This window comes from Streptomyces sp. NBC_01092 (assembly GCF_045039535.1).
Lineage (GTDB): Bacteria > Actinomycetota > Actinomycetes > Streptomycetales > Streptomycetaceae > Streptomyces.
On record NZ_CP108659.1, the window covers coordinates 633,537 to 861,880 of the forward strand.

Consider the following 228,344-nt stretch of genomic DNA (forward strand, 5'->3'; position numbering starts at 1 on the left):
GGCAGGCGACGTCGTTGAGCCGCAGATAGCGCTGCTGGGTGTCGAAGACCGACATCGACATCGACGCCTGCTGGAAGGCCTGCTCGCCCAGCGTCGGCTCCGCGGGGCCCGGGGGTTCGCCGGTGACCATGAAGTCGCCGGCGGCGCCGTCCTCGCCGAGCACCGCATGCGCTCGCAGGGTGAGGGGCACCGGGGAGCCGTCGCGGTGGCGCAGGACGGCGGTGCCGGTCAGGGCGGCCAGGGCCTCGGGCGGCGGTTCCTCGGCGAGAAGGTCCCGCGCGGGCCGGCCCACGACCTCCTCGGCGGTGCGGCCGGTCAGCCGCCGGGCACCCTCACTCCACCCCTTCACCACACCCTGGGCATCGAGGATCGCCACGGCGCAGACGCGCTCCATGACCTCCAGCATGAGTCCTACGCCGCACCGCATTAACCGCGACGCCGGGCGGCTGTCCCTGGGCCACCTGGGCGCTCGCGGCCGCCGCCACCCCGCGTGAGCGTCCGCTCACTTGCGCAGCGCGGCGAGTGCCCGGTCGGCGTGGGTGTTCATGCGCAGTTCGCTGCGCACGACCTCCAGGAGCACACGATCCTGGCCGATGACGAAGGTGGCCCGCTTGGTGGGGGCCAGCGAGAAGCCGCGCGTCACCCCGAACCGCTCCCGGACCGTCCCGTCCGCATCCGACAGCAGCGGCATGCCGAGCGTGTGCCGGTCGGCGAACTGCTGCTGACGTTCGACGGCGTCGCCGCTGATGCCCACCGGCCGGGCGCCGACGGCGGCGAACTCGGCGGCGAGATCACGGAAGTGACAGGCCTCCGCGGTGCAGCCGGGGCTGAGGGCGGCGGGGTAGAAGAAGAGCACGACCGGTCCCTCGGCGAGCAGGTCGGTGAGGCTGCGGACGGTGCCGGTCTCGTCCGGCAGCGCGAAGTCCTCGACTTTGTCGCCGACCTTCAGCTGTGCGCTCATGCCCGGCCCTCCGTGTTCTTCGCGATGCCTCGGGCCCACAGCACGAGGGGGATCTGGAGCGGCAGCCGGCCGAAGGCGATGGCCTTCTGCGGGGCGGGGCGGTTGCGCCAGTCGACGGCCATCTTCACGTTGGCGGGGAACACGCCGACGAAGAAGGCCGCCGCCGCCAGTGCGGCGGGCTTGCGGGTGCGCGGCAGCGCCACTCCGGCCGCGAGCGCGAGCTCGGCCGCGCCACTGGCGTACGTCCAGGTCCGGGGCTTGCCCGGCAGGGTGCGCGGCACGACGGCGTCGAACTGGCGCGGTACGGCGAAGTGGGCGACGCCCGAGGCGGCCAGCAGGCCGGCGAGCAGCAGGGGCGAGCGTTCGGACCGGGGCACGGATCCTCCTTGGATGGCCTGCCGCCGGATGCTACCGGAGGGTAGATCGCGGGTTGCCACCCGCCCCTGTCGGTTCATCGGCCCTGCTACGGGCGCCGGTTGTGGGTTCCGGGGGTGTATCCGAAGGAGCGGCGGAAGACGTCGATGAAGGCGCTCGCGGAGGACCAGCCGCAGCGGTGGGCGACGGTCGTGACGGGTGTGTCCTCGGCGAGCAGACGCAGCGCGTGGTAAAGGCGTGACTGGGTGCGCCACTGCGGGAAGGTCATGCCGAACTCGCGGCGGAAGAGCCGGCTGAGAGTGCGTTCGCCGACCCCGGTCGCGGCGCCGAGCGCGGCGAGGGTGCGCGTGTCGGCCGGGTCGGCGTGGACGAGGGCGCACACCGCGGCCAGGCGTGGATCCGTCGGGGTGGGCAGCCGCAGGGGCTGCTGGGGGGGGAGGCGCGCAGCTGGCCCGGACGGGCCGCTGCGTCTCCCGACCCATCCGGGCGGCGGCCTCGCGCGGCCTCCGCGTGAGCGTCCGGTCAGGCGGTCCCGGCCGGTGTCACCGGCTGGTGTTCACCGTCCTCGTCGATGGCGTGGGCGAGGAAGTCGTCGACCATGCGGTGGAAGAGCGAGGACAGCTGCCGCAGCTCCTCGGGCGTCCAGTCGGCCAGGGCGAGCTGCATGCCCCGGGCTCCGGCGTCCCGGACCCGGGCGACGGCCTGCCGGCCGGCCTCGGTGAGCTCGATGCGCTGGGCTCGGCGGTCCTGCGGGTCCGGGACGCGGGTGACGTAACCGGACTTCTGCAACTGCTGCACCGTGCGCGTGACGTGCGAGGCCTCCACACCCAGCCGGGCGGCCAGCTCCCCGGGCCGCAGCGGCTCCGAGTCGGCGACCTGACGCAGCAGCGCCACGGCGGCCCGGTCCAGCGGCACCCCGGCGAGGGCCATCAACCGGTCGTGCTGCCGGGCCCGCGTGCTCAGGTAGGTGATCCGGGTGAGCGCGCGCTCGATCTCGACCACTTCCGGGGACGCGGGCGTGTCGGGGAGTTCGGGAAGCGGTGGTGGGGTCATGCCGACCACTTTACCATCTCATTGCGTAACTCAATTAATTTGCGATGGCGTCGATCTTCACCACCTCGCGCCAGCTCGCACCGGTGGCGATGGCCTGCCGCCACCGCCGGATCACCCTCGGCGGCATGCCCACCGCGAGCGCGCCGGTGATCCGTTCCCCGGTGCGGTACGCGGCGACGAATCGGCGCTCCGCCAAGTCGCCCTCCACCACGGCCACCTCGTCGTGTCCGCGCAGGTATCCGTAGGCCTGGATCTTCATGTCGTACTGGTCGGACCAGAAGTACGGCACCGGCGCGAAGGGCTTGCGGGCCTGAGGAGCGGCGAGCAGGTTGCGGGCGGCCGCCATGCCCTGCTCGGCCGCGTTCGTGCGGTGCTCGATCCGCATCGACGTCCCGAACAGGGGGTTGTACCAGCGGGCGACGTCCCCGGCGGCGTACACGCCGCGCGCGGCCTCGCAGTACGCGTCGCAGACGACGCCGTCGCCGACGGTGAGCCCGCTGCCGTCGAGCCAGTCGGTGTTGGGCAGGGAGCCGACGGCGACCAACACCTCGTCGGCCTCGACCAGTTCACCGTCGGCCAGCCGCACCCCGTGCCCGGTCACCTCGGTCACGGTGACCCCGCAGCGCAGGTCGATCCCCCGTTCCAGGTGGGCGCTCGTGAGCACTTCGCCGACCTCGGTGCCGACGGCATGGGCGAGCGGGACCGGGGCGGGTTCGAGAAGCGTCACCTCGCAGCCCAGCCGCCGGGCGACGGCGGCGGCCTCGGCCCCGAGGAACCCGGCACCGACCACGACGAGCCGCTTGCCCGGAGCCAGCCGGTCCCGCAGCCGCACCGCGTCGTCCAGGGTGCGCAGCACGTGCCCGCCCTCCCCGGGCAGCCGGCGCGGGCGTACCCCGGTGGCGACGATCAGGCCGTCGTACGCCGCGGTCGAGCCGTCGGCCAACTCCACCTCGGCGTCGGCGAGTCGCAGGCCCGTCGCGGGTGTGCCGAGGCGCAGGTCGAGGTCGAGTCCGGCCAGGTCGGCGGGGGTGCGCAGGTCCAGCCGCTCGGGTTCCCACTCGCCGGACAGCAGCTGCTTGGACAGGGGCGGGCGGTCGTACGGGGCCTGCGGTTCGTCGCCGACGAGGGTGAGGGTGCCGTCGTAGCCCTCGCGACGGAGCGTCTCGGCCGCCGCGAGTCCGGCGGCCGAGGCACCCACGACGACGATGCGCCTCACTGGTCCACCAGCCGGATCGCGGCGGCCGGGCAGATCGCCACGGCTTCCCGGACTCCGTCGAGGTGTTCGGCCGCGGGCCGCTCGTCGAGCAGGACCGCGATGCCGTCGTCGTCCTGGTCGAAGACGTCCATCGCGGCGAGCACGCACTGTCCGGACGCGACGCACTTGTCGGCTTCCAGCTCCACCTTCATGATCGGGTTCCCTTCCTGGGGCGTGGGGGTGGTTCGTTCCTGCGGGTGGTGAGGAGCTGTCACCAGGACACGGGAAGTGCGTGGACGCCGTAGATGAACGCGTCGGTCTTGAAGCGGACGTCCTCCAGTGCGCAGGCGAGCTTCAGGGTCGGGATGCGCTTGTAGAGGGTGCCGTAGACGACCTGGAGTTCCATGCGGGCCAGGGGCTGGCCCAGGCACTGGTGGACGCCGAAGCCGAAGGCGACGTGGCGGCGGGCGTCGCGGGTGATGTCCAGGCGGTCGGGGTCGGCGAAGACCTCGGGGTCGCGGTTTCCGATCTCGTTGACCATGATGACGCCCTCGCCGGCCTTGATCACCCGGCCCGCGATCTCGATGTCCTCGGTGACCGCCCGGCGCCTGCCGAGGTGGGTGATGTGCAGGTAGCGCAGGAGTTCCTCGACAGCCCCGGCGACGAACTTCGGGTCGTCGCTCTCGCGCAGCAGGGCGAGCTGCTCGGGGTGCTGGAGCAGGGCCAGGGTGCCGAGCGCGATCATGTTCGCGGTGGTCTCGTGGCCGGCGATCAGCAGGAGCAGAGCCATCTCGGTCGCCTGCTGGTGGGTGAGTTCGCCTGCGGTGATCCGCGCGGCGATGCCCGACAGCAGATCGTCCTGCGGCTCGGCGATCCGCTTGCCCAGGACACCGGCGAGGTAGCCCGCGACCTCACGGCTCGCCGCGCCCCGCTCCTCGGGCGTGGCCGTCGTGCGGACCATGGTCTTGGTGTGCTCCTGGAAGAAGTCGTGCTCCTCGTACGGCACGCCCAGCAGCTCGCAGATGACCAGCGACGGGATCGGCAGGGCGAACACGTCCACCAGATCGACCGGGGCGGGGCCGGCCAGCATGTCGTCGATCAGGTCGTCCACGATGCGCTGCACGGCGGGCCGCAGCGCCTCGACCTTCTTGACGGCGAACGGCGCCGTGACCATCCGGCGCAGCCGGGCGTGCTCGGGGTCGTCCATCATGATGAAGCTGAGCTTGCCCTCGCCGGCCTCGGGGCCGGCCTTGGTGGGATAGCCCGGCTGGTCGGTGTCGGCGCTGACGCGCGGGTCGCCCAGCAGGGCGCGCTGCTCGGCGTACCGGGTCACGAGCCACGACTCGCTGCCGTCCCACAGCCGCACCTTGGTGAGCGGCCCCTCCTCCTGAAGGTCCTTCAGCGCGGGCGGCGGGTCGAAGGGGCAGCGGGACTCCCTGGGCATCGGGAAGTCAGGAACGGCGTCCGCCGCCTCGGGCGTGCGACCGGTGAGGGTGTCGGCCATGGTTCACCTCGGATGTGGGGGGGGTCGGCATCGATGAGCACATGCAAACAGAGGGGTCTGACGCCTTCCGGTCAGTTTCCTGACAGGACACTGACGTGGCCCAGATCACACTGGCGCTCTCAACCGACGCTTGTCGCAGGTGAATCGGGGGAGTCCTCGCGGGCCCCGCCCAGCCAGTAACCGAAGCCCCGGCGCGTGTGGATCAGCGCCGGGGCGTCCCGGTCCACCTTGCGGCGCAACCGGGAGACGAGCTGCTCGATCGCGTTGTCGCCGCGGTGCTCGCCCCACACGTAGCGGCCGATCTGCACCTTGGACAGCACCCGGTGCGCGTTGACCAGGAGCTGGCGCAGCAACCGGTACTCCGCGGGCGTGAGTTCGAGGGCCCGCGTCCCTCGTCGCGCCCGGCACACGGTGTCGTCCAGGACGAGATCGCCGTAGCGCAGTGGATTGCCGCGGGGCCGGCCGGGGCGGGCGTCGCGCAGCAGGACCTGGATCCTGGCGAGGACCTCGGCCACCCGGAAGGGCTTGGTGACGTAGTCCCGCCTCCCCGGGCCGAGTTCGGGCACGAGCCGCTCCAGGGAGTCGCACCCGGTGAGCAGCAGGACGGGCGGGCGGTACGGCAGTTCGGGCCGGCGCTCCCGGTCGAAGTCCGCCCGGTCCGGTACGTCGGTGTCGAAGACGACCAGGTCGAAGCGGCGCCCTGCGACACGCGCCACGGCCTCGGCGCCGGAGCCACTGAGGCTGATCCGGTACCCGGCCAACTCCAGTGTGGTCGTGAGGAGTTCGGCGAGGTCGGGTTCGCCCGCGACGACCAGGACGTGCTGGCCGGCACCGCGTGCGAGGGCGGGTCTGTCGTGGGTGGGGTCGTCCACCGGTGGCGCCGTCCGCCGGGGTGTCATAACCGGCCCCGTCCGCCGAGGGTCGCTGTCACGGTCGTCCTCCTTCGTGCGGTGCGTCAGCGGCCGGGGGTGACGGGTGCCAGCCACATGCCGACGACGGCGTCGGTGATGCCCGTGGCGGCGTCGTCCCAGGTGGACCGGGGGGTGAGGGTGTGCTCGGCGAGGGCGCGTTCGCGCTCGGCGGCCACGTGGACGATCAGATGGCGGACCATCTCGCCGCGTTCGGCGCGGACCTCGGCCGGGAGGTCGGGCAGGCATCGGTTCAGGCCGTCGATGATCGCCTGGAGGGACGGGGAGGTGAGGGCCTCCTCGACCATGATCCGGTGCAGCGCCGGGTCGGCGACGACCTGGGCGCAGAACCGCGCGTACCAGGTGGGGCTGCCGAGCGCGGCGAGGTGTTCGAGGGAGGGGCGGACCAGGCAGTCCACCCAGCCGCGGACGTCGTCCGGGTCCGTCAGGTCGGCGACCAGGCGGGCGCGGATCTCCTCGATGCGCGTGGAGTGTCTGCGGACGATGGCGCGGACGAGGTCGGTCTTGGTGCCGAAGTGGTAGCCGACGGCGGTGTTGTTGCCCTGTCCGGCGGCCTCGCTGACCTGGCGGTTGGACACCGCGTACACGCCGTGTTCGGCGAAGAGCCGCTCGGCCGCGGTCAGGAGCAGCTCCCGGGTCGCGCCTGCCTGCTCCTCGCGCAGCGTCCTGCCTGCCATGATCACCACCGCACCGGGACTTCGCACCACCCGTCGGCGGCCAGTCCCTCGAGCCGCCGCGGTTTCACCTCCCTACAATCTAAGTCAATTGATTGAACGGGATGTGAGCATGGTGGAGCGGGCTGCACCTGCACCCCGGGTACCTGCACTCGGGCCGCCTGGCGTGAGAGGCATGCGGGCGACGATGCGCGAGGCCGGGCGCGCGACGGTCCATCTTCTGGTCGCCGCCGCGATGGCCTTCGGGATGTACCTCTTCATCACCGTGCTGCTGATCACCGCCGTCGGCACCCTCGCGGTGGTCGGCTGCTGGCTGCTGCCGGAGACCGTGATCCTCCTGCGCCGCATCGCCGGGGCCAAACGGCGCCTGACCGCCGCCCGGACGGGGCGGGAGATCCCCGAGGCGTACCGGACCATCGACGGACCGCTGACCGAACGGCTGCGCACCGCCGTGCGCGATCCCGGCACGCTCACCGATCTGCGCTGGATGCTCGCCTACTACGTCTACGGCGCGCTGGTCCTGCTCGCCCTGCCGCTGTGGCCGGTCGGCCTGGTCGTGGACGGCGTGGGGTGCGGGCTGCTGCGCCGGCGGGCCGTGATGCTGCCCTGGATCGTGCGCCTGGCGGATCTGGAGGCCCGCTGGTCCACCGCGCTGCTGAGGCCCTCGCCGCAGGCGCTGCTGGCCGCCCGGGTCGAGCAGCTGACCGCGACCCGGGCCGACGCGATCGCCGCGCACGGCGCCGAGCTGCGCCGGATCGAGCGGGACCTGCACGACGGGGCGCAGGCGCGGCTGGTGTCCCTGTCCCTGCGGATCGGCCTGGCCAAGCGGGCCTACGACCGTGATCCGGACGCCGCGCGCAAGCTGCTGGACGGCGCTCAGGAGCAGGCCGAGGAGGCCCTGGCCGAGCTGCGCGACGTGGTGCGCGGCATCCATCCGCCGATCCTGACCGACCGGGGGCTGACCGGTGCCGTGCGGGCGCTTGCCGCCGGGTCCGGGCTGCGGGTCAGCGTGGACGTGGACGGGCTGGAGGACGACGGCGCGGCGTTCCCCAGGGCGCCCGCGGCGGTGGAGGCGGCCGGCTACTTCGTGGTGGCGGAGGCGCTGACCAACGCGGCCAAGCACAGCGGCTCCCCCACCGCCGCGGTCCGCCTCGTGCGGACCAGGCGCGGACTGCGGGTCGCGGTGGCCGACGAGGGCCGCGGCGGGGTGGACGAGTCGGGCGGGTCGGGGCTGCTCGGGGTGCGGCGGCGGGTCGCGGCGCTCGACGGGACCGTCCGGGTGTCGAGTCCGGTCGGGGGGCCCACCGTGATCGAGGTGGAGCTGCCGTGCGTGTGGTGAGCGCCGCCTCGGCTCCCCCTCGGGGATGAGCTCCGGGACGGGGGCGTACTGCGTTCCGAGTACCGGCTTGTCGGCAGCGGCACGACGACATGCCGGGATGTTCCCTGGAAACTGTTCCCGACCGCCCCGGAACCGGAAGATCCCCCTCTTATGACGATCCGCGTACTACTCGCCGACGACCAGGCCCTGCTGCGGGCCACCTTCCGGATCCTGATCGACTCCTGCGCGGACATGGAGGTGGTCGCCGAGGCCACCGACGGCGCCGAGGCCACCGACCTCGCCCGGACCCACCGCCCCGACGTGGTGCTGATGGACATCCGCATGCCCGGCACCGACGGGCTGGCCGCGACGTCCGCGATCTGCGCCGACCCGGACCTCACGGCGGTGCGGGTGCTGATCCTGACCACGTTCGAGATCGACGAGTACGTGGCGCAGGCGCTGCGGGCCGGGGCGAGCGGCTTCCTCGGCAAGGACGTCACCGCGGACGTGCTGCTCGACGGCATCCGCACGGTGGCCGCCGGTGAGTCCCTGCTCTCCACCACCGCGACCCGCACCCTGATCACCCGGTTCCTGGCCTCCCCCGCCGAGAGCGCCCAGTCGGCCGGCCCGGAGAACCTGACCGCGCTCACCGCCCGGGAGCGGGAGGTGATGGCCTGGGTGGCCGAGGGCCACTCCAACGAGGAGATCGCCGAGAAGCTGTACGTCAGCCCGCTGACCGTGCGCACCCATGTGCACCGTGCCATGACGAAGCTGGGCGCCCGCGACCGTGCCCAACTCGTCGTGATGGCCTATCAGTCGGGTCTGGTGCGAGCCGTTCCGCCGAACGGGGACCGGTGACGTCCGGGCCGCCGATCAGGGGAAATCGACGTCCCGGGTGCGTGACGGAGGGCAAGGCCGTCGAGAACTGACCCGTGACCCTGCCGCTGATCCCTCCCATGCTCGCCACGCCCGGCACCCTCCCGCCCACCGCGCAGGACGCGCGCTGGGCGTACGAGACCAAGCAGGACGGCCAGCGCGCGGTGGTCTATCTGCAAGGGGACGGCACCCTGCTGCTGCGCGCCCGTTCCGGGGACGACATCACCGCCGCCTACCCCGAACTGCGGCCGCTCGGTGACGCGCTCGGCAGCACGGCTGCCGTACTGGACGGGGAGATCCTGGCGCTGGACGAACAAGGGCGTGCGAACTTCCAGTTGCTGCAATCCCGCATGGGCCTGGCGCACGCCCCCGCGCGGGCCGCCCGGATGGCCGCGCGGACTCCCGTCCATCTGGTGCTGTTCGACGTGATGCACCTGGCGGGCCGCTCACTGGTCAAGGTCCCCTACTCCCGGCGACGGGGGCGGCTGGAGGAGCTGAGCCTGAGCGGGGAGTACTGGTCGACGCCGGGCGCTGTCGTGGGGCACGGCACCGAGGCGCTGGAAGCCACCCGCGAGCACGGCCTTGAGGGGCTGGTGTGCAAGCGGCTGGACTCCCTGTACGAACCCGGGGTGCGCTCCCGCGCCTGGATCAAGATCCGCAACATGCACAGCGAGGACGTGATCGTCGGCGGCTGGCTGCCCGGCAAGGGACGCATCGCGGGCCTGCCGGGCTCTCTCCTGGTCGGGCAGTTCGCGGCCGACGGGCGGCTGCGCTACGTCGGCGGCGTGGGCACCGGCTGGAGCGAGGCCGAGCGGACCGAGCTCGCCGGACTGCTGCGGGCCGGCGCGACGGACGTGTGCCCCTTCGATCCCGTGCCGCACGTGGCGAACGCGCGCTGGGTGGTGCCCCGGCTGGTGGGCGAGGTGCGCTACAGCGTGCGTACCCGGTCCGGGTTGCTGCGCCAGCCGTCGTGGCTGCGGCTCAGGCCGGACCTGGCGCCGCAGGACTCGGCGGCCCACCTTCGCGACGACGCCTGACTCACAGGTTCGGCGGCAACTGTTGCGCTGTCCTTCACCATTGGTACGCCCGTGACTCTTGGCGCGTAAGTGGAATACCGGGATCCTGAACTCCCCTTCCCCCCACAGCCGTTGGGCTGCGCCCGGATCCCGAGGAGACGCTGTGTCGTCACAGACGTTCCGCACGCACCGCAACAGATGGCTCACCGGTCTTGCCGGTGCCGCCGCGCTCGTCATCGCCTTCCCCAGCATCGCCTTCGCCGCCCCGCCGGGGGCCCTGGCCGCCAACGCCGAGGCGGCCGAGCAGACGTACCAGCCCGCCTTCGACTACGACACGGACGGCTGCTACTCCACGCCCGCCATCGGCCCCGACGGCACCCTCAACGGCGGCCTCAACCCGACGGGCGCGCTCAACGGCAGCTGCCGTGACGCCTCGGACCTGGACAACACCAACGCGTACTCGCGCTACAAGTGCAACAACGGCTGGTGCGCCTACCTGTACGGCCTGTACTTCGAGAAGGACCAGGCCGTCGCGGGCAGCAGCATCGGCGGGCACCGGCACGACTGGGAGCACGTCGTGGTGTGGGTGCAGAACAACGCGGTGCAGTACGTGTCGACGTCCAACCACGGTTCGTTCACGGTCCACGCCGCGTCCTCGGTGCGCTTCGACGGTACGCACGCCAAGATCGTGTACCACAAGGACGGCATCAGCACGCACTGCTTCCGGCTGGCCAACTCGAACGACGAACCGCCGGAGAACCACGAGGGCACCTGGCAGTACCCGCCGCTGGTCGGCTGGAACGGCTACCCCTCGGGCGTCCGTGACAAGCTGGTCGCGGCCAACTGGGGCAGCGCCAACTTCGGCCTGAAGGACGGCAACTTCGCGTCCCACCTGTCCTCGGCGAAGCCGTCCGGCATCTCGTTCGACCCCAACGCCTGATCCATCGGGCGGTCCACGGTCAACCGGCCCCTGGGCCGACGTCCCCTTCCACGAGGGCGTCGCCCAGGGGCGTTCGTGCGTACAGGACATGGTGGCTCCGGCGCCGGGACTCCAGCAGCCCGGCCTCCCGCAGGGTCGACAGGTGGGCCGACACGGTCGACGGGGCCAGACCGTGACGGCGGGCCAGATCCGTGGTCGAAGAGGGCGCGGTGAGCCCGGCGAGGACGGCCGCCCGCCGGTGGCCGAGCAGCCGGGCGAGCGCCCGCGGTGGACGCGGCGGCGGGTCGGCGTACAGATGGCCCATGCCGCGGGCGGGATAGATGAGAGTCGGCTGCCAGGGCTGGGCGAAGCCGCTGACCACGTCCGGCCACACGAAGACGCTCGGCATGAGCAGCAGGCCCCTGCCGTCCGGGCGTTGGGCGTCCGCCAACTCGGCGTAGCGGCGCAGGGTGAGGGTGTGGTCGGCCCAGTCGACGGACGGGTGCAGGCCGGTCAGCAGCGCGTCGAGGCCGCCGTCGGCCGCCCGGCGCGAGCGGTGCGCGATGTCCGCCTCCAGTACGGCACGGTGCCGCGGCCAGTCCGGGGCGAGCAACGCGTGCCAGGCCCGTTCGGTGAGATCGGCCAGCCGCTGGACGGTGACGGCGGGGTCGTCGAGCGCTGCACGCCCCCGCCGCGACTGGGCGAGTCCCGGGGTGCAGGCCAGCGAGCGCGCCATCTCCGTGTGCGCCAGGGCCGGGTCGGTGGCGCGCATACGGGCCAGCTCGTCCTCGAACGACGGGTACGGCTCCCCCGGGGGCGCGCCCAGGAAGTCCGGGGTGTAGCCGCCGGCGGGCGGGACGAACAGCCACAGCGGCGTCAGGTCGAGCCCGGCGAGCGTACGGCCCATGCGGCGCAGCCAGCCGCGGTGATAGCCGTGCCGGGCGGGCCGGCGGAGCATCCGCAGCGCCTCGTGGGTCTGGCACAGCGGCGAGATGGCGAACCGGCAGCGCGTCAGATCGTCACTGCCGAGGCGCAGTGCGAGCGGCATGGCGACCCCCGTCGTGAGCGGCGAAGCATCGGGCCGGGAGATCCGTCGGACCGAGTGATTCGTCCCGGACCGAAAGAGTAGAGCGCACCGACCGCGCCCCCGCACGCTGGCCCCCAACACCCCAGTCGGAAAAGGGCGGTCGGATGGGCGGGACAGGTCCGAAGGCGTGGCGGCGCGGCGCCGTTGTCGCGGCGCTGATGCTGGCGGCGTTCACCTTCAACACCACGGAGAACCTGCCGGTCGGGCTGCTCGCGCTCATGGCGGACGATCTGCGGGTGACGCTCACCGCCGTGGGCGCCCTGGTCACCGGGTACGGCCTGACGGTGGCGGTCGCCTCGCTCCCGCTCCAGGTCACCCGGTCGGTGCCGCGCCGGTATCTGCTCACGGGGATCCTGGGGCTGCTCGCCGTGGCGAGCTGGGTGTCGGCGCTGGGCGGCGTGTCGTACGGGGTCCTGCTGGCGGCGCGGGTGGCGACGGCGCTGGCGCAGGCGGTGTTCTGGTCGGTGATGGGGCCGGTCGCGGTCGGCATGTTCGCGCCCGAGCGCCGGGGGCGGGTCATCGGGCTGCTGTCCGTGGGCGGATCCCTGGCCACGGTGGCCGGCGTTCCGGCCGGGACCTGGCTGGGCGGGCACACCGGCTGGCGCACGCCCTTCGTCCTGCTCGGGGTGCTCGCGCTCGTCTCGCTGGTGACGATCGCCGCGCTGTTGCCGACGTCCCGCCCGCAGGACGGTCACGCCGCATACGGCGCCGCCCCCGACCGGCGCGGGTTTCGCACCGTTATGGCGGTGACCGCCCTGTCGGTGACCGGTGCCTTCGCCGGGTTCACCTATGTCGTCGCGTTCCTCGACGAGGTGAGCGGGTTCGGCGAGGGCGCGGTGAGTGCGGTGCTGCTCGCGTTCGGCGGGGCGGCGCTGGCGGGCGTCGCCGTGACCGGGCCGCTCCTCGACCGCTTCCCGCGTGCCACGCTGACCGTGCCGGTGGCGGCCCAGGCGGTGGCGCTGCTCGGCCTGTGGGCGACGGGCCATGTCCCGGTGGCGAGCGTGGCCCTGATCATGGTGCTTGGCGCCTCGGTCGCGACCGTCTTCATGGCGACGCAGAGCCGGGTGCTGCGGGTGGCGCCGGGCCGCACCGAGACCGCCCTCGCGGCCAACTCGGCCGCCTACAACGTGGGCATCGCCGCCGGCGCGCTGCTCGGGGGCGCGCTGCTGCCCGTGGTGGGAGTGCGGGGCACGTTCCTGGCCGGCGGGCTGTTCACGGTGGCCGCGCTGGTGGTGCAGACCCGGCCGGGGCGGGCGCGGGACGGGGCGGGAATCGGGCCGTGGCGTACGAATGCGGAGTTGTGACGGTCTATCGTGTCCGCATGTCCGTCCCTGAACTGATCCGCATCGTCTCCCGCGACTCGCCGATGGCGCTCGCCCAAGTGGAGCGCGTCCGCGCCGAGTTGGCGGCCCTGCACCCGGGTGTGCGCACCGAGGTCGTGCCCGTGAAGACGACCGGTGACAAGTGGATGGGCGACCTGTCCCAGGTCGAGGGGAAGGGCGCGTTCACCAAGGAGGTCGACGCCGCGCTGCTCGCGGGCGAGGCCGACCTCGCCGTGCACTGCGTCAAGGACATCCCGGCCGACCGGCCGCTGCCCGCGGGGACGACGTTCGCCGCGTTCCTGAAGCGGGACGACATCCGGGACGCACTCATCCACCCCGGCGGGCTCACGCTGGACGAGCTGCCGGCCGGCACTCGCATCGGCACCTCCTCGGTGCGCCGGGTCGCCCAGCTGGCGGCCACCCACCCGCACCTGCAGTGCGTGCCGTTCCGCGGCAACGCCAACCGGCGGCTGGAGAAGCTCGCGGCCGGTGACGCGGACGCGCTGCTGCTGGCGGTGGCCGGCCTGGAGCGCATCGGGCGGACCGACGTGATCAGCGAGGTCCTCTCCCCCGAGGTGATGATGCCGCCGATCGGCGCGGGCATCCTCGCGCTGCAGTGCCGGGAGGGCGACAGCGAACTCATCGACGCCGTGAGCGGCCTCGGCGACCCGGACACCTATCGGGAGGCCACCGCCGAGCGCATGTTCCTGCACGTCCTGCAGGGGCACTGCAACAGCCCGATCGCGGGGTACGCGCGCGTGGACCGGGGCGGCGAGCTGTCCCTGCGGGCCTGTGTGTTCACCCCGGAGGGCAAGACGCGGTTGAACGCCCACGAGTGGGCCGGCCGACTGGATCCGGCCACGCTGGGTACGTCGGTCGCGGTGGCGCTGCTGCGTCAGGGCGCCCGCGAGATCATCGACGGCATCCCGCACTGAGCCGACCGACCCCGAAGGGGCTCGCGCGTCAGGCGGTGCCCTCTTCGGCCTGGTCCCGCAGGAAGTTGCTGACCTGGAGCGCGAGGCCGTCCCGCAGGGCGGCGGCGTGGACGCCGGCGCAACCCTCCTGAAGGCCGAGGCCGCCGGTCCACAGCCGGCGGTCCGCCCACTCCTCCTCGACCCGCAGCTGGATCTGCACGTCGACCTGGCTCAGGCTCGCTTCCGGACCGGCCGCGTACAGCACGGCGGTGGCCCGGCGCAGCGGGTAGACGTCGAAGCCCTCGATGAACTGCGAGTTGCGCCAGTCGATGAACGCGGCCTCGCCGTCGCCGCCGATCCGCACGTCGATCTGGCCGTCCTCCAGGTGGATGCCGAGGTGCCGCTCGCCGCGGTTCTCGACGGTGACCCGGAGCCTGAAGTACGTCAGCCCCTCGGCGGCGTCGTCCCGTCCGCGCGGCGGCTCCGCGGCTGCCAGGCCGTGGACGCGGACACGCAGACCGGCATGCTCGTCGTACTCGTGCCAGTCCCCGACCACGTTCGGCTCGTACACAATCCACCTCTCGACCCAGAGAGCTGCTTCCTATCTTTGCGCTCAGTGCACTGTCAAATGAGCAGAATGCGCTGTGGCCAGCCCATTCGCACCCTTGATCACCGATCAAGCCGTGGGCAGGAAGAATCGACGCCGGGGCCGTCCGGAAGGCTTCACCCACGTGCCGCACATCACGTTCCGCGCCAAGATCAGCGAGCCAGCCGGCCCAGCAGCGAGGACGCCGCGGCGATGCCGAGCGCGGCGGCCACGAGCAGGACGGCGAAGTCGAGCGCGAGGTGGGCGGGGGTGCCGAGGAGGAGGCCGCGCAGGGCGTCCACCTGGTAGCTGAGCGGGTTGGCCTTGCTGACGGCCTGGAGCCAGCCCGGCATCACGGACAGCGGGTAGAGGGCGTTGGAGCCGAAGAACAGCGGCATCGTGATGGCCTGCCCGAAGCCCATCAGCCGGTCGCGGCTGAGGACGACGCCGGCGATGGTCATCGAGAGGCAGGAGAAGAAGGCGGAGCCGAGGACGACGACCGCGGCGACCCCGAGCAGCTTCAGCGGGTTCCAGGTCAGCGCGACGCCGAGCAGCGCGGCGATGACGATCACGACGACGGCCTGGATCAGGGACTTCACCCCGGCCGCGAACGCCTTGCCGGTGATCAGGGCCGAGCGCGGGGTGGGGGTGACGAGCAGCTTGTTCAGGATGCCGGCGTCGCGCTCCCAGATGATCTGGATGCCGTAGAAGATGGCGATGAACATCGCGGACTGGGCGATGATGCCGGGGGCGAGGTAGTCGATGTAGGGGATGCCGTCGGTGGGGATCGCCTTGATGCGGGTGAAGGTCTGGCCGAAGATCAGCAGCCAGAGGGCGGGCTGGACCGCGCGGGTGTACAGCTCGGTGCGGTCGTGGCGCAGCTTCTGGAGTTCGACGGCGCACATGGCCGCGACGCGGGCGGGCAGCACCCGCCAGCCGGCGCGGGGCACGGGCGGCCGCAGCAGCAGGTCGATGCCGCCGGGGTGGGCCGGGTCAGCCGACGCGGCGGGCGGTGCGGCGGGTGCTTCGGACATCGCGGAAGTCTCCTGAATTTTCGTCGAGTCCGCTGCCGGCGATGTCGCGGAAGACGTCCTCCAGCGTGGGCAGCGGGTCGGTGTCGGCCGCCCCCGCGGCGCGCCTGCGGGCGCCGAGCCCGTCTCTGAGCTCGGCCGGGGTGCCGAGGGCCCGGATGCGGCCGTGGTGCATCAGGCCGACCCGGTCGCAGTACTGGTCGGCCTCGTCCATGTAGTGGGTGGTGACCAGGACCGTCATGCCGGTGGCGGCGCGCACGGCGCCGATGTGCTCCCACACTCCGGTGCGGGCGATCGGGTCGAGGCCGATGGTCGGTTCGTCGAGGATCAGCAGCCGGGGCGCACTGACCAGGGCCTGGGCAAGTTCGAGGCGGCGGACCATGCCGCCGGAGTAGGTGCCCGCGAGCCGGTCGGCGGCGTCGCCGAGGCCGACGGCGGCCAGGGCCTGGCCGACCCGTGCGGCGCGTTCGCGGCGGGGCACGTCGAAGACGCGGGCGAACAGGGCGACGTTCTCGCGGCCGGTGAGGCACGCGTCGGCGGACAGCTGCTGCGGGACGTAGCCGAGCAGACGGCGTACGGCCATGCGGTCGTCGGCGGCGTCGTGCCCGAAGACGCGGACCATGCCGGCGGGCACCGGCAGGAGGGTGGTGATGCAGCGGATCGCGGTGGTCTTTCCGGCGCCGTTGGGACCGAGCAGCCCGAAGACCTCGCCCTCGCGCACCGTCAGGTCGAGCCCGTCCACGGCGTTGGTCTCACCGAAGGCGTAGGCGAGCCCGGTGCAGGCCACGGCCTGGTCGGCGTGTCGTGTCATGGGCGCTCCGCCTCCTCGCGCAGGGTGTCGGCCAGTCTGCGCAGCGCCGGGACCGCAGCGAGCAGCGTCTCGCGGTCCGCCTCGTCGAGGCGGGACACCTGGCGCCGTACGAGATCCGCGCGCCGTCTGCGCCATTCGCCGAGCCGGGCCTCGGCCGCGGGGGTGGGCAGCAGTCGGGCGGCGCGCCGGTCGGCCGGGTCCGTCTCGCGCACCAGACAGCCCTGCCGGGCCAGCTGGTTGACCAGCGTGGACACCGAATTGCCCGCCAGGTACAGCTCCTTGGCGGCCTCCGAGATCCTGATGCCGGGCCGCTGCGCGACCAGCCGCAGCAGCTCCACCTCGGCGGTACGCAGCGGCGGGGCGGGCATCTCCCGGCGCAGCCTGCGCCGGATCAGCCGCTGGACGCCGACGAGCGCGTCCGCCAGCTCCTCGGGGAAGGTCTCCTGATCCACGTCACCGACATTACCTCTGTAGCAGAGGTAATGAACCAAGGCAGGGTCAAGTCCGCCCGATCGGCCGGACGCACAGTCACTTCGCCGTGACGCGTAGTCGCATTCACGAAATGTGTTTCTGGTTCTTCTGGGACGGGAATATGGGTTTATGTGCTTCGGACAGGAGGCACGTCCGTGGGAGCCGACCCACCAGGCCCCTGGGTGTCCTCCCTGTGGTCCGGGTGCGCGCCTCCCATGCTGTCCAGTCAGCACCTGCTGAGGGAGGTGCGCACGGATGAGTGCCGCCACCAGAACGAAGCAGCACCCGCACGACGACGCCCCCGACACCGCCGAAGCGTTCGCCCGACTCGTGGGACTGCCCGAGGGGCCGCAGCGCAAGGCGCTCAAGGACGAGCTGGTTGAGGCCTGGTTGCCCATGGCCGAGCGGATCGCCGTCCGGTTCAAGGGCCGCGGCGAGTCCCTGGAGGACCTGTACCAGGTGGCCGCGCTGGGCCTGGTGAAGGCCGTCGACCACTACGACCCGGACCGCGGCCACGCCTTCGAGGCGTACGCCGTGCCCACCATCACCGGTGAGATCAAGCGGCACTTCCGCGACCACATGTGGACGCTGCACGTGCCGCGCCGGGTCCAGGACCTGCGCAACCGGGTCCGCAGCTCCACGAAGGAGCTGTCGCAGCAGACCCCGGGCCGGGCCCCCACCGTTGCCGAGATAGCGGACCACGCGCACCTGAGCGAGGACGAGGTCCGCACCGGCATGGAGGCGCTGGAGTGCTTCTCCGCGCTGTCGCTGGAGGCGGAGATGCCGGGGACGGACGGCTATGCGCTGGGGGACGCGATCGGCGGTCCGGATCCGGCGTTCGAGGTGGTCATCGACCGTGTCTCCGTCGGGCCGTGTCTGCAACGGCTTCCGGAGCGTGAGCGGACGATCCTCTACCTCCGCTTCTTCGGCGGGATGACGCAGAGCCGCATCGCGTGCCAGCTCGGGATCTCACAGATGCATGTCTCCCGGCTGCTCAGCGGCTGTTTCGCGCACCTGCGTGAGGAACTGCTCGCCGAAGCCCGGTGAGCCCCCCGAAGGGTGAGCCGGCGCCGCGCCCTCACTCCTGTGCCGCCCCCGGGATCTGCGTCGGGCCGTGACGCTCCAGGGCCTCTTCGAGCTCGAAGCGGATCTCGGGCGGCATCCGGCCGTCCCTGCCCCAGACGAGGATCAGTTCCGCGACATGGCGGAGCTTGATGTTCGTGTGCTGGGAGACCTCCTTCAGCACCGCCCATCCCTCGTCCGGCGCCACCCGGCCCAGCGCGACGACCATGCCGATCGCCTGGTCCACGACGGCGTGCGAGACGACCGCCTCCTTGAGCTGGTGGACTTCCGCTTCCAGTTCGAGAATCCGGTCGGTCTCGTCGGCAGGCTCGTTCGGTACCGGTGCCACGCCTCCATCGTCGTCGCTTCGCCGGTCGGGTGCCAGTGAACGCGAGGACGGACATCGCCCGTTTCGGTCCACCGCCGGGGGTACTCGACAGGCCCGCGAGCGGATCCGGTTGGACACTGGGAGCAGACCGGTGGCCGCCGGTAGGGCGAGACCAGGACGCGACTGCCATGAACAATGCAAGATCCTCCAGGAGCACGGCCGACGTCGTGTCCACACACTCCGTGTTCGGCGCACCCTGCTGGGTGAGCCTGACCAGCCGTGATCTGGAGGCCACCCAGGCGTTCTACACGGCCATGCTGGGATGGCGCTGGCGGCCGGCCAGGCTGGGGGACCGCTTCCGCGTGGCGCTGGCACAGAACGTGCCGGTGGCCGGGATCGCCGCGGTCGCCTCGATGTGGCAGATGGCCGTGGCCTGGACGCCGTATTTCGCCGTGCGCAGTGCGGACGAGGCCGTCGCCCGGGTGCAGGAACGCGGCGGCACCGCGGCCGTCGGGCCGCTCTCCCTGCCGCCCGGCCGGGCTGCGCTGCTCGCGGACCGCGATGGCGCGACGTTCGGCATCTGGGAGGGGGAGCTCATCTCCAACTGGGAGACCTGGCGGCGGGCCGCGCCGACGTTCATCCGCCTGCACACGCGCGACGCGTTCGACGCCGCCATGTTCTACGGCGAGGTCCTCGACTGGGCCACGGAGCGGCCCGGTGGCTGCGAGGTGCACTACGAGGGCGGCGAGGTCGTGCTGCGCAGCGGGGGTGACGTGGTGGCACGTATCGAGTCGGGGGCGCTCGGGGCGGCGCCCGATCCGACGATCCGTCCGCACTGGCAGGTTCACTTCGCGGTCACGGATGTGGCGGAGTGCGCGCGGGCCGCGGAGCTGAACGGGGGCAGTGTGCTGTCCAAGGGCAGCGACGAGGCGGTGCTGCGGGATCCGGACGGGGCGCAGTTCACGGTGACTTCGCGGCGCGAGCGGTAGAAGGCCGCTGGGCCGCGCGCCCCTCTAGGGGAGTTTGCGTGAGGGCCTCGACAGCAGGACGAGGCTGCGGCGCTCGACGAGGAGGGCGGTGCCCGCCTTGTGCTCCGACTCGTCCGGCGGCCCCTGTGATGCGGACGTGTCGATCGTCGTCGTCCAGCGCTCCCCGTAGGAGACGTCCGGCAGCTGGAACTCCACCGGCTCCCAGTAGGCGTTGAGCAGGAACAGGAAGGAGTCGTCCACGACCGGCTGCCCGCACCAGTCCGGCTCGGCGATGGCGTCGCCGTTGAGGAAGGCGGCGACGGAGTGGGCATCGGAGCGCCGCCAGTCGTCCTGCGTCATCTCGCGGCCGTCGGGCAGGAGCCACACCAGGTCGGGCAGCGGCTGGTCGGGGTGGGTCGGGGTCTCGCCCTGGAAGAAGCGGCGCCGGCGCAGGACGGGGTGGGCGGCGCGCAGACCGATGACGCGGCGGGTGAAGTCGGCGAGGGAGCGTTGGTCGTCGGTGAGCCGCCAGTCGACCCAGGAGACCTCGTTGTCCTGGCAGTAGGCGTTGTTGTTGCCGCGCTGGGTGCGGCCGAGTTCATCGCCGTGGCAGAGCATCGGGATGCCCTGCGACAGCAGCAGCGTGGCGAGGAAGTTGCGCTGCTGACGGGCGCGCAGCGCGAGCACGGCCGGGTCACGGGTCTCGCCCTCGGCGCCGCAGTTCCAGGACCGGTTGTGGCTCTCGCCGTCCCGGTTGCCCTCGCCGTTGGCCTCGTTGTGCTTGTCGTTGTACGAGACGAGGTCACGCAGCGTGAAACCGTCGTGCGCGGTCACGAAGTTGACGCTGGCGCGCGGTCGGCGCCTGCTGTGCGCGTACAGGTCGGAGGAGCCCGTCAGCCGGGAGGCGAACTCGCCGAGCGAACCCGGCTCGGCGCGCCAGAAGTCCCGTACGGCGTCCCGGTACTTGCCGTTCCACTCCGACCACAGCGGCGGGAAGTTGCCCACCTGGTAGCCGCCCTCCCCCACGTCCCACGGCTCGGCGATCAGCTTGACACGGCTGATCACCGGGTCCTGCTGGATCAGGTCGAAGAACGCCGAGAGCCGGTCCACCTCGTGGAACTGCCGGGCGAGCGTCGCCGCGAGGTCGAAGCGGAAGCCGTCGACGTGCATCTCGGTGACCCAGTAGCGCAGCGAGTCCATGATCAGCTGAAGCACGTAGGGGTGGCGCATCAGCAGGCTGTTGCCGGTGCCGGTGGTGTCGTAGTAGTGCGCCCAGTCGCCGTCCACGAGGCGGTAGTACGAGGCGTTGTCGATGCCCCGGAAGGACAGGGTCGGGCCGCGTTCGTTGCCCTCGGCGGTGTGGTTGTAGACGACGTCCAGGATCACTTCGAGGCCGGCCGCGTGCAGCGCCTTCACCATCGCCTTGAACTCGTCGACCTGGCGGCCTCGGGTGCCGCGGGCGGCGTAGGCGTTGTGCGGCGCGAAGAAGCCGATCGTGTTGTAGCCCCAGTAGTTGGACAGCCCGCGGTCGAGCAGCACGCCGTCCTGGACGTACTGGTGCACCGGCATCAGCTCGACGGCCGTCACGCCGAGGGACGTGAGGTGCTCGACGACGGCCGGGTGCGCCAGGCCGGCGTAGGTGCCGCGCAGTTCCGGCGGGACCTCGGGGTGGTTGCGGGTCAGGCCCCGCACGTGCGCCTCGTAGATGACGGTGTCGGCGTACGGCCGTCTCGGCGGGCGGTCGTCGCCCCAGTCGAAGTACGGCTCGGTGACCACACCGAGCATGGTGTGCCCGGCGCTGTCCGCAGGGGACGGGGCGCCCGGGGTGCGCTCGAAGAGCGAGGCGTGGTTGTCCACCCGGCCGTCCACCGCCCGGCTGTACGGGTCGAGCAGCACCTTCGCCGGATTGCACCGGTGGCCGAGGCCCGGGTCCCAGGGGCCGTGCACCCGGTAGCCGTAGCGCTGCCCCGGGCCGACGCCGGGCAGATAGCCGTGCCACACGAAGCCGTCGACCTCGGTCAGCGGAACCACGCTGTGCCGGTCCTTGTCGTCGACGAGGACGAGTTCGACGCGTTCGGCGACCTCGCTGAACACGGCGAAGTTGGTGCCCCGGCCGTCGTAGGCGGCCCCCAGCGGGTAGGGGTGCCCGCTCCAGGCGGACACCCCTCGGCTCTTGTCGTCGCGGCGCCGGCGGGCGGTCACCGGGCGCCCTCCAGGATGCCGTCCCGGGCGCCCGCCGCGTCGGCGCCGGCCGTGACGGGCGCCTCGCGGGGGACACCGCGCGCTTCGCGCAGACTGGGCGCGGGGGCCGCGGGGACGAGCGGGGCACGTTCGCCGGCGCGGGCACGTTGCGAGAACCAGATGACCTTGGCTCCGGACTCGGTGGCGCAGCAGCCCCAGCCGTCGCTCATCGCGGCGAGGTGCTGGAGGCAGGCGCGCAGTTCGTGGTCCGGGCGCAGAGCGCGGTCGTTGTCACCGATGGCGGTGATGAGGTGCTGGCCGTTCCACCACATCTCGACCGAGGTGTTCTTGTCCGTCGCGTGCTCGTCGATGGCCCGCAGCAGCATCTCCGTGCTGTGGCGGACGGGCTCGACAAGGGTCTCCAGGTCCCAGTACCGGAGGTGGGCGGCCAGAATTCGGCTGACCTGACCCACCCGTTCGGGGCTGACTTCCACGTCGAGGTGGTAGTAGCAGGGCACTGCGGTCTTCACCGTCGTTACCTCCTCACCGCGAGAGCTCCCGCTCTCCTCGCCCCTGCGGGACGGGCCCCGAGCACGGAGCGTGAGCGCTGATCGCTTCTGAGTCACTTCAGGGTGGGGGCGGTACGCCATTCGTGCAACACGAGGACACGCCCGAGGTAGTTGAAGATCCAACAGGACGCTGCGTCGTCGACCGTGCACCATGTGTGAAGACCTCGATGCCCGTAACGGAACCCGTGCGTGTGCGCGCACGGGTTCCGCCCGACGGTCGGGAAACGTGTCATCGAGCCCGGAAGGTGAAGGCGGCCATGCTGCTACCGGCCAAAGCCGAAGTCGCCCGGCAACTGCGGCGATACCGGGCCTGGGAACGAGCCATGCTCGCGGCCCCGGCCGACCTCATGGTGCGTAACGCCTTCGAGGACCACGGCTACACCCTCTGTGTGCTGATGGGAAAGCGCTGCGCCCGTGAGGCCGTGGACGCCGCCGAGCGCTATCTGCGCAGCACGCCGACCGCCTATCTCCTGGAGCAGGACGGACGGCCCCGCACGGCGAGCGTCTCCGCACGCAGAGGACCGCCGAGATCGCGGCGGCGGCGTTTCCATGCCGGCAGGTAGCCGGCTTCCGGCGAAGATCGAACCCCCGGCCGGGCCTTGTGCCCGGCCCCGAGCACGGTGGAGGTGAACCATGGGCAGGACCAAGAGCAAAGCCGGTGCCGGCACCGGGACCATCGGCCGTATCCCGGTACGGGACGTACAGCCGGCCGTGGAGTGCGGCAGGCATCCGGCGAAGGCGGTCGTCGGCGAGACCTTCGAGGTCACCGCCACCGTGTTCCGCGAGGGCCACGACTCCGTGGCCGCCAACGTCGTGCTGACCGATCCCGACGGCCACCCCGGCCCGTGGACGCCGATGCACGAACTGGCCCCCGGCATGGACCGCTGGGGCGCCAAGGTGACACCGTCCGCGGTGGGGCGCTGGACGTTCCATGTGGAGGCCTGGAGCGATCCGGTGGCCACCTGGCGCCGCACCGCCCGCATCAAGGTTCCGGCCGGGATCGACGTCGGGCTGGTCCTCGAGGAGGGCGGCGAGCTCTACGAGCGTGCGGCCGCCGGCGTGCCCGACGAGACCGAGCGGGCGACCGTGCTGGCCGCCTCCGAGGCGCTGCGGGACGACTCGCTGCCGCCCGTGTCACGGCTGGCGGCGGCGTTCGCAGCGAACGTCGACGCGGTGCTGGGCCGGTATCCGTTGCGGGATCTGGTGACCGCCTCGGACCCGCTGCCGCTCCTGGTCGAGCGCGAACGCGCCCTGTACGGCTCCTGGTACGAGTTCTTCCCCCGCTCCGAAGGCACCCCCGAACAGCCCCACGGGACCTTCGAGACGGCCGCGCGCCGGCTGCCCGCGATCGCCGCGATGGGCTTCGACGTCGTCTACCTCCCCCCGATCCACCCCATCGGCACCACCTACCGCAAGGGCCCGGACAACACCCTGTCCGCCGGCCCCGACGACGTCGGCGTGCCCTGGGCCATCGGCTCCCCCGAGGGCGGCCACGACGCCGTCCACCCCGACCTCGGCACGATCGAGGACTTCGACCGCTTCGTCGCGAAGGCGGCCGAGCTGGGCCTGGAAGTCGCCCTCGACTTCGCCCTGCAGTGCTCCCCCGACCACCCCTGGGTCCACAAGCACCCGGAATGGTTCCACCACCGCGCGGACGGGACGATCGCCTACGCGGAGAACCCGCCGAAGAAGTACCAGGACATCTACCCGATCGCCTTCGACGCCGACATGGACGGCCTGACCGTCGAGACGCTGCGGGTACTGCGGCACTGGATGGCCCACGGCGTGCGGATCTTCCGGGTCGACAACCCGCACACCAAACCGGTCGTGTTCTGGCAGCGGGTGATCGCGGACATCAACCGCACCGACCCCGACGTGATCTTCCTGGCCGAGGCGTTCACCCGCCCGGCGATGATGCACACCCTGGCCCAGACCGGCTTCCAGCAGTCCTACACCTACTTCACCTGGCGCAACGGCAAGCAGGAGCTGACCGACTACCTGACCGAGCTGTCCGGCGACGCGGCGGCCTACATGCGGCCCAACTTCTTCGCCAACACCCCCGACATCCTGCACGCCTACCTCCAAAACGGCGCCCGCCCCGCCTTCGAGGTCCGCGCCGTCCTCGCCGCCACCCTCTCCCCCACCTGGGGCATCTACAGCGGCTACGAACTGTGCGAGAACACCCCCCTGCGCAAGGGCAGCGAGGAATACCTCCACTCGGAGAAGTACCAACTACGCCCCCGCGACTGGAGCACGGCGGAGCGCGACGGCCGCACGATCGCGCCCCTGCTCACCCGTCTCAACGCGATCCGCAGGTGCCACCCCGCCCTCCACCGGCTCAGGAATCTCCGCTTCCACCACACCGACAACGACGCGGTCATCGCGTACAGCAAACGCACAGGCCCGGACACGGTTCTGGTGGTCGCCAACCTTGATCCGCACCACACCCAGGAGGCCACGGTCTCGTTGGACATGCCGCAACTCGGCCTGGACCGGGACGCCTCCTTGTCCGTGCACGACGAATTGACGGGCGAGACCTACCGCTGGGGCCGGACCAACTACGTACGCCTCGAACCCGGCAGGGCGCCCGCGCACGTTCTCCACGTCCAGGCTTCGCCACCGCAGATCGGAGGGTCCTGAGCGTCATGACCGTCAACGAGCCCGTGCTGGACACCTTCGAGGACACGCCCGCCAAGGATCGTGACCCGGATTGGTTCAAGCGCGCCGTCTTCTACGAGGTCCTGGTCCGCTCCTTCCAGGACAGCAACGGCGACGGTGTCGGCGACCTCAAGGGCCTCACCGCCAAACTCGACTACCTGCAATGGCTCGGCGTCGACTGCCTGTGGCTGCCGCCCTTCTTCAAATCACCGCTCCGCGACGGCGGCTACGACGTCTCCGACTACACCGCCGTCCTGCCCGAATTCGGTGACCTCGCCGACTTCGTCGAATTCGTCGACGCCGCCCACCAGCGCGGTATGCGGGTCATCATCGACTTCGTCATGAACCACACCAGCGACCAGCACCCGTGGTTCCAGGAATCGAGGAAAGACCCCGACGGCCCCTACGGCGACTACTACATGTGGGCCGACGACGACAAGCAGTACGCCGACGCCCGCATCATCTTCGTCGACACCGAAGCCTCCAACTGGACCTACGACCCCGTCCGGGGCCAGTACTTCTTCCACCGCTTCTTCTCCCACCAGCCGGACCTCAACTACGAGAACCCGGCCGTCCAGGAGGAGATCCTGGCCGCCCTCCGATTCTGGCTGGACCTGGGAATCGACGGTTTCCGGCTCGATGCCGTGCCGTATCTGTACGCCGACGAAGGCACGAACTGCGAGAACCTTCCCGCCACGCATGAATTCCTCAGGCGGGTCCGCCGCGAGATCGACGCCATGTATCCGGACACGGTGCTGCTGGCGGAGGCCAACCAGTGGCCGGAGGACGTCGTCGACTACTTCGGCGACTACGCACGCGGGGGCGACGAGTGCCATATGGCATTCCACTTCCCCGTCATGCCCCGCATCTTCATGGCCGTACGACGCGAATCCCGCTACCCCGTCTCGGAAATCCTCGCCAAGACCCCGGCCATCCCCACCGGCTGCCAGTGGGGCATCTTCCTGCGCAACCACGACGAGCTGACCCTGGAAATGGTCACCGACGAGGAACGCGACTACATGTGGGCGGAATACGCCAAGGACCCCCGCATGCGCGCCAACATCGGAATCCGCAGGCGTCTCGCCCCGCTCCTCGACAACGACCGTCACTCGATCGAGCTGTTCACCGCCCTGCTGCTGTCCCTGCCCGGCTCGCCGATCCTCTACTACGGCGACGAGATCGGCATGGGCGACAACATCTGGCTCGGCGACCGCGACGCCGTGCGCACCCCCATGCAGTGGACCCCGGACCGCAACGCCGGCTTCTCCACCTGCGACCCCGGACGGCTCTGCCTGCCGACGATCATGGACCCGGTCTACGGCTACCAGGTGACGAACGTCGAGGCATCGATGGCCTCGCCGTCCTCGCTCCTGCACTGGACCCGCCGCATGATCGAGATCCGCAAGCAGAACCCGGCGTTCGGACTCGGCTCCTACACCGAACTCCAGTCGTCGAACCCCGCGGTCCTCGCCTTCCTGCGCGAGTACGAGGACGACCTGGTGCTCTGTGTGCACAACTTCGCGCGCTTCGCGCAGCCCACCGAGCTCGACCTGCGCGAGTTCAGCGGACGCCACCCGGTCGAACTGTTCGGCGGCGTGCGATTCCCGGCCATCGGCGAACTGCCGTATCTGCTGACCCTCGGGGGCCACGGCTTCTACTGGTTCCGGCTCACCCGAGTCGCATCCCGCATCGGCAGACGACTTTGAGCGTGAGCTTCGAGCGTGTGCCGAGGAAAGGACGCGTCACCATGCAGAAGACCGCATCTCCCCGACCCACCCGTACCGTCGACGCAAGCCCCATGGCCTCCCTGGCCGGGCTCCTGCGCGAGTGGCTGCCACGGCAGCGCTGGTTCGCGGGCAAGGACCGGCCCGTCACGGACCTCGCGCTGCTGTCGATGACGGAGCTGTTCCCGGGCTGTCTGCATCTGCTGGTGCACGCCGGTCACTCGGCGGTGCCCTCGCCCGGCGGCGCTCCCCCGGCCGGCGACTGCTACCAGCTGTTGCTCGGTGTGCGGCAGCATCTGTCGCCGCGTCTCGGGAAGGCACTCATCGGCCGGGCGGAGGAAGGGCCGCTGGCCGGTCTGACGGTCTTCGACGCGCTGCAGGACCCCCGCTCGGCCCAGCTCCTCCTGGACCGGCTGCGGCACCCCGGCACCGCCGGACCGCTGCGCTTCGAGGCGGACCCGTCGGTGTCGCTGCCGACCGGGCTCGTGCCGCGGCTGCTGGACGCCGAGCAGTCCAACTCCTCGCTGGTGTACGGCGACGCGTTCATCCTGAAGCTGTTCCGGCGCATCCAGCCCGGCGTCAATCCGGACCTGGAGCTGTCCGGCGCGCTGGCCCAGGAGGGCTGCGGTCGGGTGCCGGCGCCGGTGGCGTGGTTCCGGACGACGCACCCCTGGGAGGCGACGCTCGGCGTGCTCCAGCCGTTCCTGCGGGGCGCCTCCGACGGCTGGACGCTGGCGCTGGGCGCGCTGGCCTCGGGTGACGACTTCACCGCGGAGGCCCGTCAGCTGGGGCGGGCGACGGCGGAGGTGCACCTGGCCCTGGCCTCGGCCTTCCCCTCCAGGGCCCACGCCGAGAACAGCCGCACTGCGGCGGCGATGACCGAACGCCTGGAGCTCGCCGCGCACTTCGTCCCCGCCCTGCAGCCCTACGTCCCGGGTCTGCGCACCGCCTTCGGCGCCCTCGCCGCCTGCGATCCCGGGCCGCCCGCCCAGCGCATCCACGGTGACCTGCACCTGGGGCAGGTGCTGCGGTCCGGCCGGGAGTGGTTCGTCATCGACTTCGAGGGCGAGCCGTCCCGCCCGCTCGCCGAGCGCCGCGGCGTGCACTCCCCGGTGCGGGACATCGCCGGCATGCTCCGCTCCTTCGACTACGCCGCCCGCCAGCGCCGGCCGTGGCGTCCGGAGTGGGCGCGCCGCTGCCGGGAGGCCTACTGCGCGGGCTATGCCGCCCGCGCCGGCTGGGATCCGCGCACGAAGCACGGGTTGCTCCGTGCCTATGAGACCGACCGCGCCGTGTACGAGGTGCTGTACGAGGCCCGGCACCGACCCGACTGGTTGCCCGTACCGATGGCGGCGATCGAACGCCTCGCCGTGAGAGGAGCCTGACCCCATGGCCCTGCACGAGACCTCGCGCCCCGAGTCGGCCGGAGGGGCCCGGCGCAGCGCCGCGCCGTCCCTCGACCCGGCCGACCGTGACCGCCTGCTGTCCGGCGCACACCACGATCCGCACGCGCTGCTCGGGGCGCATCCGGTCCCGGGCGGGATCGCGCTGCGGGCGCTGCGTCCGTTCGCGCGAGCGGTGAGTGTCGTGGTCGACGGCGAGCGCACCGCGCTGGTCTCGGAGGGCGGCGGCCTGTTCTCGGCCGTACTGCCGCTGGACGCGATCCCCGGCTACACGCTGCTCGTGTCGTACGAGGAGGACGGGTCCGACGAGCGCGAGGTCCACGACCCGTACCGCTTCCTGCCGGCCCTCGGCGAGCTCGACCTGCACCTCATCCGCGAGGGACGGCACGAGCAGCTGTGGAAGGCGCTCGGTGCCGAGCCGATGACCCATCAGGGCGTGGCCGGCACCCGCTTCACCGTGTGGGCGCCGAACGCCCAGGGTGTACGGGTCGCCGGGGACTTCACCTGCTGGGACGGGACGGCGTTCCCGATGCGGTCGCTCGGCGCGTCCGGGGTGTGGGAGGTGTTCCTGCCGGACATCGGCGAGGGGACCCGGTACAAGTTCGAGATCACCTCCCGGTACGGCCACCGCTTCCTCAAGGCCGACCCGATGGCGCGCCGCTCGGAGGTCCCGCCGGACACCGCGTCGATCGTGCACGCCTCGCACTACGCGTGGAGCGACGAGCAGTGGATGGCGCACCGGGGTGACGTGCCCGTGCACCAGGCTCCCTTCTCGGTCTACGAGGTCCATCTGCCGTCCTGGCGGCCAGGACTGACGTACCGCGAACTCGCCGAGGAGCTGCCCGCGTACGTCGACTACCTCGGCTTCACGCACGTCGAGCTCATGCCGGTGGCGCAGCATCCGTTCGCCGGCTCCTGGGGCTATCAGGTCACCGGCTTCTACGCGCCGACCTCGCGGCTCGGCACGCCCGACGACTTCAAGTACCTGGTCGACGCCCTGCACCGGGCCGGCATCGGCGTGATCGTGGACTGGGTGCCGGCCCACTTCCCCAAGGACGACTGGGCGCTGGCCCGCTTCGACGGGGACCCGCTGTACGAGCCCGGGGACGCGCGGCGGGCCGAGCATCCGGACTGGGGGACGTTCGAGTTCGACTTCGGGCGCACCGAGGTACGCAACTTCCTGGTCGCCAACGCCACGTACTGGTGCGAGGAGTTCCACATCGACGGGCTGCGCGTGGACGCCGTCGCCTCGATGCTCTACCTCGACTACTCGCGGGACTCCGGGCAGTGGTCGCCGAACGTGTTCGGCGGGCGGGAGGACCTGGACGCGATGGCGTTCCTCCAGGAGATGAACGCGACCGTGTACCGGCGCAACCCCGGGGTCGTGACGATCGCGGAGGAGTCGACGGCCTGGGAGGGGGTGACCCGGCCGACCGAGAGCGGCGGGCTCGGGTTCGGGCTGAAGTGGAACATGGGCTGGATGCACGACTCGCTGGAGTACATCGCCAAGGAGCCGGTGCACCGCAAGTACCACCACAACGAGATGACGTTCTCGATGGTGTACGCCTACAGCGAGAACTACGTCCTGCCCATCTCCCACGACGAGGTCGTGCACGGCAAGCAGGCGCTGGTCTCCAAGATGCCGGGCGACTGGTGGCAGCGCCGCGCCAACCATCGCGCGTATCTGGGCTTCATGTGGGCCCATCCCGGCAAGCAACTGCTCTTCATGGGGCAGGAGTTCGCCCAGGGCGCCGAGTGGTCGCAGGAGCACGGGCCGGAGTGGTGGCTGCTCGACGAGGGGTACGCGTCGGCGGGCGACCATCGGGGCGTGCGGGACCTGGTCGCCGAGCTCAACGCGCGCTACCGGGCGACCCCGGCCCTGTGGGAGCGGGACACCGACCCCGGTGGTTTCCAGTGGGTGCTCGGGGACGCGGCCGACGACAACGTCTTCGCCTTCCTCCGCCACGGCACCGACGGCGATCCGCTGCTCGCGGTCTCCAACTTCTCCCCGGTCGTCCGCCACGACTACCGGCTCTGGGCGCCGGACCACGTCGTCGCCTGGCAGGAGACCCTCAACACCGACGCCGCACGCTACGGCGGTGGGGATGTCACCAACCCCGATCCCGTGAAGCCGGAGGACGGACATATCCATCTGACGCTGCCGCCGCTGGCGACGGTGTGGCTGCAGCCGTACAGGATGTGACGCCCGAGTTCTCCGTTCCCGACACCATCCGGTCGCAGCTGGGCTAGATTCGGGCAGCGCCGATAACGGTACTCATCGGTGACGTCACACCCGGTACACAACTGGAGCAGTGCATGCGCGACCACGGCCTCGCTCCGCCCACCGTCACGCCCCTGAGCGGCGGGCTCGCCGACAGCGTCTTCGAGACGGCGGCCGTCGACCCCACACTGCCGATGCTCGCGCGCCGTCCCGACCCCTCCTCCACGGCCTGGGAGGAGGTGACCGCCGCCGAACTGCGCGACGAAGTCGCGGATCTGGCCAAGGGGCTGATCGCGTCCGGCATCTCACCGGGCCACCGCGTGGCGATCATGGCGCGCACCCGGTACGAGTGGACGGTGCTCAGCTACGCGCTGTGGGCGGTGGGCGCCGAGGTGGTCCCGATCTATCCGACGTCGTCGCGCGACCAGGTCGAGTGGATCCTGCGGGACGCCGAGTGCGTGGGTGTGGTGGTCGAGGACGAGCAGTCGGTCATGACGGTCGGGTCCGTGTGCGGATCGCTGCCGCGACTGCGGCACGTCTGGCAGCTGGACGCGGGAGGACTCGCGCACCTGGTGGAGCGCGGCGAGTTCGTCCCGTTCACCACGGTCGAGTCGCTGCGCCGCATCGTGCTGCCGGACTCCACCGCCGCGGTCATGTACACCTCCGGCACGACGGGCCGCCCCCTGGGCTGCGCGCTGAGCCACCGCGGGCTGGCGAGCCCCAGCGACACCCTCCTCGCGGGCTGGGGCCACACCGTGATCCCGCCCGGCGAGCGGCAGGCGTCGGTCCTCGCCTTCCTGCCCTTCTCGCATGTGTACGGCCTGCTGGTGCAGGCTCTGTGCATCCGCGGCGGCATGGTGATGGGCCACGAGCCCGACCTGAGCGAGGCGGCGCTGTCGGCGGCGCTGCGCACCTTCCGGCCGACCTGGTTCTGCGCCGTACCGTCGATCTTCGAGAAGATCTACAAGAACTTCCTGCGCGCGGCCCAACAGGCGGGCCGTGGCGCGTTGTTCGAGCGGGCCGCCGACACCGCCCGGGACTTCGCCGCGGCGTTGGAACGGCACCGGCTGGGCGGCGGGCCCGGACCCGGGTTCGATCTGCGGCTGCAACACGCCCTGTACGAGCGGACGGTGTACCGCAAGCTGCGGGCCGCGCTCGGCGGCCGGGTGTGCCGGGCGACGTCCGGCGGCTCGTCCCTGAACCGCGAACTCTCCCTGTTCTACGAGGGCATCGGCATCTACGTGAACGACGCCTACGGCCTCACCGAGACCTGCGGCGGGGTGACGGCGCAGCCGGAGGGCCGGGAGATGTCGGGGACGGTCGGGCAGGCCCTGCCAGGCATGGACATCCGGGTCGCCGACGACGGGGAGATCCTGGTGCGGGGGCCTTCGGTGTTCCAGGGCTACGTCAACGACGAGGCCTCGACGCGGGCCGCGCTGTACGGTGGCTGGCTGGCCACCGGGGATCTCGGGCGGCTGGACTCCGACGGCTATCTGACGATCACGGGGCGCAAGAAGGACATCATCATCACGAGCAGCGGCAAGAGCGTCTCCCCGGCGCTCCTGGAGCAGCGTCTGAGGATGCATCCGCTGGTTCACCAGGCGGTGGTCGTGGGCGACAACCGGCCCTGTGTCGGGGCCCTGATCACCCTGGATCCCGACTTCCTGGCCTACTGGCGCGAGTCCCTCGCCGTGCGCAGCGACGCCCGCATGCGGGTGGCGCGCGAGGAGAACGCGCTGCGCGAGGAGGTCGCACGGGCCGTGGCGGCCGCCAACAGCGCGGTGTCGCGCTCGGAGTCCATCCGGGTCTTCCGGGTGCTGCCCGAGCCGTTCGACGTGGCCCGTGGTCTGTTGACGCCGTCGATGAAGCTGCGCCGGGACGAGATCGTGCGGCACTACGCGCTCCAGATCGAGGCGATGTACCAGGCTCGCTCGCGCGCTCCCCGGGAGCATCTGGCGGAGGAGTTCGCGCACTGGGACGACGCGGACAACGTCTTCGGCTGAGGGGGCATGCCGCGGCCTATTCGCCCGTCGTGAACCGTACGACGTTCGAGCGTTCCCCGAGGACGAAGGCGCGGACACGGTAGGCGGCGTGCCGTTCGTCGGGCAGGGGGACGAAGTCGGTGGCCTCGGTGTCCGGGGCGAGGACGGCGACGGGGTCGTAGCGCTCGCCGTCCTTCTTGCGGATCTCCAGGAGGTAGCCGTCCTCGCCCGTGGAGTCGTCGCTCCAGGTGAGGCAGATGCCGTCCGGCCGGTCGGTGAGGTGCGGCCGGGCGGTGGGGCCCCGGTAGGACGTCAGCCGGTAGTGGAAGGTGGTGTGCGGCATGAGGTCGGGGTGGCGGTAGCTCGTCACCTGGGGTGCGAGGTACTGCAGGACGGTGTAGGGGCCGTCCTTCTCGGTCGCGAACTCCAGGACGTGGCCCGCGATCCCGGTCCGCTCGTCCTGCCAGTTCAGGTCGATGTCGGTGGGTGTCGTGAGGGCACCCCGCAGCGGCTGTTCCGTGTCGGCCGAGCAGGCCGGCAGCGCCAGGACCAGCGCTGCCGACACCGCGATACGCGCCTTTCCTCGCATACGACGGCCGCTACTTCCGCCAGAAGCGGACGTTGCTCCACTCCACGGTGGCCGTCCCGTTGCCGCTGTTGGTGCGGTAGGCGCCGAACTTGTCGTAGAAGCTGCCGCCGGGGCTGTCGTAGGTGTGCTTGAGCGAGCCGTTGATGTAGGTGCGGTGTTCGTCGCCGACCTGGTGGACCGTGTTGACGCGGACGGTCGCGCCGACCGTGCCGGCGTTGGACAGGGTGGTGCCGCCGTGCACCGCGTACAGCCGGCCGCCGCGTTCGACGGCGAGCATGAAGTACGGGCCGGAGCCCGACTCGTGGAAGGTCTGCTTGAGGCTGATCCGGGTGCCGCTGAGGCCGGTGATGCGGAAGTAGCCCTCGAACTGGCGCGTTCCGCCGGTGTAGGTGGCATAGCGTCGTTCAGCCCGTTGGTCGCCGCTGGCGGTGGAGCAGGTGAGCCGGAACGTCAGGCCGTCGATCTGGCCACAGCCCCGCTCCTGCTCGGTGAAGCTGGGCGAGACGGACTGCCAGCCGCCGGGCTCGACTTCGGCGAAGGCGTGCGGCGCGGCGAGCAACGACGTGGCGCACAGCGCCGTGGTGACGGTGAGGGTGCGCAGGCTTGGGCGCATCCTGCCTCCTGTCGGATGTGGGGGATGGACCGCACCTCACATGTTCATGTACATGAACTGCGATCCCTTATATGGATGAGCATTACGGAAGTTAGGTTCGGACCAATGACTCGTCAAGAGATCGCGCGGACACGTCTTTCACTTCCGAACCGGTGTGCCCCCGCGCCGGTTGGGGCAAGGTGGCTCACGACGTGTTCATCTGCCTGCCGCACCCGGCTGGCGGAACGACCGGTGGCGCGGTGGGATCGAGGCGTGCGAAGCCGCGATCCAGGGGCAGGCGAACGTCGTCGAGGCAGACCGCCTGGAGCCGCAGAAGGGATGATCACCGTGACACGACCCAGGATCCTGGTGGTTGGCGCAGGCTTCGCCGGAGTCGGATGCGTTCGCCGGCTGGAACGCAAACTCTCCCCCGACGAAGCCGAGATCACCTTGGTGACGCCGTCCTCCTACCAGCTCTACCTTCCGCTTCTCCCCCAGGTCGCCTCCGGCGTCCTCACCCCTCAGTCGATCGCCGTGTCCCTGCGCCGCAGCCGCAGGTACCGCACCCGGATCATCCCGGGCGGCGCCATCGGCGTGGACCTCGCCTCGAAGGTCTGCGTCATCCGCACCATCACCGACAAGATCCTCAACGAGCCGTACGACTACATCGTGCTGGCGCCCGGCAGCATCACCCGCACCTTCGACATCCCGGGGCTGACCGACAACGCCTACGGCATGAAGACGCTCGCGGAGGCCGCCTACCTGCGCGATCACGTCATCTCGCAGCTGGACCTGGCCGACGCCAGCCAGGACCCGGACGAGCGGGCGGCGCGCCTGCAGTTCGTGGTGGTCGGCGGCGGATACGCGGGCACCGAGACCGCGGCGTGTCTGCAGATGCTGACCCACAACGCGGTCAAACGCTATCCGCGGCTCGATCCGCACCTGATCAAGTGGCATCTGATCGACATCGCGCCGCGGCTGATGCCCGAACTCGGCGAGAAGCTCGGCACCGACGCCCAGGAGATCCTGCGGGGGCGCGGCGTCGAGATCTCCCTGGGGGTGTCCATCGCGAAGGCGGGCCCCGAGGAGGTCACCTTCACCGACGGCCGGGTGATCCCCACCCGCACGCTGATCTGGACCGCCGGTGTCGTCGCCAGTCCGCTGATCGGCACCCTGGGCGCGGAGACGGTGCGGGGGCGGCTCGCGGTCACCGCGGAGATGAACCTGCCCGGGCAGGACGGTGTGTTCGCGCTCGGCGACGCCGCCGCGGTGCCCGATGTGGCCAAGGACGAGGAGGGCGCCGTCTGCCCGCCCACCGCCCAGCACGCGATGCGCCAGGGCAAGGTCGTCGCGGACAACGTCATCGCGTCCCTGCGCGACCAGCCGCTGCGGCCCTACAAGCACAAGGACCTCGGGCTGGTCGTCGACCTCGGCGGCCGCGACGCCGTCTCCAAGCCCCTCGGCGTGGAGCTGAAGGGCCTGCCCGCGATGGCCGTGGCCCGCGGGTACCACTGGTCGGCGCTGCGCACCAACGTCGCCAAGACCCGTGTCATGACGAACTGGCTGCTCAACGCGGTCGCCGGGGACGATTTCGTGCGCACCGGTTTCCAGTCCCGCAGCCCGGCCAAGCTGAGGGACTTCGAGTTCGTCCACGCGTATCTGACGCCGGAGCAGCTGCGGGCGCAGGTCGGCGGGAAGGGCTCAGCCAAGGCGAACGAAGGGACGGCCGAGTGAGGTGACGGTGCCGGCCGGACCGCGGTGCGCGGTGTGAGCGAGGAGAGAGCGGGAGTGAGTACGGCGGCGTGAGGGCAGCGGGAGGGCCGGTGCGGGCGCGGCTGCGCGACCGTGCCGCGGCCTCGGACCCGGGCCTGCTGAGGCTGACGGCCGGGTTGCGTACGGCGGGCTCGATCGCCCTCGCGGTCGCCGTGCTCGCGCTGCTGGGCACCGACGTGACCCACCTCGTGGCGGGGGCGCTGGTGGCGATGGTCTCCACGTTCGCCATCCGGGAGAAGCAGCGCGGGAAGCAGGCGGTCACGCTCGCGCTGGGCCTTCCGGTGGCGCTGGCGTCGATGACGCTGGCGGCGGCGCTGCACAGCAATGTCGTGGCCGGCGACCTGGTCTTCGTCGCGCTCATCTTCTGTGCCGTCTACGGCCGCCGGTTCGGTGACCGCGGCACGGCGCTCGGGCTGATCGGCTTCCAGATCTACTTCGTGTCCCTGTTCGTCGGCGCGACGGTCGGTGATCTGCCCGAGCTGTACGGCGTGGTCGCCGTGGCCTTCGCGTGCGGCGCCCTGGTGCGGTTCGTGCTCGTGCCCGAGACGCCGACGGGAGTGCTCCAGCGGCTGCGCGATGCCTTCCGCGCCCGGCTGGCCCAGCTGCTGTCCGCCCAGCTCGACCTGCTCGACGCCGGTCCCGAGGACGCGGACCGGGCCCTTGAGCAGGTGCGCGAGGGCACCGCCCGCCTGCACGAGACGGCTCTGCTGATCCAGGGCCGGCTGGAGGAGGGGACCGCCGACGAGGGGGTCGCCGGCCTCGTCCAACGGCGTGTCGCGGACGCCGAGATCGCCGCCGAGCGCCTGGGGCTGTCGCTGCTGCGGGCTCGCGGCGCCGAGCGCGTGGACACGCTCGCCCTGCATCTGCCGGGCGCGCCCGTCCCCTCGGGCGGCCGGCAGCCGGTGCGGGACGCGGCGACCGAGACACTGCGCCGGGACCTGGAGGCGTTGCGCCAGCTCGTCCTGCGCCCCGTCGACCAGGCCGCCGGTACCTCGGTGGCGCACGTCCGCAACCGGCTCCTCGGCTACCGCGACGAGGAGAACCTGCCGGCCGCGTCGCCCGCCGTGCAGGACGTGTTCCGGGCCGTCGGCGAGGCCGCCCGTGCCGTCCTCGGGCTGCGGATCGCGCTCGGCGGGGTCCGGGACGAGTCGGACGACAGCCCTGCCACGGCACGCTCGCGCGAGGAACTGGACGCCGAGGACGCCGTGCTCGACGCCGAGGAGGAGGCGCCGGCAGAGGAGGCGACCGGGCTGCGCCGGCCCACCACGCGCGCCGCCGTACAGGTCGCCGTGGGGTCGACGCTGGCCATCGTCGGCGGTGAGCTGCTGTCCCGGGACCGCTGGTACTGGGCGGTGCTGACCTGCTGGATCGTGTTCCTCAACACCGCGTCCACGGGCGAGATCCTGGTCAAGGGCTACCGCCGGCTGCTGGGCACCGTCCTCGGCGTGCTGGCCGGCATCGTGCTGGCCGGCGCCGTCGGGCGGCACACCTGGACGGCGTTCGCGCTGGTGCTGCTGTTCGTCTTCGCGATGTTCTACTCGGCGGCGCTGTCCTACACGGCGGTGTCCTTCTTCGTCACCGCGGCACTCGGGCTGCTCTACACCCTGCTGCACACCTACAGCCTCTCGGTGCTCGTGCTGCGCATCGAGGAGACGGCGCTCGGCGCGGCCTGCGGGGTGATCGCGGCCGCGTTCGTGCTGCCGGTGGGGACGGACCGGCGGACGAACGAACTCCTCGCCACCGTGCTCCAGCGTCTCGGCGACGTCACCCGCAGCGCCGTCGAGGCGCTCAGCGGCGGGCCGCCCGTCGACCTGCTGGACGAGGCGCGCGACCTGGACCAGGCTCTGGCCGACCTGCGGGCCGCCACGAAGCCGCTCACCCATCCGGTCACGCCCCTGCGGGCCCGGCGGGAGACCGCCCGCTATGTCGTCGCGCTGCTGGAGACGTGCGCGTATCACGCGCGCTCGCTGGCCGCGACCGCCGAGCAGCTGCCCACGCACCCCTCGATCGCGGCGGACCCCCGGCTGCGCCGGGCCGCCGGGCGCATCAAGCACAACCTCGAGGCGATCCGCGCGCATGTCGCCGACGAACACGCCACCGACGAGATCGAGACCGGCCCGAGCATCGCCTCGCTCCTGGGGCCGACCGCTCCCGGCGCCCCGCGCTACGGCCGGGTCACCGACCGTGTCCTGCGGCATCTGCAACGCCTCGACGAGGGCGTGACCGGCCTGGCCCGTCCCCTGGGCGTGCCTGTGAAGGCACCGGACGGATGACCGCACGGCAAAGGACTGCACATCGGGGCGATACGCGGGTAGGCGGATGTCATGACCGATGTCGTGGACTCAGACGAACTGCTGCGACGGATGCACCGCGCCCGGGCCAGTGCCCGGCAGGAGGAGCGTGCGTGGCGGGTGCGGAGCGAACAGTTGAGGTCGACCGACCCCGAGGGGGCACGCGACGCCGCCGTACGGACACTGGCGTACGAGACCGTGATCATGGTGCTGGACGAGATCCTGACCCCTGGCAGGCACTCCGAACAGGGTTGAAACCCGGAACCGAGTGAAACCGGTCACGTACCCCGGTCTCGGTTGCGCGGAAGCCTCCGAGATGGTTTACGGTTCATCCATACGTGGTCACGGGGTGGACCGAGTCAGTCCCCCGTGCACCACCGCATACGGCCCTGGCTGGCCTCCCCCGTCCAGCCAGGGCTTTTTCATGCCCTCGGCGGCCCGCCCCGGGATTTTCCGCGGAAACCGCCGTCCGCCGAGGTGCTCAGCGCGGCGGCAGCAGCTGAAATGGACGCAAGGGTTGCACCGGAACCTCAGTCCTCGGCGAGGAGCCCCGTGTCATGACCAAAGCGATCAAACTGCTGACCGCCCTACCGCCGCCGCAGCGTCAGGCACTGATGTCGCTCGCCCGGGAGGTCGCCTTCGCGGAGGACGCCCGGATCTTCGAGCCGGGCGGTACGGCCGACCGCTTCTGGGTCATCCGCTCGGGCGCCGTCTCCCTCGACCAGCGGGTGACGTCCGTCCAGCGGGTCACCGTCGCGAGCCTCGGCGCGGGCGATCTGCTCGGCTGGTCGTGGCTGTTCCCGCCGTTCCAGTGGGACTTCGGCGCCGAGGCGTTCAGCCCGGTGCGCGCCTACGAGTTCGAGGCGGAGTCGGTGCTGCGGCTGTGCGAGGAGGACACCCTGCTCGGGATGACCCTGGTGCGCTATGTCGCCGAAATCCTAGCGCACCGGCTGGAGATGACCCGGGGCAAGCTGATGGAGCAGTACGGGCAGCACCGGCGCAGTGTGCTCTGAGCGTCAGACGCGGTAGCGGCGCAGGGCGGGAAGCGCGGCGGCCAGGCCCAGCATGAGGACGACGACCAGCAGGCCGCCGCCCACGGTCGCGGTGCGCGCGCCGAAGGCCGAGCCCGCGGTGCCGTGCAGGACGTCGGCGAGGCGCGGGCCACCCGCGACGACAACGATGAACACGCCCTGCATCCGGCCGCGCATCTCGTCGCTGGCGGCGGACAGCAGGATCGCCCCGCGGAAGACCATCGACACCATGTCGGCGACCCCGGCAAGGGCCAGGAACACCACCGCGAGCCACAGACTGCCGCTGAGCCCGAAGCCGGTGACGGCCGCGCCCCAGGCGACGACCGCGCCGATCACCATCCAGCCGTGCCGGCGGGCCCGGGAGAAGGTGCCGGAGAACAGCCCGCCGGCCACCGCGCCGATCGGGATCGCCGCGAACAGCAGGCCGAGGGCGAGCCCTTCGCCGTACGACCCGTAGGTCTGGCTCGCCAGTTGGGGGAACAGGGCGCGCGGCATGCCGAAGACCATGGCGATGATGTCGGCCAGGAAGGACAGCAACAGCACCTTGTGCAGGGCGATGTAGCGGAAGCCCTCCGCGATCTCCCGTACGCCCGCGCGGCGTTGGACGGCGGCCGCGAGCGGCGGCAGCGCGGGCAGCCGCAGGACCGCCCAGAGCGTGACGCACAGGGCCAGCGCGTCGATGAGGTACAGCTCGGCCAGGCCGATCACCGGGATGAGCACGCCCGCCAGCAGCGGGCCCATCACCTGGCCGATCTGCATGACGGTGGAGCCGAGGGCGTTCGCGGCGGGCAGTTCGCCGGCCGGCACCAGGCGGGCGATGGAGGCGTTGCGGGCCGGGGCGTTGATCCCCCAGAACGCCTGCTGCACGGCGAGCAGCACCATCAGCACGGCCACCGACTCCAGACCGGTGACGGCCTGGACCCAGAACAGCAGCGAGGTGACGGCTATGCCGGTGTTGGTGATGAGGAGCAGCTTGCGGCGGTCCATGCTGTCGGCGATGGCGCCGCCCCACAGCGCGAACACCACCAGAGGCAGGAGTCCGGCGAGGCTCGCGGCGCCGACCCACGCCGAGGAGCCGGTGATGTCGTAGACCTGCTTCGGCACGGCGACCGCGGTGAGTTGGCTGCCGACGGCCGTGACGATGGTCGAGGACCACAGGCGGCGGTAGGCCGGGCGGCGCAGCGGACGGGTGTCCATCGCCCAGCGGCGCCAGCCGCGCCGGGCGGGTATCGGTGGCTCGGCGTCGGCCGCCGCCTGCTTTTCGGTGCTGCTCTCGCTCGTGTCCACGGACGTCCTGGTTGCTCGTTACATCTATCGGGAACCAGGGATCACTATGGCACCAGGGGCGAGCGTGCGGGATGAGCGGTCCCGGTTTCCGGACAGGTCAGGCGCCCGCGATCAGGCTGACGCCGAGCACGATCATCGTCGCGGCCACCAGAGCGTCCAGCACGCGCCAGGCCTTGGGCTTGGCGAGGTGGCGGCTCAGCAGGCGCGCCCCGAAGCCGAGCGCGGCGAACCAGCACAGGCTGGCGAACACGGCCCCGAGGCCGAACGTCCAGCGCAGCGGGCCCCGGTCGGCGGCGACCGTGCCGAGCAGGAAGACGGTGTCGAGGTAGACGTGCGGGTTGAGCCAGGTCAGAGCGAGGCAGGTCAGCACCGCCCGCGGCCGTGACCCCGTCCCGTCGCCCTCGGCTCGCAGGGCGCCGGCCGGACGGAAGACCCGGCGGGCGGCGAGGGCGCCGTAGCAGAGCAGGAACGCCCCGCCCACCCAGGCGACCGCCGTGAGCACTCCCGGCCATGCCACGACCACCGCACCGACACCGGCCACGCCCAGGGTGATGAGGAGCGCGTCCGACAGGGCGCAGATGCCGACGACCGCGAGGACGGAGTCGCGGTGGATCCCCTGGCGCAGGACGAAGGCGTTCTGGGCGCCGATGGCGACGATCAGGGAAAGGCCGGTGCCGAATCCGGCGGCGGCGGTGGTCAAGGCGTTTGTCATGCCATTGACGCTAAGGAAACGATCTCCTGGCGTACAGCTAAAGATTCTTACGTATCCTTAGCTCTCGTGAAGACCGAGCTGACCGAGCTTCCCCTCGACCAGGTGCGGACGCTGCTCGCGGTGGTGGACGAGGGCACCTTCGACGCGGCCGCCGCCGCCCTGCATGTGACGCCGTCGGCCGTGAGCCAGCGGGTGAAGGCGCTGGAGCAGCGCACGGGGCGGGTGCTGCTGGTGCGTACGAAGCCGGTGCGGCCGACCGAGTCGGGCGAGGTCGTCGTCCGGTTCGCCCGCCAGTTGGCCCGGCTGGAGCGCGACGCGCGGGCCGAGCTGGGGCTGAGCGGGGCCGGGGACGCGACCCGGGTGTCCATCGCGGTCAACGCCGACTCGCTGGCGACCTGGTTCCTGGGCGCACTCACCCGGGTCCCCGAGGAGCCGCCGCTCTCTTTCGAGCTGCGCCGGGAGGACGAGAGCCGTACGGCGACGCTGCTGCGGGAGGGGCTGGTGATGGCCGCCGTCACCTCCTCACCGGAGTCGGTGGCGGGCTGTTCGGTGCGCGCTCTCGGCCGGATGCGCTATCTGGCTGCGGCGAGCCCGGAGTTCGCCGAGCGGCATGTCGGCGGCTCGCTGGGAGACGCGCTCGCGCACGCTCCGGTGATGACGTTCGACCGCAGCGACGATCTCCAGGACTCCTTCGTCCGCAGGCTGCGGCACACCCGTACGGGCGCGAGTGCGGTACGGCACTACGTCCCGACCTCGGAAGGCTTCTTGTCGGCCGTGACCGCCGGCCTGGGCTGGGGCCTGATCCCCGAGGCACAGGCGGAACCACTCCTGAAGGACGGCCGCCTCGTCCAGCTGGCCCCGGACCGCCCGCTCGACGTCCCGCTGTACTGGCAGCAGTGGAAGCTGGACTCGCCGGCGCTGGTCGCGGTGACGGAGGCGGTGACGGCGACGGCGGCGGAAGCCCTCCGGGCGTAGTGCCACGCTGTGCCGCCATGTGGCTGCGGCACCGTCGTGGCTGGTCGCGCCCACGCGGCGGCAGCCGCACATCGACACAGCCCCGCTCCCCTTCGGGGCGCTAGTCCTCCAGCCTCTCCAGTTGGGCCGCTGCGCTGTCCAGCAGCATCTCCAGAGCCGTCGGATAGGCGCTGTTCACCATCCGGGCGGCCAGCAGCGGCGCCGCCTCCGCGATCCGGGGATGCGTGGCGCGCGGGAGCCGCGCGTACGTCGACCGCCACATGTCCTCATCAGCACGCAGGGAGTCGCTCGGCAGCGTCAGCGACGCGGCGTCCAGCGCCGCGAAGGCCAGGGTCTGGTCGATGAAGGCGTGGTAGACGCGCACGGTGTCCGGCAGCGGGAATCCGGCCCTGCGCAGGATGTCCAACACGGCCTCGTCGGCGGCGAGTTCGTTGGCCCGGCCGGTGACCCGGCTCGTGGTCAGCACGGCGGCTTGCGGATGGGCCAGATACGCGGAGTGGATGCGCAGCCCGACGGCGCGCAGGTCCTCGCGCCACTCCCCCGTCGGCGTCCAGCCCTCCAGTGCCTGGCCCATCAGCGCGTCGCCGATGGCGAGGGTCAGCTCGTCCATGCCGCGGAAGTAGCGGTACAGCGTGCTCGGGTCCGCGTCCAGGGCCAGGCCGAGGCGGCGGGCGGTGAGGCCGGCACTGCCGTGTTCGCGCAGCATGCGCAACGCCGTGTCGACTATCAGCCGCTCCGACAGCACGGTGCCACGCTTGGTGGGACGACGCCGACGCCGCTTTTCCTCCGGTACGACCGGTTTCGGCATCGCATCCTCCATCCTTACGCCAACGCCATTGACCTTACGTGAAGGCGCGGCGTTGTATCTCCGGCGGGGCCCCACCACGTCGTAGACCTTCAGCCAAGGGAGTCTTGTCATGCGTGTACTGCTCGTGGGTGCCGGCGGGGTGGGTACCGCCATCACCCGGATCGCGGCCAGGCGTCCGTTCTTCGAGGCGATGGTGGTCGCCGACTACGACCTCGCCCGCGCCGAGGCGGCCGTGGCCGCCCTCGACGGCGACGCCCGGTTCCGGGCCGAGCGCGTGGACGCGAGCGACCAGCCGGCGGTGACCGCGCTGCTGGAGCGGCACGCCTGCGACGTGCTCCTCAACGCCACCGACCCGCGCTTCGTGATGCCGCTGTTCCAGGCGGCGCGCACGGCCGGGGCCAGGTATGTCGACATGGCGATGTCGCTGTCGCACCCGCATCCGGAGCGGCCGTACGAGGAGTGCGGGGTCAAGCTGGGCGACGCCCAGTTCGAGCAGGCGGCCGACTGGGAGAAGGCGGGCGCGCTGGCGCTGGTCGGCATGGGTGTGGAGCCCGGTCTGTCGGACGTCTTCGCCCGGTACGCGGCCGACGAGCTCTTCGACGAGATCGAGGAGATCGGCGTCCGTGACGGCGCGAACCTCACCGTCGACGGCTACGACTTCGCGCCGTCGTTCAGCATCTGGACCACGATCGAGGAGTGCCTCAACCCGCCGGTGGTGTACGAGAACGACCGCGGCTGGTTCACCACCGAGCCCTTCAGCGAGCCCGAGGTGTTCGACTTCCCCGAGGGCATCGGTCCGGTGGAGTGCGTGAACGTGGAGCACGAGGAGGTGCTCCTGGTCCCGCGCTGGGTCGACGCGCGCCGGGTGACGTTCAAGTACGGCCTCGGCGAGGAGTTCATCAGCACGCTGAAGACGCTGCACCTGCTGGGCCTGGACCGCACCGAGCCGGTGACCGTGCCGAGCGCCGGCGGGCCCGTGCGGGTCTCGCCGCGGGACGTCGTGGCGGCGTGTCTGCCGGACCCGGCGACGCTGGGCGAGCGGATGCACGGCAAGACGTGTGCGGGCACCTGGGTGCGGGGCGTCAAGGACGGCAGTCCGCGCGAGGTGTACCTCTACCACGTGGTCGACAACCAGTGGTCCATGAAGGAGTACGGCTCTCAGGCCGTGGTGTGGCAGACGGCCGTCAACCCGGTCGTCGCCCTCGAACTCCTCGCCTCCGGCGCCTGGTCGGGCGCGGGCGTGCTCGGCCCGGAGGCCTTCCCGGCCCGGCCGTTCCTGGATCTGCTGACCGAGTACGGCTCCCCGTGGGGCCTGCGCGAACAGTGACCGGATTCGCCGGGATCCAACGGGGTTTCACTTGCGCATCGACAGGCGACTCGAAAACGAGTAAATGCATCCACCGAGGGCACGTTCGACGATCGCAGGTGATTTTGATGGACGACTGGCGAGACCACGCCGCCTGCCGCCATGAGGATCCCGACCTCTTCTACCCGATCGGCACGTCCGGACCGACCCTGTTGCAGACGCAGCAGGCGAAGTCCGTCTGCCGGCGCTGCTCGGTCCGGGAGCAGTGTCTGCGCTGGGCGCTCGACATGGACCAGTTCATCGGGATATGGGGCGGCATGAGCGAGGCGGAGCGACGAGCACTGCGGGAGCAGGCCGGCTGACCGGCTGACCGGCTGACCCACGCGTCACGGGACCGAGCCGTCGGGCTCGGCGGCTCCCGGCAACCGCAGCGTGAACACGGAACCGGCACCTGGATCGCTCGCCGCGTCGACCGCGCCCCCGTGCGCGGCCACCAGGTGCCGGACGATCGGCAGGCCGAGCCCGCTGCCTCCGGTACGCCGGCTGCGGGACTTCTCGGCACGCCAGAACCGGTCGAAGACGTACGGCAGATCCTCGGGGGCGATACCGGTCCCCGTGTCGGTGACGTCCAGGACGACGTCGTCTGCGTCGCACCGGGCGGCGAGCGTGACGGTGCCGCCGGCCGGGGTGTGGCGCAGGGCGTTGGAGACGAGGTTGCCGAGGGCCTGCCGCATGCGGACGGGGTCGGCGTCCAGCCAGGGGGTGCCGTCCGCCGCGGTGCGCAGGGTGACGCCGGCCGCGTCGGCGGCGACGCGGTGGGCGGCGGTCACCTGGTCGAGGAGTTCGTCGGCACGGACGGGCTCGCGGTGCAGGCGCAGCGTGCCGGCGTCGGCGGCGGCGAGGTCCTGCAGGTCGTCGATGACGCGCTGCAGGACGAGGGCCTCCTCGTGCAGCGAGGCGAGCAGGGCGGGGTCGGGGTCGACGACGCCGTCGCGGGTGACTTCCAGCCAGCCGCGGATGTTGGTGAGCGGGGTGCGCAGCTCATGGGCGACGTCGCTGACCATGGCCTTGCGCTGGGCCTCCAGCCGCTCGCGGCGCTCGGCGAGTTCGTTGAAGGCCGCGGCGAGAATCCCGGTCTCGTCGCGGGTCGTGACGGGCACCCGCGCATGCAGCTCGGGCGGCTGCTGGGCCGCCTCCGTCAGCGCCCGCAGCGGCCGGACGAGCCGGGTGGCGACCACGGCGGTCACGGCCACGGTGACCGCGAGGACGAGTCCGGCAGCGCCGACGACCTTGGCCTTGTTCGCCGGGGACATGTCGAAGCGGACGGCGGTGGTGTCGCCGCCGCCCAGGAACAGTTCGGCCACGGGGGCGACGTAGGGATCGAGTTGGGCGAGGCGTGCCTCGTCGACGCAGCGGTCCGCGTCCCGCACGGCCGTACGGTCGTCGGTCCCCGTGGTCTTCCCCAGTTGGTAGCGGGTGCCGAGCCGCTTCTCGGTCACGTCGACCGTGACGAACGGCTGCGAACCGGGGTTCAGACCGCGCCGGTCGAGGCACTTCCGGGCGCGCTCGGACAGGTCGGACAGGGCCTTGTTCTCGGTCGGTGTCGGGGTGTTGAGCAGGCCGTCGGCGCACTCGTCGGGCACGACCCCGCTCGCGACGGGCCCGTCGTGGTCGGTGACGACCGGCCGGCCGCTGGGCGTCTGCACGACGGTGGCCTCGTAGCCGTTGCGGGCGAAGCACCGCTGCCGTGTGTCGGCGAGCTTCTCCAGCTTGGCCCGCTCCTCGTCGGTCACCCGGTACGGGCCCACGACCCGGGGGTCGACACCGCCGCGCTGCGCTCCACGTTCCGTGTAGGTGTCGATGTGCAGGGGGTCGACGGTGGCGGCGGCGCGCGGCGGCATGGAGGTGCCGGCCGGGGCCGAGTCGGCGATCGTCCTGCGGTCCGTGGTGGTGAGGGCGATACGGCGGCCGGTGCGGGCGGACAGTTCACGGACCGTCTCGTCGACCCCTTTCCAGTCCGGGTGGGTCGCGGCGTATCCGCTGAGCCGGGCGAGGACGTCCATGTCCTCGGTGAGGACCTGCCCCTGTTCCTCCCGCAGCGCCCGGGTGGTGGTCTCCACCGCCAGCCAGGCCGTCGCCGCCACCGAGCACACGGCGATCAGCGCCGAGGCGATCAGCAGCCGGACCAGCAGGCGCTTGCGCAGCGGTACGGGCCGGGTCATCCGCGGCCGCCGCTGAACTTGTAGCCGACACCGAACACCGTCAGCAGCCGCACCGGCCGCCGCGAGTCGGCCTCGATCTTCTTGCGCAGGTTCATGATGTGCACGTCGACGGCCCGCTCGGTGGAGGCCCGGTCGATGCCCCGGGTGCACTCCAGCAACTGCCGCCGGGAGAAGACCCGTTCGGGTTCGGCGACCATCGCCAGCAGGATCTCGAACTCGGCCGGCGTGCACTCCACCGCCGCCCCGTCGCACCGCACCTCGTGCCGCTCGGGGTCGACGGCGATCCCGGCGGCGCGCACCACGGGGTCCCCGCGCCGGCCGGCGGCGTGCCCGCTGCGCCGCAGCACCGTACGGATGCGGGCCATCAGCTCGCGCGGGCTGTACGGCTTGGTCATGTAGTCGTCGGCGCCGAGTTCGAGGCCGAGCAGCACGTCGTCCTCCGCCGACCGGGCCGTCAGCATCAGCACCGGGATGTCTGGATTTCCGGGGTTCCGGCGCAGCACCCGGCACACCCCGAAGCCGTCGATCACCGGGAGCATGAGGTCCAGGACGACCAGGTCGGGCCGTTGCCGCCGGACCGCGTCGAGGGCGGCCGACCCGTCGTGCACCACGGTTGCGGTGTGGCCCTCCGCGAGCAGGGAGCGGCGTATGAGTTCGGCCTGCATCTCGTCGTCCTCGGCGACCAGCACATGTGCGCACACGCGGCGGATCCTAAGCGGTCGGGGGAAACTCAGCGGGCCAGCGCCTCGGCGTCGCCCATGACGACGACGGGATGCCGGTCGGGATCCAGCGCCAGCAGCAGCTGCCGCATGTGCTCGCGCGCGATGCTGACGCAGCCCTGCGTGGGTCCGCGGTGGTCGACGTGGAGCCATATGCCGCCGCCGCGTCCGGTGCCGAGCGGGCGGGTCCAGTCGAGGGGCGTGGTGCCGGGCCTGCGGTTGTAGTTGATGGCGATGACGTAGTCGAAGGAGCCCGCGAGGGACTCGCCCTTGAAGCCGGTGCCGGTCGCGGTGAAGCCGACGCCGTGGTCGTACGGCAGCCTGGTCCCGGGGTCGCGGAGCAGGCCCCCGGCGTCCGTGAGCGTGAAGACCCCGATGGGTGAGCGCAGGTCGCCGGCCCGGTGGTGCTCCGTCCAGCCGCGCAGGGCGTTGTGCGCGGGCCAGCGGGCGCCCGCCTCCCAGCCGATGTCGCTGCGCTCGTACAGGACGACCGTCGAGCGCGCGGAGTTCCTGCCCTGTCCGGTCACGACGACGGCCTGCCGGGCCTCGTCGGGCACTTCGGCCCAGGTCTCGGGTCCCAGTCCGGGCAGTTGCTGCGGAGCCACCTCCAGGGCGACCTCGGGCATGGGCGAGGCGGTCGTGGGCGTGGGGGCGGCGGGCCTGTGGTCCGGCGTCGCCATGGCACCGCCGCCGCAGCCGGTGAGGAGCAGGGAGGCGGTCAGCAGTGCGACACGGGGCTTGTGCGTGATCATAGGCCGACCTTGACCGACACTTGTGAGGAACTCGTCAGGTTCGACGGGCCGCCCCGCGCAGCCGTCGGCTCGCACCGAGGAAGGCCCCCTCATGAGCGTCCGCATCCGCCGCGTCTACGACGCACCCGAGCCCGACGACGGCGTGCGCGTCCTGGTCGACCGGCTGTGGCCGCGCGGTCTGTCGAAGGAGGCGGCTCGCTTGGACGAGTGGCCCAAGGGGCTCACCCCGTCGACGGAGCTGCGCCGCTGGTATCACGCGGGCGAGGGGTCGTACGAGGAGTTCGCCGATCGCTACGAGGCGGAGCTCACCGCTCCGGAGGCTGCAGAACTCCTTGATCACGTACGGGAGTTGGCGGGCAAGGGCGAGGTGACCCTGCTGACCGCGTCCAAGTCGCCCGAGCACAGTCACGCCGCCGTGCTGGCCCGCCTCCTGCAGAAGTGAGGAGGCGGGCCCTCCTACTCCACCGTCAGGCCGTCTGCCGCGCCGCCGCGCGGCCCGCCGTCCGGCCCGAGAAGAGACAGCCGCCGAGGAAGGTGCCCTCCAGGGCGTTGTAGCCGTGGACGCCTCCGCCGCCGAAGCCGGCGACCTCGCCGGCCGCGTACAGGCCCTCGATGGGGGCGCCGTCGGCCCCGAGCGCGCGCGAGTCGAGGTCGGTCTGGATGCCGCCGAGGGTCTTGCGGGTCAGGATGTGCAGCTTGACGCCGATCAGGGGGCCGGCCGCCGGGTCGAGGATGCGGTGCGGGGTGGCGACGCGGCCGAGGCGGTCGCCGATGTAGCGGCGGGCGTTGCGGATGCCCTGGACCTGGGAGTCCTTGCTGTACGGGTTGGCGATCTGCAGGTCGCGGGCCTCGATCTGGCGCCGGACGGTCGCCGCGTCGAGGAGTGCCTTGTCCGTCAACTGGTTCATCTTCTCGACCAGTTGCTCCAGATTGGGGGCGGTCACGAAGTCAGCGCCGTTGCGCAGGAACGCCGCCACCGGACCCGGAGCGCCCTTGCCGAGCACCCGCTCCTTCAGGAATCCGGCGCGGTCCTTGGAGGTGATGTCGGGGTTCTGCTCGGAGCCGGAGAGCGCGAACTCCTTCTCGATGATCTTCTGGGTGAGGATGAACCAGGAGTGGTCGTAGCCGGCGATGTCGGGGTCGGTGCGCAGGTGCTTGAGGGTGCCGAGGGTGTCGTAGCCGGGCAGGCACGGGTCGGGCAGCCGGCGGCCGAGAGCGTCGAACCACATCGAGGACGGGCCGGGCAGGATGCGGATGCCGTGGCCGGGCCAGATCGGGTCCCAGTTCTGCAGGCCCTCGGTGTAGTGCCACATGCGGTCGCGGTTGACCAGTCGTACGCCCGCCTGCGCGCTGATGTCGAGCATGCGGCCGTCGACGTAGGCGGGGACGCCGGTGACCATGTCGGTGGGCGGGGTGCCGAGCCGCTCGGGCCAGTGGCGGCGGACTATGTCGTGGTTGGCTCCGATACCGCCGGTGGTGACGACGACCGCCTTCGCGGTGAGCTCGAACTCGCCGATGCGGTCGCGGTTGGAGGCGACACCGCGCGGCGAGTTGTCCTCGGCCAGGACCGTGCCGCGCACGCCGCGCGCGGAGCCGTCCTCGATGACCAGCTCGTCGACCTGGTGCCGGTAATGGAAGGTGAGCAGTCCGTCGCGCGCGGCCTGCTTGGCGTACCGCACGAACGGCTCCACGACGCCCGTGCCGGTGCCCCAGGCGATGTGGAACCGGGGCACGGAGTTGCCGTGGCCGTCGGCACGCAGGTCACCGCGCTCGGCCCAGCCCACGGTCGGCAGGAACTTGATGCCGTGAGTCTCCAGCCAGGCCCGCTTCTCGCCGGCCGCGAACTCGACGTACGCGCGCGCCCAGCGCACCGCCCAGGAGTCCTCGTCGTCCACCCGGTCGAAGCCGGCGCTGCCCTGCCAGTCGTTCCAGGCCAGGTCGAGGGAGTCCTTGATGCCGAGGCGCCGCTGCTCCGGGGAGTCCACGAGGAACAGCCCGCCGAAGGACCAGAACGCCTGCCCGCCGAGGTTGGCGGCGTTCTCCTGGTCCACCAGCGCGACCCGGCGGCCCCGGCTGGTCAGTTCGCTCGCGGCGACCAGGCCCGCGAGTCCCGCTCCGACGACGATGACGTCGGCATCCATGGCGACCGTCCCTTCCTCATGCCTCATGGTGTGGTGGCGCTGCCGGCGGTGAGCAGCGCGGTGAGCAGTTGTTTCAGCCAGGCGCGGGCGTGCTCGACGTCCTGGTCCAGCAGCAGTTGGGTGGTGACGCCGTCGTACACGGCGACCACGGCATGGGCGGCGCCGTCGATGTCGCCGAGCACGGCGGGCAGTTCGGTGTGGCCCCGCGCGCGGGCGAGCCGGTCGGCGATCGCGCCGCGCAGTCGGGCGCGGTGTTCCAGCAGGGTCCGGGCGACGGCCGGGTCCCGGGCGGCGTGCACCAGGAAGTCGGTTTTCACCAGCAGCCAGTCGCGGTCCAGGAGCAGCACCTCGGCCACCCGGTCCACGGCGGCGGGCACGTCCAGGTCCGGGCCGTCGAGGGCGAGCGCCCCGGCCACCTGCTCGGCGATGAGGTCCGCGCGCTGCCCGTAGAGGGCGAAGAACAGCTCGTCCAGGCTGTCGAAGTTGGAGTAGAAGGCGCCCCTGCTGTAGCCGGCGGTCTCGCAGACCTCCTCGATGGAGACCCGTCCGAACCCCTTGGCGGCGAACACGGCGAACGCGGCGTCGAGGAGGTTGGCCCGCGTGCGGACGCGGCGCTTGGTGACGCGCTTGGTCGTTTCCTGTACGGCCATGTCCGGACCTCCGTTCGATACGTGAATGTATCCGATACATCAATGCATCCAAAGGGTCCGTACGCAAGGAGAATGCGATGGGAACAGATTTTCGATTCCGAGGTACGCTGGAAGCATGGCCACGCACCTCCAGGGCTCCCTGTTCGACCAGACCGACGAGCTGCGGCTCGGCTCCCTCGCCGGGATCCGCCGTACGCGGCTCCCCCTCGGCGCCTGGATCGACGTGCTGCCCGGCTGGCTCAGCGGGGCGGACGCACTGTTCGAACAGCTGGCGTCCGAGGTGCCCTGGCGTGCCGAGCGGCGCACGATGTACGACCACGTGGTCGACGTACCTCGGCTGCTCGCCTTCTACGGCGCCGACGACGCAACTCCGCACCCCGTCCTCGCTCAGGCCCGGGACACGCTGTCCGCGCACTACGCCGAGGAGTTGGGCGAGCCGTTCACCACGGCGGGGCTCTGCTACTACCGCGACGGCCGGGACAGCGTGGCCTGGCACGGGGACCGCATCGGGCGGGGCGCCCGCGAGGACACCATGGTGGCCATCCTCTCCGTGGGCGCGCCCCGGGATCTGCTGCTGCGCCCGATGCGCGGCGGCGGCGAGACGGTACGGCGTCCGCTGGGGCACGGCGACCTCATCGTGATGGGCGGCTCCTGCCAGCGGACCTGGGAGCACTCGATCCCGAAGACCACCCGCGCCACGGGACCGCGCATCAGCGTGCAGTTCCGCCCCGACGGCGTGCACTGAGGCGGAGAGGCGGCCGCTTCGGGTGTACGCGGGGGCTGCCTCCGGCGGACGGTGCCGGAGGCAGCCCTTCCTCTGGGCGCGGCCCCGCCACGCCCCCACACTGGTCCGGGTGAGCGCGCAGACGCAGGTCCCGGCCACCGCTCCCCGGCGCACCGAACTCGACGCGCTGCGGGTGTTCGTCGTCCTCGGCCTGGTCTTCTTCCACGCCGCGCTCGTGTTCTCGCCGGACGACGACTTCTACGTCAAGAACGCGCAGACGACCGAGGTCGTGACCGTGTTCGTCGGGTTCGGGGTCGTGTGGGCGATGCCCATGCTGTTCCTCGTCGCCGGGCTCGGCTCCCGGTACTCGATCCACCGACGCGGGGCCGGCCGCTTCACCCGGGAGCGGCTGCTGCGCCTGGGCGTTCCCCTGGTCCTCGCGACGCTCGTGCTGTGCCCGCTCCCCCAGTGGCTGCGGCTGCGGGCGGCAGACCCCGGCTACGACGAGTCGTACTGGCGTTTTTGGCCCCGGTTCCTCACCGTCCACCCGGACGCCGCCGACTTCCCCTTCGTCCTCGACGGGGAGTACTTCGAGACGGGCCATCTGTGGTTCGTGGTACTCCTGCTGACCTTCAGCCTGCTCCTCGCCCCGGTCGCGGCGCCGCTGGCGGCCCGGGCGCTGCGGATGGGGCAGGCGGTCGAGCGACGCCCGGCGCTGCTCCTGCTGCCCGCTCTGCTGCTCGCCGCGATCAACGCGTTCCTGGGCATGGAGGAGGGCTTCGCGGGCTGGAACCGCTGGGCCTACCTGGTGTTCTTCCTCTTCGGGTACGTCCTCGCCGACGACGACCGCGTGCGCGGTGCCCTGCGCCGGCTCGCCGTGCCGGTGGGCGTGGCCGGCCTCGTCCTGTTCGCGGGGACGGCGCCCGGCTTCGTCTCGCTGGACGACCCGTTCACCGAGCGCGGTGCGTTCGCGCTGGTGACGCGGGCGCTGTTCGGGGCGGCGGGCTGGTGCTGGGTGATGGCGATCCTCGGGCTGCTGGACCGGCCGCGCGAGGTCCGGCCGGCCTCGCGCACCATGGTGTACCTCGGGATCGCCGCCCTGCCCGTGTACGTGCTGCACCAGCCGGTCGTGGTCGCCCTCGCCTACGGCGTGGTGGGCTGGTCGGCGCCGATCCTGGTCGAGTACACCGTGATCGTGGCCGGTTCGCTAGCGGTGATCCTCGCGCTGTACGAGGGACTGGTGCGCAGAACGCGGCTGACGCGGTTCCTGTTCGGGATGCGGGCGGACGCACCGGCCACAGCTGCTCTTGATCGTCCGGACCCGCCGGTCACACCGCCTCGTTGATCTGCTTTGCTGGGTCCGTCGGGCACGGACCTCACCACGCGGGACGATCATGCGGGCAGATGTGCAGCAAGTGGCGGACGGCACCTATCTGGTGCACGGCAGCAACACGAACTGGGTGATCCTGACCGAGGGGGACGCGGTCACGCTGATCGACACCGGGTACCCCGGCGACCGGGCCAAGCTCCTCGCCTCCCTTTCCGAAGTGGGCAGTTCGCCCGAGGCGGTGAAGGCCGTACTGATCACGCACGCGCACACCGACCACCTGGGCAACGCCGAGTACCTGCGCACCACGTACGGCACGCCGATATACCTCCACGAGGCCGAAGTGCCGCACGCCCGCCGGGAGTTCCTGCACCAGGTGGATGTCAGGACAGTGCTGAGGAACGGCTGGCGGCCGGGTGTGCTGCCCTGGGCCGTGCACGCGATCCGCTCCGGCGGCACCGCGCACGTCCCGGTCACCTCCCCCGAGGCATTCCCGTCGGCGGGCCCGCTGGACCTGCCCGGCCGTCCCGTCCCGGTGCACACGCCCGGCCACACCGACGGCCACTGTGCCTACCATCTGCCGGACGCCGGGGTGGTGATCGCGGGCGACGCCCTGGTGAGCGGACACCCCACCTCGCGGATCAAGGGGCCCCAGCTGCTGCCGGACATGTTCCACCGCGAGCGGGCCCGGGCCGTGGCCTCGCTGGCCGTGCTCGAAGGACTCAAGGGCGATGTGCTCCTGCCCGGGCACGGGCCGCTGCACCGGGGCCCGGTGCAGGAAGCTGCTCTTCAGGCCCGGGAGCGCGCCGTCTAGGGTGAGCTGACGATCACCGCGAGGCGAGGACGAACGGCCCATGGCACTCCAGATCAGCGCGACGAATCCGGAGCACCCCGCCCTCCTGCTGGAGCTGCCGTGGCAGGTGCCGCTGGAGCAGTGGCCCGAGGACGTCCTGGTCCCGCTGCCGCGAGGTATCTCCCGGCACATCGTGCGCTACGCCCGGGCCGGCGACGAGGTGATCGCCGTCAAGGAACTCGCCGAGCGCCCGGCCCTGCGCGAGTACGAGCTGCTGCGCGACCTGGACCGACTCGGCATCCCCGCGGTCGACCCGCTGGCCGTGGTCACCGGCCGAACCGGCGCCGCCGGTGATCCGCTGGAGTCGGTGCTGGTCACCCGGCATCTGCGCGGCTCGCAGCCGTACCGCTCGATGTTCGAGACGACGATGCGACCGGCGACCATGCACCGGCTGATGGACGCGCTGGCCGTGCTGCTGGTCCGCCTCCACCTCGCCGGATTCGCGTGGGGTGACTGCTCGCTGTCCAACACGCTGTTCCGGCGCGACGCCGGCGCCTACGCCGCATACCTGGTGGACGCGGAAACCGGCGATCTGCACCCGCAGCTCAGCGACGGCCAGCGCGACTACGACCTGGACCTCGCCCGGGTCAACATCAGCGGCGAGCTGCTGGACCTGGAGGCGTCCGGGGCGCTGCATCCTTCCGTCGACCCGATCGAGTTCGGCACCGAGATCTGCGGCCGCTACCGGAGCCTGTGGGAGGAGCTGACGCGCACCTCCGTCTATCCGGCGGGCGAGTACCACTACATAGAGCGCCGGATACGCCGCCTGAACGAGCTCGGCTTCGACGTGGCCGAGATGCAGATCGACCACGCGACGAACGGCGACACGGTCACCTTCGTGCCCAAGGTCGTCGACGCCGGCCACCACCAGCGTCAGCTGCTGCGCCTGACGGGCCTGGACACCGAGGAGAACCAGGCCCGGAGGCTGCTGAACGACCTGGAGAGCTGGATGGCCACCCAGGACGACTACGACCCGGCCGACCCTCCCCCAAGCTCTCAACTTCGTTCGAGCAGGGGGGACCCCCATGGCGCCCGCCCCGAGGTGCTCGCGCACCGCTGGGTTCGGGATGTCTTCCGCCCCACCGTGCGGGCCGTGCCGCTGGAGCTGCGCGGCTCCATGGACCCGGCCGAGATCTACCACGAGCTGCTCGAACACCGCTGGTACCTGTCCGAGCAGGCGCAGCACGACATCGGCCTGGACACGGTGGTCGAGGACTACATCAGGAACATCCTGCCCACGGCCCGCGAGACGCTTCAGCCGACGACGTCCGACTGACTCGGCCGACTGACTCAGTCGTGCGGAACGACAGCCACCGGGCAGTCCGCGTGGTGCAGCATCCCGTGCGCCACCGAGCCGATCCGGGCGCCCGCGGCCGTGCTGTGGGTGCGGCGCCCGACGACCATCAGCTGGGCCCGCCCGGCGACCGACAGCAGCACCTGTCCGCCGCTGCCCATCTCCACGTGCTCGACGACATGGACGTCCGGGAACCGCTCCCGCCACGGCCGCAGCGCCTCGGCCAGCGCCTTCTTCTCGTACGGCTCCAGCCCCCCGGCCTCGTCGAGCATCTTCATCGACGCCGGGCTGTAGGCGAACAGCGGCGGCAGGGTCCACGCCCGTACGGCACGCACGGTCGCCCCACGCGCCGCGGCCGTCTCGAACGCGAACCGCAGCACGGCGGCGCTGTCCTCGGCGTCCCCCTGCTGGCCCACGACGATCTCGTGTCCGGCGACCTCGGAGGACGGCTGGTCACCGGCGCGTACGAGCACGACGGGCCGCGTGGCCCCGGCGATCACCTGCTGTCCGACGGAGCCCAGCAGAAACCCGACGACCCGGCCGTGGCCGCGCGAGCCGAGCACCAGCATCTCGGCTTCTCCTGCCGCGTCGGCGAGCGCTTCGGCGGGCGCGCCCTCGACGACGTCGGTGGTCACCTCAAGGTCCGGATGCCGCTCGGTGACGGACCGGGCGGCCTCGGCCAGCCCGTCGCGCACCCACTGGGTCTGGGTGTCCTCGCTGCCCGCGTCGATCGCGTCGTGCGGCTGGAACCGCCAGGCGTGCACCACCCGCAGAGGCAGACCCCGCCGGACGGACTCGCGGGCGGCCCAGGCCAGCCCGGCGAGGCTCTCCTGCGTACCGTCCACCCCTGCCGTGATCGGGCGCGTCATTCCGGCTGCCTCCTTGTGTATGGGCCACGTCCTTGGTGCCCAGTCTTCACTAAGCTGCGCCCATGGCCTTGGAGTGGGAGCAAGTGATGGTGGACTCGGCCGATCCGGAGGCCCTCGGGCGCTGGTGGGCCGAGGCGCTCGGATGGGTCGTGGTGGACGACTCGGCCGAGGAGTACGAGATCAGGCCCGAGAAGGACCGGCTGCCGGGTCTGCTCTTCTGCCGGGTACCGGAGGGCAAGGTCGTCAAGAACCGCCTGCACCTCGATTTCCGGCCCGACGATCACGAGGCGGAGGTCACCCGCCTCCTCGCGCTCGGCGCGCGCCACGCGGACATCGGGCAGACCGGCGAGGAACCGTGGGTCACGCTGGCGGATCCCGAGGGCAACGAGTTCTGTGTGCTCGCCCAGCGTCGCGGCTGAGGGCGGTCGCCCCCCGCGTACCTGAGCGAAGCGCGCGGATCGAACATACGATGGCCGGGAGTCGGCTCGGCGACCCGCGCCCGAAGGACGCCCGCCGCCGCGCCGAGAAGCGAACTCCGGGGTGGGAGACGTATGACTCAGGCCGCCGAAGCAGCGCGGACCGTCATCCTGACCGTGGACGACGACCCGGGAGTGTCCCGGGCGGTCGCCCGCGATCTGCGCCGGCGCTACGGCGAGTCGCACCGGATCGTGCGCGCGGAGTCCGGCGAGTCCGCGCTGGACGCGCTGCGCGAGCTGAAGCTGCGCGGCGACCTCGTCGCGGTGATCCTGGCCGACTACCGCATGCCGCAGATGAACGGCATCGAGTTCCTGGAAGCGGCCCTGGACGTGTACCCGGGCGCCCGCCGCGTGCTGCTGACCGCGTACGCGGACACGAACGCGGCGATCGACGCGATCAACGTCGTGGACCTTGATCACTACCTGCTCAAGCCGTGGGATCCGCCCGAGGAGAAGCTCTACCCGGTCCTGGACGACCTGCTGGAGGCATGGCGGCGCAGCGACTACCGGCCGGTGCCCAGCACCAAGGTGGTCGGACACCGCTGGTCGGCGCGCTCGTCGGAGGTGCGGGAGTTCCTGGCCCGCAACCAGGTGCCGTACCGCTGGTACTCCGCCGAGGAGCCGGAGGGACAGCGGCTGCTGGCCGCCGCCGGGCACGACGGGCAGCAGCTGCCGCTGGTGGTCACGCCCGACGGGACGCCCCTCGTGGCACCCGAGGCACCCGAGCTGGCCGCGAAGGTGGGCCTGGCCACGACGCCGACGGCCGACTTCTACGACCTCGTCGTCATCGGCGGCGGCCCCGCCGGGCTCGGCGCGGCCGTGTACGGGGCGTCGGAGGGGCTGCGGACCGTGCTCGTGGAGCGGTCGGCGACCGGCGGCCAGGCCGGGCAGAGCTCCCGCATCGAGAACTACCTCGGCTTCCCCGACGGCGTGTCGGGCGCCCAGCTCACCGACCGGGCCCGGCGGCAGGCGGCGAAGTTCGACGCCGAAATCCTCACCGCGCGCGAGGTCACGGGGCTGGAGGTCAGCGGCGCGGCCCGGATCGTACGGTTCTCCGACGGCTCGGCGGTTGCCGCGCACAGCGTGATCCTGGCGACCGGCGTGTCCTACCGTCAGCTGCAGGCGCCGGGTTGTGCGGACCTGACCGGCCGCGGGTTGTACTACGGGTCGGCGCTCACGGAGGCGCCCGCCTGCCAGGGCCAGGACGTGTACATCGTCGGCGGCGCCAACTCCGCCGGGCAGGCGGCGATGTATCTGTCGCGGGGCGCCAAGTCGGTGACCCTGCTGGTGCGCGGGGCGTCGCTGTCGGCGTCCATGTCGCACTATCTGGTCCAGCAGATCGAGGAGGCCCCGAACATCTCGGTGCGTCCCCGCACGGTCGTCGAGTCCGCGCACGGTTCCGGACACCTGGAGCAGCTGACGCTGCGGGACACGGACAGCGGGCGGACCGAGAGCGTCGACGCCCAGTGGATGTTCGTGTTCATCGGCGCGGCCCCGCTGACCGACTGGCTGGACGAGACGGTGCTGCGGGACGAGCGCGGATTCATCCTCGCGGGGCCCGACCTCACCGCCGACGGTCGGCCGCCGGCCGGCTGGGAGCTGGACCGGCCGCCGTACCACCTGGAGACCAATGTGCCCGGCGTGTTCGTGGCGGGCGACGCTCGCTCCGAGTCCGCGAAGCGCGTGGCGTCCGCCGTCGGAGAGGGAGCCATGGCCGTGATGCTCGTCCACCGTTATCTGGAGCAGTCATGAGCGGGCAGTTGATGCCGTGCAACGCCCAGGAGATCGGGTCGCTGTTCCTGTTCGAGAAGCTCAGCCCCGAGCAGCTCGGCCGGCTGTGCAGCGAGGGGCGGGTGGAGCTGTTCGAGCCCGGGCCCGTGTACACCGAGGGCGATCCCGCCACCTGCTTCTACGTGATGATCGAGGGCACGGTCGTGCTGTCCCGGCGGGTCGGGGCCGACGACGTGGAGGTCAACCGGACCTCCCAGCGCGGGGTGTACTCCGGCGCCTGGCAGGCCTACCTCGGGGACCGGGTGCCGCAGGTCTACAACAGCTCGATGCGCGTGACGGAGCCGACGCGGTTCTTCGTGCTGCCCGCCGAGACCTTCGCGGGGGTGATCCAGGAGTGGTTCCCGATGGCCCTGCATCTGCTGGAAGGCCTCTTCTTCGGTCAGAAGAGCACGCAGTCGGCCATCAACCAACGCGAACGGCTCCTGGCGCTCGGCTCGTTGTCCGCCGGGCTCACGCACGAGCTCAACAACCCCGCCGCGGCGGCCGTACGCGCGACCGCGACACTGCGCGAGCGCGTGGGCAAGATGCGGCACAAGCTGGCCATCATCGCCCAGGGTTCGTACTCCCCCGAGGTCATGGCCAACCTAATCGACCTCCAGGAGCGCACCGCCGAGCGGGTCGCCAAGGCCCCCACGCTGAGTCCGCTGGAGGCCGCCGACCGGGAGGACGCGGTCACCGACTGGCTCGACGACCAGGGCATCCCGGAGGGCTGGCGGATCGCGCCCACCTTCGTCCAGGCCGGTCTCGACGTGGACTGGCTGGACCAGGTCGTGGCGGCGGTCGACGCGGAGATCCTGCCGAGCGCGATCGGGTGGCTCAACTACACCGTCGAGACCGAGCTGTTGATGGACGAGATCAACGACTCGACCACCCGCATCTCGCATCTCGTCGACGCGGCCAAGCAGTACTCCCAGCTCGACCGCGCGCCCTTCCAGAACGCCGACGTCCATGAACTCCTCGACAGCACCCTGCTGATGCTGTCGGGCAAGATCGGGAAGCGGATCGAGGTCGTCAAGGACTACGACCGTACGCTGCCGAAGATCCCGGCCTACCCGGCGGAGCTCAACCAGGTCTGGACGAACCTGATCGACAACGCGGTCTCGGCGATCAACAGCGCGGGCGGCGACGGCACGTTGACCGTGCGGACGGCGCCGGATCACGACCGGCTGCTGGTGGAGTTCCGTGACACGGGGGTGGGTATCCCGGCGCAGGACCGGGGGCGGATCTTCGACCCCTTCTTCACGACCAAGCCCGTGGGCGAGGGCACCGGGCTCGGCCTCGACATCTCCTGGCGGATCGTGACCAACAAGCACCACGGCACGATCCAGGTGGAGTCCGAGCCGGGCGACACGCGTTTTCAGGTGCTCCTTCCGTTCACGTCCGAGGAGGCTTCATGAGCGACATCAACGGCATCGATCCCAGCGTCCCGCCGAGCGGCAGTGGGTGTCCGGAGTGCGACGCGGCCGGTGGGTGGTGGTTCCACCTGCGGCGCTGTGCGCAGTGCGGGCACGTGGGGTGCTGCGACAGTTCGCCCGCGAAGCACGCGACGGCGCATTTCCGGGAGACCGGGCATCCGCTGGTGCAGAGCTTCGAGCCGGGTGAGGCGTGGTACTGGAACTACGGCACGAACGAGATGTTCGAGTCCGGGCCCGAGTTGGCTCCTCCGGCGAGTCATCCCGCGGACCAGCCCACGCCGGGGCCCGCGGGGCGGGTGCCTGAGGACTGGGCGAACACCTTGCGCGCCTGACGGCTCGATCACGCAGTTGCCCACGCCCGCAAAAACCACAGGTGCTGTCAGTGGTGAGTGACAGGATGTATGCGTGTCGCAGACCCCACTCAGTACGCCGTTGATCGGGCGGGACCCCGAACTGGCCCGGCTCTCCGACGTCCTGGAGCGTGCCCGGGGCGGTGAGGCCCGGGCCGTGCTGGTCGCCGGGGACGCCGGGGTCGGCAAGACCCGGGTGCTCGACGAGGTCGCGGGGCGGGCCGGCGCGGCCGGGATGACCGTGCTCACCGGGCACTGTGTCGACCTCGGCGATGTCGGGCTGCCGTATCTGCCGTTCACCGAGGTGCTCGGGGTGCTCGCCGAGGACGAGCGGTTCGCGGGTGTCCTCGCCGCTCATCCCGTCGTGGGACGTCTGCTGGGTGGCGGGACGGACGCCGTGAGCGACCGGCTGCGGCTGTTCGAGGGCATCGCCGGGCTGCTGGCCGATCTGTCGGACATCGCGCCGGTGCTGCTCGTCCTGGAGGATCTGCACTGGGCCGACCAGTCGTCGCGGGATCTCCTGCGGTTCCTGCTCAGTCGAGGGATCCTGCAGCGAGCGGCGACCGGGGCGCCGGCGCATCGGCTCGCCGTGCTCGCGTCCTATCGTGCGGACGATCTGCACCGGCGTCACCCGCTGCGGCCACTGCTGGCCGAATTGGTGCGGCTGCCCGCCGTCGAGCGGCTGGAGCTGCGGCCCATGGCCGACGCCGAGGTCGCAGAGCTGGTGCGTGCCGTGCAGGAGCGGCCGCTGCCGGACACGACCGTGCGGCGGATCGTCGAGCGGGCCGAGGGCAATGCCTTCTACGCCGAGGAACTCGTCGCGGCCACGGACACGGAGGCCGGCGGGGTGCCCAGCGGGCTGGCCGACGTCCTCCTGATCCGGTTCGAGCAGCTCTCCGACACCGCCCAGCAGGTGCTGCGCACGGCCGCGGTCGCCGGACGCCGGGTCGAGCACGACCTGCTGCGGGGTGCCGTGGGGATCCCGGAGGAGGACCTGGAGTCGGCGCTGCGCGAGGCCGTCGGGCGGCAGCTGCTGGTCTCCGGCGACGGCGACACGTACGCGTTCCGGCACGCGCTCGCCCGCGAGGCGGTGTACGCCGATCTGCTGCCCGGTGAACGGGCCCGGCTGCACGGCGCGTTCGCCCGGCTGCTCGCGGGGCGCGGCCGTCCGCACGAGACGGCGGCGGAGCGCGCCCACCACTACCGCGCGAGCCACGACCTGGCGGAGGCGCTGGCCGCGTCGCTGGAGGCCGCCGCCCACGCCCACGGTGTCGGCGCGCCGGCCGAGGAGCTACGGCATCTGGAGACCGCCCTGGACCTGTGGTCGTCGGTGGAGCCGTCGGCGCGGCCCTCGGGCGAGGGCAACGACCGGGTGACGCTGACGCTGCGCGCGTCGGCGGCGGCCGCCCACGCGGGCGAGGCGCACCGGGCGGTCTCCCTCACCCGCTCCGCACTCGCGGGCGTCGGCCAGGACAGCGACGCCGAACTCGCCGCCCGGGTCCGCTACACGCTCGCCGGCAACCTGCTCGAGGTGGACAGCCTGACGGCGGCCTACGCCTACAGCAGCGAGGCGCTCGCCCTCATCCCGGCCGACCCTCCGTCCCGGACCTGGGTGTGGGCGGCGGCCACGCATGTCCTCGCGGCACGCCAGGTCGGGGAGGACGAGACCGCGCTGCGGATCGCCTACGAGGCCCTGCCCACCGCCGAGCAGCTCCAGCTCACGGACGCCCGGGCGGACCTGCTGATCTCGCTGGCCGCGCTCGAGGGCGGCGGCCGGGGCACCCCGCAGGGGCGGGAGCGGCTGCGTGAGGCCCGGGAGTTGGCGAGGAGTGCGGGGAACACGACGGTGGAGATGCGTGCCCTGTTCAACCTCGCCGTCGGCTGCTTCGAGTCGGGTGATCTGGAGGAGTGTCTGCCCTGGCTGACGGAGGGCCTCGATCGCGCCCGGCGTGCGGGGCTGCTGTCGTCGCCGTATCCGCTGGAGATGCGGTATCTGCGCGTGTTGGTGCTGTACACGCTGGGGCGCTGGGACGAGTGCGTGAGCTTCGCGGCGACCGACGCCGAGGTGCTGCCCGACACGGGCGGATTCGCGGCCGGTCCGGCGCTGTACGTCGCGCTCGCGCGCGGCGACGTCCAGGCCGTCGGGCGGGCCCGTGCCCTGCTGGCGGGACCGTTCGACTGGATGGGCACGCTCGTCGCGGGCATCGCGCTCACCGACGCCGCCGCAATGGACGGTGACGCGGAGGGGGCGGTGGAGCGGATGCGGACGACCGTCGCGGCCCTCACCGACGACGTGGGGAGGCTGCCCGACGTCACGGTCCGGCTGGCCGCCCTCGCGCTGTCCGCGGTCGCGGACCGGGCCGCCGCACTGCGCCTGACCGGTGACGAGGCGGGCGCACGCCATTGGGCGGACAAGGCGACCGAGCTGGTGGAGCAGGCGCGGACGGTGGCCGTACGGGGCGAGGACCGCGTGCCGCAGGGCCCGGAGGGCATGGCGTGGCTGGCCCGCGCGGAGGCGGAGTGGACACGGGCCGTCAGCGGGCCGGACGCGCAGGCGTGGGCGCAGGCGGTGGCCGCGTTCGACCATGGCGACGAGTACGAGCGAGCCCGGTGCCGACTGCGGTACGCCGAGGCCCTGCTGGCGGCGGACGACCGCGAGGCGGCGGCCACCGAGGCCCGGGCCACCCGGGCGACGGCGGCCCGGCTCGGCGCGACTCCTCTGCTGGAGCAACTGGATGCCCTGATCCGCCGGGGCCGCCTGGCGCAGGCCCCCGCCGACCGCGCCTCCGCGCTCACGGCCCGCGAGCAGGACGTCCTGCGTCTCCTCACCCTCGGCCGCAGCAACCGGCAGATCGGCGAGGAGCTGTACATCTCCGGCAAGACGGCGAGCGTCCATGTCTCCAACATCCTCGCCAAGCTGGGCGCCGCGAGCCGTACGGAAGCGGTGGCGATCGCCTATCGCGAGGGCCTGATCAGCCGCGAGGAGACGGTGGGCTGATCGGCCGTCGCGCACCTCACCCGGTGATGTCGCAGTCGAGGGCGGTCAGGTCGACGGCGTCGGCCATCGCCTGCATGCCCTTGTCGTTGGGGTGTATGTGGTCGCCGCCGTCGAGGGCGGGGAGCATCCTCTCCTGGTCGTAGGGGCTGCGCAGGATGCGGTCGAAGTCGGTGACGGCGTCGAACTCACCGCTGGTGCGGATGAAGGTGTTGACCTCCTGGCGTACGGCCTCGCCGGCCGCGTCCCATTCGTGCCAGCCCTTGAAGGGGGCCACGGTCGCGCCGACGACGCACTTGCCGGCCGCGTGCGCCCGGTCGACGATCTCGCGGAAGCCCTCGATCAGGTCGTCGGCCGTGACGCCGCTGTGGGCCTTGATGTCGTTCACGCCCTGGAAGAGGAAGACGGTCCGCACGCCCGGCTGGGACAGCACGTCCCGCTCCAGCCGGTTCAGGGAGCTCTGGCCGGCGCCGTCCGCGAGGAGCTTGTTCCCGGAGATGCCCTCGTTGGCGACGCCCTTGACCGCGGTGTCGGTGCGTTGCAGACGGCGGGCGAGGTAGTCGGGCCAGCGGCGGTTCAGGTCGGAGGTGGACTGCCAGCCGTCGGTGATGGAGTCGCCGAGGGCGGCCACCGCTGCGGTGCCCTTGGGGGCGTGCACGGAGACGGCGTCGAGATAGAACCAGGAGCCGGTCGGGATGGTCCAGGGAGTGCCGCTGTCCTCGGCGGTGTGGTCGCCCTGGGTGGCGTACGACGTCTGCATGGCCATCCAGTGACCGCTCGCCGGGCCGGCCGCGTCCGGGCTGTGCACGCTGACGACGAGGTTGGACGCGGCGGGCAGCTTCCCGGGCAGCGGGTCGCTCCACACGGTGGCGCCGGCCGGCACGGTGACGGTGGGCTTGCCGCCGAAGGCCAGGCGCCGGTTGCTGCCCGGCCGCAGTTCGGCGCCCTGCTTCTGGAGGCCCGCGTAGGCGCTGTCGAAGGTGATCGGCCGGTCGCCGAAGGCGTTGGAGAGCCGGACCCGCACTCCGGTGCCGCCGACGCTGGTGTGCACGACGAGCCGGTAGCTGCGGCCGGCGACGCCGTCGCCCATCCGGTCGGCGCTCGCCGCCCAGGTGACGACGCCGCTCGGGCCGCCGGTCGCCTCGGCGGGCGCGGACTGGCAGGCGACGACCGTCAGCAGGACGGCGGCCAGCGGAAGCGCGGCCCTCACCGGGCGAGGTCTTTCAGCGTGACGGACGCGCCGGGCCGCAGCGAGACCGTGCGGGACACTTCGCCGTAGGCGACCGTCGTGGTGCGGCCCCCGACGCTGCGGATCCGCGCCTCGGTCGGTCTGCCGTCCCGCCAGTGCAGGTCGACCTCGAAACCGCCGCGTACGGGGACGCCCTCGACGAAGCCCGAGGCGGCCCAGGCGTCGGGAAGGGCCGGGAGGAGTTCGACGTGTCCGGGCCGGGAGTACAGCAGCATCTCCACCATGGCGGCGGGGGTGCCGAAGTTGGCGTCGATCTGGAAGATGCCCCGGCCGCGTTCCACCTCGTAGATGTCGAAGAGGTTGAAGGCCGTGCCGTTGCTGCCGTCGGTGGAGGGGCGGAGATTGTTGACGATGAGCTGGTAGGCCTTGTCCGCGTCCTTGAGGCGGGCCCAGCACAGGCTGCGCCAGGCGTTGGCCCAGCCGAAGCTCTCCATGCCGCGTGCGGTGAGCAGGGCGGTGGCGCCGGCGACGAGGTCGGCCGGGGTGGAGCCGTCGGGGCGGATGCGGTCGCCCGGGAACAGGTTGATCAGCGGGGACAGGTGGCGGTGCGTGGTCTCACCCAGGTTGTCCGGCGACATCCACTCCTCCAGCCAGCCGGTGGTCGGGCTGACCTGCGGCAGGTACAGCTTTCTGCGCAGTGAGGCGATCGTATCCGCGAAGTCGGTGTCCCGCCGGAGTTCGGCGGCCGCGGTGCAGTAGTTCCCGAACAGCATCCACACGACTTCCTGAGCATAGGTGATGCCCTTGGCGTCCTGCGGGCCGTGTTCCGGGGACCAGTCGCTGTCGTCGACGAGCACCTCCTTCGAGGTGCCGGGGAGGGTGATGGTGAGCAGTCGCGCCTCCCAGAACTCGCACGCGCCCTTGAGCAGCGGGTAGATCTTCGCCAGGTACTCGCGCGACCCGGTGTACTCGTAGTGTTCCCACAGGGTGGTGCACAGCCAGGCGTTGCCCGCCGGATGCCACCACCAGCCGCTCCCACCGTAGGGGTTGGTGGAGAAGGCGACGGCCCAGCCGGCGTTCTTGCCGCTGGAGTTGCGGTAGCGGTTGCGCGGGTCGTTGTACAGGCGGCGGGTGAGGTCGTTCCAGGACGGGAGCTGGTCGACGCAGTAGTCGGTGAAGGCGTCGAAGCACGGGGACAGGCCCGTGCGGTCGGCCATCCAGTAGTTCATCTGGATGTTGATGTCGGTGTGGTAATCGCCCATCCAGTCCGGGTCGTTGCCGTCCAGCCACAGGCCCTGGAGGCCCAGGGGCAGGCTGCCGCGTGAGCCGCAGATCATCAGGTAGCGGCCGAACTGGAGGTAGGCCGCCTCCAGTTCGGGATCGGGCTCGGGATCGCGGCTGCGGGCGTGCAGGCGCTCCCAGGTGTCCAGTTCGCGCTGCTCGGCCGAGGACGTGCCGAGGGAGAGGCCGAGTCGTCCGTACAGGGCGCGGTAGTCGGCGACATGAGTGCGGCGCAGGGCGTCGGCCGACTCCGCGACGGCGGCACGGACCTTCGTACGGGCGAGTCGCTCGGGGTCGAGTGAGGGGTCGCGGAAGCCGGAGTCGGCGTCGGGCGCGTAGTTGGTACCGGCGGTGACCACGACGGTGAGGTCCTTGCAGCCGGTGAAGTCGATGCGGGTGCCGTCGACGGTGACCTTGCCGCCGGTGCCGCGGGCCTTGACGGCGGCGCCGTAGCGCAGGCCGTTGGGGAGGGTCGCGCCGAAGGACTCGGCGGCGGTGGGGTGCTCGCCGTGGGTGCCGGTGAGGGTGAGGGTGCCGGTGTAGCGGCCGCCGCCGCTCTGGGTGAAGCGCAGGACGATGACGTCGTCGGGGTGGCTGGCGTACATCTCGCGCCGGTAGGTGACGCCGGAGCGGACGTAGGAGCTGGTGACCAGGCCCTGGGCGAGGTCGAGGGTGCGGCGGTAGCCGTTGACGCCGCCGAGGTCGTGGTCGGGGATGTCGACGGTGAGCTTGGCCAGCAGGGTGAACGAGCCGAAGTCGGAGCGGCCGTAGGGGAACTGGCCGTCCTGGTCGAGGGTGTCGTTGAGGCCGCCGGTCCACATGGTGGCGTCCGTGATCAGCAGCAGTTCGCGGCCGGGGTCGTTGCTCGCGAGGGCTCCTATGCGGCCGTTGCCGACGGGCAGGCCCTGTTCGATCAGCGAGCCCTCGTCGCCGGGGGCCTGCCACCACAGCTGGTGGCGGGCCAAGTCGGCGGGAAGCGGGACTTCAGCGGGGCGGGCGGGCGCGGCGGTGGCGGTGAAGGCGGGCAGCGTACCGAGGGCGGCGGTGAGGCCCGCGGTGGTGGCCAGGGAGAGGACGGATCTTCTGCTCGGCTCGTTCGGGCTGGTGTCCATGTGCGGCTCCGGGGTCGTCCGGGCCGGGGCCCGGCGCACGGCCGGGCCCCGGCGGAGGGGGATCAGAGAGACTTGGGTACGTCGATCCGGTCGATGTCCGGCGCGTAGCCGGTGCCGCTGTCGAAGGTGACGGTGTTGGCCCCGGCCTTGAGCTGCACCGGCACGTAGACGCTGTTGACGGTCCCCCAGTTGCCGGTGGCCGGCATCTTGTGCGAGGTGGCGCCGCCTCCGTTGGCCGAGACGAGGATCGAACGGGAGTCACCGCTGACGTAGGCCACCTTGATCTGGTAGGTGCCGGCCTTGGCCACCACGACGTCGTTCACGGTGACCTTGCCACCGGTGTAGAGGTTGCCGACCTTGTGGCCGTCGGAGCAGGCGGAGCAGTCCGCGACGGAGGCGTTGCCGCTCAGGGTGCCCGCCTCCGCCTCATGGGCGGTCCAGGCGAGGTCGGTGCCGCGCGGGGTGACGGTGAACAGGCGGGAGCCGTGCGCGGGGAGCGCCTGGGTGATCTTGTCGGTGGCGGTGCCGAGGCTCTCCTTGTTCCACACGTCGCGCACGGAGGCCTTGCCCTTGAAGCCGAGGGTCTGCCAGTTCGCGGTCACCGAGGCGGGTGCGTCGGAGAGGTTGAACAGGGCCACGGTGTAGGTGCCGTCGGGGTTCTTCGCGGCCCACACCTGCTGCGGGTCGGAGGCGGTGACGGGCTCGGCGGGTGGGGCGCTGCTCTGGTTGATCGCGATGACCTCGCGGTTGGTGAGCAGCGAAAGGCCGTAGGAGTCGAGCTTGGTGAGGTCGTCGCCGGTGAACAGCGGGGACTTGGCGATGGCCCACAGGGTGGCGTAGCTCTGCCGCTCGGCCTTGGTGAGGCCGTCCATCTCGCCGTTGCCGACGTTCAGGGAGTCGAGGTCGTTCCAGCCGCCGGGGCCGGCGTGGTCGGTCCACGCGGGGGCGTCGTCCCAGCGGTCGTCGACCGAGTTCTCCCAGGTGACCAGGGTGTTGCAGTAGCACTCGACGTCGGTGTCGATGCGCCAGCCGTTGGAGTACTTCTTCCAGTCCTCAACGTGCCCGTAGTCGAGGGACCAGGACAGCTCCAGGTGGATCGGGCGGCCGGCGGTGTCGATGGCCTTCTGCCAGGCGGCGACGTCGGCGACGTTGTTGTAGTTGTCGCCGCTCTTGAACGAGCCGGGGCCGACGCCGTCGAGCTTCAGGAAGTCGTAGCCCCAGTCGGCGAACATCTGCGCCTGGGAGTCGATGTACTTCTGCGCGCAGGGGTTCGAGAAGTCGATCTTGTAGGCGCTGTCCCAGCCGTTGGTGGTGCGCAGGTCGTCGTAGACGATGTCGCCGGTCGTACAGCCGTCGGCGTTCCAGATCGGGTTCTTGCCGTCGTTGTACGCGCCCTTCTCCAGGCCGACCGGGAGGTAGATGCCGGCCTTGAGGCCCTTGGAGTGGATGCGGTCGGCGACGGCCTTCATGCCGCTCGGGAAGCGCACCGGGTCGGCCTTCTGCCGGCCGTACTCGTCGAACTGCGACTTCCAGGACCAGTCCATCCACCAGCCGGCGTCTATGTTGACGTACTCGTAGCCGTACTTCTTCAGCTTGGCGGCCATGGCGTCGGTCTGCTTGGTGACGTTCGCCTCGGAGAGATAGCTGTAGTCGCCCTTCGGGTTGAGGCCCGGGTACTTCGACGACTGCATGGTCCAGCTGGTCCAGCCCATGTAGGGCTTGGCGGCCACCGCGGTGGTGGTCGGGGCGGCCGAGGGCGTGGTGGTCTCGGCCTGTGCGGCGGGGACGGCGGCGGTGACACCGGCGGTGAGGGCCAGGACCACCACGGCTCTCAGGGCGCGTGCGGGCATGACGGAGTACGAGGATGACCTCATGGGTCGGGCCTCCCTGGGTTGGTTCAGCGGCTCTGGCGCTGGTCGTCGGCTCGGATGAAGGACTGGATCGCGGTGGCCGCGGCCCCGCGCGCCCACTCCTCGAAGGGCAGTGGGCGGGTCTGTACGTCGCACTGGGCGGCGGAGCCGAACGCGGCCGCGGCGAGGGCGTCGCGGATCTGTTCGGCGAACAGGTCGTAGGCGGCGAGTCCCTCGCCGGAGATGATCACCCGCTCGGGTCCGAGCAAGTTGGCCACGGTGGCGATGCCCCGGCCGATCGCCTCGCCGGCGCGGGCGTAGGCCTCGCGGGCTCCGGCGTTCCCCCGGTGGGCCAGCGCCGCCGCCTCGGCGGTGTCGGCGACCTCGACGCCGGTGGTCTCGCGGATGCGGCGGACGATCGCCGCGTCCCCCGCGATGGCCTCCACACAGCCGCGGTTGCCGCAGTGGCAGGGCGGGCCTGCCGGGTCGACGGTCACGTGCCCGATCTCTCCGGCCACGCCGTGCGCCCCGGCGACGACCCGGCCGTGCACCACGAGGCCGCAGCCGATGCCGGCGCCGACGGTCACCACGGCGAAGTCGGACAGTCCCACGCCGGCGCCGAACCACTGCTCGGCGACGGTGAGAGCGCGTACGTCGTTGTCGACGGTGACCGGCAGTCCGGTGGTCGCGGCGGCGAGTTCGGCGAGGGGGACGTCCCGCCACTCCAGGAACGGCGAGTAGCGGACGACGCCCGCGCCGCGGTCCACGTCTCCGGAGACGGCGATGCCGAGCCCGAGGACCGGGACGCCCAAGTCGCTGGCTTCCGTGAGCAGTTCGCCCGCCAGCTCGGCGACCGAGGCCAGCACGCCCTTGGGTTCGAGGTCGGCGAGCGGGGCGTGGCGGGCGACGCGGATACGGCAGCACAGGTCGGTGAGCACGCCGATGATCTCGTCGCCGGTCACTTTGACGCCGATGAACAGCGCCCGTCCTCCGTCGACCCGTACCGGGTTGGCGGGCCGGCCGAGCGTGGGGCGGGCGTCCGCGTCCACGTCCTCCACCAGATAGCCGGCCTCGATCAGGGGCCGTACCGCCTTGGTGACGGCGGCCGGGGACAGTCCCGCCCGCCGGGCCACCTCCAGACGGGTGAGCGGCCCATGACTGAGGACGGTGGTGAAGATCTGCGAGGCGGCCGGCGTGTTCGCCGGGAACGACTCGGCGCGGTGGATCGAGGACATGCCCGGAACCTAGAGCCCTTATTTTCCGCCGTCAATAAAAGAAGCAGGATTCCCCGAAGTGCCGCTGAAGGACTCCCACCCAGTGATCGGTGTCTGTCCAACTGTGCGTCGTCTGTGGCGATGTGACGGGATGCGAGAAGGTTGCCCCGGACGGCGGTGATCGTTATCGCGTCTGCAGCACATCGACGAACGGGAGGAATCCGGATGGTCTCGAAGATCTCAACAGCGCTGGTCAGAGGCACGGCGGTGGCGGTGGCCCTTGGGTCGCTCCTCGCGGTGCCCGCGTATGCCGCACCCCTGGAACCCGCCGACACCAAGGCCGACGCCGCGGCGGCCGCGCCGCCCGCCGCGGATATGAAGGGCCTGTGGAACGTCCTGCGCACGGCGAGGCGGCAGGGCGCACCCGGTGCGATGGCACGCCTCGACGACCGCGGCTCGGTCCGCTGGGCGGCCGCGGGCGTCGCCAACCGGAAGACCGGACGGGCGCTCAGCAACGCCGACCGGTTCCGCATCGGCAGCGTCACCAAGATCTTCTCGGCCGTGGTCCTGCTGCAACTCGCCGACGAGAAGAAGCTCGCGCTCGACGCCCCGGTCAACCGCTATCTGCCGGGGCTGCTGCCCGACGACCGCATCACGGTCCGCCACGTGCTCAGCCACCGCAGCGGCCTGCACGACTACTCCAACGACATGTTCGCGCGGACGGTTCCCGGCTTCGAGGCGGTCCGCAAGAAGGTCTTCACCTACCGGCAGTTGGTGAACCGCTCCTTGAGCCGGCCGCGGACCACCAAGCCGGGCGGCGCGTACTCGTACTCCAACACCAACTTCGTGGTCGCCGGGATGCTCATCGAGAAGCTGACCGGGCATGCCGTACGGACCGAGTACCGCAACCGGATCTTCGAGCCGCTGAAGCTGGGCGACACCTTCTACGTGCACCCCGGTACCAAGGTCCCCGGCCGGCACGCCCGCGGCTATCTCACCCCGGACACCGCCGGCGCGGCGCTCGTCGACGCCACCGAACAGACGGTGTCCTGGGCGCAGAGCGCGGGCGCGGTCATCTCCACCACACGGGACCTCAACACCTTCCTGTCGGCGCTGCTCGGCGGGCGGCTGACCTCCCGCGCCCAGCTGGCCCAGATGCAGCGGTGGGTACCGTCGGGGACGAACCAGCGGTACGGGCTCGGGCTGCGGCGGCGCGATCTGTCGTGCGGGGTCTCCGTCTACGGCCACACGGGCGCCGTACAGGGCTACTACTCCTACGCCTTCGCCTCCAAGGACGGCAAGCGCAGCCTCGCGGCGCTCGCCAACGCCTCCAACAACGGCTCGGTGCACACCGCCATGCTGGGCACGCTGGAGTCCGCGTTCTGCGGCAAGCAGACGAAGAAGTCGCGCAGCGCCGCCACGCCGGTCGAACGGCACGGGGTCGGCGCGCCGGGGAACCCGCTGGACCCTGACGCGAACTGAGGCCGCACCTCGGGTGGGAACCCTCGGGATCCGGTGTGCGTTGTGCGGACATCCCCACCGGATCTCGAACCACCCACCAGGACGGCCCGATGAGCGAGTTGGTCCCCGGGGGCAATCTGCCCCTCCCGGGCGGCAGCGTGACCGTCCGCGTACCCGGCCCCTTCGACGTGTCCGCGCTCATCACCGACGACAGCGGCAAGGTGCGCGGCGACGCGGACTTCGTGTTCTACAACCAGCCGTCGGCTCCGGGCGCCCGGCTGCACGGCGACACGCTGACCGTCGACCCGCCGCGCCTGCGCCCCGGGGCGACCCGGGTCACGGTGGTCGTCAGCCCCGCCGAGACCGGCACTCCCCTGGGCCGACTGCCCGCCCCCGCGCTCCACATCACCGACTCCGGCGGCCGCCCGATCGCCCGGTTCGCCCCGCCGCGGCCACAACAGGAGACGGTGCTGCTGCTCGCGGAGCTGTACCGGCGGGGCGGCGCCTGGAAGGTGCGGGCTCTGGGGCAGGGGTACGCGGACGGGCTGGCGGGGCTCGCGCGCGACTTCGGGGTGGACGTCATCGAGGACGCGACGCCGACGGCGGCCATGCAGACACCCGCCCCGGCCGCCATGCCCGCCGCACGGCCCACGATGCACACCCTGGTCGACCTGGCCGTGCCGCGCACGCCCTCCCCCGATCCCGACGGCTTCCTGGGGCTGGTCAACTCCGCGCGCGCTGGCGCCGGTTCGCCGCCCGTCACTCTTGATGCCCGGCTCGCCTCCGCCGCCCACGCTCACGCCGCCGCCATGGCTTCGGCGGGACGGCTCGGGGTGGAGGGCCCGGACGGCGTCTCCGTGTACCAGCGCATCACCGCCGCCGGGTACGCGTATCTGACCATCGGCGAGCAGCTGGTCTCCGGTCCCCGTACCCCCGCCGAGTTCGTCGCCTACTGCCTGCGCTCCGAAGGCCCTCGCCGCACCCTGCACGACGCCGCCTTCACGCATGCCGCCCTAGCGCACGTCACGGGTGGCCGCTCGGGCGACACGTACTGGACGGCGCTGTGGGCCAGGCCGCTCTCGCCGGGCGGCCTGCCCCGCACCGCGACCGAGGTCGTCGACCTGACCAACCGGGAGCGGGCCCGGGCCGGGCTGCACCCCCTGGCCGTCGATGCCGCGCTGACCACCGCCGCGCAGGCCTACAGCGCCGACATGGCAGCCCGCGCCTTCTACTCCCACACCTCGCCCGAGGGCACCCAGCCCTGGGACCGGGCTGCCGCCGCGGGCTCCCGCATGCGCACGATCGGTGAGAACATCGCGTGCGGTCAGCGCTCTCCCGCCGAGGTCGTGGAGGGGTGGATGAACAGTCCGGGCCATCGCGCCAACATCCTCAAGCGGGACTTCACCCACATAGGCATCGGCTTCGCGGGCGGCGGCCCGGCGGGCACGTACTGGACACAGCTCTTCGGCGCCTGACGGGTCGGGGCGACGACACGCCGCGATCTAGGCGGAAGGGCACCGTCCGGGACACGATGCCCGTATGAAGGGTGACCTGTTTTCCAGCGAGCACATGGTCCAGCCGGCCACGGCGCCGGGCATGACGATCGAGAACGCCAAATGCATCAAGTACGCGGTGAACGGCGAGATGCACGCCCGCCAGGGCGCGATGGTCGCCTACCGCGGCAACCTCCAGTTCGAGCGCAAGGGCCAGGGCGTGGGCGGCATGCTCAAGCGGGCCGTGACCGGTGAGGGGCTGCCGCTGATGGCGGTGCGCGGGCAGGGCGAGGCCTGGTTCGCGCACGAGGCGCAGAACTGCTTCGTCGTCGACGTCGGCCCCGGCGACGAGTTCACGGTCAACGGCCGCAACGTGCTGTGTTTCGACGCCTCGTTGTCGTACCGGATAGCGACGGTGAAGGGTGCGGGCATCACCGGCGGCGGTCTGTTCAACAGCGTCTTCACGGGCCAGGGCAGGCTGGGCCTGATCTGCGACGGCAATCCGCTGGTCATCCCGGTCTCGCAGCAGTACCCGGTGTACGTCGACACGGACGCGGTGGTCGGCTGGACCGCCGGACTGCAGACCTCGCTGCATCGCTCGCAGTCCCTCGGTTCGATGCTGCGCGGCGGTTCCGGGGAAGCCGTGCAGCTGATGCTGCAAGGTCAGGGATATGTCGTCGTACGGCCGAGCGAGGCGACACCCCAGAAGCCGCAGCAGCACTGAACGCCCCCGCGAGGTGATCTGCGCCTCACGAGCAACCCACTCCGCCCTGCCGACGTCTTGATCGACAACAGGTGAAGCCCTGGCCGATCGTTTGGCCAGGGCCGGTTCTCAACGCTCTATACACGCCATGTATACCCATCACGTATACGCACCATGTATACACAGAGAGTATAGACGGCGTGTATATCGATCGAAAGGCATCGATGTACGGCAAGGCATTCGCCCCGGAGTACCAGGGCGCCCTGACCACTTTGTCCGTGAACTCGTCGCTCACCGACGTCCTGGCCGCCGGCACCGAGCAGTTGAGAGCGGCCGAGCGGTCCGGCGAGCACGGTGAGGCGGCGCGCTCCGGGCTCGCGGTCGCCGAGGCGCACCGCCGGCTGGGGCAGATCGGGGACGCCGACCGGGCCTGGAAGGCGAGCTACCGCGCCGCCCGGGAAGCCGGCGACACGGGGGCGATGGCCTGGGCGATGTGGAGCGGCGGCACGCTGGCCCGCCAGCGCGGCGCGTTCCCGCTGGCCCGGCGGCTGCTTCAGCTCGCGGCCGACCTCGGCGAGAGGGGCGGCGACATCGTCGTACGCGGTTACTCGCTGGCCGGGCTGGCGGAGACCGGCCGCATCCAGGGCGACTACGACGCCGTCCACCGGCTGCACGAGCAGCTGCTGGCCGAGGCCCGGCGGCGCGGTGAGGCCCGGCACACCGTGTGGGCGCTGGAGGGCATCGCGCAGATCCACCGCCAGACCGGCTCGTACGACACCGCGTACGCCCTGTTCGAGGAGGCCGGCGAGATCGCCGCGCGCGCCGAGGACCGGCGTGGCCATGCCTGGGCGCTGCGCGGGCTCGCCGATGTCGTCTCCGTGCGCGACGGCGACGTGGAGAGGGCGCTGGCCCTGCTGTCCGAGGCGGAGACCACGTGCCGCACGATGAAGCTGTCCAGCGCGCTGGCCTACAACCACAAGATGCGCGGCAACGTCCTCTACCGGGCCGGGCGTTACGCCGAGGCGCGGGAGCTGTACGAGCTGGCGCTGTCGGAGTTCCGCGCAATGAGCGAGCCACGCGGTCAGGCGCTGTCCCGGCTGGGGCTGGCGAAGTCGCGGGCCCAGCTGGGGCGCGATCGCACCGAGACCGCCGCCGAACTCGCCGAGCTGGCCGTGGTGCTGGAGCGGATCGGGCTGCGGCACGCGCGGGAGATGGTGGCTCGGGCGCAGCAGGAGTTCGGCGTCGGTGAGGACGCGATGGCGGGCGCCGAGGCGGTGGGCGCACGATGACGGCCTTCTCTTCGGCACTCCGGGCCCCGGCCGACACCGGTCGGCGCGCCACGCCGGTCCGCACACCGGTGGACGCCGGGCAAGTCCTCGACCGCTGCCGGACCTTGGTGCGCCCGGCGCTCAGGGAGGCAGTGGACCGAACGCATCCATGGGTCGGCGAGATGGCCGCGTACTCCTTCGGCTGGTGCGAGGTGGGCGGCGCGCCGGCCGCCTCCTCCGGCGGCAAGGGCGTACGGCAGGCGCTGGCGGTGCTCGGGGCGGAGGCGGCCGGCGCTCCCGGTCGGGTCGCGGTGCCCGGGGCGGTCGCGGTGGAGCTGGTGCACGCCTTCTCCCTGCTGCACGACGACATCATGGACGGCGACGAGGCACGGCGGCGCCGCCCCACCGTGTGGAAGGCGTACGGCACGGGACCCGCCGTCCTCGCGGGGGACGCGCTGTTCGCGCTGGCCGTCGAGACACTCGCGGCGGCACCTGCGGGGTCCCGGGCGATACGGCTGCTGTCCGAGGCGTTGCAGGACCTGGTGCGCGGGCAGGCGGACGACCTGCTGTTCGCCACGCGTCCCTGGACGGGTCCGGAGCGGGTGCGGCCGGACGAGTACCGGACGATGGCCGAGCGCAAGACGGGCGCCCTGCTGGGCTGCGCGGCCGCGCTGGGCGCCCTGCTCGGCGGCGCGCCGCCCGCGACCGTCGCCGCCCTCGACCGCGCGGGCCGGCATCTGGGCATCGCCTTCCAGGTCGTGGACGATCTGCTCGGCATCTGGGGCGACCCCGCCGTCACCGGCAAACCGGTCCACGGTGATCTGCGGGAGCGCAAGAAGACGTATCCCGTGCTGGTCGCACTCGACTCGCCCCTCGCCGGTCGACTCGCCGCGATGCTGGAATCGGACGCCGATCCCGGCGAAGTGGCCACGCTCATCGAGGAGGCGGGCGGCCGCTCGGCCGCGCTCGCGGAGGCACGGCGTCATGTCGCCGCCGTGGAGGTGGCCCTGGCGGACGTACCGATGGAGGCGGGGCCCGCCGAGGAGCTGCGCTCGCTGCTCGGCTTCCTCGTGCGGCGCGACCTGTGAGAGCGCGGTCCACTCGTTCGGCGGTGGCCTTCGGCAGCGCCGTGCCGCCGCCGGCGAAACCGGGTTGACCGGCGGCGTCCGTCGGGCCAGGGTGCCGAACGGCGCGGATCCACGCCCCGCGCCGGAAGGGTGACTGCCTTGATCGGGATCTCGGATGTCGAAGCCGCGGCCGACCTCATCGCCGGACACGTCGTACACACCCCGACCGTACCCAGCCCCGGCCTGTCGGACCTGCTCGGTGTCCCGGTCACGGCCAAGCTCGAACTCCTCCAGCGCACCGGGTCGTTCAAGGCCCGCGGGGCGACGGCGAAGCTGCTGTCGCTGACCGACGACCAGCGCGCCGCCGGGGTCGTCGCGGTGAGCGGCGGCAACCACGGCATCGCCCTGGCGATGACCGCCGCCGTCCTCGACGTGAAGGCCACGGTGGTCATGCCGCGTTCGGCGCCCGCGCACGCCGTGCGGATCGCCGAGGACGCCGGGGCGTCGGTGCGGCTGACGGACGACATGGACGGGGCGTTCTCGCTGGTCACCCGGCTGCGGGACGAGGGGCTGACCCTCGTGCATCCCTTCGACGACCCCCTGGTGATCGCCGGGCAGGGCACCGTCGGGCTGGAGCTGGCGCGTGACGCCGGTGAACTCACGGACGTGATCGTCAGTGTCGGGGGCGGTGGGCTCATCGCCGGTGTCGCGGTCGCGCTGCGGGCCCGCCGGCCTGCGTTGCGGATCTGGGGTGTGGAGACCGAGGGCGCCGAGGCCATGTCACAGGCGCTGGCGGCGGGCGGGCCGGTGCCGGTGGCGCTGTCGTCGATCGTGTCGACGCTCAGCGCGCCGGCCGTGTCGCAGCTGACGTACGACCATGTGTCGGCCCTGGTCGACGAGGTGCTCGTGGTCCCGGACCGGGAGGCGGTGCGGGGCGTGCTCGACCTCGCCGAGCACGCCAAGGTGTGGACCGAGCCGGCCGCCGGCAGTCTGCTGCCGGCGGCGCGCCGTGTGCTGGAGCGGGTCGGGGCGGGCGCCCGGCTCGGGCTGGTCGTGTGCGGAGGCAACGCGACGACCTCGGACATGCAGCGCTGGGCGACGGATTTCGGCCTTCGCTGAAGCATTCGCGACCAATTCCCCGGCCTTTTCGCCAGCTTACTCATGCGTAAGAAAGCAAATGAAAAGAAGCGCCCTTTAGTTGGGGTTTTCGTTGAACGCTTCCGGTGATGCCTCCCGTACTTCCTGTGAGAAATGAGAGCCAGGGGTTCAGCGAGGGATGGCCATGGTCAAGGCGCGCGTCTCCACAGCCGAGTTGGTCGCCGGGAGGTACCGGCTCGTCGATGTCGTCCAGCGCGAGACGAACCGCGTCGGATACTACGGCGAGGACCTGGAGACCGAACGTCAGTGCCTCCTCACCCAGATCGGGCTTCCGGACGACCCGAGCCCGGACGACCGGCGCCGGGCCACCTCGCGCATCCTGCGCACCTCGGAGCGGATAGGGCTGCTGCGCCCGGGCCGGGTGGCAGCCGTGCTGGACGTCGTCGAGGAGTCCGGCAGCCTGTGGATCGTCACCGAGTGGATCGACGGCACACCGCTCGGGGAACTCCTCGCCCAGCAGGGCACGTTCAACTATGTGCGGGCCGCGCGCATCGGCCTCGAACTGCTCGATGTGCTGGAGGCCGCGCATGTCGCGGGCATCACACACGGCGAGCTGAGCCCGGGCCAGGTGTTCGTGGGCGCCGACGGGTCCGTGGTGGTCACCGGCTTCGGCCTGGCCGGCGCGACCCTCGCACCCCGTGTCGCCGCTCCGTCGTACGCGTCGCCGGAGCAGGCCCGCGACGAGCGGATCGGGCCGGCGTCCGATCTGTGGGCGCTGGGCGCGATCCTGTACACGATGGTCGAGGGACGCCCGCCGTATCGCGAACGGGACCGGCCCGAGGCCACGTTGAAGGGAGTCGACCGGCTCCCGCTGCGCGCCCCGGTGCGTGCCGGGCCGCTCACCCAGGCCGTGCAGGGCCTGTTGCGCAAGGACTCCCGGGAGCGGCTGAGCAGACCGGTGGTCCGCGAGGCGTTCGACCGCGTCCTCAACGAGGATCCCGAGGCGGGCGGCCCGGCGGCGGGGCGCCCCCGGATGCGCGGTCGATGCGCCGTCGCACCGACCTGGGGCAGACGCGCCATGGTCGTCGGCACCGCGCTGGCCGTGGTCACCGTGGCGGCGGCCGTCCTCGTGGTGACCAACGCCAGGCAGGACGACACGGACTCCTCGGCGGCGGGTACGACGCCCGGCCCGTCCGCCTCCGCCGGCGCGCCGACCTCCCAGTCCCCCACGGGCACGCCCAGCACGTCCCCCACTCAGGAGGAGCCAGAGACGGGGACAGGGGCGGGGGCGGGGTCTGGAACGGGGTCGGGGTCGGGGTCCCCCACCGCTTCCCCGTCGGCCCCGGTCCTGCCCGACGGATTCCGGACGTACAAGTCACCGGACGGCTTCTCGGTCGCCCTACCGGAGGGCTGGCAGCCGCTGGCCACCAAGCGCGCCTCGGACGTGGCGTACCGCGTCCTCTTCAGCGGCGACGGCGATGAGCGCGGGCTGGCGGTCACCTACAGCGAGGTGCTGGGACCGGATCCCGTCGCCGTCTGGCGCGACGACGTCCAGCCCCAACTGGAGGCGGGCGGCGGTTTCCAGCGGATCGGCGATATCGAGGCGACCACGTACCAGGGCTACGAGGCCGCCGACATGGAGTGGGTCTCAGGGAAGGACGGCACCCGCCTGCGTACCTTCGGCCGCGGCTTCGTCATCGATGACCAACGTGGCTACTCGCTGCGCTGGATCACCCCGGAGGACGACTGGAACGACCCCGAGAACCAGGAGGCGCTGGACGTCTTCCTGCGGACCTTCCGGGTTCCCGGGGACTGATCAGGCCGACGCTCGGGGTGTGTGCATCGCCCGCAGCGGCAGCCCGTGCAGCGGGTCCGTGCGCCAACGGGCCGTGAACGTCCGGTCTTTGAGCGAGCAGGTCACGTCCAGATGGTGCGGGGTCTCCAGGAAGGCGACGTCCACGACGAGGGTGCCGGCGTCGGTCCAGCCGCCGCTGACGGCGGTGGGCACCGGCTCCTCGGTGACGGTCCATCCGGCCTGACCGAGCCGCACCTGAAGCGGGTGGCCGTCCTCGGTGAGCGTCAGGGTCCAGCCGTCCGCGCCGGGCGTGAGGTCGATCGCCGTCAGCTTGGGCAGCGGCCCGCAGACCCCGCCGTCCGGCGTGAACGCGGCGGCGGACCAGGCCTCGGCACCCTCGGGCGGCGCGGGCTCACCGGCGGCGGCCGGCAGCGCCAGGCCGGCCAGCCGCTCCGCCAGGGCCGTGTCCGCCGCCTCGCCGCCCGTGCGGGGCGCGGGCCCGAACGCGGGCAGCAGATGCTCCCAGACCAGGTTCAGGAGGGTCTGCATGTCCCAGGTGTCCGCCGTCGTCGCGATGACGGCGTCGTGTTCGGGCAGCACGATGCAGAACTGACCGAACGCGCCGTCACCGCGATAGCCGTGCCGGGACATCCAGAACTTGAAGCCGTAGCCCCGCTGCCAGTCGTCCCCGGGCATCGCGCCGGCGTTCGGGATCTGAGTGCGCGTGGCCTCGTCCACCCACCACTCGGGCAGCAGCCGCTCGCCCTCCCAGACACCGCCGCGCAGATACAGCTGGCCGAGCCGGGCGATCGCGTCGGTGGTGGCGTGCAGTCCGCTGAAGCCGAGCTCCCGGCCGCTGCGGTCGCGCAGCCACGCGACCTCTCCGATGCCGAGCGGATCCAGCAGGCGCGGCCGCAGGTACTCGGTCAGCGACTGGCCGCTCGTGCGCTGCACGATGGCGGAGAGCGTGAAGGTGGCGGGCTGGTTGTACGCGAAGACCGTGCCCGGGTCACGGGGCGGGGGCACCAGGAGGAAGCCGCGCACGAGGTCCTCGCGGTCGCGTTCCCGCGCCTCGAAGACGGTGTCCGCCTCGTGCCCGCTGGCCATGGACGCCACGTGCCGCACGAGCATCGCGCGGCTGCGCGGATCGGTGATGTCGGCCTCGAACTCGGGGAAGTACGAGATCACCGGGTCGTCGAGCCGTATCAGCCCCTCGGCGGCGGCGATCCCGGCGGCGGTCGCGGTGAAGCTCTTGCTGATCGAGTAGAGCAACTGCGGGCGTTCGGCGGTGTACGGCGCCCACCAGCCGGAGGCGACCAGATGGCCGTGCCGCAGGATCATCAGGCTGTGCGGCTCGATCGTGGGGGTGGCGTCGAGTGCGTCGAGGAAGGCGAGGACACCGGCGGCGTCGACGCCCTGGGCGGCGGGGGTGCTCGAAGGCAGCGCACGGGCAGACATACGTGCATCCTCCCCCGACACTCCGGCGTGGACAGGGACCTCCTCGAACCTCGCCCCCACACCCGCCCCGTCCGTCCCGTTTTCAGCGTGCCTGTCCGGGGGAGGCGAGGGCTGGCCCGCCCGTGGCTGTGCACCGCGAGATGCTGCACCGCGCGGGCGTCCCGCACGGGTGCCATAAGCTGCCGGTCGGCACTTTTGCCGTCCCAGCAGCTTGTACAGGAGAGTCATCCGTGACACTGGCGTTCGTCCCACCCGAGACGTCCTCCGCACCCCAGGCCCCGCTGTCCGACCTCGTCGCGCGCGACGCACGTGAGTTCGGGGTCTACGCGCGGACCGGCGGGTGGGCCTTCGGCCTGATGGTGGCCCGCAGCGTGCGGCCCGGCGGTCAGGGCGCCGACGAGACACCGAAGGTGTCCGCGAAGGAGTTCGCCGAACTCGCCGGGTGCTCCCCCGAGCGCGTCATGCGCTACTACAAGGCCTGGGACCGGGCCGCCGACGACGGTCTCGTCCCGCAGTTCGAGGCCCTCGCGCCGGGCCAGGAGGTGGAGCTGCCGGACTCGGACGTGTGGCTCAGCTACTACGTCTCCCGCAACAGCGCCACCTCCGAGCGCGGCACCGCCATCACGGAAGCGGCCGAGGCCGAGGGCATCCGCCCGACGAAGGCCCTGGAGGTCGCCGAGAACCCCACCGCGCTGCGCGCGGCCATCCTCGCCGACCCCTCCACCGCCCGCGCGGCCCGCCAGGCGCTGCTCGACCGGGTCCGCGAAGACCCGGACCTGCAGGCCGAGTTGGCGCGGGACGTCGTACGCACCGACGACCTGAAGAAGGCCGTCGCCACCGAAAGCCGGTCGGCCGACCGGCTCGACTACGTCCGCCAGATCGCCGAGTCCGGCCAGATCAAGACGCCGGCCGGGCAGACCGTCGACGCGCCCGTGGACCTGCGCCAGGAGGCCGAACGGCATCTGTCGCTCATCGACGAGCTGGAGGAGGACGAGGACACCGGTGAGTGGGCCACCGAGGCCTACGGCGCCATGAAGTCCCTCGTCGTCGAGGCCGTCGAGGCCGACCCCGAGCTGCGGGTGCAGGAGCGGCGGACGAAGTTCTACAGCAGCCTGCAGCGGGCGACGAAGGTCTTCGAGGAGCTGACCTTCGACGATGTGCAGGAGTTCGTCGAGGACGACATGGTCCAGCAGTTGGAGGAGCTCCAGGAGGCCATCGCCACGGCCATCGCGGCTCTGCGCGGCACTCGGGATGGCGCGGCGCGACAGGAGTAGCCGCGCTCACTCCACCGACGCGCCGCCGCTCACTCTGTGTAGCGGCGGCGTGTCCACAGAGGCAGTACGAACCAACACACCACGTACCAGGCGACCACGCCCGCGACCAGCCAGGGCACGAAGTCGTCATCCATGGCGACCCGCAGGATCAGCAGCAGCGCGGACGCCATCGTGGCCAGCAGCAGGACCAGGCCGACGGAGGTCAACCGGGAGGCCCACTCCACGGCCTGCGGTTTGATGCGCTGCCCCGACACCATGCGGTGCAGGGACACAGGACCGATCAGGGCGCCGGTGGCGGTGGCGCCCAGGACGACCGTCACGATGTAGATGGTCTGTTCCGTGTCGCCGAGGGTGTCGTACTTGGTGGTGAAGACGACGGTGAGCAGGAAGCCGAACAGGATCTGGACACCCGTCTGGGCCACCCGGACCTCCTGGATGAGTTCGAGCCACCTGCGGTCGGCCCGCTCCTCCTCCGTCTCGTCGCGTCCTGTCCGCTTTTCCTGGTCCATCATGCGGTCCGGGTAACCACGGCGCGAAACCCTCAAACGGTGCGGGTCCGGGAGCGGCGGGCTCGCCGCCTCCCCCGGAGCCGTACCGCGTCTACCAGCGGTTTTCCACCTGTTCCTTGATCCGTCGGGCGTAGAGGTCCTGGATCGCGGCGAGCGTCTCGTCGGACAGCTCCGGCAGCGCGGCGGCGTCCGCGTTGGCGCGGGCCTGCTCGGGCGAGCGGGCGCCCGGGATCACGGTGGTCACACCCGGCTGCTGGATGATCCAGCGCAGCGCCAGCTGGGCCGGCGTGAAGCCCTCCGGGGCGAGGGCGGCGAACTCGACGGCGGCCTCCACACCGGAGGCGTAGTCGACGCCGGAGAAGGTCTCGCCCTGGTCGAAGGACTCGCCGTGCCGGTTATAGGTGCGGTGGTCGTTCGCCGGGAAGACGGTGTCCTTGGTGTACTTGCCGGACAGCAGACCGGAGGCCAGCGGGACGCGCGCGATGATGCCGACGCCCGCCTCCTCGGCCGCGGGCAGCACCTCCAGCAGCGGCTTCATGCGAAACGCGTTGAGGATGATCTGCACACTGGCCACGCCCGGCCGGGCGATGGCAGTCAGCGCCTCGGCGCAGGTCTCCACGCTGACGCCGTACTGGGCGATGCACTCCTCCTCGACGAGGGTGTCCAGGGCGTCGAACACCTCGTCCGTCGAGTAGACCGGCGTCGGCGGGCAGTGCAGCTGGACCAGGTCGATGCGGTCCACGCCGAGGTTACGGCGCGAACGGTCGTTCCAGGCGCGGAAGTTGTCGAGGACGTAGTTCTCAGGGATCTGGTCGACGCGGCGGCCCATCTTGGTCGCCACGAAGACGTCGAGCTCCGGCCTGTCGCGCAGGAAGGCGGCGATGGTCTGCTCGCTGCGCCCGTCGCCGTAGACGTCGGCCGTGTCGAAGAAGGTCACCCCCGACTCGACCGCCGCGTCCAGAACCGCAAGGGCTTCCTTGTCGTCCACGTCTCCCCAGTCGGCGCCCAGCTGCCACGTACCGAGACCGACGACGGATGCCCGCTGACCCGACCTACCGATTACACGCTCGTCCATGGCGTCAGTGTGCCATTCGCCGACCGCGTGGGCGGAGCGGGCCCCTCCGCCCACGCTCCCTGTGAATCGTTCACTCACACGAGTGAATCGGCTCGGCGCGCAAGCGGTTGCTGTGGGGGGCGATCCTAGCTTGGGCCCGTGATCGACGACTTCACCCGCAGGGGCTTCCTGCGCACCGCCGCCGCCCTGGCCGCCGTACCGACCCTCCTCCCGGCCGATCCGGCCGTCGCGGCACAGGAGTTGCCGGACTTCCCGCTCGAAGTGGCGCTGCACCGCTCGGCGTACCGCAACTGGGTCGGCGAGATCACCGCCGACGGGCTGTGGGCCTGCGCGCCGACCGGCCCGGACCAGGTGGTCGCCGTCGTCAACTGGGCCTGGCGGCACGGCTGGAGGGTCCGCGCCCGGGGTGCCTCGCACGGTTGGTCGCCGCTGACGATCACGCCGGGCACGGCGTCGGACGCGCCGGTCCTCCTCGTCGACACCGCCTCTCATCTCACCGGCCTGTCCCTGGAGTCCGCGACCTCGGTGCGCGCCGGCACCGGCAGCACCCTGGAGTCCCTGCTCACCTACCTGGAGGAACACGGCCTCGGCGTCACCGCCGCGCCCGCACCCGGCAACCTCACCCTCGGCGGAGCCCTGGCCATCGACGCGCACGGCACCGCCGTACCGGCGCGGGGCGAGCAGCGACTGCCCGGCCACACCTACCGCTCGCTGAGCAATCTCGTACTGTCGCTGACGGCCGTCGTCTGGGACGAGGACAGTGGCGCCTATGCGCTGCGGACCTACGATCGCGCCGAGGCGGACTGCGCCGCGCTGCTCACCCATCTCGGCCGCTCCCTGGTCACCGAAGTGGTGCTGCGGGTCGGCGCGAACACCAATCTGCGGTGTGTCAGCCGTACGGACATCCCGGCCCGCGAGCTCTTCGCCGCGCCCGGCACCGCGGGACGCTCCCTGGAGAGCTTCCTGGACCGGGCCGGACGGGTCGAGGCGATCTGGTTCGCCTTCACCGAGCACCCGTGGCTGAAGTTGTGGAGCGTCTCCCCCACCAGGCCGCCGGCCTCGCGGCACGTGACGGCGCCGTACAACTACCCGTTCTCCGACAGCGTGCCGACCCCGGTGGCGGACCTCGTGGGACGCATCGTGTCGGACGGGGCCTGGTACCTGGCGCCGGTGCTCGGCAACGCGCAGTACGACGTGGCGGCCCTCGGGCTCGTGACCACCCTGTCGGCGGACATCTGGGGGCCGTCCAAGAACACGCTGCTGTATCTGAGGCCGACGACCCTGAGGATCGCCACGAACGGATACGCGGTGCTCACCGGCCGGGACCAAGTGCAGCGTGTCGTCGCCGAGTTCACGGCCTTCTACCGGGAGCGGCTCGCGGCGTATGCCGGCCGGGGCCGGTTCCCGGTCAACGGTTCGGTGGAGATCCGGGTGACCGGCCTGGACGATCCGGCGGACGCGGGCGTCGACGGGGCGCGGGCCCCGCTGCTGTCGGCGCTCCGGCCGCGCGGCGAGCGTCCCGAGTGGGACACGGCCGTGTGGCTCAACATCCTGACCCTGCCGGGGACGCCGTACGCGGAGGCGTTCCTGAGCCAGATCGAGCGGTTCCTGCTGCGTACCTTCGACGGTGAGTACGCCATGACCCGCGTCGAGTGGTCGAAGGGCTGGGCCTACACGAAGGACGCCGCCTGGAGCGACGGCGAGGTGCTCGGCGCGGTCGTGCCCGGTGCCTTCGGACAGGACGTGTGGGGCGAGGCCTCCGGGACCTTGGACCGGCTCGATCCGCACGGGGTGTTCGGCAACGCCTTCCTCGACCGGTTGTTCCGGTGAGGCGGGGCTACTTACGGGACGCCCTCGCGTGCACGGTGCGCGCGACCTTCGGGCCGAGCCAGCGCTTGAGGCGGCGCAGCGTCTGAAGTTGCCCGGCGGCCCTGTCGATCCGGTAGTACAGCTGGGGTGGCACGTAGGGCAGCAGGGGTGAGTGGCGCTGGCCGAGCAGGGCGAACATCTGCTGCGGGGGCAGGTGGATGTAGCGGGGCAGGTTCTCGTACCACAGGGCGCTGTGGCGGGCGGCGCTCTGGAGGGACAACAGGGCCTGTCGGCGCTCCCGTTCGTAGTGGGCGAGGGCATCCGGGAGGGCGGGCCGTTCATGGAGGGCGTCCGCGAGAGCGATGGCGTCCTCCAGGGCGAGGGTCGTACCGGCACCGATGGAGTAGTGGGTGGTATGGGCGGCGTCGCCGATCAGGACGAGGTTGCCGCGGTGCCAGGTGCGGTTGGTGAGGGTGCGGAAGTTCAGCCACTGCGTGCTGCCGTCGGCGGACGGGCGGCCGATGAGGGGGTGGCCGTCGAGGGCCCCGGCGAAGAGCTTCTCCAGCAGGGCCGGTCCGTCGGCGTCGGGCACGGTGTCGAGGCCGAGGCCCGTCCAGGTCTCTGGGGCGCACTCGACGACGCAGGTGCCGGCGTCGGGTCCGAAGCCGTAGCCGTAGCACCAGATCCAGCCGTGGTCGGTCTCGGCGAAGGCAAAGGTGAAGGCGTCGAAGGCCTTGCTGGTGCCCAGCCAGATGTAGCGGTTGCGGCCGGTCTCGACCCGCGTGCCGAAGTGGTCGGCATGGCGGGTGCGCAGGGTGCTGTGCACGCCGTCGCCCGCGACGACCAGGTCGGCCGTGGGCAGGTCGTCCGGGGCGATGGCGTGCCCGAACTCCAGACGTACGCCCAGCGAGCGGGCGCGCTCGGCGAGGATCTCCAGCAGCCGGTGGCGGCCGATGCCGTGCCCCTCGTCGCCGGGCCGACGGGTCGTCAGGTCCCGTACGTGGGCCACGCCCGCGCTCCAGCGGACCGAGCTCGCCTCGATGGCGCGTGCCGTCACGGGGTCGTGGGCGTGCAGTTTGTCGAGCAGCCCGCGCCAGTACGTGACGCCCCAGCCGTAGGTGATGCCCTCCGGGTTGCGTTCGTGGACGGTGATGTCGTGGGACGGGTCCCGCAGCTTCAGCAGGATCGAGAGATACAGGCCGGCAGGCCCGCCGCCGACGCAGGCGACCTTCACACATGCCCCCAGATATTGCCAATCCGGTCATTTCGGACCGCAGGGTAGCAGGAGTCGGGCGCCGTCCCGCGGCACTCCGGATCGCGCCAGTTTCAGCGGGTGAGACACACCACTGACGCCGCCCCGGCCCGCGAAGGACCGGCGGGAACATGACGCCCAGGGGAAGGAATTCCCCATTCCGGGTACGTATCGGCACCCATCGCGACAAGATCATCTTCGTTCAACCCTGCACGACATGTGGCCACTTGTCCGGATCGAAGCCAACAGCTGTCGACCGATTTCTCCCGCTGTGGTCAAGCCCGATAGGCATATGCGGAGTCAGCAACCGAACCAACCATCGAACCCACCCAGGAGGTCCGCATGCCGGAACTCAGTCGTCGCCGTGCGCTCACCGCCGCGGCCGCCCTCGCCACCGCCGCCGGCGTCACGACGGTCACCGCCCTGACCGCGTCCGCCTCGGAGGACCCGAGACACCCGCAGCACGCGGGACACCCGGAGCATCCGGAGCGCTCTGAGCACACAGGCCACTCTGGCCACGACCAGCACGCCCCGGCGTCCTTCGACGAGGTCTACAAGGGCCGCCTGATACAGGGCCGGCCGGCCGCGGGCGGCGCCCACCAGCATCACGGCGGCGGTTACGCCGTGTTCGTCGACGACATCGAGCTCCATGTGATGCGCAACGCCGACGGCAGCTGGATCAGCGTCGTCAGCCACTACGACCCGGTGCCCACCCCGCGGGCCGTCGCCCGCGCCGCAGTGGACGAACTCCAGGGCGCCGCACTGCTGCCCTTCCCCGCCAACTGAACCGCCCTACCCGCACTTTGGAGCACCAGCGACCATGACCGTCCGCAAGAACCAGGCCAGCCTGACCGCCGACGAGAAGCGCCGATTCGTCGCCGCCCTCCTGGAGTTGAAGCGCAGCGGCCGCTACGACGCGTTCGTCACGACCCACAACGCCTTCATCGTCGGCGACACCGACAACGGTGAGCGCACCGGCCACCGCTCACCGTCGTTCCTGCCCTGGCACCGCAGATTCCTGCTCGAATTCGAGCGCGCGTTGCAGGAGGTGGACGCCTCGGTCGCGCTGCCGTACTGGGACTGGAGCACTGACCGCTCGATACGGTCCTCGCTGTGGGCGCCCGACTTCCTGGGCGGCACCGGGCGCAGCCGCGACGGACAGGTGACGGACGGGCCGTTCGCGGCGTCGGCCGGCAACTGGCCGATCAACGTGCGCGTCGACGGCCGTACGTTCCTGCGCCGCTCGCTCGGCACCGGCGTGCGGGAGTTGCCGACCCCGGCCGAGGTGGATTCCGTGCTCGCCATGCCGACGTACGACATGGCGCCCTGGAACAGTGGGTCGGACGGCTTCCGCAACCACCTCGAAGGCTGGCGCGGCGTCAATCTGCACAACCGGGTGCATGTGTGGGTCGGCGGGCAGATGGCGACCGGTGCGTCGCCCAACGACCCGGTGTTCTGGCTGCACCACGCCTACATCGACAAGCTGTGGGCGGACTGGCAGCGGCGCCACCCCGGCTCCACCTATCTGCCGGCCGCCGGGACGCCGAACGTGATCGACCTGGGCGACACGATGAAGCCGTGGAACGACGTGCGCCCCGCCGACCTGCTGGACCACACCGCGCACTACACCTTCGACGCGGCCTGAGCCTCGCCGGGCCCGGTGCTCAGGCCTCGGCGGTGCGGCACTCCGGGTGGCCCCAGCCCTGGGCGTTCTTGGCGATCGGCTCGCCCGCCGCATAACTGCGGCCGCACAGGCACCGGCCGGGGAACTTGGCCTTGATGGTGCGCGCGGAGCTTCCGTTCTTCCGGGAGGCAGCGGCCTTGCGGCCCGGCGCCTTGGCCTTCGGGGTGTCCGGGGAGGGCGGCGGCTCCGGTGAGCCGAGCTCGCTGCTCGCTGACTCCTGGACCATGGCGGCCTGGCTCGCGGCGCGGTCGGCGAAGTCGTTCAGCGGGTCGCCGTCGACCTGGTGGGCGGGGACGTAGCGGAACTCGACCTTGCGGCCGTCGAGCAGTTCGTCGATGCGCACGACCAGGTCCTGGTTGGCGACGGGCTTGCCGGCGGCCGTCTTCCAGCCGTTGCGCTTCCAGCCGGGCAGCCACGTGGTGACGGCCTTCATGGCGTACTGCGAGTCCATGCGGATCTCCAGCGGTACGCCGGGGTCGATCGCCGTGAGGAGCCGTTCCAGTGCGGTCAGTTCCGCGACGTTGTTGGTGGCCTTGCCGAGCGGTCCCGCCTCCCAGCGGACCGGGGTCTGAGTCTCGTCGGCGACGACCCAGGCCCAGCCCGCCGGCCCGGGATTTCCCTTGGAAGCCCCGTCGCACGCGGCCACAACACGTTCAAGCATGTGCCCGATCATGCCATGGGCCGGCGGGCCGCCCGGTCGCAGGTGCGGTCGCCGATCAGTCGTGGTCGGCCATCGATCACGAGACGACGGTCGTCGGTGGCATCTCGCCCTCGGTCGTGGTGACGTCGATCACCGAGAAGTTGGCGCCCTGCGGGTCGCTGAGCGCGGCGAACCGGCCGAACGGCGAGGTCATCGGGCCGAAGCGCAGGACGGCGCCCTGCTTGGTGGCCCGGGCCACCGCGTCGTCGCAGTTCTCGACCGTGAAGTAGACGTTGATGTAGGAGGGGACCTCGGGCGGGAACTCGTCCGTCATCCGCATCCGGCCGAGGACCATGTCGTCGCCGATCGAGTAGATCCGGAAGTCGACGGCTTCGTCCTCCATCTGCTGCGCGCCGTATCCGAAGACCGCCGGGAAGAACGTGTCGGGCTTCTCCCGCTCGCGCGTGAAGACCTCGCCCCAGCAGTAGGCGCCCGGCTCCTCCACCGGCGCCTCGAAGCCTTCGTGGGTACCGGCCTGCCAGAGGCCGAAGACGGCACCGCTGGGCTCGCGGGCCAGGCACATGCTGCCGAACTCGCCGACCGCCATCGGCTCCATCAGGATCTCGCCACCGTTGTCCCGGATCTTGGCTGCGGTGGCGTTGACGTCGGAGGTGGCGAGGTAGAGGCACCACGCCGACTGCCCCTCCTGGCCCGGCATGGGCGGGACGACCGCGGCGGCGGCCTTGTCGTTCGCGTAGGCCTGGGTGTAGTTGCCGTACTCCGACGACTGCTCGCCGAACGTCCAGCCGAGCACGTCGCCGTAGAAGTTCTTGGCCCCCTCGATGTCACTGAACATCGCGTCGGCCCAGATCGGGGTTCCTTCAGGTTTCGCGGCCATGGTGCGGCCCTCTCCCGGATCGGTGAGTTGTCCGGATTCTTACGCTAGTCATCGGGCGGTCGGGGCGCGCGCCGAATGCCCGGTTCCGTTCCAGACTGGGTGGGACGGCGGCCGGTCGACGGACGGGACTCGGTATGGCGGACGGGACGATGCGCGCGTGGTCGGTGGTCGATCCGGGGCCGGTCGAGGCGGGGCCGCTGCGACTGGTCGACAAGCCGGTTCCGGTGCCGGGGGCCGACGAGCTGCTGGTGCGGGTGCGCGCGTGCGGGGTGTGCCGCACCGATCTGCATGTCGCCGAGGGCGATCTGCCGGTGCACCGGGCCGGCGTGACGCCCGGGCACGAGGTCGTCGGGACGGTGGCGGGGTTCGGGGCCGCGGTGAGCGGCTTCGACGTCGGGGAACGGGTGGGCGTGGCCTGGCTGCGGCGGACCGACGGCACGTGCGGCTACTGCGTGCGCGGGTCGGAGAACCTGTGCCCGGCCTCCTCGTACACGGGCTGGGACGCCGACGGGGGATACGCCGAGTACACGACCGTGCCGGCCGCGTTCGCCTACCGGCTGCCCGGCGCCCTCGACGATGTGCCGCTCGCGCCGCTGCTGTGCGCCGGGATCATCGGCCATCGCGCGCTGCGCCGCTCGGCCCTGCCTCGGGGCGGACGGCTCGGGCTGTACGGCTTCGGGGGCAGCGCTCATCTGTGCGCGCAGGTGGCGATGGCCGAGGGCGCCACCGTGCACGTCCTCACGCGCGGCGCCGACGCCCGGAAACTGGCGCTCGACCTGGGCGCCGCCTCGGCGCGGGACGCCTACGCGATGCCGCCGGAGCCGCTGGACAGCGCGATCCTGTTCGCGCCCGCCGGTGAGCTGGTCCCGGTCGCGCTGCGGGCCCTCGACCGGGGCGGGACGCTCGCGATCGCGGGCATCCACCTCAGCGACATCCCGGTGCTGACGTACGAGAGCGAGCTGTTCTACGAGAAGCAGGTGCGCAGCGTCACCTCCAACACGCGCGAGGACGGCCGTGAGTTCCTGGCGCTCGCCGCCGAGCACTCCGTGCACGCCACGACGCACACGTATCCGCTGTCGCGGGCGGACGAAGCGCTCCGGGACCTCAAGGCGGGCCGGTTCGACGGGGCGGCCGTGCTCGTGAACGACCTGTCCTGAGCCTTGTGCGCCCCCGGCGCCCCCGGCGCCCCCGGCGCCCCCGGCGCCCCCGGCGCCCGCGGGGTACGGGCGAGCCGGTGCCCGCGCTCCCCCGTACCCGCCCCGCCGGGCGAGCGCGACCGGCGTGAAGTGACCTGCCCGTGCGCCCTCAGCTTCGAGGGAGCGTTTGCGCAACCCAGGTGGTGAAACCGCCCCCTTCACGCCGTACCGGGCAAACCACCCACGCTGTTTGTCTTGTCCATGCGACGCGTACGGCCCACCAGTGCCACCAGGCCGCCGTCTTCGCGCCGAGAGGCTGCCGTCGTCATCGACCACTCCGCTCACCCCTGATCACCCTCCAGGGAGGGATTTGTGTCCGTACCCGAGAGCGTCACCGGACCCGCCGCCGACGACCCCGCCCCCGACGGACCGCTCACCAGTCTCAGCACCGAGGCCGCGCGCCAGCTCGCGACCACCACCAAGTCCGAACCCCAGATGCAGGCCATCTCCTCGCGGTGGCTGCTGAAGATGCTGCCGTGGGTGGACGTCAAGGGCGGCACCTACCGCGTCAACCGGCGTCTGCAACTGCGCGTCGGCCGCGGCCGGGTGCAGTTCGAGCAGAACGGCGCCGACGACATCAAGGTCATCCCCCAGACGCTCACCGAACTGCCGGTCCTGCGGGGATACACCGACATGGACGTCCTGAAGGAGGTCGCGACCCGGTTCCGGGTGCGCGAGGTCCGGGCCGGCCAGGTGCTCGTCGAGGCCGGGCAGCCGGTCCAGGAGGCCTACCTCGTCGTGCACGGCCGCTTCACCCGCTTCGCCGAGGGCAAGTACGGCGAGGAGGAGATCCTCGGCGTCGTCACCGACGGCGACCAGATCGGCGACGAGGCCATCGGCCAGCCCGACCCGCTCTGGCTGAGCTCGGTGCGCGCCGAGACCTCCGGCGTGCTGATGGTGCTGCCCTGGACGGTGGTCCAGGAGTTCACCGAGCGGGCACCGTCCCTCGCCGAGCACCTGTCGGCATACGCCGAGCGCCAGCAGCTGCCCATAAACCGCAAGGGCGAGGCCGACGTCCCGGTGCAGGCGGGCCATGTCGGCGAGCCGACCATCGGTGGTGGCTTCGTCGACTACGATCTCGCGCCCCGCGAGTACGAGTTGTCCCTCACCCAGACCGTGCTGAGGGTGCACACCAGGGTCGCCGACCTCTTCAACAACCCGATGAACCAGACCGAGCAGCAACTGCGGCTGACCATCGAGGAGATCCGCGAGCGCCAGGAGTGGGAGCTGGTCAACAACCGGGACTTCGGCCTGCTGCACAGCGCCGACTACGGGCAGCGCATCAGCACCTTCACCGGGCCGCCGACCCCGGACGACATGGACGAGCTGCTGTCGATGCGCCGCAAGACCAAGCTGTTCATCGCCCACCCGAAGGCGATCGCGGCCTTCTTCCGGCAGTGCAACCGGCGCGGCCTGGTGCCCGGTACGACGAATGTCGACGGGCACGAGATCCCCGCCTGGCGCGGTGTCCCGATCTTCCCGTGCAACAAGATCCCGGTCAGCCCGCAGCACACCAGCAGCATCATCGCGCTGCGCACCGGCGAGGGCGACCAAGGAGCCATCGGGCTGTACCAGACCGGGATCCCCGAGGAGCACCAACCGGGGCTGAACGTGCGGTTCATGGGCATCGACGCCAACTCGATCATCCGCTACCTCGTCACCGCCTACTACTCGATGGCGATCCTCGTCCCCGACGCGGTCGGGATCCTCGAGAACGCCCAGATCGGCCGGACCCCTGAGTGACCGCCCGGAGAACCCGATGAGTACGACCGCCTCCTGGCCGCCCCTGCCCGGGCCGCCCAACCTCGCCCGGACCATCCGGGCCCGGCGCGGCGGCGCGATCCCGGGGCTGCGCTACCGGCAGGTGGGCCCCGCCGACCCGGAGAAGGTCGACGAGGTCGACCGCAGGCTGGAGGACTGGGCCCGCCGTCTCGACCTGTTCCCGGCGGCCTGGTCGGGGGACTTCTCCGGCTTCCAGTTCGGCCGGGCCGTGGTGCTTCAGCATCCGGCCGGCGCCGACCTGGAGCGGCTGACGGCGGCCGGGAAGCTGCTGCTGGCCGAGAACATCGTCGACAACTGCTACTGCGAGGAGGACGAGGGCAGGGGCGCGTCACGCAGCGGACTCGGCGGGCGGCTGATCATGGCCCAGTCGGCTCTGGATCCGTTCCATGCCACCCCTCAGTTCCAGGAGCAGTGGGCGCACGGCATGCAGGGCGACGGTCCGCTGCGCTCGTACAACTGGGCACTCAAGGACTACGCGGCCCTCGCCACGCCGAGCCAGACCGACCGGCTCGTGCACGACCTCGCCCGGCTGCATCTGGGCTACCTGGCCGAGGCGGCCTGGAGCGAGACGCGGTACGTCCCCCATGTGTGGGAGTACCTGGTGATGCGGCAGTTCAACAACTTCCGTCCCTGTCTGTCGATCGTCGACGCCATCGACGGCTACGAACTGCCCGAGGCGGTGTACGCCCGCCCCGAGATCCAGCGCGTCACCGCGCTCGCGTGCAATGCCACCACGATCGTCAACGACCTGTACTCCTTCACCAAGGAACTGGCCAGCGACCCCACCCATCTGAACCTGCCGCAGGTCATCGCCGCCAACGAGCGCTGCGGTCTCAAGGCCGCCTATCTGAAGGCGGTCGAGATCCACAACCAGATCATGGAGGCGTTCGAGGAGGAGTCGGCCCTGCTCGCCGCTACTTCACCGCTCGTCGAGCGCTACGCCCGGGGCCTGTCCGACTGGGTCGCCGGGAACCACGAGTGGCACTCCACCAACACCCACCGATACCACCTGCCCAACTACTGGTAGAGCGCGATCGAATGACAGAACGTCACACGCACCAACGCGAGGAGTCCCCGTTGACCATCGCCCCCGAAGCCGACACCAAGGCAGCATCGGTGCCGACCCAGTCCACGTACCAGACCCGCGTCGCGGACTACTGGAACGCCGAGGAGAACCCGGTCAACCTCGAACTCGGAAAGCTCGACGACCTGTACCACCACCACTACGGCATCGGGGACGCCGACCGCTCCGTGCTCGACGAACCCGATCCCGGGCTGCGCAAGGAGCGCATCACCACCGAACTGCACCGGCTGGAGCACGCCCAGGCCGAACTCCTCGCCGTGCGCCTGGGCCCCCTGTCCCCCGCCGACCGCGTCTTCGACGCCGGCTGCGGGCGCGGCGGCGGCAGTGTCGTGGCCAATCTGCGCTACGGCTGCCACGCCGACGGCGTCACCATCTCCGAGAAGCAGGCCGAGTTCGCGAACGCGCAGGCCCGCAAGCGGGGCATCGACGACCGGGTGCGCTACCACCACCGCAACATGCTGGACACGGGGCTGTCCACCGGGGCGTACGCGGCCTCCTGGAACAACGAGTCCACCATGTACGTCGAGCTCGACCTGCTGTTCGCCGAGCACGCCCGGCTGCTGCGCCGCGGCGGCCGCTACGTGGTGATCACCGGCTGCTACAACGACACCTACGGGCGCGCCTCGCGCGAGGTCTCCCTCATCAACGCCCACTACATCTGCGACATCCATCCACGCTCGGCGTACTTCCGCGCGTTGGCCCGCAACCGCCTCGTCCCGGTCCATGTGCAGGACCTGACGGCGGCGACCATCCCCTACTGGGAGTTGCGCCGCGAGGCCGATCACCTGGTGACCGGGATCGAGGACACGTTCCTGAACGCGTACCGAAACGGCAGCTTCCAGTATCTGCTGATCGCGGCGGACCGCGTCTGACAGTCCATCGGGCAGGCGTCGGCCACGGGCATTTCGTGGCCGACGGGTGTCTTCCCCCTTGCGCCGGGCCGTGCTTGCCTGGGGAGCCGTTTTCGGTGTCCGGGGCGGGAGTCGCCGTATGCGCAAGCCGTGGATCGTGGGGCCGCTGCTGGCCGCCGTGCTGCTCGGCGCGTGCGGGGATCCGGCGTCGGAGCCGGAGACCGCGCCGCCTCCGGCGGTGCCGAGGGCGTCGGTGACCACCCAACAGCGGGCGCCGGCCTCGGCCTCACCGAGCACCGACCCGGCGAAACCGCCCACCGTGCTGTATCTGGGCGACTCGCTCGCGATGGAGGCGCAGCGGGTGCTCGGCCAGGAGCTGCGCCGCGAGCTGCGGGCGACGTACACGAGCGCCCCCTACTCGGGCACCACCCTCTGCGACTACCTGGAGGGCACGGGCAAGCGATCCCTCGTCCCGGACGCGGACAAGGCGGCCGCCCTGGTGCGCCGGCTGCGGCCGGACTTCGTGGTGCTGCAGTTCTGGGGGAACGCCTGGGGTTACACGCCGTGCATGGACGGGATCACGTACGACGCCTCCCGGACCAGGTACGCCGAGCGGTACGAGGCGGACGCGAAAAGGCTCACCGAGCAGATCGCCGCGGCCGGCGAGACGCGGATCGTCTGGGTGCTCCAGGGTCCTGACCCGATCACGCCGGAGCGGGTCAGGCTCGTGAACTCGCTGTACGAGCTGCGTGCCGGTGCCTCAGGCGGTCTGCTCGCCGACGCGGGCGGGACGGTGAGCGCGGCCGGGGCCCGCCACTCCTGGGTCCAGTACCTGCCGTGCACGGCGTACGAGCGCGCACACGACGCGTACTGCACCCAGCCGGGCCGCGGCCGGACAGCCCTGCACCGGGATGACGACTACCTGCACTTCTGTCTGGCGCCCACGACCTCGACCCCGAAGCCGTGCCCGGTCCGCTCACCCGGGATCCTGCGGATCGCCCGGGAGATCACACGGGTGATCCGCGAGAGCCGGTAGGGCGGGTCTCACTCGCCGGCGTAGGCCTTCTCCAGGGCGGCGATGTCGAACTTCTGCATCGCCATGAACGCCTTGGTCACGCGGGCCGCCTTCACCGGGTCCGGGTCGGTGACCATCGCGTCGAGACGGTCCGGGACGACCTGCCAGGACAGGCCGAACCTGTCCTTGAGCCAGCCGCAGGGGCCGGGCTCGCCGCCGTTCTCGGTGAGCTTGGCCCAGTAGTGGTCGATCTCCTCCTGGTTCTCGCAGAAGATCATGAAGGAGGTCGCCTCGGTGAACTTGAACTGGGGGCCGCCGTTGAGACCGAGGAACTTGTGGCCGTTGGCCGTGAACTCGACGGTCATCACGCTGCCGGCGGGCTGCATCGCTCCCTCGGGGTAGCGCGCCACCTTGCCGACGCTGGAGTTCTTGAAGATCGAGACGTAGAAGTGGGCGGCCTCCTCGGCCTGGCCGTCGAACCAGAGACACGTGGTGAAACCGTCGGTTGCCATGAGTACCTCCTGGAGCGTGGATCCGCTGTCATGTGTGTCGACCGGTCCGCGCCGCGAAACTCATCGGCCGGAGGGTCGACAAATCCAGGTGGCCGATACACCCACACGAACTAGCATCCCGGCATGACGTCTTCGCCCATGGACAGCGTCCGGCCCTTCCGCCTCGACATCCCGCAGAGCGACCTCGACGACCTCCACGACCGCCTCGACCGCACCCGCTGGCCCGACGAGATCCCGGGTGCGGGATGGGCGTACGGCGTGCCGACCGACTATCTGCGCGACCTCGTACGGCATTGGCGGCACACCTACGACTGGCGTGCGGCTGAGGCCCGGCTGAACGAGTGGCCGCAGTTCATGACCACGATCGACGGGGCGAACGTGCACTTCGCCCACGTCCGCTCGCCCGAGCCGGACGCCACGCCGCTGATCATCACGCACGGTTGGCCGGGGTCGATCGTGGAGTTCCTCGACGTGGTGGGCCCGCTGGCCGATCCGGCCGCGCACGGGGGCGATCCGGCGGACGCCTTCCATGTCGTGGTGCCCAGCATCCCGGGGTTCGGGCTGTCGGGGCCGACGACCGAGCCCGGCTGGGAGGCGGGCCGGGTCGCCGACGCGTGGGCTGAGTTGATGCGCCGGCTCGGCTACGAGCGGTTCGGCGCGCAGGGCGGCGACTGGGGCGCGGCGATCTCCCGTGAGCTGGGCCGGGCCCATTCCGAGCGCGTCATCGGCGTCCATCTCAATCTGCTGCCGGGCGCGCAGGCGGCCACCGAGCCGACCCCGCAGGAACTCGACGCGCTGAGCCCCGAGGAGCGGGAGCGGGCGCTCACCTCGTGGCGCCGGTGGGCGGCCTGGTCGCGGGACGGGATCGGCTACTACCACCAGCAGGCCACCCGGCCGCAGACCCTGGCGTACGGGCTCTCCGACTCACCGGTGGGTCAACTCGCCTGGATCGTCGAGAAGTTCAGGGAGTGGACGGACTCCAAGGAACTGCCGGAGGAGGCGATCGACCGGGACCGGATGCTCACCAACGTGATGCTGTACTGGCTGACCGGGACCGCCGGTTCGTCCGCCCGCATCTACTACGAGCGTGCCCACGCGCGGGGCCGGGTGGCGAAGCCCTCCGAGCCGTCCTCCGCCCCGACCGCGCTCGCCCTCTTCCCCGCCGAACCGCAGATCCCGCTCCGGCACAAGGCGGAGCGCACCGAGAACCTGGTGCGCTGGACGGAGTTCGACCGGGGCGGGCACTTCGCGGCGATGGAGGAGCCCGATCTCATCGTGGGAGACGTGCGGGCGTTCTTCCGTCAGCTGCGGGAGGGCTCTGCCGTCAGCTGATCTGCCGAGGGCAGAGAATCCGGCCAGCGGCGTCGTCCGAGGTCAACAGTGGAGTCGACGGCATCCCCACCACGAGGAGAACCGATGACTCCACTCTCGACGCTCGCGCCCCGTGCCGAGGAGGGCGACGCCCCGCCGACCCGGTTCGACGACCATCTCGCCGCCCAACTGCTCGGACAGCGCATCGTGTTCCTCGGCACGGAGGTCACCGAGGCCTCCGCGAACCGGATCTGCGCGCAGCTGCTCCTGCTGTCGGCGGAGGACCCGCGCACCGACATCAGCCTGTACATCAACAGTCCGGGCGGGTCGGTGCACGCGGGCCTCGCCATCTACGACACGATGCGGCTCATCCCGAACGACGTCTCCACGCTCGCCATGGGATTCGCGGCCAGCATGGGCCAGTTCCTGCTCAGCGTCGGCACCGCGGGCAAGCGGTACACACTGCCGAACGCGCGGATCATGATGCACCAGCCGTCCGCCGGGATCGGCGGCACGACCGCGGACATCGAGATCCAGGCGGAGAACCTGGACTTCACCAAGCAGACCATCGAGCGGATCACCGCCGAGCACACCGGCCAGACCCCGGAGACCATCTCCCGGGACGGTGACCGCGACCGCTGGTTCACGGCCGAGCAGGCCACGGAGTACGGCTTGGTGGACCGGGTCGTGGAGTCCCTCGCGGACGTCCGCCCGGCCGCCTCGAAGCGACGGATGGGGCTGTGACATGGGCAACTACACGATTCCGTACGTCGTCGAGCGGACCGCGCACGGCGAGCGTTCCTCCGACGTCTTCAGCCGGCTGCTGTCGGAGCGGATCATCTTCCTCGGCACCGAGATCGACGACGGCGTCGCCAATGTCGTGATCGCACAGCTGCTGCATCTGGAGTCGTCGGCGCCGGAGAACGAGATCGCGATCTACATCAACTCCCCCGGCGGCTCGTTCACTTCGCTCATGGCGATCTACGACACGATGACGTATGTGCAGGCGCCGATCTCCACGTTCTGCGTGGGGCAGGCCGCGTCCACGGCCGCCGTGCTGCTGGCCGGCGGGGATCCGGGGCGACGGTTCGTGCTGGAGCACGCGCGCGTGCTGCTCGGGCAGCCCGCCACCGGGGGCAGCCGGGGCATGGTGTCCGACCTCGCCCTCCAGGCCAAGGAGATGGTCCGGATCCGCTCGCAGGTCGAGGAGGTGCTGGCGCGGCACACCCGGCACGACATCTCGACCCTGCGGGCGGACATGGACCGCGACAAGGTCTTCACCGCGCCGGAGGCCGTCGCATACGGGCTGGCCGACGAGGTGGTGAGCCGGCGCCTCGTGCGGGTCTGAGGCGCCGGCACATCCGTCATGCCGCCAGGCACAGCCCGTCGTACGACGAACCCGTCCTGGCGCGGCTGCCGCCCGGGACCCGGCGGCCGGTGACCCGGACGAGCTCGCCCTGCGCCAGCGACAGCAGGTCGCCGAGGCCGAGCCCCAGGGCGTGGGCCGCGGCCGCGAGAACCTCCGAGGAGGCCTCCTTGCGGCCGCGCTCCACCTCCGACAGATACGGCATGGAGATCCGGGCGGCGTCGGCCACGTCCTTGAGCGTCCGCTCCTGAGCGAGGCGCTCACGGCGCAGGACGTCACCGACGAGGTCCCGCCACAGGGGTTCCCTGGGCGCGGGGGCCTGCGGTACGGCGGCGGGGCGCGGGGGGCTCGGCGCGGTCGCCGGCGCGGCGGTGGCCCGGCGGTCGGACGGGGGGCGGGTCGTTCCCGGGCGCGCGGCCGACGGGTGGGCCGCGGGCGGGCGGGCGGCCGGCGGGCGCAGGGGAATGACGCGGGCTTCGTTCGGCGCTTGTTCGGTCACCTTCCCAGCCTAGGAACCTCGGGCGTCAGGGGAAGGGATCGGCGTTCCGCCCTGGGGGAAATCGCGGCTACTGCCCCACGCGGCCGTCGATCCGCTCCCGCAGGAAGTCGGCGTGGCCGTTGTGCCGGGCGTACTCCTCGATCATGTGGACCAGCAGTTCGCGCAGGGCGATCGGCTCGTCGCCGCCGTTGCCGATGACGTCGAGGCTCGGGGCCTCGGCCACGAAGCGTTCCGCGAAGGCGACTTCCGAGCGCCAGGTCGCCCAGGCCTCGGCGACGACCGCGGGGTCGGGTACGGCGCCGGTGAACTCTCCGTTCGGGTCGCCCTCGGTGCGGTAGTGGCGGGGGACGTCCTGCCCGGCCATGACGCGGCGGAACCAGACCTGTTCGACGCCGGCGAGATGACGCACCAGCCCGAGCAGGGAGAGGTCGGACGGGGGGACCGAGCGGCGGGCCATGTCCTCGGCGGCCAGATCGGCGCACTTCATCTCGAACGTCAGCCGCTGGTCGCTCAGATATCCGACGAGGGTCGCGAGTTCGCCGACGTAGCCGCCGTCACTGCGGGGATCGTCGTCGGGGGCGACCCACATGTCCCACCATCCGAAGCTGCGTCGGGGCAGCGCCTCTTCCGGCTTCGTGACATCGGTCATACGGGCGAGCATGGGCGGTCGGCAGGGGGACCGCCACCGGATTTCCGGCCGCCCCTCACTCGTCGGCCAGGCGCAGCACCGCCCGCACCCGCTTGCCGACCGGCACCCGCTCGACGGCGACCTCAGCGGCGAGCGCGTGCACTATCTCCAGGCCGTGCCGGCCGACCCGCTCGGGGTCCTTGGGGTAACGGCGGGGCAGGGCCGAGCTGCTGTCGTACACGCAGATCGTCAGCGCGTCGTCCGTGCCCTCCAGGTCCAGGATGTACGGGCCGTTGCTGTGCCGATCGGCGTTGGTGACCAGCTCGCTGACCACCAGGAGCACCTTGTCCTCGGCGGGCTCGCCGATCGTGGCGCACCACTCGGTCCTGAGCCTGCCGAGGAACAGCGCGGCGAAGGACCGTGCCTCGGCGATGCATCCCGGTTCACCGCTGTAGTGCGCCGCCCGTCTCAGCGGTTCCACGGGCACGTCGAAACCAGTAGGTATCACTGCCCCGTCCACGTGCTCGATCATGCGTTTCTCTCTCGGAAGCCGGCATCGGCCGGATGCTGCTGCACCAGTCCTGTTACCCAGAGCTGCGCCGTGCAGTCACCGTGCAGGTGGCGCCGTACGTCACAGCGGCGGGGACTGTGGTGCGGCCGAGGTGGGCGCCGACTGCGAGGTGGTGGTCGTGTCCTCGTCCGGGGGCGGCTGCGGGGCGGAGGTGTCGGGCGACTCGGGCTCGGTCGTCGGGGGCTCCGTCGTGTCCGTCCCGGGGGTGGACGTCTCCGGCGTCGACGTCTGCGGGGTCGTCGGGGGCGTCGGTGACGTGGGCGTCGTCACGCTCGCCGACGGGGTGGGCTTGGCCGGGCGGTCCGTCTTGCGGTCCTTGTCGCCGTCGTCGCCCCGGAGTCGGGCGACCCACTCGTCGCCGTCGGCGTCGAAGAGGACGAAGACGTTGATGATCGTCTGTGCGGGGGTGATCACGACGACGTTCGAGGAGCGGTACGACGGCCACGAGTCGCCGGTTCGCCTGGGCGTGCCCTGCTGGGCGACCGGCGGGGTCAGGGGGTTGCCGCAGGCGCAGCGCACCCGGGGCTCCCCGCGGTCGTCGACGAGGACCGCGGTGCCCGCCTGGAGGACGGCCTGGTAGCTGGTGGCGGCGCCGTCGACGTAGCCGTGGTTGGTGACGCGGGTGTCCAGGCGGAGCTGGACGGGGGTGAGCGAGCGCAGATAGGCGGGGACGTCGGCGGCGTCGACGCGGGCGACCGACGCGAACGCCCTGTTCTTCTCCGGGGCGGCCCGGAGGTGGTCGATCTGCTTCTCCACGTCGCAACTGGAGACCTTGCGGGTCCCGCCGTACAGGCCCGGCGCTCCGCCGTCGACTCCGCGTACCTCGTTCGACGGCGTCGGCTCGGTGGGCGGGGGTGGGGTGACGGGCGGGGCCGAGCTGTCCGTCGCGGTGGACTCGGTGAAGGGGTCGGGGCCCGCCTTGTCCGCGGCCTGCAGGAAGACCTCTCCGCTCTGTCCGGTGCCGCCGTCCGAGCCGCCGCCGCGGGAGAGGACGACGGCGGCGATCACCGCGGCCACGACCACGGCGGTGAGCGCCGCGATGCGGGGCGCCGACCGCCACCACGGGCGGTGGGGTTCGGGGCCGCCGCCCGGCGCGGGCGCTCCGCCGCCGGACGGGGGCTGCGAGGGCGGACCGGACGGCGGCTGGGAGGGGCCGGACAGGGGACCCGACGGCGGTCCTGTGGGCCGGTCGGACGACGGAGGTTCGACGCTCACGAAGCCTTCTTCCAGTTCACCGGATTTGCCACCTTCTATGGCATTTCGCAACGCTCCCATTCTGTGGGCCGATCCCGCGCCACCCGCAAGCCGACGCGTACGGCCCTCCCGGCGGGCGCACCGAACGGGCGCTGCTTAGCGTGGGCAGGGTGAGTGCGGCGACCTCCTCCCGTCCGGCCGTGGCCGCCCATGGCTGGGTGCAGGCTCTCGCCGTGGTGCTGGCCGGGCTGGTCGCGATGGGGGTGGTCGCGGCGCTGGGGCTGTGGGCGGCCGGGGCCGGGGAACTCCCCGACAACGCCTTCCCGCGGGTCGTCGCGGCGACGATGGTCACAGCGGTCGGCGGCACGGTCGAGCTGTCGGGGAACGCCGGCGGGCTGGCCGAGTCCGATGCCGGTCTGACCGTGATCCCGTTGTCCGTCACGCTCACCGGCGCACTCGTGCTCGCCGCCGGTTTCCTGTGGCCGCTGCGGCACCGGGCGGTCGCGGGCGCCGGGGAGCTGGCGGGATGGGCCGTGCGGATCGCCGTGCTGTGGCTGGCCGCGCTGCTGGCGCTGGCCTTCTCCGCCCGGCAGACCTTCTCCCTCTCCCTGAGCGACCTCGGGCAGGAGGAGCTCGGCGACCTCGGTGACCTGTTCGGCATCTCGCCCGAGGTCGGCTTCACCACCGACGTCCCGGCGACGGTGTTCTTCGGGCTGCTCTGGCTGGCGGGCGTGCTGGTGCTGGCCCTGTTGGTCTCGCGCGGGGCCCCGCTGCCGGGGCGGCTGCTGCGCTTCCAGGAGTCGGTGCGGCCGGCCGCGTACGCCATGGTGCTGCTGTTGCTCGCGTATGTCGGGCTGGGCGTGGTGATCGGCCTGGTCGTCGCGGCGACGCGCGGGCACGCGGCCGAGACGTTGGCGGTGATCCTGCTCGGGATGCCGAACCTGGTGTGGCTCGCCCTGACGATCGGGCTCGGCGCGACCTGGAACGGCCGGGTGGACGGGCCGTTCGGGCTGCCCATGCCGCATGTGCTGGACGAGGTGCTGCGCGGCAAGGAGGTCGCCGAGCTGAACCTGGGCACGCTGGCCGAGCACGACGGGCGGGTGTGGTGGCTGGTCGCCGTGGACGCGGTGCTGTTGCTGGCGGCCGCGTTCGTGATGGCACGGCGTTCGCCGGCCCGGATGCGGGCCTGGCAGCACGCCGTGCACATGGCGGTCGCGCTGGCCCTCACGGTGCTGATGATCTGCCTCGTCGGCCGGATCTCCGCGCACTACGGCCTGTCGGTGCTGGGCATCGGCGACCTGGGCGGGGACCTGGCCGGCGAGCTGTTCCTACGGCCCGAGGTGTGGACGGCCCTCGGACTGGCGCTGCTGTGGGGGCTGGTGGCCGGGTTCCTCGGCGGGCTGCTGGCGCGGCGGGTCCGGCACAGGGGCGGGGTCCAGGCAGGGGGCGAAGGCTGAACGGGCCGCCGTCCCCCGCGTGCCGACCGGCCGGCGGTCTCGGCTTCAGGCCCGGCTCGGCGTTCAGCGCCGGAAGACCGGCTCCGCCCAGCGAGGCGGCGGCTTCGGCTCGTACTTCGCCGACTCCTTCGCCGACTCCTTCGGCGGCCCCGCGACGGCGGCCCCCCTCGACGCTCCCGCGGCCCCCGGCCCATTCGACCGTTCCGCGTCCGCCGGCTCCTCTCCCACTCCCACGACCCTGAGGTCCACCTCCGTCGGAGCATGCCCCGCCCCGGTGCCACCGGCCACAGCCGCGCGCAGGTCGGCGACAAAGGCGAGGCACGAGTCCTGACGGTCGTCCGGGCTCTTGGCCAGCGCCGAAACGAAGACGGCGTCGACGGGCGGGGCGAGGTCGGGGCGGGCCTCGGTCAGGGGCGGTGGCTCGTCGTACTGGTGGGCCCACAGCAGGGCCATGTCGTTGTCTCGGCGAAACGGCGGACGGCCCGCCAGGCATTCGTAGACCACGCAGGCGAGGCCGTACACGTCGCAGCGCGCGTCGACCGGCTTGCCGGAGATCTGCTCGGGGGCCACGTAGTCGAGGGTGCCGACGAACTGGCCGACGGTGGTGAAGCCGGTCAGGGACAGCGACTTCTTGGTCAGGCCGAAGTCGGTGAGGTAGACGTGCTCGGGGTGGTCGCTGTCGGTGCCGCGTGCGACGAGGATGTTGCCGGGCTTCACGTCCCGGTGGACGAGGCTGTGCTCGTGCGCGGCGTCGAGGGCGGAGGCGACCTGGGCGGCGATGCGCAGGACCGTCCCGGGCGGCAACGGGCCCTGGCGGTCCAGGAGATGGCGCAGGTCGCTGCCGGCGACGTAGCGCATGGCGATGTACAGGACGCCGTCCGTCTCGCCCGCCTCGAAGACGGGCACGATGTGCGGGTGGTCGATCGCGGCGGCGGCCCGGGACTCATGGGTGAAGCGGCGGCGGAAGGTGTCGTTGCGGGCGAGTTCGGGGGCGAGGAGCTTCAGCGCGACGGTGCGTTCCAGGCGCAGGTCCCGTGCGCGGTAGACCACGGCCATGCCGCCCCGGCCGATCTCGCGCTCGATGCGGTAGCCGGCGACCTGGCGGCCGATCAGCTCGGAGGGGCGGCCGGAGAACAGGCTCGTGTCACGGGCCATCGGGCGTCACGACCTGGGTCGGGGCCTGGCCGGGTTCCGCTTCGGCGCGGGGCGCGTCGTCCGTCGCGTAGGTGCTCAGCCGCGTGCCGTCCGCGAACAGCCATCGCCCGTGCTCGGTGTCGTACAGCCACACGGACTCCCCGTCGACGACGACCCCGACCCGTACGCCGCGCGTGCGGCCGCGGAAGGACTCGCCGTCCAGGCCGCCGGCCGCCAGGTCCTCCACCGCGGACCGGTAACCGGACAGTGCCCGCTCGGCCCGGGCGAGCAGCGGGCGCGGGTCGGCGGTACGGGCGAGCGGGCCGTCGGCGGTGGGCGGGTCCTGGGGTACGGCGACCAGGAACCGGCCGTCGACCCAGGCCGACCAGCCGTTGGCGCACAGGATGTGCCCCCAGTCGCCGCGCCGCTCGACGAGCTGGACCGGCAGGTAGGCGTCGAGGGGCACGGTGGGCCGGGCGGGGTCGGGTGCCTCCCAGGCGGGCATGCCGTGACCGGGGACGACGTGGGTGGGCCGGAAGCCGGGGGAAGTCATCGCGCGGGCCTACTTCCGCATCACGACGGGTTCGCGCCGGCGCAGCAGCCGGGAGACGACGAAGCCGAAGATGAAGGAGAGCACGACCAGCATGGCCACGTTGAACAGCCACACCCCGGCCGAGTGCCTGAACAGCGGATCGCCGGTCAGGTCGCCGGGCACGATCCGGGCCAGCCCGACGGTGCCGGCCATCGCGCCGAGGGCCCATCGCGAGGGCACCAGCCAGGACAGCTGCTCCAGGCCGGGGACGCCGTGCAGCTTGAGCAGGGCGCCGCAGAAGACGACCTGGACGATGGCGAGCAGTACGAGCAGCGGCATCGTCACCTCCTCCTTGCGCACCAGCGCGGAGACGACGAGACCGAGCATCATCGCGGTGAAGGCCAGCAGTGCGACGGCGACGGTGATTTCGACCAGGGGCGGCATCAACACGCCTTCGCCGCCCGGGGCGTTGAGGTCGACGCCGAGCAGGGCGACCAGGGTCAGTACGACGGCCTGGAGCACGGTGATCGTGCCCAGGACCACCACCTTGGACAGCAGGTACGCCGATCTGGACAGGCCGACCGCGCGCTCGCGCCGGTAGATGACGCGCTCCTTGACGAGTTCGCGCACCGCGTTCGCCGCGCCGGTCAGGACGCCGCCGACGCACAGGATCAGCAGCGCGTTCATCGCCGTCTCCTGGGTCAGCCTGCTGCCCGCCAGGGCGCGGGCCATCGCGCCCATCACGAACGGCAGGGCGATCATGATGGCCAGGAAGGTGCGGTCGGCGCCGAGTGCGGAGGCGTAGCGGCGGATCAGGGTGCCGAGCTGGGCGGAGCGACCGCGCGGCCGGGGCGGCCGGCTGACGACGACCGGGTCGGTGCGGGACTGCCGGGGCTGTGCGGTCGCGTCGGCGATGTACTGCTGCTGGAAGAGCGAGGTCCGGTAGTCGCCCGCCCAGTCCCGGTCCTGGTCGTGCTCGAACGCCTCGAAGGCCTCCGGCCAGTGCTCGAAGCCGAAGTAGGGCAGTGCCTCCTCGGGCGGTCCGTAGTAGGCGATGCGTCCGCCGGGCGCGAGGACGAGGAGGCGGTCGCAGACGTCGAGGCTGAGCACACTGTGGGTGACGACGATGACCGTGCGGCCGTCGTCGGCGAGGCCGCGCAGCATGTGCATCACCGAGCGGTCCATGCCGGGGTCGAGCCCGGAGGTCGGTTCGTCGAGGAACAGGAGCGAGGGCTTGGTCAGCAGCTCCAGGGCGACGCTGACGCGTTTGCGCTGCCCGCCCGACAGGCTGTGCACGGGCTGCCCGGCGCGCTGCTCCAGGCCCAGCTCGTGGATGACCTCGTCGACCCGGGCCCGGCGTTCGGCCTTGGCGGTGTCCTGGGGGAAGCGCAGCTCGGCGGCGTAGGACAGGGCGCTGCGGACGGTGAGTTGGGCGTGCAGGATGTCGTCCTGCGGGACCAGGCCGATGCGCTGACGCAGCTCGGCATAGTCGCGGTAGAGGTCGCGGCCGTCGTAGAGCACGGTGCCGTGGTCGGCGGGGCGCTGTCCGGTCAGGGCGTTGAGGAGCGTGGACTTGCCGGCGCCGCTCGGACCGACGACGGCGAGCAGGCACTTCTCCCCCACCGGGAAGGAGACGTGATCGAGCAGGGTCTTGGTGCCCCGGTCGACGGTGACGGCGAGGTCCTGCACCTCCAGGGAGATCTCGCCGGTGTCGACGTACTCCTGGAGCTGGTCCCCGACCAGGCAGAACGCGGAGTGGCCGATGCCGACGATGTCGCCGGGGGCGATCGGGGCGCCGGTGACCGGGGCTCCGTTGAGGTAGGTGCGGTTGTGGCTGCCCAGGTCGGCGATCTCGTAGCTGCCGTCGGGCAGGGCGCGCAGCTCGGCGTGGTGGCGGGAGACGACGAGGTCGTCGATCACCAGGTCGTTGTCGGCGGCTCGGCCGATGCGGACGGTGCGGGTGGGCAGCGGGCGGACGTTGGTGGGCTGCCGGAAGGTGCCCGTGCGTCCGGGCATGGAGACGGCCGAGGGGCGTTCCGGCGCGCGGGTCGGGGTGGTGCGGTCCAGCAGGATCGCGCGGGGGCCGTCCGCGGGGTTGCCGAAGCGGATGACGGTGCCGGGGCCGACGTCCCACTCCTGGACGCGGTGACCGTCGGTGTAGGTGCCGTTGGTGCTGTTGTCGTCCGCGAGCGTCCAGTGGCCGGCCTCGGGTCGCAGCACGGCGTGGTGCCAGGAGACGCGGGAGTCGTCGATGACGATGTCGCTGAGCGGGTCGCGTCCGACGCGGTAGTCGCGGCCCGGGGTCATCACGGTCGAGCCCGAGTCGGTCTCCAGGACGAGTACGGGGGCAGTCGGTGCGTACGAACGCTCCGCCATGCCAGGATTCTATCGATCTGCCCCTGTATGCGCCTGCCTGCACCTGCCTGCGCCAGGGGCTCGGAAGGGCGGGGATCGCTTCGCCACGGGGGTCAGCCGACGGGTACGAAGAGCGCCGGGAGGGTGCGCTGCATGCGCAGTGCGTCCACCGACTCGGCGAGCAGTTCGTACTCGGTGGTTTCGTCGCTCACGGCGATCCGGACCAGGCGTCCGGCCGCCAACTCGTCGGCGACCAGCTCCTGTTGTCCGACGTCGCCACACCACTTGCGCAGTACGGCGGGGACGTCGGGCACGGTGTCGGCGACCGGGACGAGCGCACTGGGTGGGAAGTGCTCCGCCTCCGGTCGCGGGTCTAATCGCTCGGCCATCCAGGACGCCCGGTCGCGCAGCCACCACAGGGCCAGCGCCAGGGTGGGTGCCCGGTAGGTTCCCAGGGGTACCCCGATGCGCCGCCCGCCGCAGACGCCGTAGGCGGTGACATGGCAAAGGAACTCGTCGTGCACGCAAGCCTCCCCCGTGGTGCCGTGTTCGCCTCTCGGCGGACCTCGCTTTCCGTGCGGCTCGTGAGCGGTGCGTAAGGGCGCCGTCGCCCCATGTGAAGCGCCCACGTAGTTGAGTATGTTCACTACTGAAACACTGTCACCACGACTTTCCGGCCACTCTCCTGGCATATTCACAGCATTCGTTGGCCGAAATGCGGCGGGTACACGTCAAGTCGGCCTCACCGGCGGGGCATTACCTCGGGCGTAATCGAGCTTTCCGGCACGGGCGGGCATCGTGGCGGTACCGGGTCACCGAGACCGGGATCCGGTTCCTGAGCAGCATCGACGACCTCGTGGAGGCTGATCCGCCATGCCCGCGCACACCGACCGTTACGGACACGCCGTCGCCCTCTACTTCGCGGCCTGGAACACCCGCGAGCCCGACGCCCTGGCCCGGGCGGTCGCCACGGCGTGGAGCCCGCAGGGCGGATACACCGACCCTCTCGCCGAGGTCCGCGGACACGAGGGGATCGTGGCCGTCATCTCGGCGGCGCACGCGAAATTCCCCGGCTTCGTCTTCCGGCTCAACAGCTCCGTCGAGGGCCACCACGACACGGCCCGCTTCTCCTGGGAGCTCGTGAACGAAGCCGCCGGCTCGGCGCCGGTGGCCGGGTCCGATGTGATCACGCTGGATACCGAGGGGCGGATCACGGCCGTGCTCGGCTTCCTGGACCGGCTTCCGGCCGGGGCGTGAGGTCCGCGATGAGTTTCCGCGCTCGCGGCGGTCTTCACCACACGACCACCGCGAGCGGAGGAACCACCATGACCACGACCGCCAAGCTGGACGAGGAGTTCACGGCCGTCCTGCGCAAGAGTCCGAACGAGGGCGGCTGGACCTATCTCGTCTGGCCGAGGAGCGTCGACTTCTTCGGCACCCGCGGGCTCATCAAGGTCCGCGGCACGATCGACGGACACCCCTTCCGCAGTTCGTTCATGGCCCTGGGCGACGGCACGCACAAGCTGCCGGTGAAGGCCGACATCCGCAAGGCCATCGGCAAGACGGAGGGCGACACGGTCACCGTCCGCCTGGAGGAGCGGATCAGCTCCTAGCGGCTTCCCGGTAGCGCCGGGGCGCGACGCCGACCGCCCGCTTGAAGGCGTTGCTGAAGGCACTTTCGGAGGTGTAGCCGACGGAACGGGCGAGCGCCGCGACCGGGGCCGTGTCCTGCCTGAGGGCGCGGGCGGCCAGGCTCATGCGCCAGTTCAGCAGATACGTCAGGGGCGGCACCCCGGCCGCCTCCTTGAACCGTACGGCGAAGGTGGTCCGGGACATCGCGGCCGCCCGGGCGAGCTCCTCCAGCTGCCACGGGTGGCTCGGATCGCCGTGCATCAGGCGCAGGGCAGGGGCGAGTCGTTCGTCGGCCAGGGCGCGCAGCCAGCCCGGCGGCAGCCCCTCCGACTCGACGAGGCAGACCCGCAGCACCTGTACGAACATCAGCTGGGCCAGGTGGTCGGAGGCGAAGTCGACCCCGGCCCGGCGTGTCTTCACCTCCTCGGCCAACTGCCCGATCAGCCAGCGCAGCGCCGAGGCCTCGGCCGCGTCGGACCGTACGTGGATCAGCTCCGGCAGTGCCCGGCGCAGCAGTTCGCCGCTGTCCCGGCTCAGGTCGATGTGCCCGGAGACGCAGACGACGTCCTCGTCCGTGCCGGCACCGAGCCGCGCCGTCCGGGTGACGGGGTCCACGGTGACGTCGGCGGAGTCCAGCGGTTCGACGCCGAGCTCACTGCACAGGACATACGGCCGGCGCCCGTCGGAGACCACCACGTCCCCCTCGGACAGCTTCAACGGCTCGCCGCCTTCCTCGCGGACCAGCAGACAGCTGCCCCGCACCACGGCCACCACCTTCAGCTTGTCGCGCCCGCGCAGCCGGATCGCCCAGGTGCCGCCGGCGGTGAAGCCACCGGAGAGCACGCTGCGGGCATCGGCGACGGCGAGGGCCTCGGACAGCGGATCTGCGGTCATGCTCGAACTATCACGCAAGTAATGCGGATTCTCAAGTATTCATCGTACGGAACCGCGTCCTTACGGTGGTCTGGTCGGCTCACGTTGAGGAGATACGCACCATGACCACCGCACAGCACCCCCTGCCCTCCGGCTTCGGCGCCGCGTCCACCGCCGAGGAGGTGATCAAGGGGGTCGACCTGACCGGCAAGGTCGCGATCGTCACCGGCGGTTATTCCGGCATCGGCCTGGAGACGGCCCGGGTGCTGCGCTCGGCCGGCGCCGAGGTCGTCGTACCGGCGCGGGACCTGGAGCGGGCACGGGCCGCGCTGACGGACGTGCCCGGGGCCGAGGTCGAGTACCTGGACCTGCTGGACCCGGCGTCGATCGACGCCTTCGCGGAGAAGTTCCTGGCCTCCGGGCGTCCGCTGCACATCCTGGTCAACAGCGCCGGGATCATGGCGACCCCGCTGACGCGGGACGCGCGCGGGTACGAGGCGCAGTTCGCCACCAACCATCTGGGGCACTTCCAGCTGGTCGCCCGGCTGTGGCCCGCGCTGGTCGCGGCCGACGGGGCGCGGGTCGTGGCCGTGTCCTCGCGGGGCATCCGCTTCGGCAACGTCGACTTCGACGACCTGCACTTCGAGCACCGGCCCTACGAGCCCTTCGTCGCCTACGGCCAGTCCAAGACGGCCAACGCGCTCTTCGCCGTGGAACTGGACCGGCGCGGGCGGCCCCAGGGGGTGCGAGCCTTCTCCGTGCACCCCGGCACGATCATCGAGACCGGCCTCGCCAAGCACGTCTCCGCGGAGGTCGTCCGGGCGGCCGGTGTCCTCGACGAGCAGGGGCGGCCCGTACGGGACCCGTCCCGCCAGCTGAAGACGGTGGAGCAGGGAGCCGCCTCCAGCGTCTGGTGCGCCACCAGCCCGCAGCTGGCCGCACTGGGCGGGGTCTACTGCGAGAACTGCGACGTCAGCCCCCTGGTGGCCGACACCGACGAGGCCGGGTGGCGCGCCGGAGCGGAGACGCCGGGCGTGCTGTCCTACGCCGTGGACCCAGAGGCGGCGGCCCGCCTCTGGGAGGTCAGCGAGCGCCTTACGGCTTGAGAATCGCCTCGATGCGGGCCAGCTCGTCGGCGTCGAAGTCCAGGTTGCGGATGGCCGCGACACTGTCCTCGATCTGCTGCGGGCTGCTCGCACCGACGAGCGCCGAGGTCACCCGGCCGCCGCGCAGGACCCAGGCGAGAGCCAGCTGGGCCAGGGTCTGGCTGCGGGACTTGGCGATCTCGTCGAGGGCGCGCAGCTTGCCGATCAGGTCGTCGGTGATCGCGTCGACGTTCAGAAACGGGCTGCCGCTCGCGGCCCGCGAGTCCTTCGGGATGCCGTCGAGGTAGCGGGAGGTCAGCTGGCCCTGCGCCAGCGGGGAGTAGACGATCGAGCCGACCTGGAGCTCGTCCAGGGCGTCGAGGAGTCCCTCCTCCTCGGGGCGGCGGTTCAGCATCGAGTAGGCGGGCTGGTGGATGAGCAGCGGGGTGCCCAGCTCACCCAGGATGCGGGCGGCCTCGCGGGTCTGCTCGGGCGAGTAGTTGGAGACGCCGGCGTACAGCGCCTTGCCCTGCTGCACCGCCGAGTGCAGGGCGCCCATCGTCTCCTCCAGCGGAGTCTCCGGGTCGGGGCGGTGCGAGTAGAAGATGTCGACGTAGTCCAGGCCCATCCGCTTCAGGCTCTGGTCGAGCGAGGACAGCACGTACTTGCGCGAGCCCCACTCGCCGTACGGGCCGGGCCACATCAGATAGCCGGCCTTGGTGGAGATGATCATCTCGTCGCGGTACGGCGCGAAGTCCGCCTTCAGCGCCTCGCCGAACGCCGACTCGGCGGCGCCGGGCGGCGGGCCGTAGTTGTTGGCCAGGTCGAAGTGAGTGACGCCGAGGTCGAAGGCGCGGCGCAGGATGGCCCGCTGGGTCTCGACCGGGCGGTCCGGACCGAAGTTGTGCCACAGTCCGAGGGACAGCGCGGGGAGCTTGAGGCCGCTGCGTCCGGTGCGCCGGTAGGGCATGTCCGCGTAGCGGTCGGTGTGTGCGGTGTACAACGCGACTCCAGAGGGGTTGGCACACGAAGGACGGCTCCGAAGAGCCGGTAATCCAGTCGCCGTCCATGCTGTCGCGACCTGCGGGCAGTGGTCCAACAGGTAAATCAGATGGGATTCAGCGGCTAGGCTGCTCAATCATGGAACTGCGCCATCTCCAGCACTTCGTGGCGGTCGCCGAGGACCAGCACTTCACCCGGGCGGCCGAGCGACTGCTGGTGTCCCAGTCCGGCCTGTCGGCGTCGATCCGGGCTCTGGAGCGGGAGTTGCAGACCCCGCTGTTCGTGCGCACGACCCGGCGGGTGACGCTCACTCCGGCCGGCCGCGCCCTGCTGTGCGAGGCGGAGCGGATCCTGGCGCAGGTGCGGGCCGCCCACGAGGCGGTCGCCGCGGTGCAGGGCGTGCTGCGCGGGATGCTGGCGCTCGGGTCCGAGCAGTGCATCGCCGGGGTGCATGTGGCGGGGCTGCTCGCGGCCTTCCGGCGGGAGCATCCGGACGTGGAGATCTGTCTGCGGCAGGCGGGCTCGGGCGCGCTGGCGGAGGAGGTCGCGGCCGGACGCCTGGATCTGGCCTTCGCGGTGCGGACGGCGCAGGAGGACACCGACCAGTTGCGTGTCGTACCGCTGACCAGCGAGCCCATGACCGTCCTGTGCCACCCGAGCCACCGCCTCGCCGTCGCCGGGGCCGCGGTCACTCCGGGGGATCTGGGCGGGGAGGTCTTCGTCGACTTCCATCCGGACTGGGGGCCGCGCCGCGCCACCGACGCGGTGTTCGCCGCCGCGGGCGTACGGCGGACCGTGTCCCTGGAGGTCAACGACGTGCACAGCCTGCTGGACCTGGTGGACGAGGACCTCGGCATCGCCGTCGTACCGCGCCACTTCCGGCACAAGCGGCCGTCCCTGACCGCCCTGCCGGTGAAGGGCACGGGCGAGACCGTCTACGAGACGGTCGCCCTGCTGCCGCCCGCGCAGGCCACGAGCCCGGCGGCCCGGGCCCTGATGGCGCTGCTGGAAACGGAAGGCGCGTGACGGACGGCTGAAGGGGCGCGTGCGGGACGGCTTTGCGCGATGGTGGAGCCATGCATGCGAAGGACATCCTCATCGACGGGTACAACCGCATCCAGGAAGAAGTCCACGCCGCCGTCGAGGGCCTAGGCCCGGACGAGCTCAGCGCCCGCCCCTCCCCCGACGCCAACTCCGTCGCCTGGCTGATCTGGCATCTCACCCGGGTCCAGGACGATCACCTCGCCGACGCCTTCGACCTCGACCAGGTGTGGCTGACGCAGGACTACCAGAAGACCTTCGGCCTCGATCTGCCCCGCCACGACACGGGCTACGGCCACACCCCGGCGAAGGTCGCCAAGGTCCGGGTCGACTCCGGCGACCTGCTGACCCGCTACTACGACGCCGTGCACACCCAGACCCTCGGGGCCCTGCGCGAGGTCGCCGCCAAGGACCTGGAGCGGATCGTGGACGAACGCTGGGATCCACCGGTGACCCTGGGCGTACGGCTGGTCAGCGTCCTGTCCGACGATCTCCAGCACGTCGGACAGGCCGCCTATGTGCGGGGGCTGCTACCGAACCTGTAGCCCCGCGGGCCGTCTCAGAGCGCGGCCGCGTAGCCCGGCAGAACGACGTCCTCGATGAGGGCCTTGCGCTCGTCGAACGGGATGAAGGCGCTCTTCAGGGCGTTCACCGTGACCGTGCGCAGGTCCTCCACCGTCCAGCCGGCCTCCTCGACCAGCAGCGACATCTCCCGGGTCATCGTCGTCCCCGACACCAGACGGTTGTCGGTGTTGAGGGTGACCCGGAAGCCGAGGTCCTTCAGCGCGGTGATCGGGTGCCCGGATATGGAGGTGGCGGCGCCGGTCTGGAGGTTGGACGTCGGGCACATCTCCAGGGCGATACGGCGGTCGCGGACCCAGCCCGCCAGGCGGCCGAGCTTGCCGTCCACGATGTCGTCGGTGATGCGCACGCCGTGACCGATGCGCTGGGCGCCGCAGATCTGGAGCGACTGGTGGATGCTGGACAGGCCGTCGGCCTCACCGGCGTGGATGGTGAAGGGCACGCTCTCGCGACGCAGGTGCTCGAAGGCGTCGAGGTGGTCGGCGGCCGGGAAGCCGGCCTCGGCGCCGGCGATGTCGAAGCCCACCACACCCGCGTCCCGGAAGGCCACGGCGAGGTCCGCCGCCTCGCGCACCCGGTCGAACATCCGCATCCCGCACAGCAGGGTGCCGACGCGCACCGGAGTGCCGGCGGCCGCGGCCTTCGCCATACCGGCGGCGAGGCCCTCCTGTACGGTCTCGACGACCTCGGCCATGGTCAGCTCGCCGTTGGTGTTCAGCTCCGGGGCGTAGCGCACCTCGCCGTAGACGACCCCGTCCGCGGCCAGGTCGAGCACGTACTCCTCGGCGGTGCGCAGCAGGCCCTCGCGGGTCTGCATCACGGCGAGGGTGTGCTCGAAGGTGGCGATGTAGCGGACCAGGTCTCCGGAGTTCGCGGCCTCGAAGTACCAGGCGGCGAGCTCGTCGGGGTCGGTGGTCGGCAGGGTGTGGCCGACCTCGGCCGCGAGCTCCACCAGGGTCGCGGGGCGCAGGCCGCCGTCGAGGTGGTCGTGCAGGACGGCCTTGGGGAGGCGGCGGATCACGTCTGTGTCTACGCGCGTAGCATTCATGGTGCGGTCTCTCTTTGAGCGGGGCGGTTCGAAGCGGCGAAGGGAGCGTTCAGTCCGCGGGCTGGAGCAGGTCCCAGCGGTTGCCGTACAGGTCCTGGAAGACGGCGACCGAGCCGTACGGCTCATGCCGGGGCTCCTCCAGGAAGGTCACGCCGGCGGCGAGCATCCGGGCGTGGTCGCGGGCGAAGTCGTCGGTGTGCAGGAAGAACCCGACGCGCCCGCCGGTCTGGTCGCCGACCCGGGCACCCTGCTCGTCCCCCTTGGCGCGGGCCAGCAGCAGTGCGGTGCCCTGGTCGCCGGGCTGAACGACGACCCAGCGGGAGCCGTCCGGGCGCGGGGCGTCCTCGGCGAGCCGGAAGCCGAGGGCTTCGGTGTAGAAGCGGATCGCCTCGTCGTAGTCGTCGACGACGAGGGTGACCAGGGCGATGCGTCTCATCGGGGCCTTCCGGGAGGTTCGATTGACGGGAGAGGTTATACGTAAAACCTAGTCGGCGCCAGTCATACCCGGGACCTTCGCCCTACGCCTCTCGCCCGAGGTGCGAAAGGCGGCCGACGACTAGCGTTTCCGGGCATGACGATCATGGATGAGCCGCGCAGCCCGGAGCGTCGCAAGCGGGACGTGCTGGACCGGCTGGAACGGGAGACGGACGTCTGGGTGGCCTCGGCGGACAGTGACGGGGTGCCCTGTCTGGTCGCGCTGTGGTTCGTCTGGGACGGCGAGGCGCTCTGGATGGCCACGCGTCCGGGCAACCCCACGGGCCGCAATCTGCGCGCCGGCCGCCTGACCCGGCTGACCTTCGGGGACACGCGTGACGTCGTCCTCATCGACGGCGAGGTGGACGTCCACACCGACGACGAGGTGCCGGTCGCGGCCGCCGAGGCGTTCCGCGCGAAGACGGGCTGGGATCCACGCGCGGACTCCGCGGCGTACTCCTACTACCAGGTACGTCCCGTGGCGGTGCAGGCATGGCATGAGGTGCACGAGCTGCCTGGGCGGCATCTGATGCGAAGCGGAACGTGGCTTGTCTGAACAACTTCCATTGCGTACGTCCCCGCGCCATCCAATTCCCGCACGAGTGTTACCTGAGAGTAATCCCTGATGGTTTGATGTGCGGCGCCCCTCAACCCCCTTCGATCACAGGGAGATCCAGTGACGCTCCTCGCACACCGCCGTGCACAGGGCTCGGCCGTGCTAGCGCTCTCGCTCGCCACCGCCGGTCTCGTGGGCTCGGCGCCCACCGCGTCCGCCGCCGAGCAGACGCCGCCGCTCAAGGTGCTGACGTACAACGTCTTCCTGTTCAGCAAGGCTCTGTACCCGAACTGGGGCCAGGACCACCGGGCCACCGAGATCGCCAAGGCGCCGTTCGTGCAGGGCAACGACGTGGTCGTCCTCCAGGAGGCGTTCGACAACTCTTCCTCGGACGCGCTGAAGAGCTCGCTCGCCGGCCGGTACCCGTACCAGACCCCGGTCGTCGGGCGCGCCAAGAGCGGCTGGGACGCCACCGGTGGGGCGTACTCGGCGACGACGCCGGAGGACGGCGGGGTCACGATCCTCAGCAAGTGGCCGATCGTGCGCAAGGAGCAGTGGGTCTACAAGGACGCGTGCGGCGCGGACTGGTGGTCCAACAAGGGCTTCGCCTACGTCGTGCTGAACGTGAACGGCACCAAGGTGCACGTCGTCGGCACGCACGCCCAGTCGACGGACCCGGGCTGCGATGCGGGCGAGGCGGCCGCCATGCGCAGCCGGCAGTTCAAGACGATCGACGCGTTCCTGGACGCCAAGAACATCCCGGGATACGAGCAGGTGCTGCTCGCCGGTGACCTGAACGTCGACTCGCGCACGCCCGAGTACGCCTCGATGCTCGCCGACGCCGGGCTGGTGGGGGCCGACGCGCGCACCGGGCACCCGTACTCCTTCGACACGCAGGACAACTCCATAGCCCGCGACCGCTACCCCGACGACCCGCGAGAGGACCTGGACTACGTCCTGCACCGCGCGGGCCACGCCCGTCCCACGGTGTGGAAGAACGACGTCGTCAAGGAGCAGAGCGCGCCCTGGACGGTGACGAGCTGGGGCACCGACTACACGTACACGAACCTGTCCGACCACTACCCGGTGACCGGGTACACGGGCTGAGTGATGCCGGCGGTCCGGCTCAACCGGCCTGTTCCCGGGCCGCGTTGAGCCGGGCCGGCTCGTCGCCGGTCAGGCGTACGGCTCCCGCGGCCACGTTCTCGATCAGGTGGCCGGGGTTGCCGGTGCCGGGGATGGCGAGCACGTGCGGGCCCTGGTGCAGGGTCCAGGCGATGCGCACCTGGGCGGGGCTCACGCCGTGCGCCCGCGCCACGGCGCGCACCTCGTCGTCGTGGGCGGCGGTCGCGCCCCCTTCCCCCGCGTCCCCGGCGACCGCATAGAACGGCACGAAGGCGATGCCCTGCTCGCCGCACAGGCGCAGCAGTTCGTCGGCCTCGGAGTCGGGCCGGTCGAGCGCGTACCGGTTCTGTACGCACACCACGGGCGCGATGGCCTGCGCCTCGGCGAGATGCCGTGGCTCCACGGCCGAGATGCCGAGGTGCCGGATCAGACCGGCCTGGCGCAGTTCGGCCAGCGCCCCGAAGTGCTCGGCGATGGAGTCCTGCCGCATCCGGCGCAGATAGACGACGTCCAGGTGGTCGCGGCCGAGCTGGCGCAGGTTCTCCTCGACGTGGCCGCGCAGTTGGTCGGGGCGGGCGGAGGTGCCCCACTCCCCGTCGTAGCCGCGGAAGGGGCCCACCTTGGTGGCGATGACCAGGTCGTCGGGGTACGGCGCCAGCGCGGTGTTGATCAGTTCGTTGGCGGAGCGGGTGGCGGAGAAGTAGAAGGCCGCCGTGTCGATGTGGGTGACGCCGAGCTCGATCGCCTTGCGCAGTACGGCGATCGAGCGCTCACGGTCGCTCGGCGTCCCGTGGTGGAAGGCGGCGCTGCCCGTGAGCCGCATCGCGCCGAGGCCGACGCGGCGCACGGGCAGGTCGCCGAGTTCCCAGGTGCCCGCGGCGTCCGCGGTGATCGTTTCCGAGGTCATCGGCGGAGTCTCGCACACGCCCCGGGCACGCGGGGGCGTCAGCAGTAGAGGTTGCCGCCCGGGGAGACGCCGAGGACCGAGGTGAACCGGTTGTAGGCGTCGACGCGGCTCTGCACCTGGGCCGGGTTCTTGCCGTCGCACTCCAGCGAGCCGTTGATGGAGCGGATCGTCTGGCCGAAGCCGGCCTGGTTCACCATGGCGTTGTGGGGGGTCATGGTGCCGGGGCCGGTCTGGGTGTTCCAGTACCACAGGCCGGTCTTCCAGGCGACGGCCGACTCGTTCTGCACCCGCCAGGGGTTGCCCAGCAGGTCGATGCCGAGGGCGTCGCCGGCGGCCTTGTAATTGAAGTTCCAGCTGAGCTGGATGGGGCCGCGGCCGTAGTAGGCGTCCTGGCCCGCGGGGCAGCCGTAGGGCTGGCTGCGGTCGCAGTAGTGGGGGTAGTTGGCGGTGTTCTGCTCGACGATGTGGACGAGTCCGCCGGTCTCGTGGTTGACGTTGGCGAGGAAGGCCGCGGCCTCCTGCTTCTTCACGGTGTCGCTGCCGGTGTTCGCGAAGCCGGGGTAGGCGCTCAGCGCGTCGGTGAGGCCGCTGTACGTGTAGAAGGGATTCCGGTTCGGGAACATCTGGTTGAACTGGGCCTCGCTGACGACGAACCCGGCGGCGGACGCGCTCGGGGCCGGCTGGAGCACCAGTGCGGCGCTGCCCAGGGCGAGTGCGGAGACAAGTGCGGCTATACGGCGCCTCGACACAGGATCAACTCCTTTGCGGAGCACGGCCGCACCCCTACAAGGGCTGGGGACATCAGCACCCTTGTGCGCACGCACCGACGGTGTCGGTCACGGCGTGGGGGCGGCCGTGGTGGGGGGTGTGGTCACACACTCAACCGCTTTGGTCTGTACCAGTCAAGGGTGTAGACCAGACAAGGTATAGACCAACCAACGTGCCCGATTCGTCCGGTAGTCGAGGAGGTGCCGGATCAGCGCGCCGCCCGCCCCGCGTACGCGCGGACATCGGCGTCGGGGTCGTCGACCGCGGTGGCCAGCGCCGTACGGGCGTCGTCGTGCGCGCGGTGCCGCAGGAGTCCGAGCACCGCGGCCTTGCGCACATCGGCGTCGGTGTCGCGCAGCAGTCCGGCGAGGGCGGGAACGCCGTTCTGCGCCGCCGCCCCGCCGAAGGCCTTCGCGGCACCCGCGCGGACCTGCCAGGCCGGGTCGGTGAGTGCCTCGGTCACGGTGACGAGGAGTGCGTCCGGGACTCCGAGGACACCCAGGGCTTCCAGGGACGCGGCACGGACCAGGGCGTCGGGGTCGTGGATCAGGCCGTCCAGAGCGGACGGCAGCGCCCCCACGATGCGCGGGGCCAGGGCCGCGAACCCGCGTGCCACGGCGACCCGTACTTCTCGCGCCGGGTCACCGGACGCCTCGGACAGTGCCTCGACCGCGTCCACCGAGACCAGGGCGCGCACGGCGGCCAGGCGTACGTCGATGTCCGGGGCGGCCAGGTGCCCGGCGAACAGTGCCGCGTCCCCCAGGCGCAGGGCACGCAGCACGTCCAGGGCCGCGGCGCGTGCCGTCGGGTCCGCGGCGGTCAGGGCGGACAGCAGCGGGGCGCGCAACTCCGGCTCCGCGGGCAGGACTTCGGCCAGCTCACGCAGGGAGTCGGCGGCCGCGGCACGCACTTGCCCGTCGCCGTCGCGCAGGGCGTGGGCCAGCGCGGGGCCCGCGCCCGGAGGTGCCGTCTCCGTCAGTGCCGACACGGCGCCGAGTCGTACGGCGGGGTCCGGGTCCTTCAGGTAGGGCTCCAGGGCCTGGAGGTCGGGTTCCTCCTCGGTGAGCGCGACGAGTTCGAGGAGCCGTTCCCGGGAGGTCTCCGAGGCGCGATGGGTCGTACCGGTGGCCGGGGCGGCCTCGCCCGGTTGCCCGGTGGTCGCCGCCGGGGCCACTTCCGCGCGTCCCGCCGTCGCCGTCGGCAGGGGGTGCACCTCCCCCAGGTCCCGGGACGGGCCGCCGGTGGGGGTGAACTCGGGTACGGGGACGAGGTACGGGTCGACGGGGCGGGCCGTGAACTCCATGGCCCCAGACGCGCCCTTGCGCAGGTCGAGATGGTGCAGCCAGGCCGTGTCGTCCCGCAGCGGGTGGTCGAGGCGCTCGTGGTAGAGGCCCCAGCGGGACTCGGTGCGGGCGAGGGAGGAACGGGCCGCCATCTCCGCGCAGTCGCGGATGAACGTGACCTCGGCGCAGCGCATCAGCTCGTGCGGCGTGCCCGCTCCCATGTCCGCGATCTCGTCCCGCATCCGCTCGAAGTGCTCCAGCGCGAGCGAGAGCCGGGCGCCGCTCTTGGGCGGAGCGACGTAGTCGTTGACGAAGCGGCGCAGCTTGTACTCGACCTGCGGCTGGGGCGGACCGGTGGGGTTGCGCAGCGGCCGGTAGATCAGCTCGTGGGCCTCGGCCAGCTGGTCGCGCGGCAACTCGCCCTCGTACGCGGTGTACTGTGCCGCGTCCTCGCCCGCGAGGTCACCGAAGACGAACGCCCCGATCATGTAGTTGTGCGGCACGCAGGCCAGGTCGCCCGCCGCGTACAGGCGCGGCACGGTCGTACGGGCGTGGTCGTCGACCCGCACCCCGGAGGCGGAGTGGCCGCCGCACAGGCCGATCTCGGAGATGTGCATCTCCACGTCGTGGGTGCGGTAGTCGTGGCCGCGTCCGGAGTGGAAGGTGCCGCGGGTGGGACGCTCGGTGGAGTGCAGGATGGACTCCAGGGCCGAGACCGACTCCTCGGGCAGATGGCTGAGCTTGAGATAGACCGGGCCGCGGTCGGAGGCGACCTCGGCGGCGAACTCCGCCATCATCTGCCCGGACCAGTAGTCGGAGTCGACGAACCGCTGCCCGTGCCGGTTGACCTGGTAGCCGCCGAACGGGTTGGCGACGTACGCGCAGGCCGGGCCGTTGTAGTCCTTGATGAGCGGGTTGATCTGGAAGCACTCGATGCCGGTGAGCTCGGCGCCCGCGTGGTACGCCATCGCGTAGCCGTCGCCCGCGTTGGTCGGGTTCTCGTACGTGCCGTACAGATAGCCGCTCGCGGGCAGCCCGAGCCGGCCGCAGGCGCCGGTCGCGAGGATCACGGCGCCCGCCCGTACGGTCACGAAGGCGCCGGTGCGGGTGTTGAAGGCGGCGGCGCCGACCGCACGGCCGTCGGCGGTCAGAACCCGCACCGGCATCAGCCGGTTCTCGATCCGGACCTTCTCGCGCACCTCCCGCCTGCGCAGCTGTCGGTAGAGGACCTTCTTGACGTCCTTGCCCTCGGGCATGGGCAGCACGTACGAGCCCGAGCGGTGCACCTGGCGGACCGCGTACTCGCCGTGCTCGTCCTTCTCGAACTTGACCCCGTACGACTCCAGCCGCTGCACCATCTCGAAACCCCGCACAGCCGTCTGACGGACCGTCGACTGATCGACGATGCCGTCGTTGGCACGGGTGATCTCGGCGACGTAGTCGTCGGGTTCGGCGCGGCCGGGAATGACGGCGTTGTTGACGCCGTCCATGCCCATGGCCAGCGCTCCGGAGTGCCGCACGTGCGCCTTCTCCAGCAGCAGCACGGACGCACCGCGCCCGGCGGCGGTCAGCGCGGCCATGGTGCCGGCGGTGCCGCCGCCGATCACGAGGACGTCGCAGCTCAGCTCCTCGGCGGAGTCGAGGGCGGGGATCTGCGTCAGGGGGGCGGGCGTCATGGCGGGGTGCCTTTCAGGACGACGTGCGGGGCCGAGGGGCTCGCGGGGGACGTGCGAGTCCGGGCAGGCTCAAGGCGTCGGGGAACCGAGGGAGTCGAGGATGTCGCGGCGCAGCGCCACGGTCGCGGGGTCGTCGCGAGCTCCGCGGTCGCGAGGCCGTGGCACCGGCCGGACCCCGGTGAGGCCGCCCGCTCCGAGCAGCGTCACCCGGTCGCCGAGGAAGAGGGCCTCGTCCACGTCATGGGTGACGAAGACGACGGTGGCGCCGGTCCCGTGCAGGGCTTCCACCAGCAACTGCTGCATGCCGGCCCGGGTCTGGGCGTCCAGTGCACCGAACGGTTCGTCCATGAGGACCGCGCGCGGCTGCCCGGCGAGCGCGCGCGAGCTGGACGCGCTGGCGTTGTCCGCCGGAGAGCCGGTGCGGCAACTGCCCTTCCAGACCGGCCAGTCCGACCCGGTCCAGCCACTCCTGCGCCCGGGCCCTGCGTTCGGTGCGGCCGATTCCCCGGATGGCCAGGGGCAGTTCGACGTTGGCGCGGGCCGTGCGCCACGGCAGCAGGGCGTCCTCCTGGAAGATCAGCGCCCGGTCGGCGCCGGGGCCCGTGATGGGCCGCCCGTCCTGGGTGACGTGTCCGGCGAGCGCGGGCAGCAGCCCGGCCAGGGTCCGCAGCAGCGTCGACTTGCCGCACCCGGACGGGCCGACGACGGTCAGGATCTCGCCGGGGGCGGCTTCGAGGTCCAGTCCGTGCAGGACGGCGGCGCCCGGGCGGCCGAGCTGCGCCCCGGTGACGCCGAGCCGTGCGCCGGAGGGCGGCCGGTCGGTCCGCGAGGCGGTGGTCGCGAGGTCCGTTTCCGTGCTCATGACGTGGCACTCCCCTCGCGCCGCGGCAGCCAGTGCGTGAGCCTGCGTCCCAGGACCTCCACCAGGGTGGACGTCAGCCAGCCCAGCAGGCCGATGCTGACGATGCCGGTGAAGACGCCCGGGTAGTCGATGACCGTGTAGTCCTGCCAGGTGCGGTAGCCGATCCCGTACTCGCCGGAGATCATCTCCGCGGAGATCACGCAGATCCACGAGACGCCGATCCCGACCGACAGCCCGCCGAAGATCCCCGGCAGCGCGCCGGGCAGCACCACGGAGGCGAGCACCCGTCCGCGTCCGCCGCCCATGGTGAGCACCGCCTCCTCCCACACCGGCGCGAGCGCGCGCACCGCGTGCCGGGTGGCGACCAGCACCGGGAAGAACGCGGCGGTGAAGGTGATGAAGACGATGCCCTGCTCGTTGCTGGGGAACAGCAGGATCGCCACCGGTACCAGGGCGATGGCCGGGACGGGCCGCAGCACCTCCAGGACCGGCCCGATCAGGTCCGCGGCCCAGCGGGAACGGCCGACGGCCACGCCCGCCGCGACGCCGAGCACCGCCGCGAGCAGGAACCCGGTGACGATCCGGCGCAGGCTGTCGGTCACGTCCTGCCAGTACGCCCCGTCGCCGAGCCGCTCCCCGAACTCGCGGGCCACGTCGGTGACGGACGGGAACTGGTCGAACCGCAGCCACAGTTGGACGTCGAGCGTGGTGAGCAGCTGCCACAGTCCGAGTGCCGCAAGCAGCGACAGGACGCGTACGACGGGCCGCAGCCAGTGGGTGCGCCGCGGCGGCACCGGCTGCGGCGACGCCTTCCCCGGCGGGGCGGTCAGCGCGGTCATGACGCCTGCTCCAGGGCGGCGGCGTAGGACACGGTACGGGCGCCGGGGTGGGCCTGGGTGTACGCGCCGGCGGCGGAGGCAGTGACGAAGGGGCTCAGTTCCTCGCCGTCGCGCACCCAGACCGCCTTGTCGGCGTACCAGCGGGTGCCGGTGGTGGCGTCCGGGACGTAGGCGGCCCGTACCTGCTCCTTGTGCCCGGCGACGAACTCCAGCAGCGCGGCGGGCGAGTCGAAGGCCCGGGTGCGGTCCTCGCCCTTGAGCCAGACCTCGTCGCGCGAGGGCTCGGGCGCGGCGGCGAGGTGCTCGGCGTACTCGGCGCCGTACACCCGCTTCAGCGGGCCGTCGTCGACGAAAGCGTCCACGTCGACGTCACCCACGAGTTTCGCCGACCGCAGCACCGGAACGTCCTTCTTCAGCGCGGCGACCAGCTCGGGCTTGACGGCCGGGTCGAAGGTGGCGATGCCGCCGCTGCCGTTGTAGAGGTAGACCACCTCGGGCGGCAGGCCGGTGGCGTCGGCGACCTTCTCGGCGGCCTGCACGGGGTGTTCGTTCAGGTACCGCGTGGCCTCGATCTGCGCGGTGAGGAAGGCGTCGAGCACCTTGGGCCGCTGCTCGGCGAAGTCCTGACGGACCGTCACTCCGTGGAAGGTCGGCAGGTTCAGCTCGCCGCCGTCGTACAGGGCCTTCGCCCTGCCCTGGAAGGCGAGCAGTCCGGGCCAGGCCACGAACTGCGAGAGGGCGTCGGCGCTGCCCGCCTGGAGCGCCGAAGCGCCCACCGACGGCTGCTGGTTGAGCTTGCGGATGTCCTCGTTCGGGTCCAGGCCGGCCTGCTGGAGCGCCCGTACGAGGGTCCCGTCGGCCGCCGATCCGATGCTGGTGGACACGGTTTTGCCCTTGAGATCCTTCAGCGAGCCGAGTTTCGACTGGGGCGCCGTCACCACGGTGTTGAGGGCGCCGCGCAGGTTGTAGCCGGTCACCGACACCAGGCGGGTGGGGCGGTTCAGCTGTTTGCCGCGGGCGGCGTTGAGGAGCAGCGGGAAGTCGCCCATGGATCCGATGTCGATCTTCCCCGCGGTCATCTGCGCGGTGATGGGCGCGCCCGTGGCGTAGTCCTGCCACTCGACCTTGTAGGTGATGCCGTCGCGCTTGCCCTGGGCGTTGAGTTCGCGTTCGAAGTAGCCGAGGGAGCGCAGCAGGGTGCCGGCGGTGACGGTGTTGATGGTCTTGGACTGGTATCCGACGGTGACGGTGACGTGGGTGGCGTCGCCGGCCGACGCGTCGCCGCCGCAGCCGGTGACGAGAGTGCTGACCAGGGCTGCCGCGAGCAGTGCGGCAGGAGTGGTGCGTTTCATCGCGAGAGGGCCTTTCACCGCAGCAGGTAGGGCATGTTGACCGTGACGGCCCCGGTGGGGCAGCGGGCGGCGCAGGGGCCGCAGTACCAGCACTCGTCGACGTGCATGTACGCCTTGCCGCTGTCGGGGTTGATCGCCAACGAGTCCAGCGGACACATGTCGACACAGAGCGTGCAGCCGTCGATGCACTTCGACTCGTCGACGGTCACGGGCACGTCGGCCCGCTGGGGCACCAAGGGCATGGCTGTCTCCAGTGAGGTACTGCGAGGGGTGAAGGAACCGCTTCGTGGATGGCGCGTCTTCAGAGGGAGCGGCGCAGCAGCCCGCTCATCGCGATCCGGTCCCCGCGGAACCGGATGAACTCCAGGTCCACGGGCCTGCCGTCGCACAGGTGGGTGAGGCGCTCCAGCATCAGCACGGCGGCGCCGCGCGGCGCCTGGAGCACGGTGGCGGAGTGCGCGTCGGCGTTGACGGCCTCCAGGGTGATCTCCGCGTGCCCGAGCGGCTGCCCGGTGATCTGCTCCAGCAGCCGGAAGACGTCGGTGTTCTCCAGGTCGGCGCCGATGAGCTCGCCGCCGATGTCCAGGGGCAGATAGGTGAGGTCGAGGGAGAGCGGAAGCCCGTTGAGCCGGCGGAGCCGCTCGACGTAGAGGACGTCGGTGCCGGTGGGCAGCCGCAGTCGCTCGGCCACGGGTGCGGGCGCCGGGACGGGCCCCATGGTGCGTACCTCGTTGCTGACCCGGCCGTGTTCCCGCAGGGTTTCCGCGAGTCCCATCAGCCGGTCGAGGCCGTGCGGGTACTTCTCGGCGACGACGACGGTGCCGACGCCGGGCAGCCGCTCTACGAGCTTTTCGGCGCGCAGCAGGTCCAGGGCGTGCCGGACGGTGTTGCGCGAGACCTGGTAGTCGGCGGCGAGCGCGTCCTCGTGGGGCAGCGCGCCGCTGGGGAATCCTCCGGTGAGGACCAGGTGCCGCAGCAGGTCCGCGAGCTGGCGCGCCCGGTCCGCACGCAGCCGTCGGCGGCGTGCGGCGGCGAGCGGCGCGGTGTGCTCGCGGGTTCGTTCGGCTGGCATGCGGTGACCATACCGACGGTGCCGTCTCCATGGTGTTACTGCATCATTGCGCCACCTGAGTACCCTTCACCAGGGCGCTGACCTGCGGCTTCCCGGACAACGGAGCCACTCTCGCCACCACGCCCGGTCACTCTCGCCACCACGCCCGGCCGCGGCGTTCACCCGCCGGCGAGTTCCTGACGCCGACGCTCCAGGTACGCGCGCTCGGCCGGGTTCTGCGACAGCTCGATGGCGCGTTCGTACGCCTGCTCAGCCTCGGTGTCGCGGCCGAGGCGGCGCAGCAGATCGGCACGGACGGCGTGGAGGACGTGGTACCCGTCGAGGTCCAGCGCGTCCACGAGGTCGAGGGCCGGGGCTGGGCCTTCGGTCTCGGCCACGGCGACCGCCCTGTTGAGGGCCACGACCGGGTTGGGGGCGAGGGCCATGAGGTGGTCGTAGAGCTGCCGGATCTGGCCCCAGTCCGTGGCCTGCGGAGCCGGTGCGTCGCTGTGCACGGCCTGGATCGCGGCCTGGAGTTGGTACGGTCCCGGCCTGTCCCGGCGCAGGCACCGCCGGACGAGCGCCTGTCCCTCGGCGATCAGCGCGGGGTCCCAGCGGGCGCGGTCCTGTTCCGGCAGCGGTACGAGTGCGCCGTGTTCGTCCTGCCGGGCGCGTCTGCGGGACTCGACGAGGAGCATCAGCGCGAGCAGCCCGGTGACCTCGGGCTCGTCAGGCATGAGTTCGGCGAGGAGCCGGCCGAGCCGTACGGCCTCCGTGCACAGGTCCGCCTCACCGTCGTAGCCCTGGTTGAAGATCAGGTAGACGACGGCCAGCACCCCGGTGAGCCGGTCCGGCAGGTCGGCGTCGCGCGGCACTCGGTAGGGGATCCCGGCGTTGCGGATCTTCGCCTTGGCCCTGACCAGGCGCTGGGCCATGGTCGGTTCGGGCACCAGGAAGGCTCGCGCGATCTGTGCGGTGGTGAGTCCGCCGAGCAGGCGCAGGGTCAGGGCGACCCGGGCCTGGACGGCGAGGGCGGGGTGGCAGCAGGTGAAGACGAGCCGGAGCCGTTCGTCGTGCACGGGGCCCTCCTCGCGTGGTGCGTCGGCGGCGTGCACCAGGGCCGCCTGGGCGTGGCGTGCGTCCCGGCCGGCCTCGCGGCGCAGCCGGTCGACGGCACGGTTGCGGGCGGTGGTGATGATCCAGCCGGCCGGGCTCGGCGGGACGCCGGTCTCCGGCCAGCGCCGCAGGGCCGTGGTGAACGCGTCCTGCACCGCCTCCTCGGCGAGGTCGATGTCGCCGAGGAAGCGGACGAGGACGGCGACCGCGCGCCCGTACTCCGCGCGGAAGACGGCCTCGACGTCCGGGAGCGTCATGAATCCTCGGCTTCGCCCATGAACGGCCGCACCTCGATCGGCAGGGTCGTCGCCAGAGCCAGCTTGCGGCCCCACTCCAGGGCCGCGTCCAGGTCGGGCGCCTTGATGAGGCTGATGCCGCCGAGCATCTCCTTGCCCTCGGCGTACGGGCCGTCGGTGACCAGGACGTCGCCGTCGCGGGGCCGCAGCACGGTGGAGGACTCCGGGCCGTGCAGTCCCCCGGCGAACACCCAGGCGCCCGCCTCGCGCAGCTCCCGGTTCAGGGCGTCGAGGTTCTTCCCGATCCCGGCGAGGACCTCCGGGGCCGGGCGCTCCCCCACCGGCTGCATCACATTGAGCAGGTAGTACTTCATGACGGCCTCCTCGGGCTTCGTCGCGTGCTCTCACCTCCTACACGAACGACACGCCCCGGAATCGACACCCCGCACGAGGTCCCCGGAAGAATTTCGTCCATGACCACCAAGGACCACCCCCTCGTCGCCCGCGCCCACCGCCTCGCCCATGATGTGCTCGCCCCGCTGGCCGAACGCGTCGATCAGGAGGGCGTGCCCAAGAGCCACATCGACGCGATCAGGCGCTCGGGGCTGCTGGGCGTGGGCGCACCGCAGGCGTACGGCGGATGGGCGGCCCCCGCGGCGGTGGCCCGGCGCACGGGGGAGATCCTGGCCGGGGCGTGTTGCTCGACGTGGTTCGTGCAGACGCAGCACCACACGCCGGTCGCGACGCTGGCCCGCGGCGAGGGCCCGGTACGGGAACGGCTGCTGGGTCCGCTGGCACGCGGCGAACTGCTGTCGGGGGTGGCGTACGCGCATCTGCGGTCGTATCCGCGCACGCCGGTGCGTGTCACCGGTGAGCGCGGGGGGTGGCGGTTCGACGGGACGGTGCCCTGGTACACCGGCTGGGGTCTGAACGACGTGATGCTGCTCGCCGGTGTCACCAAGGGCGGCGAGGTGGTGTTCGCGTTCACCGAGGCCCGGGAGCAGCCGGGGCTACGCGCCTCGGAGCCGATGCGTCTCGCGGCGCTCACCGCGTCCCGCACGGTGTCGCTGGAGCTGGACGGACTGTGGCTGCCTCAGGACGCCGTCGCGCTGCACATGCCGTACGAGGAGTGGGCCGTCACGGACCGCGCGAAGACGGTCGACACCTCCCCTGCGGTCTTCGGCATCACGGAAGCGGCGCTCGCCCCCCTGGACGAGGCGACCGCGCAACCCCTGCGCACCCGCTTGGAGGAGATCCGCGGCAGGGCCTACGCATTGGCCGACCTTCCCCTGACGAGCGAGCGCATGGCGGAGCGCCTGGCGCTGCGCATCCGGGCGGCCGAGCTGATGCGTACGGCCACGACCGCCGGGGTGGTGGCCGGCGGCGGGCGGTCACTGTCGCTGACCGGCACGGCGCAACGCCTGGCGCGCGAAGCCCTGTTCCTGCTGGTGCAGGGCCAGACGGCTGAGTCGCGCGGGGCCCATCTGGAGGTGCTGGTGGCGGACGCCGCCCCGGCCGGACCGGCGTGAGACATCGCGCCGGGCGGCCCTGACCTCCGCCCGGCGTGGTCACGCCCGCTCAGTCCTCGTCGCGCGTCGGGACCACGACGAGGAAGGTGTCCGACTTCAGGTCCATCACGACGGTCGCCGGCTCACCCTGGGCGCGGCGCGCGGCCGCGTATTCCTCGGCCGGCCACGATCCGCGCGGAGCTCCCGCGGGAAACCGCTCCAACACCCTCGCGCCCATAGCGGCAGGCACCTCCAGATTCGGACTTCGGCTCACAGGTCACGGACTTGCCTCGTAGTCATCGCCTGCCCGCCATCGTCGTGAACATGTTCACGACTTCGCGCCTGCTCCGACGGACGTCGGCCACCCTGCTGGTGTCCGGGAGTACGGCCGCGTCGGCGCCGGCCGGGAAGCAGACCACATCCCCGACTCCCTGGAGTACCTGACATGAGCATCTCGGTCGTCCTGTTCACGTCCGATCTGCGCCTGCACGACCACCCACCGCTGAGAGCGGCCCTGGACGGCGCCGAACGGACGGTCCCGCTGTTCGTGCGGGACCGTGCCGTGGACGAGGCAGGGTTCGCGGTACCCAACCGGCTGGCCTTCCTCGCCGACTGTCTGCACGATCTGGACGCCGGTCTGCGCGAGCGGGGCGGCCGGCTGGTCGTTCGCGCGGGCGACCTCGTGGACGAGGTGGGCAAGGTGGTCGCCGAGGCGGACGCCGACGAGGTGCACATGGCGTCCGACGTCAGCGCCCACGCCCAGCGGCGCGAGCAGCGGCTGCGTCGTGCGCTGGAGGCGGAAGGGGTGCGGCTGCACGTGCACGACAGCGTGACCACCGCCGTGGCCCCGGGCGCGGTGACGCCGGCCGGCTCGGAGCACTTTGCCGTCTTCACGCCGTACTTCCGCCGCTGGTCCCAGGAGCCGCTGCGGGACGCGCTCGCGGCGCCGCGCACGGTGCGGGTCCCCGACGGCGTCGGGTCCGAGCCGCTGCCCTCCCGTGCCGATGTGCCGGACCTGTCGGAGGGGCTCGCCGGCGGAGGCGAGCAGGAGGGCCGCAAGCGGCTCACCGCCTGGTTGCGCGGCGGGGTGTCCTCCTACGGGGAGCGCCACGACGACCTCGCCGGCGACGCCACGTCCCGTCTCTCCCCGCACCTGCACTTCGGCACCCTCTCCCCCGTCGAACTCGTCCATCGCGCGCGCCGGGCCGGTGGCCCGGGTGCCGAGGCCTTCGTACGGCAGCTCGCCTGGCGCGACTTCCACCGGCAGGTCCTCGCCTCCCGCCCGGACGCGGCCACCGTCGACTACCGGACCCGGCACGACCGTTGGCGGTCCGAGCGGGAGGCGCGCGGCGACATCGCGGCCTGGAAGGAGGGCCGCACCGGCTATCCGGTCATCGACGCCGCGATGCGCCAGCTGCGGCACGAGGGCTGGATGCACAACCGCGGACGCCTGCTGACGGCGAGTTTCCTCGCCAAGACCCTCTACGTCGACTGGCGGGTCGGCGCCCGGCACTTCCTGGACCTGCTGGTCGACGGCGATGTCGCCAACAACCAGCTCAACTGGCAGTGGGTGGCCGGGACCGGCACCGACACCCGGCCCAACCGTGTGCTGAACCCGGTGACCCAGGCCAGGCGCCACGACCCCGACGGCGGCTATGTCCGGCGCTGGGTGCCGGAGTTGGCGGGAATCGAGGGGCGCGCGGTGCACGAGCCCTGGCGGCTGCCGGACGACGAGCGCGCCGCGCTCGGCTACCCGGACCCGATCGTCGACCTGTCGGACGGGCTTGCCCGCTTCAAGCAGGCCCGCGGGCGGTGAGAACCGGCTGCCACCCGCCCCGCACACCTCCCACCTCTACACATAAGGAAAAAATAAGCGCAGAATGGATCGAGGCGGCGCTTACCGCACACCGCACCAGACGCGGTCAGGCCTGCGAGTCAAAGGAGACGAGTCATGGCCAACGTCTCGCCCACCAGAGGTGACATAACCAGTCACCCCGATGTATCCGAGATGCGGGAGCGCTACGCCCGCATGCTCGGCGGTCGTGATGTGACGCTCTTGGACGGGCCGGTGTTCCTGCTCGGTCTGTACTGCGCCGTATCCCCCTGGATACTCCACTACACGTCGAGCCAGCCCGCGCTCGTGACCCACAACCTGATCGTGGGGATCGCGATCGGCCTGCTGGCCCTCGGATTCACCCGGGCTCCGGAACGCATGTACGGCCTCAGCTGGGCGTTCTGCGCGATCGGCGTCTGGATGATCATCGCGCCTTGGGTGGTCGGGGACAGCCCGGACGCCGGTGTCGTCGTGAACAACATCATCATCGGCGCGCTGGCCGTACTCCTGGGCCTGATGTGCGCCGGTACGGCGGCGAGGAGCGCTCCGACGCCGTAGCGACACACGGGAGAGCAGGACACGAGGGCCGGTCCGCACCCGCGGACCGGCCTTCTCGCGGTCGCACGCACCGCGGCGGCCCGAGTCAGTGGGCGGGCACGAGCCACGGCTCCTGCGGCAGCACATGCCCGGTCTCCAGCAGCGACTTGAGGTTGGACAGCACCGCCGACCAGCCGGAGGCCGCGTCGGCACGCTCGCTCTCGTCCGCCAGGTCCTCGTGGGTCACGGTCAGCCGGACGATCTCGGCGTGCTGCCGGATGTCGAAGGTGACCCTGGAGTACTTGTCCTCCTGCCCCTCGTCGTCCGGCGCCGCCCAGGTGGTGACCAGCCGGGTCGGGCGCTCGCTCTCCACGACGGTGCCGACGACGTCGGCGACGCCCGAACCGTCCGTGCGGACGTGTTCCCAGCGGGAACCGGGCCGCCAGTCGGAGACGTTGCTGTGGCCCCAGTAGGCGGCGGTCAGGTCGGCGTCGGTGAGGGCGTCCCAGACCTTCTCGGGCGTGCTCTCGATGTAGGTGACGTAGACGAATGTGGGCTTGTCGGTCATGGCTTCCTCGGCTCGTCGTTTCACTGCCCCCAGCACGCGCAGGCGCGGGCTCTCGAACTTGTCGATCCACCGCTCCTGGATCTCGTGGAGCGGGACCGGATTGAGGTAGTGCAGCTTCTCCCGCCCCCGCCACACCGTGCTGACCAGGTGGGCGGCCTCCAGGACACCCAGGTGCTGGGTCACCGACTGACGCTTCATGTCGATGCGCGCGCACAGCTCACCCAGCGTCTGCCCGTTGTCCTCGTGCAGCCGGTCCAGGAGCCGTCTGCGCGTGTCGTCGGCCAGCGCCTTGAAGACCTTGTCCATCGCGGGTTCGCTCTCTGATCGCACACTCAACGTTATGCAGGCAATCACCTGCATGTCAATCGAGGCGTTTTATCCGTTCTGAGCTATATACGCCGAATGACTGTTACACGACGTACGGGAACCCTTGATGGACGGTCCGTAGCTTCGAGGAGGTCGGAACGAACCCCCACCGAAGGAACGACTCACTGATGCGTGCCCCTCGCACCCTGCGCACCGCCCTGATTGCCGCCGGTGTCACCACCGCGCTGGGCGTCTCGGCCGCCGGCGCCTTCGCCGCCCCCGCCCACACCACCGCGAACGTCCCGCCCCTGGCCCAGCACGCCAAAGCCAAGCGCGTGTACGTGAAGACGGTGAAGCTCGCGGACCAGGTCAGCCGGGCGAAGGTCTACAAGACCGGCGAGAACCGCTACGAGGCGGAGATCTGGGCCAAGGACGCCAAGTACGGGACCCTGTACACCCAGGGCATGCCCACGAACGCCCAGCACAACGGGCTGCACGTCACGCTCCGGCCGAACGGCCAGGTCTCCTCCTGGGTCGAGCGGGCAGAGCCGAAGCCGGCCGCCGAACGGGTCCTGATCGGCACCGCGACGCTGGTGGACGGCTCGACGACGGCGAAGATCTTCCGGCTCACGGCCGATCACTACGAGGCCGACGTCTTCGCCGACGGCAAGCGGCTCGACACACTCGTGGCCGACGGCCGTGCCGCCTACGGCGAGAACAACGGGCTGCACGTCGCGCTCCACCCGGACGGAAAACTGGCGTCCTGGGTCGACGAAGCCTGATGAACCCGGGTCGACCTGCCCGGCGTCAGAGCAGCAACGCCCCCAGTGCACGCCGGTGTTCGGCCGTCCACGCATAGGCGTCGCGCACCTCGGCCGCGGCCCCGCGCTCCCGCAGCCCCACCATGGCCGGCTCATCGCGCGCCGCGCCCGCCTCGATGCCCCGCAGGCAGCGGTCCTGCCACCACAGGATCACGTCGACGATCTCCTCGCCGCCGGCGCACGGACCGTACGCCTCGCGGACGAGCGCGATCCGCCGGGCCGCCTCGGGCACGTCGGTGACGCCCGGGCCCAGATCCAGGTACTGCCAGCACACGTGCGCGAGATCGTGCACGCGCTCACCGGGTGCGGCGAGGTCCCAGTCGACGAAGGCCGTCGGCCACCAGTCGGCGCCCTCCACCGCGTAGACGGTGTTCTTCGGGGCGAGATCGTTGTGGCACACGACGTCCCGGTCGCCGGCCGACGGGGTTCCGTGCGTCATGTCATGGACGGCGCGGACGAGTTGGGCCACCCGCACGAGCGCCGCGTCCGTGCACGCCGCAGCCCGCTCCCGGGGAGTGACGGCCGCCCGCCCCTCCAGGTAGCCGAAGACCTCCCGCCCCCGCTCGTCCGTCCCGATGTACCGCGGGGCCCCTTCCCACCCCCGGGACTCGAAGAGCGCGAGCAGCTCCCGCACATACCCCGACCGTTCGGACGGTGTGCGCCGCACCGTCGTCCCGACCCGCACGACCTCGTTGACGGCTCCGCCGCCGAGCACCCGCTCCGCCATCAGCACCTCCGTCGATCAGCACGCCACAAAACCAATGGCCAAGCATGCCCCCACCCGGGCACGCTGCCCGCATGGACCACGCGGAGGCACTGCTCATCGGGGGACGGGCCGGGGTCGGCAAGACGACGGTCGGCTGGGAGGTGTCGGCCCTGCTGCGGACCGCGCAGGTCGCGCACGCGGTGATCGACGGCGACTTCATGGGGGCCGTCCATCCGGCGCCACCGGACGACCCCCGCCGGGCCGGCACCACGGCGCGGAACCTGGCCGCCGTGTGGGCGAACTACGCCGAGCTCGGCTACCGGCGGCTCGTCTACACGAACACCGCGAGCGTGCTCGACATGGCCGCGCCCATGTTCCGCCGCGCCATGGGGGACGACGTACGGCTCGTCCGGGTTCTGCTGACCGCGACCGACGAGACGGCCGAACGGCGGCTGACCGGGCGGGAGCTGGGCTCCGAGCTGGAGCACGAGGTGAGGGGCAGCCGACGCAAGGCGCGACTCCTGGACGAACACGCCCCGGCGGACGACGTACGGGTGGTGACCGACGGCCGCACGGTGATCGACATCGCCACGGAGGTGGTGGCCGCCACCGGGTGGGGCGCGGACGTGCCCGCGGCGACGCCCGATCCGGCACCGGCCGCCGACTGAAGCGGAACGGACTGTCCCTGTGGACGATCCTCGTCGGCATCGTGGCCGCGCTGTTCGGCTCGGCGATCGTGGCCGGCCTCGACGTGGCCGACACCGACGGGGTGGACTGGGTCGAGTGGCTCATCCAGATCGGCCTCGCCGCGCTGGGCGTCGCGGCGCTGGACCGGTCGAAGGCACGCCGCTGACGCCGCACCCAAGGACATGAGCGGGGCGCCGCCACGGTCATCCGAGTTCCACGGCGCCCCGCTTCACACGAGCGCCGCGCGTCCGCTTCACGCCAGGGCCCCGGCGCCCCGCCTCGCGGCCAGGTCCCTCAGCAGCACCCGAGGGGCGATGCCGCCGATCCCCGCACCAGACGACCTACGGCGTGTACACGTACGGCGTCGTCGTGGTCAGCGGCTCGAAGCCCAGCCGTTCCAGGATGGGTCGGCTGGCGCTCATGGCGTCGACCTGGAGATACCGGTACCCGCGGTCCACGGCGGCACGGGCGCGGTGGGCGACCAGCGCCCGGTAGATGCCCCGGCCCCGCCAGCCCTCGACGGTCCCGCCGCCCCACAGCCCGGCGAACCGCGTCCCCGGCACCAGCTCCATCCGGGCCGCGCTCACCGGGGTCTCGCCGGCCAGGGCGACGACCGCGACCACCGTGTCCGTGCCGGCCGCGAGCTGGGCGAGCAGCTGGTGCCGCAGGCGGGAGCTGTCGGTGCCGAAGGCCTTCTCGTGCACCTGGGCGACGAGGTCGACGCCGGCCGGGTCGGTCACGGGGAGGACGCGGATGCCTTCCGGCGGCTCGGCGTCCAGGTTCAGGCCCGCGACCTCGCCGATCATCAGGGTCTCCTCGGGCTGGGCCGTGAAGCCCGCGGCCCTGAGCCGCTGTCCGAGGTCCACCGGGAGGTCGTGGCCGTAGAGCTTCCACTCGAACTCGCGGCCGAGCCCGGAGAAGTGGGCGATCTGTTCGGCTATCGCCCTGTCGGCGCTCGCCGCGTCCAGGTCGGACCAGACGACGCCGTTCCAGCCGTGCGCGGACGACACCTGGCGGACGACGCCGCCCACCCGCTCGATCCGGGATTCGGGACCGTCCGGCCGCGCGCCTTCACGCATGTCCCGGTCGAAGAGGGAGAGCACCGCGGCATGATCCATGGACTCACTCCAGCACCGCGCCGCGGCCGGGGCAAGACCTTTACGGCTCGGGCGTCCCACGTCACCTTCCGGCCGCGGGTCGGCGACCATGGGGTACGCAGGGAGAAGTCGCGCCGTTGGGAGGGCCGTGAGTCATGGTCGTGAAGGACACCGAACTGCCGCATCTGCGTCGCTGCGTCGCGCTCGTGGCCGAGGCGCTGGAGGCCGGGGACGAGCCGTTCGGCTCGGTGCTGGTGGGAGCGGACGGAAAGGTGCTCGCCGAGGACCACAACCGGGTGGCCTCGGGTGACCGCACCCGGCACCCCGAGTTCGAGCTGGCACGCTGGTCCGCCGCCCACATGACGCCCGAGGAGCGCGCGGCCGCGACGGTGTACACCTCCGGCGAGCACTGCCCGATGTGCGCGGCCGCGCACGCGTGGGTGGGCCTGGGACGCATCGTGTACGTCGCCTCGTCGGAGCAACTCGGGGGATGGCTGGGCGAGTTGGGAGTGCCCGCCTCGCCGGTACGGCCACTGTCCATCCAGGAGGTCGCGCCGGGCGTGACCGTGGAGGGCCCGGTGCCGGAACTGACGCAGGACGTCCGCGCGCTGCACTTCCGGTTCCACCGGCGCACGGGCTGACGGCCACGCGTTGCGCGTGCCGTACGGCCCGGGCGCCGGCGTTCCGGGGTCCTTCCTCAGGAGCGTCAGCCGAGTTCCAGCGAGGTGACGCCGAAGACGCGCTCCTGGGCGTACGGCCGCACCGCACCGGTGTACATCCGGGCCGTCTCGAAGGAGGACGTGAAACCGGCCTCCTCGGCGAGGGCGACGCCCGCCGGGTTGGTCTCCGGCACATCGATGGCGACCTGGCCGCCGGCCGCCTCGGCGGTCAGGGCGGCGAACACGGCTCGCGCGTCCTCGGCGGTGTCCGCGAAGAGCGGGCCGATGCGCGGGCAGTCCTGGCCGGGGCGGATCACTCCGTAGCCGGTGACGCGGTCGCCGGCGCGGCGGACGACGGCGTGGTGTCCGGGGCCGGTGAGCCAGTGCGCGAGGAAGCGGGGGCGGTCGGCCGGCGTGCAGGTGCGGTCATAGGCGGCGACGTCCTCGACGTCCTCGGGCCGTACCGCCCGCACGTCGGCCGGGGCCTCTCCGGCGGGCGCGGTCCCGGTGTACCGGAACGTGCGGTGGGCGAACTCGAAGCCGGAGCGGCGATAGTTGTCCTGCTGGGCGACGACGCCGTCGAGGCCCACCGTGCGGTTCTCCGCGTGCGCCAGCGCCGTCTTCCAGGTGGTGAGGCCGTAGCCGCGGCCCCGCACATCGGGGCGGACCAGGTACCAGCCGAGGAAGGCGTAGTCGGAGCCGTAATTGACGACGGAGATCGCGGAGACGGGCTCGCCGTCGATCCGGCCGATGAAGAAGCCCTCCGGGTCCTGGGCGAAGAAGGCCGCACGGTCCGAGACTCCCGGGTTCCAGCCCTCGTCGACGGCCCAGCCGTGGACGACCGGCCAGTCGTCGAGGCCGGCCTGGGTGATCACGAGGTCTTCGGGGGCCGGAGAGGCCATGGATGCGCTCCGTTCCGTGGGGGATTTCCGTACGCGCGGTGATCGACCGCGCACGCAGCATCCTCGCGGATCGGCCGGGAGGGCGTCACGGCATGATCAAGCCGTTGAAGCACCCCGAGGGGGACCGGCCGGACGGATGTCCACTCGGCCTCGCGGAGCAAGGCCCCCCTCGCAAGGCCCCCCTCACCTGGTACGACAAAGGCCCCACCGCTCGCTCACCGGGTGGGGCCTGCCGTACCGCATCGAGGCGCGGGTCAGCGCACCGCCTTCGGGCGGAAGCGGCGGTACAGGACGGCCCCGCCGAGGACGAGAGCCGTGGCGCCCGCCAGGGTCGGGGCGGTCCGGTCCGCTCCGGTGTGGGCGAGGATCACCTCGGGCGCGTGCGGCACGTGCGCGGGCGGCACCGACCGGGGCGGACGCGCCCTGGGGGTGGACGGCTTCGGAGCCGGCCTGGTGCGGGGCCCGCCGGAGACGTTCTCCGACTCGTTGCCCACCGCCGCGTTGCCGACGCCGACGACGTTCACGCTGTTGCCGCTGACGTTCACGGGGACGTGAACCGGCAGCTCCACGACGTTGCCGGACACGACACCGGGCGAATCCTTTCCGCTTCCCTTGGCCGAGGCTCCGCCGTGCGACGGCGCCCCCGCCTTGTGCTCGTCCTTGTTGGTGCACTTGTTGCCCACGGCGGGATTGAGCAGCCCCACCACGTTCACGGTGTTCCCGCACACGTTCACCGGGACGTGCACCGGGACCTGGATGGTGTTGCCGGCGAGCAGCCCCGGCGAGTCGGCCGCGGCACCGTCCGCCGCGGAATCGGCGTACGCCGGCACCGTCACAGCCATCGCGCCCGAGGCGGCGAAGGCGATCACACCGTTTCGGGTAACCCGTCTCATAGGTTCCCTGCCTTCCAGAATTGGTCACGGGCACTCGCCCGCATCGGATAAAACGCAGGCGAACCATGAGAGTTATGGCTTATCGGCCTTTCACCCCATCGAGTGGCACGTTTGTCGAACTAGTGGCAAAAACGCCCGATAGGAACGCAAGGGGTGCACTGTACGGCTGCCCGGGCCGTCCCGCTCGCCGGGAGGCGTGCCTTCCGGGGCCCGCTTATCGTGATCGAGGACGCCGTTTCCCGGTCCGCGACGGGCGTCCTGGAGGCATTCATGCTGGCCAAGCTGTCAACGCGGCCCATGCTGCGACGCTGCGCGGTCACCGGCGCGGTCGCTCTCGCCCTGCTCGCCACGGGTCTGTCGGCCGGCACGGACGACCCCGAGCCCGGTCTGACCCGCTTCTACGGGCAGAAGGTCACCTGGTCGAAGTGCCCGGGTGAGGGACTGCCGAAGGATCTCCAGTGCGGGAAGGTGACCGTTCCGCTCGACTACGCCCACCCTCACGCGGGGACGCTGGATCTGGCGCTCGCCCGCTACCGGGCCACGGGCGAGAAGCGGGGTTCGGTGCTGCTCAACTTCGGCGGGCCGGGCGGCTCCGGCGTCCCCCAGTTCGCGGCCGGCGGCAAGGAGTTCATGGAGCTGACGGACAACTACGACATCGTGACGTTCGATCCGCGCGGCGTCGGCAGGTCCTCTCCGGTCAGCTGCGGGGACGGCGAGGAGGACATCGAGTTGCCGGAGGACGGCACGGACCTCGACCGCGACCCGCAGGCCGTCCTGACCCAGTTGCAGAAGGCGGCACGGGCGTGTGCCCGCCACTCCGGGCCGGTGCTCCCCCACATAGGTACGGTCAACGCCTCCCGCGACATGGACGTGATGCGCGATGCCCTCGGCGACGACAAGCTCAACTACCTGGGCTTCTCGTACGGAACGCGGCTGGGCGCGGTGTACGCGGCGCAGTTCCCCGACAAGGTCGGCCGGATGGTGCTCGACGGCGTGGACACGCTGACCGAGCCGCTGACCGAACAGGGCGTGGCGGGTGCGCAGGGACAGCAGAAGGCGCTGGACGAGTTCATCAACTGGTGCGTGAAGGACATCGCCTGCCCGTTCGGCCAGGACGCGCGCGAGGCCCGCAAGCAGGTCGTACGCCTCGTCGAGTCGATGGACGAGGACCCGGTGCCGTCCGCATTCGGCGAGCCGTTCACCGGGCAGGACCTGGTCGGAGCCATGGGACAGGCCCTCTACAGCGAGGAGTTGTGGCCCTCCCTGGAGCGTGCCCTGGCCTCGCTGGTCGAGGACGGCGACACGCACGCCATCGAGACCTTCGCGGCCGGCGGGGCCGCGCCGGCCGGCCGCGAGGAGACCGACGATCCCGACGGCGGCGGCCTGGTGGACGAGGAGGACGTCCCCCTCGACAACATGCCCGCGGCGCTGATGGCGATCAACTGCGCGGACGACCCGGACCGGCCCACCGGCCGGCGGATCGTCGACAACCTCGACCGGCTGCGCGCCGAGTACTACCGGGCGTCGCCCGTCTTCGGCCCGTACCGGCTCAGCGGGGTGCTGATGTGCTACGGCCGCCCCAGGGGCACGGACTTCATACGCGACGACGTGAAGGACGTGGACACCCCGAAGATGCTCCTCGTGGGCACCCGCGGCGACCCGGCGACGCCGTACCGCTGGACCGTGGAGACGGCGAAGCGCCTCGGTTCGTCGGCCGTGGTCCTCGACAACAAGGGCGGCGGGCACACCGGTTACGGATCCTCCAAGTGCGTGCACAGCAAGGTCGACAGCTTCCTGCTGTACGGCACGCTGCCTGCCGACGGCAGCTCCTGCGGGCCGGACGACGACAGCGAGTAGACCCGGGGCGGGGTGATCGTATTGCCCCTAATGCCCGATCGGTGAATCCGCCCTATCGTGCTGTTATGGAGCACGCACTCAGTCCCACAACCCTCACCGAGCTGCGGCGCCCGCGCCCGTATCCGGCCGTGTCCGTGCTGACGCCGACGCATCGCCGAGAGCCCTATCGGGCCCAGGACCAGGTCCGGCTGCGCAATGTCGTGGCCGAGGCCAAGAAGCAGCTGGAGACCGATCCCTCGGTCACCCGCGAGCGAAGGGCGGACGTCGAGCGACAGCTCGACCAGGCACTCGCCGAGGTCGATCTCACCTACGCCGAGGACGGCCTGGTGATCTTCGCCGCACCTGGTGAGCACCAGGTGTGGTCGCTCGCCCGCACGGTGCCCGAGCGCGTGGTGCTCTCGGACACCTTCCTGACCCGCAACCTGGTCTCCGCGCAGGCCGCCGAGCGCCCGTACTGGGTACTGTCGATCTCCGCCGACCGCGTCACCCTGTGGAACGGCAGCCTCGACCGCATCACCGAGGCCCACCTCGCCGGCTTCCCACTGACCCGGCCCGTCGAGAACTTCGACGCCGAACGCCGTGAACAGATCGGCGACACTCCGAGCAAGTTCCGCGACGAGGACACCCGCCACTTCCTCAAGGACGCCGACTCGGCCATGAGCACGATCCTGCGGCGCGATCCGCGACCGCTCTACGTCACCGGCGAGCAGGCGGCACTGTCCCTGCTGACCGAGATCGGCGGGAGTACGAAGATCGCGGTGCACATCCCGCACGGCGGGCTCGCGCACGGCACGCGAGAGGCGGTGTGGCAGGCGATCCAGCCGCGGATCACCGCCGAGGCCCGCAAGAGCGCCGGCGACGTCATGCACGAGCTCGAAACCGCCCAGGGCCGCAAGGCGTTCGCGGCCGGCGTCGACGAGGTCTGGCGCAGCGCCCGCGAGGGCCGCGTACGGCTGCTGGCCGTCGAGGAGAACTACCGGGTGACGGTGCGCGGCGAGGGCGGCGACCATCTGATCCCGGCCGTGAGCGGCGATCTCGACGCCCGCGAGGACATCGTGGACGAGATCGTCGAGCAGTGCCTGGAGACCGGCGCCGAGGTCCGCTTCGTACCGGACGGCACACTGAGTGACGCGAGCGGGATCGCGGGGGTGCTGCGCTACTGACGCCGGGGTGCCGAGGAGGCGTGGCGGTCCGCCCGCCTCCTCACACTCCGTCGAAGAGCGCGCTCAGACCGCGCTCCACGACCGCCTCCAGATCCTCCTCACCGGCCGCGACCACCGCGTAGGTCCGCAGCAGGAAGCGGTGCAGGGCGCCGGTGTCGAACTGGAGCAGTGCCATGCCGTACGGCGAGTGCAGTTCCACGACCGTCCGCTCGTCGCCGCTCGGCCAGATGTGCACGTCCCCGTCCCCCGCGGGCCCGCGCAGCCCCGCCTCCAGCAGGGTGCGTGCGAAGGTCCAGGTGGCGCCCTGGCCGTCGAGGGAGACCTCGCCCGGGAAGTCGATGTACACCGCCAGCGGGTCCGTGGAGGCGTACCGCAGCTTGGCGGGCACGGGGACCTCGCGCTCCTCGCCGGTGATGAGGCGGGCGCGGGCGGGCTGCTCGAGGGCGATGTCCATGGGCGGTCTCCCCTGCGGTCGGCGGTCGGACGGTTTTGCCGCTGTGCTTTTACGACTCCGCAGTCCCCGTTTGCATTACACCGGAACGCGCGTCAATTTTGTGAGCTGCGTCACTCCCGGCACGTGGGACCGACCACCCGGCGGCTAGCGCCGCCCCACCCCTAGAACATCCGGCCGTCGAACATGCGCATGAGGGCCGTAGGATCGCCCCCTCAGCCCATCAAAACCCGTACGTCACCTACGACTTGACCCCTCCGGCGACGTACGCCGTTCGCACCACACCAGCCCTCCGAGGAGACTCTGGCATATGCCGGACGCACCACCGAATCGGGTGTTGCCAAATCCCTTACGGGGCGTCGCAGGCTGTGCAACAGTCGTAACGGTCCTTCCGTCATCCTTGGTCGTACCGTCCCCGCATCGGAGTGCGTCATGCCGCCCCATCTCTCTGCGGACCACCCCGCCGCTCAGCCGCCAGGGCGCGGCTCGGTCGACGCCCTCATATCGCAGGCGCGACGCCTCAAGGGCGACGTCGACGCCGTGCGGCGGGACACGCAGAGCGACGAATCGGACCCGCGGGAGCGGTGGCAGCGAGCGCTGTACGACCTCGCGCTGCACCAGCTCAAGGACCTCGACGAGCACTTGGGCCAGCTGCGCGACGGCCCATCCCCGGTGTCGCCGACCGTCTCGGCCGCGCCGCCCTCTCCCTCACCCGACTCACTGCTCAGCCGGGTCGGCAGCGCGGAGTGGAACCTCCTGACGGACGAGGCCAGTTGGTCCGGCGAGCTCTATCAGATCCTGGGCCGCGACCCCGGCGCCGCGCCGCTCACCCTCGACGAGCTGCCGTCCGTCGTGCTCGACGAGGACCGGCGCAAGCTGACGTCGATGGTCACCGACTGCCTGGTCGACGCCAAGCCCATCGACGGGGAGTTCCGGATCGTGCGTCCCGACGGCGAGGCCCGGACCGTGCACATGATGGGCGAGCCCGTGCTCGACTCTGACGGCAGCACCGCCTCGATGTGGGCCGTGCTGCGGGACGTCAGCGAACTGCGCCGAAGCCAAAGCGCCGTGAGCGAGACCCGTGACTCGCTCCAGCGCCACCGGGCGCACACCGAGCACCGGCTCGCGGTCGAGCTGCAGGAGGCTGTGCTGCCGCCGTGGCGCGGCTCCCTGCGGCTCCCGCACCAGGGCCCCGAAACGCTGGACCTCGCGGCCCGATGTCTTCGGTCGTCGACGACCGCGCTGATCGGCGGCGACTGGTACGACGCGCTCGAACTGGCCGACGGCGAGACGCTGTTGAGCGTCGGCGACCTCACCGGCCACGGCGTGGCCGTGGCATCCGGCATGGCGGCCCTGCTGGGCGCCGTACGCGGCATGGCGATGGCCGGCACCCAGCCGGGGCAGCTCATGTCCTGGCTCAACCAACTGCTCGACGCCACCGTCCAGCCGGCCCTCGGCAGCGCCGTCTGCTGCCGCTACCGCCCTGACACCCGCACCCTGACCTGGGCGCAAGCCGGGCACCCCGCCCCGTTGCTGTTCCGCGACGGGACGGGGCGCAGGCTGAACGCGCCGGGCGGTGTCCTGCTGGGCGCCACCTCGGGCGCCGTCTACGCACAGGCCGAGGAGACACTGGAGGTGGGCGACCTGCTGATGCTGCACACCGACGGACTGGTGCCGGGGCACAGCGCGGCGGACTCCGTGAACCTCCTCCTCGACCTGGGCCCCCGCCTCGGCGAGGCAGGCACGGCGCAGGACTGTTTACGGCTGGTCGTCGACGAGTTCGGTGAGAGTGAGCGCGCGGACGACGCCTGCGTGCTCGTGGCCAGGGTCATGTACTAGAAGGTGACGCTCCCGAGGGCGCTGCCCCGGAGCCTTGGCGAACCGGTCAGCGGCACAGTCCCCCTATGGCTGTGCGCTGTCATGCTCGTGCGCTGTCGCCGCCCGGCCTCTTCGCCCTGGGCAGCGCCAACCGGATCTCCTCCCGCAGTTCGTGGATCTTCGGGTAGCCGGAGTACTCGGCGGTGAGCCGGTACATCTGCCGGAGCCGGTCCCAGGTACGGCCGGACGAGTTCGAACCCATCGACATCAGGGCCAGCCGTGCGTAGCGGTCGGCCTGTTCGGGGTCGTCCGCGATGAAGCAGGCGGACGCCATGGACAGATGGTCGAAGATCTTCGAGCGCTCCCGGCCGTCGATCCGCAGGGCCAGGGCCTTCTCCGCGTAGTGCTGGGCGTGCGCGGCCGCACCCGGCTCGTACTCGGCCAGCGTGCGGTAGGCCAGGGCCTGCATGCCGTACAGATCCTCGTCCTTGAAGGTCTGCATCCAGCTCGGCGGTGGCACGTCACTGCGGTCGGAGACGAAGAGGTCCTCCGCCTGACCGAGGGTGCGGCGCATGGCCTGGCCCTTGCCCATCGACGCCTGGGCCCAGGCCTCGATGGTGTGGAACATGGCCCTGGTGCGCGGCAGCACCTCGTCACCGGAGCCGGACTGGGCGAGTTTCATGAGGTCGAGTGCGTCGTCGGGCCGGCCGAGGTGCACCATCTGGCGAGCCGCTCGCGAGAGCGCCTCTCCGGCGCGGGGCCGGTCGCCGCCCTCTCGGGCTGCGTGGGCGGCGATGACGAAGTACTTCTGTGCCGTGGGCTCCAGGCCGACGTCGTGCGACATCCAGCCCGCGAGGACGGCGAGGTTGGCGGCGACGCCCCACAGGCGCCGCTGGAGATGTTCGGGGTGTCGGTAGGCGAGCATGCCGCCCACCTCGTTGAGCTGCCCCACGACTGCCTTGCGTTGCAGCCCGCCGCCGCGGGCCGCGTCCCAGGCCCGGAACACCTCCACCGAGCGCTCCAGTTCCTCGATCTCCTGCGACCCGATGGGGGCGGCCTCATAGCGGTCGAACCCGGCGGGGTCGGCGTGCAGGGGGTCGTCGAACTGGGGGGCGTCGGCCTTGAGGGCCGGGTCGGATTGCAGCCAGTCGTGCATGGCGCTGCTGAGTGCGGATCCCGCGGCGAGCGCGGCACCCGCGCCCACCAAGCCGCGTCGGTTGAGCATGAGGTCCATTCCCGTGAATTCGGTGAGGACCGCGGCGGTCCGTTCGGGCGCCCACGGCACACCGTCGGGATGCTCCACATTCCCGGCGTCCTGCCGTTTCCCACCACGCCCGTGCCGGACCAGACCGAGGTCCTCGATGGTCACGACACGGCCGAGACGCTCGGTGAACAGGGCTGCCAGCACCCGCGGCACGGGATCGCGCGGGATCTCTCCCATGTCGATCCACCGCCGCACCCGCGAGGTGTCGGTCGACAGCTGGGGGTGGCCCATGGCCGCCGCCTGCCGGTTGACCAACCTCGCGAGTTCGCCCTTGGACCAGCCGGCCAGGCCGAACAGGTCCGCCAGGCGGGTGTTGGGTTCTCCGCTCACGTCAAGCCCCCAGGTTCTCGGCTGAGTTGACAGTAGCCCGGTGAGAGTTGCCTCGGGACTATTCGCCAGGGTTCGCCAGGGTGCGCCAGATGGTGTGCCACTGGGCATCGGGTGTCAGGTAGGAACGCGCCACCCCGACCCGGTCGCCTTTTGAACAACGGGCCGCACTCCCCAGGGTGCACCCGAGGGACCGGGCCGGGTAGCGCAATGACGTCGCAGGCACACGAAGGGATCTGTATCTCCCATGTACGCAGCATCGTCCTCCGTGTCCGCCCCGCCCCGGTCGCTGCATGCCCGCCCGGCGGGCGGCGGCCCCTACCTCGCCCCGGCGCGGCCGGCGGCCGCCCCCGTGCTCGGCGCGGGCCGACCGCCGCGCGCCGCGGGGCTCGGCACCCAACCGCTCAGCGGGAGACTCGACTTGTCCGGCCCCCAGGGCACCCAGTTGCGTACCGCGCTCGCGTCGGTGCACCGGATCTGCCCGGAGTTCGCGCCGGTCCAGGTGCTGCGCCGCAGCGGGCGGTCCGTACTCCTGGTCGGCACGACCGGGCGCAGCACGGCCGTCGCCAAGTGTTTACTGGACCAGTCGCCGGCCTGGGCCGAGCGCATCAGGCACGAGATAGCGGCATACCGCTCGTTCGTCCGGCACCGCCCTCCGGTGCGCGTGCCGAGACTGATCGCGGCGGATCCGGACAACTGCACACTCGTCATCGAGCGGATGCCGGGCCGGGTGGCGGCACTGCAGCGGCACCCGATAGAGGTGCCGCCGCGTGCGGACATCAGGGCGGCACTCGGCGCGATCTGCCGGCTCAACGCGTGGCGGCCGCCGGCGGGCACGTTCGACGCCCCGCTGGACTACGCGGCCCGGATCTCCCGGTATCACGAGCTGGGGTTGCTCACCGACCGGGACATGGGCGATCTGCAGAAGCTGCTGCACGGCATCGCGGCGACCGCGGGCCGCCAGGGCATGGGCCAGTTCTGCCACGGCGACGCGTTGCTCTCGAACATCCTGCTCTCACCGGCCGGTCCAGTGCTGGTGGACTGGGAGCACGCGGGCTGGTATCTGCCGGGCTACGACCTGGCGACGCTGTGGTCGGTGCTCGGGGACGCACCGGTGGCCCGGCGGCAGATCAGCCAGATCGCCCAGACGGCGGGCCCGGCTTCCCGGGACGCGTTCCTGGTGAACCTGATGCTCGTGCTGACCCGCGAGATCCGTACTTATGAGACGGCCGTGCAGCGTTCGATGCACGACTCGACCCCGGCGGCATCGGGAGTGGCCCACCCGGGTGCTGCGCCGTCCGGCGAGGAACAGCGGCTGCTGCTACGGCGGCTGCACGACGACTGCCAGTTGGCCCGCCGGGCCGTACGTGCGGCGGTCGGCACTCGCTGACGGGGACGGTGGTCCGCGGTACGCACTGGAGACAGTGCCGTACCGCGGGCTTTCGTGTGCCCGGCCATTCCTGCGCTCCGCCATTGGCGTACGCCACTGACGCCCCGCAGGCCAGGAGGCGCTCGGCACGAAACTCCCGGGAATCGGGCTTGACAAGGGAATTCACCCGGCCCTTGGCATGATTGACGGATCGTCGGACAGCCGGTACCACGGACCCAGGCCCGGCCCCGCACGGCTCATCGCGCCCGACCGTCCCAGGAGGCTGCATTGCGAGGATCCGTCACCGCCATGGCCGCCGCGACACTGCTGTTCCCCTTGCTCGGCGCGGCCCCGTCCGACGCCCGCGGCTCGGATCACGGCCTCCAGTCGGCCTTCACCTCCGCCGCCGCCCGGTATCACGTGCCGCCGAGCGTCCTGCTCGGCGTCTCCTACCTCCAGTCCCGCTGGGACACGCACGCCGGGGCGCCCAGCGTGACCGGCGGGTACGGCCCGATGCACCTCACCGACGCCAGTACCGCGCTCGCCGAGTCCGCGTCGCACCACGGCGACGGCTCGGAGGACGCGCGGGGAGACGGCGCCCGTGCGGCTCTGCACCCGAAGGTGAAACCGCCGAAGACCTCCGGGATCCCGGCCCGGCTCAGGACGCTGCCCAAGGCGGCCGAACTGACCGGAATGAGCCGGGCGCGGCTGCGTACGGATCCGGCCGCCAACGTGGCCGGCGGCGCCGCACTGCTCGCCGCCGCGCAGAAGGAGCTCGGCGCACCGATGAGCTCGGATCCGGCGGACTGGTACGGCGCGGTGGCCCGCTTCTCCGGTGCGGATGACACCGCGACGGCCGCGGCCTACGCGAACGACGTCTACGCCGTGCTGCGCACCGGCCAGGAACGCCAGACCGACGCGGGCCAGCTGGTGGCCCTGGCCGCGCAGCCGGGCCTGTCCCCCGACACCGGGCAGCTGCGGCGGGCGGGGCTGCGCACGCCCGAGGCCGGCGAGACCGAGTGCCCGCCCACGGTGTCCTGCGAGTGGATCCCGGCCCCGCACGAGGAGTTCGGGGACGGCGACTACGGCAACCACGACCTGGGTGACCGGCCGGCCGCACAGGACATCGACTACATCGTCATCCACGACACGGAGGGCGCCTGGGAGGGTGTCCTCACCATGGTGCAGGACCCCACCTATGTGTCGTGGCAATACACACTGCGCTCCACGGACGGCCACATCGCCCAGCATGTGAAGGCCAAGGATGTGGCCTGGCACGCGGGCAACTGGTACATCAACTCGAAGTCGATCGGTCTGGAGCACGAGGGCTTCCTGGCGCGGCCGGACGCCTGGTACACGGAGGCGATGTACCGGTCCTCGGCGCGCCTGGTGGCGTATCTCGCGAAGGAGTACGACATCCCGCTGGACCGGCAGCACATCCTCGGCCACGACACCGTGCCGGGCCCGACCGCGTCGACGGTCCGGGGCATGCACACGGACCCGGGCCCGTACTGGGACTGGCGCCACTACTTCGAGCTGCTCGGCCGCCCCATCGAGCCCTCCGCCGGCCCGAACGGCGGCCTGGTGACGATCCGCCCCGACTACGCCACCAACCGGCCCGAGTACACGGGCTGTGTCTCCGCCGGTCAGACCTGCGCGGACCACGGTTCGAGCGCGGTGCGCCTGTACTCCGGGCCCGGCGAGTCGTATCCCCTGATCAAGGACGTCGGGCTGGGTTCGGAGCCGACCAAGGGCGTGAACGACCTGTCCTCGCGGGTGTCGACCGGGCAGCAGTACGCGGTCGCCGGACAGGACGGTGACTGGACGGCGATCTGGTATCTGGGCCAGAAGGCGTGGTTCAGGAACCCGCAGCAGAGTCCGACCGCCGTGCACGCGTCCGGTGATGTGGTGACCCCGAAGGACGGCCTGGAGAGCGTCCCGGTGTACGGGCGCGCCTATCCCGAGTCCGACGCCTATCCGGCGGACGTGCCCGCGCAGGCCGTGTCACCGCTGCCGTACACCTTGCCCGCCGGGCAGCGGTACGCGGTGGGTGGCCAGGTGCCGGGCGAGTACTACTACGCGGTGGACTTCGACGAGGGGTCACACCGGGTCGTGGTCGGCAAGGACCTTTACTACGAGATCCAGTTCGGTCACCGGGTGGCGTTCGTGCGGGCGGCGGACGTGAACGTCGTGGCCTCGGGGTCGTAGCGGATCAGTCCTCCTTCTCCCAGCTGTACCGTCGCCCGGCCACTGCCTTGAACGTGTGCTGTCCGGCCTCGAACAGGTCGCTGTGGATGGTGAGTTCGCGGGTCCGTGACGCGTTCAGGGCGATGCGGGTCGCCCTGCCGTCCGCCCACTCGATGTCGAGGGTGGCACCGCCGCGGGCGCGCAGGCCGCGCACCGAGCCGGCCGGCCAGGCGGCGGGCAGGGCGGGGAGCACCTCGATGGCGTCGTGCTGGCTCTGCAGGAGCATCTCCACGATGCCGGAGGTGGCGCCGAAGTTGCCGTCGATCTGGAACGGCGGGTGGGTGTCCCAGAGGTTGGGCAGGGTGGAGGACTTCAGCTGTTCGCCGAGCATGGTGTGGGCGTGGTCGCCGTCGCGCAGCCGGGCCCAGAAGTTGATCTTCCAGGCCTTGGACCAGCCGGTGCCGCCGTCCCCGCGTGCCCTCAGGGAGACCTCGGCGGCCCGCGCCCATGCGCTGCCGGGCTCGATCTGGCGTCCGGGGTGGAGGGCGAACAGGTGCGAGACATGCCGATGGGTGTCGGTGGGGTCGTCCAAGTCCTCCTTCCACTCCTGGAGTTGGCCCCAGGAGCCGATGCGCAGGCCGGGGTCGAGCCGGTTCAGCGCGTCCTCGATCCGGCGCCGGAAGTCGGGCGCGTCGCCCAGGGTCCGGGCGGCTTCGAGGGTGCTGGTGAACAGGTCGTGGACGATCTGCTGCGACATGGCCGCACCGGCGGTGAAGTCCCCGTGCTCGGGCGAGTAGGCGGGGGTGACGACGAGGGTTCCGTCGCGCGGGTCGGTGCGCAGGTTGTCGAGCCAGAACTCGGCGGCCTCCTTCATCACCGGGTACGCGGTGGTGCGCAGGTAGTCGGTGGAGCCGCCGAATCTGTAGTGCTCGTACAGCTGCTGGGTGAGCCAGGCCGCCGCCTCGGGGAACCAGAACGCGGTCGCCCAGTCGTGCACGCCGGTGAAGCCGTACGGGTTGGTCTCGTTGTGCACGACCCAGCCCCGTGAGCCGAACATCTCCTGGGCGGTACGGCGTCCGGGGGCGCGCAGGGCTTCGACGAAGCGGTCGTAGGGCGCCGTCGTCTCGGCCAGGTTGGCGGCCTCGGCGGGCCAGTAGTTCATCTGGAGGTTGATGTTGACGTGGTAGTCGGCGGACCACGGGGGCGTGGTGCTGTTGTTCCAGACGCCCTGGAGGTTGGCGGGCAGGGAGCCGGGTCGTGAGGAGGCGATGAGCAGGTAGCGGCCGTACTGGAAGTAGAGGGCCTCCAGGGCGCGGTCCGCCGCGCTCGCGGCGCCGGTGTACGAGGACAGCAGCCGGTCCGTGGGGACGTCCGCGGGGAGCGACTGGCCGATGTCGAGGCCGACCCGGCCGAACAGGGCCCGGTAATCGCGGACGTGCCGGTCGAGCAGGCTCTGGTAGCGCTCGCCCGCGCGCCCTACGGCACGGCTGACGGCGGCGTGCGGGTCCCGGCCGCGGTAGTCGGGGTAGGTGTCCGCGTAGTCCGTGCCGGCGGCCAGGACGAACCAGGCGCTGTCGGCCCCGGTCACGGCGATCGTCCCGTCGGCCCCGGAGGTCACGGCGCCGCCCTCGGCGTGCACCCGGACCTGTGCCTCGAAGCGCAGCCCGTTGTCGGCGAGGGCGCCGCGCACGGTCAGGGTCCCGTCGGCGGCGGTGGCGGTGAAGTCGGCGCGGGGCGAGGTGTGGCGCAGAGTGAAGGTGACGCTGCCGGGCCGGTCGGCGGTGAGCCGTCCCACGATCACACCGTCGGGGTGGGAGGCGAAGAAGTCCCTTTGGTGGCGGACGCCTTGGTGGGTGTAGGTGACGGAGGCGACGGCGTTGTCGAGGTCGAGCCGACGGCGGTAGTCCTGCGGGGGCGTCGTCGGTGCGCCGGGCAGGTCGAGGTGGAGGTCGCCGAAGGTCTGGTGGGCGCCGTAGCCGATCCTCGGCTGGCCGAGCCGGTCGGCCACCGACTCGGGGTCGAGGGTGGTCCGGGTGTCCAGGTCGTCCTGTACGGCGGTGATCGCGCCGGGGCGGGGTGCGCGCCAGTTGCCGTGGTCGTAGCCCTGGACGGAGCCGGGGCCGCCGGTCCAAAGGGTCTTCTCGTTGAACTGGAGGCGTTCGGAGGCGAGGGTGCCGAACACCATGGCACCGAGTGCACCGTTGCCGATGGGCAGTGCCTCGCGCTCCCAGTCGGCGGCCGGTGCCGCGTACCAGAGCACGGACGGCGTGTGCGACACATCGGAGGAATCGGCGGCGGTAGCCTCCGTGCCCCCGGCCCCCAGGGTGAGCCCTCCGGCCCCTACCGCCGCTGCCTTCAAGGTGGTCCTTCGGGTGATCCCATGCGGCTCATACGACATGACCCCTGACGCTAGAGATCCGATGACTCAGCGGCAAGGGTCATGACAACACCAGCAGAGGCCTGTCCGGCCGACGGCCCGCCCGGTGAGGGTCAGGGACAGGGTGAGGTGACGATTCAGCCCTGCTGGAAGAGCTCCGCGGGCAGCGGCTTCAGCAGCGCGTACAGGTCGTCGGTGATGGGGCGGTCCCAGGCGGCGATGGTGACCAGGACATTGTCGCTGCGGTCGAACTGCACGCAGGAGATCCGGCTCTCGGAGAGCTTGAGGCGCCGCACGATGAGGAGGTTGTCGCCCTGCATCACGGGCACGTCCTCGCTGCCGACGACGGTGACGTCCTCGTCGTTCTCCAGGGCCAGCAGCAGCTGGGCGACCTCGAACGGGATCTCGCCCTCCGCCACCTCGCGGGCCGGGGAGCCCTCGGGCAGATTGCCGATGATCATCGCCGGGCCGCGGCCGCCGAAGAGGTCGTAGCGCAGGAAGACGCCCTGGCAGCTGCCGTCGGGGGCGGGCAGCAGTCCCGCACCCAGATTGCCCGGCCAGTCGCCCGGGTCCATGGCCAGTACGTCGAAGTCGGGCCCGGCGGGCGTGGCGCTGCGGCGGCGGAGGAACGACATGTCGCCATGGTACGTGGCCGGACCTGTTCCGTGACGTGAGGGCATTCGTTCACCCCCGATCGAGCACGGATCGTCCCGCGGCGCCGCCGCGCTCAGCAGGGCGGTCCGGCGCGCGGCGCCACCGCCCGCCGGCCCACCGTCGTCCGCTCCGTCAGGTCAGGTCGAACTCGCCCTCGCGCGCACCCGACACGAACGCGCCCCACTCGGCAGGCGTGAAGATCAGGGAAGGGCTGTCCGGGCTGCCGCTGTTGCGCATCGCGATGAACCCCTCGACAAAGGCGATCTGGACATCCCCCAGTCCACGGCTGCTCGAGTGCCAGTCGGCGCTGCTGAGGTCCAGCTCCGGCTTGTCCCAGCCCGTGAGCGGCTGCTGCTGGATGGTGGTGCTCTCGGCCACGTCCGTGCTCCTCCCGATTCGCGTCGTCCGCGGGCCAGCCTAGCGATCGGTTCCGAGTGTCAACAGGCCACGTGAGGGGGACCTTTGCGCAGTCCTCTCCCACGCCGTCCGGGGAGTGCGCTCAGGCGTCCGGAGACTCGGAGCCCACGAGCCACATCGAGAAGAACTGCGAGCCGCCACCGTAGGCGTGCCCGAGCGCCCTGCGGGCCCCCTCCACCTGGTGTTCCCCGGCCTGGCCGCGCACCTGGAGAGCCGCCTCCGCGAAGCGGATCATGCCGGAGGCCCCGATCGGGTTGGTGGACAGGACGCCGCCCGACATGTTGACGGGAAGATCGCCGTCCAGCTCGGTCACCCCGGCCTCGGTGAGCTTCCAGCCCTCGCCCTCGGCGGCGAAGCCGAGGTTCTCCAGCCACATGGGCTCGTACCAGGAGAACGGCACGTACATCTCCACGGCGTCGATGTCCCGGCGCGGGTCGGCAATCCCCGCCTGCCGGTACACGTCGGCGGCGCAGTCCTTGCCGGCCTGCGGCGACACCGCGTCCTTGCCGGCGAAGAGGGTGGGTTCGCTGCGCATGGCACCGCCCAGCATCCAGGCTGGTCGGCGGGGCGCCCGGGCGGCTCCTGCCCGGTCGGTGAGGATCATGGCGCAGGCGCCGTCGGAGGAGGGGCAGGTCTCCGAGTAGCGGATCGGGTCCCACAGCATGGGCGAGGCCTGGACCTTCTCCAGGGTGATGTCGCGCTCGTGCAGATGCGCGTACGGGTTCTTCAGCGCGTTGCGCCGGTCCTTGTACGCCACCAGCGAGCCGACCGTGTCGGGCGCTCCGCTGCGCCGCATGTAGGCGCGTACGTGCGGCGCGAAGAACCCGCCCGCCCCGGCCAGCAGCGGCTGCTGGAAGGGGATCGGCAGGGACAGTCCCCACATGGCGTTGGACTCGGACTGCTTCTCGAAGGCGAGCGTCAGCACGGTGCCGTGGACGCGAGCGGCGACCAGGCCCGCGGCGACGAGGGCCGTGGACCCGCCGACCGAGCCGGCCGTGTGCACCCGGAGCATGGGCTTGCCCACCGCGCCGAGCGCGTCGGCGAGATACAGCTCCGGCATCATCACGCCCTCGAAGAAGTCGGGCGCCTTGCCGATGACCACGGCGTCGATGTCCGCCCAGGTCAGCTCGGCGTCCAGGAGGGCTCGGTGCGCCGCCTCCCGGACGAGCCCGGCGATCGACACGTCCCGGCGCGCGGCGACGTGCTTGGTCTGGCCGATGCCTACGACGGCCACGGGCTCCTTGCTCATCGCGGATCCCCTTCGAGTACGGCGACCAGGTTCTGTTGCAGACAGGGGCCGGACGTGGCGTGCGCGAGCGCCCGGTCGGACTCGCCCCGGTGGATGCGGGCGGCGGCCTCGCCGATGCGGATGAGCCCGGCGGCCATGACGGGGTTGGCGGCGAGCGCCCCGCCGGACGGGTTGACGTGCACACCGTCGTCGAGCCCCAGCGCCTTGCGCAGGACGACCTCCTGCGCGGTGAAGGGCGCGTGCAACTCGGCGGTGTCGACGGGCCGTTCGAAAGCGCCGGCCTTCTCCGCGGCGAGGCGGGTCGAGGGCGAGTCGGTCAGGTCGCGCACGCCCAGGCCGTGGGCCTCGATGCGGTGGTCGAGGCCGCGGATCCAGGCGGGCCGTTCGCACAGCTCACGGGCCCGCTCCCCCGCCGCGAGGATCACGGCGGCGGCTCCGTCGCCGATGGGCGGGCAGTCGCCGGTACGCAGCGGTCGTACGACGTAGTCGCCCTGGGGCACCGAACCCCTCAGCTGGGCATGGGAGTTGGCGGTGGCGTCCGCTCGGCTGCGGGCTGCGACGGCGGCGAGGGCGGGTTCGTCGGTGTCGCCGGCGTCGATGAGGGCCTGGGCCTGGAGGGCGGCGAGGGCCACGGAGTCGGGCCAGAGGGGGGCGACGTAGTACGGGTCGAGCTGGCGGGTGAGGACGTCGCGCAGGGGGCCCGGTGAGGACTTGCCGTAGGAGTAGACGAGCGCGGTGTCGGCGTCGCCGGTGAGCAGCTTGGTCCAGGCCTCGTACAGCGCCCAGGCCCCATCCATCTCGACGTGTGACTCGGAGATCGGCGGCCAGGCGCCGACGCCGTCGAGGGCGAGGGTGAAGGAGAAGGCGCGGCCGGCGAGGTAGTCGCTGGAGCCGGAGCAGGTGAAGCCGATGTCGGCGGTCTTCAGGCCGGTGCGCGCCAGTACCTCGTGCAGGACGGGCATGAGCATCTCCACCTCGGAGAGCTCCTCGCTGGTGCGCCGGTGGTCGGTCTGCGCGAAGGCGACGACGGCGATCTCGCGGTTCACAGCAGCTCCCTGTAGGTGTCGTAGTCCGCGTCGGGCTCCCCCGTGGGCCGGTAGTGGTCGGGGAAGCGGGCGCCCTCGGTCCACACGGGTTCGACCCGCAGGCCCATGCGCACCTCGTCGTAGGGGATGCCGCCGATCCGGGCGTGCAGGGCGAGTCCGGCGCCGTCGAGGGCTATGTGGGCGTAGACGTACGGCACTTCGATGTCGAGGTTCTTCGCCTTGATGTTGACGATGCAGAACGTGGTGACTGTGCCGCGGGGCCCCACCTCGACCTGTTCCGATGTGGCGAGCCCACATGTGGGGCACGCACCCCTGGGCGGGACGTACACCTTGTGGCAGGACGGGCAGCGCTCGCCGACGTTGCGGTTCTCGGCCAGGGCGTTGATGTAGGCGGACTGGGCGCGGCCGGGTGAGTAGGTGTAGTCGAGCCGGGCGTGGGCGACGATGCCGGTGACCGGGTCCTCGAACTCGCCGGTGTGGCCCTCCGGTTCGGCCGGGTCACCGTCGTACGGCTCGAAGCAGGCGATGTCGGTGATGGCGCCGCTGCGTTCCTCGGCCCAGCGGACGCGGACCCGCATGCCGGTGTGCACGGCGTCGGGGCCGGGGGCGTCGAGGGCGTGCAGGAGGGCGGTGTCGGCGCCGTCGAGGCGGACCAGGACCCAGGCGAAGGGCGTGTCGAGAGGCTGGTCGCGGCGGGGGGCGTGGTTCCAGGCCCAGGTGGTGACCGTGCCCGAGGGGGCGACCTCGACCAGGTCGCGAAGCTCCTCGGCGGTGACGGGGTCGTACTCGACGGGTGGGACGAGCGTGCGGCCGTCGCCGGTGCGTACCCCGAGCACGACACGTTCGCGCAGCCCGGTGAGGAAGGCGCTCTGGACGGGGCCGAGGGAGCGGGTGAAGGGGAACTCGACGACGAGGGGGGCTTTGAGGACTTCGGGCATCGGGACTACCTCCTTGGGAGGCCGGCGGTGAAGGCGTGCCCCAAACGGGGGCGCGGGGCTGTATCAATTTGCGGCTCCGCCGCGTGGGCGCGACCAGCCACGAACGGCCCGCAGCTGCTGAACCGGCCTCGGCCGGCGCAGCGCTACGCGCGCTTGTACACGGGTGACCGCTTCTCCGCGAAGGCACGGGCGCCTTCCTTGGCGTCGGCGGTGTCGAAGATCGGCCAGCCTCGCTTGAGTTCGGCGGCGAGGCCGTCGGTCTCGGTCATCTCGGCGGTGTCGTAGACGGCCGCCTTGACGGCCTCGACGGCCAGCGGGCCGCAGGCATTGACCTGTTCGGCGATCTCCAGGGCCTTGTCCAGGGCCGTGCCGTCCGGGACGACATGCCCGATCAGGCCGATGTCGGCGGCCTCGCGGGCGCTGTACGGGCGTCCGGTGAGCAGCATCTCCAGGGCGTGGGTGCGCGGGATCTGCCGTTGCAGACGGACCGTGGAGCCACCGATCGGGAACAGGCCGCGCTTCACTTCGAAGAGCCCGAAGGTCGCCGACTCGCCCGCGACGCGGATGTCGGTGCCCTGGAGCATCTCGGTGCCGCCGGCGACGCAGTACCCCTCGACGGCGGCGATCACCGGTTTGCGGGGGCGGTGGTGGCGCAGCATCGCCTTCCAGTGCAGATCGGGGTCGGCCTTGAGCCGGTCGCGGTGGCGCTCCCCCTCCATGCCGTTGCCTGCCAGGGCCTTGAGGTCCATGCCCGCGCAGAACGAGTCGCCCGCGCCCGTGAACACGACCGAGCGGATCGTGTCGTCCGCGTCGGCCTCGAGCCAGCCGTCGTACAGGCCGACGAGCATGGCCAACGAGAGCGCGTTCTTGGCCTCCGGCCGATTGAGCGTGAGCACCAGTGTGGCGCCTTCGCGTCGCACGGTGAGGTGTTCCGTCCCACCCATCGCCCATCTCCCCTCTGAAAGAACGAGAACAGGTTGCAGGAGGCGCCGGGGCACTTCAAGGGTTTTCTGACAGGTAGTCAGATTTCTTGTGCGCGAACCCTTCACAGTTGTGCCGCCCTTTGCTCTGATGACCGGCAGCCGGTGGAGTGCGAGGGCGGGAGGAACGGTGGAGTACAACCTTGCCGACCTGTTCGAGTCGGTCGTCGACGCGGTCCCCGACCGCGAGGCACTGGTGTACATCGACCATCCGGGCACGGGTGCTGAGCGCCGCCTGACGTACGCCGAGCTGGACGCGGCGGCGAACCGGATCGGTCACCATCTGCTCGACAGCGGGATACGTCCCGGCGAGCATCTCGGGCTGCACCTCTACAACGGCATCGAGTACCTCCAGACGGTGCTGGCCTGCCTGAAGGCTCGGATCGTCCCGGTCAACGTCAACTACCGGTACGTGGAAGAGGAGTTGGTGTACCTGTACCGGGACGCCGATCTGGTGGCCCTGGTCTTCGAGGCGGAGTTCACGGAGCGGGTGGCGGCGGCGCTGCCACGGGTGGACGGGCTGCGGCATCTGGTGCGGGTCGGCAGCGTGGCGCCGGGTGCGGCAGACGCGCCGGCCTTGCCGGCCGTGACGTTCGCGGACGCCGAGGCCGCGGGATCGCCCGATCGGGGGTTCCCGGCGCGGTCGGGTGATGACCAGTTCATCATCTACACCGGCGGCACCACCGGAATGCCCAAGGGCGTGATGTGGCGCCAGGAGGACCTGTTCTTCTCCGGTCTCGGCGGCGGCGCGCCGACCGGTGAGCCGGTACAGAAGCCGGAGGAACTCGCCGAACGCGTCGCGGCGGGCGGCGACGGCATCACCTTCTTCCCCACAGCCCCGCTGATGCACGGGACGTCCACGCTGACCGCCTTCATCGGCTTCAACTTCGGCCAACGCATCGTGATCCACCGCAAGTTCGCGCCCGAGGAGGTCCTGCGCACGATCGAGAAGGAGAAGGTCACCAGCGTGTCCCTGGTCGGCGACGCGATGCTGCGGCCCCTGGTCGACGCGCTGAACGGCCCCATGAAGGGCACGGACTGCTCGTCGATGTTCAGCGTGTCGTCCTCCGGGGCGATCATGTCGGACACGGTGCGCCGGCAGTTCCAGGACCTGGTCCCGAACGTGATGCTGCTGAACAACTTCGGCTCCTCGGAATCCGGCTTCAACGGTACGGCGACCGAGGACTCCGGGCCCGAGCGCGGGTTCCGCATCCGCGTCAACTCCCGTACGCAGGTGGTCGATCCGGCCACCTACGAGCCGGTCGCCGTGGGCGAGGTGGGCCGGGTCGCCCAATGCGGCCATGTGCCGCTCGGCTACTACAACGACGCGCGCAAGACCGCCGAGACCTTCTTCGAGAAGGACGGCCGCCGGTGGGTGCTGCTCGGCGACATGGCCACGGTCGACCAGGACGGCGTCGTCACCGTGCTCGGACGCGGCTCGCAGTGCATCAATACCGGGGGCGAGAAGGTGTACCCCGAGGAGGTCGAGCAGGCACTCAAGTCCCACCCCGACGTGTACGACGCACTGGTGGCCGGGGTGCCGGACGCGAAGTGGGGACATCACGTGGCGGCGGTGGTCCAGTTGCGCACGGGGACGGTGCAGCCGACCTTGGCCGACATCCAGACGCACTGCCGCTCCCACCTCGCGGGTTACAAGATCCCCCGCCAGTTGGTGATCACGGACTCGATCCGGCGCTCGCCCAGCGGCAAGGCGGACTACCGCTGGGCCCGGGAGGTGGCGGTGTCGGCGGACGGGTGAATCCCGGGCAGCTCTGGTTGAACCCCAGGTGACGTGCGGACGTACTGATGGTGGCAGGCTCGGTCATGGACCGCTGTTTGCCATGCCATCGCAAGACCGCACGGAAGGACCGCCGGGTGTCGCTCTTCACTCGCTCTCGTCAGCCGCTGAACACCGCTGAGGGCGGGTCGGATTCGGATGACGATGTCGCCGCGACCGGGGAGAGGGAACGGGTAGCGGAATCAGTGGGAGCGGCTGAGGCGGCAGACGATGCCGGAGCGGCCTCCTCCCCCGGCTGGTTCGGCTGGCGGCGCCGCTACCCCCGTACGGCACGCGGTGTGACCGTGGGGACAACCGTCCTGGCCGGCGCGCTGCTGCTCTTCGCGCTCCTGGTGCCCAACCGTCTCGAACGGCTCGGCCCCGAGGCGTTCTTCCGCCTCCCCGCCGAGGGGATCCTGCTGGCAGGGCTGCTGCTGGCGGTGCCGCCGCGCTCCAGGCGGCTGATGTCACTGGTCTCCGGTGCGCTGCTCGGGGTGCTCACCGTCCTGAAGTTCGTCGACATGGGCTTCTACTCGGTACTGGCGCGCCCCTTCGACCTGGTCCTGGACTGGATCCTGCTGGACGACGCGGCGGAATTCGTACGGGAGTCGTTCGGCCGTAGCGGACAGGTGCTGGCGGTCGTCGGGGTGTTCGTCCTGGTCATCGCGGTGCTCGTGCTGATGACGCTCGCGATGGTGCGGGTGACGAACCTCATGGTCGGCCATCGTGCCGTCGCCACCCGCACGACACTGATCCTCGGCACCGCGTGGATCACCTGCATGACCCTGGGCATCCAGGTCGCCGGGGTCCCGCTGGCCACCAAGGGCAACGCCGACCTGCTCAACAACCGTATCGAGCAGGTGCAGGCCGGCCTCAAGGACGGGCGGGTCTTCGAGAAGCAGGCGGCCGTGGACGCGTTCGCGAAGACGCCGCCCGACCAGTTGCTGACGGGGCTGCGCGGCAAGGACGTGCTGTTCACGTTCATCGAGAGCTACGGCCGCGTCGCGATCGACGACCCGGCGATGGCGCCGCAGATCGACGCGGCGCTCAAGGAAGGGACGAGCAACCTCAAGGCGGCCGGATTCCAGTCGCGCAGCGCGTGGCTGAAGTCGCCGGTGACAGGGGCGGGCAGTTGGCTGGCCCACTCCACTTTCCTCTCCGGCCTCTGGATCAAGAACCAGCAGCGGTACCGGAGTCTGACCACCAGCGACCGGGCGACGCTCGGCAGCTACTTCAGGAAGACCGGCGCGTGGCGGACGGTCGGTGTCGTGCCGGGGGTGCGGCGGGCCTGGCCGGAGGGCAAGTTCTTCGCGCTCGACCACATCTACGACTCCGAGCACCTCGGCTACCACGGCCCGTACTTCAGCTGGACGCCCGTGCCCGACCAGTTCAGCCTGGAGGCGTTCCAGCGTCTGGAGCACGGCAAGAAGGGCCGCGACCCGATCATGGCGGAGATCATCCTGGCCTCCAGCCACAACCCCTGGTCCCCCATCGCCCGCATGACCGACTGGGACGACCTCGGTGACGGCTCGGTCTTCCATCAGATCAAGAAGGAGGGCACCGACCCCAAGGAGGTCTGGAAGGACCCGGAGCGCGTCCGCACCGAGTACCGCCGTGCCATCGAGTACTCGCTCCGCAGCCTCACCGAATGGGTCGAGCGCTACGGCACCGACGACACGGTCCTGGTCTTCCTCGGCGATCATCAGCCCGTCCCCACCGTCACCGCCGGCAGCGCCAGCAAGGACGTCCCCGTCACGATCGTCGCCCGCGACCCGAAGGTCCTCGACAGGATCGCCGACTGGCACTGGACGGACGGCCTCAAGCCCGCCGAGAACGCCCCCACCTGGGGCATGGACCGCTTCCGGGACCGTTTCATGACGGCGTACGGGCCGCGCGGGGAGTGAGCGGAGGGGCGGCCGGGCCGTTCGAGGATCCCGAAACGGACGCTCGAACGGCCTAGCATCACGCGCCGGTGCGCGGGCGGCGTACCTACGGTCGCAATGACGGTCGTCGAGACCGCTGGACCAAGAGGGAGCGCCCGTGAAGAGACGTACCCGCGCGATATGCACGACCGCGATCACCGTTCTCGTGACCGCCGGCCCGGTGGCCCAGGTGGCGCACGCCCGTGGCGACCTGGACTGCCGCGACTTCGCCTTTCAGGAGGACGCGCAGGCGGAGTTCAACCGGGACCTGAGCGACCCCAATCGCCTGGACGAGGACCAAGGTGCGGACGACAGCATCGCCTGCGAGGTCCTGCCCCACCGCGAGGCGACCGTCGCACCGCTCCCCGTACGTACGGTGTTCCCCACGAGCACGGTGACAAGCACGGTGCTCCCCACACAGGGGGTCAGAGGCGGCATGGGCGGTGGCACGGGTCCGGCGGACTTCGAGGTGGCTCTGGGCGCCGGCCTGGCAGTCGGCGCACTCGCGCTGACCGCCGGTTTCGTCGTGTACCGGCGTCGGCTCAACCGCTGACGAGCGCCCGCTGTTCTTAGGGTCGCTTCGGGCGTACGGGCCAGGAGACAGGCGCACGACCGGGAGACGGACGTACGGCCGGGAGAACGACAACTCCCGGCCGTAGCAACTCCCGCCAATAACAGGGGACCTGGTCAGCCTCTCTCAGGACCGGCCGAGCACGTCCCGGCCGTCCACCGACTCGTACGGCGCGTCCGCCGCCGACTCGGCCGAAGCCTCGCCCTCCACGCCCCGCGTCTCGCCCTCGGCCCCCGCGCCGCCCTCGGCGACAGCCGGCCCCGTCGACGCACCCCGACCCGCGCGCCACCGCGTCAGCCGCATGGCCACCGGCTCGGTGTAGCGCGCGGTGAGCGGCCCGACGATCACCAGGATCAGCACGTAGGCCGTGGCCAGCGGGCCCAGCGAGGGCTCGATGCCGGAGGTGACGGCGAGGCCGGCGATGACGATGGAGAACTCGCCGCGTGCCACGAGGGTTCCGCCCGCGCGCCAGCGGCCCTTGACCGAGACTCCGGCGCGCTTGGCCGCCCAGTACCCGGTGGCGATCTTCGTGAGCGCGGTGACGAGGGCCAGCGCGAGCGCGGGCAGCAGCACCGGCGCGATGCTCGCGGGGTCCGTGTGCAGGCCGAAGAAGACGAAGAACACGGCGGCGAACAGATCCCGCAGCGGGGCGAGCAGGTTGTGCGCGCCCTCCGCCACTTCCCCGGACAGCGCTATGCCGACCAGGAACGCGCCGACGGCTGCCGACACCTGGAGCTGCTGGGCGAGTCCGGCCACGACCAGGGTGAGACCGAGCACGACGAGCAACAGCTTCTCGGGATCGTCGCTGGAGACGAAGCGGGAGATGTGCCGGCCGTAGCGCACCGCGAGCAGCAGGACGAGTCCGGCGACGCCGAGCGCGATGGCCAGGGTGACACTCCCCGCCGCCAGACCGGCCCCGGCCAGCAGGGCGGTGACGATCGGCAGGTAGACCGCCATGGAGAGGTCTTCCAGGACCAGGATGCTCAGGACGACCGGGGTCTCGCGATTGCCGAGCCTGCCGAGGTCGCCCAGGACCTTCGCGATGACGCCGGACGACGAGATCCAGGTGACGCCGGCCAGGACGACCGCGGCGACCGGGCCCCAGCCCAGCAGCAGCGCCATGACGGCACCGGGCAGGGCGTTCAGCGCGGCGTCGACAAGACCCGCCGGATACTGCGTCTTGAGGTTGGAGACCAGGTCGCTGGCCGTGTACTCCAGGCCGAGCATGAGCAGCAGCAGGATCACACCGATCTCTGCGCCGATCGCGACGAACTCCTCGCTGGTGCCCAGCGGAAGCAGCCCGCCCTCGCCGAAGGCGAGCCCGGCCAGCAGGTAGAGAGGTATGGGCGAGAACTGGAATCGCCCGGCGAACCTGCCCAGCAGGCCCAGGCCGAGGATGATCGCGCCGAACTCGATGAGGAAAACCGCGGAGGAATGCATCGCGGCTCACTCCCGCCCGAGTATCTCGGCGGCCGCGTCCACACCCTCGCGGGTGCCGATCACGATCAGGATGTCGCCGCCCGCCAGGCGGAAGTCCGGCGCCGGCGAGGGGATCGCCTCGGCGCGGCGCAGTACGGCCACGATGGATACGCCCGTCTCGGTCCGCATCCGGGTCTCGCCCAGCAGCCGTCCGTTCCAGTGCGACGTGGCGGACAACTCGACGCGCTCGGCGACGAGACCCAGCTCCGTGGTGGACAGCAGGCTCGGACTGTGGTGCGCGGGCATCAACGCGTCGATCAGCGTGGCCGCTTCGGCGGAACTGAGCCGCGCCGACAGCGCGCACGCGTCCGGATCGTCCTTGCGGTACGCGCTCAACGTGCGTGATCCGTCCCGGTGGGCGACCACGGACAGACGGCGTTGTTCGCGTGTCGTGAGGTCGTAGCGGACTCCGATGCCGGGCAGTGGCGTACTGCTCAGGCGAGGAGCGCCCATAGCTGTCCCCCCTCATTCACGTGCCTCTTCCAGCACTCTTTGACGAAACTTTACCTACCGGGGTGCGTGCGGGCCGAACTCGGCCCGCCCTTCAGCCACTCCCGTCCAGGAACGCGACGACCCGCCGTACGAACCAATCCGCGTCGTCGAGCCACGGGTAGTGCCCGGCGCCGGGCTGCACGGCGTACTCGGCGTTGGGGAATATCTCGGCGGTGCGGCGGGCGAGTTCGGGGCGGGGGCCACCGTCGAGTTCACCGGCGAGGACGAGAACCGGGGCGGTGAAACGGGCCAGTTCGGATCGGGTCCTGGGCGGGTCGTAGGCGCCGTCGGAGCCGTAGATGCCGGCGGCTTCGTCGTTGGTCTCATCGTCGGCGCGCGCGTCGTGTGCCTTGGCCGCGTCGTCCCAACGCCCGTAGAAGAAGGGCGCGAACACAGGGTCGAAGTCACCCTCCCCGGCCAGCCATGCCTCGAATGCCGGGTACGCCTGCGCGAACCACGCCTCGTCCTCACGCGATCCGGCAGCGGCCAGCCGGTCCTCGGCGGTGGCGGGCATGCCCAGCGCCCAGGGCGTCGCGGTGACCAGTGCGAGCCTCGCCACCCGCTCCGGATACCGGGCGGCGTACAGCATGGCCAGGCTTCCACCCGCCGAGTGCCCGAGCACATCCATATGCGCCAGCCCTATGTGGTCGCGCAATACCTCCACGTCATCGACCATGTGGTCGCAGCGATAGGTGGCCGGGTCCTCCGGCGCCGCGGAATCCCCGGTGCCGCGCAGGTCGAGCAGCACCAGCTGCCGGTGCGCGGCCAGTCCGCCCAGGTCACCCAGGTAGGCGGAGGCACGCATCGGCCCGCCGGGTACGACGAGCAGCGGTTCGCCCTCGCCTCGCAGGTGGTAGGCGATCAGGGTCCCGTCGGAGGCGCTGAAGGTCGGCATGCCGTCGATCTTGGTCGCCGGCGGCTCGCGGTGCAACGGGCCTGCCCCAGCCCGACGGGCGTCGCGGGCACGGCCTGGACGGCCACACGCGGAGAAAGTGCGCCCCACCCTCTTGCCTGATCATTCGTGGCCTGAATTACTGATCCCGAGCACGCAGACCGAATGATCGGTCGTCCGGATTGATGCGGTTGGCGAGGGAGAGCACCTCATGGCGGACGCGACGGAACTGGACTCCGGGGAACGACTCGCCCCGGCCGCGCTGCGGGCGTTGCAGCTGGAGCGGTTGCAGAGATCGCTGCGGCACGCGTACGACAACGTGCCCTTCTACCGGGAGTCCTTCGACAAGGCCGGCGTACGGCCCGAGGACTGCCGCTCGCTCGCCGACCTGGCCCGCTTCCCGTTCACGACCAAGGCCGACCTGCGCGAGAACTACCCGTACGGGATGTTCGCCGTGCCCCAGGACCGTATCCGCCGCATCCATGCCTCCAGCGGCACCACCGGACGCCCCACGGTCGTCGGCTACACCGAAGCCGACCTTTCCCTGTGGGCCGACATGGTGGCCCGCTCCATCCGGGCGGCGGGCGGACGCCCCGGGGACAAGGTGCATGTGGCGTACGGCTATGGGTTGTTCACCGGTGGTCTCGGCGCGCACTACGGGGCCGAACGGCTGGGCTGTACGGTCATCCCCGCGTCCGGCGGGATGACCGCCCGTCAGGTCCAGCTGATCCAGGATCTGCGGCCCGACATCATCATGGTGACGCCGTCGTACATGCTCACCCTGCTCGACGAGTTCGAGCGGCAGGGTGTCGATCCGCGCGGCACGTCCCTGCGCGTGGGGATCTTCGGCGCCGAGCCCTGGACCGAGGAGATGCGTCGCGAGATCGAGGAGCGGTTCGCGATCGACGCCGTCGACATATACGGGCTCTCCGAGGTGATCGGGCCTGGGGTCGCGCAGGAGTGTGTGGAGACCAAGGACGGGCTCCATGTGTGGGAGGACCACTTCTACCCCGAGATCGTCGACCCGATCACCGGCGAGCTGCTGCCCGACGGCGAGGAGGGCGAGCTGGTCTTCACCTCGCTCACCAAGGAGGCCATGCCCGTCATCCGGTACCGCACGCGGGACCTGACGCGGCTGCTTCCGGGGAGCGCCCGGGTGTTCCGGCGGATGGAGAAGGTCACCGGGCGCAGTGACGACATGGTCATCCTGCGCGGAGTCAATCTCTTCCCCACACAGGTCGAGGAGATCGTGCTCCGCACACCGGGCGTGGCGCCCCACTTCCAGCTGCGGCTCACCCGGGAGGGCCGTCTCGACGCGCTCACCGTGCGGGCGGAGGCCCGCCCCGACGCGTCCCCCGAGACCCGGGACGCCGCCGCGCAGGCCATCGCGGCGGCCGTGAAGGACGGCATCGGGGTGTCGGTGGCCGTGGAGATCGTCGAACCGGAGTCCCTGGCACGCTCCGTGGGCAAGATCCGCCGGATCGAGGATCTGCGTCCGCGTTAGCCGCCGGCGCTCAGCGGGTGGCGTCACCGGCGAACCGGTCGCGCAGCTCCCGTTTGAGGATCTTCCCGCTCGCGTTGCGCGGAAGCTCGTCCACGAACACCACCCGCTTCGGCGCCTTGAAGTGGGCGAGCCTGTCGCGCGCGTGGTCGATGAGCTCCGCCTCGCTCACCTCGCCGCGTGACACGACGACCGCCGTGACGGCCTCGATCCACCGGTCGTCGGGCAGGCCGATCACGGCGACCTCGGCGACGCCCTCGTGGGTGTACAGCGCGTCCTCGACCTGCCGTGAGGCGACCAGTACGCCACCGGAGTTGATGACGTCCTTCACCCGGTCGACGATGGTGAAGTAGCCGTGCGCGTCCCGCACGGCGAGGTCGCCGGAGCGGAACCAGCCGTCGCGGAAGGCCTCGGCGGTCTCTTCGGGCTTGTCCCAGTAGCCCTCGCACAGCTGCGGGGAGCGATAGACGATCTCGCCGGGGGTGCCGTCGGGGACGCCCTCGCCGTCCTCGTCGACCACGCGCGCGTCGACGAACAGGACGGGCCGTCCGCAGGAGTCCATGCGTCCCTTGTGCTCGTCCGGCGCGAGGACAGTGGCGAGGGGGCCGATCTCGCTCTGCCCGAAGCAGTTGTAGAAGCCGAGCTCCGGGAGCCGTTCGCGCAGTCGCTCCAGGACGGGCACGGGCATGATCGACGCGCCGTAGTACGCCTTGCGCAGCCCGCTGAGGTCGCGCTCGGCGAAGTCGGGGCGGTTGGCCAGGCCGATCCACACGGTCGGCGGGGCGAACAGGCTGTCCACGCGGCCCGCTTCGATCAGGTCGAAGAGCCGGTCGCCGTCGGGGGCGTCGAGGACGATGTTCGTGGCGCCGACCGCGAGGTACGGCAGCAGGAACACGTGCATCTGCGCCGAGTGGTAGAGCGGCAGGGAGTGCGCGGGGCGGTCGCCCGCGCTGAGGTCGAGGGCGGTGATGGCGCTGAGGTACTCGTGGACCAGGGCGCGGTGCGTCATCATCGCGCCCTTGGGGAGGGCCGTCGTACCGGATGTGTAGAGCAGCTGGACCAGGTCCTCGGCGCGCGGCTCGGGGCCGTCGTACGCGGTCGCCGTCGCGAGGCGTGCCAGGAGCGAGTCGTCGGCGTCGCGCAGGGGCAGCGTACGGACGTCCGCGGACAGTCGGCCGGCGAGGCCCGGGTCGGCGAGTACCAGGGAGCTCCCGGACTGGCCGACGATGTAGGCGAGGTCGTCGCCGGTCAGGTTCTGGTTGACCGGGACATGGACGAGGCCCGCGCGGGCGCAGGCCAGGAAGGCGATCAGATAGGCGTCCGAGTTGTGGCCGTAGGCGCCGACCCGGTCGCCTCGGGTGAGGCCCTGGTCGAGCAGGACGCCCGCCGCGCGGGAGACCGCCTCGTCAAGTTCCTCGTACGTCCATGAGCGGTCGCCGTACTCCACCGCGGTCCGTGCCGGAGTGCGCCGCGCACTGCGCCGCAGCACCCCGTCAACCGTGCTGCCCTGTCCCTGCGTCATGACTCATGATCCTGGGTCCGACACCCGGGCAGGTCAAGCACCTGGGAGCACGGACAGACCAGTGGGTACGCTCAACCGCTCCTTCCCTCAACGACGTTGGGAGGCACAGATGCGCACCACCCGCCCGAGACGACTGGCCGCCGCGGCGGCCGCCCTGCTCACCGCCACGGCAGCATTACCGGCTGCCGCGGCCGAAGGGCACAGTCGTCAGCAACATCCCTCGCACGGCGGCATGTCCGCCGTGATCCGCTACACCGAGTACGGCATCCCGCACATCGTCGGCAAGGACTACAAGTCGCTCGGCTTCGGCACCGGTTGGGCGCAGGCCGCCGACCAGGTGTGCACGCTGGCGGACGGGTTCGTGACCGTGCGCGGCGAGCGTTCCCGCTTCTTCGGCACGGACGGGGCGACCGACTCCGCGCTGTCCTCGGCGACCGGCAACCTCGCCGGCGACCTGTACTTCCGCGGCGTACGCCAGACCGGCACCGTGGAGAAGCTGCTCGCCGAACCGGCACCGCGCGGGCCCAGCCGTCAGGTCAAGGACCTGATGCGGGGCTTCGCGGCCGGGTACAACGCCTGGCTGAAGCAGAACCGGATCAACGACCCGGCATGCCGGGGAGCCACCTGGGTGCGGCCGGTCAGCACCCTGGACGTGGCCGCCCGCTTCTACGCCATCGCCGTGCTCGGCGGGCAGGGCGGCGCCGTGGACGAGATCACCTCGGCCCGGCCGCCCACCGGATCCGGCGCCCGCGGCGGCGGTGCGGCCCCGGACGCCGAGGCCCTGGTCCGGGCCGTGCGCGAGCGGACCGCGGATACGGCCATGGGGTCCAACGCGGTCGCCTTCCGGGGCGACACCACGGCGAACGGGCGCGGGCTGCTGCTGGGCAACCCGCACTATCCGTGGCACGGCGGACGCCGCTTCTGGCAGGCGCAGCAGACGATTCCCGGCGAGCTGAACGTCGCCGGCGCGGCGCTGCTCGGGTCGCCGACGCTCGCCATCGGATACAACTCCCATGTGGCGTGGAGCCACACCGTGTCGACCGGGGTTCCGTTCAATCTGCACCAGCTGAAACTGGACCCTGCCGATCCGACCGTGTACCTGGTGGACGGCAAGCCGGAGCGGATGAAGAAGCGGACGGTCACCGTCGCGGTCAAGGGCGGCGCACCGGTGACCCGCACCCAGTGGTGGACCCGGTACGGCCCTGTCGCGGCCGACGCCGGGGGCGAGCTCCCGTTGCCCTGGACGGCTACGACGGCGTTCGCGTTCAACGACCCCAACGCGGCCAACATGCGGTTCGCCGACACCTCGCTGGGCTTCGGCAAGGCGCGCGGCACGGCCGACGTCCTCGCGTCGCTCGCCCGGCATCAGGGCCTGCCGTGGGTGAACACGATCGCCGCGGACTCCTCGGGGCACTCCCTGTACTCCCAGTCGCAGGTACTGCCGCGGATCACCGACGACCTCGCGGCGCGGTGTTCCACGGACCTGGGCAGGGCCACCTACCCGGCGGGGGGTCTCGCGGTCCTCGACGGCTCCCGCGGTGACTGCGCGCTCGGCAGCGACCCGGACGCCGTCCAGCGTGGGACGTTCGGGCCCGCGCGGATGCCGACGCTGAAGGACGCGCCGTACGTGGAGAACTCCAACGACAGCGCGTGGCTCGCCAACGCCGACCGTCCGTTGACCGGGTACGAGCGGGTCTTCGGCAACATCGGCACGCAGCGCTCCCTGCGCACCCGCGGTGCGATCGAGGACGTGGCGGCGATGGCGCAGCGGGGCGGTCTGACGGTCCGGGACCTGGAGCGTCAGCAGTTCGGGAACCGGGTGCCCGCGGCCGACCTGGCCGTGGCCGACACGGCGAAGGCGTGTGCCGCGCTGCCGGGCGGTACGGCAACGGGCAGTGACGGCAAGGCCGTTGACGTCACGCAGGCCTGTTCGGTGCTCGCGGCATGGGACCGGACGATGGACACCTCCAGTCGGGGCGCCCTGCTCTTCGACCGGTTCTGGCGGAAGCTGTCCGCGAAGGTGCCGGCGGCCCAGCGGTGGAAGGTGCCGTTCTCGGCGGCGGACCCGGTGCGCACCCCGAACACGCTCAACACCGGTGCTCCCGGCTTCGCCACGGCCCTCGCGGACGCCGTCGCCGAGCTGCGGGCGGCGGGCATCGCGCTCGACTCCCGCCTCGGGGAGCACCAGGTCGTCGTACGGAACGGTCAGCGCATCCCCGTGCACGGCGGCACGGAGAGCATGGGTGTGTGGAACAAGATCGAGCCGGTGTGGGATCAGGCGCGGGGCGGCTACACGGAGGTGACGACCGGCTCCAGTCACATCCAGGCGGTGGGCTGGGACGGCAGCCGCTGCCCGGTGGCCCGCACGCTGCTGACGTACTCGCAGTCGTCGAACCCGAACTCGCCCCACTTCAGCGACCAGACCCGGTTGTTCTCCGGTGAGAAGTGGGTGACCGCGCGGTTCTGCGAGAAGGACGTCCTGGCGTCACCCGTGTTGAGTGTGGTGTCGGTGAGCGAACACAGGTAACAGAGATGTGGTCCCGCCCCTTCCCACGGGCGGGACCACTTTTCGTCCCCACAAGAACCACCCGGGCGAATTGCTCTTTGCTTCTCTGTGCTCCTGTGCGCCCCCGTGCAGAAAGGATTCGCGAAAGCGACAGCTGGTTGAACTGGGCAGGACATGACTCGAGCGCCAACTCGGTGGAGCATTTACCGAGTTCCACGTGGTGATTGAGACAGGGGTTTCCCATGAGTCATGTCGTGCCTGAATCAGGACACACCTGGAGGGTGGGGGTTGCGCCAGGCATATTCCCCACCGTAGCCCACGGTATCGCTTTGTTTCGGCGACCGCTGGATTTTCTGAAATCCTTACCCGCTCACGGGGATCTGGTCGAAGTGCGCCTGGGCCCCCTGCGCGCCTGGGTGGTGTGCCACCCGGAGCTGGTCCATCAAGTACTCATGGACGCGCGCACCTTCGACAAAGGGGGCCCGCTCTACGACAGGTTGCGGACGCTCTTGGGTGACGGCATCGGCACCTGCGGTCATCAGGCCCACCGGCGGCAACGCAGGCTTCTCCAACCCGGCTTCCGCAAGGCTCGCGTAGCCGACCAGACGGAACTGATGGGCGAGGAAGTGGAGTCGGTGTGCCGCGAGTGGCGGGCGGGGCAGGAGGTCGACGTCAGCGCGGCCATGCTGACGCTGTCGGCGCGGGTGATCGGCCGCGTCCTGTTCTCCGACTCGCTGGACGCCGCGACGGCCGCCGAGGTGCACAGTTGCCTCGTCACCATCGTCCGCGGCCTGTTCCTGCGGACGGTGGTGCCGGTCGAGGCCCTGTTCCGGGTTCCCACGCCCGCGAACCGGCGTTTCCGGCACGCTTCCGCCCGCCTGCGCGAGATCGTCGACGCGGCCATAGCCGAGCGCCGACGAGGCACTGCCTCGAGTGACCGGGACGACCTGCTGGAGGTCCTGCTGTCGGCCGCGCGGAGCGACGGCGAAGGGGCGGCGATCACCGAACAGGAAGTGCGCAGCCAGGTGCTCACGCTGATATTCGCCGGAGCCGAGACCACCTCCCTGTGCCTCGCGTCCGCCTTCGATCTCCTGGCCCGGCATCCAGAGGACGAACGCCGCCTGCACGGCGAGGTCGACACCGTGCTCGCCGAAGGGCGGCCGCCCGGCCGCGACGAGTTGCCGCGGCTCGTCCACACGCAGCGCGTCATCACCGAGACCCTTCGTCACCGCCCGCCGGGCTGGCTCTTCACCCGGGTCACCACGAAGGAGACGGATCTCGCCGGGCACCGCCTCCCGCGGGGCGCAACCGTCCTGTACAGCCCATATCTCCTGCACCACGACCCCGCCTCGTTCCCCGACCCCGACCGCTTCCTCCCCGACCGCTGGCGGCCGGAGCAAGCCGTCACCGTCCCGCCCGGAGCGATGATCCCGTTCGCCGCGGGCACCCGGAATTGCATCGGCGAGACGTTCGCCATGGCCGAAGCCACGGTGGCCGTGGCGTTCATCGCCCGCCACTGGCGGCTGCGGCATCTGCCCGGACACGTCGAGCGGCTGAGCCCCGCGGCGTCCTTGGGGCCGAGGGATCTGGTGATGGTCTGCGAACCGCGAACACCACGGCCAATGGGTACACCGCCTCGGGCGCCCTCTTCCGCACCCCGGGCAAGGGTGATCCCCGTCGTCCACGACTCCCGAACGGCAGGTGGCAACGGTGTCCACGACGCATGAGGAAATCGCGGTCGCCGCACCGCGCGGAATTCCCGCCCCCAATCTGCGGCAGCTGATCGACGCGAACCTCTACATGCCCTTCCCGTTCCGGAGCAATCCCCACGCTTCTGAAGCCGCAGCCGGCGTCGAGAATTGGCTGAGTACATGGGGTCTTACCGATGAGCCGACAGTAGCGGCCATGATCTCCTATACCCGCCCCGCCGAACTCGCGGCCCACAACAGCCCGACCGTGGACTGCGGCCTCCTCCAGATCATGGCCAATCAAATTGCCTACCAGTTCATCTTCGACGACCAGGCGGAAGGCGTCGGCCTGCAACGGCCCGGCCGGCTGCTGCCCATGCTGTCCGAGAGCGTCAGGATCCTGCGGGACGGCCAACCGCCCGACACCCCGCTCGGGGCCGCCCTGGCCGATCTCCACCGGCAGGTCCAGGAGCGGTGCACACCCGCTCAGGCCGCACGATGGGCCTGGAACAGCCGTGAGTACGTGCACGGTCTGCTGTACGAAGCGGTGGCCCAGACCCACTCCGCCCCTCTGGGGAGCGGGCTGTGCCGGTCCATACGTTCCCTCATCGCGGGAATCGAGCCGTTCCACCCGCTGTGCGAGGCCGCGCAGCCGTACGAGCTGGCCCCGGAGGAGCTCCGGCATCCTGCCGTCCGGCGTCTGGGGCGGCTGTCGGTGGACGCGGCGGTGTGGACAGCCGACCTGTTCTCCGCCGTGAAGGAGCAGCGGGCAGGCGGCATGATCAATCTGGCCCTTGACTACCAGCGCACACACCAGTGCTCCCTGCCGGAGGCCGTCATACTGGCCATCCGACGCATCAACAGCACGATCAGCGAGTTCGAGGAGCTCTACGCCGAGATCAGGCCGGAGTTGAGCCCAAGCGGCGTCGGCTATGTGGAGGGCATGGGCGGCTGGATCCCCGGATGCTACTTCTGGTCGCGTACCGTGCCGCGGTACGCGGACACGATGGCCGCATCCGCCGTGCCCTGAGCCTCTGCCGGATCACGCGCCCACAGCAGAGGGGCCCAAGCGGGGAGCAGGACATTTTACCCAACGGGCCGAGACTTGAACGCCTGCTGCGGGAAAGTTCACCCTTCCCTGTCGACCTCCTGTTCCAACCCGTCCAAGGGGCGCCCATGAGGGCGTACGCTCGCCCCCGTCCCGCCGGGAGCAACGACAGGAAGCGGTGGACCATATGGCCCATGGGCTGCGGCAACCGACCACCGAACACCGGCCTCTGCTGGAACGCGACCGGGAACTCCAGGCAATCGACGCCGCGTTGTCGGACCTCCGTGACGCCGTCGACGGCGTGCCCCGGGCGCCGCGCGGCGGGTTGCTCGCCTTCACCGGTGCGGCCGGGCTGGGCAAGACCACACTCATCGCGGCGGCGCGGGCGCGCGCCGCCGCACTCGGACTCACGGTGATCTCGGGCAAGGGCGGCGAGAAGGAGCAGGGCCTGGCGTTCCGCGTCGTCCGCCAGGCCATGCAGCCCACCCTGGCCACGATGAGCGAAACAGAACGTCGGACCTTCCTGGGCAGCTGGTACGGGATCGTCGGCGCCGCGCTCGGCCTCGAGGCGACGGCCGGCACTCAGGTGCCGGACCCGACCGGAGTGCGCGACGGTCTCGACTGGGTCATGACGCGCCTCACGGTGATGAACGCGCCTGTCGTTCTGCTCCTCGACGACCTGCACTGGGCCGACGCCGAATCCCTCGACTGGCTCGCCTCCTTCGCGCCCCGGGTCGCGGACCTCCCGCTCTTGATGGTCGTCGCCTATCGACCCGCCGAACTCCCGCCCGACGCGACCTCTTTCCGCACGCTCGTCGAGCGCCACGAAGAGCGCCCTCACGCGCTGTCTCCGCTCGGCAAGGACGGTGTGGCGCGCATCGTCAGGAACGAAGTGGGTGAGGAAGCCGAGGACGTGTTCTGCGGCGAGTGCTGGACACTCACCGGCGGCAGCCCGTTCGAGACCGTCGAACTGGCCATCAGGCTCCGCGAACGGCAGATGAAGGGCACCCAGGACGAACTGCCCGTGATCGGGGACCTCGCCGCGGCGGTCAAGGGCCCCGGCCTTCTCGAGCGCCTCCACCGGCTCGGCCCGAGCACCGTCCGCTTCGCGTGGGCCGCCGCCGTACTGGGTGGGTCCTTCTCCGCCGAGCTCGCCACCGGCATCGCGGTGGTCGGCAGCGAGGAGGCCACCGAGGCGGCCCGGAAGCTGCGCGCCTCCCGCATCCTCGCGGACAGCGACGGGCCCGGGCGCAGGCTGGAGTTCATCCATCCGTCGATCGCCACGACGATCTACCACGACATCCCCTCGGGCCTGCGGGTGGGCATGCACAACGCGGCCGCCGAAGCGGCACAGGCGGCAGGGTTCGGCCCCACGGCCGCCGCCCGACACCTGCTGGAAGTGCCCTGCGACGGTCGGCCCGAAGCGGTCTCCGTCCTGCGCGCCGCCGCGCGTGAGTATCTCCGCGCCGGGGCCCCGGAGGCCGCGCGTCGCGTGTTGACCCGAGCGCTGCGAGAACCGCCTCCCGCGGAGGACCGCGCGGCACTCCTTCACGAACTCGCCTGCTCGACCTTCCTGATCGAGCCCACAGCCACGGTCAGCCACCTCCAGGAGGCGCTGACAGAGCCCGAGATGGACCCCGAACTCCGCGCCTCCATCGTGTACAAGCTGGCCCAGGCGCTGGCCAACACCGATCGGCTGACCGAGGCCGCGGCCGTGGCCGCCGACGAGGCACGGCGGACCCCCAATCCGCGCATCAAACTGCGCATGCAGGCCGATCACTTCGTATGGAGCGCGTTCCGCGCCGACGAGCCCGACTCGTCCGCCCGCTCGCGCCGGCTGGCACGGCTGGCCGGCAAGCTGACCGGCCGCGGCCTGGAGGAGCGCTACATCCTGGGCCTGCGGGCGTGGGACGCCCTGGTACGCGGCGAACCCCGGCGAACCGCCCTCGGGCATGCTGAGGAGGCGCTGCGCGGGGGGATGAGCTGGACCGATGAGAACCGCGGCTTCGAAGTGCCCGTCGCGGTCGCCCTGTTGTTCATGTACTGCGACCAGCCGTGGCGGGCGGAAGAACTGTTCAGCAAGGGTATGGCCGAATGCGAGCACAAGGGCTGGAGCGGCGGCCACCTGGCGCAGGGCCAGACCCTCTCCGGCTACATCCGCTACCGTCGCGGCTGCCTCTCCGAGGCGGAGGAGCTCGTTCGGGCCGGGCTGCGCACCGCCGAGCGCGTCGAAGGCGCGGTACCCGCCCAGTGGTTCGCCATCGGCATCCTCATCCAGATCCTGCTGGCCCGCGGGCGGACCGTCGACGCGCGTCGGCTTGCCGACGCCCACCACTACGGCGATGTGGTCCCGAACGCCGTCATCTTCCCCGATCCCCGCACGGTGTACGCCGAGCTGCTCCTGGCCGAGGAGCGATACCCCGAGGCGGCACGGCTGTTGTCCGCCGTAGGGGACTGGCTGGAGGCACGGAACTGGCGCAACCCGGCCTGGTGCCCGTGGCAGCTGGACCTGGCCTCCGCTCTCGCCCGCACCGCCCCCGACCGGGCGGTCCGCCACGCCCAGGACGCCGTGAAGCGGGCGCGGGACTTCGGTGCGGCTTCCGCGATCGGCCAGGCGCTGCACATCGAGGCAGAGGTGACCGGCCGTCCGGCCGCGCTCGATCTGCACGCCGAGGCCGTCGAACACCTGGAGCGCTCACCCGCGTCGTACGAGTTGGCGCGTGCACTCGTAGGGCACGGCGCCGCGCTGTCCCGCAACGGACAGGTGCAGGAGGCCGCCGATCGGCTCTACCAGGGGCTGGAAGCCGCCGTTCACTGTGGTGCCGAGGCCCTCGCCGCCCGGGCCAGGCAAGAGCTCTCGGCGGCCGGGCTGCGACCGCTGCCGCTGCGCTACGCGCAGACGGACACCCTCACCGCCCAGGAACGGCAAACGGCCGAACTGACGGTCCAGGGCCATCCGGAGGCGGTGATCGCGAAGGAACTGCGCCTCACCGAGCAGGGCGTACGGCAACTGCTGTCCTGCGTCTATCGCAAGATCGGCACCGACGCGACGGGCCTCGCCCAGGCCTTGGAGACCTTCCCGCGCCCTCGGACATGAGCCACGAACGCCCTGCGGTTCCGGTCACACCGGCCGCGTGCGCCCCTCCCAGTACGGATCCCGCAGCCGCCGCTTGTACAGCTTGCCGTTGGGGTCGCGCGGCATCTCGGTGATGAAGTCGACGCTCTTGGGCCGCTTGTAGCCGGCGAGTTGCCCGGCGCAGTGGTCGAGGATCGTGGCGGCGAGGGCGGGGCCCGGCTCGTGGCCCGGGGCCGGTTCGACGACGGCCTTGACCTCCTCGCCCCAGTCGTCGTGCGGGATGCCGAAGGCGGCGGCGTCGGCGACGGCCGGGTGGGCCAGGAGGACCGACTCGATCTCGGCCGGGTAGATGTTGACCCCACCGGAGATGATCATGTCGATCTTGCGGTCGCGCAGGAAGAGATAGCCGTCCTCGTCGAGGTAGCCGAGGTCGCCGACGGTGAAGAAGTCGCCGATGCGGTTCTTCCTCGTCTTGGTCTCGTCCTTGTGGTAGGCGAAGCCACCGGTGTTCATCTTGAGGTAGACGGTGCCGAGTTCGCCGGGCGGCAACCGGTTGCCGTCGTCGTCGAAGATCGCGAGTTCGCTGATCGGCCAGGGCTTGCCGACCGTGCCGGGCTTCTTCAGCCAGTCCTCGGCGGTCGCGAAGGCGCCACCGCCCTCACTGGCGGCGTAGTACTCCTCCACACAGGGACCCCACCAGTCGAGCATCGCCCGCTTCACATGGTCCGGACACGGTGCGGCGCCGTGGATGGCGTGCCGCATGGAGGAGACGTCGTAGCGGGTCCGTATCCCCTCCGGGAGGGCGAGCAGACGGTGGAACTGTGTCGGGACCATATGGGTGTGTGTGCACTTGTGGGTGTCGACGACACGCAGCATCTCCTCGGGCGTCCACTTGTCCATCAGGACCAGCCGGTGCCCTATGTGGAGGGACGCGCCCGCGAACTGGAGCACGGCGGTGTGGTAGAGCGGCGAGCAGACGAGGTGCACGTTGTCGTCGAACGGCTTGATGCCGAAGATGCCGAGGAACCCGCCCAGATAGGCCTCCTCGGGCGGCTTGCCGGGAAGCGGGCGGCGGATGCCGCGGGGGCGGCCGGTGGTGCCGGAGGTGTAGTTCATGACCCAGCCGAGCGTGCGGTCCTCGGGTGCCGAATCCGGCTGTCCGTCGAGGAGTTCGGCGTAGGGCCTGAAGCCCTCGACCTCGCCGACCGCGTATCGCTGGGTGGACGGGAGTCCGGCCTCGTCGGCGGCTCGGCGGACCGGGCCGGCGAAGCGCTCGTGGGTGATGAGCACCTTGGCGCCGGAGTCGGCGACGATCCAGGCGATCTCGGGGCCGACGAAGTGATGGTTGACGGGGACCAGGTAGAAGCCGGCCTGGGAGGCTGCCAGATACGCGGTGAAGAACTCGACGCCGTTGGGGAGGACGACCGCGAAGGCGTCGCCGCGCCTGAGGCCGGCCGCGCGCAGGCCGTGGACGAGGCGGTTGGTGGCGGCGTGCAGGCGACCGGCGGTCCACCGCTCGCCGTCGGGGGCGACGAGGACCGTGCGGTCGGGGTCGGCGGTGGCCTGGGCCCAGAAGCCGACGGGCGGGGTACTGACGGCGTGTGCCGCGGACGTGCTGGTCACTGGCCGCTCCTTCCGGCGATGCGGTTGATGCGGTCGACTGCTCGCTCGAAGCCGCGGGTGAGGTCGTCGAAGACGGCCTGGACACTGCGTTCGCTGTTCATCCGGCCGACGATCTGTCCGACGGGTGTGCCGAGCAGGGGCTCGACCTCGTACTTCTGGATCCGGGAGACGGCCTCGGCGACGAGCAGTCCCTGCAGGGGCATGGGGAGGGTGCCGGGCCCGTCCGGGTCGTCCCAGGCGTCGGTCCACTCGGTGCGCAGCTGGCGTGCGGGCTTCCCGGTCAGGGCGCGGGAGCGGACGGTGTCCCCGGAGCCGGCGGCGAGCAGCTTGGCGGTCAGGGCGGACGAGTGCAGATCCGCTTCTGTGGTGGTGAGCCACATGGAGCCCAGCCACACACCTTGGGCGCCGAGGCTGAGTGCGGCGGCCACCTGTTGTCCGCTTCCGATGCCCCCTGCCGCGAGTACGGGCAGCGGGTCGACCGCGTCGACGACCTCCGGGGTGAGCACCATGGAGGCGATCTCACCGGTGTGGCCGCCGGCCTCGTAGCCCTGGGCGACGACGATGTCGATGCCCGCCTCCTGGTGTTTGCGGGCGTGCCGGGCGCTGCCCGCGAGCGCGGCGACGAGCACGCCCCGGTCGTGGGCGCGCTCCACGACGTCCGCCGGTGGTGAGCCCAGAGCGTTGGCGAGCAGCTTGATCGGGTAGTCGAAGGCGACGTCGAGCTGGGTACGGGCGACCTGCTCCATCCATCCGGTGATACGCCAGCCGGAGACCTCCCCCGCGGCCAGTTCGGGGACGGCGTACTTGGCAAGGGTGTCCCTGATGAACTGCCGGTGCCCGTCCGGGATCATCGCCTCGACGTCGGCCTCGCTGACGCCTTCCACCTTCTTCGCGGGCATGACGACGTCCAGGCCGTAGGGCCGGCCGTCGATATGCGCCTCGACCCAGTCGAGGTCGCGTTTGAGGTCGTCCGGGGCCGTGTAGCGGACCGCGCCGAGCACTCCGAAACCGCCGGCCCGGCTGATGGCCGCGGCGACGGCGGGGAACGGCGTGAAGCCGAAAATGGCGTGCTCGACTCCCAGTTTCTTGCTCAGCTCCGTCTGCATGGGCGCAGGATGCCGCAGTCCTCCGGACGACGGAAGGCCTTTTCTGATGCTCCGTCAGATCTCTCCGTCGAACGCCCCGTTGACACAGCTCGCGCCTGACACGAAAGTTTCACCACGCACGGCGGTCCCGAAAGATACTTTCAGGCGGAGCGGCGGGAGGAACCTCGATGACCGACGGCACAAGCAGACCGACTCGACGTCAGCTGGGCAGGACGGCTCTGGCCCTGGGCGGTGCCCTGGCCATCGCGCCCTTCCCCGTCGGACCTGCGGCCGCCTCCCCCTCGGGCCGCGCCACCACGCTGCGGCACGGCTCCCCCGAGCGCGCCGGCCTCCTCCCCGACCACCTGCGCCAACTCGTCACCGACGCCGAGGCGTTCCTGGGCCCCTCACCCAAGCACCCCTGGTACGCGGGTGCCGTGCTGCTCGCCGGCCGTGGCGGCACCGTGGCGCTGCACGAGCCCATCGGGATGGCTCTGCGCTATCAGGCGTACGACGAGAAGACCGACACCGGCGTCGAGTTCCCGCCCGAGCAGCAGCTCCCCATGGCGCGGGACACCGTCTTCGATCTGGCCTCGGTCTCCAAGCTGTTCACCTCGATCCTCGCCGTGCAGCAGATCGAACGCGGTGCGCTCGGCCTGGAGGCGACGGTCGCCTCCTACCTCCCGGACTTCGGCCGCGCCGGCAAGCTGGACATCACGATCCGTCAGCTCCTCACCCACACCTCGGGGTTCCGGGCCTGGATCCCGCTGTACGCCGCGCCGACGTACGAGGAGAAGCTCCAGCTCATCTGGAACGAGGCGCCGCTCAACCCGCCCGGCACCAAGTACCTCTACTCGGACCTCAACCTGATCTCCCTCCAGCTGGTCCTGGAGAAGATCACGGGCCGTGCGCTCGACACCCTCCTGCACGAGGAGATCACCGGCCCGCTCGGCATGCGCCGCACCCGCTACAACCCGCCCGCCGCCTGGAAGCCGGTGATCGCGGCCACCGAGGACGCCCGCCTGCCCTGGTCCGGTCTGGACCGCGGGCTCGTGTGGGGCGAGGTGCACGACGAGAACGCCTTCAGTCTCGGCGGGGTCGCGGGCCACGCGGGCGTGTTCTCGAATGCCTGGGACCTTGCGGTCCTCGGCCGGACCCTGCTCAACGGCGGCGCCTACGGCCGCTGCCGCATCCTGGAGCCGGATTCGGTGGAGCTGATGTTCACCGACTTCAACACCGCCTTCCCCGGCGACGAGCACGGCCTCGGATTCGAGCTCTACCAGCACTGGTACATGGGCGCGATGGCCACCCCGCGCACCGCAGGGCACACCGGTTTCACCGGCACCTCACTGGTGCTCGACCCGACGACCGACTCCTTCCTCGTCGTCCTCGGCAACTCGGTCCACCCGGTGCGCAGTTGGCGCTCCGGCTCGGCTCCACGGGTCGCGACGGCCAACGACATGGCCCGCGCGGTGGCGGTCCGCCCACGGCACGGTCGTAGGGCATGGTTCTCGGGAATGGCGACCTCCACGAGCGCGACCCTCGCGCTCCCCGCGCTCGACACGTCGTCCGGCGACGGCCGGCTGTGCTGCGCCCTGTGGTGGGACACCGAGCCCCAGTCGGACGTCCTCGCGCTGGAGTCGACGACCGACGGGGGCGCCACCTGGCAGCCGGTCCCCTTCACGACGACCCGCCACGGCGAGCAGCCGCAGACCCACCCGACCGGCGTGGCCACCGGCTGGTCCGGCCGCGTATGGCACCGGCTCACGGCGGGCCTGCCCGCACACCGACAGCTGCTCCTGCGCTGGCGGTACGCCACCGACCGGCTGTACGTGGGACGTGGCGCGTACGTCGACGGCCTGCGTGTCGAGGCCACGGACACCGTCCTCTTCGACGAGGCCCGACCGGCGGACGCGGCCCGGATCACGGCGAGCGGCTGGACCGCCACCGCGAACTGACGGCTCAGCCCGGCACGTCCAGGCGCTGCGTGCCGATCACGGACAGCAGCCGTAGCGCCTCCTCTGACGGCGAACCGGGGGTGGCGGTGTAGATGACGACCCGCTGGTCGCGGTCGGTGATGTCGAGGACGTCGCAGTTGACGGTGATGGGGCCGACGACAGGGTGGTCGAAGGTCTTGCGCAGGGTGGGTGCGGCGGTCACCTCGTGGGTGGCCCAGAGCTCGGCGAACTCCTCGCTGCCGTCGAGGAGTTCGCGGACCAGTTCCGTCAGTTCCGGGTCGTCCGGGTAGCGGGCCGTGGCGGCGCGCAGCTGCTGCGTGGAGTTCCGGGCGAACTCGGCCACGTCAGAGACGCCGTAGAGCCGCCGGCCGTCCGGTTGCGGGCCGAGGAAGGCGCGCCGGACGAGGTTGCGCTCGCGGCGGGGCAGGGCGGAGAAGTCCTCCATGAGGGCGGCGGCGAGGTCGTTCCAGGCGATGACCTCGAAGGTCGCCGAGATCACGGTCGCCGCGGCGTTCGGCAGGCGGTGCAGCAGGTCGACGATGCTCTGGCGGACCTCGCGCGAGGGTCCCGGCGGTGGTCCGGGCGGCGCCCCGGCGAGGTGGTGGAGGTGGGCTCGCTCGGCTTCCGACAGGCGCAGGGCGCGGGCGAGCTGCGCCAGGACCTCGCGGGACGGGTGCGGGGCGCGGGCCTGCTCCAGCCTCGTGTAGTACTCGGTCGAGATGTACGCCAGGTGCGCCACCTCCTCGCGGCGCAGCCCGGGTGTCCGGCGGCGCGGCCCCGCCGGGAGCCCCACGTCGGCGGGGGTGACGCGCTCGCGCCTGTGGCGCAGGAAGTCCGCCATTTGTCGTCGGTCCACGTCTCCAGTGTGCGCGTGCGGTCGGGTGGCCAGCCAGGTACCGCCGGTGCCTGGATAGGCCCTGCGGTCGGTCGCAGGCTCGACGGCATGAACGAGAACACACCGATTCCCCCGACCGGCCTGCTCGACGGCAAGGTCGGATTCGTCACCGGTGCCGGCCGTGGCATCGGCGCCGCCGCCGCTCGGTTGTTCGCCCGTGAGGGCGCCCGGGTGGTCCTGGCGGCTCGCACCGAGTCGGAGCTGAAGGCGGTCACGGAAGAGATCCGGGCGGCCGGCGGCACCGCGGAGCACGTGCTGTGCGACCTGGCCGACGCCGACAGCGTCCGGGCCGCCGTCGACCGGGTCGTGGACCTGTACGGCCGGCTGGACGTCGCCTTCAACAACGGCGCGACCATCCAGCCGCCCGGCACGCTGGACCAGCTGTCGGACGCCGAGTTCGACCGGGTCAGTGCGGTCAATCTCAGGGGGCCGTGGCTGGCCATGAAGGCCGAGATCGCCGCCATCCGGGCCACCGCGGGGCGCGGCGCGATCGTCAACAACTCCAGCGTCGGCAGCCTCGCGGCCAACCCCGAGCTGCCCGTGTACGGCGCGATGAAGCGGGCGGTCAACAGCCTGACCGCGTCGGCCGCCGTCACGTACGGCCGCGAGGGCATCCGCGTCAACGCCATCGCGCCCAGCCTGACTCTCACCGAGATGGTCGACGAGTGGGAGCGCCAGTCCCCCGGCATCATCGACCGGCTCACCGCGCAGAATCCGCTGGGCCGCGCCGCCGACCCGGAGGAGATCGCCCAGGCCGCCGCATGGCTCCTGAGCGACCGCGCGTCCTATGTCAACGGTGTGATCCTCCAGGTGGACGGGGGCGTGCGCGCCTAGACCCCACTTTGGGGCGGGGCCTGGTCGGAACCCTCCAGCACCGCCATCGCCGCGTTGTGCCCCGGCACTCCGCTCACCCCTCCCCCACGCACCGCGCCCGCCCCGCACAGCAGCACGTTCGCGTGCCGGGTCTCCACGCCCCAGCGGCCGGCGCCCTCCTGGGCGTACGGCCAGGAGAGCTCCCGGTGGAAGATGTTTCCGCCGGGCAGGCGCAGGTCGCGTTCCAGGTCCAGCGGGGTCTTCGCCTCGATGCACGGGCGCCCGTCCTCGTCGGTCGCCAGGCAGTCGGCGAGCGGTTCGGCGAGGTGGGCGTCGAGCTGGGCGAGGGTGGACTTCAGCAGGTCCTCGCGGACGGCGTCGTTGTCGCGCTCGAACAGCCGGGCCGGTGTGTGCAGGCCGAACAGGGTGAGGGTCTGGTAGCCCTGTTCCACGAGGGCGGGGCCGAGGATCGTCGGGTCGGTCAGCGAGTGGCAGTAGATCTCGGACGGCGGGGCGGCGGGGAGCTGACCGGCGGCGGCCTGGGCATGGGCGGTGGCCAGCTGGTCGTAGCCCTCGGCGATGTGGAAGGTGCCGGCGAACGCCTCGCGGGGGTCGACGGAGCTGTCGCGCAGCCGGGGCAGGCGCTTGAGCAGCATGTTCACCTTGAGCTGGGCGCCCTCGGCGGGGGTCGGGGGCGTGTCCTGGGTGAGGGTGGCCAGTGCCTGAGGGGAGGCGTTCACCAGGACGTGCCGGGCGGCGACGACGCCCTCGCCGTCGTCCGTGCGGTAGGTGACCTCCGCCGTGCGGCCGTCCGTGTCGATCCGTACCGCCTCGTGCCCGGTGACGATGACCGCACCCGCCTCGCGTGCCGCGGCGGCCAGGGCGTCGGTGAGTGCGCCCATGCCGCCGACGGGGACGTCCCAGGCGCCGGTGCCGCCGCCGATCACGTGGTAGAGGAAGCAGCGGTTCTGCTTCAGCGACGCGTCGTGGGCGTCGGCGAAGGTGCCGATCAGGGCGTCCGTCAGGACCACGCCCCGCACCAGGTCGTCCTCAAAGCGCTCCTCGACCGCGTCGCCGATGGGCTCCTCGAACAGGATGCGCCAGGCGTCCTCGTCAGCCACCCGGCGGCGCAGCTCCTCACGGCTCGGCAGGGGCTCGGTGAGCGTGGGGAACACCCGCTGGGCGACCTCGCCGGTCATGCCGTAGAAGCGCTGCCAGGCCTCGTACTCACGCTCGCCGCCGGTGAGCCGGGCGAAGGCCTCCCGGGTGCGGCTCTCACCGCCACCCACCAGGAGCCCGGTCGGCCGTCCGTCCCGCTCCACGGGCGTGTACGAGGAGACGTCGCGCGTACTGACCCGGAAGGTCAGGCCGAGGTCCCGCACGATCTTGTCGGGCAGCAGACTGACCAGGTACGAGTACCGGGAGAGCCGTGCGTCGACCCCGGCAAATGGCCGCGTGGACACGGCGGCCCCGCCGGTGTGGTCCAGCCGCTCCAGCACCAGCACGGACCGCCCGGCCCGGGCCAGATAGGCGGCGGCGACCAGCCCGTTGTGACCTCCGCCGACGATGACGACGTCGTACGTACCGTGTCCCGTGGTTCCCTCGTGTGCAGGCATGGTTCTTCGTAACACGCGTTGATCTAGGTCGGCCAGAGGTACGCGGCCCTCGGCGGGCACGCCGGCTCAGGGGTCCGGACTGAATCCACGCACGCTGCGCAGCCCCAGGGACCGCAGGATCTCCTCGGCGGGCTTGCTGCGGGCCTGCAGGTAGAGGCTCTCGAAGAACGGACAGCACGGCGCCCGCCGGGCCACTCGTTCCGCTCGGATGTACGGTTCGAGGGTTTCCCACACCTGGTTGACGCGGAAGTGGAAGATGCCCAGGGCGACACGGGAGTCCACGATTCCGAGCGCGTACAGGATGGAGATGTACTCGTAGGTGAAGGCGACGTTGCGCGTCATGGATCGGGCCGGTTCGGGCAGCGCGTCCATTCCGCCGTCCGCCGGGTGGTCTCTGACGAGCTGCGTCAGGACGTATCGCTGGTCGCTCTGGAACTCCTTGTCGCGGATGTTGCGCATGGCTACTTCGAGCACCATGGTCATGTCGCTCGTGGAGCGCGCGTGCCGCGTCTGTCGGAGGGTGGCGATCCCCGACAGCACCAGGGCGATGAGTGAGACAGCAAGCGTGGCGGCGTTGTACATGGCGCCCTCCGGCTCGGTCGGAGCGTTGCCAGACGCAGTGTGACCGCCGTCCAAAATCACAACAAGGGGGCGGATTACGGCAGTTGGAGTTCGACCCCGTGAGCCGCGAGGGCCGGGATCACTGTCCGCCCGTCGCCCGCTGCTGGCGCAGCACCGCCACTCTCCGGTACAGCTCGACCGCCTCCGCGCCGCGGCCGAGTTGTTGGAGGCAGTGGGCCTCGTCGTTGCGGCTGGCGAGGGTGTCGGGGTGGGCGGCGCCGAGGACGCGTTCGCGGGCGGTGGCCACCCTGCGGTACTCGGTGAGCGCGTCCGGCCAGCGGCCCAGCCAGCCGAGACCCACGGCGACCTCGCGACGGCTGACCAGGGTGTCCGGGTGGTCGGGGCCCAGCACCCGCTCACGGATCGCGCACACGTCGCGGGACTCGGCGAGGGCCTCCTCCCAGCGCCCGAGGCGGCCGAGGTTGACGCCGAGGCCGTGGCGGGCGCGCAGGGTCTCGGGGTGGGCGGGGCCGTGGGCGCGGGTGCGGTTGTCGACGAGGTCCTGGTAGAGCCGGAGTGCCTCCGCGCTGCGTCCGAGGCGGCCGAGGCTGATGCCGACCTCGTAGCGGGCGGCGAGGGTGTCGGGGTGGTCGGGTCCGAGCGCCTGGGCGCGGGCGTCGGCGACCTCGCCGTAGGTCTGCAGGGCCTCCCCCCAGCGCCCCAACTGCCCGAGCGCGTAGGCGACTTCGTAACGCGTGACCAGGGTGTCGGGGTGGTGCGGGCCGAGGATGCGGGAGCGGGCGGCGGCGACCTCGTCGGCCATGCGGTACGAGTCCTCCAGGCGGCCGAGCCTGCTGAGGTTGAAGGCGAGGTTGTGGCGGCAGCGCAGGGTGTCGGGGTGCTCGGCGCCCATGCTGCGCTCGCGGGCGAGAAGCACGGACGTGTAGACCTGATGCGCGTCGAAGTGGCGGCCCAACTGACCGAGCACATACGCCATTTCCTGCCGGGCGGCGAGCGTGTCGGGGTGGTCCGGGCCGAGGGAGAGGCTGCGGGCGCGGGCGACGTGCTTGTACTCGCGCAGGGCGTCGGCGGCGCGGCCGGTACGGCTGAGGGTGAACGCCACCTCGTAGCGGCTGGCGAGGGTGTCGGGGTGGTCGGGTCCGAGGAGGTGCTCGCGTTCGGCGGCGACGGCCCGGTGCACCTCGCCCGCCTCGGCCCAGCGGCCCAGCCGGCCGAGGCTCAGCCCGGCGTTGTGCCGTCCGGCGAGCGCGGTGAGCGTCGCCGCGGACGGGGCGGACGGCGCCTCGGGTACGGCGGTCTCCTCGGGCCGGCCGGTGGTGGGCCGCGGGATCCACTCGCCGGTGAGTCCGGCCCCGGCGTCGGGGGGTGTGGTGCGCAGTCCGGCGCCGGTGGCCTTGTGGCCGGTGGTCATGCCGCGGGTCCAGGACGGCAGGCGGGGCTCGCGGGCCGGGGGCTCCGGGGGCCTGAGGGCCGGCTGCGGGGTCACCACGGTCGGCACGTACGCGGGTGTCGTACGGCCCAGACCGATCCGGCGGCCCAACTCGCGTCCGTCGTGCGGGCGTTCCTCGGGGCGCTTGGCCAGCAGGTCGAGGATGACCTTCTCGAAGTACTCGGGCAGCTCGGCGCGGTGACTGCGCGGCGGCCGGGGCGGGGTGTCGCGGTGGCCGACGAGGATCGCCCAGGGGTCGTCGAGGTCGAACGGCGGTACCCCGGTGGCGATCTCGTACAGCACGCACCCCAGCGAGTACAGGTCGCTGCGCTGGTCCACCGCCTCCCCGCCGATCTGCTCCGGCGACATGTAGTGCGGGGTGCCCATCGCGATGCCGGTGCCGGTCAGCCGGGAGGTGAAGCCGATGTCGTGGGCGAGGCGCGCTATGCCGAAGTCGCAGATCTTCACCGTGCCGTCGGCGAGCCGCATGATGTTCGCCGGCTTCAGGTCGCGGTGCACGATGCCCTGCTGGTGGGTGTAGCCGAGGGCGGCGGCGACCTGCTCGGCGATCTCGACGACGTCCGGGACAGGCAGCGGATGGTGCTTGTTGTCCTCCAGGAGCTGGCTGAGGTTGCGGCCCTCCAGCAGCTCCATGACCAGGAACAGGATGCCGTCGGACTCGCCGAAGTCGTGGACGACGGTGACACCGCGGTGCTGGAGGGCCGCGGCCACCCGGGCCTCGCGGCGAAACCGCTCCCGCAGGACACGGGTGAAGGAGTGGTCGTGGTGGGGTCCCATCGGCTTGAGGCACTTCACGGCGACGTGCCGGCCCAGCGACTCGTCGCGCGCACGCCACACCTCGCCCATACCGCCGCGCCCGATCAGATCGAGCAGCCGGTAACGGCCCTGGATCAGCCTGTTGTCCCCCATCTCCCGCGCTCGCCCCCCGTGATGGTCCGCCCCGCCCTCCCCGGCTCGTCCAGTATGGCGAGCTATCGTCCGAGTTTGTACGGTGCCGGGCGCGAGCCGGGACCGAGTCGTGCCATGGCGCGCAGGATGTGTTTGGGCGGGAGTTGCCAGCGCAGACGTGCGGGAACGCAGCGCAGCAGGGTGCCTGTGGCACGCAACTGACGGGTGACGGTGGCGGGTTTCGGGGCGGGTCTGCCGTACAGCTCGTGGGCGTATGGCGGCAGGGCGGCGTACGCCAGCTGCGCCACGCGCCGCCACAGCACCTCGCGCGCCGGGACGAGGAGGGTGTGCGTCGGCGGGCGGAGCAGAAAGTCGTCCACGGCGCGAGCCTCGGGTCCGCAAGCAAGCTCGGGGCGCACCTTCTCGAAGTACGCCGCCATCTCGGCCCGGTTCGCCGGTACGGCGTCGGGGTCGAGGCCCACCAGGCGGGCGCTGACCTGCTGTTCGGATATGTACCGGTCGGCCTGTGCGTCGGTGAGGGGGAGGCCCGAACGCCGCGCGACCTGGAGGTAGGAGTCGATCTCGGCGCAGTGCACCCACAGCAGCAGTTCGGGTTCGCCGACGCCGTAGCGCTCCCCCGTGTCCGGATCGGTCGCGCCCAGCAGGCTGTGGATCCTCCGCACGCGGGCGCCGGCCTTCTCGGCGGCCTCGGTGGTGCCGTACGTGATCGTCCCGACGAAGTTGGCCGTGCGCAGCAGCCGGCCCCAGGCGTCGCGGCGGAAGTCGGAGTTCTGCATGACGCCGCGTACGGCGCGCGGGTGCAGGGCCTGGAGATAGAGCGCGCGGATTCCGGCGACCCACATGATCGGGTCGCCGTGTATCTGCCAGGTCACCGAGTTCGGTGTGAACAGCCCGGGATCGCCCATGCCCGCAGGCTAACGCCGTACCCGCGGCATCCCCAGACCGATCCACGAGATGATCTCCCGCTGGATCTCGTTGTTGCCGCCGCCGAAGGTGAAGATCACGGCCGAGCGGTAGCCGCGCTCCAGCTCACCGTGCAGGACGGCGCCCGCCGAGCCCTCCTTCAGCGCCCCCGGTGCGGCGACGATCTCCATCAGCCAGGCGTAGGCGTCGCGGCGCGCCTCGGAACCGTAGACCTTGACGGCGGAGGCGTCCTGCGGAGTGAGCGTGCCGTCCTGGACGGCGCTCACCATCCGCCAGTTGAGGAGCTTGAGCGCGTCGAGCCTGGTGTGGGTCTGGGCGAGGCGGCGGCGCACCCAGGGCAGGTCGATGACCCGGCGGCCGTCGGCGAGCTTGGTCTCCATGGCCCAGCGCTGGACGTCGTGCAGCGCGCGGATCGCCATGGTGCCGTGGGCGGCGAGGGTGACGCGCTCGTGGTTGAGCTGGTTGGTGATCAGGCGCCAGCCCTGGTTCTCGGCGCCGACGCGGCGGGAGACGGGGACGCGGATGTTCTCGTAGTAGCTGGCGGTGGTGTCGTGCGAGGCGAGGGTGTTGATGAGGGTGCAGGAATAGCCGGGGTCGGTGGTGGGGACGAGGAGCATGGTGATGCCCTTGTGGGGCGGGGCGTCCGGGTCGGTGCGGACGGCCAGCCAGACCCAGTCGGCCGTGTCGCCGTTGGTGGTCCAGATCTTCTGGCCGTTGACGACGTAGTCGTCTCCGTCCCGTACCGCCCGCGTCTTCAGGGACGCCAGGTCGGTGCCCGCCTCGGGCTCGCTGTAGCCGATCGCGAAGTCGATCTCGCCGGAGAGGATCTTCGGCAGGAAGGACGACTTCTGTTCGTCCGTGCCGTACTGCATGATCGTCGGGCCGACGGTGTTGAGCGCCATGAGGGGCAGCGGTACGCCCGCCTGGGCCGCCTCGTCGAAGAAGATGAACTGTTCGATGGTGGTCAGGCCGCGACCGCCGTACTCCTTGGGCCAGCCCACGCCGAGCCAGCCGTCCGTGCCGAGCCGGCGGATCGTACGGCGGTAGTGGCGCTTTTGGGCTGCCGGGTCGGTGAAGCGGGTCTGTGCGAGGTCCGGCACCAGTTCGGCGAAATAGTCGCGCAGTTCGCTGCGCAGCCGCTGCTGCTCGGGCGTGTATTCGAGATGCACGGCGCCTCCAGGCTCCCCAAGAGCGGTCCTGACGGCGCACACCGTAGAACGTGTTCCAGAAATTGGGAACGGTCAGGCAGGGGTCCCCATGAAGTCGGTCACGTGAGAGTCCCCATGAAGTCGGTGCAAGCCCGCGCGCACTCCCGGCACGCCTCGGCCGTCGCCTCCCCGCCGGGCAGCGCCTCGAAGGCGTGCGCGCACTCGATGCACACCGACCGGCACCACTCCAGCTGGGCGCGGATCGCGGCCTCGTCGAGGAGGTTCTGCTCGGACAGCACATGGCAGGTCGCGTCACAGACCTCGGCGCACATGATGCCCTTGCGCCGCACGAGTTCCTGCTCCCTGGTCGCGTCCGGATCCACCAGGCTCGCGCGCAGGGCACAGGCCCGGGCGCAGTCGGTGCAGGCCTGGGCACACGTGAAGCGGTCCTCCAGGAACTGGACGAGTTGTTGCTGGGATGTCGTCGTGGTCACACGGGCCGGGTAGCCGCAGCGGGTGGGGCCAAACCCCGGGTTTCCCGGGGTTCCGGCTGGACGCGACCTCATCCGCCGTCGGCGAACCTCCGCGCGAGGTCCCGGTGATGCTCCGCCACCCGGCCCGCCTCCGCCCCGGTGATCGCGGCCCCCGGCATCGCGCCCAGCCGCTCGATCTGCTCGGCGGAGCGGATGTGCTGGTCACGGCCGTGCTCACGGCAGGCCAGGCAGGTGACGCTCTCCGGCCGTGCCGAGGTCATCGCGTACGGGACCCGCAGCCCGCAGCCGGTGGTGACCCGCTCGGGCAGATCACCGACCAGACCGAACGTGCCGGCCAGCAGATTGCGCACACGGGCGTCGTCACGGGTCACTCGCCGGTCGACGTGGATGTGTGGATCGGCACCGTCCATGAGCCCATCCTGCCCGCCCGTCCGTCGTAGGCCCACGCCCGGGTCGCGAGCGGACGTCCGGGGTGCACCACTCGTCAGTGGTCAGTACGGTGCTGTTCGGTGCTGTTCCGGTGTTCGAGCGCGGCTGCGGGAGGCGACATGAGCGGCGACAAGGCGGAGAAGCTGCCCCGCAAGAGGTACGAGAAGGAACTGCTGCGCCTCCAGACGGAGTTGGTGAGGCTTCAGGAGTGGGTGCGCGCGTCGGGCGCCCGGTTGGTCGTGATCTTCGAAGGGCGGGACGCGGCGGGCAAGGGCGGCACCATCAAACGCGCCACGGAACACCTCAACCCGCGCGTCGCCCGGATCGCGGCTCTGCCCAAGCCGACCGAGCGCGAGCGCACACAGTGGTACTTCCAGCGGTACGTCGAGCATCTGCCGGCCGCCGGGGAGATCGTGCTGTTCGACCGGAGCTGGTACAACCGGGCGGGCGTCGAGCGCGTCATGGGCTTTTGCACCAAGGAGGAGTACCAGCTCTTCCTGCGGCAGTGCCCCATCTTCGAGCGGATGCTCGTGGAGGACGGGATCCTGCTGCGCAAGTACTGGTTCTCGGTGAGCGACGAGGAGCAGCAGGAGCGCTTCCGGCGCCGGCTGGAGGATCCGCTGCGCCGGTGGAAGCTGTCCCCGATGGACCTGGAGTCCATCACCCATTGGGAGGACTACTCGCGGGCCAAGGACGAGATGCTGGTGCACACCGACGTCACCGAGGCGCCCTGGTACGTGGTCGAGAGCGACGACAAGCGTCGGGCGCGGCTCAACATGATCGCCCACCTGCTGGGCTCCGTGCCATACCAGGACGTGCCCCCACCGGTCCTTGAGCTGCCCGAACGCCCGGAGTCGACCGGCTACCGGCGACCGCCCCGCGAGCTCCAGACCTACGTCCCCGACCACGCGGCGAACATCTGAGACTCAAGTCCCCTCGGTGCGGACCACGGCGACCGGGCACTCGGCGTGGTGCAGCACCGCCTGACTGACCGAGCCGAGCAGCAGCCCGGCGAAACCGCCCCGCCCGCGCGCGCCGACCACCACGAGCCCGGCGTCGGCACTGGCCTCGATGAGGGAGTGCCGCACCCGGCCGCGCACCAGCCTGCGGTCCACGGCGACATCGGGATACCGGTCGCGCAGCCCGCCCAGCGCCTCGGTGAGCACGCGCTCCTCCTCGTCCTGCAGCCGGTCCTCGTCGTACGTCACGAAGGGCGGGTCGGCGGGAGCGCCGTAGGAGCGCTCGGTCCGGGTGCTCCAGGCATGCAGCGCCTGTAGCCGCACGCCGTGCAGGGAGGCGTGCGCGAAGGCATATTCGACGGCGCCGCGCGCCGCGGGCGAGCCGTCCACGGCGAGGAGAACGGGCCCGGCCGGGTTGGGCCTGCTACGCACCACCAGCACCGGGCAGGCGGCATGGGCGGCCAGGTGACCGGCGGTGGAGCCGAGCAGCAGCGCGCCGAACCGGCTCAGGCCCCGGCTGCCGACCACGGCGAGGGACGCGGTGCGCGACTCGATCTCCAGCACCGTCACCGGTTCCCCGACGACGACCTCGCGCATGATCTCGACGCCGGGTCCCGTTTCGTGCGCCCGCCGCTCCGCCTTGGTGAGCGTGCCGTCGATCAGCTCGCGCATCCCGGCGCCGCTGGGCTCCCAGGGCCGCCCGCCGTGCGGTATGCCCGCGGCCGGCCAGCCGAAGGCGTGCACCAGCCGCAGCCCGACGCCGCGCAGCCCGGCCTCGCGCGCCGCGACCTCCACGGCCGCCAAGCTCGACGGCGAACCGTCCACCCCTACGACAACCGGGCCCATCATCGAGTTCCCCTTTCCGGTCCCCGGGCCGGATCCCCGGTCCCCGGGCCGGATCCCCGGTCCCCGGGCAGGATCCGCGGGCGCGGGACCGTCTGCGCGGGCCGGACTCGGCGGGCACCGTACGACTGCTCCGCGCCTGGGCGGCCCACTCACCACCGGTGCCCGGTGCCCGGTGCCGGGCCGGCGACCGCTGTCCTCCCAGCCTCCCCCCGCCCGCCCCATTGCGCACCGGACGGGACAGGACGGCAGCGGACCGGCACGAGCCGGTCAGTCCGGCAGGACCAGCCGTCCCTTCTCCCCCGGCTGGAGGGACACCTCGCGGTCCGGGAGGCGTACGTCGATCGGTGAGGCGTCGGAGGACGGGACCTCGATCTCCAGCAGTCCCCGCTCCAGACGCAGCCGGACGCCCCAGTTCTCCTGGTAGCGCAGCGCGAACCCGTACGTGGACAGCTCGGGCAGGGGCACGGGGTCGAGCCACAGCGCGCCGTCCCGGGTTTCCAGGCCGGTCAGCCCGCGCTGGACGAGGTCCAGAGTGCCGGCCATGGCACCCAGGTGGATGCCCTCGCCGGTGGTGCCGCCCTGGACGTCGGCGATGTCGCCCTGGAGGGCCTCCTGGACGAACGTCCACGCCTCGCTGCGCCGGCACCTGGCCAGCACCCAGCCGTGGACCAGGCCGCTGAGGGTGGAGCCGTGGCTGGTGCGGTGCATGTAGTAGTCGACGGTGCGCCGCCACATGTCCTCGTCCAGCCGGTGGCCCAACCGGGCGAGCAGGTCCCGCAGTTCGGCCGGTGAGAAGAGGTAGCCGAGCATCAGGACGTCGGCCTGTTTGGAGGCCTTGTAGCGGTTGACGGTGTCGCCCTCCGCCTCCAGGATCCGGTCCAGCCGGCGGATGTCGCCGTAGCGGCCGCGGTAGCCGTGCCAGTCGAGTTCGGACAACTCGCCGTAGCCCGCGAACTGGCTGATGACATCGTCGTGGAAAGGGACGTGCAGCGTGTGCGAGACGTCCTCCCAGAGTTCGAGTTCACCGCTGTCCAGGCCGGTGCGTTCGGCGAGTTCACGGCGGCGGGGCTCGGGCAGGGTGTCCAGCAACTCCAGGGTGCGGGCGAGCACCCAGGCCGCGGTGACGTTGGTGTAGGCGTTGTCGTCGAGGCCGGGCTGCTCGGCGTCGGGGTATGCCTCGTGGTACTCGTCGGGTCCGACGACGCCCTTGATGCGGTAACGGCCCAGGCTGTCGTCGTAGACGGCCTTGTCGCCCCAGAAGCGGGCGATCTGCAACAGCATTTCGGCGCCCTTGGTGTGCCGGAACTCCATGTCGCCGCTCGCCTCGCAGTACTGCCACACGTTGTAGGCGATCGCCGACCCGACATGGTGCTGGAGATGGGAGTGGTCCGGCAGCCAGCGTCCCGAGCGCGGGTTGAGATGGAGCTGCTGGGTCTCCTCGCGCCCGTCGCTGCCGCTCTGCCAGGGGTACATCGCACCCCGGCGGCCGGCCGCCGCTGCGGTGGTGCGGGCCTGTTCGAGGCGGCGGTGACGGTAGCGGAGCAGGGCGCGGGAGACCTCCGGGAAGTGCAGGTTGAGGTAGGGCAGCACGAACAGTTCGTCCCAGAAGACATGGCCGCGGTAGGCCTCGCCGTGCAGTCCCCGGGCGGGGACGCCGACGTCGAGGTCGGCGGTGTGCGGGGAGAGGGTCTGGAGGACGTGGAAGAGGTGCAGCCGCAGGATGCGGCCCGACTCGCCGGGTACGTCGAGTTCGGCGCGGCGCCAGAGCTGGTCCCAGGCCGCACGATGCGTCTCGGCGAGCGCGTCGAAGCCCGGGGAGCGGCCCACCCGGTCGACGGCGGCGTGCAGCGGGTCACCGATCGCCGGGTCGCGGGAGGTGTGCAGCGCGACGGTCTTGTCGACGGTGACCGTGCGGCCGGGGGCCAGGTCGATCGTCAACTGCTGGACGACATACGGCAGTTCGTGGCGGATCGCGGACGGTTCGTCAGCGGTGAGCCGGGCCGCTAGGCCGATCCCGACGTCGGAGGTGCGGGTGCGGCAGCGCAGCCAGACCGTGTCCGGGGCGGAGGTGCCCGTGTGGATGTGGGTCAGATGACGGCCGTCGAGGTCCCGGTAGCGCGGCACGCCGGAGTTGGTGACACCGCCGTCCAGGGCCGCCTCCACCTCCAGCCGGCAGGAGAATCCCTCGGACGTGAACTCGGTGCGCAGGGCGGCCAGATGTGGGTCGGCCATATGCGCCATGCGCAACTGGCGTACCGTCAGCACACGGTCGCCGCCCAGGTCGTAGCGTGTACGGCGCTCCAGCAGCCCTACGGACAGGTGCAGCATCTGCCGGTGTTCGAGCACGGTCGAGGTGTCGGGGTCGATCCAGTGCGCCCCTGGGAGGCGGAAGCGCAGGGACAGCCAGTTGGGGACGTTGACCATGTCCTCGTTCTCCACCTGGAGGCCCCCAACATTGGAGGTGAGCCGGTTGTAGATGCCGGCCACATAGGTCCCCGGATAGTGGATGTCGTCGGCGGCGCATTCGGGGAGCGCTCCCCGGGTGGCGAAGTAGCCGTTGCCGAGCGTGCACAGCGACTCGCGCAGCCGTTCGTCGGCGGGCGTGTAGCCCTCGTACTCCCAGCTCCAGCCGTCCACTTCGTCCACTTCGGCTTCCGAACCGAGATTGGTCGCGTCCGTCTCCCTGCCCGGGTCCGTCACTTCGGCTCCCCTCCCGCGCAGAGCTCTGCGAGGTCGCGTACGACGATGTCGGCGCCGTGCCGCAGCAGCCGCGCCCCGGTGTCCGCACCGGCGGCCCGGTCCACGCCGACCACCAGGGCGAATCCGCCGCGCCGGCCGGCCTCCACACCCGCCAAGGCGTCCTCGACTACGGCCGCTCGGTCGGCGGTCACGCCCAGGCGCCGCACGGTCTCCAGGAACAGGTCCGGCTCCGGCTTGCCCGCGAGGCCCAGCCGGGCCGCCTCGCCGCCGTCCACGAGGGCGTCGAACAGATCGAGCACCCCGGCCCGGCTGAGCAGCTCGCCGGCGTGCCGGGAGGCGGAGGCGGCGGCACGGGGCACTCCTGCCGCCCGCAGCGCCTTCACCAGCCGTACGGTCCCCGGGTAGGCGTCGACGCCCTGTTCGCGCAGCCTCGCGGTGAACAGGCGCTCCTTGTCCTCGGCGACGGACCGAACCGTCTCGTCCGACGGCTCGATGCCGCGCGCGGCGAGGAAGGCGGCGGCTCCGTCGAGGCGGGACTTGCCGTCGACGTGGCGCAGATAGTCGTCGCGCACGTCGAAGGGGCGGCGCTGGTCGGGGTCCGCGGGCGGATGGGCGCGCAGGAAGTCGTCGAAGGCGACCTTCCAGGCGGCGGCGTGCACCTTGGCCGAGTCGGTGATCACGCCGTCGGTGTCGAAGACGACGGCGCGTACATCCCGCAGGGCGGGGGCGAGCGGGGCTGCGGACGGGTCGGGGACGTCCCTGGATCGGTCGGGGACGTCTCTGGATCGGTCGGAGGCGTTCCCGGACGGGCCGGAGGTGTTCCCGGCCGCGTCGACGGTGTCCCCGGACCGGCCGGAGGTGTTCCCGACCGCGTCGACGGTGTCCCCGGACCGGCCGGAGGTGTTCCCGACCGCGTCGACGGTGTCCCCGGACCGGCCGGAGGCGTTCCCGGCCGGCTCGGCGGTGTTCCCGGACCGGCCGGGGTTGGAGGGCCGCCGCATGGGGTCACGCCCGCTGGGGCGGGACGGGGCGCGGGCGGCGCGCGGGGCGCCGTCGCGCTTCTACGGCATCCGGGGGATTTCCGGCCGGGTCGGCACCATGGATCGCGAGGCGCACGGCCTCCCCACCTCCACTCGACGGTTCGCCCGCGACCGGCGGGATCCGCTCATGGGTACCCGTCCCGCCCGTATTGTCACCTTCGTGACCCCTTACTCGGCGAACGGGCCTGGCGCACCCGCTGCGGCCGTGGTGTGCTGGAGGGGACGGGAAGGACCCAGACCGACGCGGAGAAGCGGCTGACAGCCGTGCACCGCGCAATCAGGATCCGCGAGAAGTGGATAGGGCCCTTCCCGCCCCCCTGCCGTCGTGTCAGTCACCCCGGTACAGCGCTGTAAGCAGCTCTATCGCCGCCTGTGCTGCGGGGTGCGGGTCCTCACGCCACCAGGCCAGCCGTACGGCGATGGGTTCGGCGTCCCGGACGGGCCGGTAGACGACGCCGGGGCGCGGGTACTGGTGGGCGGTGGCCTCGGCCGTCATGCCGACGCAGCGGCCGGTGGAGATCACCGTGAGCCAGTCGTCGACGTCGTGTGTCTCCTCGATCGCCGGACGTGAGTCGGGCGGCCACAGGTCGGTGGTCGTGGTGCCGGTACGCCGGTCGACGACGAGCGTACGTCCGCTGAGGTCGGCCAGCCGGACCGAGCGACGCCGGGCCAGCGGGTCGTCGGCGGCGACCGCGCACAGCCGCCGCTCCAGTCCCACGATGGCGGAGTCGAACCGCCGGTCGTCCACGGCCCGGCGCACGACCGACAGGTCGCAGGCTCCCTCGGCGAGCCCCGCGGTGGACGAGTTGACGCGCACGAGCTGAAGGTCGGTCCCGGGGTGGGCCGCGACCCAGCGGCGCTGGAAGGCCGGGGTGTGCCGGCCGAGCGCGGCCCAGGCGTAGCCCATCCGCAGCCGGGCGTGCCCCGAGGTCGCCTCCCGGACCAGGTCGTCCACCTCGCCGAGCACCCGGCGGGCGTGCGCCAGGACGCGCAGCCCGGTCCCGGTCGGGGTCACCTCGCGGGAGGTCCGCCGCAGCAGCCGGACGCCCAGGGCCCGCTCTAGCGAGGCCAGCGAACGGGAGACGGCGGCCTGGGAGACGCCGAGGGCGATGGCGGCGTCGGTGAAGGTGCCCTCGTCGACGATCGCGACGAGACAGCGCAACTGCTTCAGCTCCACATCCATGACTCAAGCGTATAGATGGTCGACTGAACGCATTTTGCGCAAGGATCGAGCGGTCGCACGATCGGCGTATGCGCACCCGACCAGCTCCCGCGCCGACGCCCCTGACCCCGCTGGAGCCCTCCGGGCGGACCGGCGGACGGCCGGCCGGCGTGGCCACGATGATCGGCAGTGGTCTGTCCAACCAGACCGGCGCCGCGATCGGCTCCCTCGCCTTCCCCGTCCTGGGCCCGGCCGGTGTCGTCGCCGTGCGCCAGTACGTCGCCGCCCTCGTCCTGATCGCCGTCGGCAGGCCGCGGCTGCGTTCGTTCACGTGGGCTCAGTGGTGGCCGGTGCTGCTGCTGGCCCTGGTGTTCGGCACCATGAACCTCTCCCTTTACTCGGCGATCGACCGCGTCGGGCTGGGCCTGGCGGTGACTCTGGAGTTCCTCGGCCCGCTCACCATCGCCCTGGCGACCTCGCGCCGCCGCGTGGACGTGTGCTGCGCGATGATCGCCGCGGCCGGTGTCGTCACGCTGATGCGTCCGCAGCCCTCGGCCGACTACGTCGGCATGGGCCTGGGCCTGTTGGCGGCCGCCTGCTGGGCGTCGTACATCCTGCTCAACCGCACCGTCGGCCGACGTGTCCCCGGAGCGCAGGGTGCGGCGGCCGCGGCGGGCATCTCGGCCGTGATGTTCCTGCCCATCGGCATCGCCGTCGCGGTACGGCACCCGCCCACGGCCGGCGCCGTCGCCTGCGCGATCGCCGCCGGGGTCCTGTCCTCGGCCGTGCCGTATCTCGCGGACCTGTTCACCCTCCGGCATGTCCCGCCCCGCGCGTTCGGCCTGTTCATGAGCGTCAACCCGGTCCTCGCGGCCCTGGTCGGCTGGGTCGGCCTGGGCCAGGGCCTGGGCGCACCGGAGTGGGCGAGCATCGGCGCTATCGTCGCCGCCAACTCGCTGAGCATGGTGACGTCGCGGAGTTGAGGGCAGGCAGATCAGCTCAACGTCGGTCACCGGAGTGTGAAGCCCGTGCCCGCATGCGCCCCGGGGGCCGCGAGGCATCGCGCACTGACTTCCCGGCGAGCCGAGACCCGGCTCGGCCGGCGTCTCAGATGGCTTCGCGAATGGCCCGCTCGAAGCCTTCGACGTGGCTGCGGGCGAGCTGCGCCGCCCGATCGGCGTCACCCGCGACGATCGCCTCTACCAACGGTCCGTGCTCCTCGACGTGGCCGGCCATGTCGGACAGCCGGTCGACGAACAGGCACCAGATACGGGTCGCCAGGTTGTCGTGGCGGACGAGGGTGTCCTCCAGGTACGGATTGTGCGTGGCGGCGTAGATGGCGCGGTGGACCTGGAGGTCCAGGTGCATCAGCTCGCGGGCGTCGCGCCCTCGGGGACGCACGCTCTCCAGCTCCCGCCGCAGGAGCGTCAGGGACGCCCGGTCCGTGGCCGTGGCGCGGCGTGCGGCCTGGGCGGCGGCCAGGGGTTCCAGTTCCAGGCGCACCTCGGAGATGTGGGCCAGGTCGGTGATGTTGACGTCGGTGGCGAAGGTGCCGCGTCGGGGGTAGGTCGTGATGAGCCGCTCGTACTGGAGCCGTTTGAGCGCCTCGCGCACCGGCGTCCGTCCGACACCGAGGGACTGCCCCAGCTGGTCCTCGTTGATCGGCGCGCCCGGACGGATCTCGAGCATGACGAGCCGGTCGCGGATGGCGCGGTAGGCCCGCTCGGCGAGGGACAGTTCCTCACCTCTGGGCTCGGTCGCCACGTTCTGCATGAGGCCCCCTTGACCTGTCCGGCGAGCTCCCATACCGTACCGCACAGTCTGATATATCAGAAGCTCATCAGTTGCTCTTTAGTTGGCTCCCAGGATGGTGCACAGATGGCAGCGAACCCGTCGATCACCACGTCCACCTCTTCCCTGTCTCTCCCGCTCGGCGAACTCGACCCGGACGTCGCGACCGCGGTCGCCGCCGAACTGCACCGGCAGCAGTCCACGCTCGAGATGATCGCCTCGGAGAACTTCGCCCCGGCCGCCGTCATGGAGGCCCAGGGCTCGGTCCTGACCAACAAGTACGCCGAGGGCTACCCGGGCCGCCGCTACTACGGCGGCTGCGAACACGTCGATGTCATCGAGCAGTTGGCCATCGCCCGGGTGAAGGAGCTGTTCGGCGCCGAGGCCGCGAACGTGCAGCCGCACTCGGGCGCCCAGGCCAACGCGGCCGCGATGTTCGCGCTGCTCGACCCCGGCGACACGATCCTCGGCCTCGACCTGGCGCACGGCGGTCATCTGACCCACGGCATGCGCATCAACTACTCCGGCAAGCTCTACAACGTCGTGCCGTACCACGTGCGCGAGTCGGACCTGCGCATCGACATGGACGAGGTCGAGCAGCTCGCCCTGGCCCACCGGCCGAAGCTGATCGTCGCCGGTTGGTCGGCCTACCCCCGGCGGCTGGACTTCGCCGCGTTCCGGCGGATCGCCGACGCGGCGGGCGCGTATCTGATGGTGGACATGGCGCACTTCGCCGGGCTGGTGGCCGCGGGCCTGCACCCGAACCCGGTGCCGTACGCCGACGTCGTCACGACCACGACCCACAAGACCCTCGGCGGCCCGCGTGGCGGCGTGATCCTGAGCCGGGCCGGCCTGGCCAAGAAGATCAACTCGGCGGTGTTCCCGGGCCAGCAGGGCGGCCCGCTGGAGCATGTCATCGCGGCGAAGGCGGTGGCCTTCAAGGTGGCGGCGGGCGAGGAGTTCAGGGAGCGCCAGCAGCGCACCCTGGACGGCGCCCGTATCCTCGCCGGCCGGCTGCTGGCCGACGATGTCGCCGAGGCCGGGATCACCGTGCTGACCGGCGGCACCGAGGTCCACCTGGTCCTGGTCGACCTGCGGAACTCCTCGTTGGACGGTCAGCAGGCCGAGGACCGGCTGCACCGCATCGGCATCACCGTCAACCGCAACGCGGTGCCGTTCGACCCCCGCCCGCCGATGGTCTCCTCCGGCCTGCGGATCGGCACCCCGGCCCTCGCCACCCGCGGCTTCGGCGAGGCGGAGTTCCGGGAGGTCGCCGACATCATCGCCGAGGCCCTGAAGGGCGAGCGGCCCGACGACGAACTGCGCGCACGGGTGGAGAAGCTCGCCGCCGCGTTCCCGCTCTACCCGCACCTGATCGGAGACGCGGCATGACCACCGAGCCGCTGCCGGAGCACCCGGACTTCCTGTGGCGCAACCCCGAGCCGCGCTCCTCGTACGACGTCGTCATCGTCGGCGCGGGCGGCCACGGCCTGGCGACCGCCTACTACCTCGCCAAGAACCACGGCATCACCAACGTCGCCGTCCTGGAGAAGGGCTGGCTGGCCGGCGGCAACATGGCCCGCAACACCACGATCATCCGCTCGAACTACCTGTGGGACGAGAGCGCCGCGATCTACGAGTACGCGCTCAAGCTGTGGGAGGGGCTGCCGGAGGAGCTGGACTACGACTTCCTGTTCAGCCAGCGCGGTGTCCTCAACCTCGCTCATACCCTCCAGGACGTCCGCGAGGGCGTGCGCCGCGTCAACGCCAACCGCCTCAACGGAGTTGACGCCGAATGGCTCGAACCGGACGAGGTCGCCAAGGTCTGCCCCATCCTGAACGTCTCCTCCCGCACCCGTTATCCGGTCCTCGGCGGCACCTTCCAGCCGCGCGCCGGCATCGCCAAGCACGACCACGTCGCCTGGGCTCTGGCCCGGCGCGCCGACGAGCTGGGCGTGGACCTGATCCAGGGCTGCGAGGTCACCGGTTTCCTCAAGGACGGCAACCGGGTCGTGGGCGTCGAGACCAACCGGGGCCGGATCCTCGCCGGGCGCGTCGGGCTCGCGTCCGCCGGGCACAGCAGCGTGCTGGCCGAGCGGGCGGGAGTACGGCTGCCGGTGCAGTCGCATCCGCTCCAGGCGCTGGTTTCCGAGCTGCACGAGCCGGTGCATCCGACGGTCGTCATGTCGAATCACGTGCACGTCTATGTGTCCCAGGCACACAAGGGCGAGTTGGTGATGGGCGCGGGCGTCGACTCCTACAACGGCTACGGGCAGCGCGGCTCCTTCCACGTGATCGAACAGCAGATGGCCGCCGCCGTCGAACTGTTCCCCGTCTTCGCCCGTGCCCATGTGCTGCGCACCTGGGGCGGCATCGTCGACGTCAGCCCGGACGCGTCCCCGATCATCGGCACCACGCCCGTCGAGAACCTCTACGTCAACTGCGGCTGGGGAACCGGCGGTTTCAAGGCCACCCCGGCGGCCGGCTGGACCTTCGCGCACACCATCGCCACGGGTGAGCCGCATCCGCTGAACGCCCCCTTCGCCCTCGAACGTTTCGCGACGGGCGCCTTGATCGACGAGCACGGCGCAGCAGCCGTGGCCCACTGAAGCTTGTTGAGAGAAGGACACCGTGCTGCTGATCAGCTGCCCATGGTGCGGCCCCCGTGACGAGACCGAGTACCACTACGGCGGACAGGCCCACGTCCCCTACCCCGAGACGCCCGCCGACCTCACGGACGAGCAGTGGGCCGAGTACGTCTTCTACCGCGACAACCCCAAGGGTCCCTTCGCCGAGCGGTGGATGCACAGCATCGGCTGCCGCCGCTGGTTCAACGTCCTGCGCGACACCGTGACCTACGAGGTGCTCGCCGCCTATCGGCTCGACGAGCCCCGACCCGAACTGCCCCAGGCCGGAGGTGGCAACCGATGACCGACCAGCGATTCCGGCGGCGGCAGGGGGGCCGTATCGACCGTGACCGCGTGCTGCGGTTCACCGTCGACGGGCGGGAGTTGACCGGGCACCCAGGGGACACCGTCGCCTCGGCGATGCTCGCGAACGGGCTCGTCGAGGTCGCGCCGTCGCTCTACCGCGGCCGCCCGCGCGGCATCGTCGCCGCAGGTGTCGAGGAGCCCAACGCCCTGTTGCAGGTCGACGGTTCGTGCTCGGAGGGCATGCTGCCCGCGACGGCCGTGGAGCTGTACGAGGGCCTGTCCGCCAGGACGCTGTCCGGGATGGGCCGGCTCGACCCGACTCCCGACCCCGCCGCCTACGACAAGAAGTACGCCCACACCGACGTCCTGGTCGTCGGCGCCGGACCGGCCGGGCTCGCGGCCGCCGCCGCTGCCGCCGGCTCCGGCGCCCGCGTGATCCTCGTCGACGACCAGCCCGAGCCGGGCGGTTCGCTGCTCTCCGGTACAGGGGCCGATCTCAAGTGGGTCGCCGACGTCCGCGCGGCACTCGACGCCGCCCCCGACGTCGTAGTCCTGCAACGCACCACGGCCTTCGGGTCGTACGACGACAACTACGTACTGGCCCTCCAACGGCGCACCGACCACCTCGGAGCCGACGCCCCCGAAGGTGTCTCCCGCCAGCGGCTGTGGCACATCCGGGCCCGGCAGGTGGTCCTGGCGACCGGCGCGCACGAGCGTCCGCTGGTGTTCGCCGGCAACGACCTGCCCGGGGTGATGCTCGCCGGGGCCGTGCGCACCTATCTCAACCGGTACGCCGTGGCTGCGGGATCGCGGGCCGTGGTGAGCACGAACAACGACAGTGCGTACGACACGGTCGCCGATCTCCACGCCGCCGGGATCGACATCGCGGCCGTCGTGGACGCGCGCCCCGAGCTGTCGCAGCGGGCAGCCGAAGTCGCCGTGGCGACCGGGGTGCGGGTGCTGACGGGCAGTGCGGTGGCCTGCGCCGCGGGCGACGGCCGGGTCAGCGGTGTCACCGTCCGTGCCCTGGACGACGGAGGTCGACTCAGCGGCGAGTCACGGTCGTTCGACTGTGATCTGCTCGCCGTCTCGGGCGGGTGGAGCCCGGTGGTGCATCTGCACAGCCAGCGTCAGGGGCAGTTGCGCTGGGACGAGGATCTGGTCGCGTTCGTCCCCGACGGCTCCGTACGGGACCAGCAGGTCGTGGGTGCGGCGCATGGGACGTACGACTTCGACGGCTGCGTTGCCGAAGGGGCGCGGGCCGGTGCGCTGGCCGCGACGGAGGCCGGGTTCCCGGTTCCCGTGCCGCCGTCGAGCGAGACCCGAGGCTCGGGCCCGGTGCGCGCGCTGTGGCTGGTCCCCGGCCTCGACGGCGAACCCGGCTCCTGGGACTCCCACTTCGTCGACCTCCAGCGTGACGTCACCGTCGCCGACGTGTGGCGGTCCACCGGGGCCGGTATGCGCGGCGTCGAGCACGTCAAGCGCTACACCTCGCTCGGCACGGCGAACGACCAGGGCAAGACGTCCGGCGTCAACGCCATCGGGGTGATCGCCGAGGCCCTCGGCGGTTCACTGGGAGAGATCGGCACCACGGCCTACCGGGCGCCGTACACGCCGATCGCGTTCGCCGCGCTGGCCGGCCGTGAGCGCGGCGAGCTGTTCGACCCGGAGCGGACCACCTCCGTCCACAGCTGGCATGTCGCTCAAGGAGCGGTCTTCGAGGACGTCGGGCAGTGGAAGCGGCCGCGCTACTACCCCGGTCCCGGTGAGGACATGGACACGGCCGTGGCCCGCGAGTGCCGGGCGGCCCGGGAGGGGGTGGCGTTCATGGACGCCTCCACCCTCGGCAAGATCGAGATCCGGGGCGTGGACGCCGGCGAGTTCCTCAACCGTGTCTACACGAACGCGTTCAAGAAGCTGAAGCCCGGCATGGCCCGTTACGGCGTGATGTGCAAGCCCGACGGGATGATCTTCGACGACGGTGTGACCCTGCGCCTCGACGACGACCGCTACTTCATGACCACCACGACCGGCGGCGCCGCCGGGGTCCTGGACTGGCTGGAGGAGTGGCTGCAGACGGAGTGGCCCGAACTCGACGTCCACTGCACGTCGGTGACCGAGCAGTGGGCGACGATCGCCGTCGTCGGTCCGCAGTCCCGCGAGGTCGTCGCCCATCTCGCGCCCGACGTCGACCTGTCCAACGAGGCCTTCCCGTTCATGGCCTTCCGCGAGACCACGCTGGCCTCCGGCATCCCGGCCCGCATCTGCCGGATCTCCTTCTCCGGTGAACTGGCCTACGAGATCAACGTCTCGGCGTGGTACGGGCTCGCGGTCTGGGAGGAGGTGTACGCGATCGGCCGACCGTACGACATCACCCCGTACGGCACCGAGACCATGCACGTCCTGCGGGCCGAGAAGGGCTACATCATCGTGGGCCAGGACACGGACGGGACCGTCACTCCGCAGGACGCGGGCATGTCCTGGGTGGTCTCGAAGCAGAAGGACTTCATCGGCAAGCGGTCCCACTCCCGCGCCGACACCGCCCGAACCGACCGCAAGCAACTGGTCGGACTGCTGCCGAGCGACCGCACGACCCGGCTGCCCGAGGGCACCCAACTGGTCGCGCCGGACGTCGCCTTGGAGACCGTGCCCGTGCCGATGCTCGGCCATGTCACCTCCAGCTACCACAGCCAGGCCCTCGGCCGCCCGTTCGCCCTCGCCCTTGTCGCCGACGGGCGGGCAAGGATCGGCGAGACCCTGCTCGCCCCGGTGGGCGAGGAGCTGGTGCCCGTCGAGGTGACCGACTTCGTCCTGTACGACCCCGAAGGGACCAAGCGAGATGGCTGAGTCGACCGAGTCCGGCCCGGTGGCGCTGCGCACCAGCCCCGTTGCGCATCTGGAGGAGCGGATGCGCGCCGCGGCCGTCACCGGCGCCCGCGGGGTCACGCTGACCGAGTGGCCGTTCGTCACCATGGTGAACGTGCGGGTCGACCCGACCACCGAAGCAGCCGAGCGCATCGGGAAGACGCTGGGGGCGCCCCTCCCCCAGCAGTGCGGCCACACCGCCGTATCCGGCCCCCACACGGTCGTGTGGCTCGGCCCCGACGAATGGCTCGTGCTGTCCCTGGACGCCGAAGAGAGAGCTGTGACCGCCGAGTTGCGGGAGGCGCTCGGAGCGGACCCGGGCTCGGTGGTGGACGTCTCGGCGAACCGCACCACGCTGGAACTGAGCGGCCCGGCCGCCCGGCAAGTGCTGGAGAAGGGCTGCCCGCTGGACCTGCATCCCCGCTCCTTCGGTCCCGGCCGGGCGATGTCGACCACGGTGGGACCCGTCGCGGTGCTGCTGTGGCAGGTCGACGACGAGCCGACCTACCGGCTGTTCCCGAGGTCCTCGTTCGCCGACTATCTGGCGCGCTGGCTCGTCGACGCGATGAGTGAGTACCGAGGCCCGTCGATCCCCTGAGGGCGCGGAGCCGGTCGGGCCGGTGGCGGTGACACCACCGGACGCGACCCGAGTGGCCGACCGGGGTGGCCCGGCCGCAGCCGTCGGGGGCTGCGGCCGCCCCTCGTCCTCGACGGACACCCCGGCAGTACGCCCTACTTCGGTGCCTGGAAGCCTCCTATCTCCTGCTCGAGCAGCTCGGCCAGCCCCAGCGGGGTGCGGTCCTCGAACATCGGGCCGATGAGCTGCACTCCCACCGGCAGACCCTCGGCGGACCGGCCCGCCGGTACTGCTGTGGCGGGCAGGCCGGGCATGGTCGCCAGACCGGCCCAGACGAGCTGGTCGAGGTACGGGTACTCGACACCGTCGATGTCGAGACGACGCCCCATCAGATCGGGGTTGTGGTCGTGCGGGAACGCGGCAGTGGGGGTGATGGGACACACCACGGCGTCGAACTCGGCGAAGAGCTGCCGCCAGCCGTGGCGATGGAGCTCGCGGCGGCCGTTCGCCTCGACCCAGTCGCGGTGGCTGAACACCATGCCGCGCAGGCGCGTCGCATCGAGACTCCGATCGTCCGCACTCAGCCCGGCGGCGAGGATCCGCACCTCCTCATACGCTTCGACCGGCAAACGGGCAGCGGTGCCCGAGAACAGCAACTGCGTGTAGAGCACGGCGGCTTCGGTCAGATCGGGCAACAGCGGACTGTGCCGTTCGACACGGGCGCCGCCGTCGGCCAACGCGTCGGCCACCCGGTTCACGCCCGCCCGCACAGCGGACCCGGTCGGAATCAGCGGATGCTCGTCGAGGACCAGGACCCGGAAGTCGCCGAGCCGCTCGTGGCGCGCGGGCGGCAGCGTCAAGTCGTGCGCCACACCGAGCGTCAGCGGGTCCGGTCCTGCCATCACGTCGAGCAGCAGGGTGAGGTCGCGGGCACTGCGCGCCATCGGACCGACGACGGCGAGGTCGGACTCGGCCGGCAGTGCCGGCGCGGGCGGCGGGACCATACCGCGGCTCGCCGCCAGCCCGAGGGTCGGCTTGTGCGCGTAGACACCGCAGAAGTGTGCGGGGGTGCGCAGCGAACCGCCGATGTCGGAGCCGATGGACAACGCGCCGAATCCGGACGCCAGGGCCGCCGCTGATCCGCCGGAGGATCCGCCCGGCGTGCGAGCGTGATCCCACGGGTTATTGGTGGTGCCGTATATCTCGTTGAAGCTCTGCACATCCTGCAGCCCCAGGGGCACATTGGTCTTTCCCAGCACCACCGCGCCCGCGGACCTGAGCCGCGACACCTGCACCGCGTCCTCGGCAGGCACGTGGTCCCGGTGCGGCGGCATGCCCCAGGTCGTGGGCAGTCCGGCGATGTCGTAGGACTCCTTGACCGTCACCGGAATGCCGAGCAGGGGCCGGTCCTCGCCGCGGGCGCGCGCCTGATCGGCATCGCGCGCGGCGGCCCGCGCACGGTCGAAGTCCGGCACACAGATAGCGTTGATCGCCTTGTCGTGCCGCTCGATACGCGCGATGGCCTCGTCGGTCAGCTCCGCCGAGGTGACGTCACCGGCACGCAAGGCAGCCGCGAGTTCTTCGGCCGTCTGAAAATTCCACTCCATGAATCCGACCGTACGGGCCTGTGGACCAGGCCATGAAATGCCGTTTCGTGCAACGGGGTTGATTTCTCCACCCTCGCTCGTCGGACCAGCCGAACGAGGGCTTGAAATCATTCGCCACTGCTCGCGCGGCCCGGTACGTTTCGCGAGAGTGTCCGCACGCCGAGAGTAGGTTTCGTCAATGGCTTGCCGTATCAGTGAGCTCGTACTCGGTTGCCGCGACGCCGAGGTGCTGGCACGGTTCTGGTGCGAGGTCCTGGACTTCGTGGTGCTCGATCGCGAGGACGACGGAAGCGTCGAGATCGGGCCGCGCGAAGGGTTCGGCGGCGCGCAGCCGACGATCTTCCTCAGCGTCAGGGACGAGCCGGAGCCCGGGAAGTCCCGGCTGCACATCGACGTCAACCCCACCGACCGCGATCAGGACGCCGAGCTCGAACGCCTGCTGAAGCTCGGTGCGCGCCGGGCCGACATCGGCCAGACCGGGGAGGAGCAGTGGCACGTCCTCGCCGATCCCGAGGGCAACGAGTTCTGCCTGCTCAAGGCCCGCCTTGCTCCCATCCCGCAGGCGGGATGACGTACATCCGTAACGAAATGTACAAATAGTACTTTACGGAGATTTGTAACAATCTGCTCCACCGCGACCAACTCCTGCAATGCGTCTCCCGCCCGGCACCAGCCCGGGCGGCGGCGAGCGCGGAGACCATGGCGGTCGCCATGCCCCGCCTCCTTGGCGGCGCTTCGCCGACACACCGTCCGCGAGGCCCTGCCCCGTGAACCGCACCGGGTCGACCGCCCGCCGGCTGGCCACGCAAGGCCGCCGCCCGTGAAGCAGCCGGGCTCGACAGCCTCACTGGAGACTATTGACGATCTGTCACCACAGTCAGCATGAAGTCGGCATCAGTACCGGCAGGACCCGCCCAAGACCACCACCGACTGCCACCGACTGATGCTGATCAACGTCTCGTAGTTTTGGTGCGGCCGCAGGTCAGGACCATGCTGTGGGCCCGTTGGTCAGCAAACTCCCAGCATGAGTCAGGAAGAGGTTGCCGATCACCTTGTTGTTGGTCGTGGCCCAGCCCAGCAACGCCCCCACGTGGTCTCCGGCGCGGCCGGGCCGGTCTCGCACGCGCCGACTCGGTCCTGCTGTCCACCGCAATGCGCCGCTGCCGGGGCACTCACCCACGGGCCTCACCTGGTGTCGCTGGTCCCGGTGCGGTCGGCGACGGCCGCCCGGCCCGCCTCCAGTCGGGCCGCCGGAATGCGGAACGGCGAGCAGGAGACGTAGTCCAGGCCCACGCTGTGGAAGAAGTGGATGGAGTCCGGGTCGCCGCCGTGCTCACCGCACACGCCGGTTTCCAGGCGGGGGTTGACGGCGCGTCCGGCCTCGACGGCCAGCTCCACGAGCCGTCCGACGCCTTCCTCGTCGATCGAGTCGAAGGGCGACACTGCGAAGACTCCCTTCTCCAGGTAGAGCGGGAAGAAGGAGGCCTCGGCGTCGTCGCGGGACAGGCCCCACGTGGTCTGGGTGAGGTCGTTGGTTCCGAAGGAGAAGAAGTCGGCGGCCTCGGCGATGCGTCCGGCGGTGAGGGCGGCGCGCGGCAGCTCGATCATCGTGCCGATCGGGCAGTCGAGGGTCGTGCCGGTCTCGGCCGCGACCTCGGCGAGGACGCGTTCCGTCTCGGCGCGGGCCAGGCGCAGTTCCTCGACCGTGCCGACGAGCGGGATCATGATCTCGGCGTGCGGTCGGCCGCCGGCGCCGAGGCGGTCGATGACGGCTTCGGCGACGGCCCGTACCTGCATCGCCATCAGACCGGGCACGGCGAGGCCCAGTCGCACACCGCGCAGACCGAGCATCGGGTTCTGCTCGTGCATGCGCTCGACGGCCTGGAGGAGTTCGCGGTCGTGCGGGTCAGGGTGCACCGCGGAGGCGAGGCGGACGGCGAGCTCCGTGCGGTCCGGCAGGAACTCGTGCAGCGGCGGGTCCAGCAGCCGGATCGTCACGGGCAGCCCGTCCATCGCCTTCAAGATGCCGGTGAAGTCCTCGCGTTGCAGCGGCAGCAGGTTGGCGAGGGCCGCCTCGCGCGCGGTGTCGTCGCTGGCCAGGATCATCGCCTCGACGAGAGCCCTGCGCTCACCGAGGAACATGTGCTCGGTGCGGCACAGGCCGATGCCCTGGGCGCCGAGGGCGCGGGCCCGGGCGGCGTCCTCGGGCGTGTCTGCGTTGGCCCGTACCTCCAGGCCGCGCACGGAGTCGGCATGGGCCAGCGCGCCCAGAACGGCCTGCGTGAGCTGTCCGGTACCGGTGCCGGCCTCCAGGGCGCGGCCGACGTCGGACGCGGTGAGCGGGAGCGCGCCGAGGTGGACGGTACCGGCGGTGCCGTCGACGGAGAGGGTGTCGCCCTCGTGCACGACGACGCCGGACTCCGTGGTGAAACGGCGGGCGACCGGGTCGACGGTGAGGGCCTCGGCGCCGCACACGCATACCTTGCCCATGCCGCGGGCGACGACTGCGGCGTGGCTGGTCTTGCCGCCCCGGCTGGTCAGGACCGCCTCTGCGGCGATCATGCCGGGCAGGTCGTCGGGGGTGGTCTCCCTGCGGACCAGGACCGTGTGCTCGCCGCCCGCGGCGCGCCGTACGGCCTCCGCGGAGTCGAAGACGGCGACGCCGACCGCCGCGCCGGGCGAGGCGGGCACGCCGTGGGCGAGGGGGACGTCGGCCGGGGTGGTGTCGAAACGGGGGAACATCAGCCGGGTCAGTGCGGCGCCGTCGACCCGCATCAGGGCCTCGTCGGTGCTGATCGTGCCGTCGTCACCGAGGTCGTGGGCGATGCGGAAGGCGGCCTCGGCGGTGCGCTTACCGACGCGAGTCTGGAGGATCCACAGTTTGCCGCGCTCGACGGTGAACTCGACGTCGCACAGGTCGCGGTAGTGGGCCTCCAGGGTGCGCAGATGGTCGCCGAGTTCGATGTACGTACCCGGGGCGAGGATCTTGAGTTCGCTCAGCGGCAGCGCGTCGCGGACTCCCGCGACGACGTCCTCGCCCTGAGCGTCGGGCAGGTAGTCGCCGTACATGCCGCTCTCGCCGGTGGCGGGGTCGCGGGTGAAGGCGACGCCGGTGCCGGAGTCGGTGCCGAGGTTGCCGAAGACCATCGCCTGGACGTTGACGGCGGTACCGAGGTCCTCGGGAATGTGCTCGCGGTGGCGGTAGATGCGCGCGCGTTCGCCGTTCCAGGAGTCGAAGACCGCGCGGATGGCGCGGGCGAGCTGGTCGGCGGGGTCCTGCGGGAACTCCTCGCCGGTCTCCTTGCGAATGATGTCCTTGAACTCCTCGGTGAGCTTGATGAGTTCGGCGGTGTCGAGGTCGTGGTCGGTGGCGACCGCGCGCTGGGCCATGGGGGTCCCCCCGGTCGAGCGAAGCCGAGACTGGGGGAGGGCGGCGATGGCCTGCTCGAACAGCTCTCCTTCGACACCCATCACGGTACGGCCGAACATCTGGATGAGCCGCCGGTAGGAATCCCAGGCGAAGCGCTCCTGCCCGGAGGTCTTGGCGAGCCCGGTGACGGACCGGTCGTTGAGGCCGATGTCGAGGATGGTCTCCATCATGCCGGGCATGGAGAAGCGGGCGCCGGAGCGCACGGACACCAGCAGGGGGTCGTCGGGCGCGCCGAGGGTGCGGCCCATGGCCCGCTCCAGGGCGGCCAGCGAGTGGGCCGCCTCGACGCCGAACTCGTCCGGTTCCTCGCCCGTGGCGAGGTAGACCTTGCAGGCCTCGGTGGTGACGGTGAAGCCCGGCGGTACGGGCAGGCCGAGCCGGGTCATCTCGGCGAGGCCGGCTCCCTTGCCGCCGAGGAGTGCGGCCATGTCACGGCTGCCTTCGGCGAATTCGTATACGTACTTGGTGGGCACGCTCATCAGGCCTCGGCCTCTCACTCGTGGGGGACGACGGCCACGGGGCAGCCGACGTGATGGATCACGGTGTGGGTGACAGGTCCGGTGCGGGCGCCCGTCGGGCGTTCGGTCACCCGGCGGCCGACCACGAGGAGGCTCGCCCCGGTGGCGGCCCGGACCAGCTCGGACTGGGCGCGGCCCTCGGTCACGGTCTCCACCACCTCGACCTCGGGGTATTTGTCCCTCCACACCTTCATAACGGCGGTGAGGAAGCCGAGCCACTCGTCGGCCTGTTCCGGGCCGCTCACCAGGCCGATGTCGCCGGGGCCGAGCCCTGACGGGGACGGTGCCTGCCAGGCGTGCACGACGTGCAGGCGCGCGCCGCGCAGCCGGGCCACCTCGAAAGCGAACTCGATCACCTCGTCGCAGGGGTCGCCGAGGTCGATGCCCAGGACGACGTCCCGGTAGCCGGTGCGGGTGGAGGGGCTGCCGTCGTCGGCCGGAAGGTGCTCGTCCGACGCCTCCTCGCCCGCCTGGACGAGGACGACCGGCCGGCCGGCCCGTGCCACCACGCCAAGGGCGACCGACCCGACCAGGAACCCGGTGAAACCGCTGAGGCCGCGAGAGCCCAGCACAAGCAGGTCGGCCTGTTCGGCGGCGTGCACAAGGGCGGCGGTCGCGGGTCCTTCGACCTGCTCGTCGTCGAGTTTGACGCCTGGGCAGGTGCGACGGATGCGGTCCTCCGCCTGGCGCAGCGCCCGCCGGGCCAGATAGCGCTGGGCCGCCGTCGCCGGTTCGCCGGCGCCCTCGCGGGGGTGCCGGTTCCAGGCGTGCACCAGACGCAGCGGCCGGTCGCGGCGCACCGCCTCGCGGGCGGCCCACTCGGCGGCGGCAAGACTCTCGGCGGATCCGTCGACTCCAACCATGATGGGCGGAAGCATGGCGCGCACCTCCTGTGGTCGGTCTGCTCCTCGGTGCCAGCGTCCTCCCACGGCTTACCGGCGGGTATGGGCCGCCAGGGCTCCGATCCGGGACCGTTCGGCCCCTGCGTACGGGCGGGCCGCTCGGCGATGCTGGGCTTGCCCAGGGCCGAGTTCCCCTTGGGCGGAAGGCGGCACATCATGGAGCAAGTGATCATCGCTGGCGTCGACCGGTCGGCACGCAGCCGTGCCGCCGCCGACTGGGCCGCGCGCGAGGCGCTGTTGCGTGGGCTGCCCCTGCGGGTGGTCCATGTGGCGTCGCCGGACGGTCCGGATCCGGCCGAGCGGTGGCCGTACCACCCGGCGACGGTAGCGGACCGCGTGGCGGCCGAACTCACCCGCCGGCACCCGGCGCTGACGGCCCGCAGCATGAACCTGACCGGGGCGCCCGTGATCGCCTTGCGCGCGCTGGCCGAGGAAGCGGAGCTGCTCGTCCTCGGGGTGCGCGGCGAGGGCTGTCAGGCCGGGATCGTGGTGGGCTCGACCGCCTCCGCCCTGGCCGCGGAGTGCACCCGCCCGGTGGTCCTGGTGCCGGGCACGCTCGCCGGTGACGGTCCGCCGGGCCGTGCCGACGCCGTGACGCTGGGGATCGACGCCCGCAATCCGGCGGGCGGCGCTGCCGGCCTCGCCTTCGAAGCGGCCCGGCTGCGCGGCGCGCGGCTGCACGCGGTGCATGCCTGGACGCTGCCGGCCCAGGCAGCCGAATCGCCCTTCCCCGTGTTGGAGGAGGACCGCGCCACCTGGGAGGACGACGAGGTGCAGCGGTTGTCGGACGCGCTGCGGCCGTGGCGCGGCAAGTATCCGGAGGTCGACGTCCTGGAGGACGTCGTACTGCTCACTCCGGAGAGGGCGCTCGCTCACGCCGCCGGGAACTCCGGCCTGGTGGTGGCCGGACGCCGTTCGGGCGACACCGCGCTCGCTCTGCTGCGACATGCCAAGTGCCCGGTCGCCGTCGTGCCCGCGTGACCCGTGTCGTCGCTGTATCGGTCCGCCCCGGTCGGCCCATCGGCTTGGGTCGTTCGGCCCATGCGGACCAGGCGATCAGGGACCATCGTGGGGGGCATGAGGAACCTCGGTCGGATCGCTGTGATCGGCGTCGGGAACGAGTTCCGGCGCGACGACGGCGTGGGCTGGACCGTACTCGCCCGACTGCGCGAGCGGGCCGAGGACCGACCGTTGCCGCCGGACACCGACCTTGCGACCTGCGACGGCGAGCCGGGACGGCTGATCAGCCTGTGGGAGGGCGCCTGGCTGGCCGTGGTCGTCGACGCGGCCCATGCCCACCCCGGCACCCCCGGCAGAGTGCACCGCCTGGAACTCGACGCCGGGCTCCCTGCCCACCCGCCGACCACCAGCTCGCACGGGCTGGGACTCGGCGAGGCCGTCGAACTGGCCCGGGTGCTGGGCCGTCTGCCGGAGCACCTGGTGGTGTACGCGGTGGAAGGCGCCGAGAGCGACATGGGCAGCGGCCTCTCCCCCGCCGTCGCGGACGCCGTGGAACCGCTGGTGGCGGCCATCGAGGACGAGATCGCACGCCCTGGGGACGCCGCAGCCGGGAGGCCGGCATGACCATGCGTCGCTTCCACGTTGAGGGCATCGTCCAGGGCGTCGGTTTCAGACCCTTCGTGTATCGCACCGCGGCCGCGCTCGGTCTGGACGGCTGGGTGGCCAACGTCAACGGGCACGTGGAGGGAGAGGTCGCCGGACCGACGCGGGCCATCGAGGAGTTCGCCGCGCGTCTGCGCAGCGACGCACCAGCCCTCGCCCGGGTGCGCAGCGTCCAGCTGACCGGCGGCACGCGGCAGTCTCCGTACGACACCGGCTTCCAGGTACGGCACAGCGCCCCCGATGACTCGGACACGGCATCCCGCGAGATCCCGCCCGACGCAGCAATCTGCGATGCCTGCCTGAGCGAGCTGCGCGCCCCCCGCGACCACCGCTACCGCTATCCGTTCATCAACTGCACGGACTGCGGCCCGCGAGCCACGATCATCGAAGACCTGCCGTACGACCGGATCCGCACGACCATGCGCCGCTTCCCGCTGTGCCCCGCGTGCGCCGCCGAGTACGCCGACCCGGGCGACCGGCGCTTCCACGCGGAGCCCGTCGGCTGCCCCGTCTGCGGGCCACGGTTGGCCTGGGAGGAGCTGCGCGGCGAGGAGGCGCTGCGGGCGGCGGTGAAGACGGTCGACGAGGGCGGGATCGTCGCGCTGAAGGGGCTGGGCGGCTACCAGTTGGTGTGCGATGCGGGCGATCCGGCGGTCGTGGCGGAGCTGCGGCGCCGCAAACGGCGTCCGGCGAAACCGTTCGCCGTGATGGTCCAGGACATCGAGACGGCCGCGCGGCTGGCGCAGATCGGCGCCGGTGAGCGCCAGGCCCTGACCTCGGCGGAGCGGCCCGTTGTGCTGCTCGGCAGGCGTCGGTGGCGAGGGCGAACGGCTCCACTCGCTCCCGAAGTCCACCCCGGCCTGACCCGGGTCGGCCTGTTCCTGCCCACCACCGGCCTGCACCACCTCCTCCTGGACGAGCTGGCCCGGCCGCTCGTGGTCACCAGCGGCAATCTCAGCGACGAGCCGATCGCCATCGACGACCACGAAGCCCGGAGCGCCCTGGCCGCCGTGGCGGACGGCTTCCTCACGCACAATCGGCCGATCCGGTCGCGGTACGACGACTCCGTGGTGCAGTTCAGCGGACGGACCCGGATCACGGTCCGCCGGGCGCGCGGGCTGGCCCCCGCCCCGCTGCCGCTTCCCGTACGGGAGCCGGTGGCCGGCGTCGGCGCCCAGCTCAAGCACACCTTCACGCTGGCCGCCGACGGACGGGCCCATATTGGACCGCACACCGGGGACCTGGCCGATCTGCCGGCCTACGACGCGTTCCTTGCGTCGTACGAGCACCTCAAGGAGCTCACTGGCATCGAACCGGCGCTCCTCGCCCACGATCTGCACCCTGGCTACCTGTCCACTCAGTGGGCCGAGGCTCAACCGCTGCGCCGGATCCCGGTGCAGCACCACCACGCGCACGTGGCCGCCTGCGCGGCCGAGCACGGGGTGCGGGGACCGTTCCTCGGCGTCGCCTACGACGGGCTGGGGCTGGGCGACGACGGCACACTGTGGGGCGGCGAGATCCTCGTCGCCAGTCTGAGCGGCTACCGCCGCGTGGGCCGGTTCGCCACGGCGCCCCTGCCCGGCGGCGACGCGGCGGTGCGCCATCCCTCCCGCACGGCCCTCGGCCAGCTGCTGGGCAGTGAGGCGCTGGGCTCGCCGCGCCCGTACCCCTGGCTCACCCGGCCCTTCACCGACCGGCTCGACCCGGCCGAGGCTGCGGCGGTGCGCGCCATGATCGCGCGGGACGTCAACTGCCCGCGGGCCTCGAGCGCCGGACGGCTCTTCGACACGGTGGCCGCACTGCTCGGCCTCGCCGACCAGGTGAGTTACGAGGGTGAGGCGGCCGTCCTGCTCGAAGCGACGGCCGGCGACGATCATGCCGTACCGCTCGCCCATCGGGTCGTACGGTCGCAGGGTCTGTGGGTGTACGACCCGACGCCGAGCCTGGCCGATCTGCTGCGGCGGCAGCTGGACGGGGAGCCGGTGGCACAACTGGCGGCGGCCTTCCATCTGACGCTCGCGATCGTCACCGCCGAACTCGTCTCGCGGGCCGTTGCCGAGGGTGCGCCGCGCACGGTGTGCCTGGGCGGCGGCTGCTTCGTCAACCGGCGGCTGCTGACCGAGGCGAAGCGCCGGCTGCACGCGCAGGGGCTGCGAGTGCTCGTCGGCGGTCAGGTACCGGTCGGGGACGGCGGCATCAGCTACGGCCAGGCGGCGGTCGCCGCCGCACGTCTGGCCGAGGAGGAGTGAAGGCACATGTGTCTGGGCATCCCCGGCCGGGTCCTGGAGATCCACGACGACGCCGGACTTCGCATGGCGTCCGTCGACTTCGGCGGAATCCGGCGCGAGGTCTGCCTGAGCTGCACGCCCGAGGCGGACATCGGGTCGTACGTCATCGTGCACGTCGGCTTCGCGATCACCCAGGTCGACGAGGCGGAGGCACAACGGACGCTCGCGGTGCTGCGGGCGATGGCGGGCGCGGTCGAGGGTGAGCTGGGTGAGCCGCTGCCCTGACCGTCAGTCAGTCCGCTCTCTCCGAGAACCGCCGGGCAGGGAACGATGAGGCATGGTGCCCGGGCCTGGCATCCGCTCGGCGAGGCGCCGGGCGCCCCGTCCAGAATGAGCCCATCCTGGACATCGGCTCGGCCTTCCCCGTGCGACTTCCCGCCCGGGGGCCCGGTCGGCCCGTCAAGAGGGCCGGTCAGCCCCTGCCGCAGGCACCCCTCGCGGTCGCAACCTGACGGTGGAGGAGCACGGAGCCGCCCGGACAAGGAGGACCGCCATGACCGCCGCCGCAGCCCCCGCAGTGCTTGACCGGGACGGTCTGAACGCCCTGGTCGCGGCACTGGTGGCAGAAGGACGGACCGTCGTCGGGCCGACCGTGCGGGACGGTGCGATCGTGCTGGCCGAGCTGACCTCGGCCGACGCGTTGCCCTACGGCTGGGGGGTCGAACTGGACGCCGGACGCTATCGACTGGTCCACCGCGAGGACGGGGCCGCCTTCGCACACAGCGCGGGGCCGCAGTCGTGGAAGTCCTACCTGCACCCCTCGCGGGAGCAGCTGTGGAGCGCCGACCGGACGCCGGACGGGGACGTCCATTTCACCCCGCACGAGCCGGACCCGCCGTCGTACGCCTTCCTCGGCGTCCGCCCCTGTGACCTGCGGGCCATCGCGATCCAGGACAAGGTGCTGACCGGCGGGCGGTACGAGGACACCGGGTACGGGAAGCGGCGTTCCGGGGCGTTCCTGATCGCCGCCGAATGCACCGAACCCGGGGCAACCTGCTTCTGCGTGTCCACCGGCGGCGGCCCCGCGGCCGACCCCGGGTACGACCTGGCGCTGACCGAGGTCGTGGACACGGACGGGCACCGCTTCCTCGTGCGCGTCGGCAGCGAGGTGGGCGCCGAGTTGCTGGAGCAGCTGCCCCATCGCGCTGCCGACCCGGACACCGAGGCCACCGCCCGTACCGCCGTGGACGCCGCACGCGACCGCATGGGCCGCGCACTGCCGCCGGTCGACCTGCGTGCCCTGATGGGCGCGAGCCTGGATGCCGAGCGCTGGGACGACGTGGCCGCCCGGTGTCTGACCTGCGGCAACTGCACCATGGTCTGCCCGACCTGCTTCTGCACCACCACCGAGGAGGTCACCGACCTCACCGGTGACCACACCGAGCGCTGGCAGCGCTGGGACTCCTGTTTCGACCTGGACTTCTCGTATCTGCACGGCGGCCCGGTCCGCGCCTCCGGCCGGGGCCGCTACCGGCAGTGGCTCACACACAAGCTCTCCACCTGGCACGACCAGTTCGACACGACCGGGTGTGTCGGCTGCGGGCGCTGCATCACCTGGTGCCCGGCCGGTATCGACATCACGGAGGAAGTCGCCGCCCTGGACGCCGAACGCGCCGAGCACGCCGAGCACGCCGAAAACACGGCTCCCGGAACGGAGACGGACTGATGCCTCCCTCGATCGCCCTGCGCATGAACCACGCTCTGCCCGTCGAGCACCGCGAACCGCTGCTGCGCGTCAGCCGTGAGGTGAGCTTCCCGCAGGGCACCCGCCTGTTCGAGGAGGGCGGACACGCCCACCGCTTCTGGATCATCCGGGACGGCACGGCCGCCCTCGACATGCATGTGCCCGGCCGCCGGCCGCCGGTCATCGAGACACTGGGTGTCGGCGACCTCGTCGGCTGGTCCTGGCTGTACGAGCCGTACGTCTGGCAGCTGGGCGCCGAGACCTTGACCCCGCTGCGCGCCTACGAGTTCGACGCCGTCGCCGTCCGGCTCATGTGCCTGAACGACCCCGAGTTCGGGCGTGCCGTCGAGCACTGGGTCGGCCGGGTGCTGGCACACCGGCTCAACGCGGCCCGCGCCCGGCTGCTCGACCTGTACGGGATCCACGAGAGGAAGGATCCGCGATGACCGCCGTACCGGTGCCCCATCGCGTGGTCACCCGCCGCCCGGAGACCGCGGACACGGTCACGCTGCGCCTGGAACCGGTCGGCGCGACGCTGGAGGACTTCGCTCCGGGGCAGTTCGCGATGGTGCACTCCTTCGGCCGCGGTGAGATCCCCGTCTCGGTGAGTTCCGTGCAAGCCACGGGCGGCCTGGCGCACACGATCCGTTCGGTGGGCGCGGTCTCCGACGGGCTGTGCTCGGTGCGGGTCGGCGATGTCGTCGGCCTGCGTGGCCCATACGGCAACAGCTGGGAACTGGAGCGGGCGCGCGGCACTGACGTGCTGGTCGTGGCCGGCGGCATCGGTCTCGCCCCGCTGCGGCCGCTGATCCTGAGCGCGCTGGCCGAACCGGAGGTGTATCGCCGTGTCAACGTCCTGGTCGGGGCGCGCACGCCGGGCGACGTGATCGCCCGGCAGGAGATCGAGAGCTGGCCCACGGCGTTCACCGGAGTGACGGTCGACCGGCCCGACCCGGACTGGCGCGGCGACGTCGGCGTGGTCACCCAGCTGCTGGGGCGTGCGCACTTCGAGCCGGGCAGCACCTGGGCGTTCGTGTGCGGGCCGGAACCGATGATCCGGGCCGCCGCCCGCGAACTCGCCCAGCGTGGTGTCCCCCGCGACCGTATCCGCGTCTCGCTGGAGCGGAACATGCGCTGTGCGACAGGGCACTGCGGGCACTGCCAGCTCGGCCCCCTGCTGTTGTGCCAGGTGGGCCCCGTCGTGGACTGGGAGCGCGCGGAACCTCTGCTGTCAGTAAGGGAGTTGTGAGATGGCACCCACACTTGCGGTGTTCAAGCTGGCCTCCTGTGACGGCTGCCAGCTCACCCTGCTGGACTGCGAGGACGAACTCCTGGCGCTGGCGGGCGAGGTGGACATCGCCCACTTCCTGGAGGCGTCCAGTGCGGTGGCGCCCGGACCGTACGACCTGTCCCTCGTCGAGGGCTCCGTCACCACGGCCGACGACGCCGAGCGGGTCCGCACGATCCGGGCGGCCTCGCGCCATCTGGTGACCATCGGGGCGTGCGCGACCGCCGGGGGTATTCAGGCACTCAGGAACTTCGCGGACGTCGACGAGTACCGGCGCGTGGTGTACGCGCATCCGGAGTACGTCGAGACCCTCGCCACCTCCACGCCCGTGTCGGCGCATGTGGACGTCGACTTCGAGCTGCGCGGCTGCCCGATCGACCGGCGTCAGCTCATCGAGGTGATCACCGCGTTCCTCGCCGACCGCAAGCCGGACGTCCCGGACCACAGCGTGTGCTTCGAGTGCAAGCGGCGCGGCACCGTCTGCGTCATCGTCGCTCACGGCACGCCCTGTCTCGGACCGGTCACTCATGCCGGGTGCGGAGCCCTGTGCCCGGCGTACGGCCGCGGCTGCTTCGGCTGCTTCGGCCCGTCCGGGTCGGTGAACCTGCCCGCGCTGATCCCGCTGCTGCGCCGCGACGGTCTCGACGACGACGCGGCGGAGCGGTTCCTGCACACCTTCAACGCCGCCGCGTTCGAGGAGATCGAGAAGGAGTCGGCCAAGTGACGCACCGCGGTTCCCGACTGCTGCACGTCGGCTCGCTGTCCCGGGTCGAGGGCGAGGGCGCGCTGCGCCTGCACGTCCACGACCGCACGGTCACCGAGGCGCGGCTGGAGATCTATGAGCCGCCGCGCTTCTTCGAGGCGTTCCTGCGCGGCCGTTCGTACACCGAGCCGCCGGACATCACGGCCCGGGTGTGCGGGATCTGCCCGGTGGCGTACCAGATGAGTGCCTGCGCGGCGATCGAGGACGCGTGCGGGGTCACCGTCGATCCGGTGATCCGTGATCTGCGCCGGCTGCTGTACTGCGGCGAGTGGATCGAGAGCCAGGCGCTGCACATCTACCTGCTGCACGCGCCAGACTTCCTGGGCCGCGCGAGCGCGATCGAGCTGGCCCGCACGCACCGGGCCGAGGTCGAGCGAGGGCTCAGGCTGAAGAAGGCCGGAAACTCCCTGATGGAGTTGCTCGGCGGTCGGGCCGTGCATCCCGTGAACGTCCGTCTCGGCGGCTTCTACCGAGCACCCACGCACGACGAACTCCGGCCGGTCGCGGAGGAGTTGAAGCAGGCCTTCGGCGATGCGTGGGACACCGTGCGCTGGGTTGCGGGCTTTGAGTTCCCGGATTCCAGGGTCGAGGCCGATCTGCTGGCCCTGGCCGAGCCGGACACGTACGCCATCTCGAGCGGGACACCGACCGTCCTGCGATCCGACGGGACCACAGGCACCTTCCCCGTACGGGACTTCACCGAGCACGTCACCGAGACACACCTGCCGCACTCCACGGCACTGCATTCGCGGCTCGACGGGCGGCTCCATCTCACCGGCTCCCTCGCCCGGTTCGCGATCAGCGGGGCGCGGCTGTCGCCGGTGGCGCTGCAGGCGGCCGTGGAGGCCGGGCTCGGCGATCCGCGCGAGGGGGCTGTGTGCCGCAATCCCTTCCGGTCGATCCTGGTCCGGGCGGTGGAGACGGTGTACGCCGTCGGCGAGGCGCTGCGGATCATCGAGGCGTACGAGCCGCCCGTGCGTCCGTACACCGAGGTGCCCCCGGTCGCCGGGGTCGGACACGGGGCCACGGAGGCGCCCCGCGGGGTGCTCTACCACCGCTACGAACTCGACGCCGACGGCATCGTCACCAGCGCGCTGCTGGTGCCGCCCACCGCGCAGAACCAGGGCGCGATCGAGGACGACCTGCGGCGGCTGACCCAGCGGGCGATCGGCGAGGGCGACCCGGACGACTCCGAGTTGACGGCCCTGTGCGAGCGGGCGATCCGCAATCACGACCCGTGCATCTCCTGCTCCACCCACTTCCTCGACCTGACGGTCGTCCGTACCTGAGGAGCTATGGCAGGAGGCTGCAATGTCCGAATCTCCGTACACCGTGAGCGATGTGATGACCCACACCGTCGTCGCCGTCGGCAGCGAGGCGCCCTTCAAGGAGATCGTCGAATTGCTCGACCAGTGGAAGGTCAGTGCGCTGCCGGTGCTGGCCGGTGAGGGGCGGGTCGTCGGCGTGGTCTCCGAGGCTGATCTTCTGCCCAAGGAGGAGCTCCGTAACGGCAACGAGATCGGGAGCGACATCGGGGAGCGGCTCAAGGCGGGTGCGCTGACCGCCGGAGAGCTGATGAGCACCCCGGCGGTGACCGTACACGCGGACGCCTCGCTGGCAGAGGCGGCGCGCATCATGGCCCGTCGGCATGTCAAGCGGCTCCCCGTCGTGGACGGCGTCGGCATGCTCCAGGGCGTCGTCAGCCGCAGCGATCTACTGAAGGTGTTCCTGAGGTCCGACGCGGAGATCGCCGACGAGATCCGCGGCAGCGTGCTGGGCCTTCTTCCGATCACCACCACGCTGGGTGTCTCGGTCACCGAGGGCGTGGTCACGCTGAGCGGTTCGATGCCCGAGCGCGGGCTCGTGCCCGTGGTGGCCCGCGCCGTGCGGGCGGTCGAGGGAGTCGTCGACGTCCAGCTGGATCTGACCCACCGATGAAGGGCCGGCACGAACGATGAAGTACCTCGACGAGTACCGCGATCCCGTCCTCGCCCGGCGTCTGCTGGACGAGCTGCGGCAGACCGCCACGCGCCCCTGGCGGATCATGGAGGTGTGCGGCGGACAGACCCACACCCTGGTCCGCCAGGGCATCGACGAACTGCTGCCGGCCGGGATGCGGATGATCCACGGTCCGGGTTGCCCGGTCTGTGTGACCCCGCTGGAGACCCTGGACAGGGCCATGGCCGTCGCGGCCCGGCCCGGCGTGATCCTCACCAGTTTCGGCGACATGCTGCGGGTGCCCGGCACGGACACCGACCTGCTGTCGCTGCGGGCCCGCGGAGCGGACGTCCGCGTGGTCTACGCCCCGATGGACGCCGTACGCCTGGCCGCCGAACACCCCGAGAGGGAGGTCGTCTTCCTCGCGGTCGGCTTCGAGACGACCGCTCCCGCCAATGCGACGGCCGTGCTGCACGCGGCCCGCCTCGGGCTGACGAACTTCTCGATGCTCGTCAGCCACGTCCTCGTGCCGCCCGCGATGACCGCGCTGCTGGAGGACCCGGACTGCGAGGTGCAGGCCTTCCTGGCGGCGGGGCACGTGTGTGCGGTGATGGGCTGGCGGGAGTACGAGCCGATCGCCACGAAGTACCGAGTGCCGATCGTGGTGACCGGGTTCGAGCCGCTGGACCTGCTGGAGGGCATCCTCATGGCCGTACGGCAGCTGGAGGCGGGTCGGCACGACGTGGAGAACCAGTACGTACGGGCCGTTCGGCGCTCCGGCAACATCGAGGCGCAGGACGCGGTGCGTGAGGTGTTCCGGATCACCGACCGGGCCTGGCGGGGCATCGGAGCGCTGCCCGACAGCGGGCTGGAACTGGCGGAGAAATACCGGCACTTCGATGCCGCCCGGCGCTTCGACGTGGGCGGCCTATGTCCCGTCGAGGACGCCGAGTGCATCGCCGGCGCCATCCTCACCGGGGCCAAGCTGCCCACCGACTGCGCCGCGTACGGCACCCGCTGCACGCCCCGCCATCCCCTCGGCGCGCCGATGGTGTCGTCCGAGGGCACCTGTGCCGCCTTCCACGCGGCCGGACGCACGCCTGTGAGGGGAACGGCATGACCCTCCAATGCCCCACGCCCCACGATGAGGGCGAGGTCGTCCTGCTGGGCCACGGTGCCGGTGGACGCCTCACTTCGGAACTCCTCGACAGGCTGATCCTGCCCGCCCTCGACGGCGACTCGGGTCCCATGGAGGACGCGGCGCTGCTGCCCGGCTACCGGGAACTGGTGATCAGCACCGACAGTTTCGTCGTCAGCCCGCTGTTCTTCCCCGGCGGCGACATCGGGTCCCTCGCTGTCCACGGCACGATCAACGACCTCGCCATGCGGGGCGCGTGGCCGGTCGCGCTGTCCGTCTCCCTCATCATCGAAGAAGGGCTGCCGCTGACCGAACTCCGGGCGGTCATGGCCTCGTTGGGGAAAGCGGCTCAGGACGCAGGCGTGCCGGTGGTCACCGGGGACACCAAGGTCGTGGGACGCGGTGCCGCCGACAGACTGTTCATCAACACCACCGGCATCGGACAGCGGCACGGCTCGCTGCATCCGTCCGCCGCGCTGGCCCGCCCCGGCGACGCGGTTGTGCTGTCCGGGCCGATCGGGCTGCACGGCACGACCGTGCTGAGCACCCGTGAAAACCTCGGCTTCGAGGGCGACATCGCCTCCGACACCCGGCCGCTGCACCGCCTGGTGCGCACCCTGGTGCCGCTCGGCGCCGACGTCCACGTCCTGCGCGACCCGACGCGTGGCGGACTCGCCGCCTCCCTCAACGAGATCGCCCGTGACTCGTCGGTCGCCGTCGAGATCGAGGAGAGCGCGGTGCCGGTGCCCGAGCCGGTTGCCTCGGCCTGCGATCTGCTCGGGCTGGACCCGCTGATCGTCGCCAACGAGGGCTGTCTCGTCGCCTTCGTTGCCGCCGACGCGGCTGAGGCCGCGCTGAGCGTGATGCGGTCGGTGGGCGAGGGCGCAGGAGCCGTACGGATCGGCGAGGTGCTGCCGGACGGGCCGGCGGGGCGGGTGACGCTACGCACGCTGGTGGGCGCCCGGCGGATCGTGGAGCTACCGCTCGGGGAGCAGCTGCCGAGGATCTGCTGAGAGAGGTGGCGGCCGTGGCCACGCCGGCTAGCAGCCATGCTGCGGTGGGGCAGCGAGGTTGGGCGCGTAGGCGATGGCCAGCACGGCGACGACGCCAAGGCTGGAGCCAGTGGTCATCATCGTGCGGGGCCTCGGCGCTCGAGGATGCGGCCGACGGGGATGCCGGTGAGGGCGGAGACCAGGAGGGCGCCGGAGGAGGCGGCGGAGGTGGCGGTCGTCGAGCAGCCGGTGGCGGCCGTGATGCGGGCGTTAAGGACAGGAAAGGCGTAGTAGACAATTCCCCAGCTGGTGATCTGAGTGCCGCACAGGGCGGGCAGGGCGGCGCGAGGCCGTGACCGGTCTCCCGTTCCGGTCGTGGCCTCGCCGGTGTGGAGGTTGGTCGTCGGCGGATCAGCAGCAGCCGCCTGCGACGGCCGGTTCCTTCGAGACGGTGCCGGCCTCGGCAGGGCCGGCGCAGCAGGTGCTGCCCTGCTGCTTGGCCAGCGAGTCGGCGTCGGCCTTGACGACGTACACCTCCCAGGGTTCCTGGCCGGGACCGTGGACCCAGACCTTGTCCTGGAGGGCGTAGCAGCAGGTGGTGTCGTTCTCCACGTTGGTAGCCAGGCCGACCTCGCCCAGCCGGGTGGTCGCGGCGTGGACGGCCTCGGTGCTTTCGACCTCGACTCCGAGGTGGTCCATGCGGGTCGCCTCGCCCGCGGTGCCTTCGATGAGGACGAGCTTGAGCGGGGGCTCGGTGATGGCGAAGTTGGCGTAGCCGTCGCGGAGTTTGGCGGGCTCGGTGCCGAAGAGCTTCGTGTAGAAGGCCACGGATGCTGCGAGGTCGGGGACGCGGAGGGCGAGCTGTACGCGGGATGTCATGGCGAACCTTCTTGGGTGGGTGAGGTGTTCAGCAGCCGCCGGAGGTGGCCGGGGCGCCGCTGCCGATCTGGAGGGTGGTGGGGGCGGCGCAGCATCCGCCGCCGGACTGCTCGGCGTTCTCCGGCTCGTCGAAGAGGCCCGCCCCGCCGCACACGCCCGTTTCCGGGAGGGTGAGTTCGACGCGCTCGGCAGCCTCCTGGTCGCCTGCGATCGCGGCGGTGATGGAGCGGACCTGCTCGTAGCCGGTCATGGCGAGGAACGTGGGGGCACGGCCGTAGGACTTCATGCCGACCAGGTAGACGCCCTGTTCGGGGTGGGAGAGTTCGTTGACGCCGTGCGGGTAGACGGTGCCGCAGGAGTGGACGTTCGGGTCGATGAGCGGGGCGAGGGCGGTCGGGGCCTGGAGGCGTTCGTCGAGGCCGAGGCGGAGTTCGGAGAGGAAGGTCAGGTCGGGGCGGAAGCCGGTGAGGACGATGATCTCGTCGACCGGGTCGAGGCGGCGGCCGTCCTCGGCGACGAGGGCGAGCTGGTCGCCGTCGCGTTTCACAGCCTGTGCACGGAACCCGGTGACGGCGCTCGCGTGGCCGGCCTCGACGGCGGCCTTGGCGCGCAGGCCCAGGGCGCCGCGCGCGGGAAGCTGGTCGGCCTCGCCGCCGCCGTAGGTGTTGTCGCTGATTCCGCGCCGCAGGATCCATACCGCGTGCGTGCCGTCGTTCTCCTTCGCGAGGTCGGCGAGGAGGGCGAGGGCGGTGAAGGCGGAGGCCCCTGAGCCGATGACAGCGGTCCGCTTGCCCGCGTACCGGGCCCGTACGGCTGCGTCGTTGAGGTCGGGGACACGGTAGGCGATGCGGTCGGAGGCGGTCTTCTCGCCGAGGGCGGGCAGGCCGTCGGCTCCCATCGGGCTTGGGACTGACCAGGTGCCGGAGGCGTCGATGACAGCGCGGGCGGTGATCCGCTCCTCGTGGCCATCGGCGGACTGGAGGTGCACGGTGAAGGGCTGCTCGTCGCGGCCGGAGTCGACGATGCGGTCGCGGCCGGCGCGGGCCACGCCGGTGACCGTCGTGCCGTAGCGGACCTTGTCTTCGAGGACATCGGCGAGGGGCTGCAGGTAGCGCTCGGCCCAGTCGCCGCCGGTCGGGTAGGCGGAGGTGTCGGGGCGGACCCAGCCGGTCGGGGCGAGGAGCTTCTCGGCGGCCGGGTCGACGACCTCGCCCCAGGGTGAGAACAGCCGGACGTGCGACCAGTCGCGTACGGCGCTGCCCGCGGCGGGGCCGGCTTCGAGGACCAGGGGTTCGATGCCGCGCTCGACGAGGTGGGCGGCGGCGGCAAGGCCGATGGGGCCGGCGCCGATGACCACGACGGGCAGCTGGTTGGTGGTGAGCACGTTGTTAATGAGCGCAGCCACGAGGTTCCCCTTTGTTTCGATACCTGTCGATGTCTCGCGCTGCCCAGCATGGCACCTGTATCGATAAGCGTCAACATAGACATTCGTCGAATCTGGGGGTCAGCATGGAACGGGTGGACGTAGCGGTGATCGGGAGCGGCCAGTCCGGACTGGCCGCAGCGCATGCCCTGCGCCGACACGGGCTGACACCGGTGGCCCTGGAGGCGTCCGACCGGCCTGCGGGATCTTGGCCGCGCTACTACGACAGCCTCACGTTCTTCTCTCCGGCCCGGTACAGCTCGCTGCCCGGGATGCCCTTCGACGGGAACCTGGATCGCTACCCGCACCGGGACGAGGTGATCGCATACCTGCTGCGATACGCCGACCGGCTGGACGCCGACATCCGCACCCGGACGCGCGTGCTCGAAGTCAGCTACGGCGATGGCGCGTTCGGGCTGAGCCTGGAGGATGGCAGCCAGCTGGAGGCCCGTGCGGTGGTCGCGGCAACCGGCACCTTCGGGCGTCCCCACCGCCCTGACCTTCCGAGTCTGGAGGGCTACGCCGGTGCTGTGCTGCACGCTGCTGACTACCGCTCGCCCGAGCCGTTCACGGTGGAGCGCGTCATGGTCGTCGGTGCCGGGAACTCCGCGGCGCAGATCGCCGCCGAGGTCGCCGGGCGGGCCCATGTGACGCTGGCGGCGCGGCATGCGGTGCGGTTCGCTCGCCAGCGCACGCTGGGGCGCGATCTGCATTGGTGGCTGGCCCGCACGGGCCTCGACACGCTGCCCATCGGCCGGTTCCTGCGCACCCCGCCGACCCAGCTGGTCATCGACGACGGCCGCTACCGGGCCGCGGTCGCAGCCGCGCGACCGGATCGGCGCCCGCTGTTCACCGGCATCAGCGAAACCAAGGTCATCTGGGCTACCTCGCCCCGCTCGGAGCCCTCGACGCCTACGGGCACCCCCGCCACCGCGAGGGCATTTCGCTCACCCACCCGGGGCTGGTCTACGTCGGCCTTGAGTGGCAGCGCAGCCTGTCTTCGAACTCCCTGCGGGGAGTGGGCCGGGACGCCGTCCGGACAGCACGACACGTCGCAGCCCACCTCGCTCACTTCGGTGAAGCAGGACCGGGACCGGGAACAGCTGACTGAACCCGACGGCGCCCTCAGGGCAGAAGCCGCGAGGCGGAGCTGGCAGCTCATGACCGTTTACGCCGGGCGAGCATCGCGGCCACGCCCATGGCCGTCAGCGCGACGACGGCGGCGACTGCGCCATAGCCGAAAGCATCGGCTACGGAGCCGCCGATCACGGGAGCGGCCAAGTAGCCCAGGATGCCGATCTGGGACCACAGCACCATGGCCGTCACGATGCGCTGTGCTGGCACGGCGTCGAGGAGGAGGCCGGTCGCTCCGGTGTTGGCCAGGCCGATGCCGATCCCCGCGATGGCGAGTGCCACGATCCACGCGAGTACGGCCGTACTGGCACCGGCGAGTGCGAAGCCGGTGGCCACCAGCATGGTGGAGGCCAGCAGCATCGTCCGCGGCTGCCACCGGGCCGCCACCGCTCCGGCCACCGCCACCACGACGGACGTTGCGGCGTACAGCACCCCGATCTGGGTCTGGCCCAGCTTGGTCCCGAAGTGGAGCGGCAGCACCCCTTCGAGCGTGCCGAGCGCCAGCACGGCGAAGGCGATAGCGACGGCGGATGCCCGGAATCCGGGTGAGTGCAGAGCTCGCCGGTCGGGGGCGAACGCGCCGGCCGTTGCAGGAAGTCGCAGCGTTAGGACCGGCACGATCGCGAGGAGGACGAGGGTGAGGTAGGCGGCAAAGGGGCCGCGCACCCCTTGGATCGTCCCGAGCAGCGGACCCAGAAGTCCGCCTGCGGAGTAGGCGGCGTAGATGCGGCTCATGCACAGGTACTCCTGGCCGGGCCAGGCGGCCAGGGTGGCGAAGGTGATCCCCAGCCACAGACACCCGGAGCCCATGCCCATCACCAGACGGGAGACGGCGAAGACGGCCATATCCGTGCTGAAGATGAAGCCAAGGCTGCCGACTGCGACCAGCGACAATCCCCCCAGCAGCAGTCGTGCCGGGCTGCTGCGCCGGATGGCGGCCCCGCCCAGTGCGAAACCCGCGACCATCCCCAGCGGGAACATCGCGACCAGCATCCCCAGCGTCGTGGCACTGGCCCCGGTCTGCGCAGCCAGGCCGGGAAGCACCGGCGCAATCAGGCTGTACCCGGCCGCGTCCAGCGCACCCAGCCCCAGCAGCAGGGCATAGACCGCCCCGGAACGCATCGGCGCCCGCTCCACCTGTCCGACGCCGGTACTCATGGGTCGCTGCGCCAGCGTCCGCGCGTCACACCGCTTCCGTTTCGAGTCGGCGCAGGGCGCCCCATGACGACATCGGCAGCCGAGGGAAAGGCGTCGACGCACTCCTCGTTCAGCCGGTACCAGCTGAACGCGCCCTCCCGCTCCACCAGCACGAAGCCCACCTCCGCCAGCGCCTTGAGGTGGTGCGAGACCGTCGACTGCCCCACACCCACGGCCTCGACGATCTGTCCGACGGCGAGCGGCTCACCGCTGCGCGCCAGCAGCGTCACGATCTGAATGCGCGTGGCGTCGGCCAGCGCCTTGAACCAGCCGGCGTACTGCTCGGCCTCGGAACGCTCCAGAGAATCTCTCATCGATAATCGACGATAATCGATGACCTCGAGATGCGATACCGCTACAGCCCCTCGCTCCCTGGTTCGACATATGTCAACATAGATGCATGTCGAATACGCGGGTGCTGCCGCTGCTGGAGCCCGAGGTCCCCGAGGCCGTGGCACCGTGCTGCCCACCGCTCACCGAACGGCCGCTGACCGCCGATGAAGCCGAGAAGACGGCGAGGATGTTCAAGGCACTGGGTGACCCGGTGCGGCTGCGGCTGTTCTCCGCTGTGGCCTCGCACGAGGCCGGCGAGGCGTGCGTGTGCGACATCTCTGACGTCGGCGTCTCGCAGCCGACCGTCTCCCACCACCTGAAGAAGCTCAAGGAGGCCGGCCTGCTCACCTCCGAGCGGCGCGGCACGTGGGTGTACTACCGGGTGGAGCCGTCGGTAGTCGCCGCGATGGGACAAATGCTCGGCAGTCTGGGCTAAGCCGACTGGACGGACCGCGGGGCTGGTGAGTTCGATGAGTAACGCGTCGGTGGATCGTCAGGCAATCCACGAGGAGCTGGAGCGGGCCCAGACAACGCTTCACCGACTCCTCGACAACGCCACCGAAGACGAACTGCGCCGGCCAACCGACGGCACTCGGTGGACCAACGAACAGCTCCTGTTCCACATGCTCTTCGGCTACATCCTGATCCGGCCGCTACTGCTCCTGCTGCGGATCTTCGGACATCTGCCGCGTGGCATCAGCCGGGCCTTCGCCGGACTTCTCAACGCTGGAACCAAGCCCTTCGACGTCGTCAACTACCTGGGGCCGCTCGGCGGGGCAAGGGTCTTCGGGTGCCGCCGCATGGGAACTGTGTTCGACCGCGTGACGACTTCTCTTCAGCGCCGCCTCGACACCGAGCGGGAGGCCGACTTCGCGCTCGCCATGCACTACCCCACCCGCTGGGACCCGTTCTTCCGCGAGGTCATGACCATCGCCGACCTCTACCGCTACCCGACCCAGCACTTCGACTTCCACTGTCGGCAGCTCACCTTGGCTGACGAGGGGTATTGACGAGGGAAAGCCCCAAGCCGTAGCTACCTCATCGCGTTTGAGGCGAGGTTGGAGCCGGTGCGCTGACCTGCGTGGACGTGAGTCACCGCGCGTGGTCGTGTCACGCAGTTACTGAGCTTGAATTCGTGATGTCGTGCGAGCTCAGCCAGATGTGGTTGTCCATGCACGGCCACGTCCGTCGCGGCGATCACCCCGCTCCACCGACAGCCGCGGATCGTCGGGTACCGGACAGTCCCCGCGCGGCGGCCGGAGGATCACAGCGAGCCGCCACGGGTGTGAGAAGGCACTCCGCGCGCGCCCTCAAGGATCGCGCCCGACAGCTTTGCCCCGGTCAAGTCTGCGTTACTCAGGTCTGCCTGGGTCAGGTCGGCGCCGCGCAGGTCGGCGCCTGCCAGGTCCGCGTCAGTCAAGTCCGCGTCGATCAGAATCACGGCGCGCAGGTCCGCGGTGCGCAGGTCCGCGCCGATCAGGGACGCGCGGGTCAAGTTGGCGCTCGAGTCGGCCTCACTGGTTTCATTGGTTTCCTTGGCCCTGCTCAAGTGCGCGTTTTGAAGGTTCGCTCCGCCGAGGTCCGCGCCTGTCATGTCGGCCGCGCCCAAGCGCGCGTTGGTCAAATTGGCGCCCCCGAGAAATGCGTGCCGCAGGTCCGCATCTGGCAGCTTCACGCCGGACATGTTCGCGTTGTCGAGGGACGCGCCTGAGAGGTCGAAATTCTCGAGGCCTGCATCTCGGAGGTCCGCGCCAGTGAAAAACGCGAAGCGGAAGTTGCTGCGTCTGGGCATGCCGCCTTCTGTGAGCCCCACTTCGCGCTCCAGACCGCGCAGATCGACACCGCTCAGATCAGCTCGGTACAGCGGCTTCCCGTCCTGGGTCACCTCCCGGTCGGCGGACCGGTTGCCCAGCACGGAAACGACAGCCGCCACGTCGGTAGGGGGTCTGTACTCCTCTGCCGGCTTGAAGCCACTGACCGGAACGGGAGCGTGCTGGCGTACGAACGCGGACAACACTGAGACGACAGTGCGCTGATCTCGAGAGGAGTCCTGCATGATGCGTTGCAAGGCGTAGACGCCTCCTAGGCGCACATCCAACGATGCTGATCCCAGGTTGGTGATCGCAGCGTTGAACCGGGTGGTGATCTGCCCCTGCTCGGAGATCTGCAGATCTTCGTTGGTCTGCCCGACCGACATCCACGTGAACAGCAGGGCGACGAGCGCAGCCAGTCCCGGCAGCATGGACGCCGCGAGTGCCACCCACGTCAGTCGGCTGATCCCACTGTGGCGGGCCGGCCCGATCGAACGGCTCCGTTGCCGTCGATGATCCCTGGCGGCCCGTCGACGTGCGATCCGGCGGAGTTGTGCGGCGGCAGACGGCTCGATCATCCACTCATGACATACCAGGAAACAGTGTCCATTTCTTCGCCACGCTGCCGTGCACCCGATCATGACTACCCGGAGGTGGTCGCAGAGGAAGGGTCGGTCTCCATGGACACCGCGTGCGGCCCCGAGGTCCTGCCGGTCGATCGGACCGTAGACACCAACGGCAGCATCTGGTCCGGGCCAGCCCGTGCTCAGCGATCCCCCAGCCACTCCCACCATTACCCTCTTGGTGGCCGCAAAGGGGCCCGGCTTCCGGGTCCGGCATGACTGTTCTGATTACTACCTTAAATGCGTGGTCGTCATGGTGGGGCAGGGATGAGTCCGGTGCCAGCGAGGCAGCCGTCGAGCACGTCACTGCGGTATTGGAGCTGTCGCAGACCCTGCCGGACGGTGGCGAAGAGGTCCTCGGGGTCGCTGAAGGCCCGATTGGCCAGGTGGTACGCCGCAGGACGGACCAGATTCCTTCGACCGGGTTGAGGTCGGGCGCGTAGGAGGGCAGTTGGTAGACGGTTACCCAGTCGTGCTCGGCTATGTAGCGGCGCACAAACTGCCGTGACTGCCTGAACCCGACGCGAGCTGGTTACGGCGATCTGTTCAGGTCGTACGTCGCCAACATGCCCTTTGAGGGCGGTCATGATGCCTCCACTTGCAAGGCAAGTCCTACGGGGCATGCGTGACCGCGGGACGCAGGGCATTTAGCGATGGAGCGACGTGAGAGGAGCCGAAGTGCCGGAGACCAGTCCGCGCGGAAACAAGCGCGCTGATCTCTCGGGCTGCTTCGCGAGCGGGGCGCCCAACACCAATGAGGGTGGCGGAGGCGGGACCGGTCCAGTCGCCGTAGCCGAGCAGGTGAAGGCGCGGTTCTTCCACGGACCGAGTTCCCACAGTGGCGATGTGACCGCGTGGGCCGCGTAGCCCCATGGGTGCCAGGTGCGAGAGGGCCGGACGAGAGCCAGTGCACCAGATGACCGCGTCGGCCGGTGTTCGTGTGCCGTCGGCCCAGACGACGCCCTCGCGCTCGATGCGCACGAACATGGGCGATGCCTTGAGCAGTCCGGCGTCACGGGCGTCGCGTACGGGCGGTACAGCGACGATGTCGCCGAGGGACGCGACGCCCCCGGTGTCGGGGCGGCCCTCGTCGAGCGCGCGGCGGCGGGCGGTGGCCGCGTCGAACAGGGCACGCCCGTCGATGTCGTCGGCAAGGAAACGGGGCGGGCGTTGGGTGACCCACGTCAGCTCGGTGTCGTACACCAGGTCAGCGGCGATCTGGGCACCGGAGTTGCCGCCGCCAACCACGATGACGCGCTGCCCGGCGAAGTCGCGCGGGCTGCGGTATTCGACGGTGTGCAGTTGCCGTCCGCGGAAGTCCGAGCGGCCAGGAACGGCGGGCACGAAGGGGCGCCACCAAGTGCCTGTGGCGCTGACAACGGCCTCGGCACGCCAGGTGCCCGCGTTGGTCTCTACGCACAGGAGCCTGCCGTCGCGGTGGACACCCTCGACGCGTACGGGGCGGTGCACGGGAAGGTTGTAGCAGCGCTCGTAGTCGGTGAGGTAGCCGACCACGTGGCGAGCGTCCGGGTACGTCTCCCCGGTCTGTATGGGCATGAGGCGGCCGGGCAAAGAGGAGTAGGCAGCTGGGGAGAACAAGTGCAGCGAGTCCCATGCGTGCTGCCAGGCGCCGCCCGCCTGGATCTGAGCGTCGAGGATGACGAAGTCCACGCCGAGGCG

The 228,344-nt window shown here is 71.4% G+C and carries 204 protein-coding genes and 6 pseudogenes (2 of these 210 cut by a window edge); 103 read left to right on the top strand and 107 right to left on the bottom strand.

Features of this window, described 5'->3' with window-relative positions; genetic code table 11:
* The 10 genes and pseudogenes from OG254_RS02590 to OG254_RS02635 form a co-directional block, all read right to left on the bottom strand.
* A protein-coding gene (locus OG254_RS02590) for a SpoIIE family protein phosphatase (RefSeq protein WP_405576912.1) crosses the window boundary here: on the bottom strand, positions 1-394 show its beginning. It extends 1,940 nt beyond the left edge of the window; 394 of the gene's 2,334 nt are visible here — the first part of the coding sequence; its start codon is at positions 392-394; the stop codon falls past the left edge of the window.
* 108 nt (positions 395-502) lie between these two features.
* Entirely contained in the window at positions 503-961 is a 459-nt protein-coding gene (locus OG254_RS02595; protein WP_147994726.1) for a peroxiredoxin, read from the bottom strand.
* Positions 958-1,338 (bottom strand): MauE/DoxX family redox-associated membrane protein, encoded by a 381-nt coding sequence (locus tag OG254_RS02600; RefSeq protein ID WP_405576915.1) that lies wholly within the window; start codon positions 1,336-1,338, stop codon positions 958-960. The genes OG254_RS02595 and OG254_RS02600 overlap by 4 nt, the downstream gene beginning before the upstream one ends.
* A gap of 86 nt (positions 1,339-1,424) precedes the next feature.
* Positions 1,425-1,778 (bottom strand): annotated as a pseudogene (locus OG254_RS02605) (helix-turn-helix transcriptional regulator); the annotation flags it as partial.
* A gap of 80 nt (positions 1,779-1,858) precedes the next feature.
* The gene (locus OG254_RS02610) at positions 1,859-2,389 is read right to left on the bottom strand and encodes a MarR family winged helix-turn-helix transcriptional regulator (protein ID WP_405576917.1); all 531 of its coding nucleotides are present in this window, start codon (positions 2,387-2,389) and stop codon (positions 1,859-1,861) included.
* A gap of 34 nt (positions 2,390-2,423) precedes the next feature.
* Positions 2,424-3,605: an NAD(P)/FAD-dependent oxidoreductase gene (locus OG254_RS02615; protein WP_405576919.1), complete on the bottom strand. Its 1,182-nt coding sequence runs from the start codon at positions 3,603-3,605 to the stop codon at positions 2,424-2,426.
* The gene (locus OG254_RS02620) at positions 3,602-3,796 is read right to left on the bottom strand and encodes a ferredoxin (RefSeq protein WP_351197948.1); all 195 of its coding nucleotides are present in this window, start codon (positions 3,794-3,796) and stop codon (positions 3,602-3,604) included. Before OG254_RS02620 ends, OG254_RS02615 begins: the two co-directional genes overlap by 4 nt.
* A gap of 59 nt (positions 3,797-3,855) precedes the next feature.
* Complete coding sequence (locus tag OG254_RS02625) at positions 3,856-5,088, bottom strand: cytochrome P450 (RefSeq protein WP_405576921.1); 1,233 nt, start codon at positions 5,086-5,088, stop codon at positions 3,856-3,858.
* 119 nt (positions 5,089-5,207) lie between these two features.
* On the bottom strand, positions 5,208-5,960 hold the full coding sequence (locus tag OG254_RS02630; protein WP_405576923.1) for a response regulator transcription factor: 753 nt from the start codon (positions 5,958-5,960) through the stop codon (positions 5,208-5,210).
* Positions 5,961-6,043: 83 nt separating this feature from the next.
* A complete protein-coding gene (locus tag OG254_RS02635) occupies positions 6,044-6,694 on the bottom strand; it encodes a TetR/AcrR family transcriptional regulator (RefSeq protein ID WP_405576925.1) in 651 nt (216 codons plus the stop codon).
* A gap of 172 nt (positions 6,695-6,866) precedes the next feature.
* Here OG254_RS02635 and OG254_RS02640 point away from each other — a divergent pair, with 172 nt between their 5' ends.
* The 4 genes from OG254_RS02640 (at position 6,867) to OG254_RS02655 (ending at position 10,841) form a co-directional block, all read left to right on the top strand.
* Positions 6,867-8,030 (top strand): histidine kinase, encoded by a 1,164-nt coding sequence (locus OG254_RS02640; RefSeq protein WP_405576927.1) that lies wholly within the window; start codon positions 6,867-6,869, stop codon positions 8,028-8,030.
* A 150-nt stretch (positions 8,031-8,180) separates the two neighbouring features.
* Positions 8,181-8,867 (top strand): response regulator, encoded by a 687-nt coding sequence (locus OG254_RS02645; protein ID WP_405576929.1) that lies wholly within the window; start codon positions 8,181-8,183, stop codon positions 8,865-8,867.
* A gap of 74 nt (positions 8,868-8,941) precedes the next feature.
* Positions 8,942-9,922, top strand: coding sequence for an ATP-dependent DNA ligase (locus tag OG254_RS02650; RefSeq protein ID WP_405576931.1), 981 nt, complete (start codon positions 8,942-8,944; stop codon positions 9,920-9,922).
* Positions 9,923-10,064: 142 nt separating this feature from the next.
* Positions 10,065-10,841: an NPP1 family protein gene (locus OG254_RS02655; RefSeq protein WP_405576933.1), complete on the top strand. Its 777-nt coding sequence runs from the start codon at positions 10,065-10,067 to the stop codon at positions 10,839-10,841.
* A gap of 19 nt (positions 10,842-10,860) precedes the next feature.
* On the opposite strand, the gene OG254_RS02660 is transcribed toward OG254_RS02655, so the two are convergent.
* Positions 10,861-11,868, bottom strand: a complete 1,008-nt coding sequence (locus tag OG254_RS02660; protein WP_405576935.1) for a DUF5937 family protein — start codon at positions 11,866-11,868, stop codon at positions 10,861-10,863.
* A 143-nt stretch (positions 11,869-12,011) separates the two neighbouring features.
* Between OG254_RS02660 and OG254_RS02665 the strand changes: the two genes are divergently transcribed.
* Positions 12,012-13,211: an MFS transporter gene (locus OG254_RS02665; RefSeq protein WP_405576937.1), complete on the top strand. Its 1,200-nt coding sequence runs from the start codon at positions 12,012-12,014 to the stop codon at positions 13,209-13,211.
* A 17-nt stretch (positions 13,212-13,228) separates the two neighbouring features.
* The gene (gene hemC, locus OG254_RS02670) at positions 13,229-14,164 is read left to right on the top strand and encodes a hydroxymethylbilane synthase (RefSeq protein WP_147997867.1); all 936 of its coding nucleotides are present in this window, start codon (positions 13,229-13,231) and stop codon (positions 14,162-14,164) included.
* Between the two features lie 28 nt (positions 14,165-14,192).
* Here hemC and OG254_RS02675 read toward each other — a convergent pair whose 3' ends face one another.
* The 4 genes from OG254_RS02675 to OG254_RS02690 all read right to left on the bottom strand — a co-directional run bounded on the left by OG254_RS02675 (position 14,193) and on the right by OG254_RS02690 (position 17,023).
* The gene (locus OG254_RS02675; RefSeq protein ID WP_405576940.1) at positions 14,193-14,714 is read right to left on the bottom strand and encodes a hypothetical protein; all 522 of its coding nucleotides are present in this window, start codon (positions 14,712-14,714) and stop codon (positions 14,193-14,195) included.
* Between the two features lie 188 nt (positions 14,715-14,902).
* Entirely contained in the window at positions 14,903-15,763 is an 861-nt protein-coding gene (locus OG254_RS02680) for an ABC transporter permease (protein ID WP_351197970.1), read from the bottom strand.
* Positions 15,723-16,571 carry an ABC transporter ATP-binding protein gene (locus tag OG254_RS02685; RefSeq protein WP_405576942.1) on the bottom strand — a complete coding sequence of 283 codons (849 nt, stop codon included), beginning with the start codon at positions 16,569-16,571 and terminating at the stop codon, positions 15,723-15,725. The genes OG254_RS02680 and OG254_RS02685 overlap by 41 nt, the downstream gene beginning before the upstream one ends.
* Positions 16,568-17,023: a MarR family winged helix-turn-helix transcriptional regulator gene (locus tag OG254_RS02690; RefSeq protein ID WP_405576944.1), complete on the bottom strand. Its 456-nt coding sequence runs from the start codon at positions 17,021-17,023 to the stop codon at positions 16,568-16,570. Before OG254_RS02690 ends, OG254_RS02685 begins: the two co-directional genes overlap by 4 nt.
* 274 nt (positions 17,024-17,297) lie before the next feature.
* Here OG254_RS02690 and OG254_RS02695 point away from each other — a divergent pair, with 274 nt between their 5' ends.
* On the top strand, positions 17,298-18,089 hold the full coding sequence (locus OG254_RS02695) for an RNA polymerase sigma factor SigF (protein ID WP_405576946.1): 792 nt from the start codon (positions 17,298-17,300) through the stop codon (positions 18,087-18,089).
* Positions 18,090-18,120: 31 nt separating this feature from the next.
* Here the strand turns inward: OG254_RS02695 and OG254_RS02700 are convergent, their stop codons facing one another.
* Positions 18,121-18,453, bottom strand: coding sequence for an ANTAR domain-containing protein (locus OG254_RS02700; RefSeq protein ID WP_351197978.1), 333 nt, complete (start codon positions 18,451-18,453; stop codon positions 18,121-18,123).
* Between the two features lie 167 nt (positions 18,454-18,620).
* On the opposite strand from OG254_RS02700, the gene OG254_RS02705 reads away from it, so the two are divergent.
* Positions 18,621-19,421, top strand: coding sequence for a VOC family protein (locus OG254_RS02705; protein ID WP_405576948.1), 801 nt, complete (start codon positions 18,621-18,623; stop codon positions 19,419-19,421).
* A gap of 24 nt (positions 19,422-19,445) precedes the next feature.
* On the opposite strand, the gene glgX is transcribed toward OG254_RS02705, so the two are convergent.
* Positions 19,446-21,602, bottom strand: coding sequence for a glycogen debranching protein GlgX (glgX, locus tag OG254_RS02710; RefSeq protein ID WP_405576950.1), 2,157 nt, complete (start codon positions 21,600-21,602; stop codon positions 19,446-19,448).
* A complete protein-coding gene (locus tag OG254_RS02715) occupies positions 21,599-22,111 on the bottom strand; it encodes a pep a2 (RefSeq protein WP_405576952.1) in 513 nt (170 codons plus the stop codon). Before OG254_RS02715 ends, glgX begins: the two co-directional genes overlap by 4 nt.
* Before the next feature lie 296 nt (positions 22,112-22,407).
* Here OG254_RS02715 and OG254_RS02720 point away from each other — a divergent pair, with 296 nt between their 5' ends.
* From OG254_RS02720 to OG254_RS02745, 6 genes are all read left to right on the top strand, one after another.
* A complete protein-coding gene (locus OG254_RS02720) occupies positions 22,408-22,713 on the top strand; it encodes a DUF5133 domain-containing protein (RefSeq protein ID WP_351197986.1) in 306 nt (101 codons plus the stop codon).
* Between the two features lie 70 nt (positions 22,714-22,783).
* Complete coding sequence (locus tag OG254_RS02725) at positions 22,784-24,790, top strand: alpha-1,4-glucan--maltose-1-phosphate maltosyltransferase (protein ID WP_405576954.1); 2,007 nt, start codon at positions 22,784-22,786, stop codon at positions 24,788-24,790.
* 5 nt (positions 24,791-24,795) lie between these two features.
* A complete protein-coding gene (gene treS, locus OG254_RS02730; RefSeq protein WP_405576956.1) occupies positions 24,796-26,514 on the top strand; it encodes a maltose alpha-D-glucosyltransferase in 1,719 nt (572 codons plus the stop codon).
* Positions 26,515-26,555: 41 nt separating this feature from the next.
* Positions 26,556-27,917, top strand: coding sequence for a maltokinase N-terminal cap-like domain-containing protein (locus OG254_RS02735; RefSeq protein ID WP_405576958.1), 1,362 nt, complete (start codon positions 26,556-26,558; stop codon positions 27,915-27,917).
* Positions 27,918-27,921: 4 nt separating this feature from the next.
* Positions 27,922-30,138, top strand: a complete 2,217-nt coding sequence (gene glgB, locus OG254_RS02740) for a 1,4-alpha-glucan branching enzyme (RefSeq protein WP_405576960.1) — start codon at positions 27,922-27,924, stop codon at positions 30,136-30,138.
* Positions 30,139-30,251: 113 nt separating this feature from the next.
* A complete protein-coding gene (locus OG254_RS02745) occupies positions 30,252-32,159 on the top strand; it encodes an AMP-dependent synthetase/ligase (protein ID WP_405576962.1) in 1,908 nt (635 codons plus the stop codon).
* A 16-nt stretch (positions 32,160-32,175) separates the two neighbouring features.
* Here the strand turns inward: OG254_RS02745 and OG254_RS02750 are convergent, their stop codons facing one another.
* Both OG254_RS02750 and OG254_RS02755 read right to left on the bottom strand, forming a co-directional pair.
* Complete coding sequence (locus OG254_RS02750) at positions 32,176-32,727, bottom strand: hypothetical protein (protein WP_405576964.1); 552 nt, start codon at positions 32,725-32,727, stop codon at positions 32,176-32,178.
* A gap of 10 nt (positions 32,728-32,737) precedes the next feature.
* A complete protein-coding gene (locus tag OG254_RS02755; protein WP_405576966.1) occupies positions 32,738-33,340 on the bottom strand; it encodes a hypothetical protein in 603 nt (200 codons plus the stop codon).
* A gap of 318 nt (positions 33,341-33,658) precedes the next feature.
* Between OG254_RS02755 and OG254_RS02760 the strand changes: the two genes are divergently transcribed.
* The 4 genes from OG254_RS02760 (at position 33,659) to OG254_RS02775 (ending at position 38,396) form a co-directional block, all read left to right on the top strand.
* Entirely contained in the window at positions 33,659-35,053 is a 1,395-nt protein-coding gene (locus OG254_RS02760; protein WP_405576968.1) for an NAD(P)/FAD-dependent oxidoreductase, read from the top strand.
* Between the two features lie 68 nt (positions 35,054-35,121).
* Complete coding sequence (locus OG254_RS02765; protein WP_405576970.1) at positions 35,122-37,365, top strand: FUSC family protein; 2,244 nt, start codon at positions 35,122-35,124, stop codon at positions 37,363-37,365.
* Positions 37,366-37,416: 51 nt separating this feature from the next.
* Entirely contained in the window at positions 37,417-37,638 is a 222-nt protein-coding gene (locus tag OG254_RS02770; protein WP_351200334.1) for a hypothetical protein, read from the top strand.
* 302 nt (positions 37,639-37,940) lie between these two features.
* Positions 37,941-38,396: a cyclic nucleotide-binding domain-containing protein gene (locus tag OG254_RS02775; protein ID WP_405576972.1), complete on the top strand. Its 456-nt coding sequence runs from the start codon at positions 37,941-37,943 to the stop codon at positions 38,394-38,396.
* A gap of 3 nt (positions 38,397-38,399) precedes the next feature.
* On the opposite strand, the gene OG254_RS02780 is transcribed toward OG254_RS02775, so the two are convergent.
* Positions 38,400-39,701: an MFS transporter gene (locus OG254_RS02780; protein WP_405576974.1), complete on the bottom strand. Its 1,302-nt coding sequence runs from the start codon at positions 39,699-39,701 to the stop codon at positions 38,400-38,402.
* A gap of 97 nt (positions 39,702-39,798) precedes the next feature.
* Positions 39,799-40,413: a LysE/ArgO family amino acid transporter gene (locus OG254_RS02785; protein WP_405576976.1), complete on the bottom strand. Its 615-nt coding sequence runs from the start codon at positions 40,411-40,413 to the stop codon at positions 39,799-39,801.
* A 66-nt stretch (positions 40,414-40,479) separates the two neighbouring features.
* Here OG254_RS02785 and OG254_RS02790 point away from each other — a divergent pair, with 66 nt between their 5' ends.
* Positions 40,480-41,388: a LysR family transcriptional regulator ArgP gene (locus OG254_RS02790; RefSeq protein WP_405576978.1), complete on the top strand. Its 909-nt coding sequence runs from the start codon at positions 40,480-40,482 to the stop codon at positions 41,386-41,388.
* A gap of 100 nt (positions 41,389-41,488) precedes the next feature.
* Here the strand turns inward: OG254_RS02790 and OG254_RS02795 are convergent, their stop codons facing one another.
* Positions 41,489-42,196, bottom strand: a complete 708-nt coding sequence (locus tag OG254_RS02795) for a TetR/AcrR family transcriptional regulator (RefSeq protein ID WP_405576980.1) — start codon at positions 42,194-42,196, stop codon at positions 41,489-41,491.
* Between the two features lie 109 nt (positions 42,197-42,305).
* On the opposite strand from OG254_RS02795, the gene OG254_RS02800 reads away from it, so the two are divergent.
* Positions 42,306-43,523, top strand: a complete 1,218-nt coding sequence (locus OG254_RS02800; protein ID WP_405576982.1) for a saccharopine dehydrogenase family protein — start codon at positions 42,306-42,308, stop codon at positions 43,521-43,523.
* 107 nt (positions 43,524-43,630) lie between these two features.
* The gene (locus OG254_RS02805) at positions 43,631-43,864 is read left to right on the top strand and encodes a WhiB family transcriptional regulator (RefSeq protein WP_405576984.1); all 234 of its coding nucleotides are present in this window, start codon (positions 43,631-43,633) and stop codon (positions 43,862-43,864) included.
* Between the two features lie 24 nt (positions 43,865-43,888).
* On the opposite strand, the gene OG254_RS02810 is transcribed toward OG254_RS02805, so the two are convergent.
* Genes OG254_RS02810 through OG254_RS02820 form a run of 3 tightly spaced genes read right to left on the bottom strand, consistent with a single transcriptional unit; the run spans position 43,889 to position 47,195 of the window.
* Positions 43,889-45,724: a sensor histidine kinase gene (locus tag OG254_RS02810; protein ID WP_405576985.1), complete on the bottom strand. Its 1,836-nt coding sequence runs from the start codon at positions 45,722-45,724 to the stop codon at positions 43,889-43,891.
* The gene (locus tag OG254_RS02815) at positions 45,721-46,425 is read right to left on the bottom strand and encodes a response regulator transcription factor (protein ID WP_405576986.1); all 705 of its coding nucleotides are present in this window, start codon (positions 46,423-46,425) and stop codon (positions 45,721-45,723) included. The genes OG254_RS02810 and OG254_RS02815 overlap by 4 nt, the downstream gene beginning before the upstream one ends.
* A 29-nt stretch (positions 46,426-46,454) precedes the next feature.
* Positions 46,455-47,195, bottom strand: a complete 741-nt coding sequence (locus OG254_RS02820; protein ID WP_405576987.1) for a L,D-transpeptidase family protein — start codon at positions 47,193-47,195, stop codon at positions 46,455-46,457.
* 91 nt (positions 47,196-47,286) lie between these two features.
* Here OG254_RS02820 and OG254_RS02825 point away from each other — a divergent pair, with 91 nt between their 5' ends.
* Positions 47,287-47,637 (top strand): DUF488 domain-containing protein, encoded by a 351-nt coding sequence (locus OG254_RS02825; RefSeq protein WP_405576988.1) that lies wholly within the window; start codon positions 47,287-47,289, stop codon positions 47,635-47,637.
* Positions 47,638-47,662: 25 nt separating this feature from the next.
* Here the strand turns inward: OG254_RS02825 and OG254_RS02830 are convergent, their stop codons facing one another.
* Together OG254_RS02830 and OG254_RS02835 are read right to left on the bottom strand one after the other, a co-directional pair.
* Positions 47,663-49,336 carry an FAD-binding dehydrogenase gene (locus OG254_RS02830; RefSeq protein ID WP_405576989.1) on the bottom strand — a complete coding sequence of 558 codons (1,674 nt, stop codon included), beginning with the start codon at positions 49,334-49,336 and terminating at the stop codon, positions 47,663-47,665.
* Positions 49,337-49,359: 23 nt separating this feature from the next.
* The gene (locus OG254_RS02835) at positions 49,360-49,986 is read right to left on the bottom strand and encodes a TetR/AcrR family transcriptional regulator (RefSeq protein ID WP_405576990.1); all 627 of its coding nucleotides are present in this window, start codon (positions 49,984-49,986) and stop codon (positions 49,360-49,362) included.
* Positions 49,987-50,101: 115 nt separating this feature from the next.
* Between OG254_RS02835 and OG254_RS02840 the strand changes: the two genes are divergently transcribed.
* From OG254_RS02840 to OG254_RS02855, 4 genes are all read left to right on the top strand, one after another.
* Positions 50,102-50,731: an alpha-ketoglutarate-dependent dioxygenase AlkB family protein gene (locus OG254_RS02840; protein WP_405576991.1), complete on the top strand. Its 630-nt coding sequence runs from the start codon at positions 50,102-50,104 to the stop codon at positions 50,729-50,731.
* 109 nt (positions 50,732-50,840) lie between these two features.
* Positions 50,841-52,055 (top strand): acyltransferase, encoded by a 1,215-nt coding sequence (locus OG254_RS02845; RefSeq protein WP_405576992.1) that lies wholly within the window; start codon positions 50,841-50,843, stop codon positions 52,053-52,055.
* A 49-nt stretch (positions 52,056-52,104) separates the two neighbouring features.
* Positions 52,105-52,851: an MBL fold metallo-hydrolase gene (locus tag OG254_RS02850; RefSeq protein ID WP_405576993.1), complete on the top strand. Its 747-nt coding sequence runs from the start codon at positions 52,105-52,107 to the stop codon at positions 52,849-52,851.
* 40 nt (positions 52,852-52,891) lie between these two features.
* Positions 52,892-54,166: a DUF4032 domain-containing protein gene (locus OG254_RS02855; protein WP_405576994.1), complete on the top strand. Its 1,275-nt coding sequence runs from the start codon at positions 52,892-52,894 to the stop codon at positions 54,164-54,166.
* Positions 54,167-54,180: 14 nt separating this feature from the next.
* Here OG254_RS02855 and OG254_RS02860 read toward each other — a convergent pair whose 3' ends face one another.
* Positions 54,181-55,053 carry a universal stress protein gene (locus OG254_RS02860; protein WP_405576995.1) on the bottom strand — a complete coding sequence of 291 codons (873 nt, stop codon included), beginning with the start codon at positions 55,051-55,053 and terminating at the stop codon, positions 54,181-54,183.
* Between the two features lie 62 nt (positions 55,054-55,115).
* Between OG254_RS02860 and OG254_RS02865 the strand changes: the two genes are divergently transcribed.
* The 5 genes from OG254_RS02865 to OG254_RS02885 all read left to right on the top strand — a co-directional run bounded on the left by OG254_RS02865 (position 55,116) and on the right by OG254_RS02885 (position 62,083).
* Positions 55,116-55,472 carry a VOC family protein gene (locus OG254_RS02865; RefSeq protein WP_405576996.1) on the top strand — a complete coding sequence of 119 codons (357 nt, stop codon included), beginning with the start codon at positions 55,116-55,118 and terminating at the stop codon, positions 55,470-55,472.
* Positions 55,473-55,604: 132 nt separating this feature from the next.
* On the top strand, positions 55,605-57,281 hold the full coding sequence (locus tag OG254_RS02870; protein ID WP_351200374.1) for an FAD-dependent oxidoreductase: 1,677 nt from the start codon (positions 55,605-55,607) through the stop codon (positions 57,279-57,281).
* Positions 57,278-58,717 carry an ATP-binding protein gene (locus OG254_RS02875; protein ID WP_351200376.1) on the top strand — a complete coding sequence of 480 codons (1,440 nt, stop codon included), beginning with the start codon at positions 57,278-57,280 and terminating at the stop codon, positions 58,715-58,717. Before OG254_RS02870 ends, OG254_RS02875 begins: the two co-directional genes overlap by 4 nt.
* The gene (locus tag OG254_RS02880) at positions 58,714-59,067 is read left to right on the top strand and encodes a UBP-type zinc finger domain-containing protein (protein WP_405576997.1); all 354 of its coding nucleotides are present in this window, start codon (positions 58,714-58,716) and stop codon (positions 59,065-59,067) included. The genes OG254_RS02875 and OG254_RS02880 overlap by 4 nt, the downstream gene beginning before the upstream one ends.
* 73 nt (positions 59,068-59,140) lie before the next feature.
* A complete protein-coding gene (locus OG254_RS02885; protein WP_405576998.1) occupies positions 59,141-62,083 on the top strand; it encodes an AAA family ATPase in 2,943 nt (980 codons plus the stop codon).
* A gap of 16 nt (positions 62,084-62,099) precedes the next feature.
* On the opposite strand, the gene OG254_RS02890 is transcribed toward OG254_RS02885, so the two are convergent.
* The 4 genes from OG254_RS02890 to OG254_RS02905 form a co-directional block, all read right to left on the bottom strand.
* A complete protein-coding gene (locus OG254_RS02890) occupies positions 62,100-63,290 on the bottom strand; it encodes a GDSL-type esterase/lipase family protein (protein WP_405576999.1) in 1,191 nt (396 codons plus the stop codon).
* Positions 63,287-65,662 (bottom strand): glycosyl hydrolase family 95 catalytic domain-containing protein, encoded by a 2,376-nt coding sequence (locus OG254_RS02895; protein WP_405577000.1) that lies wholly within the window; start codon positions 65,660-65,662, stop codon positions 63,287-63,289. The genes OG254_RS02890 and OG254_RS02895 overlap by 4 nt, the downstream gene beginning before the upstream one ends.
* A 62-nt stretch (positions 65,663-65,724) precedes the next feature.
* On the bottom strand, positions 65,725-67,536 hold the full coding sequence (locus tag OG254_RS02900; protein ID WP_405577001.1) for an alpha-galactosidase D: 1,812 nt from the start codon (positions 67,534-67,536) through the stop codon (positions 65,725-65,727).
* 23 nt (positions 67,537-67,559) lie between these two features.
* Positions 67,560-68,747: an ROK family protein gene (locus OG254_RS02905; protein WP_405577002.1), complete on the bottom strand. Its 1,188-nt coding sequence runs from the start codon at positions 68,745-68,747 to the stop codon at positions 67,560-67,562.
* 204 nt (positions 68,748-68,951) lie between these two features.
* Here OG254_RS02905 and OG254_RS02910 point away from each other — a divergent pair, with 204 nt between their 5' ends.
* The 7 genes from OG254_RS02910 (at position 68,952) to OG254_RS02940 (ending at position 77,632) form a co-directional block, all read left to right on the top strand.
* Positions 68,952-70,208, top strand: a complete 1,257-nt coding sequence (locus OG254_RS02910; RefSeq protein WP_405577003.1) for a serine hydrolase domain-containing protein — start codon at positions 68,952-68,954, stop codon at positions 70,206-70,208.
* Positions 70,209-70,297: 89 nt separating this feature from the next.
* Positions 70,298-71,662, top strand: coding sequence for a CAP domain-containing protein (locus OG254_RS02915; RefSeq protein WP_405577004.1), 1,365 nt, complete (start codon positions 70,298-70,300; stop codon positions 71,660-71,662).
* Positions 71,663-71,726: 64 nt separating this feature from the next.
* Positions 71,727-72,404: an AIM24 family protein gene (locus OG254_RS02920; RefSeq protein WP_405577005.1), complete on the top strand. Its 678-nt coding sequence runs from the start codon at positions 71,727-71,729 to the stop codon at positions 72,402-72,404.
* 203 nt (positions 72,405-72,607) lie between these two features.
* Entirely contained in the window at positions 72,608-73,672 is a 1,065-nt protein-coding gene (locus tag OG254_RS02925; RefSeq protein ID WP_405594817.1) for a tetratricopeptide repeat protein, read from the top strand.
* A complete protein-coding gene (locus OG254_RS02930; protein ID WP_405577006.1) occupies positions 73,669-74,739 on the top strand; it encodes a polyprenyl synthetase family protein in 1,071 nt (356 codons plus the stop codon). Before OG254_RS02925 ends, OG254_RS02930 begins: the two co-directional genes overlap by 4 nt.
* Before the next feature lie 138 nt (positions 74,740-74,877).
* Positions 74,878-75,837 (top strand): threonine/serine dehydratase, encoded by a 960-nt coding sequence (locus OG254_RS02935; RefSeq protein WP_405577007.1) that lies wholly within the window; start codon positions 74,878-74,880, stop codon positions 75,835-75,837.
* Positions 75,838-75,994: 157 nt separating this feature from the next.
* The gene (locus OG254_RS02940) at positions 75,995-77,632 is read left to right on the top strand and encodes a serine/threonine protein kinase (RefSeq protein ID WP_405577008.1); all 1,638 of its coding nucleotides are present in this window, start codon (positions 75,995-75,997) and stop codon (positions 77,630-77,632) included.
* On the opposite strand, the gene OG254_RS02945 is transcribed toward OG254_RS02940, so the two are convergent.
* Positions 77,633-79,069, bottom strand: a complete 1,437-nt coding sequence (locus tag OG254_RS02945) for a serine hydrolase domain-containing protein (protein ID WP_405577009.1) — start codon at positions 79,067-79,069, stop codon at positions 77,633-77,635.
* A gap of 230 nt (positions 79,070-79,299) precedes the next feature.
* Here OG254_RS02945 and OG254_RS02950 point away from each other — a divergent pair, with 230 nt between their 5' ends.
* Entirely contained in the window at positions 79,300-80,343 is a 1,044-nt protein-coding gene (locus tag OG254_RS02950) for a hypothetical protein (protein ID WP_405577010.1), read from the top strand.
* Between the two features lie 29 nt (positions 80,344-80,372).
* Here the strand turns inward: OG254_RS02950 and OG254_RS02955 are convergent, their stop codons facing one another.
* Both OG254_RS02955 and OG254_RS02960 read right to left on the bottom strand, forming a co-directional pair.
* A complete protein-coding gene (locus tag OG254_RS02955) occupies positions 80,373-80,855 on the bottom strand; it encodes a DUF6328 family protein (protein WP_351185982.1) in 483 nt (160 codons plus the stop codon).
* Between the two features lie 88 nt (positions 80,856-80,943).
* On the bottom strand, positions 80,944-81,927 hold the full coding sequence (locus OG254_RS02960) for an aldo/keto reductase (protein ID WP_405577011.1): 984 nt from the start codon (positions 81,925-81,927) through the stop codon (positions 80,944-80,946).
* Between the two features lie 138 nt (positions 81,928-82,065).
* Here OG254_RS02960 and OG254_RS02965 point away from each other — a divergent pair, with 138 nt between their 5' ends.
* Complete coding sequence (locus OG254_RS02965; protein ID WP_405577012.1) at positions 82,066-83,757, top strand: cholesterol oxidase substrate-binding domain-containing protein; 1,692 nt, start codon at positions 82,066-82,068, stop codon at positions 83,755-83,757.
* 7 nt (positions 83,758-83,764) lie between these two features.
* Here OG254_RS02965 and OG254_RS02970 read toward each other — a convergent pair whose 3' ends face one another.
* Positions 83,765-84,970 carry an FAD-dependent monooxygenase gene (locus tag OG254_RS02970; protein WP_405577013.1) on the bottom strand — a complete coding sequence of 402 codons (1,206 nt, stop codon included), beginning with the start codon at positions 84,968-84,970 and terminating at the stop codon, positions 83,765-83,767.
* A 360-nt stretch (positions 84,971-85,330) separates the two neighbouring features.
* Here OG254_RS02970 and OG254_RS02975 point away from each other — a divergent pair, with 360 nt between their 5' ends.
* Positions 85,331-85,774, top strand: a complete 444-nt coding sequence (locus OG254_RS02975; RefSeq protein WP_405577014.1) for a tyrosinase cofactor — start codon at positions 85,331-85,333, stop codon at positions 85,772-85,774.
* A gap of 34 nt (positions 85,775-85,808) precedes the next feature.
* The gene (locus tag OG254_RS02980) at positions 85,809-86,633 is read left to right on the top strand and encodes a tyrosinase family protein (RefSeq protein WP_405577015.1); all 825 of its coding nucleotides are present in this window, start codon (positions 85,809-85,811) and stop codon (positions 86,631-86,633) included.
* A gap of 19 nt (positions 86,634-86,652) precedes the next feature.
* On the opposite strand, the gene OG254_RS02985 is transcribed toward OG254_RS02980, so the two are convergent.
* Positions 86,653-87,345: a ribonuclease H gene (locus OG254_RS02985; RefSeq protein ID WP_405577016.1), complete on the bottom strand. Its 693-nt coding sequence runs from the start codon at positions 87,343-87,345 to the stop codon at positions 86,653-86,655.
* Between the two features lie 64 nt (positions 87,346-87,409).
* A complete protein-coding gene (locus OG254_RS02990; RefSeq protein ID WP_405577017.1) occupies positions 87,410-88,210 on the bottom strand; it encodes a VOC family protein in 801 nt (266 codons plus the stop codon).
* A gap of 149 nt (positions 88,211-88,359) precedes the next feature.
* On the opposite strand from OG254_RS02990, the gene OG254_RS02995 reads away from it, so the two are divergent.
* The 5 genes from OG254_RS02995 (at position 88,360) to OG254_RS03015 (ending at position 94,159) form a co-directional block, all read left to right on the top strand.
* Complete coding sequence (locus OG254_RS02995; RefSeq protein ID WP_405594819.1) at positions 88,360-89,367, top strand: zinc-binding alcohol dehydrogenase family protein; 1,008 nt, start codon at positions 88,360-88,362, stop codon at positions 89,365-89,367.
* 351 nt (positions 89,368-89,718) lie between these two features.
* Positions 89,719-91,149: a family 2B encapsulin nanocompartment shell protein gene (locus OG254_RS03000; protein ID WP_405577018.1), complete on the top strand. Its 1,431-nt coding sequence runs from the start codon at positions 89,719-89,721 to the stop codon at positions 91,147-91,149.
* Positions 91,150-91,165: 16 nt separating this feature from the next.
* The gene (locus tag OG254_RS03005; RefSeq protein WP_405577019.1) at positions 91,166-92,215 is read left to right on the top strand and encodes a family 2 encapsulin nanocompartment cargo protein terpene cyclase; all 1,050 of its coding nucleotides are present in this window, start codon (positions 91,166-91,168) and stop codon (positions 92,213-92,215) included.
* A gap of 50 nt (positions 92,216-92,265) precedes the next feature.
* Positions 92,266-93,144, top strand: coding sequence for a geranyl diphosphate 2-C-methyltransferase (locus OG254_RS03010; protein ID WP_405577020.1), 879 nt, complete (start codon positions 92,266-92,268; stop codon positions 93,142-93,144).
* 118 nt (positions 93,145-93,262) lie between these two features.
* The gene (locus OG254_RS03015; protein WP_405577021.1) at positions 93,263-94,159 is read left to right on the top strand and encodes an SGNH hydrolase domain-containing protein; all 897 of its coding nucleotides are present in this window, start codon (positions 93,263-93,265) and stop codon (positions 94,157-94,159) included.
* 8 nt (positions 94,160-94,167) lie between these two features.
* On the opposite strand, the gene OG254_RS03020 is transcribed toward OG254_RS03015, so the two are convergent.
* A complete protein-coding gene (locus tag OG254_RS03020; protein WP_405577022.1) occupies positions 94,168-94,650 on the bottom strand; it encodes a VOC family protein in 483 nt (160 codons plus the stop codon).
* A 123-nt stretch (positions 94,651-94,773) separates the two neighbouring features.
* Between OG254_RS03020 and OG254_RS03025 the strand changes: the two genes are divergently transcribed.
* The 3 genes from OG254_RS03025 to OG254_RS03035 all read left to right on the top strand — a co-directional run bounded on the left by OG254_RS03025 (position 94,774) and on the right by OG254_RS03035 (position 97,309).
* A complete protein-coding gene (locus OG254_RS03025; RefSeq protein WP_405577023.1) occupies positions 94,774-95,982 on the top strand; it encodes an epoxide hydrolase family protein in 1,209 nt (402 codons plus the stop codon).
* Positions 95,983-96,066: 84 nt separating this feature from the next.
* A complete protein-coding gene (locus OG254_RS03030; RefSeq protein ID WP_351185954.1) occupies positions 96,067-96,705 on the top strand; it encodes an ATP-dependent Clp protease proteolytic subunit in 639 nt (212 codons plus the stop codon).
* 1 nt (position 96,706) lies between these two features.
* Positions 96,707-97,309 (top strand): ATP-dependent Clp protease proteolytic subunit, encoded by a 603-nt coding sequence (locus OG254_RS03035; RefSeq protein ID WP_351185952.1) that lies wholly within the window; start codon positions 96,707-96,709, stop codon positions 97,307-97,309.
* A 16-nt stretch (positions 97,310-97,325) separates the two neighbouring features.
* Here the strand turns inward: OG254_RS03035 and OG254_RS03040 are convergent, their stop codons facing one another.
* From OG254_RS03040 to OG254_RS03055, 4 genes are all read right to left on the bottom strand, one after another.
* Complete coding sequence (locus tag OG254_RS03040) at positions 97,326-97,826, bottom strand: helix-turn-helix domain-containing protein (RefSeq protein WP_405577024.1); 501 nt, start codon at positions 97,824-97,826, stop codon at positions 97,326-97,328.
* Positions 97,827-97,893: 67 nt separating this feature from the next.
* Positions 97,894-98,475, bottom strand: coding sequence for a DinB family protein (locus OG254_RS03045; protein ID WP_405577025.1), 582 nt, complete (start codon positions 98,473-98,475; stop codon positions 97,894-97,896).
* Positions 98,476-98,530: 55 nt separating this feature from the next.
* Positions 98,531-98,986 (bottom strand): ATP-binding protein, encoded by a 456-nt coding sequence (locus OG254_RS03050; protein ID WP_405577026.1) that lies wholly within the window; start codon positions 98,984-98,986, stop codon positions 98,531-98,533.
* Between the two features lie 99 nt (positions 98,987-99,085).
* Positions 99,086-100,240: a DUF6777 domain-containing protein gene (locus tag OG254_RS03055; protein ID WP_405577027.1), complete on the bottom strand. Its 1,155-nt coding sequence runs from the start codon at positions 100,238-100,240 to the stop codon at positions 99,086-99,088.
* 149 nt (positions 100,241-100,389) lie between these two features.
* Between OG254_RS03055 and OG254_RS03060 the strand changes: the two genes are divergently transcribed.
* On the top strand, positions 100,390-101,676 hold the full coding sequence (locus OG254_RS03060) for a streptophobe family protein (RefSeq protein ID WP_405577028.1): 1,287 nt from the start codon (positions 100,390-100,392) through the stop codon (positions 101,674-101,676).
* A 63-nt stretch (positions 101,677-101,739) separates the two neighbouring features.
* On the opposite strand, the gene OG254_RS03065 is transcribed toward OG254_RS03060, so the two are convergent.
* The 4 genes from OG254_RS03065 to OG254_RS03080 all read right to left on the bottom strand — a co-directional run bounded on the left by OG254_RS03065 (position 101,740) and on the right by OG254_RS03080 (position 106,221).
* Entirely contained in the window at positions 101,740-102,831 is a 1,092-nt protein-coding gene (locus OG254_RS03065) for a serine/threonine-protein kinase (RefSeq protein ID WP_405577029.1), read from the bottom strand.
* Positions 102,821-103,363, bottom strand: coding sequence for a hypothetical protein (locus OG254_RS03070; protein ID WP_405577030.1), 543 nt, complete (start codon positions 103,361-103,363; stop codon positions 102,821-102,823). Before OG254_RS03070 ends, OG254_RS03065 begins: the two co-directional genes overlap by 11 nt.
* A gap of 9 nt (positions 103,364-103,372) precedes the next feature.
* Positions 103,373-105,718: an FHA domain-containing protein gene (locus tag OG254_RS03075; RefSeq protein WP_405577031.1), complete on the bottom strand. Its 2,346-nt coding sequence runs from the start codon at positions 105,716-105,718 to the stop codon at positions 103,373-103,375.
* 92 nt (positions 105,719-105,810) lie between these two features.
* Positions 105,811-106,221: a hypothetical protein gene (locus tag OG254_RS03080; protein WP_405577032.1), complete on the bottom strand. Its 411-nt coding sequence runs from the start codon at positions 106,219-106,221 to the stop codon at positions 105,811-105,813.
* Positions 106,222-106,570: 349 nt separating this feature from the next.
* On the opposite strand from OG254_RS03080, the gene OG254_RS03085 reads away from it, so the two are divergent.
* Together OG254_RS03085 and OG254_RS03090 are read left to right on the top strand one after the other, a co-directional pair.
* Complete coding sequence (locus OG254_RS03085) at positions 106,571-106,954, top strand: nuclear transport factor 2 family protein (RefSeq protein WP_405577033.1); 384 nt, start codon at positions 106,571-106,573, stop codon at positions 106,952-106,954.
* Positions 106,955-107,022: 68 nt separating this feature from the next.
* Positions 107,023-107,310 carry a DUF1905 domain-containing protein gene (locus OG254_RS03090; RefSeq protein ID WP_405577034.1) on the top strand — a complete coding sequence of 96 codons (288 nt, stop codon included), beginning with the start codon at positions 107,023-107,025 and terminating at the stop codon, positions 107,308-107,310.
* Here the strand turns inward: OG254_RS03090 and OG254_RS03095 are convergent.
* A complete protein-coding gene (locus OG254_RS03095) occupies positions 107,300-108,223 on the bottom strand; it encodes an AraC family transcriptional regulator (RefSeq protein ID WP_405577035.1) in 924 nt (307 codons plus the stop codon). The two genes, OG254_RS03090 and OG254_RS03095, sit on opposite strands and share 11 nt — an antisense overlap.
* A 101-nt stretch (positions 108,224-108,324) precedes the next feature.
* On the opposite strand from OG254_RS03095, the gene OG254_RS03100 reads away from it, so the two are divergent.
* Positions 108,325-109,308, top strand: coding sequence for an oxidoreductase (locus tag OG254_RS03100; protein WP_405577036.1), 984 nt, complete (start codon positions 108,325-108,327; stop codon positions 109,306-109,308).
* Here OG254_RS03100 and mgrA read toward each other — a convergent pair.
* A complete protein-coding gene (gene mgrA, locus OG254_RS03105; protein WP_405577037.1) occupies positions 109,298-110,290 on the bottom strand; it encodes an L-glyceraldehyde 3-phosphate reductase in 993 nt (330 codons plus the stop codon). The genes OG254_RS03100 and mgrA overlap by 11 nt on opposite strands.
* Before the next feature lie 137 nt (positions 110,291-110,427).
* Between mgrA and OG254_RS03110 the strand changes: the two genes are divergently transcribed.
* Both OG254_RS03110 and OG254_RS03115 read left to right on the top strand, forming a co-directional pair.
* Positions 110,428-111,315, top strand: coding sequence for a LysR substrate-binding domain-containing protein (locus OG254_RS03110; RefSeq protein WP_405577038.1), 888 nt, complete (start codon positions 110,428-110,430; stop codon positions 111,313-111,315).
* A gap of 50 nt (positions 111,316-111,365) precedes the next feature.
* On the top strand, positions 111,366-111,875 hold the full coding sequence (locus OG254_RS03115; protein WP_351185924.1) for a mycothiol transferase: 510 nt from the start codon (positions 111,366-111,368) through the stop codon (positions 111,873-111,875).
* Between the two features lie 14 nt (positions 111,876-111,889).
* Here OG254_RS03115 and OG254_RS03120 read toward each other — a convergent pair whose 3' ends face one another.
* Both OG254_RS03120 and OG254_RS03125 read right to left on the bottom strand, forming a co-directional pair.
* The gene (locus tag OG254_RS03120) at positions 111,890-112,960 is read right to left on the bottom strand and encodes an adenosine deaminase (RefSeq protein WP_405577039.1); all 1,071 of its coding nucleotides are present in this window, start codon (positions 112,958-112,960) and stop codon (positions 111,890-111,892) included.
* A 49-nt stretch (positions 112,961-113,009) separates the two neighbouring features.
* Positions 113,010-113,396 (bottom strand): VOC family protein, encoded by a 387-nt coding sequence (locus OG254_RS03125; protein WP_351185919.1) that lies wholly within the window; start codon positions 113,394-113,396, stop codon positions 113,010-113,012.
* 135 nt (positions 113,397-113,531) lie between these two features.
* On the opposite strand from OG254_RS03125, the gene OG254_RS03130 reads away from it, so the two are divergent.
* Positions 113,532-113,990: a pyridoxamine 5'-phosphate oxidase family protein gene (locus OG254_RS03130; RefSeq protein ID WP_405577040.1), complete on the top strand. Its 459-nt coding sequence runs from the start codon at positions 113,532-113,534 to the stop codon at positions 113,988-113,990.
* Positions 113,991-114,110: 120 nt separating this feature from the next.
* A complete protein-coding gene (sph, locus tag OG254_RS03135; RefSeq protein WP_405577041.1) occupies positions 114,111-115,097 on the top strand; it encodes a sphingomyelin phosphodiesterase in 987 nt (328 codons plus the stop codon).
* Positions 115,098-115,116: 19 nt separating this feature from the next.
* Here sph and OG254_RS03140 read toward each other — a convergent pair whose 3' ends face one another.
* From OG254_RS03140 to OG254_RS03185, 10 genes and pseudogenes are all read right to left on the bottom strand, one after another.
* On the bottom strand, positions 115,117-116,022 hold the full coding sequence (locus OG254_RS03140) for an aldo/keto reductase (RefSeq protein WP_405577042.1): 906 nt from the start codon (positions 116,020-116,022) through the stop codon (positions 115,117-115,119).
* 38 nt (positions 116,023-116,060) lie between these two features.
* Positions 116,061-116,771, bottom strand: a complete 711-nt coding sequence (locus tag OG254_RS03145; protein WP_147994642.1) for a chitinase — start codon at positions 116,769-116,771, stop codon at positions 116,061-116,063.
* A 227-nt stretch (positions 116,772-116,998) separates the two neighbouring features.
* The gene (locus OG254_RS03150; protein ID WP_405577043.1) at positions 116,999-119,749 is read right to left on the bottom strand and encodes a fumarate reductase/succinate dehydrogenase flavoprotein subunit; all 2,751 of its coding nucleotides are present in this window, start codon (positions 119,747-119,749) and stop codon (positions 116,999-117,001) included.
* Positions 119,750-119,818: 69 nt separating this feature from the next.
* Positions 119,819-120,611: pseudogene (locus tag OG254_RS03155) on the bottom strand (ABC transporter ATP-binding protein).
* Positions 120,608-121,450, bottom strand: coding sequence for an ABC transporter permease (locus OG254_RS03160; protein ID WP_405577044.1), 843 nt, complete (start codon positions 121,448-121,450; stop codon positions 120,608-120,610). Before OG254_RS03160 ends, OG254_RS03155 begins: the two are co-directional and overlap by 4 nt.
* Positions 121,447-122,802, bottom strand: a complete 1,356-nt coding sequence (locus tag OG254_RS03165; protein WP_405577045.1) for an ABC transporter substrate-binding protein — start codon at positions 122,800-122,802, stop codon at positions 121,447-121,449. Before OG254_RS03165 ends, OG254_RS03160 begins: the two co-directional genes overlap by 4 nt.
* Before the next feature lie 14 nt (positions 122,803-122,816).
* Positions 122,817-123,044: a ferredoxin family protein gene (locus tag OG254_RS03170; RefSeq protein ID WP_031480193.1), complete on the bottom strand. Its 228-nt coding sequence runs from the start codon at positions 123,042-123,044 to the stop codon at positions 122,817-122,819.
* A 59-nt stretch (positions 123,045-123,103) separates the two neighbouring features.
* Entirely contained in the window at positions 123,104-123,874 is a 771-nt protein-coding gene (locus OG254_RS03175) for a GntR family transcriptional regulator (RefSeq protein WP_405577046.1), read from the bottom strand.
* Positions 123,875-124,032: 158 nt separating this feature from the next.
* Positions 124,033-125,226 (bottom strand): RNA polymerase sigma factor, encoded by a 1,194-nt coding sequence (locus OG254_RS03180; RefSeq protein ID WP_405577047.1) that lies wholly within the window; start codon positions 125,224-125,226, stop codon positions 124,033-124,035.
* On the bottom strand, positions 125,223-125,579 hold the full coding sequence (locus OG254_RS03185; RefSeq protein ID WP_405577048.1) for a YciI family protein: 357 nt from the start codon (positions 125,577-125,579) through the stop codon (positions 125,223-125,225). The genes OG254_RS03180 and OG254_RS03185 overlap by 4 nt, the downstream gene beginning before the upstream one ends.
* Before the next feature lie 99 nt (positions 125,580-125,678).
* On the opposite strand from OG254_RS03185, the gene OG254_RS03190 reads away from it, so the two are divergent.
* On the top strand, positions 125,679-126,734 hold the full coding sequence (locus OG254_RS03190; protein WP_405577049.1) for an acyl-CoA dehydrogenase family protein: 1,056 nt from the start codon (positions 125,679-125,681) through the stop codon (positions 126,732-126,734).
* Between the two features lie 49 nt (positions 126,735-126,783).
* Here the strand turns inward: OG254_RS03190 and OG254_RS03195 are convergent, their stop codons facing one another.
* Entirely contained in the window at positions 126,784-126,951 is a 168-nt protein-coding gene (locus OG254_RS03195; protein WP_187284368.1) for a hypothetical protein, read from the bottom strand.
* 207 nt (positions 126,952-127,158) lie between these two features.
* On the opposite strand from OG254_RS03195, the gene OG254_RS03200 reads away from it, so the two are divergent.
* Positions 127,159-128,529: a cryptochrome/photolyase family protein gene (locus OG254_RS03200; RefSeq protein ID WP_405577050.1), complete on the top strand. Its 1,371-nt coding sequence runs from the start codon at positions 127,159-127,161 to the stop codon at positions 128,527-128,529.
* 135 nt (positions 128,530-128,664) lie between these two features.
* Positions 128,665-129,105 (top strand): SPW repeat protein, encoded by a 441-nt coding sequence (locus tag OG254_RS03205; RefSeq protein WP_405577051.1) that lies wholly within the window; start codon positions 128,665-128,667, stop codon positions 129,103-129,105.
* 85 nt (positions 129,106-129,190) lie between these two features.
* Here the strand turns inward: OG254_RS03205 and OG254_RS03210 are convergent, their stop codons facing one another.
* Positions 129,191-129,958: an ArsR/SmtB family transcription factor gene (locus OG254_RS03210; RefSeq protein WP_405594821.1), complete on the bottom strand. Its 768-nt coding sequence runs from the start codon at positions 129,956-129,958 to the stop codon at positions 129,191-129,193.
* A gap of 188 nt (positions 129,959-130,146) precedes the next feature.
* Here OG254_RS03210 and OG254_RS03215 point away from each other — a divergent pair, with 188 nt between their 5' ends.
* Positions 130,147-130,740, top strand: coding sequence for a hypothetical protein (locus OG254_RS03215; RefSeq protein ID WP_405577052.1), 594 nt, complete (start codon positions 130,147-130,149; stop codon positions 130,738-130,740).
* Positions 130,741-130,765: 25 nt separating this feature from the next.
* Here OG254_RS03215 and OG254_RS03220 read toward each other — a convergent pair whose 3' ends face one another.
* The gene (locus OG254_RS03220) at positions 130,766-131,506 is read right to left on the bottom strand and encodes a phosphotransferase family protein (RefSeq protein ID WP_405577053.1); all 741 of its coding nucleotides are present in this window, start codon (positions 131,504-131,506) and stop codon (positions 130,766-130,768) included.
* 71 nt (positions 131,507-131,577) lie between these two features.
* Between OG254_RS03220 and OG254_RS03225 the strand changes: the two genes are divergently transcribed.
* Positions 131,578-132,153, top strand: coding sequence for a hypothetical protein (locus tag OG254_RS03225; RefSeq protein WP_405577054.1), 576 nt, complete (start codon positions 131,578-131,580; stop codon positions 132,151-132,153).
* Positions 132,154-132,170: 17 nt separating this feature from the next.
* A pseudogene (locus OG254_RS03230) lies at positions 132,171-132,338 on the top strand (GlsB/YeaQ/YmgE family stress response membrane protein); the annotation flags it as partial.
* 175 nt (positions 132,339-132,513) lie between these two features.
* On the opposite strand, the gene OG254_RS03235 reads toward OG254_RS03230, so the two are convergent.
* Positions 132,514-133,290: a GNAT family N-acetyltransferase gene (locus tag OG254_RS03235; RefSeq protein WP_405577055.1), complete on the bottom strand. Its 777-nt coding sequence runs from the start codon at positions 133,288-133,290 to the stop codon at positions 132,514-132,516.
* A gap of 134 nt (positions 133,291-133,424) precedes the next feature.
* Between OG254_RS03235 and OG254_RS03240 the strand changes: the two genes are divergently transcribed.
* Positions 133,425-133,910 carry a nucleoside deaminase gene (locus OG254_RS03240; protein WP_405577056.1) on the top strand — a complete coding sequence of 162 codons (486 nt, stop codon included), beginning with the start codon at positions 133,425-133,427 and terminating at the stop codon, positions 133,908-133,910.
* A gap of 65 nt (positions 133,911-133,975) precedes the next feature.
* Here the strand turns inward: OG254_RS03240 and OG254_RS03245 are convergent, their stop codons facing one another.
* Both OG254_RS03245 and OG254_RS03250 read right to left on the bottom strand, forming a co-directional pair.
* Complete coding sequence (locus tag OG254_RS03245; RefSeq protein WP_405577057.1) at positions 133,976-134,830, bottom strand: GNAT family N-acetyltransferase; 855 nt, start codon at positions 134,828-134,830, stop codon at positions 133,976-133,978.
* Between the two features lie 254 nt (positions 134,831-135,084).
* Positions 135,085-135,723: a chaplin gene (locus tag OG254_RS03250; protein ID WP_405577058.1), complete on the bottom strand. Its 639-nt coding sequence runs from the start codon at positions 135,721-135,723 to the stop codon at positions 135,085-135,087.
* A gap of 270 nt (positions 135,724-135,993) precedes the next feature.
* Between OG254_RS03250 and OG254_RS03255 the strand changes: the two genes are divergently transcribed.
* Together OG254_RS03255 and OG254_RS03260 are read left to right on the top strand one after the other, a co-directional pair.
* Positions 135,994-137,580 carry an alpha/beta hydrolase gene (locus tag OG254_RS03255; protein ID WP_405577059.1) on the top strand — a complete coding sequence of 529 codons (1,587 nt, stop codon included), beginning with the start codon at positions 135,994-135,996 and terminating at the stop codon, positions 137,578-137,580.
* Positions 137,581-137,645: 65 nt separating this feature from the next.
* A complete protein-coding gene (locus OG254_RS03260) occupies positions 137,646-138,743 on the top strand; it encodes a chemotaxis protein (RefSeq protein ID WP_351185850.1) in 1,098 nt (365 codons plus the stop codon).
* Between the two features lie 40 nt (positions 138,744-138,783).
* Here OG254_RS03260 and OG254_RS03265 read toward each other — a convergent pair whose 3' ends face one another.
* Positions 138,784-139,197 carry an SsgA family sporulation/cell division regulator gene (locus OG254_RS03265; RefSeq protein ID WP_405577060.1) on the bottom strand — a complete coding sequence of 138 codons (414 nt, stop codon included), beginning with the start codon at positions 139,195-139,197 and terminating at the stop codon, positions 138,784-138,786.
* Positions 139,198-139,626: 429 nt separating this feature from the next.
* On the opposite strand from OG254_RS03265, the gene OG254_RS03270 reads away from it, so the two are divergent.
* Positions 139,627-141,033: a PP2C family protein-serine/threonine phosphatase gene (locus OG254_RS03270; RefSeq protein WP_405577061.1), complete on the top strand. Its 1,407-nt coding sequence runs from the start codon at positions 139,627-139,629 to the stop codon at positions 141,031-141,033.
* 79 nt (positions 141,034-141,112) lie between these two features.
* Here the strand turns inward: OG254_RS03270 and OG254_RS03275 are convergent, their stop codons facing one another.
* Positions 141,113-142,606 (bottom strand): hypothetical protein, encoded by a 1,494-nt coding sequence (locus OG254_RS03275; protein WP_405577062.1) that lies wholly within the window; start codon positions 142,604-142,606, stop codon positions 141,113-141,115.
* A gap of 244 nt (positions 142,607-142,850) precedes the next feature.
* Here OG254_RS03275 and OG254_RS03280 point away from each other — a divergent pair, with 244 nt between their 5' ends.
* Together OG254_RS03280 and OG254_RS03285 are read left to right on the top strand one after the other, a co-directional pair.
* Positions 142,851-143,993 carry an aminoglycoside phosphotransferase family protein gene (locus OG254_RS03280; RefSeq protein WP_351185838.1) on the top strand — a complete coding sequence of 381 codons (1,143 nt, stop codon included), beginning with the start codon at positions 142,851-142,853 and terminating at the stop codon, positions 143,991-143,993.
* Between the two features lie 288 nt (positions 143,994-144,281).
* The gene (locus OG254_RS03285) at positions 144,282-146,180 is read left to right on the top strand and encodes an N-acetylmuramoyl-L-alanine amidase (RefSeq protein WP_405577063.1); all 1,899 of its coding nucleotides are present in this window, start codon (positions 144,282-144,284) and stop codon (positions 146,178-146,180) included.
* A 4-nt stretch (positions 146,181-146,184) separates the two neighbouring features.
* Here OG254_RS03285 and OG254_RS03290 read toward each other — a convergent pair whose 3' ends face one another.
* From OG254_RS03290 to OG254_RS03320, 7 genes are all read right to left on the bottom strand, one after another.
* A complete protein-coding gene (locus tag OG254_RS03290) occupies positions 146,185-148,419 on the bottom strand; it encodes a glycosyl hydrolase family 95 catalytic domain-containing protein (RefSeq protein WP_405594824.1) in 2,235 nt (744 codons plus the stop codon).
* Between the two features lie 254 nt (positions 148,420-148,673).
* Positions 148,674-149,171, bottom strand: coding sequence for a hypothetical protein (locus OG254_RS03295; protein WP_019758880.1), 498 nt, complete (start codon positions 149,169-149,171; stop codon positions 148,674-148,676).
* Positions 149,172-149,322: 151 nt separating this feature from the next.
* The gene (locus OG254_RS03300) at positions 149,323-149,568 is read right to left on the bottom strand and encodes a DUF397 domain-containing protein (protein ID WP_351185829.1); all 246 of its coding nucleotides are present in this window, start codon (positions 149,566-149,568) and stop codon (positions 149,323-149,325) included.
* 121 nt (positions 149,569-149,689) lie between these two features.
* Positions 149,690-150,856, bottom strand: a complete 1,167-nt coding sequence (locus tag OG254_RS03305) for a thiolase domain-containing protein (RefSeq protein ID WP_405577064.1) — start codon at positions 150,854-150,856, stop codon at positions 149,690-149,692.
* Positions 150,853-151,902: a thiolase domain-containing protein gene (locus tag OG254_RS03310; protein ID WP_147994368.1), complete on the bottom strand. Its 1,050-nt coding sequence runs from the start codon at positions 151,900-151,902 to the stop codon at positions 150,853-150,855. The genes OG254_RS03305 and OG254_RS03310 overlap by 4 nt, the downstream gene beginning before the upstream one ends.
* On the bottom strand, positions 151,899-152,840 hold the full coding sequence (locus OG254_RS03315) for a Zn-ribbon domain-containing OB-fold protein (protein ID WP_405577065.1): 942 nt from the start codon (positions 152,838-152,840) through the stop codon (positions 151,899-151,901). The genes OG254_RS03310 and OG254_RS03315 overlap by 4 nt, the downstream gene beginning before the upstream one ends.
* A gap of 143 nt (positions 152,841-152,983) precedes the next feature.
* Positions 152,984-153,784, bottom strand: a complete 801-nt coding sequence (locus OG254_RS03320; protein ID WP_405577066.1) for a crotonase/enoyl-CoA hydratase family protein — start codon at positions 153,782-153,784, stop codon at positions 152,984-152,986.
* Between the two features lie 166 nt (positions 153,785-153,950).
* On the opposite strand from OG254_RS03320, the gene OG254_RS03325 reads away from it, so the two are divergent.
* The 3 genes from OG254_RS03325 to OG254_RS03335 all read left to right on the top strand — a co-directional run bounded on the left by OG254_RS03325 (position 153,951) and on the right by OG254_RS03335 (position 158,072).
* The gene (locus OG254_RS03325) at positions 153,951-155,579 is read left to right on the top strand and encodes an acyl-CoA synthetase (protein WP_405577067.1); all 1,629 of its coding nucleotides are present in this window, start codon (positions 153,951-153,953) and stop codon (positions 155,577-155,579) included.
* 116 nt (positions 155,580-155,695) lie between these two features.
* Complete coding sequence (locus tag OG254_RS03330) at positions 155,696-157,501, top strand: sulfatase (protein WP_405577068.1); 1,806 nt, start codon at positions 155,696-155,698, stop codon at positions 157,499-157,501.
* A 136-nt stretch (positions 157,502-157,637) separates the two neighbouring features.
* Complete coding sequence (locus tag OG254_RS03335; protein ID WP_405577069.1) at positions 157,638-158,072, top strand: hypothetical protein; 435 nt, start codon at positions 157,638-157,640, stop codon at positions 158,070-158,072.
* A gap of 144 nt (positions 158,073-158,216) precedes the next feature.
* On the opposite strand, the gene OG254_RS03340 is transcribed toward OG254_RS03335, so the two are convergent.
* From OG254_RS03340 to OG254_RS03350, 3 genes are all read right to left on the bottom strand, one after another.
* Entirely contained in the window at positions 158,217-159,530 is a 1,314-nt protein-coding gene (locus tag OG254_RS03340; RefSeq protein WP_405577070.1) for a cation:proton antiporter, read from the bottom strand.
* A 6-nt stretch (positions 159,531-159,536) separates the two neighbouring features.
* Entirely contained in the window at positions 159,537-160,022 is a 486-nt protein-coding gene (locus OG254_RS03345; RefSeq protein ID WP_147994375.1) for a cation:proton antiporter regulatory subunit, read from the bottom strand.
* Between the two features lie 91 nt (positions 160,023-160,113).
* A complete protein-coding gene (locus tag OG254_RS03350; protein ID WP_405577071.1) occupies positions 160,114-160,956 on the bottom strand; it encodes an alpha/beta fold hydrolase in 843 nt (280 codons plus the stop codon).
* A gap of 208 nt (positions 160,957-161,164) precedes the next feature.
* On the opposite strand from OG254_RS03350, the gene paaK reads away from it, so the two are divergent.
* Positions 161,165-162,457 (top strand): phenylacetate--CoA ligase PaaK, encoded by a 1,293-nt coding sequence (gene paaK, locus OG254_RS03355; RefSeq protein WP_405577072.1) that lies wholly within the window; start codon positions 161,165-161,167, stop codon positions 162,455-162,457.
* Positions 162,458-162,467: 10 nt separating this feature from the next.
* On the opposite strand, the gene OG254_RS03360 is transcribed toward paaK, so the two are convergent.
* Positions 162,468-163,976, bottom strand: coding sequence for an acyl-CoA synthetase (locus OG254_RS03360; RefSeq protein ID WP_405577073.1), 1,509 nt, complete (start codon positions 163,974-163,976; stop codon positions 162,468-162,470).
* Positions 163,977-164,085: 109 nt separating this feature from the next.
* On the opposite strand from OG254_RS03360, the gene OG254_RS03365 reads away from it, so the two are divergent.
* The 4 genes from OG254_RS03365 (at position 164,086) to OG254_RS03380 (ending at position 172,315) form a co-directional block, all read left to right on the top strand.
* Positions 164,086-166,503, top strand: a complete 2,418-nt coding sequence (locus tag OG254_RS03365) for a penicillin acylase family protein (RefSeq protein WP_405577074.1) — start codon at positions 164,086-164,088, stop codon at positions 166,501-166,503.
* A 221-nt stretch (positions 166,504-166,724) separates the two neighbouring features.
* Positions 166,725-168,209: a cytochrome P450 gene (locus tag OG254_RS03370; RefSeq protein ID WP_405577075.1), complete on the top strand. Its 1,485-nt coding sequence runs from the start codon at positions 166,725-166,727 to the stop codon at positions 168,207-168,209.
* A gap of 73 nt (positions 168,210-168,282) precedes the next feature.
* On the top strand, positions 168,283-169,200 hold the full coding sequence (locus OG254_RS03375; RefSeq protein ID WP_405594826.1) for a (-)-alpha-amorphene synthase: 918 nt from the start codon (positions 168,283-168,285) through the stop codon (positions 169,198-169,200).
* Positions 169,201-169,405: 205 nt separating this feature from the next.
* Positions 169,406-172,315, top strand: a complete 2,910-nt coding sequence (locus tag OG254_RS03380; protein ID WP_405577076.1) for an ATP-binding protein — start codon at positions 169,406-169,408, stop codon at positions 172,313-172,315.
* A 24-nt stretch (positions 172,316-172,339) separates the two neighbouring features.
* Here the strand turns inward: OG254_RS03380 and OG254_RS03385 are convergent, their stop codons facing one another.
* Positions 172,340-173,917, bottom strand: a complete 1,578-nt coding sequence (locus OG254_RS03385; protein ID WP_405577077.1) for an acyl-CoA synthetase — start codon at positions 173,915-173,917, stop codon at positions 172,340-172,342.
* The gene (locus OG254_RS03390; RefSeq protein WP_405577078.1) at positions 173,914-175,023 is read right to left on the bottom strand and encodes an NAD(P)H-dependent flavin oxidoreductase; all 1,110 of its coding nucleotides are present in this window, start codon (positions 175,021-175,023) and stop codon (positions 173,914-173,916) included. The genes OG254_RS03385 and OG254_RS03390 overlap by 4 nt, the downstream gene beginning before the upstream one ends.
* A 167-nt stretch (positions 175,024-175,190) precedes the next feature.
* Here OG254_RS03390 and OG254_RS03395 point away from each other — a divergent pair, with 167 nt between their 5' ends.
* The gene (locus OG254_RS03395) at positions 175,191-176,960 is read left to right on the top strand and encodes a serine hydrolase (RefSeq protein ID WP_405577079.1); all 1,770 of its coding nucleotides are present in this window, start codon (positions 175,191-175,193) and stop codon (positions 176,958-176,960) included.
* Positions 176,961-176,964: 4 nt separating this feature from the next.
* Here OG254_RS03395 and OG254_RS03400 read toward each other — a convergent pair whose 3' ends face one another.
* A complete protein-coding gene (locus tag OG254_RS03400) occupies positions 176,965-177,816 on the bottom strand; it encodes a helix-turn-helix transcriptional regulator (RefSeq protein WP_405577080.1) in 852 nt (283 codons plus the stop codon).
* An 87-nt stretch (positions 177,817-177,903) separates the two neighbouring features.
* Between OG254_RS03400 and OG254_RS03405 the strand changes: the two genes are divergently transcribed.
* On the top strand, positions 177,904-178,689 hold the full coding sequence (locus OG254_RS03405; RefSeq protein WP_405577081.1) for an SDR family NAD(P)-dependent oxidoreductase: 786 nt from the start codon (positions 177,904-177,906) through the stop codon (positions 178,687-178,689).
* Here the strand turns inward: OG254_RS03405 and OG254_RS03410 are convergent.
* The 7 genes from OG254_RS03410 to OG254_RS03440 form a co-directional block, all read right to left on the bottom strand.
* Positions 178,686-180,284 carry a phytoene desaturase family protein gene (locus tag OG254_RS03410; RefSeq protein ID WP_405577082.1) on the bottom strand — a complete coding sequence of 533 codons (1,599 nt, stop codon included), beginning with the start codon at positions 180,282-180,284 and terminating at the stop codon, positions 178,686-178,688. The genes OG254_RS03405 and OG254_RS03410 overlap by 4 nt on opposite strands.
* A 66-nt stretch (positions 180,285-180,350) precedes the next feature.
* Positions 180,351-180,866, bottom strand: coding sequence for a hypothetical protein (locus tag OG254_RS03415; RefSeq protein WP_405577083.1), 516 nt, complete (start codon positions 180,864-180,866; stop codon positions 180,351-180,353).
* Positions 180,867-180,984: 118 nt separating this feature from the next.
* Positions 180,985-183,225 (bottom strand): tetratricopeptide repeat protein, encoded by a 2,241-nt coding sequence (locus tag OG254_RS03420; protein WP_405577084.1) that lies wholly within the window; start codon positions 183,223-183,225, stop codon positions 180,985-180,987.
* A gap of 62 nt (positions 183,226-183,287) precedes the next feature.
* The gene (locus OG254_RS03425) at positions 183,288-184,130 is read right to left on the bottom strand and encodes an oxygenase MpaB family protein (protein ID WP_405577085.1); all 843 of its coding nucleotides are present in this window, start codon (positions 184,128-184,130) and stop codon (positions 183,288-183,290) included.
* Between the two features lie 9 nt (positions 184,131-184,139).
* Entirely contained in the window at positions 184,140-185,318 is a 1,179-nt protein-coding gene (locus OG254_RS03430; RefSeq protein WP_405577086.1) for an acyl-CoA dehydrogenase family protein, read from the bottom strand.
* A 98-nt stretch (positions 185,319-185,416) separates the two neighbouring features.
* Positions 185,417-185,791 (bottom strand): four-helix bundle copper-binding protein, encoded by a 375-nt coding sequence (locus OG254_RS03435; protein ID WP_405577087.1) that lies wholly within the window; start codon positions 185,789-185,791, stop codon positions 185,417-185,419.
* A 68-nt stretch (positions 185,792-185,859) separates the two neighbouring features.
* The gene (locus tag OG254_RS03440; protein WP_405577088.1) at positions 185,860-186,201 is read right to left on the bottom strand and encodes a hypothetical protein; all 342 of its coding nucleotides are present in this window, start codon (positions 186,199-186,201) and stop codon (positions 185,860-185,862) included.
* Between the two features lie 138 nt (positions 186,202-186,339).
* On the opposite strand from OG254_RS03440, the gene ppk2 reads away from it, so the two are divergent.
* Positions 186,340-187,143: a polyphosphate kinase 2 gene (gene ppk2 / locus OG254_RS03445; RefSeq protein ID WP_405577089.1), complete on the top strand. Its 804-nt coding sequence runs from the start codon at positions 186,340-186,342 to the stop codon at positions 187,141-187,143.
* A 3-nt stretch (positions 187,144-187,146) separates the two neighbouring features.
* Here ppk2 and OG254_RS03450 read toward each other — a convergent pair whose 3' ends face one another.
* The 4 genes from OG254_RS03450 to OG254_RS03465 all read right to left on the bottom strand — a co-directional run bounded on the left by OG254_RS03450 (position 187,147) and on the right by OG254_RS03465 (position 192,948).
* Entirely contained in the window at positions 187,147-188,028 is an 882-nt protein-coding gene (locus OG254_RS03450; RefSeq protein ID WP_405577090.1) for a universal stress protein, read from the bottom strand.
* 264 nt (positions 188,029-188,292) lie between these two features.
* The gene (locus tag OG254_RS03455) at positions 188,293-190,662 is read right to left on the bottom strand and encodes a glycoside hydrolase family 65 protein (RefSeq protein ID WP_405594828.1); all 2,370 of its coding nucleotides are present in this window, start codon (positions 190,660-190,662) and stop codon (positions 188,293-188,295) included.
* Between the two features lie 59 nt (positions 190,663-190,721).
* Complete coding sequence (locus OG254_RS03460; protein ID WP_405594830.1) at positions 190,722-191,444, bottom strand: HAD family hydrolase; 723 nt, start codon at positions 191,442-191,444, stop codon at positions 190,722-190,724.
* A gap of 649 nt (positions 191,445-192,093) precedes the next feature.
* Positions 192,094-192,948, bottom strand: a complete 855-nt coding sequence (locus OG254_RS03465; RefSeq protein WP_405577091.1) for a LysR family transcriptional regulator — start codon at positions 192,946-192,948, stop codon at positions 192,094-192,096.
* Between the two features lie 68 nt (positions 192,949-193,016).
* Between OG254_RS03465 and OG254_RS03470 the strand changes: the two genes are divergently transcribed.
* Positions 193,017-193,910 carry an EamA family transporter gene (locus OG254_RS03470; RefSeq protein WP_405577092.1) on the top strand — a complete coding sequence of 298 codons (894 nt, stop codon included), beginning with the start codon at positions 193,017-193,019 and terminating at the stop codon, positions 193,908-193,910.
* Between the two features lie 124 nt (positions 193,911-194,034).
* On the opposite strand, the gene OG254_RS03475 is transcribed toward OG254_RS03470, so the two are convergent.
* Entirely contained in the window at positions 194,035-194,700 is a 666-nt protein-coding gene (locus OG254_RS03475) for a GntR family transcriptional regulator (RefSeq protein WP_405577093.1), read from the bottom strand.
* A gap of 105 nt (positions 194,701-194,805) precedes the next feature.
* Between OG254_RS03475 and glyA the strand changes: the two genes are divergently transcribed.
* From glyA to OG254_RS03500, 5 genes are read left to right on the top strand one after another with little or no spacing between them, the layout of a single operon-like run.
* The gene (gene glyA, locus OG254_RS03480) at positions 194,806-196,110 is read left to right on the top strand and encodes a serine hydroxymethyltransferase (protein WP_405577094.1); all 1,305 of its coding nucleotides are present in this window, start codon (positions 194,806-194,808) and stop codon (positions 196,108-196,110) included.
* On the top strand, positions 196,107-197,327 hold the full coding sequence (locus OG254_RS03485) for a sarcosine oxidase subunit beta family protein (RefSeq protein WP_405577095.1): 1,221 nt from the start codon (positions 196,107-196,109) through the stop codon (positions 197,325-197,327). The genes glyA and OG254_RS03485 overlap by 4 nt, the downstream gene beginning before the upstream one ends.
* 22 nt (positions 197,328-197,349) lie before the next feature.
* Positions 197,350-197,649, top strand: a complete 300-nt coding sequence (locus OG254_RS03490) for a sarcosine oxidase subunit delta (protein WP_405577096.1) — start codon at positions 197,350-197,352, stop codon at positions 197,647-197,649.
* Positions 197,646-200,498, top strand: a complete 2,853-nt coding sequence (locus OG254_RS03495) for a sarcosine oxidase subunit alpha family protein (RefSeq protein WP_405577097.1) — start codon at positions 197,646-197,648, stop codon at positions 200,496-200,498. The genes OG254_RS03490 and OG254_RS03495 overlap by 4 nt, the downstream gene beginning before the upstream one ends.
* A complete protein-coding gene (locus OG254_RS03500) occupies positions 200,491-201,114 on the top strand; it encodes a sarcosine oxidase subunit gamma (RefSeq protein ID WP_405577099.1) in 624 nt (207 codons plus the stop codon). The genes OG254_RS03495 and OG254_RS03500 overlap by 8 nt, the downstream gene beginning before the upstream one ends.
* Before the next feature lie 134 nt (positions 201,115-201,248).
* Here the strand turns inward: OG254_RS03500 and OG254_RS03505 are convergent, their stop codons facing one another.
* Positions 201,249-202,700 carry an amidase gene (locus OG254_RS03505; protein ID WP_405577101.1) on the bottom strand — a complete coding sequence of 484 codons (1,452 nt, stop codon included), beginning with the start codon at positions 202,698-202,700 and terminating at the stop codon, positions 201,249-201,251.
* A gap of 178 nt (positions 202,701-202,878) precedes the next feature.
* Between OG254_RS03505 and OG254_RS03510 the strand changes: the two genes are divergently transcribed.
* The gene (locus tag OG254_RS03510) at positions 202,879-203,271 is read left to right on the top strand and encodes a VOC family protein (RefSeq protein WP_405577103.1); all 393 of its coding nucleotides are present in this window, start codon (positions 202,879-202,881) and stop codon (positions 203,269-203,271) included.
* A gap of 614 nt (positions 203,272-203,885) precedes the next feature.
* Here OG254_RS03510 and ppdK read toward each other — a convergent pair.
* The gene (ppdK, locus tag OG254_RS03515; RefSeq protein ID WP_405577105.1) at positions 203,886-206,609 is read right to left on the bottom strand and encodes a pyruvate, phosphate dikinase; all 2,724 of its coding nucleotides are present in this window, start codon (positions 206,607-206,609) and stop codon (positions 203,886-203,888) included.
* 14 nt (positions 206,610-206,623) lie between these two features.
* On the bottom strand, positions 206,624-207,526 hold the full coding sequence (locus OG254_RS03520; protein WP_405577107.1) for a universal stress protein: 903 nt from the start codon (positions 207,524-207,526) through the stop codon (positions 206,624-206,626).
* 180 nt (positions 207,527-207,706) lie between these two features.
* On the opposite strand from OG254_RS03520, the gene OG254_RS03525 reads away from it, so the two are divergent.
* The 12 genes from OG254_RS03525 (at position 207,707) to hypE (ending at position 219,285) form a co-directional block, all read left to right on the top strand.
* Positions 207,707-208,531, top strand: a complete 825-nt coding sequence (locus tag OG254_RS03525; protein ID WP_405577109.1) for a universal stress protein — start codon at positions 207,707-207,709, stop codon at positions 208,529-208,531.
* Positions 208,532-208,627: 96 nt separating this feature from the next.
* Positions 208,628-209,134 (top strand): hydrogenase maturation protease, encoded by a 507-nt coding sequence (locus OG254_RS03530; RefSeq protein WP_405577111.1) that lies wholly within the window; start codon positions 208,628-208,630, stop codon positions 209,132-209,134.
* A complete protein-coding gene (hypF, locus tag OG254_RS03535) occupies positions 209,131-211,422 on the top strand; it encodes a carbamoyltransferase HypF (RefSeq protein ID WP_405577113.1) in 2,292 nt (763 codons plus the stop codon). The genes OG254_RS03530 and hypF overlap by 4 nt, the downstream gene beginning before the upstream one ends.
* Positions 211,423-211,428: 6 nt before the next feature.
* Positions 211,429-211,686, top strand: a complete 258-nt coding sequence (locus OG254_RS03540) for a HypC/HybG/HupF family hydrogenase formation chaperone (RefSeq protein WP_405577115.1) — start codon at positions 211,429-211,431, stop codon at positions 211,684-211,686.
* Between the two features lie 268 nt (positions 211,687-211,954).
* Positions 211,955-213,127 (top strand): 4Fe-4S dicluster domain-containing protein, encoded by a 1,173-nt coding sequence (locus OG254_RS03545; RefSeq protein WP_405577118.1) that lies wholly within the window; start codon positions 211,955-211,957, stop codon positions 213,125-213,127.
* Positions 213,127-213,591: a Crp/Fnr family transcriptional regulator gene (locus OG254_RS03550; protein WP_405577120.1), complete on the top strand. Its 465-nt coding sequence runs from the start codon at positions 213,127-213,129 to the stop codon at positions 213,589-213,591. Before OG254_RS03545 ends, OG254_RS03550 begins: the two co-directional genes overlap by 1 nt.
* Complete coding sequence (locus OG254_RS03555; RefSeq protein WP_405577122.1) at positions 213,588-214,394, top strand: FAD/NAD(P)-binding protein; 807 nt, start codon at positions 213,588-213,590, stop codon at positions 214,392-214,394. The genes OG254_RS03550 and OG254_RS03555 overlap by 4 nt, the downstream gene beginning before the upstream one ends.
* A 1-nt stretch (position 214,395) precedes the next feature.
* On the top strand, positions 214,396-215,157 hold the full coding sequence (locus tag OG254_RS03560; protein ID WP_405577124.1) for an oxidoreductase: 762 nt from the start codon (positions 214,396-214,398) through the stop codon (positions 215,155-215,157).
* Complete coding sequence (locus OG254_RS03565; protein WP_405577126.1) at positions 215,154-216,485, top strand: Ni/Fe hydrogenase subunit alpha; 1,332 nt, start codon at positions 215,154-215,156, stop codon at positions 216,483-216,485. Before OG254_RS03560 ends, OG254_RS03565 begins: the two co-directional genes overlap by 4 nt.
* A 22-nt stretch (positions 216,486-216,507) precedes the next feature.
* Entirely contained in the window at positions 216,508-217,134 is a 627-nt protein-coding gene (locus tag OG254_RS03570; protein WP_405577128.1) for a CBS domain-containing protein, read from the top strand.
* A 16-nt stretch (positions 217,135-217,150) separates the two neighbouring features.
* Entirely contained in the window at positions 217,151-218,254 is a 1,104-nt protein-coding gene (gene hypD / locus OG254_RS03575; RefSeq protein ID WP_405577130.1) for a hydrogenase formation protein HypD, read from the top strand.
* Positions 218,251-219,285 (top strand): hydrogenase expression/formation protein HypE, encoded by a 1,035-nt coding sequence (gene hypE / locus OG254_RS03580; RefSeq protein ID WP_405577132.1) that lies wholly within the window; start codon positions 218,251-218,253, stop codon positions 219,283-219,285. The genes hypD and hypE overlap by 4 nt, the downstream gene beginning before the upstream one ends.
* Here hypE and OG254_RS03585 read toward each other — a convergent pair.
* The 3 genes and pseudogenes from OG254_RS03585 to OG254_RS03595 form a co-directional block, all read right to left on the bottom strand.
* Positions 219,245-219,731, bottom strand: a pseudogene (locus OG254_RS03585) (MFS transporter); the annotation flags it as partial. The gene hypE and the pseudogene OG254_RS03585 overlap by 41 nt on opposite strands.
* Positions 219,676-220,143 carry an ArsI/CadI family heavy metal resistance metalloenzyme gene (locus OG254_RS03590; protein WP_405577134.1) on the bottom strand — a complete coding sequence of 156 codons (468 nt, stop codon included), beginning with the start codon at positions 220,141-220,143 and terminating at the stop codon, positions 219,676-219,678. The gene OG254_RS03590 and the pseudogene OG254_RS03585, both read right to left, overlap by 56 nt.
* Positions 220,144-220,171: 28 nt before the next feature.
* On the bottom strand, positions 220,172-221,548 hold the full coding sequence (locus OG254_RS03595) for an NAD(P)-binding domain-containing protein (RefSeq protein WP_405577136.1): 1,377 nt from the start codon (positions 221,546-221,548) through the stop codon (positions 220,172-220,174).
* 104 nt (positions 221,549-221,652) lie between these two features.
* On the opposite strand from OG254_RS03595, the pseudogene OG254_RS03600 reads away from it, so the two are divergent.
* A pseudogene (locus OG254_RS03600) lies at positions 221,653-222,198 on the top strand (flavin-containing monooxygenase); the annotation flags it as partial.
* 526 nt (positions 222,199-222,724) lie between these two features.
* On the opposite strand, the gene OG254_RS03605 reads toward OG254_RS03600, so the two are convergent.
* Both OG254_RS03605 and OG254_RS03610 read right to left on the bottom strand, forming a co-directional pair.
* Complete coding sequence (locus OG254_RS03605) at positions 222,725-223,858, bottom strand: MFS transporter (protein ID WP_405577138.1); 1,134 nt, start codon at positions 223,856-223,858, stop codon at positions 222,725-222,727.
* Entirely contained in the window at positions 223,855-224,211 is a 357-nt protein-coding gene (locus OG254_RS03610) for an ArsR/SmtB family transcription factor (RefSeq protein ID WP_405577140.1), read from the bottom strand. Before OG254_RS03610 ends, OG254_RS03605 begins: the two co-directional genes overlap by 4 nt.
* Positions 224,212-224,297: 86 nt before the next feature.
* Between OG254_RS03610 and OG254_RS03615 the strand changes: the two genes are divergently transcribed.
* Positions 224,298-224,666, top strand: coding sequence for an ArsR/SmtB family transcription factor (locus OG254_RS03615; protein ID WP_405577142.1), 369 nt, complete (start codon positions 224,298-224,300; stop codon positions 224,664-224,666).
* Positions 224,667-224,715: 49 nt separating this feature from the next.
* On the top strand, positions 224,716-225,240 hold the full coding sequence (locus OG254_RS03620) for a DinB family protein (RefSeq protein ID WP_405577144.1): 525 nt from the start codon (positions 224,716-224,718) through the stop codon (positions 225,238-225,240).
* Positions 225,241-225,494: 254 nt separating this feature from the next.
* Here the strand turns inward: OG254_RS03620 and OG254_RS03625 are convergent, their stop codons facing one another.
* From OG254_RS03625 to OG254_RS03635, 3 genes and pseudogenes are all read right to left on the bottom strand, one after another.
* A complete protein-coding gene (locus OG254_RS03625; RefSeq protein ID WP_405577146.1) occupies positions 225,495-226,490 on the bottom strand; it encodes a pentapeptide repeat-containing protein in 996 nt (331 codons plus the stop codon).
* Between the two features lie 425 nt (positions 226,491-226,915).
* Positions 226,916-227,160: pseudogene (locus tag OG254_RS03630) on the bottom strand (transposase); the annotation flags it as partial.
* Between the two features lie 116 nt (positions 227,161-227,276).
* Positions 227,277-228,344, bottom strand: the 3' portion of a protein-coding gene (locus OG254_RS03635; protein WP_405577148.1) for an ArsO family NAD(P)H-dependent flavin-containing monooxygenase. Its footprint extends 72 nt past the window's final position; the window shows 1,068 of its 1,140 coding nt (coding positions 73-1,140); the start codon falls outside the window, past its right edge; its stop codon occupies positions 227,277-227,279.

Coding starts and splice junctions, on each gene's coding strand:
- OG254_RS02595 (WP_147994726.1), bottom strand. CDS start 961: ATGAGCGCACAGCTGAAGGTCGGCGACAAAGTCGAGGACTTCGCGCTG.
- OG254_RS02610 (WP_405576917.1), bottom strand. CDS start 2,389: ATGACCCCACCACCGCTTCCCGAACTCCCCGACACGCCCGCGTCCCCG.
- OG254_RS02620 (WP_351197948.1), bottom strand. CDS start 3,796: ATGAAGGTGGAGCTGGAAGCCGACAAGTGCGTCGCGTCCGGACAGTGC.
- OG254_RS02625 (WP_405576921.1), bottom strand. CDS start 5,088: ATGGCCGACACCCTCACCGGTCGCACGCCCGAGGCGGCGGACGCCGTT.
- OG254_RS02635 (WP_405576925.1), bottom strand. CDS start 6,694: ATGGCAGGCAGGACGCTGCGCGAGGAGCAGGCAGGCGCGACCCGGGAG.
- OG254_RS02640 (WP_405576927.1), top strand. CDS start 6,867: ATGCGGGCGACGATGCGCGAGGCCGGGCGCGCGACGGTCCATCTTCTG.
- OG254_RS02645 (WP_405576929.1), top strand. CDS start 8,181: ATGACGATCCGCGTACTACTCGCCGACGACCAGGCCCTGCTGCGGGCC.
- OG254_RS02660 (WP_405576935.1), bottom strand. CDS start 11,868: ATGCCGCTCGCACTGCGCCTCGGCAGTGACGATCTGACGCGCTGCCGG.
- OG254_RS02665 (WP_405576937.1), top strand. CDS start 12,012: ATGGGCGGGACAGGTCCGAAGGCGTGGCGGCGCGGCGCCGTTGTCGCG.
- hemC (WP_147997867.1), top strand. CDS start 13,229: ATGTCCGTCCCTGAACTGATCCGCATCGTCTCCCGCGACTCGCCGATG.
- OG254_RS02680 (WP_351197970.1), bottom strand. CDS start 15,763: ATGTCCGAAGCACCCGCCGCACCGCCCGCCGCGTCGGCTGACCCGGCC.
- OG254_RS02685 (WP_405576942.1), bottom strand. CDS start 16,571: ATGACACGACACGCCGACCAGGCCGTGGCCTGCACCGGGCTCGCCTAC.
- OG254_RS02695 (WP_405576946.1), top strand. CDS start 17,298: ATGAGTGCCGCCACCAGAACGAAGCAGCACCCGCACGACGACGCCCCC.
- OG254_RS02705 (WP_405576948.1), top strand. CDS start 18,621: ATGAACAATGCAAGATCCTCCAGGAGCACGGCCGACGTCGTGTCCACA.
- OG254_RS02720 (WP_351197986.1), top strand. CDS start 22,408: ATGCTGCTACCGGCCAAAGCCGAAGTCGCCCGGCAACTGCGGCGATAC.
- OG254_RS02725 (WP_405576954.1), top strand. CDS start 22,784: ATGGGCAGGACCAAGAGCAAAGCCGGTGCCGGCACCGGGACCATCGGC.
- treS (WP_405576956.1), top strand. CDS start 24,796: ATGACCGTCAACGAGCCCGTGCTGGACACCTTCGAGGACACGCCCGCC.
- OG254_RS02735 (WP_405576958.1), top strand. CDS start 26,556: ATGCAGAAGACCGCATCTCCCCGACCCACCCGTACCGTCGACGCAAGC.
- glgB (WP_405576960.1), top strand. CDS start 27,922: ATGGCCCTGCACGAGACCTCGCGCCCCGAGTCGGCCGGAGGGGCCCGG.
- OG254_RS02745 (WP_405576962.1), top strand. CDS start 30,252: ATGCGCGACCACGGCCTCGCTCCGCCCACCGTCACGCCCCTGAGCGGC.
- OG254_RS02750 (WP_405576964.1), bottom strand. CDS start 32,727: ATGCGAGGAAAGGCGCGTATCGCGGTGTCGGCAGCGCTGGTCCTGGCG.
- OG254_RS02755 (WP_405576966.1), bottom strand. CDS start 33,340: ATGCGCCCAAGCCTGCGCACCCTCACCGTCACCACGGCGCTGTGCGCC.
- OG254_RS02760 (WP_405576968.1), top strand. CDS start 33,659: ATGATCACCGTGACACGACCCAGGATCCTGGTGGTTGGCGCAGGCTTC.
- OG254_RS02770 (WP_351200334.1), top strand. CDS start 37,417: ATGACCGATGTCGTGGACTCAGACGAACTGCTGCGACGGATGCACCGC.
- OG254_RS02775 (WP_405576972.1), top strand. CDS start 37,941: ATGACCAAAGCGATCAAACTGCTGACCGCCCTACCGCCGCCGCAGCGT.
- OG254_RS02785 (WP_405576976.1), bottom strand. CDS start 40,413: ATGACAAACGCCTTGACCACCGCCGCCGCCGGATTCGGCACCGGCCTT.
- OG254_RS02795 (WP_405576980.1), bottom strand. CDS start 42,196: ATGCCGAAACCGGTCGTACCGGAGGAAAAGCGGCGTCGGCGTCGTCCC.
- OG254_RS02800 (WP_405576982.1), top strand. CDS start 42,306: ATGCGTGTACTGCTCGTGGGTGCCGGCGGGGTGGGTACCGCCATCACC.
- OG254_RS02805 (WP_405576984.1), top strand. CDS start 43,631: ATGGACGACTGGCGAGACCACGCCGCCTGCCGCCATGAGGATCCCGAC.
- OG254_RS02810 (WP_405576985.1), bottom strand. CDS start 45,724: ATGACCCGGCCCGTACCGCTGCGCAAGCGCCTGCTGGTCCGGCTGCTG.
- OG254_RS02820 (WP_405576987.1), bottom strand. CDS start 47,195: ATGATCACGCACAAGCCCCGTGTCGCACTGCTGACCGCCTCCCTGCTC.
- OG254_RS02825 (WP_405576988.1), top strand. CDS start 47,287: ATGAGCGTCCGCATCCGCCGCGTCTACGACGCACCCGAGCCCGACGAC.
- OG254_RS02830 (WP_405576989.1), bottom strand. CDS start 49,336: ATGGATGCCGACGTCATCGTCGTCGGAGCGGGACTCGCGGGCCTGGTC.
- OG254_RS02835 (WP_405576990.1), bottom strand. CDS start 49,986: ATGGCCGTACAGGAAACGACCAAGCGCGTCACCAAGCGCCGCGTCCGC.
- OG254_RS02840 (WP_405576991.1), top strand. CDS start 50,102: ATGGCCACGCACCTCCAGGGCTCCCTGTTCGACCAGACCGACGAGCTG.
- OG254_RS02850 (WP_405576993.1), top strand. CDS start 52,105: ATGCGGGCAGATGTGCAGCAAGTGGCGGACGGCACCTATCTGGTGCAC.
- OG254_RS02855 (WP_405576994.1), top strand. CDS start 52,892: ATGGCACTCCAGATCAGCGCGACGAATCCGGAGCACCCCGCCCTCCTG.
- OG254_RS02860 (WP_405576995.1), bottom strand. CDS start 55,053: ATGACGCGCCCGATCACGGCAGGGGTGGACGGTACGCAGGAGAGCCTC.
- OG254_RS02865 (WP_405576996.1), top strand. CDS start 55,116: ATGGCCTTGGAGTGGGAGCAAGTGATGGTGGACTCGGCCGATCCGGAG.
- OG254_RS02870 (WP_351200374.1), top strand. CDS start 55,605: ATGACTCAGGCCGCCGAAGCAGCGCGGACCGTCATCCTGACCGTGGAC.
- OG254_RS02875 (WP_351200376.1), top strand. CDS start 57,278: ATGAGCGGGCAGTTGATGCCGTGCAACGCCCAGGAGATCGGGTCGCTG.
- OG254_RS02880 (WP_405576997.1), top strand. CDS start 58,714: ATGAGCGACATCAACGGCATCGATCCCAGCGTCCCGCCGAGCGGCAGT.
- OG254_RS02895 (WP_405577000.1), bottom strand. CDS start 65,662: ATGGACACCAGCCCGAACGAGCCGAGCAGAAGATCCGTCCTCTCCCTG.
- OG254_RS02900 (WP_405577001.1), bottom strand. CDS start 67,536: ATGAGGTCATCCTCGTACTCCGTCATGCCCGCACGCGCCCTGAGAGCC.
- OG254_RS02905 (WP_405577002.1), bottom strand. CDS start 68,747: ATGTCCTCGATCCACCGCGCCGAGTCGTTCCCGGCGAACACGCCGGCC.
- OG254_RS02910 (WP_405577003.1), top strand. CDS start 68,952: ATGGTCTCGAAGATCTCAACAGCGCTGGTCAGAGGCACGGCGGTGGCG.
- OG254_RS02915 (WP_405577004.1), top strand. CDS start 70,298: ATGAGCGAGTTGGTCCCCGGGGGCAATCTGCCCCTCCCGGGCGGCAGC.
- OG254_RS02920 (WP_405577005.1), top strand. CDS start 71,727: ATGAAGGGTGACCTGTTTTCCAGCGAGCACATGGTCCAGCCGGCCACG.
- OG254_RS02925 (WP_405594817.1), top strand. CDS start 72,608: ATGTACGGCAAGGCATTCGCCCCGGAGTACCAGGGCGCCCTGACCACT.
- OG254_RS02930 (WP_405577006.1), top strand. CDS start 73,669: ATGACGGCCTTCTCTTCGGCACTCCGGGCCCCGGCCGACACCGGTCGG.
- OG254_RS02940 (WP_405577008.1), top strand. CDS start 75,995: ATGGCCATGGTCAAGGCGCGCGTCTCCACAGCCGAGTTGGTCGCCGGG.
- OG254_RS02945 (WP_405577009.1), bottom strand. CDS start 79,069: ATGTCTGCCCGTGCGCTGCCTTCGAGCACCCCCGCCGCCCAGGGCGTC.
- OG254_RS02955 (WP_351185982.1), bottom strand. CDS start 80,855: ATGATGGACCAGGAAAAGCGGACAGGACGCGACGAGACGGAGGAGGAG.
- OG254_RS02960 (WP_405577011.1), bottom strand. CDS start 81,927: ATGGACGAGCGTGTAATCGGTAGGTCGGGTCAGCGGGCATCCGTCGTC.
- OG254_RS02975 (WP_405577014.1), top strand. CDS start 85,331: ATGCCGGAACTCAGTCGTCGCCGTGCGCTCACCGCCGCGGCCGCCCTC.
- OG254_RS02980 (WP_405577015.1), top strand. CDS start 85,809: ATGACCGTCCGCAAGAACCAGGCCAGCCTGACCGCCGACGAGAAGCGC.
- OG254_RS02985 (WP_405577016.1), bottom strand. CDS start 87,345: ATGATCGGGCACATGCTTGAACGTGTTGTGGCCGCGTGCGACGGGGCT.
- OG254_RS02990 (WP_405577017.1), bottom strand. CDS start 88,210: ATGGCCGCGAAACCTGAAGGAACCCCGATCTGGGCCGACGCGATGTTC.
- OG254_RS02995 (WP_405594819.1), top strand. CDS start 88,360: ATGCGCGCGTGGTCGGTGGTCGATCCGGGGCCGGTCGAGGCGGGGCCG.
- OG254_RS03005 (WP_405577019.1), top strand. CDS start 91,166: ATGAGTACGACCGCCTCCTGGCCGCCCCTGCCCGGGCCGCCCAACCTC.
- OG254_RS03015 (WP_405577021.1), top strand. CDS start 93,263: ATGCGCAAGCCGTGGATCGTGGGGCCGCTGCTGGCCGCCGTGCTGCTC.
- OG254_RS03020 (WP_405577022.1), bottom strand. CDS start 94,650: ATGGCAACCGACGGTTTCACCACGTGTCTCTGGTTCGACGGCCAGGCC.
- OG254_RS03025 (WP_405577023.1), top strand. CDS start 94,774: ATGACGTCTTCGCCCATGGACAGCGTCCGGCCCTTCCGCCTCGACATC.
- OG254_RS03030 (WP_351185954.1), top strand. CDS start 96,067: ATGACTCCACTCTCGACGCTCGCGCCCCGTGCCGAGGAGGGCGACGCC.
- OG254_RS03035 (WP_351185952.1), top strand. CDS start 96,707: ATGGGCAACTACACGATTCCGTACGTCGTCGAGCGGACCGCGCACGGC.
- OG254_RS03045 (WP_405577025.1), bottom strand. CDS start 98,475: ATGACCGATGTCACGAAGCCGGAAGAGGCGCTGCCCCGACGCAGCTTC.
- OG254_RS03050 (WP_405577026.1), bottom strand. CDS start 98,986: ATGATCGAGCACGTGGACGGGGCAGTGATACCTACTGGTTTCGACGTG.
- OG254_RS03065 (WP_405577029.1), bottom strand. CDS start 102,831: ATGGCCCGTGACACGAGCCTGTTCTCCGGCCGCCCCTCCGAGCTGATC.
- OG254_RS03070 (WP_405577030.1), bottom strand. CDS start 103,363: ATGACTTCCCCCGGCTTCCGGCCCACCCACGTCGTCCCCGGTCACGGC.
- OG254_RS03075 (WP_405577031.1), bottom strand. CDS start 105,718: ATGGCGGAGCGTTCGTACGCACCGACTGCCCCCGTACTCGTCCTGGAG.
- OG254_RS03085 (WP_405577033.1), top strand. CDS start 106,571: ATGCCCGCGCACACCGACCGTTACGGACACGCCGTCGCCCTCTACTTC.
- OG254_RS03090 (WP_405577034.1), top strand. CDS start 107,023: ATGACCACGACCGCCAAGCTGGACGAGGAGTTCACGGCCGTCCTGCGC.
- OG254_RS03095 (WP_405577035.1), bottom strand. CDS start 108,223: ATGACCGCAGATCCGCTGTCCGAGGCCCTCGCCGTCGCCGATGCCCGC.
- OG254_RS03100 (WP_405577036.1), top strand. CDS start 108,325: ATGACCACCGCACAGCACCCCCTGCCCTCCGGCTTCGGCGCCGCGTCC.
- OG254_RS03110 (WP_405577038.1), top strand. CDS start 110,428: ATGGAACTGCGCCATCTCCAGCACTTCGTGGCGGTCGCCGAGGACCAG.
- OG254_RS03115 (WP_351185924.1), top strand. CDS start 111,366: ATGCATGCGAAGGACATCCTCATCGACGGGTACAACCGCATCCAGGAA.
- OG254_RS03120 (WP_405577039.1), bottom strand. CDS start 112,960: ATGAATGCTACGCGCGTAGACACAGACGTGATCCGCCGCCTCCCCAAG.
- OG254_RS03125 (WP_351185919.1), bottom strand. CDS start 113,396: ATGAGACGCATCGCCCTGGTCACCCTCGTCGTCGACGACTACGACGAG.
- OG254_RS03130 (WP_405577040.1), top strand. CDS start 113,532: ATGACGATCATGGATGAGCCGCGCAGCCCGGAGCGTCGCAAGCGGGAC.
- OG254_RS03140 (WP_405577042.1), bottom strand. CDS start 116,022: ATGACCTCGGAAACGATCACCGCGGACGCCGCGGGCACCTGGGAACTC.
- OG254_RS03150 (WP_405577043.1), bottom strand. CDS start 119,749: ATGACGCCCGCCCCCCTGACGCAGATCCCCGCCCTCGACTCCGCCGAG.
- OG254_RS03160 (WP_405577044.1), bottom strand. CDS start 121,450: ATGACCGCGCTGACCGCCCCGCCGGGGAAGGCGTCGCCGCAGCCGGTG.
- OG254_RS03165 (WP_405577045.1), bottom strand. CDS start 122,802: ATGAAACGCACCACTCCTGCCGCACTGCTCGCGGCAGCCCTGGTCAGC.
- OG254_RS03170 (WP_031480193.1), bottom strand. CDS start 123,044: ATGCCCTTGGTGCCCCAGCGGGCCGACGTGCCCGTGACCGTCGACGAG.
- OG254_RS03175 (WP_405577046.1), bottom strand. CDS start 123,874: ATGCCAGCCGAACGAACCCGCGAGCACACCGCGCCGCTCGCCGCCGCA.
- OG254_RS03180 (WP_405577047.1), bottom strand. CDS start 125,226: ATGACGCTCCCGGACGTCGAGGCCGTCTTCCGCGCGGAGTACGGGCGC.
- OG254_RS03185 (WP_405577048.1), bottom strand. CDS start 125,579: ATGAAGTACTACCTGCTCAATGTGATGCAGCCGGTGGGGGAGCGCCCG.
- OG254_RS03190 (WP_405577049.1), top strand. CDS start 125,679: ATGACCACCAAGGACCACCCCCTCGTCGCCCGCGCCCACCGCCTCGCC.
- OG254_RS03195 (WP_187284368.1), bottom strand. CDS start 126,951: ATGGGCGCGAGGGTGTTGGAGCGGTTTCCCGCGGGAGCTCCGCGCGGA.
- OG254_RS03200 (WP_405577050.1), top strand. CDS start 127,159: ATGAGCATCTCGGTCGTCCTGTTCACGTCCGATCTGCGCCTGCACGAC.
- OG254_RS03205 (WP_405577051.1), top strand. CDS start 128,665: ATGGCCAACGTCTCGCCCACCAGAGGTGACATAACCAGTCACCCCGAT.
- OG254_RS03210 (WP_405594821.1), bottom strand. CDS start 129,958: ATGGACAAGGTCTTCAAGGCGCTGGCCGACGACACGCGCAGACGGCTC.
- OG254_RS03215 (WP_405577052.1), top strand. CDS start 130,147: ATGCGTGCCCCTCGCACCCTGCGCACCGCCCTGATTGCCGCCGGTGTC.
- OG254_RS03220 (WP_405577053.1), bottom strand. CDS start 131,506: ATGGCGGAGCGGGTGCTCGGCGGCGGAGCCGTCAACGAGGTCGTGCGG.
- OG254_RS03225 (WP_405577054.1), top strand. CDS start 131,578: ATGGACCACGCGGAGGCACTGCTCATCGGGGGACGGGCCGGGGTCGGC.
- OG254_RS03235 (WP_405577055.1), bottom strand. CDS start 133,290: ATGGATCATGCCGCGGTGCTCTCCCTCTTCGACCGGGACATGCGTGAA.
- OG254_RS03240 (WP_405577056.1), top strand. CDS start 133,425: ATGGTCGTGAAGGACACCGAACTGCCGCATCTGCGTCGCTGCGTCGCG.
- OG254_RS03245 (WP_405577057.1), bottom strand. CDS start 134,830: ATGGCCTCTCCGGCCCCCGAAGACCTCGTGATCACCCAGGCCGGCCTC.
- OG254_RS03250 (WP_405577058.1), bottom strand. CDS start 135,723: ATGAGACGGGTTACCCGAAACGGTGTGATCGCCTTCGCCGCCTCGGGC.
- OG254_RS03255 (WP_405577059.1), top strand. CDS start 135,994: ATGCTGGCCAAGCTGTCAACGCGGCCCATGCTGCGACGCTGCGCGGTC.
- OG254_RS03260 (WP_351185850.1), top strand. CDS start 137,646: ATGGAGCACGCACTCAGTCCCACAACCCTCACCGAGCTGCGGCGCCCG.
- OG254_RS03265 (WP_405577060.1), bottom strand. CDS start 139,197: ATGGACATCGCCCTCGAGCAGCCCGCCCGCGCCCGCCTCATCACCGGC.
- OG254_RS03270 (WP_405577061.1), top strand. CDS start 139,627: ATGCCGCCCCATCTCTCTGCGGACCACCCCGCCGCTCAGCCGCCAGGG.
- OG254_RS03280 (WP_351185838.1), top strand. CDS start 142,851: ATGTACGCAGCATCGTCCTCCGTGTCCGCCCCGCCCCGGTCGCTGCAT.
- OG254_RS03285 (WP_405577063.1), top strand. CDS start 144,282: ATGGCCGCCGCGACACTGCTGTTCCCCTTGCTCGGCGCGGCCCCGTCC.
- OG254_RS03295 (WP_019758880.1), bottom strand. CDS start 149,171: ATGTCGTTCCTCCGCCGCCGCAGCGCCACGCCCGCCGGGCCCGACTTC.
- OG254_RS03305 (WP_405577064.1), bottom strand. CDS start 150,856: ATGAGCAAGGAGCCCGTGGCCGTCGTAGGCATCGGCCAGACCAAGCAC.
- OG254_RS03315 (WP_405577065.1), bottom strand. CDS start 152,840: ATGCCCGAAGTCCTCAAAGCCCCCCTCGTCGTCGAGTTCCCCTTCACC.
- OG254_RS03320 (WP_405577066.1), bottom strand. CDS start 153,784: ATGGGTGGGACGGAACACCTCACCGTGCGACGCGAAGGCGCCACACTG.
- OG254_RS03340 (WP_405577070.1), bottom strand. CDS start 159,530: ATGCATTCCTCCGCGGTTTTCCTCATCGAGTTCGGCGCGATCATCCTC.
- OG254_RS03345 (WP_147994375.1), bottom strand. CDS start 160,022: ATGGGCGCTCCTCGCCTGAGCAGTACGCCACTGCCCGGCATCGGAGTC.
- OG254_RS03350 (WP_405577071.1), bottom strand. CDS start 160,956: ATGCCGACCTTCAGCGCCTCCGACGGGACCCTGATCGCCTACCACCTG.
- paaK (WP_405577072.1), top strand. CDS start 161,165: ATGGCGGACGCGACGGAACTGGACTCCGGGGAACGACTCGCCCCGGCC.
- OG254_RS03360 (WP_405577073.1), bottom strand. CDS start 163,976: ATGACGCAGGGACAGGGCAGCACGGTTGACGGGGTGCTGCGGCGCAGT.
- OG254_RS03365 (WP_405577074.1), top strand. CDS start 164,086: ATGCGCACCACCCGCCCGAGACGACTGGCCGCCGCGGCGGCCGCCCTG.
- OG254_RS03370 (WP_405577075.1), top strand. CDS start 166,725: ATGAGTCATGTCGTGCCTGAATCAGGACACACCTGGAGGGTGGGGGTT.
- OG254_RS03375 (WP_405594826.1), top strand. CDS start 168,283: ATGCCCTTCCCGTTCCGGAGCAATCCCCACGCTTCTGAAGCCGCAGCC.
- OG254_RS03380 (WP_405577076.1), top strand. CDS start 169,406: ATGGCCCATGGGCTGCGGCAACCGACCACCGAACACCGGCCTCTGCTG.
- OG254_RS03390 (WP_405577078.1), bottom strand. CDS start 175,023: ATGCAGACGGAGCTGAGCAAGAAACTGGGAGTCGAGCACGCCATTTTC.
- OG254_RS03395 (WP_405577079.1), top strand. CDS start 175,191: ATGACCGACGGCACAAGCAGACCGACTCGACGTCAGCTGGGCAGGACG.
- OG254_RS03405 (WP_405577081.1), top strand. CDS start 177,904: ATGAACGAGAACACACCGATTCCCCCGACCGGCCTGCTCGACGGCAAG.
- OG254_RS03410 (WP_405577082.1), bottom strand. CDS start 180,284: ATGCCTGCACACGAGGGAACCACGGGACACGGTACGTACGACGTCGTC.
- OG254_RS03415 (WP_405577083.1), bottom strand. CDS start 180,866: ATGTACAACGCCGCCACGCTTGCTGTCTCACTCATCGCCCTGGTGCTG.
- OG254_RS03420 (WP_405577084.1), bottom strand. CDS start 183,225: ATGGGGGACAACAGGCTGATCCAGGGCCGTTACCGGCTGCTCGATCTG.
- OG254_RS03425 (WP_405577085.1), bottom strand. CDS start 184,130: ATGGGCGATCCCGGGCTGTTCACACCGAACTCGGTGACCTGGCAGATA.
- OG254_RS03440 (WP_405577088.1), bottom strand. CDS start 186,201: ATGGACGGTGCCGATCCACACATCCACGTCGACCGGCGAGTGACCCGT.
- ppk2 (WP_405577089.1), top strand. CDS start 186,340: ATGAGCGGCGACAAGGCGGAGAAGCTGCCCCGCAAGAGGTACGAGAAG.
- OG254_RS03450 (WP_405577090.1), bottom strand. CDS start 188,028: ATGATGGGCCCGGTTGTCGTAGGGGTGGACGGTTCGCCGTCGAGCTTG.
- OG254_RS03465 (WP_405577091.1), bottom strand. CDS start 192,948: ATGGATGTGGAGCTGAAGCAGTTGCGCTGTCTCGTCGCGATCGTCGAC.
- OG254_RS03470 (WP_405577092.1), top strand. CDS start 193,017: ATGCGCACCCGACCAGCTCCCGCGCCGACGCCCCTGACCCCGCTGGAG.
- OG254_RS03475 (WP_405577093.1), bottom strand. CDS start 194,700: ATGCAGAACGTGGCGACCGAGCCCAGAGGTGAGGAACTGTCCCTCGCC.
- glyA (WP_405577094.1), top strand. CDS start 194,806: ATGGCAGCGAACCCGTCGATCACCACGTCCACCTCTTCCCTGTCTCTC.
- OG254_RS03485 (WP_405577095.1), top strand. CDS start 196,107: ATGACCACCGAGCCGCTGCCGGAGCACCCGGACTTCCTGTGGCGCAAC.
- OG254_RS03495 (WP_405577097.1), top strand. CDS start 197,646: ATGACCGACCAGCGATTCCGGCGGCGGCAGGGGGGCCGTATCGACCGT.
- OG254_RS03500 (WP_405577099.1), top strand. CDS start 200,491: ATGGCTGAGTCGACCGAGTCCGGCCCGGTGGCGCTGCGCACCAGCCCC.
- OG254_RS03505 (WP_405577101.1), bottom strand. CDS start 202,700: ATGGAGTGGAATTTTCAGACGGCCGAAGAACTCGCGGCTGCCTTGCGT.
- OG254_RS03510 (WP_405577103.1), top strand. CDS start 202,879: ATGGCTTGCCGTATCAGTGAGCTCGTACTCGGTTGCCGCGACGCCGAG.
- ppdK (WP_405577105.1), bottom strand. CDS start 206,609: ATGAGCGTGCCCACCAAGTACGTATACGAATTCGCCGAAGGCAGCCGT.
- OG254_RS03520 (WP_405577107.1), bottom strand. CDS start 207,526: ATGCTTCCGCCCATCATGGTTGGAGTCGACGGATCCGCCGAGAGTCTT.
- OG254_RS03525 (WP_405577109.1), top strand. CDS start 207,707: ATGGAGCAAGTGATCATCGCTGGCGTCGACCGGTCGGCACGCAGCCGT.
- OG254_RS03530 (WP_405577111.1), top strand. CDS start 208,628: ATGAGGAACCTCGGTCGGATCGCTGTGATCGGCGTCGGGAACGAGTTC.
- hypF (WP_405577113.1), top strand. CDS start 209,131: ATGACCATGCGTCGCTTCCACGTTGAGGGCATCGTCCAGGGCGTCGGT.
- OG254_RS03540 (WP_405577115.1), top strand. CDS start 211,429: ATGTGTCTGGGCATCCCCGGCCGGGTCCTGGAGATCCACGACGACGCC.
- OG254_RS03545 (WP_405577118.1), top strand. CDS start 211,955: ATGACCGCCGCCGCAGCCCCCGCAGTGCTTGACCGGGACGGTCTGAAC.
- OG254_RS03550 (WP_405577120.1), top strand. CDS start 213,127: ATGCCTCCCTCGATCGCCCTGCGCATGAACCACGCTCTGCCCGTCGAG.
- OG254_RS03555 (WP_405577122.1), top strand. CDS start 213,588: ATGACCGCCGTACCGGTGCCCCATCGCGTGGTCACCCGCCGCCCGGAG.
- OG254_RS03560 (WP_405577124.1), top strand. CDS start 214,396: ATGGCACCCACACTTGCGGTGTTCAAGCTGGCCTCCTGTGACGGCTGC.
- OG254_RS03570 (WP_405577128.1), top strand. CDS start 216,508: ATGTCCGAATCTCCGTACACCGTGAGCGATGTGATGACCCACACCGTC.
- hypD (WP_405577130.1), top strand. CDS start 217,151: ATGAAGTACCTCGACGAGTACCGCGATCCCGTCCTCGCCCGGCGTCTG.
- hypE (WP_405577132.1), top strand. CDS start 218,251: ATGACCCTCCAATGCCCCACGCCCCACGATGAGGGCGAGGTCGTCCTG.
- OG254_RS03590 (WP_405577134.1), bottom strand. CDS start 220,143: ATGACATCCCGCGTACAGCTCGCCCTCCGCGTCCCCGACCTCGCAGCA.
- OG254_RS03605 (WP_405577138.1), bottom strand. CDS start 223,858: ATGAGTACCGGCGTCGGACAGGTGGAGCGGGCGCCGATGCGTTCCGGG.
- OG254_RS03610 (WP_405577140.1), bottom strand. CDS start 224,211: ATGAGAGATTCTCTGGAGCGTTCCGAGGCCGAGCAGTACGCCGGCTGG.
- OG254_RS03615 (WP_405577142.1), top strand. CDS start 224,298: ATGTCGAATACGCGGGTGCTGCCGCTGCTGGAGCCCGAGGTCCCCGAG.